This window comes from Archangium gephyra (assembly GCF_049060025.1).
GTDB lineage: Bacteria > Myxococcota > Myxococcia > Myxococcales > Myxococcaceae > Archangium > Archangium gephyra_A.
In genome coordinates this window covers 1,090,579-1,321,264 of sequence record NZ_JBMEQQ010000002.1, presented here as the reverse complement: position 1 = coordinate 1,321,264, position 230,686 = coordinate 1,090,579, and the positions used below count along the sequence as shown (strand labels likewise).

Below are 230,686 nucleotides of genomic sequence, written 5' to 3'. Positions count from 1 at the left end.
CACCCCATGGGCGCCCGGCAGGTGCCCATGCCCCACTCCGGCACCGCCCCCTGGTTCCGCAGCTTCCAGAACGTCTTCAGATAGTCCGACCAGGCCGCGAGCAGTCCCTCCGGATCGGCCACCTCCCCCGTGGGCTCGGGGTTGAAGGGCATGCGCCATTCGTCCCCCACGTCGACCAGGTCCACCGTCACACCCATCGTGCGATTCTGGCTCTGCCCCACCGTCATCCGGATGAACGCGAAGGCCCCGGTCTCCGTGAGCCGCTTCTTGCTCTCCACGAGGTTCGCGACGAACTCCTTCTGCTGCTGCTCATTCTTCGCGTCGAGCCGCGTGCCCGGAGCCGGCAGCGTGATGAGCGCCAGCAGCTTCTCCTTGGGCACCTTGCGCGAGCCGAAGACCTCCACCCCCTGGAACACGTAGATGGGCTCAGGCGGCTGTGGTGCCTCGGCCTTCACGGGCGGCGCGGCCTGTTGCGTGGTGGTGGTGCAGCCGGCGAGCAGGGCGAGACTGACGACGAAGCGTTTCATGGATTCCCCCCGGTGCCTGGAAGCAGGCACAGGCCGCGCGACTGTAGTGACACGCGCACCGGCTTGGCGAGGCGAAGTGCCGGACGGCCCGGCCGCGCCTCTCCCCTTCCTGGAAGTTTTCACGTGGAGTGGTGGGTGCTGACGGTGGCCTGGACCGCCGAGACGCCGGAGCAGCCGTTGCCCGCGAAGTACCTCCCCGCCTCCAAGGGTTGAGCCGCGAGGGCCGGGGCGGCCGTCAGCGCGCCGCGAGCAGCAGGAAGAGCCCGTTGAACCCCAGCCCCACCGAGGCATGGAGGGGACTGAATCGCGAGGAGCCCACGGCGAAATCCAGGTGCCCGATGGGTCCCAGGCACAGCTTCAACCCGAGCTCTCCCCCGTAGTTGAGCCCCACGCCGGGGGGAGCCGAGGGCAGTCCTCCGAGCAGCACCCGCGCATACGGCACCGCCCAGGTGGACGCGAAGTGCTGGTACCCGATGAAGCCGTTGAGTTCCGTCACCGGGGTGAAGGCGGCGTGGAACCCGAGACTCAGCCGGCGTGACAGGAAGGCCATCGGCTGCACGTTGAAGGTGATCGCCGCGCCGGGGCTCCCCCGCGAGTCCATCCGGAAGTGGTAGACGAACTCCGTGGCCGGCTTGTCGATGGCGGGCGCCTCGAAGCGCAGGCCCTCGGCGATCTTCACGTCCGAGGGCGTCCCCCGGGCCTGGTAGAGGTCCGCCAGCGCCTCGTGCGCCTCCGGCATCTCCTCCAGGTACGCCTTGCGGAGCGGGAGCTCGGCGGCCTCCAGCTCACCGCGCCGCAGGAGGAACTGGCCCTGGGTGATGCAGCTCATGACGAAGCCGCCCTGGCACGCCTGTCCGTAGGCGGCCTCGGCCCCGAGCGGCTCTCCCCTGCCGGCCAGCTCGTCCCCCCAGTCCACGCACGCGCCCGCGCTGCCCGCCTCACAGTCCTTCCGGGGATGGTACGCCACCGAGGGGGTTGCACAGGCCGCGGTGACGAGCGGCAACAGCGCGGCGAGCCAGACGGAGAGACGCATGCCGCGATGATGCCTACTTCAGCACGTAGGTCGCGAGCACCTTCTGGATCTCCAGGATGCTCGAGCCCTTCTTGAACTGCTTGAGCAGGGGCTCGGGCGAACCCGACACCCAGATCTTCAGCTCGGAGTCCGCGTCGAAGGTGCCGGCCGTCTCGACGCAGAAGCGCGTGATGGACCGGTACGGCAGGGACATGTACTCGACCTTCGAGCCGGTGAGCCCCTGCTTGTCCACGAGCAACAGCCGCTTGTCGGTGAAGAGGTAGAGGTCGCGGAAGATCTTGAAGGCGCGTTCCAACCTCTCGTTGGGCGCCAGGACCTCGGCCGCTTCCTCCTGCAGCTTGCCGATGTCCACCTCGGATGCGTTGCCCATGAGATTGTCGAAGAGGCCCATGTCATCTCCTGAAGAGGGGGTCGCGGCGCGCTATAGCACGGGTATAGTCGCCAGGACCCGACACAGGGAGAGACGATGGGCACCAGTGGCACCCTGGAGACGCTCGGCGGCACCGGTGGAGGTCTGGACGCCTTCCTGAGGGGCCTCCTGGTGTTGTTCGTGCTCTCGCTGGCCACCGAGCGCCTCTCGGCGGTGCTCAAGCACCGCAACTGGCAACCCTTCCGGCCCCGATGGCACTTCGGAAAGGACGCGGAGCGCGAGGGCAACCTCCAGGTCGACCTGCGCACCGGCGAGACCTATGTCGATTCGAAGAATCCGGTGCCGATCTCACTCGGTAGCAACGAGGTGGATCGGCTGACCCGGGCCGCCAACGCCGAGAACTCGCTGTTCATCGGGCTCGTGCTCGCGCTCGTGTCGGGAGCCAATGCCTTCCTGGGCACGTGCGGCTGGCCCGATCTCACCGAGGGCGGCACCCCCATCCGCTCCACCCTCTCCTTCGTGGGGCAGGTCCTCCTCACTGGCGCGGCCTCGGCCATCGGCTCGTCCTTCTGGTACGAGCTGCTGAGCGTGCTGACCGAGGCCCGGCGCGTCCGTTCCGCCCTGGCGCAGCAGAAGCAGGCGGACGGGCCGCACACGCCCCCTCGGCCAGGGACTCCGCTGACGCCCGCCACGTCCCTGACCGACACCACGCCCCTCCCCTTCTCCGCCGCCACCGCCTTCCGGGCGCGGCCCTCCCCGGTGCCACTCGAACAGCTCCGCCAGGCCGCACTGCGGATGCTGCCCGAGCTTCCAGCGGCTCGAAGGGGTGAAGCAGGTCCGGTTGGTGGACGCGCCCCGGCGCTGGGCGTCCCACCCCTGCCTGGAGTTCCGCGTGGAGCTGGAGCCGGGCGCTCCGTCCCTGCCGGGGGAGATCCAGGTCAACGTCGGAGGCGTCGAGCACTCCATCCCGGTGACGAGATGATCGGCGGCTGGTCGGCGGCCCAACTGGGCCTCTTCTTCCAGAACCAGCCACTCGAGGGGAGCTTCACCCCGGTGGCGGCGGTCGAGGCCTCCGCCTGGAACCGCTCCCAGGCGGCCAGCGGCCTGCTGGTGCACCCGCGGCTGGTGCTCACGGTGGCGCACGCCGTGCTGTTCCGCGCCGGAGCCCGGCTCTTCGCCGCGGCCCAGGTGAAGGTGGAGCTGGGAAACGTCCGGGCCTGGGCCGATGCCGTGGTCATCCCCTCGCGCTTCCTCGAGCACTCGGGCTTCCTGGGCACCACGGATTTAGCCGTGCTGCGCATGCCCATGGAGGTGAGTGGCCCGCTCCAGCCGCCCCTGCTCGCCGACTCGGCGAAGGACGGGGAGGCCATGCTGTGCGGGTGGACGCTGGTGCGGCCGCGCGCCCAGGTGTCCATCCCCGTCACCGTCACCACCGGCGAGGATGGCAACCTGCGCTACCCCGCCGCCAACCTCCCGGCCTTCAGCGGAGGCCCGCTGTTGCGCAGCACCGGCCCGGGCCAGCCGGACGAGGTCATCGGCCTGCACCGGGCCTTCCATGCCGACACCCAACAGGGTGAGGCCATTCCCTTCTCCAGCGATGACGTGGTCGAGGCCATGCGTGTGCTGGGTTTCGACGTCTAGAAAGGACGCTGTATGCATCCGCGTGCACCGGTGGGTGTCCTCCTGGCCCTGCTCCTGCTGTCCACCCCCGCGCTCTCGCAGCCCAAGGCGGTTCCCCAGGTGGCCGGTCCCCTTCCCGGCGCTCCATTGGCCGGGGGCACCGTGCCCCTGTCCACCGCCGGGCTGGAGCCCGCCCCCGGCCCCACCGTTCCCCTTCCCCCCCGGGACGCGCCGAGTGCCTTCGCCCTGTGGTGGGGGGAGATCCGGAGCAACCTCCCCGGCCGCATCCGCACGGCCTGCACCCCCCCCCAGTCCGTCGCCGAGCTCGCGGCCTGGTGCCAGCGCTACCACGGCCCCACCGCGACGGAGTTCGACGTGGCCGGGCTCTTCGACTCGGACGCGCTGGTGCTGGCCGCCTACTTCAGTGAGCGCGCGCCGCTCCTCCAGGCGCTCGACGGGCTGGACTCGGCGCTCGAGGCCGTGCGGCGTTCGAAGACCGTTCCCCGCGAGCAACAGGAGGCGGCGCTCTCCACCTCGGAGATGCTGGATGCCGCCAGGGGCCAGGTCTCGTTGAACTCGGGCGTGGAGACCGCCACCAGCCTGCCGGGCCTGCTGCCGGGGATCGATCTGAACGCGTTCCTGGATCAGGTCTTCACGGGGCTGGCGGGGGCGCTCCAGGAGCGCGCCGAGGCCGAGGCCGTGCTGTACGTCCTCGTCGAGTTCGACGAGCGCATCTGCAAGCAGGAGGTGAAGGACCAGTGGGGCCAGCGGCAGGGCCACATCCGGGACTGGCTTCCCGCCACCTGCACCGCGGCGCACAACAACGCGTTCGCCTCCACGCTCGGCGCGGGGGGAACGGCCTCGCTCGCGCTGCTGCGCAAGACGGTGGAGGAGGATCTCCGCGCCATCCCCTCGCACCTGGTCTTCGAGGTGGTGTCCCAGGCGCACGGGCGCCGGTACGAGCGGGCCGCGCCTCCCGTCCGGGACATGATCGACTCGATGGTGAGCGGCGTGCACCCGGTGCGCGCGCTGGACACCCTGTCGCGCCGGCTCGAGAACCTCCCCCTGGAGCCCGGCTCGCCCGCGGACGTCTCGAAGCTCTACACGCAACTGGCGTGCGTGAGTGGAATGCCCGCCTCCTTCACGCGCTACACCGCGCTGGTGGAGGACGCCAACCGGGGCCTCGTTCCCCAGATGGACGCGAACGCCCGGGGGCTCGCCGTGCTGCTGCTCTCGCTCCAGAAGGAGAGCTGCGGCTGGGTGTACGCGCCCGCCGGGAAGCAATCGCGGTTGAAGATCTGGGCCGCGCTCGCCCCTCCCCTCTCCGAGTCCGCCGAGGGGGTCTTCAACGTGTCGGCGGATCTGCGGCGGCTGGTGGGGCGGGCTCAGCGGCCCGAAGCGATGGCGCGCGACGGGAGCCCCGAGCGGCTCGCCGAGGCCACCCGGCTGCTGGCCCAGGAGGGCGTGTCCGCGCTCGATGCCGCGGATGTGGCGCTGGACGGGCTGCTGCGCCTCAACAAGCTGATGGGGGCGTGGCTGGAGTCCTCCGGCGCCGGGACGCTGGAACAGGTGGCGGAGAACCAGAAGGCCCTGCTCGAGGCCCGGGGCTTCCTCGGCGCGTCCCGGGACGTGCTGCGCATGGTGGTGGCGGCGATCGCCAGGGACCTCTCCACCGTGTACCAACTGCTGCTCGAGCACCAGGCCGTCTCCAGCAGGACGGAGCGGTACAGTGGAGAGACGGCCCGGCGGTGCGTCCAGGAGCAGGCGTGGAATGCCCCCTCGGCGGCGGCTCCGGAGGCACGGACGTCCGAGTGGCGGTGCGAGCGCGGGCCCTGCATCTGCCTGCCGGAGGGCTTCGCCCGGTATGGCGGCCTGCTGGTGTCACTCGCCGACGCGAAGGACGCGCAGGAGGTGAAGGCCGTGGTGCTCGCCTCGGCCTCGCCGGTGGGGAGCTGGCGGTGGCGGAGCGATCCGGACGTGCACCGCTTCGTCTCGCTGGGCGGCCTGGTGGGGTTTGGCGGCAGCTACTCGCTCGGCGGCCCCCGTGCGGACCGCGTCACGCCCCGGCTGCTGGTGCCCGTCGGCGTCGACTACCAGCTCGGCCGCGCCGGGCTCACCTGGAGCGCGTTCTTCCAGGTCATCGATCTGGCGGGCTACACCCAGTTCGCCGGCGTGGAGGAGCGCAAGGCGCCTCGCGTGATGGAGGCCGTCAGCCCCGGCCTGTGGCTCAAGGGGATGATTCCCAGGACGCCCCTCTCGCTCTCGGTGGGCGCGGCGTATGACCTCGACGCGGGTGGTGTGACACCGGCTCCCGCCTGGCGCTTCAGCGCGGGCCTCTCGATCGATACGCCCCTGTTCCTCCTCTACCGGAACTGAGGCCCATTTCACCCGGGCAGTATTTCACAATTCTCATATTGCCCGGGTATTATGCCTTGCGACTGGATTCTACCCGGCAGATATTCTCGGCCATGGATTTCATCCTGTGGGATTTGTTTCTACCCGGGTGGTTTTGGGTCCACGGAAAGGAGCCGGGCATGGGCGAGGAAAAGCAGAGGAATTACACGGGCTTCGCGGGCCACCGCCTGCTCGCGTCGGGGGAGCTGACGGAGGTCGCCCTGAAGGCCAAGAAGTGGCTGGACCGGGGAGACAGCGCGTCGATCCTGATCTTCGAGGACGAGACGGGCAATCTGGTCGACCTGGACTTCCGGGGGACGCTGTACGAGTTCCTCGACAAGCTGGAGAAGAAGCGGACCCGGCGAGCCGAGGCCGAGCCAGCCACGGAGGAGCCCAAGCGGTCCGGACCGGGCCGGCCGAAGCTGGGAGTCGTCTCCCGGGAAGTGTCGCTCCTGCCCCGCCACTGGGACTGGCTCAACTCGCAGCCGGGAGGGGCCTCGGTGACGTTGCGCAAGCTCGTCGAGGAAGCGAAGCGCGACAGCGCGGGCGCGGATCGGGCCCGGCGGTCCCAGGAAGCGGCCTACAAGTTCATGTCCGCCATGGCGGGAGACTTCCCCGGCTTCGAGGAGGCCTCGCGCGCCTTCTTCGCCCAGGAGCCCGAGCGCTTCGACCAGCTCATCCAGCCCTGGCCGGAGGATGTCCGCGAGCACGTCCGGCGGCTGGTGGCGATCGCCTTCCGGGATCAGGCGAGTGTTCTCCGTGAAGAGTCCTGACGGACCCGGGTGACTTTGGCCAGCGGGACCCTGTTCCTCCTATGCTCCCCTGGGTCGTGGAAAGACCCTGAAGGGGGACGCGATGGATGACCAGCCCAGGAACGCGGTCCAGGAGGCGGAGCGGGTCCAACGTGGCATCCATGGCATCGCGGGGATGGGGGCGGCCACCGTCGACCTCGCGTTGATCATCGCGTTCTGGGGCCAGTGGCGCGTGGTCCTCGTCATCGCGGGGGTGGGCGTGGTGCTCGCCCTGGGCAACGGCGTGGTCCTCGAATGGCTCGTCAGCAAGACCAGCCGCGCCCGGGTGGAGGCGATGCGGATGGTGCTCAACGTGGCGGGCATCACCCTCGCTGGCATCTCCACCCAGTGGCCGGTGCTGATCTGGGTCTTCGTGCCCTACAACATGCTCTGGTACTTCGGGCTCGACCCGTGGGTCCGTCCGCGCATGGCCATCTACCTGGTGGCGATCAACGGGGTGGCCTTGTCCACCGGCGCCGAGCCCCTCACCGCCCTGGCCTTCAGCCTGATCGGCATCTTCGGATACCTGGTGTCCGAGAAGCGGGGCTCGCTGCTGATGCAGAAGCACGCGGAACTGGAGAAGGCCCACCAGGAGCTGCAGCAGTTGCACCAGCGGGCGATCGAGCAGGAGCGGCTCTCCAGCCTGGGGCTGATGGCGGCGAGCGTGGCGCATGAGATCAACAACCCGATGAGCTACGTGACGAGCAACGTCGACTCGCTGCTCCACGACATGCGGGACGAGCCGGACCTGTCCGGGACCCTGAAGGAGTACGTGGACGACGTGCTCCCGGCGACGCTGGATGGCATCAAACGGGTGAACTCCATCGTCTCGGACCTGCGCCGCTTCTCGCGCGGGGATTACGAGGGCTACACCTCCTACGATTTCAACGCCGAGGTGCGGACGGCGCTGCGCATCGCGCGCATCCAGCTCGGCCACGTGCGGGTGGAGGAGTCGCTCAACGAGGTGGGGACGGTGGTGGGCCGGCCGCGCCAGCTCGTGCAGGTGCTGGTGAACCTGCTGGTCAACGCGGGGCAGGCCACCCCCTCGGGCGGAGTGGTGAGCCTGTCCACGAGCCGCCAGGGCAATCAGGTGCGCGTGGAGGTGCGCGACACCGGCTCGGGCATGTCCGAGGAGACGAAGAGCCACCTCTTCGAGCCGTTCTTCACCACCAAGCCCTCCGGGCTGGGCACGGGGCTGGGGCTCTCCGTGGTGTACGGCATCATCAAGGCGCATGGCGGCCGCATCGAGGTGGAGAGCGAGCTGGGCAAGGGCACGTGCTTCACCATCGTGCTGCCGAACGTGCCTCCCCTGCCCGCGGAGAAGACCTCGGACGCGGCCCTGCGCGCGGCGGGCCGCTGAGCCGGTGGGGCCTGTTCGCCAGGAGGCACTTGCGCGGCGGGTCCCGTCCAAGAGTAGGGGATCGCCGCCTCCCCCGGATCACGCCCGCTTCTCTTTCGAGGCACAGTGGGACACGTGTATCCGGGAGGAGGAACAGCCATGAGGAAACAGGTGCTGGCCGTCACGGTGCTGCTGGCCGCGGCGCTGGGGACGGGGTGCGTGAACCGGCGGCAGGCCGCGGGCGTGTACGTGGGCGAGCCGATGGTGGAGACCGGCGTCTTCACCCACGTGGGCAAGGAGGGAAAGGCCTGGGTGTTCAACCCCATGGCCCCCTGGGAGAAGAAGGTGCGCGTCTGGGTGACGCCCGAGACGAGCGTGGTGGAGAACGGCATCCAGACCGATCTGCACGCGGTCAAGGCCGGACGGAAGGTCCGGCTCATCTACGAGCTCCGGCGCGATGGAACCGGCGTGGCCGAGCGCATCGACATCATGAGCAAGGTGACGGGCGAGGAGCCGCCCGACACCGATACCTGAGCGCTCTCTACTTCCTCGCCGGCTTCTTGCCCTTCGGCGCGGGGGCGGGCGCCGGCTCCGGCTCGCTCGGAGCGGCCTCCCCGGCGGGCTGCTCGCCCTGCTGCACGCCGAGCAGCTCCACCTCGAACGCGAGCACCGCGCCACCGGGGATGCCCGGCGTGCCGCGATCGCCGTAGGCCAGGTCGGACGGGCACAGCAGCCGGGCCTTGCCGCCCACCTTCATCATCTGCACGCCCTCGGTCCAGCAGCGGATGACGCTGTTGAGCGGGAACCGGGCCGGCTCCCCGCGCTTGTACGAGTTGTCGAACTCCGTGCCGTCCGCCAGCGTGCCCCGGTAATGCACCTCCACGGTGTCGGTGGCCGCCGGCCGCGCACCGGTGCCCTCCGTCACCGGCGTGTAGATGAGGCCGGACTCGGTGCGCACCGCTCCCGGCTCCTTGGCCGCCTGCTCCAGGAAGCTCCTGGACTTCTCCTTCTCCTTCTCCGCGCGGGCCATGCCGCGGACGCGCGCCAGTTCCGACAGCTTCGGCCCGTAGGTCTCCATGTCCACCTCGGGCTTCTCGTCCATCACCTCCGCCCGGAGGCCCGCCTGCAACTGCGCCAGTTCCCCGGGCGACATGTCGAAGATCTGGAACTGCCGGCCCATCGTGACGCCGAGCGCGTAGAACATCTTCTCCTCCTCAGACTGGGGCGCCCCCACGGCCGCGCCGGAGCCCTGGGACGACGGGGCTTCCGCCTTGGCGGGCACCTCCGAGGGCGTCTGCCGCGCCCCCTGCTGCGACGCACAGCCCCCCAGGGTGAACATCATCACGGCCGCACCTGCCCACGACATCCGCGAGTTCATCCGTCTCCTCTTTCCCGGGCGCCACCGCACCCGAAGCGCCCCTTCTCGTAGCGCGCCCCTCCCATCCACGCCAGAACGCAACCACGGGGGCCCGAAAAACGAAGGGCCACCGGAGCTCCACCCGGGTGAGGGGGAAGCACCGATGGCCCGGTGGTTCGGACGATGGGTCCGTCAGTGACTCGTGGGCTGGAGGCTGTGGCCCGTCACCCACTCGGCGATCTGGAGCCCGGACTCCGCGCCCACCACGCCCGAGTTGCGGAAGTGCATGCCCCCGGTGATGCGGCCGAGCACCACGTCATCGACCATCTGCTGGAAGCTGTTGAAGCCGCGCTCGCGGCCCTGGGGATTGCGCACCACGAGAGGCGTGGTGAAAGGCTCGGAGCCAAAGAGCTTCGCGTACGTGTTCGCCACGGCGCTCGACTGCTGCGGGTGCCCGGCCGGGTACTCCTGGTTCGGGGGCGTGTCGAGCATCGGCGCCCAGGAGGGGTCCGCCGCCACGCCAGGGCTGCCCTCGTGAATGGCGGTGATGGGACGCCAGAAGTTGTAGGCCTGCTTGCTGTGCATGTTGATGATGATGGCATCCGCCGCGGCCATGCTGCCCAGTACGAGGACCCGGGCCGTATCCTCCAGGTCGAGCCCCTTGCGGGCCGCCATCTGCTGGCCGACGTCGATGGCGAGCAGGGGCGCCGTGATGGGCGCCCAGAACAGGCCCGACTCGGTCTGGTCCGCCGTGCGCACCGCGCTCGTCTTCGCGCCGAGGCGCTTCACCTCCTCGAGGTCACGCACGAAGAGCTCGCTCGTGATGGCGGGCGGCGGGGGGCAACGGAACTCCGCGGCACTGGGGACGGACCACGTCCGGACGGCGCTCCAGTGGGCCAGGAAGGAGTCCGGGTAGAGGCCCTGCTCCGACCAGGGCGGCACCTGCCGCCAGACGCCCTGCTCCGGCGTGGGCGCGACATAGGTGGGCGCGTCGTTGGAGCGGTCACCGGCGCGCGACTCCCACAGTTGGGAGGCCGCGGCCTCACCGACCCGGATGCCCTCGGTCTTGTGGGCACTGTCCGGGAGGGCCGCCAGCGAGGTGGTGTAACGCGCATCGAGCTCCGCCTGACGCTCGGGGTGGAGCCGCACGAGCATGTAATGGGCGGCGGCGATCGCGGCGGCCTCGGGCGAGGCGTTGGCGGAGGCGGCCACCGGCGTGCCATAGGTTGCATAGCGATGGCGGATCGAGTTGATCGCGTCATGCATGGCGACGTGGGTGAACGCCACCTGACGGGAGTGGGGCACGAAAGCCCCGACCATGGAGGGGACGAGCTCGCGCGAGGTGTTGCTCCAGTCCAGGACGGCCTGGTTGGTCTCCTTCCAGGAGATGTCCTCGGGCTCCTCGCGACAAGCGGCCAGTGCCAGCACCGCCATCAATCCCATGCTCCGCTTCCAGAAATTACGCATGCCGCAACCCCCCTACGTGGGAAAAGGCCGCGACTATACACAAGCTGACAAAAAAGACCTCTCACCGCCGGCTCGATCCCCGCGAGGTGACGCACCTCTATTGCACCCGCGACGAGCTGGCGCGGAGCTTCGGCCTCAACATCTGGCCGGGGTCCTTCTCCACCGGGACGTACTCGCTCCACGCGGTGGTGGGGGGCCGGATGGTGACGCTCCTCAAGGGCATCCCGGAGGCCGATCGTGCGCTCTGGCTGGAGCGCACCTTCGAGGAGCGGCTCGGCCTGCCCGATCTCTCCGTGGACGGAGAGCTGGCCACGCGGGGCTGAACGGCTCCCGTGAAGCCCTCGCCCGCCCGCCTGTCCACCGGCGCGGCGGATACGGCCCGATGTGGCCAGGGACAAGGGTCAGCCAAACATTGTGCGGCGCGTCTTTCGCTCCACACCAGGAGAAGGTGAATGGCTTCGTCGACACAGGAAGAGACCAGACCGTTCGCCGTCGTGACCGGGGCGTCCAGCGGCATTGGCTATGAGCTCGCCCGGCAGTTCGTCCAGAACGGTTTCGATGTGCTGATCGCCGCCGAGGACGACGGCATCACGGAGGCCGCGAAGAGGCTCTCGGACGGCGCGCTCGTCGAGTGCCTGAAGGTGGACCTCGCCACCTACCCCGGCGTCGAGCGGCTCTACGCGAGGATCCAGTCGATCGGCCGGCCCGTCGATGCGATCGCCATCAACGCGGGCGTCGGCGTCGGCGGAGAGTTCACGGAGACGAAGCTGGAGGACGAGCTCCACCTCATCCAGTTGAACGTCACCTCGGCGGTCCACCTGGCCAAGCGGGTGGCCCGGGACATGGTCAAGCGCGGCAGCGGCCGGATCCTCTTCACCTCGTCGATCGCGGCGATCATGCCCGCGCCCTTCGAGGCGGTCTACGGCGCGTCCAAGGCCTTCCTGCTGTCGTTCTCGGAGGCGCTGCGCAACGAGCTCGCCGACGCGGGAGTCAGTGTGACCGCGCTCCTGCCGGGCCCCACCGAGACCAATTTCTTCCACCGCGCGGGGATGGACGACACGCGCGTGGGCCAGCAGAAGAAGGACGATCCGGCGCAGGTCGCACGCCAGGGCTTCGAGGCGATGATGGCCGACGAGCAGAAGGTCGTCGCCGGCTCCATCAAGACCCGGCTCCAGGCCGCCGTCGCGCGAATCCTTCCGGATCCGGCGAAGGTCCAGATGCACCGGCTGATGTCCGAGCCGGGCTCGGGCTCGGACCCGGAGCCCGAGCACAAGTAGTCCCGCGTTCACCCATCCGGGATGGCTCGTCCTGGCCCTCCCCTCGCCCGGCTGGCGTGGCGGGTGCTGCGCTACGGGCGCACGGAGCAGCTGGCCTACCGTCTACCGGATTGGACGGTCCTGTTCGCGCAAGTACATGCCGCTCCCGATGGCACCGCGAATCTGACGGCGATCATCCATTACCTCTTCTGGGTCTGGGACAAGACCACCCGACAGGTCACGGGGCAGGTGCTACATTCGGTGATGGATGCACAGCAAGCGGAGGCGCTGATGCGGAGCTATGGCGAAACGCTCATCGAGCGGGGACACCGGCGGGGGCTGAAACAGGGATTGGCGCAGGGAGTGCTTCGGATTCTCGCCGCTCGAGGCCTGCTCGTGGATGAACAGGCCCGGCAGCGCATCCTGACCTGCACGGACATGGCCACCCTCGACACCTGGTTCGATCGGGCCCTGACAGCCACCACCCTCTCCGAGGTGTGGGGTGAGCCGACCCAACAATAAAAGTCAGGTGCGTCCCATGAGGAGTACGCCCATGATGATCGTGGCGGCCTTCATGCGGCACCTCCGTCCAGGAGCTCCACGAAGCCCCGCGTGCCGTCCACGCGGATGCGCTGGCCGGTGCGGATGCGCTGCGTGGCTCCGGCCACGCTGACGACGGCCGGAATGCCGTACTCGCGGGCCACGACCGAGCCGTGCGTCATGAGCCCTCCCACTTCCGTCACCAGGCCGGCCGCGTGGACGAACAGCGGCGTCCAGCCCGGGTCCGTGTGCGGTGCCACGAGGATCTCCCCGGCATGGAGCACCTCGCGCGCCGGATCCAGCACCACGCGCGCCACTCCCTCCACCACCCCGGCGGACGCCGCCGTCCCGGACAAGGCGCCCGGGGGCAGATCCGCGCGGACCGCCAGCGCGGGAATCTCCCCATCACTCGCCATCACGAAGGGCGGCGAGCGCCGGGCATCGCGCTGGAGGGCCGCTCGCCGCTGCCCGGCCAGGGGGCGCAGATCCGGCGCCTGGGGAGCCTCGAGCGCCGCGATCAGCTCCTCGAAACGGAACAGGTACACATCCTCCGCCGCGCTGAGTGAGCCCCGCTGGACCAGGAGGGCTCCCGCCTCGCGCACCGCGTCGCGCACGACGTCCAGCACGCGGACGAGCAGGTACTTGGGGTGCTCTCTCAACCCCATGCCCGTGCGGACCACGCGCACCCACCGGCGAGCCAGCCCCGCTCGCAGCCACCCGAACAACCCCCGGCGCGATGCGGAGATCAACCGCTCGCTCGCGGCTTCGGCCTTGGCTGCCAGTGCCGCGTGGTGGGCCCGGTGCTCGCCCGCGGCCCGGTTCGCGGAGGCAGGCCCGAGCCCTCCCACGATGGCCGCGATGAGCGGCGCGGGCTCATCCTTGTAGCGAGGCCGGGACAGGTCCACCTCGCCGGGCCCCCGCATGCCATAGCGCTCGAGGAAGGCCCGCCATGCCTCGAGGAAGGCCGGTCCCCCTTCCACGTCGCGCGCCGCGGCCAGGACCTCGGAGGCGGGACGGCTTCGCAGCAGCTCCGCCAGGGCCGGATACGGACGCACCCGATCCGTCAGATCGCCCACGGCCAGATCCATCTCGGTGGTGACGTTGCCGGGCAGGCCCCGCTCCAGCGCGGAGAGATCCTCCTCCGTCCCGCCGAGCACCCCCTTCCGGACCAGGTTGACGAGGAGCCGGTTCCCGAGGACCCCCACGGCGATGTTCGGGGCCACGACGACGATGACCTCGGAGAAGAGCTCCCAGAGCGCACGCCGCGCCTCGCGCAGCCGTGCCGCCCCCGGAGCCGCCGCCGCGAGCCGGGCACGGACCCCGGCGACCCGAGACTCACTGAAGGACTCCACCCCGGGCCTGAGCCGGGAGGGATCCACGAAGAACAACCGGGCCAACACCCCGGCCACGATGGGGACGATGAAGCGGCCGGCGGCCCTCATCCGGGCCCTCCCGCTGCTCGCGCCGCGCTGGAACGCCGGCCGGCCGGACAATGTGTCCAGTCCCTGCCCCACGTTCTCGTAGACGTGACCGAGAATGCCCCGGCTCCCTCGCCCCAGGACGGGATGGCGCAGCATGGGCGTCAGGTCCAGGAAGATCCGGCTGCCCGCGGTGGTCACGGACCGGGACTCGCCGGGAGCGTCCCCGGGGCCCGGCGACGCCCTGTCGAACGGAAGCAGCAACCGCCACACCTGGATGGCGAGCGGCGGCATGGCGTCCGTCATCATCTGCACGTGGCCGAAGCTGGCGTAGACGTGCAGGCCCTCGTCGCTGGGAGCGGGCTCCGGCAGCGGGTACAGGCTCGTGATGGGCCGCGTCTGCACCACATACAGCCGCCCCGCCTCGATGCACCACTCGATGTCCTGCGGCTTGCCGTAGTGCGTTTCGATCCGCACGCCCATCGCGACCAGCTCCCGCAGGGCCGCGTCGTCGAGCGTCCGGGCGCGGCGGACGTCCTCGGGCAGGCGCTCCTCCCAGGTTCCGCCCTCGGACTTGGGACGGATGGCCAGGGCCTTGTCGCCCACCCGGACCTCCAGAAGCTCTCCCGTCGCCTTGTCCACCTTATAGAGGTCGGCGTTGATGAGCCCGCTGACCAGCGCCTCGCCCAGGCCGAAGCCGGCGTCGATGGACACCGTCCCCCGCCGCCCGCTGATCGGATCCGCGGTGAACAGGATGCCGGACACCTCGGGCAGCACCATGCGCTGAACCACCACGCTCAGCTTCACCCCCCGGTGGCCGAAGCCGCTCCGGGACCGGTACAGCACCGCGCGATCGGTGAACAGCGACACCCAGCACCGGCGGACCGCGTCGAGCAGGGCCTCGGCCCCACGAATATTGAGATACGTGTCCTGCTGGCCCGCGAAGCTCGCATCCGGCAGATCCTCCGCCGTGGCGCTCGAGCGCACCGCCCACGAGGCCTCGGTCCCCAGGGTCCGCCAGGTGGCGAGCACCGCGTCCGCCACGGCCGGGGGCATGGGCGCGCGGCCCAGTGCGGCACGCGTGGACTCGGCGGCGCGGCGGGCCGCCTCCACGTCCTTCCCATCCAGCGCCTCCAGCTCCGCGTACCGCTCCTGGAGCTCCCCGCAGCCCGCCACGAACGCATCAAAGGCGGCCGTCGTGACACAGAAGCCGGGAGGCACCGGGAACCCGGCGCGGGCCATCTCGCCCAGGTTGGCGCCCTTGCCTCCCACGCGGGGCAGATCCGCCGCGGAGATGCGCTCGAAAGGAAGGATCAGCGGCTCCGTCCCCAGGGACTGGGAGGCGGACGGGGGGACGGATTCGGCTGCGCTCATGGGGTCCTCCGGGCAGTGGACGCGAGACCATCGAGGAATACATGGGTGATGAAGCGGGCGGTGTCTTCCGGGTCCGGCGGGGGGACGCCTTCCAGCACCGGACCCGCGAAGAAGGCGAAGATCATCCCGGCGAACGCCTGGGCCATGCGCTCGGGGTCATTCGGCCCGAGCGCGCCGCTGGCGGCGTAGGACTCCAGCAGCCGGGTGAGGATCGTCCGGGCGCGCATGGGGGGTGTGTTGAGGAACTCGGCCCAGGGCCCGCCCCGCATCCGCTCCAGGAGCGCCAGCTTGAGCAGATCGAGATCCTCCACCGCGTAGTGCATCACGGTCGCGGCGACGCGCTCCAGGTCGGCCCGCAGATCGCCCGTGGGATGGAGGGCCACCTCCCGCAGCGCGCGGCGCGGACCGATGTGCCCCGCGAACGAGCTGATGAGCCCCTTCTTGTCTCCGAACTGGCGATAGACCGTCGCGGGGCCCACGCCGGCCTCGCGGGCGACGTCCTCAAGCGTGGCCGCCTCGAAGCCGGCCCGGGTGAACACCGCGCGGCACGCCGTGAGGATCCGCTCCCGCACATCCACCCGCTGCCCCACCTCCACGCCCTGCTCGGAGAGCGCGGCGAGCACCGCCTCCCGGCTCCCCGCCTGGCGGTACAGCGTGGCGCGCGACAGGCCGCACTCCCGCGCCAGGTCATCCATGGTGAACCCGTCCGGCCCATGCAGGGCGACCAGTCGGGCAGCGGCATCGGCGATGTTTTCGGGCAGGGTCATGGCTCGTTGAGTCGTAATGAGAGATAGATATCTCTCTCGTCTCATCTCAACAAGACGGAGTGAGAGAACTCCCTCTCGTGACGTATCACCTCGCCGCTTTTCAGGGGGTTGACGGCATACCAACCAGTGGGTATTGATTGAACCAACCAGTCGGTATGCTCATGGACCCCACGGATCTCCACCATCAGTCCAAGACGAAGTTCCTCGATGCGGCCCTGCAGGTCATCCGGACCAAGGGCTACACGGCGACGCGGATCGACGACGTGTGCGCGGCGGCGGGCCTCACCAAGGGGAGCTTCTTCCACCACTTCAAGAGCAAGGAGGAGCTCGCGATCGCGGCGGCCGATCACTTCGCGGCCATGGCCGATCGCCTGTTCGCCTCCGCTCCCTATCAGCGCGCGGCGGATCCCCTCGAGCGGCTGCTCGGCTACGTCGACTTCCGCATCGCCATCCTGCGGGGGACGCTGCCGGACTTCACGTGCCTGCTCGGGATGATGGTCCAGGAGGCGTACGACACGCATCCGGAGATCCGCGCCACCTGTGATAGGCACCTCAGCTCGCACGCCGGGATGCTGGCGCGCGACATCGCCGAAGCCAAGGCGCGCTACGTGCCGGACGCACCGTGGACCCCGGAGAGCCTCGGGCTCTTCATGCAGACGGTCATCCAGGGCGCGTTCATCCTCGCCAAGGCGAAGCAGGGCCCCGAGGTCGCCGCCGAGTCCCTGCGTCACCTGCGCCGGTATCTCGAAACACAGTTCACCCCCAGCAGCAAAGGAGCATGACCATGGCCACTCTCGCCGAGACCCAGAAGATCACGCCGTTCCTGTGGTTCAACAACGAGGCGGAGGAGGCGGCGACCTTCTACACCTCGCTCTTCAAGGACTCGAAGATCCTGAGCGTGTCCCGCTACGGCGATGCGGGGCCGGGCCCCAAGGGGTCGGCCATGGTGGTGGAATTCCAGCTCGCGGGGGTGCGGTTCAACGCGTTGAACGGCGGCCCCGTCTTCAACTTCACCGAGGCCTTCTCCCTGGCGGTGAGCTGTGACTCGCAGGAAGAGGTGGACATGCTGTGGTCCAAGCTCACCGCGAACGGGGGCAAGGAGAGCCAGTGCGGCTGGCTCAAGGACAGGTACGGCCTGTCCTGGCAGATCGTCCCGAAACGGTTCATGGAGCTGATGCAGGACAAGGACCCGAAGCGGACGCAGCGCGTGATGCAGGCCATGCTGAAGATGAAGAAGTTCGACATCGCGCGCCTGGAGGAAGCGTACGCGCAGGCGTAGGCGGGGACGTTCCATTCCCTCTTCCGCCCGTTCCCGGGCCCGGCTTCCAGACCGTCAACACAGGGAGGGAGCCCGGTAAACGCACCTGTTCCGGGAGATGACGGTTGACCGGACGCCGCCGGGAGGTCTTCCTTCGCCTCCCATGAGCCCCCCTGCTTCTCGTGCGCACTGGAGTACCCGGCTGGCCTTCATCCTCGCGGCGGCCGGGTCCGCGGTCGGTCTGGGCAACATCTGGAAGTTCCCCTACATCACCGGCATGAATGGTGGAGGGGCCTTCGTGGCGGTCTACCTGGTGTGCATCGCCGCGGTGGGCCTGCCCATCTTCATCGCCGAGCTGTACATCGGCCAGAAGGCCCAGGCCAACGTGGTGCGCGCCTTCGAGGCCACCCACCGCCCCGGCTCGCCCTGGCGCTTCGTCGGATGGATGGGCCTGCTGAGCGCCATCCTCATCCTCTCCTTCTACAGCGTGGTGGGCGGCTGGGTGCTGGACTTCGTCTACCGCTCCCTCACCAATCAGTTCGCCGGACACTCGGACGAGGAGATCAAGGGTGTGCTCGGCACGCTGTTCTCCAGCCCCGGGCGCCAGCTCTTCTGGCACGCGCTCTTCATGGGGGGCACGGTGGCCATCGTCCTGCAGGGGCTCAAAGAAGGCCTGGAGCGCTGGAACCGCATCCTCATGCCCGCCCTGTTCGTCCTGCTGCTCCTGCTGCTCGGACGCGCCCTCTTCCTGCCGGGCATCGGCAAGGCGCTCACCTTCCTCTTCGTCCCGGATGCCTCGCGCCTCACCGCCGCGGGCGTGCTCGAGGCCGTGGGCCACTCCTTCTTCACCTTGAGCCTCGGCATGGGCGCGATCATCACCTATGGCAGCTACCTGGGCTCGCGCGAGGCGCTCACCCGCACGGCCCTCTCGGTGGCCGCGCTCGACACGCTGATCGCCCTGACCGCCGGGACGGTCATCTTCTCGGTGGTGTTCACCTACGGGCTCGATGCCGGCAGCGGGCCCACCCTCATGTTCCAGACGCTGCCCATGCTGTTCGCCCGGCTGCCCGGTGGCTACCTCGTCTCGCTGGCCTTCTTCCTGCTCGTCACCTTCGCCGCCCTCACCTCCGCCATCTCGCTGCTGGAGGTGATGGTGACGTACTGGGTGGAGCAGCACGGCAAGCCGCGCAAGCAGACCGCGCTCGTCCTCGGCGCCCTCGTCTACGGGATGGGCATCCTCTCGGCGCTGTCCACCAACCTGCTCGCCCACGTGAAGCTGCTGGGCCACACCTTCTTCGATCTGGCGGACAAGACCACCTCCAGCCTCACCCTTCCGTTGGGCGGCGCCCTCATCTCCATCTTCTTCGGATGGGTGCTCGGCCCCCAGGCCGCCGAAGAGGTGGTGGGGCCGCGCTTCAAGTGGGCCGCCCGGCCGCTGATGTGGACCGCGCGCGTGCTGGCCCCGTTGGCGGTGGCCGTCGTCCTCGTCCGCGGTCTGCGCGAGTGGTAGCCCGCCCCGGGTGGTGACGGCTGTCACCAGGTGATGGGTGCCGTCATCAGGCGGCCCCTGCCCCCGGGCGCGCCAACCCCTTGAAAGCCGGGCGTTTCCCGGTGGCCCGAGGCCCCTCCTGGCCTGGCACGCCCGACGCAATGAGCCCTCCGGAGCGGTGGCGGTTCCACCTCCGGAGGGCGCTGCAATGGTGAAGAGACGGCTGGGAGAGCTGCTTCGGGAAGACGGGCTCGTGGACGAGCTGCAGCTCCGCGCGGCGCTGGGCTTCCACAACAAGTGGGGCGTGCCGCTCGGGCAGGTGGTGGTGGACCTGGGCTTCTGCACCGCGCAGCAGGTGCTCGAGACGCTGGCCCGGCAGATCCGCCTTCCGGTGGTGGACCTGGACGCGGAGGTGTTGGAGCCACGGCTCGCCGAGCTGATTCCGGCCCACGTGGCGGAGGCCTGCCGGATCGTCCCGCTGCGGCAGGAAGGGCCCCGCGACTCGGTGTTGGTGGTGGCCACCACGGCCCCGGCGCATCCCCCCGCCCTGGACGAAGTGGCCCGCGTGAGCGGCAAGGCGCGGGTGGTGACGCTGCTCGCGACCGATGCCGCCATCTCCCGCGCCATCGATCGGCTCTACCATCCGCATCTCCTCGACGCGCGCCGCCCCGTGGAGCCGATTCCCCTCCCCGAGGCGGATGAGCACCTGCCCCTGGTGACCCACCGCGCCGAGTACCTGATGCTGGGCCTCGTGCCGGGCGGTGCCGCGGCGTCCACCTCCGTGCGCGGCGAGGGCGGCCTGCCGGTGCTGGTTCCGCTGACGGACGAGCTTCCCGGCCCATGCCCGGCTCACCGAGCGGGAGATGCCGAGGGTGGAGGTGGCGAGGAAGCCCGCGGCGGAGCGCGAGCCGGAGGTCTGGGTGTACGGCTGGGGTATCCAGGCCACCCAGGGGCTGTTGAAGCTGTTGGAGGACGCGGGCCTGCGGGCCCGGGTGGCGCGCACGGAGGACGTGCGGGCCGCGAGTCCGAGCACGGTGGTGCTGGCGCCGGTGCAGTCGGTGGGGAGCGTGACGCGGCGGGGCCTCCGGGCGCGGCTGCTGCTGGCGGGCCGGGCGCGGGAGGAGGCGCAGGCGTGGGCCCTGGGCGCACGGGGATTCCTGTCCGGTCCCCTGCGCGCGGACCTGTTGAGCCAGGCCGTCCGCGAGCAGGTGAGCACCCGCTCCACGGAATTGCGCCGGGCGGGCTGATGACAGGCACCCCGCCTCCTCAGGGTCTTGAAAGAAGCAGGAGAAAATGCGATCTCCGCTTTCCTGGGAAATCTCTTCCCGGCCCCAGTCCCCTTCCTGCTCATGTCATCTCTGAAATCTCTCCTGGGTACCCTGGTTACCGGCACACTGCTCGTGGGTTGTGGTGCACGAGAAGAGGCGGACTCCCTGGCGGCACAGGCCGCCGAGCTCCAGAACGCCGAGGGCTTCTACGTCGCGGCCTCCGAATCCACCCGTCTCGGGAAGATCACCTCCGGCACCTTCGCGGACACGCAGGTGGCCGATGGTGTCGCCCAGGTGCTCAGCGAGACGCCTGCGTACTACGACAGCACGCACAAGAAGCTCGACCACACGTGGACCCTCCCCGCGGTGCCGGCGGGCCACTACACGCTGCGCGTCATCGCCAGGAAGTCCCTCGCCGACTTCGAGACCTTCTCGTTCGGCTGGAAGCACGCCACCGACGAGTACCTCCACTACGACGCCTGTCAGTTCACCGGGACTTCGTATGTGACCTGCGAGGCCCACGTCGCCGCGAACGGTGGAGACCTCCAGGTCAACGTCTCCGAGAACTGGCACCTCGAGAGCAACGCCACGAGCCTCTTCGTGGATTTCATCGGCCTCACCGTGCGCTCGGACTACACCGCCCCGTCCGTGGCGATCACCTCGCCGGTATCGGGCTCCACGGTGAGCGGCCTCGTCCACATCGACGTGGACGCCACGGACGACGTCGGCGTCACGCGGGTCGACTTCTACCGGAGGGGGCTCCTCATCGGCAGTGACACGACCCCTCCCTTCAGCCTCGCCTGGGACACCACCGCCGAACCGAATGATTCCTCCGTCCTCAGCGCGAAGGCCTTCGATGCGACGGGCAACGTGAAGACCTCGGCGAACGTGTACCTCAACGTCCTGAACGCCGGTGGGATCGACACCCAGGCTCCGACCGGGACCCTCACCGCGCCCCGGTATGATGAGGAGTCCGACCTCTCGGGGATCGTCACGGTGGCGGCGTCCGCGCAGGACAACATCGGCGTCGCTCGCGTCGAGTTCTATTCCGACTACAACGTGTTGATCGGCAGCGACACCACGGCGCCCTACAGCGTGGACTGGGACACCACTCCCCTCTCCAACGGCATCCACAACCTCAGGGTTCGCATCTATGACGCCGCCGGCAATTTCACGACCCTGGATTCCAGTTTCTGGATCTACAACGCCAAGGCGAACGAGGCGACCCTGTCCGTCACCGCCACCGGCCGTCTGGGTCCCGTCATCACCTCGAACCCGGCGGGTATCTATGCCCACGCGAACATGCCCGGCTCGGGGACGTTCATCCTGGGGACGCAGATCACCTTGAGGGTGGACAGCAGCCGGACCGCCATCTGGTCGGGCGCGTGCTCGTCCAACGGCGCGCGGCGCTCCTCGTGCACCTTCACGTTCACGGGCAACTCGAGCGTCTCGGCCAACATCCAGTAGAGCCCGTCCTGCCCGGTGCTGCGCGCCAGCCGAGCGCGCCTCACCGGGCAGCCCTGTCTGGGAATTACTGTCGCGGTGCGTCTTCCGTCGGGCCTTCGTCGATCACCTCGGACTGGGTGTCCTGCCGCTCGATGCTCCGCCGGATGTCGGACTCGGTCCTCGTCACGGTGTTTCCCGGAGCCACCTCGGGCGCCCAGAGCCGTCCATCGCCGGTCGTCACCGTGTAGCCCGCGCCGCCCGTGGCCTCACCATTGTAGACGGTGGGGGCGCCCATGCGATCCCTTCGAGCCACTTCCGTTTCGTCCAGCAGATCCTCCAGGGGCGGCTCATCGGAGCGCGCGCCCGAGCTGGTGGCGCAACCCCATAGGCCGAGCACACCGGTGGCAACCAGGAGGGGGAGCTTCTTCATGGGGCAACTCCTTGTGGGGGGTCTCCCCAAAGGTGAGGCCCGCTGCCCTGGGAGCAACGGGGTGACCGCCGATGCCGGTGGACGCGCTGTCCGCTCCCCTCCTCCGCGAGGGTCTCCGTTCTTCTCCCGCCCTCGCCGGGAATCACCTTTCACACGAGGAGTGCGCCCCCCTCGCGGTGGCGTTCGTCATGGCCGTGGCTGACTCCTCGGCGGGGGTGCAGGCACCGCACCCTCCGCGGCCTCGAAGTGACTCAAGAGCGCCGCCGCGAGCCGGGGCACCACGGCGCGCGGAATCGAGTGCCCCATTCCCTCCATCGTCACCAGGGTCGCGCGCGGAATGTTCTCCGCCAGGTGCCGCGCGCTGGACGCGGGACAGGTGGGATCCTCCGGGGTGGCGAGGACGAGCGTGGGCACGGTGACGTGGACGAGCTCCGCGCCTCGCGCCAGGGCAGAGTAGTCGGCCCGCGCGTGGGCCCCCGGATTATCGTGACGGCCAGCGTGCGCGATGATGCGCCGCTCAAGCGCACGGAACTCCTCGGCGTCGAAGGGAATCACCCGCCCGTGGAGCCTGCGCCAGTTCTCCACCCGCCACTCGATCTCCGCCTCCCGATCGCGCGGCTCGAACATGTGGCTCCAGAACTCGAGCAGCTCGGGATCGATGGGGGCCTGGGCCGTCCCGTCGGCGAGCGCGGGCGTGCCCTGAAGCGCGGCCGCCCCGATGACCGTGGCGCTCAGCAGCCGCTCGGAGTGCTCGACCAGGAGCCACTGGGTGAGATAGCCCCCCACCGACAGGCCCACCACGTGCGCACGGGCGATGCCGAGCGCATCGAGGACGGCCAGCGCGTCCTTGGCCAGCCGCGTCAGCGCATAGGGCTTCGTGTCGAAGGCCCAGGTGGAGGCTCCGGTGTCCCGGTGGTCATAGCGGATGACCCGGTACTTCCGGGCCAGCACGTCCATCAGCTCGTCCGGCCACGCCAGTCCCGAGGCGTTGGCGCCCATGATGAGCAGAACGGCGGGCGCGTCCTCCGGACCGCGCGATTCGACCCAGAGCGAGACCCCGGGCTCGACCTCGACGAAACGTTCCATGTCCTCAGCCTCGCAGGCTCCCGGGGGCGCGGAGAGCACTTCCTTCACGAAGAGTGATCCAGTTTTCCTGGATTTGTTCAATAGTAGGGGAACGGCCTTCGACTCCCCAGGGGGAACCATGCGTATCCCGGTGACATTGCTCGTGGCAGGACTCGTGCTCGCATCCTGTGAGCCCCCCTCCGAGGGCGGCATGGCCGAGGCCGAGCCCACCCTCCGCACACAGGGCCAGGCGATCGACTGCTACGGAACCGGCCCGAATCCGCCGCAGGTCGCCCTCACCTCGCCCACGGCTGGAGCGATCCTGAGCGGCCCGGTGACCCTGATCGCCGAGGCGACGGACGACGACCGGGTCACGCGCGTCAATTTCTACGCCGATGGCCTCTTGCTCGTCTCGGATACCACGCCGCCTTTCGAGCTGACCTGGGACAGCACCACCCACGGCAACGGCCCGGCGGTGCTCACCGCCCTGGCCCAGGACAGCAAGTGCCAATCGACGACGAGCGCTCCGGTGGAGGTGACGCTCGAGAACGCCGGAATCGCGGCGTACGACGCCACGTGGGGAGCGCCCGCCTGCGCCGCCGTGGGCAGCAGGTGCGACTCGGCGGATCTCCTGGTGGGACGGGGGAGCGTCGGCCCCGAGCCCCACCAGCCCAACACCGTGGGCGGCTCCTGCGCGGACGAGCCCAGCCCCTCTTTCTCCGCGTACACGCTGCAGCGGCTCGAGGTCTTCCGGAGCGATGGCACCGCGTTCGCCGTGGGCAAGGAGGTGACGGTCCAGGCCACGGTCTATTCGAGCGGGTACACCGCCTTTGCGCTGGACCTCTATGTCGCGCCCGATGCGAGCAACCCCACCTGGAACCTCGTCACCACCCTGCCTGGGCCCTATGGGACTGGAACCGGGACGCTCTCGGCCACGTACCTGCTTCCGGCGGGGGGGCGGCACATCCTCCGGGGCGTGTACCGCCCGGACGACACGGCGCCTTCTCCCTGCATCGTGGGCGGCTACATCGACCATGACGACCTCGTGATCGCGGTGGGCAACGATCCAGACACCACGCCGCCCGGGGTGGCCATCACCGCTCCGGTGGAGGACGCCACGCTCGAGCGCACCCTCAACGTCACCGTGGCGGCGAGCGACAACTTCGGCGTGCACCAGGTGGAGCTGTACGACGGCACCACCCTGCTCGCCACCTACTCCCGCCCCCCCTACTCGCTGAGCTGGGCGACGCGGACGGTGCCCAACGGGCTCCACACCCTCACCGCCCGCGCGTATGACCTGGCGGGCAACGTCTCCACCTCCGCCCCCGTCAACGTCCTGATCGACAACGACTACGTGCCGCCAGCGGCGGCGTTGCTCGCGCCCGTGGACGGCGCGACCGTGAGCGGGACGGTCTCGCTCCAGGCCAGCGCCAGCGATGACCGGGGCACGGTGCGCGTCGATTTCCATGTGGACGGCCGCCTCATCGACACCCGGTACGCCCCGCCGTACACCGTGAGCTGGAACACCCGCCAGGGGTACTCCGGAGGAATGCCCATCGGGGTGGGCAACGGGCCGCACGTCTTCAGCGCGACGGGCTATGACCTGGGCGGCAATGCCTCGCCCCCGAGCACGGTGAACGTGATCGTGGACAACGACTACACCGCGCCCTCGGAGAGCACGCTCACCTCGCCCGCCAGCGGGGCGCTCCTGAGCGGCCTCGTCACCCTCGAGGCCACCGCGAGCGACGACCGGGCCATCGCGGAGGTGGTGTTCTACGTGGACGGCCTGCGCATCGGCTCCGATACGACGGCGCCGTACTCGCTCTCCTGGGACTCGGCGGAGGTGTCCAACGGCAGCCACCTGCTGTACTCCGTTGCCCGGGACGTGGGGGGCAACTCCAAGCAGAGCGAGAAGGCCACCGTGCAGACGAGCAACGCGGGCAACGTGCACTTCGACACGTCCCTGCGGGTTCCCCGGTGCGACTCCGCGACGGCGCGCTGTGACAGCCGCGAGCTGCTCCTGGGACGCGGGGGCCAGGAGCGGAACACGCCCAACACGCTGGACGGATGCGTGGACGGCAACTCGTTCGAGCACTCCTTCCAGAGGGAGGCCGTCGAGCGGATCCGCGTCATCCGGGAGGACGGGACGGCCCTGGCCGCCGGGAAGCGGGTCCGGATCGAGGTGGACGTGAGGGCTGGCTACATCCCCGCGGACACCCTGGACCTGTACCACTCGGCGAATGCGGCCCGGGGGACCTCGTTCACGAAGTTCGCCTCCTTCCGGCCCACGGACGGAGCCGGGCCCCATCAGACGTTCTCGACGGAGTTCGTCCTGCCCGCCGGCAACCTGCAGGCCTTCCGCGCGCGCATGCAGTCGAGCGTGGACCTGTACGAGCCGCAGTGCCAGGCGGTGAACAACTACACCGATCGCGACGACCTGGTCTTCGCGGTGGCCCAGGAGACGGACACCATTCCCCCCGGCATGGTCGTGCTCACCGCTCCCGCGAATGGAGCGGTGGTGACCCGGACCGTCACGCTGACGGCCGAGGCGAGCGACGACTTCGGCGTGGCGGCCGTGGACTTCTTTGACGGCGAGACGCTGATCGGGACGGATACCGCGGAACCGTTCAGCGTGAGCTGGAACAGCAAGAATGGCCCCAACGGCAGCCGCGTGTTGACGGCCCGGGCCCGGGATCTGGCCGGAAACGTGAGCAGCTCGGCGCCCGTGACGGTGACGGCGTCCAACGATCTGTCGGTGCCGGTGGTCACCCTCACCTCTCCCACCGCGGGCTCCCGGTTGACGCGCCACGTGGAGTTCGCCGCGGACGCCACGGATCCCGAGGGCGTCATCCGGGTCGAGTTCTATTCGGGCGAGCGGCTGCTCGGCTCCGACTCCACCGCTCCCTTCTCCTGCACGTGCGATACGGGGATCACCGCGACGAGCCGGAGCGTCCTGACCGCCCGGGCCCATGACGCGTCCGGCAACGTGGGAGTCTCGGCGCCGGTGGAGGTGATCGTCGCGCCCGAGATCACGCCGCCCTCCGTCTCGCTCACCGCGCCGGGTGGAGGGGCGAGGCTCTTCGGGACGGTGATGCTCTCCGCGAACGCCTCCGACAGCTCCGGGGTGAGCAAGGTGGAGTTCCTCCTGGACGGTGTGCAGGTGCTGGGGTCCACGACCTTCACGCCCTACAGATACACCTGGAACAGCAAGACGGCGGCGAGCGGCGGCCACACGCTGAGCGCACGCGCCACAGACCTCCACGGAAACACCGCCACCACCCCGGCGGTGAGCGTGACGATCGACAACACGGGCCCGGCCGTGGCCCTCACGTCTCCCGTCAGCGGGGCGACGGTGGGCAGCGTGGTGACCGTCCAGGCCACCGCCACGGACGACGCCGGAGTCACCCGGGTGGACTTCCTGGTGAACGGGGTGTTGCTGGCGAGCGACACGACGGCCCCCTACGCCGTGGAATGGAACAGCGGCTCCTGGGCGGACGGGACCCAGACGCTGACGGCCAGGGCCTATGACGTGTTGAACAACGTGGCCACGAGCGCCCCGGTCACGGTGACCACGAAGCAGCCCACCACGACGGTGGCGCTCACCTCGCCCTCCAACGGTGCACAGGTGAAGGGCTCGGTCTCGCTGACCGCGGCCGCCACCGACGACGACGGCGTGGTGAAGGTCGAGTTCTACGTGGACGGGACGCTGCTCGGCACCGACACCAGCGCGCCGTACGAGCTGAGCTGGGACAGCACCACCCTGGCGGACGGAGCCCACGCGCTCAGCGCGAAGGCCTACGGTCCCCTTGGCATTCCCAGCACCTCTCCGTCGGTGGGGGTGAACGTCGACAACCACGCGCCGGCCGTGGCGCTCACGTCCCCCGCGCCGGGGGCGTTCCTCCGAGGCTCCGTCACGCTCGCGGCCACCGCCAGCGACACCGTGGGCGTGGCGAGGGTCGAGTTCTACGATGGCGCGGCGCTGCTCGGCACCGACTCCACGGCGCCCTACTCGATGAGCTGGAGCACCGCGAGCGCGACGAACGGTGCCCACACGCTCACCGTGAAGGCCTTTGACGGCGCCGGCAACGTGAGCACCTCCGCCGGGGTGGCGGTGACGATCGACAACACCTCGCCCACGGCGGCCCTCACCACTCCGGCGCAGAGCACCTCTGTCCGGGGCACCGTCCAGGTCAGCGCCACCGCCAGCGACAACCTGGGCGTGGCCCGGGTCGAGTTCTACGCGGACGGGACGCTGATCGGCACCGACACCAGCTCGCCCTACGAAGTGAGCTGGAACAGCGCCGCCCTGGCGGATGGTTACCGCGTGCTCAACGCCAAGGCCTACGACAGCGCTGGCAACTCCGGCTCCTCGTCGATCCTGGTGAGCCTCGACAACACCCCGCCGGACGTGGCGATCACGTCCCCCGCGCAGGAGGCGTTCCTCCGGGGCACGGCCGTGCTCACGGCCACCGCCAGCGACACCCAGGGCATGGCCAGGGTCGAGTTCTACGACGGCGCGACGCTGATCGGCACCGACTTCACCTCGCCCCACCAGTTGAGCTGGAACACGGCGGGCGCGGCGAACGGTGCGCACCTACTGACGGCGAAGGCCTTCGACAGCGCCGGCAACGTGCGCACGTCCGCCAGCGTGGCGGTGACGATCGACAACACCGCGCCCACGACGGCCCTCAGCACCCCGGCGCAGAATGCCTCGGTCCAGGGCACCGTCGCGGTCAGCGCCACCGCCAGCGACAACCTGGGCGTGGAGCGGGTCGACTTCTACGCGGGCACGGCGCTGCTCGGCACGGTCACCACCGCGCCCTATGTGGTGAGCTGGGACACGACGGCCCTGGCCAGTGGCAGCACCATCACGCTCACCTCGAGGGCCTACGACGCGGCGGGCAATGTCACCGTGTCCGCCGGCCGCACCGTCACCGTGGACCCCACCGCGCCCACGGTGGCCATCACCTCGCCGGCCAACGGAACCTCGTTCTCCTTCCTCACCTTCAGCACCACGATCCAGGCCAGTGCCAGCGACAACGTGGGCGTCACCCAGGTGGTGTTCCATGACGGCGGCAGCGTCATCGGCACCGACACCACGGCGCCCTACAGCGTGAGCTGGAACCTGCTGGGCGCGGCCAAGGGCACGCACACCCTCACGGCCAAGGCGTATGACGCCGCGGGCAACGTCACGACATCCGCCCCCATCTCCGTCCGGGTGAACTGACTCAGTCCCGCATGTAGTGGCAGGTGTAGCCGTTGGGGTTCTTCACCAGGTAGTCCTGGTGATACCCCTCGGCCGGGGTGAACTCGCCCGCGGCGGTGATGGTGGTGACGGTCGGGCGCGGCCACTTGCCCGACTTGTCGACCCGGGCCTTCACCGCCTCGGCCACCCGGCGCTGCTCCTCCGAGAGGTAGAAGATGGCGGAGCGGTACTGCGTGCCCACGTCATTGCCCTGCCGGTTGAGCGTCGTCGGATCGTGCATGCGGAAGAACCACTTCTCCAGCAGGTTCTCGTACGTCAGCACCTTCGGGTTGAAGACGACGCGCACGGACTCCGCGTGCCCCGTCTTCCCCGTGCTCACGTCGCCATAGGTGGGGCGGGAGAAGAGGCCGCCCGTGTAGCCGACCTCCGTCTCCACGACGCCCGGAATCTTGCGCAGCAGATCCTCCATTCCCCAGAAGCACCCTCCGGCCAGGTAGGCCGTCTCCGTCAGGGCCTCCTTGACGGTGGGGGCGGACGGCCTCGCCGGCGGAGCGCCGCGCGCCTCGGTGAACGCGCTCGACACCACGAGCAGGGCCAGGGCCATGGGCCACAAGGGGAGAGCAACAGGGCGGGTGGATGACATGGATTCGGACTCCAGACGCCCGGCGTGGGCGCTCCTGGCACATACGCGGGACCCCCTCGTGAGGTTTCCGCACGGGAGCGGATCCATTTCCCCTGTATTTGTTCAATTATAGGGAAAGCGGATTTCAGCCCCGAGGGGGAGGACCATGCGGACCCTGGTGACACTGCTCGTAGCAGGACTCGTGCTCGCTTCGTGCGAGCCCACGACCCCTGACCGCATGGCCGAGGCGGAAGCCCCGGCGAAGATGCCGAAGTCCTTCGTCGCGGGAAGCCGGCTGCTGAAGACGGAGAAGGCCACGCCGGGCCGCTACATCGTCGTCCTCGACGGGCAGGCCGTGGCACGGGACGAGAAGACCCAGGACAAGGCCCGGAGGGAGCCGCTGGCGAAGCAGCTCGCCGCGCTCCACGGGGCCTCCGTGAAGCACGTCTACTCCCGCGTCTTCCAGGGGTTCTCCGCGACGATGACGGAGGCGGCCGCGCTGCGGCTGAGCAACGACCCGCGTGTGCGCTACGTGGAGGAGGACAGCGAGCTTCTCCCTCCAGGGCACGCAAGCGAACGCGCCCTGGGGGCTCGACCGCATCGATCAGCGGGAGCGGCCTCTGGATGGGACGTACACCTACGACGCCACCGGCAGCGGAGTGCACGTCTACGTCCTCGACTCGGGCATCCGCGTCACCCACTCCGAGTTCGGTGGGCGGGCGGTCCCGGGCTTCACCGCCGTCCAGGACGGCAACGGCTCGGGCGACTGCCACGGCCACGGTACGCACGTGGCGGGAACGATCGGCGGAGCCACCTATGGCGTGGCCAAGGGGGTGACGCTGCACTCCGTGAGGGTGACGGACTGCTTGGGCTCGGGCAGCGTGTCCAACCTGCTCGCCGGCATCGACTGGATCACCGCCCACCATGTGAAGCCGGCGGTGGCCAACATCAGCCTGTCCACCTCCTCGACGACGTCGCTGGACGAGGCGGTCACCCGCTCCATCAACGCCGGGGTCGTCTACACGGTCGCGGCGGGTGACCAGCAATCCACCGCGTGCCAGCGCTCTCCTGGCCGGGTTCCCGCCGCGCTGACGGTGGGGGCCTCCGACGCCTCCGATGGCCGGTACCTCTTCTCCAACTCCGATAGCTGCCTGGACCTCTACGCGCCGGGCGTGGACATCCCCTCGGCCTGGAGCACCAGCGACAGCAGCACGTCCACGCTCACGGGCACCTCGACGGCGGCCGCGCACGTGGCGGGCGTGGCGGCGCTCTACCTGGAGGGCCACCCCCTGGCCACGCCCGGCGAAGTCTCCACCGAGCTCACCACCCGAGCGACGCCCGACATGATGCCCGGGGTGGTGCTGTATTCGAGCGCCTTCGATACCCCGAACCGGCTGCTGTACGCCGGTGGCAATGGGGCGGACCAGACGCCACCGCAGGTCACCCTCACCTCCCCCTCCACGGGCACGACGGTGGGCGGCACGGTGACCCTGACCGCCACCGTGACGGATGAATCGGCGATCGCCCGGGTCGAGTTCCTCCTCGGCGGCCGGGTGATCGGCTCGGATGACACGGCGCCCTATGCGCTGGCCTGGGACAGCCGCACCACGATCAATGGACCGCTGGTGCTCTCCGCCCGGGCCTTCGACGCCCACTCCAATCACGCCGAGAGCCCCCTGATCGAGGTGACGCTCGAGAACGCCGGGCAGGCGGTGTTCGATGCCGCGTGGGGGACGCCCACCTGCGCGGCCGTGGGCAGCAGGTGCGACTCGGGGCGGCTGCTGGAAGGCCGGGGGATCGCGGGCCCCGAGGCCGGCTCCGAGCCCCACCAGCCCAACACCGTGGGCGGCCTCTGCCCGGACGGACAGGGCGGGACGTACCTCGATGATCCCTCGCTGGAGCGGCTCCTGATCTTCCCGAGCGATGGCACCCCCTTCCGGGCCGGCGGAGAGGTGACGGTCCAGGCCACGGTCCATGCGGAGTTCAGCCCCTACCTGGGCTTCGAGCGCCTGGCCCTCTTCGCCGCGGCCGACGCGAGCAACCCCACCTGGATCCAGGTCGCGAGCGTGTGGGCGAGCAAGCCGGGCCTCCAGATCCTCACGGCCCGGTACGTGCTGCCGGCGTCGGGGGGGCCGCAGGCCCTGCGCGGCGTGTTCTACAGGAGCGCTGTCTTCTCCAACGGCTGCGCGCCGATGAGCGGCTACGCCGTCGACCATGACGACCTCGTCTTCGCGGTGGACATGTCGCCGGACACCACGCCGCCGGCCGTGAGCATCACCTCGCCGGTGGAGGGCGCCACGGTGAACCGGAGCGTCACCGTGAGGATGGAGGCGAGCGACGACCGCGCCGTGCAGCGCGTGGAGCTGTACGAGGGCTCCACCCTGCTCACGACGCTCACCCAGGCCCCCTACGAGTGGACCTGGACGGCGGGGACGCTGCCCAACGGTCCCTACACCCTCACGGCGCGGGCCCATGACATGACCGGCAACGCCACGCAGAGCACGGTGAACGTGGTGGTGGACAACGACGTCACCCCACCGTCACAGCCTGTCATCACCACGCCCTCCCCCGGAGCCACCGTGAGCGGCACGGTCTCCATCGAAGTGGCCGCGAGCGACGACCGGCAGGTGACGCGGGTGGAGCTCTCCGTGGACGGCGCGCTCATTGAGGCCGACACGGCGGCACCATTCGCATTCAGCTGGGACTCGGTGACGGTGTTCAACGGGAGCCATACGCTGAGCGTCAAGGCGTATGACGCGGCGGGCCAGTCGTCGGAGAGCGTGCCCCTCACGATCGAGACGAGCAACGTGGGCAACGCCCGCTACGATCCGATCCTGAAAGCCCCCCGGTGCGACACCGTGGCGGAGCGCTGCGATGCGCGGACACTGGTCAAGGGACGGGGACTGAACAGCGAGCCGAACGCGCCCAACACGCTGGATGGGTGCCCCGACGGCGCGCGCACCGGCCTGGTGGAGAACATCCGGAGTCTTCGGGTGCTCGGGGCGGACGGCACGGCCCTGACGGCGGGCAAGCGGGTCCGGGTCGAGGTGGACGTCGTCACCGACAACAAGGACTCGGTGCCGGTGGACAGGCTGGTGGTGTATTCCGCGGCGGATGCGACGCTGCCCGCGTGGACCCCCATCGCCACCGTCAGGCCCCTGAAGGTGGGCGTGCAGACGCTCCAGGTGGAGTACGTCCTGCCCGCTGGCGGCCTGCAGGCCGTGCGTGCGAGGTACGGCCCGGGGGCGAACACCGCGGGGAACGCCTGCGGCGGGAGCACGCCCGAGGACACGTGGATCGATAGCGACGACCTGATCTTCCCGGCCGGCTCGGCGACGGACACCGTCCCACCGGAGGCGGCGCTCACCTCCCCCGCCCCGGGAGCGGTGCTGACCGGAACCGTCACGGTGTCGGCCTCGGCGAGCGACAATCTGGGCGTGGCGTCCGTGGACTTCTTCGAGGGGGAGACCCTGCTCGGAACGGATGCCGCGGAACCGTTCGGGGTGATGTGGAACACCCGGAGCGTCGCGAACGGGAGCCACACGTTGATGGCCCGTGCGCGAGACGTGGCCGGAAACGTGGTGGCGTCGCTGCCCGTGACGGTGACGACGGACAACGACTTCATCGCGCCCGTGGCCTCCGTCACCTCTCCCGCGCCTGGCGTGCGAGTGACCGTGAACCAGCAGGTGCCGCTCTCCGCGAGCGCCACGGACAATCTGGGCGTCACCCAGCTCGAGCTTCTACGTCGGCAACAGCCGGCACAGCTCCAGCCCCGGCTCGTCCTCCGGAATCTCCTACGCCTATTTCTACTCCACCGGCCGGTACGTCGTGACCGCCAGGGCCTATGACGCGGCCGGGAACGTGGGGATCTCGCCCCAGGTGGTGGTGACCGTCGTGACCGAGACCACGCCTCCCTCCGTCTCGCTCACCGCGCCCGCCAGTGGTGCGACGCTCGGCGGGACCGTGACGCTCTCGGCGGACGCCACCGATGCGTCCTCCTCCGTGTCCAGGGTCGAGTTTCTCATGGACGGCACGCTGCTCGGGACGGACACCTCCTGGCCCTACAGCTTCTCCTGGAACACCCTGACGGTGGCGAGCGGGAGCCACACGCTGACCGCGCGCGCCACGGACGCCCAGGGCAACGTCGCCACCTCCGCCGCGGTGAACGTGTTGGTGGACAACGCGGCCCCGGCCGTGGCCCTCACCTCCCCGTCCGGCGGGGCCACGCTGAGCGGCGTGCTCTCCCTCCAGGCGGACGCCACGGACGACGTCGGGGTGAGCCGGGTCGACTTCCTGCTGGACGGCGCTCTGGTGGGGAGCGACTCGACGGCGCCCTTCGGTGTGGACTGGGACAGCGGCGCGACGGCGGACGGGAGCCACACCCTGACCGCCCGGGCCTATGACGCGACGAACAAGGTGACCACGAGCGCCGGGCTCACGGTGACCACGGCCCAGCCCGTCAGCGCCGTGTACGACGCCACGCTCCGGGTGCCCACGTGCGCCACGCCGGTCGACGTCTGCGACACCACGAACCTCGTGAGGAGCCGGCGCGGCCTGGAGCCCAACCTGCCCAACACGCTCAACGGGACCTGTCGGGACGGAGAGGCCGAATCCGGCGGGCATTTCATCAACCGGATCAAGCTGTCGACCGTCGAGGGGGGGCCCTTCACGGCGGGGCAGCGCGTCCGGATCGAGGTCCACACCGGCACCTATGCTGTCGCCTCGGCCGCGCTCGACCTCTTCTACACGGGCGATGCCACCCTTCCCACGTGGACGTACCTGACGACGCTGAAGCCCACGGCCGCGGCTCAGGTGCTCTCGGCGGAGTACGTCCTGCCCGCGGGCTTCCTGCAGGCGGTGCGCGCCCAGTTCCGGATGAACGGCGATTCCAGCTCGGCGTGCAGCCGCGGCTTCTACGACGACCATGACGACGTGGCCTTCGCGGTGCTGGCGGATCCGGTGGTGAAGCTCACCTCGCCCTCCAACGATGCGCGGGTGAAGGGCGTGGTGCCGGTGAGCGTGACGGCCGCCGGCGCCTCGCCGGTGACGCGGATCGAGTTCTACGCGGACGGGACGCTGCTCGGCACCGACACCAGCGTGCCCTACGAGCTGAGCTGGGACAGCACCACCGTGGCGGACGGGCCCCACGCGCTCACCGCCAGGGCCTACGACACCGAAGGCCGGGTGGGGACCTCTCCCGCGCTCCCGGTGAACGTCGACAACACCCTGCCGGACGCGGCGATCACCTCTCCCGCGCCGGGGACGTACTTCGCGAGCAGCTCCGTCGTGATCGAGGCCACCGCCACGGACAACCAGGCGGTCTCCAAGGTGGAGTTCTACCGGGGCACGACGCTGCTCGGCACCGACACCAGTGCGCCCTACACGATGACCTGGTCCACGGCATCGAATGGGGTCCATCCGCTCACGGTGAAGGCCCATGACCTCGCCGGTAACGTCCGCACCTCCGCCGAGGTGACGGTGTCCGTCGATCTCAACCCGCCGGCGGCGGCCATCAGCGCTCCGGCACACAACGCCTGGGTCCGGGGACTCGTCCCGGTCAGCATCACCGCCAGCGACTCCATCGGGGTCGCGAGGGTCGAACTCTACGTGGACGGGGCGCTGCTCGGCACCGACACCAGCGCGCCCTACGCGGTGAGCTGGGACAGCACCACCGTGGCGGACGGGGCCCACTCGCTCACCGCCAGGGCCTACGATCACGTGGGCCGGATGGGAACCTCGGCCGCGGTCACGGTGAATACCGACAGCACCGCGCCGGACGCGGCGCTCACCTCCCCCGCTCCGGGGACGTACCTCCGGGGCCATGTCACGCTCGAAGCCACCGCCAGCGATTCCCGAGGGGTGACGAAGGTCGAGTTCTACAGTGGCACGACGCTGCTCGGCACGGCCACCACCGCGCCCTACGCACTGCTCTGGAACACCTCGGGTGTGACGACGAGCGGCGCCCAGACGCTCACGGTGAAGGCGTTCGACAGCGCCGGCAATGTGCGCACCTCCGCCGGGGTGCCGGTGACGGTCGACAACACCGTCCCGGTGACGGCCGTCAGCGCTCCGGCGCACAACGCCCAGGTCCGGGGAACCGTCGTGGTCAGTGCCACCGCCAGCGACAACGTGGGGGTGCAGCGGGTCGAGTTCTACGCGGGCCCGGCGTTGCTCGGCACGGCCACCACCGCGCCGTACTCGGTGAACTGGGACACGGCCACCCTGGCCAATGGCAGCGTCTCCCTCACCACGAAGGCCTACGACCTGGCGGGCAACGTCACCGTGTCCACCGCCCTCCGCACGGTCACCGTGGACAACACCGCGCCCACGGTGGCCATCACCTCTCCGGCCAACGGGACCTCGTTCTCCTTCCTCACCTTCAGCACCACCCTTCAGGCCAGTGCCAGCGACAACGTAGGCGTCACCCAGGTGGTGTTCTACGACGGCGCCACCGTCATCGGTACCGACACCACGGCCCCCTACAGCGTGAGCTGGAACGTGGGAAGCGTACCCAATGGGACGCACACGCTCACGGCGAAGGCCCATGACGCGGCGGGCAACGTCACCACCTCCGCGCCTATTTCCGTCAAGGTGAACTGACCCGCGCGCGCTAGCTTACTCCTGGAGCAGCTTCAGCATGGGGGCGACGTCGTAGTAGGCGTTCCCCTTGAAGATCCGGAAGTCCTCATTGAGCTCGAACACGTCGACGGACTCCAGGGTGGCCTCGCGGCCGTGGTGGGTGACGAAGTGGACCCGGGCCAGGAAGGCGACGGTGCGGCCCACGGGGAAGAGCTTCAGCTCCTGGAAGCTCGATCTTCGAGAAGAGCCCCACGAGCTTCTGGACGCCCTGGCGGATCGCCTCGTGCCCCACCATGGAGGGGGCGAGCGGGTCGCTCAGGAAGGCGTCCGGGGTGAAGCAGGACACGTAGCCCTCCACATCCCCGCTCGCCAGCGCCCGCTGGGACTTCTCCACCACCGCTGCCGCGCGCTGCGCCACGTTCTGCTCACTCATGCACCATGCTCCTGGCAAGGAAACGGGAGGAACCCACCCTAACCGGTCAACCAGGAAAACATGGTATAGGCGTGAGCAGACGTTCACCCATGGGGTCTCCGCAGCGGGGCGGGATGCCGGTGCCGGAGGAGGCTCCTTGTTCACCCCCCACCTGGCCAACCCGTCACGTTCGGGGCCCCCGGCCCCCTCCCTGGTAGCTTCCGCCGCCCGGAGGGACGCGAGGGATGCTCGACGACAGCGGCGGATGGGGGGCGGCGCCTGCGCTCCCCCCCGGCACGGAGGTGGCCGGCTTCACCCTCGAGGGAACGATCGCCTTCGGCGGCTTCGGCACCGTGTACCGGGCGAGGCGGAGCGGCCGGCCCTACGCCCTCAAGCTGGTGCGTCTCTCCCCGCGGGGTGACCGGGAGGCAGCCGCGCTGCGCCTGGTGCGGCACCCCAACGTGGTGGCCTTCCACGGGTATGGATTCTGGCCAGAGGACGAGCCGCGCTTCCTCGTTCTGGCCCTGGAGCTCGTCGAGGGCCTCACACTCGACGCATGGGCGGCCCGGGAGAATCCCTCCGCGCTCCAGTTGGTGATGCGGGTGTTGTTGCCCTTCGCGCTCACCCTGGCGGACGTGCATGCCTCGGGCGTGGTGCACCGGGACATCAAGGAAGCCAACATCGTCATGCGCGAGGCGGACGGGCAGCCGGTGCTGGTGGACTTTGGCGCCGCGGGCCTCAAGGAAGGAGCGCTCCGGCTGACCCTGCGGCTGCCGCCGGGCACCGCGGAGTACCGCAGCCCCGAGGCGTTGCGCTTCGCTCGGCAGTGGGAGGGAGAGCCCTATCCCTTCGCGCCGGGGGATGACCTGTGGGCGCTGGGCGTCGTGCTGTACTGGCTCCTCACGCGCGAGCTGCCCTTCGGAGACAGGAGCAACCCGAGCCTCAACCGCGCCATCCTCGAGGAGACGCCGCCGCCGCCCCATGAGCTCAACCCGCGCGTGCCCCTGGCGCTGAGCGAGGTGTGCACGGCCCTGCTGGAGAAGGAGCCCGAGGACCGCTACCCGGATGCGAAGGCGCTCGCCGAGGATCTGGTGGAGCTGTGCACCCAGGCGGACAGCGACTGGCGCACACCGCTCTTCCCCGCGGGCGGCACCTCCGAGTGCCCTTCCACTTCCGCCCCGGCGGTGCCCGGACGCCGGCTCCCCGGACGGTGGTGGGCGGTAGGGCTCGCCTTCGGCGCGGCCCTCCTGGTGGTGCCGCACGGGGACACCCCACGCACGGCGTCGTCCCCCTCCCCCGCGACGCACCAGGACAGTTCCGGCCGAGTTGTCGAGGAACCGGCCACGACAGGAGAAGGTGGGCCCGGCGCGGGACCTCAGCCGTCACCCACCCCAGCGCCCGTCGCCACCGCGACGAAGAGCGAGGAGCCCTCGATGAAGACGTCCAAGACGATTCGCACCCTGGTTGCCGCCGGCTGTGTGGCCGGCACGCCCGGCTGCGTCGGCGGTCCGCAGCAGCGCCCCCTGCCCCCTCCGGAGGACTGCCCGCCTGGAGCCCTGGCCGCGCACAAGCGCTACGGGATCCCTTACCGGGGCGTTCACGGCATACACCTCGGGCACATCCGCCAGGGCCTCTGGAATGTGCCTGTGCGCCACGGGGAAGAGGTGCGCGCCGAGATCATCACTCCGTGGGGGAAACTCCCGGATTGGACCACCTTTTCCGGGCGGCTCTTCCTGTCACAGGGACGTGTCTATGGCCGCTTCACCGCCGCCCATCTTCCCAGCGGAGAGACAATCCCCGTCTGCCTGGAAGTGATGAGGGTGGGTGAGCAGGGGCGAGGCAGAGCCGTTGAGCCGGGTAGCACCGCCACCCGGGCACTCGTCTACCCCGCCATCAGCGTTAAAGCCGTCGAGCGCTTCGAGTAGAGAATGCTCCCAACACCCCCTTCCGCCCTGTGGGCGTTGGTGCTCCTCCAAGGCAGCGAGGCGCCGCGCTCTGGCCCCTGTGAGGAGATCCAGCGCATCGAGCTGTCCGCGCCCCCCGCTGCCTCTCAGGAGGTGTGCGTCAGCCCTGGGCTCATGACGGGCTTCACCTTCGACGTGCCCGCCGTCGTGGAGCTCCAGGACGAGGTGCGCTTCGCGGAGGTGATGCGCGGCCGCTCCGGCTTCAGCCTCTTGCCGCCTCCGGACATGGCTCCTGGGGAGCGTCTCCGCCTCACAGCTCGCTGGGGAGACGGCCCTTCCCAGCAGAGCGTCACCTTCCCCCTGGTGGTGGCCCATCCCGGGCGTGCAACCCGGCAGGTGGAGGTATACCGCGACCAGCGCCCCCGGGAGGCCCTGCTGCGGGAGAATGCCCAGGAGCGCGCGACGAATCAGCGGCTGCGCGAGCAGGTCCAGCACCTGCGAATGCAACTCGCGCGGTCTGGTGGACTCCGGGGCCTGCTTCTCGCTGGAGCGCTTGGAGACAATGGCATCCCCGCGCGGGAGCTCAAACTGGGGCTGGGTGAGCAGCAATTGGGCGACGCCCTCTCCTTCTCGAGAACAGTCACCTACCGATCCCTGAACAGCGTGGCGGTGGAGGTGGCGGTACACAACTCAGGCTCGGAGCCCTGGCGCGCGGAAGGGGCATCCCTGGTGAGCGCAACCGGCGAGGTGTTGGAGGGGGTGCGCGTCGGGCAGGCAGAGAGCATCCTGCCCAACCGGTCCCTGAAGGTGTTCATCGAGGCAACTGCGGCTCCTGATGCGGCGTGCGGAGAGATGACGCTTCGCCTGTGGGGGGCGGATGGTCGCAGTCTCACCATCCCCAAGGTGACGTTCCCGTAGAGCGCGGCTCCGAAGAACAACGAAGGCCCCGGCGGGGATGCGCTCCCACGGGGGAAGCGTGGTAAGACGCGGCCCCTTCCCCCCCCGGAGGCCGAAGGTGATTGCTCCTGGACCGACCCTCGAAACCCCGCGCCTCCTCCTGCGCCCCACGGCGTTGGAGGACCTGGATGGCTTCGCGACCCTCATTGGCGACCCGGAGTCCGCGCGCTTCATCGGCGGCGTGCAGCCTCGCTCGATGGCATGGCGGGCCATGAGCGCCATGGCGGGCTCCTGGGTGCTGCAAGGCTTCTCCATGTTCTCCGTGATCGAAAAGGCCACGGGCCGCTGGGTGGGGCGCGTCGGTCCCTGGAAGCCCGAGGGGTGGCCGGGCACGGAGATCGGCTGGGCCCTGCTGCGCGAGTATTGGGGACGCGGCTACGCCACCGAGGCGACCGCGGCGACCATGGACTGGGCCGTCGATCACCTCGGCTGGACCGACATCATCCACTCCATCGCTCCGGACAACACCGCGTCCCAGCAGGTCGCCATCCGTCTGGGCTCGCGCCTGTTGGGCCCCGGGAAACTGCCGCCGCCCTATGACACCACCCCGGTGGAGCTCTGGGGCCAGGACCGCGACACCTGGCGGGCCCGCCGCCAGAAAGCCTCCACCCCCTGATCGGGTGATTCCCCGCTTCCCGCATCACCAACCCCCCCACACATGAACGACTCCCACTCCCCTGCTTCGAACGCATGGCGGCGTCTCCGCCCCTTCACGGTCCTCGGTGTCCTCGCCACGGGCGCCCTGCTCCTCGTCCATCCCGGCTGCGACGATCCCCAGCCCCCGCCCCCGCCCAACCCCGAGCCGATCCACGTCCAGGTGCTGGCCTTCAACGACTTCCACGGCAACCTGGAGGAGCCCTCGGGCAGCAACGGCCGCATCGCGGCACCCAACGGGGATGGCGGCACCGTGAACGTGAACGCGGGCGGCGCGGCCTACCTGGCCCACCACCTCCAGAAGCTGCGGGAGGAGAACCCCGAGCACACGGTGGTGGTGTCCGCGGGAGACCTGATCGGCGCCTCGCCGCTGGTCTCCGGCATCTTCCACGACGAGCCCACCATCGAAGTGATGAACATGATGGGGCTGGACCTCAACTCCGTGGGCAACCACGAGTTCGACGAGGGCGCCACCGAGCTGCTGCGCATGCAGAACGGCGGCTGCCACCCGGTGGATGGGTGCCAGGCGAGCGCGTCCTTCACCGGCGCGAAGTTCAAGTTCCTCTCGGCCAACGTGTTCACCGACGTGGCCACCCGGAAGACGCTCCTGCCTGCCTACGACATCCGCGAGTTCCAGGGGGCGAAGGTCGCCTTCATCGGCATGACGCTGGAGGGGACCCCGCTCATCGTCACGCCGACGGGCGTGGCCGGGCTCACCTTCCAGGACGAGGCGGACACGGTCAATGCGCTCATCCCGGAGCTGAAGGCGCAGGGCGTGGAGGCCATCGTGGTGGTCATCCACGAGGGCGGCATCGTCCCGGCGACGGACTACAATGGCTGCCCCGGCATCTCCGGCCCCATCAAGGACATCGTCGAGCGCCTGGATGACGAGGTGGACGTGGTCGCCTCCGGCCACACGCACCTGGCGTACAACTGCGTCATCGACGGCAAGCGCGTCACCAGCGCGGCCAGCTACGGGCGCCTCGTGACCGACATCGACATGGTGTTGGATCCCGTCTCGCATGACGTGGTGGAGGTGACGGCGCGCAACGTGATCGTCACGCGTGACACCGGGACCCACGCCGACGTGGACGCGTTCGTGAAGCAGACCATCAGCAGGGCGGCGCCCCTCCGGGACAGGGTCATCGGCAACACCCCGGCGGAGCTGAAGGCCCCGGTGCGGCCGCTCCCCGCGGGCGCCACGGGAGAGTCCACGCTCGGCAACGTCGTCGCGGACGGGATGCTCGCGGCCACGAGCGCTCCCGAGCGCGGTGGGGCCGTCATCGCCATGCAGAACCCGGGCGGTGTCCGCGCGGACGTCAACGCCGGGGACATCACCTACGGAGAGGTCTTCACGGTCCAGCCCTTCGCCAACAACCTGGTGACGCTGACGCTCACCGGCGCGCAGATCGAGACGCTGCTGGAGCAGCAGTTCCAGCCCGCGGGCACCTCCATCCTCCAGGTGTCGCAGGGCTTCGCCTTCACCTGGAAGGCGTCGGGACCGGCGGGAGACAAGGTGGACCCGGCGTCCATCACCCTCCATGGCACGACCATCGATCCGGCGGCGAACTACCGGGTGACGGTGAACAACTTCATGGCGGCCGGCGGTGATGGCCTCGCGGTGCTGACCGAGGGCAAGGATCCGCTCACGGGCGTGATCGATCTCGACTCGCTCGATGCCTACACGCGCGCCAACAATCCGTTGACCGTGCCCGCGCTGGGCCGCATCACCCGGCTCCCGTGAGGCCCCCCTCTCCCGCGGTCCCGGGCCGCGGGAGAGGTGCATTCCGATGCGTCACCAGGGACAGTGGATGACTTCCACGGTGCGCGTCACGGGCGGCGCGGGGTTGCCCGCGCTGTCCCTCACGTCGTAGCGCACGGTGTACACGCCCGGCGCCCAGCCGTTCACGTACCCCGTCCTCGTCACCGTGGGCGCGACGTTGCCGTAACACGCGTCCCACGCCTCCACGCCGGGATCCACCCAGCCGCTGCCGCACGTGTGCGTCATCCGCACGTCTCCCAGGAGCTTCAACACGGGAGGCGTCCGGTCCGCCACGCGCACCGAGCGCACCGCGTCCACCGTGTGCCCCGCCGAGGTCCAGGCGATGTACTGCACCCCGTAGTGGCCCTCGGCGCGCCAGTTGGGGCCCGGCCCGTACGCGTCATGGCCCGAGTTGTACGTGTGCACCTCCAGCGGGCCACAGGCGTCCACCGCCCGGGCACCGGGATCCAGCCAGGGCTCCACCCCGCACTCCAGTGTCAGCGCCCGGCCGCCGTCGAGCTCCAGCGTGGGCGCTCCCGGCTCCACCCGGCACACGGCGTCCAGGTCCAGTCCAATGAGGAGCGGATCATGATCGCTCGAGCGGAACGGCGTGGGCGTGTAGCGGTCATCGGTCTTGAACTCGGTGTTGTAGTCCAGCACCGGGGGCTCGTCCGCGTTGATGTGCCAGACGGTGATGCCGCGCACCTGCTCGGCGAGGCTCGGCGTGGCCAGCGCGTGGTCGAGCTCACCCGACTGGCCCTCGAAGACGTAGCTGTACCGCGTGGGAGCCGGGATGCGCAGGCTCAGGTGCTCCAACCCGCCCGCCACGAGGGTCCGCACCGGATCCTCCCCGGCGTAGGCGTTCAGGTCGCCGATGACGAGCACATCCGCGTCGTTCGAGCGTGCCTGCAGCTCGCCGATGAACTGGAGCAGCAGGCGGGCCTGCTCGGTGCGCTTGAGATTCCAGCACCCCTGGCCGCGGTCCACGTCCCCGCTGGTGGGACAGGAGCCCTTGGACTTGAAGTGGTTGATGACCACGGTGAAGTCCGAGCCCGCCTGGCCCTCACCGCGGTCCACGCGGAAGGTCTGCGCGACCGGATAGCGATCGAAGACGGGGTCTGGGAAGCTGAGGGACGGACCGGCGAGCCCGGCCGACAACGGCTTGTAGATGAAGGCGACCTGGATGGCATCACCCCCGGTGCCGGTGAGCGGCGGGGGCACGGCGGCATACACGGAACCGCCGTAGGCGGCGTTGAGCGCATCCACCAGATCCTGGAGGGCCACCGTGCCGTTGTTCTCCACCTCGATGAGGCCGACGATGTCCGCGTCGAGGGCCTTCAACGCGGCGACGATCTTCGCCTTCTGGCGCGCGAACTCCAGGGGCGAGTCGGCGCCCCGCGAGCCGAGCGTCGTGAAGTAGTTGAGGACGTTGAAGCTCGCGACCTTCAGTCCTCCGGCGATCGGCGCGGGCGCGGCGGTGCGCGGGTTGCTGTGGACGAAGGCCGGCGCCACGGTGGGAAAGACGCGGTACTCGCCGAAGCCGTAGGTGAGCACGCCGGTCAGGCCGCGCACGGTGTCCCCCACGCGGCGGGTGCCGTCCGGGCCCGCCGAGGACAGGAAGGGAATGGGCGCGGGGTTCTGCCGCGAGCTGCCATCATCCAGGAGGATGCGCCGCCGGGCGTTCTCCTCGGCGGTGGTGCCCTGGCCGTTGGTGGGGTTGAAGAGGCGCCCGCCACTGGAGAGGAGGAGCTCGCCGAAGCGGCCGAGGCCGAATGTCTCCGTGACGGTGAGCTCCTGGCCGAAGGTGACGAGCATGCCCTCGTAGGCCTCGAGGTCCGTCACGGCGCGCACCGGCAGCGCCACGGAGGTGGGCGGGAGCACAACGCCCCCGGAGCAGATGCCGAGCGCGGTGACGGTGTCGAGCTCGGTGAGGGTTCCCGCGCCGGTGCGGAACTCGGTGACCCTGCCGCTCACGCGGACGCGGTCGCCCGGCTTCACGTCGATGCCCGACAGCACGTTGCCGCGGGGGATGAAGACGAAGAGGCCCTCGCTGGTGGCGGGGTTGCCGTCTCCCTGTTCATCCTGGATGAAGAAGCCGTTCTGCAGCTCCGCGCCCTGGAAGTCCCCGGTGACGACACCCTCGGTGGTGACGGTGCGCCCCGCGAGGGGACTGGAGGCACCGGAGCCCTGGATGGCCGCGATGCGCGTGAGGGGGACGCCGCCCGGGCAGTCACCCATGCCCTCCACCCGTCCGGAGGAGCGCTCCAGCCCCTCCTCGTCCATGCGGGTGCCGCAGTGAGTCAACGCCACCAACGCGGCCACCGCCACCACCCACCGCCCTCCTGCCCTGTACTGCCGTGCCATGCCCACCTCGCGCGAACTGGAGATCCGCGCAGGAGTGCACCCGGTGTACCCGTGCAGGAGATGCGCACTACAGGAAGCTCGGACTGCCCCCGAGGGTGAGACCTGGGGCGCGGACGTACCGAGCAAGGGAAGCCGGCTGCCTACGTCCGCACCGGGAAGCGACCCGTGAGCACGCGGTTTACGGCCCACCCGGGACGAACTATCGTTGGAGATCCAATGTCTGGACCCAACGAGCTCGCGCGCGGCCTGATGCAACGGGGGGCCACGCTGGGTGAGGCCATTCCCCTGCTCCGCACCACCGGGCTCCAGGCCGCCAGCGATGCCGCCCTGCTCTCGGTGCCGGGCTTCCGGCGGCTCCATGCCGAGCGCTGGGATCCTCCGCTTCCGGAGCCGGAGACGCTCGCGGCGCTGCCCGTGGGCTCGTTCGGACACGCTTACGCTGGGTACATGGAGCACTACCGCCTGTCCGCCGACTTCTTTCCCATCCAGTCGCGGCTCGGCGCGGACGTGACCCCCACGCAGTACGCCGTCCACCGGCTCAACAAGAGCCACGACTTCCTCCACGTGCTGGGCGCCTACGAGACATCGGACGCGGACGAGATCGCCATCCAGTCGTTCGTGTTCGGCATGGCCCCGGTGGCGCTCGCCACCTTCCTGGCCGAGGCGGCGGTGCACCCGGACATCCGGCACGATCGGTACAAGCACCTGCGCGACATCTACTCGGGCCACATCCAGGCGGAGGACTTCGAGCGGGGGGCCGCCGCCACGGCCCTGTTGGGCGAGCGCCTCGAGACCCTGTGGGAAGTGCCGCTGGAGGAGCTGAGGCAGCGGCTCGGCATCGCCGCGCGGGCCCCCGGGCACCTGGGACGCGGCGGAGAGAATTCCTGCGGCGGCTTCACGGCCCTCCCGTTCTTCACGACCGCAATCCGGGCGGCGTGAGCGCCTCCATCCGGCCTACACTCCCGTCATGAGCGTTCGGAATGTGATCGTCATCGGTGGGACCGGTGAGATCGGCAAGGCGGTCCTCCACAAACTGCGGGCCGAGGGCCTGCGCGCCGTGTGTGCCTCGAATGACGTGAGGCAGGAGACGGCGGACGAGATGCGGGTCGACATCACGGATGAGGCCTCCGTGGCGTCGCTGTTCGAGCGGGCGGAAAAGGAGGTGGGACCCATCTCCGTGCTGGTCAACTGCGCGGGAGTCGGGGTCTTCACGTCCATCGCGGACACCTCGGTTCAGGATTGGCGCAGGACGCTCGAGGTGAACCTGACGGGAGCCTTCATCTGTTCGCGTGAAGCGTTCAACCGGATGAAGACGCGGGGCGGCGGGAGGCTCATCCACATCGGCTCCATCAGCGATCACCTCACCCTGCCCATGAACGGCTCATACGCCGCGTCCAAGCACGGGGTCCGCGCCCTGACGGGCGTCCTGAACGAAGAAGGCCAGCCCTACTCCATCCGGGCCACGCTCATTTCCCTGGGAGCCGTCTACACGTCCTTCTGGAAGACGCGCCCGGAGTTCAGCCCGGCCGACATGCTGTCCGTGGAGGACGTGGCCACGAGCATCTGGGAGATCGCCTGCAAGCCCTTGAACGTCCGGGTCGATGAGCTCCGGCTCCTTCCCCCGAAGGGGGTGCTCTGATGGGAACGCAGGTAGAGGCGAAGCTCGCGCTCGTCACCGGGGCCAGCCGCGGTATCGGCGCGGCGATCGCGGAAGTGCTCGCGGAGAACGGTTTCCAGGTGGCCCTGCTGGGCCGTGACGCGCAGGCCCTGTCCAGCGTGGAGCAGAAGCTGACCGCCACCGGGGCCCGGGCGCGGTCCTTCATCTGCGATGTCGCGGATGAGGCCGCGGTGGACGCCACGCTCGCCCGTATCGAGACGAGCCTGGGAGTCCCCGGCGTCCTCGTGAACAACGCGGGGTATGGCGGCCCCTTCCATCGCGCGGACGAGGTCTCCAAGCAGGAGTGGGACACCCTGTTCCGCGTGAACGTGGATGGCGTCTACTACCTGTGCCGGTGGGCGCTCCCCCGCATGAAGGCGGGCGGGTACGGGAGGATCGTGAACATCTCCTCCATCCAGGGCCTCTTTGGCGGGGCGCTCTCCTCCACCTATTCGGCCACCAAGCACGCGCTCGTCGGTTACTCCAAGACGCTCGCCGCGGAATGGGGCGCCTACGGCATCACCTGCAACGCCGTCTGCCCTGGCTACATCGACACGGAGATGCTGGCGAAAGCGGACCCCGGGGTGAGGAAGGAGCTGCTGCGGAGGATCCCCACCGGCCGGTTCGGAACCGCCGAAGAGGTGGCCCGGCTGGTGGCCTTCCTCGCCGGGCCCCACGGCGGCTACATCAACGGCAGCGCGCTGGTGATGGACGGCGGCCTGTCGGCGCACCTGGGCAACGACCTGCCCTCGTTCTGAGACCGCGGCGTCCCGGCCAGCTCAGTTCACCGTCAGGTCCGAGGGCTGCCGCGGCGCCACCTCGTAGGTGGACTCGTACTGCGCGGTCAGGCCCACCACGGTGATGCGCTGGCCCGCGGTCAGCGCCTGCAGCGCCGCCTTGTCGAAGCCCGCGGACACGTGGACGAAGACCTGCACCTCGCCCGAGCCATCGTCGATGTAGAGCTTGTAGCCGTAGGGCGAGTCATCCTCGAAGGTCTGGGTGACGTTGCCCGACACCCGCACCAACTGGCCCTCCCTGGACTCGTTGACCTCGGCCGTGGTCACGTTGACGGGCACCACCGGCGTCGTGCCCTGGAGCGTCTGCACGTTGGCGGGCTCGGCCTTGAGGATGCGCAGCTTGTTCTGCTCGCCCAGCGTGCCCGTGACGCGCACCCGGGTGCCCAGGCCAAAGTCCAGCTTCTGGGTGATCTTCACGTAGATGCCGCCGGAGTTGTCCTGGATGGCGAAGCCCTCGTCTTCCAGGGCCGAGACGAAGGTTCCAGGCGCCACCGAGACGGCGCCCTCGACGGTCACCGTGCTGCCCGAGGCTTCCGCCCGCGCCTGGGAGATGGGGGGGACAGCGGGGAGCGGATCCTCCTCGCTGTCACAGCCCGCTCCCCAGGTGGCGAGCGTGACACCGAGCAGCAGGGAGGACAGCCAGGAAGCGGAGCGGGAGGAACGTCCACGGAACGAGGAAGGAAGGGTCATGCGCCTTTTTATTCCTCGTGGGCCCGGGCAGGGCAACTGCAATCGCACTGCTCCAGGAATCGGGTGGCGTCCTCCGTATTGTCGACGGTGATGTCCAGCTCCTCCCGGAGCACATCCAGCAGGTAGGGCCGCATGCGGATGGTGCCGATGCGCAAGCGGTGATTGAGCGAGAGATCCTCGCCGGAGAGCTTCCGCGCCGGCTGGGGCCGCTGGAGCAACGTGTTGATCTGGCGCTGGACCCCGTCCATGACGCGAAGCGCCGAGCGCTCGATCGCCAGGAACTCCGAGACCGTGTCCGCCACGGTATCGAGGACGCCGCCCCGGTTCCCCGCGGCCTCGCCCGCACGCGAGCGGATCAACTCCCGGAGCCGCGTGCGAGCCTCCCCGTCCACCGCGTCCCTCGCGGGGGTGAACGCGTCCCGCATGGGAATCAGCGAGTCCTCGCGGAAGCCCCGCACGCCGCGCTGGGCGTGCTCGAAGATTTCGCGATAGCGGGCCTCGGCCCAGGCGCGCTTGGAGGCCTGGTGCAATCCCGAGGTCAGGACCTGCTCCCAATCGCGCTCGACATGCGCGCGCATCCGGCCCAGGGCGCTCCCCGGCTCCTCCTCCACCTCGCGCAGCGCCGCGTGGAGGGCCTCATAGGCGCCGCACATGGCGCCCCACAGGTTGGACTGGACGGAGTAGAGCTGGAGCCCGAGCAACCCGTAATCCATCGCCGCGGGGATCTCCGCCTCCCACTCCGCCCTGGGGACGGGCGGGCCCGCCAGGGGCTTGCCCTCCATCAACGTCGCGAGGAACTCCTCCACCATGTGCGGGGGACCGGCGCAGACGCCGCGGCTGGAGAGGAAGAGATTGCTCTGCTCGGTGAGGCGGTACAGCTCGGGCGCCGTGATGGGCGTGTCGTACGTCGTCGGACTCTCCAGGAGCAGGAGCAGATAGGACGACATCATCCGCACGCCGTCCGTCACGCGGAACAGGGAGGACAGCACGGGATCCAACGCACCGTTGGGGACGGGCGCCTCCGCACGCAGCAGCAACAGGGTCGGCAGGGCCAGCGCGGCACAGGACAGGGCGTGGAGATCCCCCATCCGCCAGCTCCCATCCGAGGGCACGGAATGGCGGCGCAGGAACTCCTCGCGGACCGCGAGTGCCCCGCGCAACGTGGGCTTCCAGTGCCGCGTCATCGACCGGAGCGCCGTCATGTTCATCGGCGCCTCGTCCCGGTAGCGGCTGCCCGGATAGGGACACACCCGCCACTCCGTCGGGAGCTTCATGCGCATGGCCTGGGGGAAGACGTTCATCTCCCCGATCTGGCGGCCCTCGGCGTCGAGCGCCGGGTGCGCCACGCGATGCACCGGGAGCGCCGTCTCGAGGAAGCCTGGCTCCACGGGCCGCCCCACCAGGCGCTCCATGACCCGGGAACAGTCCGGGTTCCACCACAGGGGCTCGGTGGGGGCTTCGCGCCGGGCCTCGGCCTCCAACACCCTCCGGTACGGAATCCCGCCGGGCGACGGGCTCGGCGCCTCGCGCGAGAGGATGTCCTCGGCCAGCAGGGCCTCGAGCAACTCCCTCACGCGCTCCCAGGGGTACGGCTCCCCCTCGCTCCACGTGGTGGCGCTGCCCGCCATGAACTGATCCTGCCGGAGCAGCGTCTCACCGAAGGAGAGCAGATCCGGCTCGTCGATGGTGATCTCCTTGACGCCGAAGAAGATGTGCAGCTCCCGGGTGCCGTCGGGGCTTGTCACATACTCGCGCGTGAAGCGGCGCCTCATGGGCAGGAACAACGTCTCATGGGGATCGACCGGCACGGCTTCCTGATTCATGCGAGGGCTCCTGGGAGCACGCCCGGAATGGTCAGGTGCGTCGGGGCTGCTCCATGCGGGTGGGGTTTTCCTCTTGGGACTGAGCACGGAGCGCGGCCTTGTGATGCGCGGCACTCCGGGAAGTCCCTCGGGGAGCCCGGCCCCGGCGCCCACGAAAAACAGAATCGCCAGCAGGCGATGCTCCGCCCACTGGCGATTCGATCCGGCCGCGGCTGCTTCCTGCCCGGTTACGCCAGGTAGTCGCGGCAGCTCCCCCCCAAGCTGGTGGGATACAGCGGCAGGGCACCACCACGGACGTTCGTCTTGATCTTCATTTGTGTGCTCCTCGGTTTCACTGCGTTTCATCCAGGAGGAGGGCGGAACGCGGCGGTTGTGAGAGCGAACCCACCGCATCGCGAAGCCCGCCTGGTGGACGAGCGAGGAGACAGGAGACGAAGGCGAGGCTCAGGGGGTGAAGAGGGCCGCGGCGGAGTTCGACTCCTCGCCGCCCGTCACCAGCACCTGGCCCGAGTGCAGCAGGAGGCTCGTGCCGCGCGTGTAGCCCGCGGGGATGTTGGGCAGCAGGGTCCACGTGTTGGTGGAGGGATCATAGCGCTCGGTGCTGCCATCCGAGCCGCCCGCGATGAGCACCTCGCCCGAGTACAGCAGGGTCGCCGTGTGGTGGGAGTGGGCGCGGTGCGTCGGGGGGCCGGAGCGCCACTGCTTGTTGTAGGGATCGTAGAGGAACGTGGCGGTGCCGGACGAGGAGCCGCCCACGACCAGCACGTCGCCCGAGTACAGCCGCGTGGCGGTGAAGCCATTGCGGTAGGCCGCCGGCATGGGCGCCTCCGGACGCCACGTGTTGGTGGCCGGATCGTAGATGTCCACCACGTTGCCGGTGATGAGCATCACCTCGCCCGAGTAGAGCAACACCGGAACGGAGTCGCGGGTGCCATGGCCCACGTTTCCGGCCGGGCTCCACGTGTTCGTCTCCGGGTCGTACAGCTCCGCGGTGGTGGCGTCCTCGAAGCGGACGTCGGGGCCGTTGCGGAACTCGACCTGGCCGCCCGTCACCAGCACCTTGCCCGACTGCAGCAGCGTGGCGCGGTGGCTGTTGCGCCGCTGGCGCAGAGAGCCGGCGTAGCTCCAGGTGCCGGTGGCCGGGTCGTACACCTCCGCGCCACTGAGCATGTACCAGAACTCCCACCCTCCGGAGACGAGCACCTTGCCCGAGTCGAGCTTGACGGTGGCGAAGTAGTAGCGCGGCGACGAGAGGCTACCCGTGGACTGCCACGTGTTCGAATAGGGGTTGTAGAGCTGGGCGCGGCCGGAGAGGTACCCCTCGCCGGAATAGCCGCCCATGGTCAGCACCAGCCCGGAGTCGAGCAGCGCCGCCTGCTGGTGGCTGTGCGAACTCGCGAGGGCCGAGGTCATCGTCCAGGGCGAGGCCGTCGTGGCGAGCGCCTCGGACCGGGCGGCCAGCAGCGTCCCCTCCGTCATCGCGGCGAACGGATCCGCTCCCCCACACCCCGCCGCGGTGAGCATTCCGCACAGCAGTCCCGTCCAACGCATGACCCGGTTCATGAACGCATCCCCTCATGGATGAAAAGGCAGCCGGTGCCTTTTGATGTAAATCCATGAAATACAGGTCTACGCCTTGAATTGGAATGTATGTTTGAATCCCCAACGGTAATTGCGGACTCTGATTGAATGAGAAAATCCCCTGCCCTGCCGCACGAGGCACTTCCTCACTTCTCCAGGTCCGCCACCCCGTCGAAGTGCGCGGGCGGGTGCTGCTGGTACTTCTGGCAGCGCGCGAGCAGCGCGGCCGTGGGGCCGTCCTCCGGATCCTCGGAGAGCTGAGCCTTCAACACCCCGGCCGCCTCGGCGAAGCGCTGCTCCCGGTAGAGCGCGAGCGCCTCGTGGTAGCGCTGGACCGTCCAGCGCTTCTTGGCCGGAAGCTCGCCCTTGAGCGCCAGCAGCTCGTACACCGTCACCGCCTCCGCCTTGCCCGCCACCCTCACCCGGTCCAGCTCCCGCACCTCGATGTGGTCGCGCGCCAGCTCATAGGTGCGCGGGCCGATCATGATCAGCGAGCCATAGGACTTGTTGGCGCCCTCCAGCCGCGAGGCCAGGTTCATGCCGTCGCCCATGGCCGTGTAGTCGAAGAGCTGCTCGCTGCCGAAGTTGCCCACGAAGAGCCGGGCGCTGTTGAGGCCGATGCGCGTGTACACGTCCGGCATGCCCTTGGCGCGGAACTCCTCGCGCAGCCGGGCCACCTCCGCCTGCGCCGCCAGGGCGCCCCGGCAGGCGCGCACCGCGTGATCCGAGTGGTCGACGGGCGCCCCGAAGAGGCACACCACCGCGTCGCCGATGTACTTGTCCAGGCAGCCGCCCTCCTTGAGCAGCGCCGAGCTCACCCGCGTCAGGTACTGGTTGAGCACGCGGACCAGCTCGCGGGGGTTGTGCTGGAAGGTCTCGGAGAAGGAGGAGAAGCCGCGGATGTCGCTGAAGAAGGCGGTGAGCTCCCGCTCCTCGCCATCCAGCCGGGGGAGCCGGTTCTCCTCGATCATCTGCTCGATGAGCCGGGGCTCCATGTAGCGGCTGAAGGCCTGCCGGATGAAGGCGGCCTCACGGTTGGCGAAGAGGTGGTTGGAGGCCATGGCGCCCAGGCAGGACAGCAGGCCCGCCGCCACGGGCAGCGCCGCGAGCAGGAGCACCCGCCCCAGTGCCAGCGAGACGCCCATCACCCCGAAGACGACGGGGACGATGACCAACAGCAGCCACGCCAGCTCCAGCGCCGGCGAGCGCACCGTCATCAGGAGCACCGCGGACAGCACCGCCAGCGCGAGCCCGAACAGCAGGCTCACCCAGAATGGAGCCTCGGTGATGAAGCGGCCGGAGAGGAGGTTCTCCAGCACCGCGAGCTGCTTGCTCAGCCCCGGCGCCGAGGCCCCGAACGGCGTGGCCCGGGTCTCCCCCAGCCCCAACGCCGTGGGGCCGATGACCACGATCCGGCCGCGGAACAGGTCCGGATCGAGCCCCGGCGGTTTGCCCTCCTGGCGCAGAGACCAGGCATCCAGCAGCGCCACGACGGGGATGATCGGGAAGCGCTCGTGCAGCGGGCCGCCGAAGTCGAGGCCTCCGCGCTGCCGTCCGGGTTCACCTTCAGCTCGCGCGAGCCCAGCCGCATCGTCCGGCCGGAGAACACGAGCTCCCCTGCCCCGAAGAAGTCCGCCGCCGCCGCCACCGGCAGCGTGACATAGGCGTTGGCGCCATCCGTGTACGCGAAGCGGGTGCGCCGCAGGATTCCATCCGGATCCGGCTCGGCCTCCACCAGCCCGAAGCCATCCGCCTCCGCCAGCAGCGGCGCGACGGGAGGAACCAGATGGTTGGGCTGGCGTACTCCCGGCAGGAGCTCGGACTCGAGGAGCGTCAGCGCGCGTCCGTCCGTCCGCACCGGGAAGGCCAGCACCCGGGCCGTGGCCGTTGGCTCCGCTCCCTCCGCGAAGTCCAGTGCGGGGGGCGGATGGACGGGCTGCACCTTCGGGAGGGGCGCGGCTCTCGGATGGGTGGCCACGCCCAGGTACACCGGCAGGCCCGTGTCCCGCAGCACCTGGGCGAAGCCGGTCTCCACGCTCGCGTCGGTGGAGGGCTCGTCCATCACCCCGTCGAACAGCACGGCCTTGGCTCCCTGGTGCGCCAGCTCCTCCATGACCCGGGACCACAGGCCGAGGCTCCACGGATAGGCGCCGAAGTCGCGCGCGTACGCGGGATTGTCACGCACACCATCGAGACTCGACTGATCGATGGCCACGACGGCGATGCCGGGTGACTGGCCCTGGCTCCGCGTGAAGGTGGTGAGCGCGCGGTCGTAGAAGGCGCGCTCCAGGGCGGGCAACCCCAGCCAGCCGGCGAGCCAGCATCCCGCCGCCACGGCCGTGGACAGCACCGCCACGCCCAGCATCCGCGGCAGGTGGTTGCGCAGGCGGAGCTGCAGAATCCTCCAGGTGTCACTCGCCATTCACGGCTCCCTCGCTCCGGCGGACTCTATGTCACGTCGCGGGGCGGAGGGGCCGCTTCAGAACCAGCCCATCACCACGGCGCCCGTTCCCGACTGGCCGAGCCGCGCGGGGGCGAGCGTCCAGGAGACGGAGGAGCGCGTCCGGGAGGCCAGGGGGGCGGACTCGTCCATGCGTATCGCGGGTCACCCGCCGATGCTGGGCGCGGACGGCGATGCTTTTTTAGCATCTCTCCGCGCGGAGCCCGTGTGGCACGGTGAATCCTCCATGTCTCCGCGCCCCTTCCGCATCGATGTGTCCCAGGCCGTCCTCACGGATCTGCACCACCGGCTCGACGCCACCCGCTTTCCCGAGCCGCTGCCCGGGGCTCCGTGGGAACGCGGCGCCGATGTCTCGTATGTGCGCGAGCTGTGCGCGTACTGGCGTCACCAGTACGACTGGCGCCGGCACGAGGCCGAGCTCAACCGCTACCCTCAATTCCTGTGCGAGGTGGACGGCATCGACGTCCACTTCTGGCATGTCCGGGGCAAGGGGCCGTCTCCCCTGCCCCTGCTGCTGACGCACGGCTGGCCCGGCTCCATCCACGACTTCCACCACCTCATCGGCCCGCTGACGGATCCCGCCGCGCACGGAGGAGACGCGGCGGATGCGTTCGACGTGGTCATCCCCGCCCTGCCCGGCTACGGCTTCAGCGGCAAACCTCGCGAGCCGGGGTGGAGTGCCACGCGCGTCGCCGCGGCGTTCGACCGGCTCATGGCCGAGCACCTCGGTTACGTCCGCTATGGCGCACAAGGAGGAGACTGGGGAGGCATCGTCTCGACGATGCTCGGGGTGAATCATCCCGAGCACCTGGTGGGAATCCACCTCAATATGGCCTTCGCGGGGCCGCCGCCCGGAGAAGAGCAGAGCGAGCTGGCGCGTGCCTATGGCCAGAAGGTGGCGGCGCTCATGGCGACCGAGTCGGGCTACTTCCAGGTGCAGAGCACCAAGCCCATGTCCCTGGCCATCGCGCACAGCGACTCGCCGGCGGGGCTCGCGGCGTGGATCGTCGAGAAGTTCCAGACCTGGAGCGACGTCCGTTCCAAGGACTGGCTGCTGACGAACCTGATGTTCTATTGGGTGACGAACAGCGCCGCGAGCGCGGCCAACCTGTATTACGAGACCCATGGCATGGGGCGCCTGGACCAGAGCAGTCCGGTGCGGGTGCCCACGGCGGTGGCGGTGTTCCCCAAGGAGCTTCCGATGGCTCCCCGGCGCTGGCTGGAGGCCCGGTACGATCTGCGCCGCTACACGGAGATGGCCCGGGGGAGCCACTTCGCCGCCGTCGATGCACCCGAGCTGCTCCTCGAGGACGTGCGCGCGTTCTTCCGGGAGCTTCGCCAGGCCCGGCGATAGCCGCTCAGGCTTCCACCGGCGGAGGCACGCGGCGCGCGGTGAGAGCGGCCCCCGCGGACGCGGCGCTCACGAATCCCAGCGCGAGCCACTGCGTCACGGTGAGTTGCTCGTGCAGGAACACGAGGCCCGCGAGGGCCGCGACCGCGGGCTCCAGACTCATCAGGATGCCGAAGGTGCGGCTGGAGAGCACGCGCAGCGCCATCATCTCCAGGGTGTACGGCACCGCGCTGGAGAGGAGCGCGACGGCCAGGGACGCCGCGAACAGCGGAGGCGTCAGGCGGGACGCGAGGCCCTCGGCGAACGAGAAGGGCAGGACCGTCAGGGCGGCGAACAGCATTCCCGTCGCGACGCTCTGCCCTCCGGGGAGCACCCTGGACACGCGCCCGCCGATCAGGATGTAGGCCCCCCAGCATCCCCCCGCGAGGAGCGCCAGCAGCACGCCCACCAGATCGACCGCGCCAGCCCCCCCGTGCCACGGCGCGATGAGGGCGATGCCGGCCGCCGCGAGCACCACCCACAGGAAGTCCAAGGCGCGCCGTGACCCGAACACCGCGACGGACAAGGGCCCCACGAACTCCAGCGTGACGGCCAGCCCCAGCGGGATGCGCTCGAGCGCCTTGTAGAAGCTCAGGTTCATCGTGCCGAGCACCACCCCGTACGGGATGATGACGGCCCACTGCGCGCGGGTGAGCCGCGTGAGTGGCGGCCGGAACACCGCGAACAGCAGGAGCGCGGACAACCCGATGCGCATGCCGGCCGTGCCCGCCGAGCCGAGCGCCGGGAACAGTTCCTTCGCGAAGGCGGCGCCTCCCTGCACGCTCACGACGGCGAGGATCACCGCGGGGATGGGGGGCAGGGTCCGCGGCGGACGGACCGGGGGTGCTTCACTCATGCGCGCACCCTACCCCTTCCCCTGAGCCAATGCGCTCCTGCTCTACCAGATGCGCACGCGCTGCTCGGGCGTGAGGAAGAGCGTCTGGCCGGGCGTGGCACCGAAGGCCTGGTACCAGGCATCGATGTTGCGCACCGTCGACGCGCGGTACTCACCCGGCGAGTGCCCGTCCGTCATCAGGACGCGGCGCAGGTACGGCTCCCGGTACTTGTTGCGCCAGACCTGCCCGAAGCCGAGGAAGAAGCGCTGCTCGCCGGAGAAGCCCTCGAGGCTCCGGGGCCGGCTTGCCGCCCAGTGACAGCCGGTAGCCGTCGAGCGCCACCGCCACCCCGGCGATATCGGCGATGTTCTCACCCAGGGTCAGCTCGCCATTCACCGCGAGATCCGGCAGCGGACGGTAGGCGCTGTACTGCGCGGCGAGCGCCTGGCCCACGGCCTTGAACTTCGCCGCGTCCTCCTTCGTCCACCAGTTGGCCAGCTTGCCGCGCGCGTCGAACTGCGCCCCCACGTCGTCGAAGCTGTGAACGATCTCATGCCCGATGACGGAGCCGATGCCGCCGTAGTTCACCGCCGGATCGGCGCTCGCATCGAAGAAGGGCGGCTGCAGGATGGCCGCGGGGAAGATGATGGAGTTCTGCTGCGGGGAGTTCAGCGCGTTCACGAGCTGCGGAGGCATGAACCACTCGGAGCGGTCCACCGGCTTGCCCAGCTTGGCCAGGTTGCGCCGGTACTCGAAGCGCGAGGCGCGCTGGGCGTTGCCGTAGGCGTCCCCCCGCACGATCTCCAGCCCCGAGTAGTCCCGCCACTTCGCCGGGTGGCCGATGCCCACCTGGAGCGTGCCCAGCTTCTCCTTCGCACGCGCCTTCGTCTCCGGGGACATCCACGCCAGCGCGTCGATGCGCTGGCCGAACGCCGTGACGATGTTGCGCACCATCTTGTCCGCCTCGGCCTTGGCCTCGGGCGGGAAGTACTTCTCCACGTACAGCTTGCCGATGGCCTCTCCCATCGCCTCGCCCGTGACGGCGACACCGCGCTTCCAGCGCTCGCTCAGTTGCTGCGCGCCGGAGAGCACGCGGCCATGGAACGCGAAGCTCTCGTCCACGAAGGCCTTGGGGAGGAAGGGCGCGCCACGCGCGATGGCGTGGAACGTCAGGTAGTCCTTCCAGGTCTGCACCGGCTCACTGCCCACGAGCTTCGCGATGCCCGTCAGCGCGCTCGGCTGCCAGATGATGAAGTCCCGCTGCTGCCCGAGGCCCGCGGCCCCGAGGTAGGCCTCCCAGTCGAGGCCGGGCGCGCGCTTGGCGAGCTCGCTCCGGGGCCAGGGGTTGTTGACCTTGCTGACGTCCCGGGTGTCCACCTGGGCCCAGTGCACCCGCGCGATGTTGCGCTCGAGCTCGAGGATGCGCTTTGCCTTGGCCTCGGCATCGGGAATGCCCGCGAGGCCGAGCATGGCGGCGATGTGCTGCTGGTACTTCTGGCGCACCTCCGTGAACCGGGGGTTGTCCACGAGGTAGTAGTCGCGATCCGGCAGGCCCAGGCCGCCCTGGAGCAGATAGGCGGCGTAGCGGGACGGCTCGTTCAGGTCCTCGGTCACCCAGAAGCCGAAGAGCCGGCTGGTGGTGACATCCCCCGTGTTGAGGGCGTCGACGTCGGCGCGCAGCGTGTCCCCGAGGGCCGCGGCCAGATCCTTCCGGGTGTTGATGGCGGCGATGCGGTCGAGCTCGGGCTTCAGCGGTGCCAGCCCCTTGGCCTCGATGGCCGCTTCATCCATGTAGCTGGCGAAGAGGTCCCCCAGCTTGCGGACCTCGCTGCCCTCGGGCGCGTTGGCGCTCGCGGCCTCCTCGATGAGCGCGCGGGTGCGGCGGCTCGCCTCTTCGGCCAGCCGGGTGAACATGCCGTAGCTGGAGCGGTCCGCGGGAATCTCCGTCTTGTCGAGCCAGGTGCCGTTGACGAAGCGGTAGAAGTTGTCACCGGGCGCCACGGACTTGTCCATGCCGGCGGTGTCGACGCCGAAGGTGCCATAGGTGGGCCGGGCGGAAGGCGCCTGGGCCGCGGGAGGCGCCGCGGGAGCCGGCTGCACCTGCGCGGGCGTGGCCGCCTTGTCCATGGGCGCGGAGGTGGCGCACGCGGCGAGCAACGCGGAGGCACTGGCCGTGAGCACCACGCGCGCGGCACCCGGGATACGTCGGTTCTGAGATGTCATGGGGACCCCTGAAAAAGTCCGCGCCCCAACAGCGAAGCCCGCCACTTAATCCCGGGCACGTACGAATTCAGGGGTGGGGCAGCGTCTCCTCCGGCGCCTCGGTCAGCTCGCGGAGGATGCGGAGCAGTTGGCCGGGCTCGATGGGCTTGACCAGGTGCAGGTCGAACCCCGCCTCATGCGCGCGGTGCCGGTCGGATTCCTGCCCGTAACCCGTGATGGCCACCAGCTTGATGCCCTTCAGGGAGGGCTCCTGGCGCAGCCTCGACGCGAGCTCGTAGCCATCCATCACCGGAAGGCCCACGTCCAACAGCGCGATGTGGGGCTGGAACACGCTGGCCGCCGCCAGCCCGGTGGGGCCATCCAGGGCCATCCGCGTGACGTACCCCTTCGCGTCCAGGAATTCGGTGAGCAGCTCGACGGAGTCGCGGTTGTCGTCCACCAGGAGCAGCCGCACGCAGCGGGGGTCTCCCCGGGGGGTGGGTGCCTCGGGCGGTGGGCTCCGCACCTCGCCCCCGGCGTTGACGTGCTGCGCAACGAGCGGCAGGCGGACCACGAATTCGCTCCCACGCCCCAGGCCCTCGCTGTGCACCGAGACACTGCCACCGTGCAGCTCGACCAGACTGCGGACGATGGCCAGGCCCAGGCCGAGTCCTCCCTGGGAGCGGTCGATCGACCGGCCCTCCTGGACGAACATGTCGAAGATTCTCGGCAGGATGTTGGGCGCGATGCCCGCGCCGTTGTCCCGGACCCGCACCACGGCCTGCTCCCCCTCCCCCACCGCGCTGACGACGATGCGCCCTCCGGGATCCGTGTACTTCGCCGCGTTGTTGAGGAGATTCGCCAGCACCTGGGCGAGCCGGGCCGGGTCCCCATCCACGAAGAGCGGTCCGGCCGGCGCGGGCATCTCCAGGTAGTGCGAGCGCTGCTCCAACAGGGGGCCCGCCATCTCGGCGGCCTTCATCAGCACGGCCGCGAGATCGATGCGCCCCCGCTTGAGCTGGACCTTCCCGCGCGTGATGCGCGAGACGTCGAGCAGATCATCGACGAGCCGGGTGAGGTGCTCCACCTGCCGCTCGATGATCGTCCGCTCGCGCTCGAGGGCGGCGCCGTCCTTCATCCGCATGAGCTGAAGGGCCGTGACCATGGGCGAGAGCGGATTGCGCAGCTCATGGCCGAGCATCGCGAGGAACTCGTCCTTGCGGCGGTCCGCTTCGCGCGCCTCCTGATAGAGGCGAGCGTTGTCGAGCGCCACGCCCGCGCGCAGCCCCAGCTCCTCGATGAGCTCCAGGGCCTCGGTGTCGTAGCGGCCCACCTCCTCGGTGCCCAGGACGATGGCACCGAGGACCCGGCCGCGCGCCGCGATCGGCGCCAGGACCGAGTTGTTCGTGATGCAGGAGCGCGGCTCGCTCCACGTCGAGAGCAGCGAGAGGCCCAGCTCCCGCGCGAGCCCGGCCTTCTCCTGCTCCCGGTGGAGGGCCAGCGTCTTCGTCTCGTCGGTACCGGACGGGGTGCGCTCCACCACCCGGATGACGACCCAGTCGGCGAACCGGGGAATCAGGAGCCGGGCCACCCAGGTGAGGGCCGCCTCCAGATCCAACGAGGAGCCGAGGAGCGCGCTCGCTTCCGACAGGAAATCCGCCCGCTGCTGCCGTGCTTCCGCCATGAGCCGGGCCCGCCGCTCGGCCTCGAGCAACCGGGCGCGATCACACGCCTGGGCCGCTTGATGGGCCAGGGCCTGGATGAACGCGCGCTCGTCGTCCTCGAAGGGCCGAGGCTCGGGGAAGTTGAAGCCGAGCGCTCCCAGACACCGGTCATCCACCAGCAGGGGCACGGTGGCGTAGCTGAGAGGACGGCCACGATAGCCATTGCCGAAGAGGCCCCGCTTCGTGCGAACCGCCTCCGCGAGCGGCAGATCGGCCTCCATGGGAATGAGCTGGTAGTCGCGCAGCAGTACCTCGGAATACCCCACGGAGCGGATCAACCGCAGCCCGCTCCCGGTCTCGTCGGCCAGGTACATGCTCCCCGCGTGGGCGCCCATGGCGTTCAACCCCCAGGAGAGGAGCACCTCCGCCACCTGGGACACGGTGTGCGTCCGCGAGAGCCCATCCGAGACGGCGTGGAGCATGGACAGCACGGAGTTCACGCGCTGGAGCCGGCCCCGCTCCTCGGCGAGCCCCTGCCGGGCCCGCGCCTCCCGGCTCGACTGCAGCGCGAGAGCGGTCTGGTTGGCGATGAGCTGGAGCAGGTGCCGCTCGTGAGGCGTGGGGAAGTTCTCCCGCCAGGAGCCGACGATGATCGTCCCGGGCTCCCCCAGGGGCTCGGCCACGGCCACCCGGATCCGGGTGCGGCCAACGGTGTTCGGCCGAGGCAGCTCGAAGGCTCCGGGTGAGTCCGGCTTCGCCCCGCCGCCCGCGGCCAGGAGCGCCTCGCGGTCCAGGTCCGGGGGAAAGCAGCAGTCGAGCGCCCCCTCCGGTCCGTGGATCTTCAGGAGCGCGGCGTCCAGACGCAGCCGGGAGACGAGGACGTCGAGCGTGATCCGGGCAAGCTCCTCCGGTTCCCTGCCCTGCCAGACGGAAGGCAGCTCGAGCAGGGCGAACAGATCATTGACCTGCCGGCGAAGCGCGAGCGCTCCCAGCTCGGCCAGCTCCGACAGGCGGGAGGTGGTGCGCTCCATGGGCAATGGAGGGCCTTCTTCCTGGCTCAGGAGCGGCTACCCCGGGTGGAGAGCGCCTCGGGCGGGACGTAGAACGGATTCTCGCGGAGCACGCCGTCCACGAGCGCGTACGGGTGGGCCCGCAGGACGTCCATCACGGCCGAGCCACTGAAGCGGTTGAGATCGTAGACGCAGATCGCGGGCTGCTGCAGCCGGTTGAGCAGGTGATTGACGCGGAATTCGTAGTCCATGAAGCGCTCCACGCCAGGCCGATCCTCGAGCGCCCACTCCATGTGGCCCATCATGCGCACGCGGGAGAAGCCCTCGGCCCGGCTCGTCATCACCGCTTCCTCGAGGAGCGCCATCATCGAGTCCCCGTCGAACCGGCCGTCCTTGAGGTAGGCCTCGTTCCACCCCAACACCTCGAGCTGCCCCGTCCTCGTGCAGTCACTGATGGGGACTCCCATCCGCTCGAGGTGCTGGAGGTGATCATGTTTCAGGAGGGGATCGCAGATGTGGATCGCCTTCTCCCCCGCGTCGATCCCCTCGCGGATATAGGAGCCGAGCACCTCGTATTCTTCCTCTCGAGACCGGAAGAAGGCGGCGATATGGAAATGATGGAGCTTCCTTCCCGCGATGGTCACGTCCCCCAAGGCCATCCTCCTGTGCAGGGTCAACGAGCGCCCGGCCGCGGACCCCCCCCGGCCGACGCCTCTCAGTCGAGGCTGTTGCGCTTCAAAAATACTCCTGTACGGAAGGACGCGTTCCGAGGTGCCCGGCGAGCCGTCCGTTAGCGGACAGCGCCCGGAGAGCAAGGCGCGTCTAGCTCACACTCTCGGCGCTGTAGCGGGCGATGAGGCCGGTGCGCACGGCATGGCGGTAGACGCGGGTGAAGAACCAGGACGCCAGCAGGATGTAGAGGACGGCGAGCCCCACGCCCCGGAGCAGCGAGGTCCCCGAGAAGGCACCGCCCGCGACGATCGTCCGCATGCCCTCGAAGACGTAGGACGGCGGCAGCAGGTGCGCGACGGCGCGCATCCACTCCGGGAGCGTGGCGAGCGGATAGAAGACGCCCGCGAAGGGAGAGACCACGGCGGGAATGGGCCAGACGAACCACTCCGCGGCCGGCCCGAGCCGGAGCACGATGGCGGCGCCGAAGATGCCCAGCGAGATCCCGAAGAGGAAGAGCACGAGCAGGAACGGCACGAGCATGAGGCCGTAGGTGAGCAGGGACAGGCCGAACACCGATCCCGCCACGAGGAGCATGACGAGCAGGCCGATCGAGCTCGTGGCGATGCTCGAGAGCACGAGGCCCCCGACGTACTCGGAGATGGAGAGCGGCGTGGCGAAGAGGTTGAGGAAGTTGCGCGACCAGACGTCCTCGAAGAACGCCATGGTGACGCCCTGCATGACGCGGGTGAGGAAGTCCCAGAGGAGCACCGCGCCCAGGAGCGCGGGGATGAAGTCGAGGCCGGGCGCGGTGACGCTGTTGAGGTAGCGGGACATGAAGCCCCACAGCACCATGTCGATGGCGACCCACACGAAGAGCGGGAAGATGCGCGCGGGGCTCCCGCGGATGAGATAGAACTGGCGGAGGACGATGGCGGCGGCGCGGTGGAAGGCCATGGGGCTCAGACTCGCTCCAGCGCGAGCGGTTCCCGCGCCACGGTGATGAACAGATCCTCCAGGGTGGCCTTGCCGTGCTCGCGCGGCAGGGTCTTGGGATCGCCTTCGAGCAACACCTTCCCGCGCGAGACGAAGAGGACGCGGTCGCAGACCTCCTCGACCTCGTACATGTTGTGCGAGGTCCAGAGCACGCCGCCGGTGCCCCGGGTGGCGAACTCGCGGATGCGGGCGCGGATGTCCTGCGCGGTGGCGGGATCCAGCGAGGCGGTGGGCTCGTCGAGCAGCAGGAGCTGCGGACGGTTGAGCATGGCCTTGGCCAGGGCCACCCGCGTCTGCTCTCCCGAGGAGAGCACGCCGCTCTTGGTGTCGCGGAACTTCACGAGATCGAACTGGACGAGCAGCTCCTCGATGCGGGCCGGGAGCCCCTTCACCCCGTAGATGAGGCCGGAGATGCGGAGGTTCTGCTGCACGGTCAGATTGCCGGGCAGGGGCGAATAGACGGCGGCGAAGTTGGTGCGCTCGAGCGCCTGCGAGCGGCGCTTCGCGAGGTCCACGCCTTCGATGAGGATGGACCCCGCGGTGGGCTCGAGGACGCCGAGGATCATGTTGATGGTCGTGGTCTTCCCGGCGCCATTGGGGCCGAGCAGCCCGACGATCTCATTGCGGCCCACGTCGAACGAGATGCCGTCGACCGCGACGGTGGCGCCGTACTGTTTGCGCAGTGCCTGCACCGAGAGGACCCGCTCCTGCTTCGTGGGCATGCGGCCTTCTACTACGTGACCCACCTCGCCAAGCTGCCCCTCTTCGAATCGCGGCCGAATCAGACATTTCAGCCAAAATGGTAATTTGAGAATAAGCTGGATTTCTGGCACAACGAAGGGGTCCACCCCTGACCCCGCGTGTGCCCGTGATCCGACCCACCCCCTGGTACCTCGTGATGCCCCTGTGCCTGGGCCTCACCGCCTGCAATGAAGCCCGGACCCCCGCGGAGGTGTCCACCGCTCCCACGAAGAGCGCGGCGGCGCTGATGCCGGCCTCCGAGCCGACCTTCGAGTCCATCCCCCCCTCGAGCGAGCTGATGGCCCAGTTGCGCGCGAAACTGCGCGACCCGGTGGACACGGCCGAGGAACAACAGGCCATCCAGGAGGTGGAGGCGGAGCTGGGCACGTTCACCTACGCGCGGCCCGACACGCTGGTGGCGGTGGACCCCACCGTCGAGGCCCCCATGGGGGCCTCCTTCATCGAGGACAGCGAGTGGGCCACCGCTCGCGTCCAGGCGCTCTACGGTGCCGACGTTTCGGTGAGCTGCCTCTCCCGGCCCTGCATCCAGTACGGCGACTTCGACGGGGACGGCCGGCGCGACCTGGTGGTGCAGGTGGCCGAGGACGTGAACGACAAGTCGGGCATCGCCTTCCTCCTGGCGGACCAGACGCACGCCCTGCTCGGCGCGGGACGCGCGAGCCCCCTCGGCGATGATCTGATCTGGATGGACAAGTGGAGTGTGGTGCCCCGCTCCAGTGGCAACGGCTCCGCGGTGGTCTTGAGCACGGCCTCGCAGGCAGCCCGCGCCGAGCTGTCGCTGGCGCCCGGGCCCGGCGGCTCCCGCACCGTGAACACCGCCTGGAGCTGCACGGCCTCCAGCCAGGTACCGGTGATGACCGGCCCCAACACGCCCGGCGGCCTCGTGACCCGCTCGGGAGTCTTCGATACCACGGGCGCCTACGAGGCCTGGAAGGCCTTCGACGCCAACGCCACCACGTCTCAGTGGATCTCCGAGTCGTGGACGTCCAACCCCGTCTGGATTGGCTACGAGTGGAGCAACGGGCCGCGGCAGATCACCCGCTACTCCCTCCAGTTCATCAACGGCGGCCTCGCGTCGCGCGCCCCGCGTGACTTCCAGCTCCAGGGATGGAACGGCGGCGCCTGGGTGACGTTGGACAGCCGCACCAACGAGATCAACTGGGCGAGCAACGAGGTGCGCCACTACAACGTCACCTCTCCGGGCTCCTACGGCAAGTACCGCCTGTACGTCACCGAGGACAACGACTCGCGCGCCGTCATCGTCGCCGTCTCCTTGGGACACATCACGCTCTCCGGCGCCAACTGCGACGGCAGCGGCGGCCCGTTGCCGTGAGCGGCTGGACTCCCCTTCTTCCCTCCTTCGGAAACCCCTCTTCCATGCTGACCTCCTTCTCTTCCGCTGCCCGAGCGAGGCTCGCGGCCTGCCTCGTCCTGTCCGTGCTCGGAGTCTCCCTTCCGGCATGGGCCTGGAAGCCCATCACCCACGTCTACCTCGCGGAGAAGGCCCGCGCGGAGCTCATCGCCCAGAACGGCTCCATCTCGCTGCACCAGGTGGACTTCTACAACCGCCAGCAGGCGGGCCTCATCGGCACCTACGCGGTGTCCAGCCCCATCTACCAGGCGCTGCGCGACTACCCGCAGTACTACCGCGCGGGCGTGCTGGGGCCTGACGCCTACCCGGACATGCTCTTCGGCCAGAGCGTCATCCACCCGGCGACGGACGACGATGGCAGCGACACGGAGCCCTGGCTGCGCCACCTCTACACCAAGGCCAGCACCCCGCAGGAGCGGGCCTTCGTGATGGGCTTCCTCGCCCACGCCGCCGGCGACATGTTCGGCCACACCCTCATCAACCACCACGCGCTCGGGCCCTTCGATCTCATGAGCGACAACGCCAAGCGGCACATCGTCGCCGAGGGCCACGTGGGCCGCCGCACCCCCTTCCTGGGCGATCTGCCCTACGGGGACCCGGCGCGCTACACCATCGACACCTCGGCGGTGAACACCTTCATCTACGATCACATGATCGACGCCCGGCGCGCGCGCAACGGCACCTGGAGCAACGACGTCTGGAAGCTCACCCGCAACACCCAGATCGCCAGCCTGCCGCGCCTCTTCACGGAGCTGCGCGCCGGCCTGGAGGACAAGATCGAGGGTTATTACGAGCACGTCCGCTGGTTGAAGCTGAAGTACAGGGAGCACGCGGACCGGTGCTCCTGGTCCCGCCCCAAGGCCTGCCTCAAGGCCGGCTATTACAAGGGGCTCCTCGAGGGCTACAAGCTCATCGCCGGCATGTCCGCTCAATACATGGAGGCCTGGGTCCGGGACATCAACCGCGGCCTGAAGGCCTGGCCCGCGACGAGCACCGACGTGGCGCGCCAGATGTTCATGCAGACCAATCACAAGGCCAACGAGGATGAGAACACCGGGGCCAAGGCCATCCTGCTGGCCTACAAGAACCGCTACCTGTGCTCGATGATGGGCGCGCCGGATGCGTTCTGCTCGCTGACCGCCACCGTGGAGCGCATCATCACCTCCATCACCCCCAAGCTCGACCTGTTCAAGCAGCTCAAGGAGGACCTGCGCAACTACGCGGTCAAGAAGGCCACCGGCCATGACTACGACTACTGGAAGGGGCTCATGGATCCAGACCCCTACCAGGTGGACAACGAGGTGCCCACCAATCCTCCCCCTACCCCTCCCGCCACGCTCACGTCCAGCCAGCAGCTGGACGGGCTGATGTGGATCAGCGGCACGCCCGCGCGCTTCAACATGCTCAGGTTCGCGCCGGCCTACAACACGTACGCGGCCATCAAGATGTCCTTCCTCGACACGCGGACGCAGTGGCAGTCGGTGCTCGGCGCGGTGGGCTGGAATCCCTACACGCTGAACAACCTGATGAACGCCTATGATCCACCGAACGGCTTCAACGGCCAGCTCCTGCTCGGCTTCCTGCGCTCCATGGACTGGGACAACCAGTGGGCGGTGCCCGACCGGATGTTCGTCGCGCAGGACTGCACGCTGTTCACGCGCCTCTTCATGCAGCAGACGGGCGACCTGTGGGATCAGCAGACGGGGGACGCGGAGGAGAACGCCCTGCGCAAGAGCCAGCTCAAGGAATGGTGTGGAGTGGGCGGGAACAAGCTCACCTACAGCGCGAGCGCCACGAGCAGCGCCACCACCAACACCGTCAACCGGAACATCACCCTGCTGGACGGGGAGACGCTCTCGCTGGGCACCTGCAACGTGACAGGGGCCTCGGGCACCGGGGACACCTACCTGCGGCTGTTCACGCCCTGGGGCACGGAGGTGGCGGCCAACGACGACGCGTGCGGCGGCCCCCTGTCCAGCCTCGGCTATACCGTCCCGGCGGGGGGCGGCGGCATGTACCAGCTGCGCGCCGGCTGCTGGGGGAGCGGAAGCTGCGGCGGCACGGTGGTGTGGAGCATCAGCGGCTCATTCACCTACAGCGCGAGCAACACGAGCAGCGCCACCGTCAACACGCACAACCGCAACCTCTTCCTGGTGGAAGGCCAGCACGTGAGGGTGGGCACCTGCGGCTTCTTCGAGGCGGCCTCGGGGACCGGGGACACCTACCTGCGGCTGCACACGGCCGCGGGGGCCCAGGTGGCCTCCAACGACGATGCCTGCGGCAGTGGGGTGCTGAGCCACTTCGAATACGTCGTCCCCTGGGAAATGAACGGCATGCATCAACTGCGCGCCGGTTGCTTTTCGATCGGTAGCTGTACCGGCGTGGTGCAGTACCGCCTCACCGACGCGTCCCTCTGAGCGCCCGCTCCGGGCCGGCGGGGTGTGCGCCGGCCCGGGGTGCTCGGGGTGTGGATGACTCAGCCGCCCGACGCGGAAGCGGAGCGGCCCACAGCTCGCGCCCCGAGACCTGATCGTCGGCCGAGAAATAGAGGGTGTTTCCCACGACCGCGAAGGAGTCGGGGTTGGACGAGCCGGGGCCGGCCGCGACGTCCGCGAAGAGGAAGGTGCCCTCGGCCGTGCCATCGGACCACCACAGCTCCATGCCCGAGACTCCATCGGAGGCCGCGAACACCACGCTCTTGCCGTCCGGCAGGGCGAAGAGCGGCGCCCGTAACGGGAACTGGGACAGGGCGGGATACAGCGCCTTCACGAGCACCGTGCCTTCCTCGGTCCCGTCACTCCTCCACAGGCCCCAGCCTCGAACGGGGTCGTCGAACCAGAAGAGCACGCTGTCCCCCAGGGCCGTCAGCGGCCCCGGCCACCCCAGCCCATTCGTGCGGAGCTGCTTCACCCGGTGAGTCCCGGCGGAAGTCCCATCGCTCACCCACAGCTCCCACGTCGACAACGACGCGTAACGGGGCCGGGACAGGAAGAAGAGCTTCTGCCCGGCCACCCGGAGTCCCTGATGGATGTCCAGGGAGCCCTCCCCCGTCGACACCACGTGGGCCTCTCCCGTCGCCTCATCGGCCCGCCAGAGCACGGCGCCCACGGACGGCGGAGCACCGGGCTCACGGCCCGTGAAATACAGCCCCGTTCCGAGCCGGACGAAGCCATCCGCCTGACGCGCGAGGTTCGTCAGGAGGCGCGTTCCCCCGGCTGTCCCGTCCGAATGCCAGATCCCCTCGTCCCAGGTCAGGCTGTCCGGGGTGCTCGCCGCGATGAAGAGCAACGACGAGCCGAGCACCTTGAAGCGGCTGGGGTTCCACCTGTTCCACGTCTGGAGCGGACGGAGCGGCTCCCCGTCCCGCATGGCCCACAGGCGGTAGCTCACACGCGAGCTCAACGGATCCATCTCGGAGTCCGAGACATAGAGCGTGTCTCCACTGACCGACACGTCGCCCGTACACCCGCCGGAGTCCGAGGTGTCGAGGCACCCTCCCCGTCCCTTGATGTCGCCCCGGAGCAGGTGTGTCCCTCCGGCGGTCCCGTCCGACACCCACAGCGAGCCGCGGGTGAAACTCATGTCCGGATCGGCGTGGGTCAAGGCGAGCCTGGAGCCGAAGGGAATCAAGCGCTGGAACCAGGTCGGATTGGGGCCGGGGGTGAACTCCCGGACCAGCCGGGTGCCCGCCGCGCTCCCATCCGTGCGCCAGAGCTCCTGCCCCCGGAGGCCATCGTCCGCGGTGAAATAGAGGGTCCCATCGACGACGGTCGTCTGCCGCGGCTCCGACGAGCCCGTTGCCGGCACGATGTCCTGCACGAGCCGGGTGTCCGAGGCCGTGCCACGGCTCGTCCAGAGCTCCACGCCCTGTCCATCGTCCCCCTGGAAGTAGATCTCCCCGTCCACCACGGTGAACGCGTTCGCGGCCGTGTAGAGCTCGCGCAGGACAGGCCGGAACGCCTTCACCAGCTCGGTCCCCTCGGGAGTCCCATCGGTGCGCATCCAGGAGACGGACGAGAAGTCAGCGGAGTCGGTGACGAAGTAGAGCCGCTCCCGGTAGGCGAGGAAATGGCGCGGGTTGGACACCCGGGGGAGCACCCGCCGGGTGCCTTCGGGGGTCCCATCGGTGCGCCAGAGTTCATCCACCACCCGTGGCGAAGGGCCCGGGGACACGAAGTAGAGCGTGGACCCCACGGAGGCCGTCTCCGCCAGCTCGATCCAGGTGCGGCCCTCGGACTCCACCAGGACGTCGTGCAGCCACACCGCCGTTCCCCCGGCCGTTCCATCGGTCGCCCACACGCCGAAGCGCGAGCCTCTCCGGGCCAGGAAGAACAACCGGCCTTCCGACGGAATCAGGCGCTGGGGCCCGGCCTTGGGCTCGAGGTCCGTCACCCGGACCGTCCCCTGCCCCGTCCCATCGGTCTTCCAGAGCGCCGGCCGTTCGGTGGCGCCGCCATCCGCGAAGAAGAAGACCGAGTCCTTCCACGGAGTGAGGTGCTTGATGGTGCTTCCCTCCGCTCCCCGCCAGAGCATCCGCGGTCCGGTGGAATCCGCCCGCCAGAGCTCGGGCCTGCTCCGGCACAGCTCCGGCCTGTCCGGCTCCGGGCAGGGAGGAACGGCGACGAAGTACAACGTGCCGCGAGACTCCACCATCCGCTCCGGGAGGTCGCGTGGGCCATGCAGGGTGTTCCACAGGCGGTCGGTGCCGTGGGGCGTCCCGTCGCTGGACCAGAGATCCACGTTGGAGCTGACGTCCCGCACGAGCAGCAGCCGGCCCGGGACATCCGCCAGATGCGCATAGGACAGGTCTCCGAAAGGAGGAACGAGCCCGGTGACCGGACGGGTGCCCACCGCCGTTCCATCGCTGCGCCACAGCCGCGGCACCCGCGAACCCGGGTCGGTCTGGGTCACGAAGTAGAGGAATTCTCCTACACGGGTCAGCGAGCGGATGCCGGGTGACTCCGGCCCGGGCACGAGGTCCAACACCCGCCGCGCCCCCTGGCGCGCATCCCAGCGCCACAGCTCCTGGCCTTCGTTGGGCGTGTGCGCGGTGAAGAACAGCCCGTCCCCCAGCCTGACGAACTGTGACGGATGGGAGCCGAGCTCCCGTGGGACCGTGTTGATGTCGGCGACGCGATGGACACCAGTGACGGGCTTGCCTGGCCCCTGCCCCGGGCTGTCTTCCGGCGGGGATTCCGGGCCGTCTTCCGGCGGAGACTCCGGCGGGAGCTCGGGTGGGGCCTCTGTCACCGGGTCATCACCGGGCGGGCCATTCCCCGGGGATTCCTCGAGGACAGCGTTCTCCGGAGGACCCTCGGGCTCCTGGAGCTGTGACGCACAGCCCGCGGCGTAGAGCCCGAGGCTGGCCAACAAGAACCACCTACCCCCACCCGCCCCGCCGGACCGACCCGTCATATCGACGGGAAGGTAGGTTCACCCCACGTGAGGAACAACCGCACGACGGAGGCCCTCAGCGGGGCCAGACCATGACCCACACCCAGACCGGCGACCACATGGGCGCGGGGCTGAAGGCGCGAGCCGTCGCGGGCGGGGCCTCGCGGCGCTTGCGGAACTCGTCGAGGTTGATGACTTCGGCAGCCTGGTTCATGGCGGACACCGCTTTCCTGAAGTGACTCAATGCCACCGTCCCCCGTGGGGAACGCTCAGGACCATTATCGGAAGGAGCCCTCCGCCAGTTGCGCGGATTTTCATCCGCCCCAGCGGACGGCCGCTCAGGGCGCCCCGGCCCGGGTCCTGGCCACCCAGGCCGAGGCGGCGTTGCTCATGGCGAGGGAGCCAGATTCACACGAGGGTTCTGGCCGCGCCGGTGCAGCACCAGCGAGGCCCCCAGCAGGATGGCGCCCACCACGCCTACTCCCAGGCTCGGCAGGACCAGCACTCTCGGAATCGGGAACCGCGTCCACAGGAAGACGAGCATGCCGCCGGTGGCGGAGACGGCGTAGCCCGCCCGCTCCAGGCGCGTCGCCAGGGGGGATCCCTCGACGGGCACGGGGAGGGTCACCGGGGCCGGATTCGCGAAGAGGATCGGCTTGAGGCGGTGCCAGTCCCAGCAGAGCAGGAAGAGACAGGCGAGCAGCATCCCTCCGGTGATCAACGGCGTGCCGGAGAACCCCAGCGAGACGGTGATGATGAAGATGTTCAGGATGATGGGGAAGAAGATCACCGCCCCCAGCGTGGAGGTGGCGGGAATCAGCAGCAGCACACCGCCGGTCACCTGCGCCCAGCCGATGAACTGCCACCAGGCCCCGGTGCGGTACATCGCCTCGAAGAAGAAGCCGAGGGGATTGTCGATGCCCATGGTGGTGAAGCGCTGGCCGAGGATCTTGACCATCGCGGTCGGGACGAAGCCGATGGCGAGCAGGATGCGGTTGATCGTGGCGAAGTAGCGCAGCAGCAGGCTGGAGCGGGCCCGGAAATGGAGGCGGTCCAGCATCTGCTCGAGGCGCCGTGCGGCGGTGGGGGCGGTGGCGGACATGGCGCCCCCATCATGCCAGGGTGGTGGGACGGCTCAATCACAGGCCCAGGCCTTCGGAGGGCACGCGCAACGGCCCTCCTCGGGTCGGGGCTCCATCGCGGCGCAGGCCTCGCCACAGCTCGACACGACCCGGCCGGTGAGCGTCTCCACATAGAAGTACGGCCCATCCACCTCCACCCGGCAGTTCAGCTGGACGAGGCCACCGCAACTCCGGGCCGTCTCGCAGCCCTGGGGCGGGGAGAGCAGGCTGATGTGGTCTCCAGGTTCGATCTCATCGAAGGACACCGGGCCGCACCCGCTGCCCGCCAGGAGCATGCCCAGCACGGCGGTGAGCAGGGAGCCCCGGCGCGCGCCAGGCGAAGAGTGAAACGAGGGCTTCTTCAGGGGGAGCGAATTCATGGTCGACACGCGCACTGCCACGCGTGTGCCAGGGAATGCGCGCCCCGCCGCTCGCTCGGGATTCCGAGGAGTTGGAGGCGAGCTGAATGGAGGAAGGGGTCTCAAAAAATCGAGGCCCACGGAATGGAGCCACCGGAAAACCATGGGTCGGGGAGACAGGCTTCGAACCCGTCTCCCCTGCCCCGCTGCTTCAGCGGCCCTTGTAGGCGGGCTTGCGCTTCTCGGCGAAGGCCTTGAGGCCCTCCAGCCGGTCCTCGGTGGCGAGCACCTTCTCGTAGTGGCGCAGCTCCAGCGCGAGCGCCTCGTCCAGCTCCAGCGACAGGCCCTCGTCGATGGCGTGCTTGGCCGTGGCCACCGCGATGGGCGCGTTCTCCACGATGCTCTCCGCCATCGCGTACGCCGTGTCCAGCAGGTGCCCCTCCGGCGCCAGCCGGTTCACCAGCCCGATGCTGAAGGCCTCCGCCGCGTTGAGCCGCCGCCCGGTGAGGATCAGATCCTTCGCCCGCCCCGGGCCCACCAGCCGCGCCAGCCGCTGCGTCCCGCCACCGCCGGGAATGATTCCCAGCTTCACCTCGGTCAGCCCCAGCTCGGCCGCCGGGGCCGCCACCCGCAGATCGCACGAGAGCGCCAGCTCCGTCCCGCCGCCGAACGCCGCCCCGTTGATCGCCGCGATGAACACGCAGTCGCTCTTCTCCAGCGAGCGCAGCGTGCGCCGCAGCCCGTCGAGGAACGCGCGCACCTCCGGCTCGCTCATCGTGCCGCGCTCCTTGAGGTCCGCCCCCGCGCAGAACGCCTTGTCCCCGGCCCCGGTGATGACCACCGCCCGCGTCTCGTGACCGCGCGACACGCGCGTCACCATCTCCTCGAATTCCTTCAGCATCGCCCGGCTGATGGCGTTGCGCCGCCCCTCGCCGTCGATGGTCCAGATCTCGATGGGTCCTCGTGCGTCGACCTTGAACTCCGCCATGTACCCTCCCTTACCGGGCCCTACACCGGGCCACCAATCGAACCCCCAGCCTGCGGCGACTCGACGGGCCTGACAAGGCGGAAACGGTTAGTCTTCCGGGCGATGCGTACTGCGCTGAACCGCTCCCTCGCTCGCTGGGCTCCCTGGCTCCTCCCGGGCCTCGGGCTCGCTCTGCTCGTCGTCCCCCTCGTGGCCCTCGCCCGCGGCGGCGGTGGCGAGAACTACACCGCTCGCGACCGTAACTCCGGCGGCGGTGGTGGGGATGGCAGCATCCCCATCGAGCTGCATCTATTGGGTGCTGCGGCTCACCTTCCGCTATCCCCACATCATGCTGCCGCTGATCGGGCTCGGGGTGGCCGGCTGGTACTTCTACCAGCGCAACCTCCACCCCACCGGCGCCACCCAGCGGGCCTTCCAGCAGCGCGAGGCCGAGCAGCGCACCACCGTCTCCACGCGCGATGTCCAGGGTTGGGTCAACGCCCTGCGGCTGAAGGATCCCCAGTTCGAGCTTCCAGCCGCTGCTCGACCGGACGCGGCAGCTCTTCCTGGCGCTGCAGGATGCCTGGTTCGACAGGGACATGTCCCCCGTGCGGCCCTTCCTCTCGGACGCCACGTACCAGCGCTTCGAGGTGCAGCTCCAGCTCATGAAGGACCAGGGCGTGCGCGACGCCATCACCGACATCCAGGTGATGGACGTGCAGCTCATCGGCCTGGATCAGAGCCAGTGGTTCGACACCGTCCACGTGCGTGTGAAGGCGCGGATGCGAGACACGGATGTCGCCGCCTCCGCCTCCCAGGCCGAGGCCGTCGCCGCCGCGAAGCGCGCGCCCCTGGAGGCCTTCACCGAGGTCTGGTCCTTCGTGCGCAAGCCCGGCGTGCAGACGCGCATCGGCGAGGATCTCTTCCAGGGCAAGTGCCCCCACTGCGGCGCGCCGTACAAGGGCGGGGCTACCAACCGCTGCGAGTACTGCAACGCCATCGTCAACTCGGGCAACTACGACTGGACGCTCTCGGAGATCACCCAGGGCATTGAACACGTGCGCCACTACGCCCAGGTGGACAACCTGCTCGAGGCGCGCGAGGCCGATCCGGCCCTCAACCTGGAGATCCTCGAGGACCGTGCCTCGCTGCTGTTCTGGAAGTGGATCGACGCGCAGAGCCGCGGCACCACGAAGGCCCTGCACAAGGTGGCCGCGCCCCAGGCCATCGGCCGGCTCGACGAGGAAGCTCGAGGAACTGCGCCAGCAGGGCCGGCGCAAGGTGTTCCTGGAGTGCGCCGTGGGAGGAGTCATCACCCGCGGCTTCGAGCGGAACCCGGACGGCTTCGACCGGGCGCACATCGAGGTGCGCTGGAGCGCCCGCCTGGGGATCGGCCCGGCCAACGAGCGGCCCCCCGCCCTGCCGACGGTGCCGCAGCGCTGGGTCTTCACGCTGCTGCGCAAGCACGGGGCCCAGACGAACACGGACAACGGCATGTCCACCAACCGGTGCCCGCAATGCAACGGGCCGCTCACCGAGTCGGCCGCCACCACGTGCGACTACTGCGGGGCGGCGCTCGGCAGTGGCGAGCGGGACTGGGTGCTGGCCTCGGCGGATCCTTTCGAGTCCTGGAATGCCCGCGAGCAGCGGCGTTTCGAGGCCGCCCCGCAGGGCCCCCGGCGGAGGAACACGGTGCGCACGCCCGCGGTGGACGAGGCGGCGTTCGCCCAGGCCCCGGGGGATGACGTCATCACGGATCCCCAGGAGCGCCAGCGGCTGCTGTACATGATGGCCGCGCTCGCGGCCTCGGATGGCACCGTGGATCGCGCCGAGCGCAAGCTGCTCGAGCTGTGCGCGCGCCGCTGGAGCGTGCCCTGGAGCAACGTGGAGATGGCCTTGAACACGGGGCCGCAGCTCTTCACGCGGCTCATCCAGCGCCGCACGCCCGAGGCCGAGGTCTTCCTGCGCAACCTCGTCGAGATGGCGCTGGTGGATGGGCGCATCGACCGCAAGGAGCGGCGGATGCTCGAGTTCGCCGCGGGCCACCTGGATCTCACCGACAAGCTGCCGGAGCTGCTGCGCGAGCGGTAGGGCCCGCCGCGGGAGCCCGGCGGCTCACACCACGACTTCCCGCTTGGGAAGGGTGAGCGGCACCTGGCTGGTCTCGTCGGTGTAGCAGCGGACGAGATACGCCAGGGTGAGCGGGAGGGTGAGGACGACGGCGATGGCGGTGAGTCCGGCCACCCCGGAGAGCACGGCCAGGACGAGCCAGTTGAGGAAGTAGCCCGCCCAGTCCTTCCTGCGCTGGAAGATGCGGCCGCTCTCGGCGATCGCATCGAGCGTGTTGCGGCCATCGGCGGCCAGCATGGGGGCGTGGAACCAGTAGAGCGAGAGCAGCACGCCCGGCACGATGAGGAGCATGTAGCCGATGGCGATGGGGATGCCCATGGCGAGGGTGAGCCCCCAGCTCTTCAGGAAGTTGCCCTGCCGTTCGAAGGTGGCCTGCCATCGGACGGCGCGTCCGGTGCGGGAACACTCGAGCGCCTCCTGGAGCAGGTTGAGCGTGAACCAGGGCCCGGGGATGACGACCATCCAACCGACGATCGCCACCAGGCCTCCGAGCAACAGCCCCCCCGCGTTGGCCAGAAAGAAGTCCCAGGTCCGCTTCAAGCGCTGATCGATGTGCGAATCCATCATGGGCCGCGTTCCTCCATCGAGGGGAGTTCTCTCCCCTTCCCTGGAATGGAGTGCGCGGCGGAGGTTTGTGACAACCCCTGCTCCAGGCATGGCAGCCAGGCGCTCGTCAGGCAGGCCGTGCCTGGGGCAACATCCGTTCTCGTGCAACTCCAGTTACTCGCATAAAGAGCCCCTCGCCGCGCCTCCTGGCCGTGCTGCTGGTGGCATGGACCGCGTGCCGGACTCCTATGGACGGTACGTTGGGCCCGCGCCTGGGATTCACCATGGAGTCGCCAGACCAGCGGCCCCTGTCCCCCCTCTCCAGGGAGGTGGGTCTGGGCACGAGGGCCCTGGCAATCCCTGAGAGCGAAGCACTGGAGGGAACGCAGGAAGTGCGCGTCCAGGCATGGGCGGCGGCGCGTGGGCTGAAGCGCAAGGGAGCATGGCTGGAAGCTCGGGCTGCGCGTGGAGGGCGGGCGGGTGCGGCTGCTCGGTCTGCGCGAGCACGAAGGGCGCGGTGCCGAGGCGAAAGCAGAGGAAGCCGGGCGATTCCGCGGCCTGGTGGAGTGGGCGCTGTACCGGTACGTGAGGGGACAGCGGGGCGACGTGGTGCTGACGTTGCGGCGGGGCGAAGGGATGTGGAAGGAGGAGGTGGAGTCCACCGGCCCGGTGCGCTCGGCCACCCTGCCCCAGGCGGCCTATGAGGTCTTCCTGCGCCAACAGAGGGAAGCGCCGCGGACCCCGGGCCACTCGGAGGAGGCGCGTGGCGAGGACCTGACGGCGCTCCAGAGGCTGGAGCAGTGGCTGCTGCTGCAGCCAGACGAGGCGCTGCGGAAAGCGCCCTCTCCCCTGGAGAAGTACGTGACGTTGCTGGAGGAGGAGCGGCAGCGCGAGGTGCGCTGGCGGGCCGTGCAGCGCAAGTTGGCCGAGTACGAGGAATGGGGGCGCAAGCTGCTGGCCACCTACGTGCCGCCGCCCCGCCGCCTGGCGCCGGGCTACCTGCTGAGCGAGTCGCTCCTGCGCGAGCAGTCCCTGCGGGCGCTGGGCAGTGCCACGCTGGCCTGGGCGTACGCGCACACGGAGGATCCGGACTTCCTGAAGCGTACGCCCGACGAGGTGGCCCTCTACCTGCTGGCGAGCCGCTCCGCCCTGGCCTCCGTGGTGCACCTGGGCCGCATGGCGCCGGTGCACCTGGACTACAACGAGGCCTTCGACTTGGAGGTGTACAAGCCCGAGGAACTGGTGCTCGAGCTGCTGGTGGGCCTGACGCCAGGGGTGGGCGAGGCGGCGGACACGAGTGCGGCCGTCACGGGCAGGAGCCTCACCGGCCACCAGCTCACCCGCCCCGAGCGCCTGGTGTGCGCCCTGGCGGTGCTGGTGCCCTTCGTGGCCGGTGCCGTATTGATTCGGGGCGGTGACGAGGGGGCGGAGCAACTGGCGCTGCTCACCGGCCGGAGCCTGGACGAGGTGCGGGTGCTCTCGCGCGTGGCCTCGCACCTGTCGCCCGGAGACGCGAAGGAGATCGAGCGCCTGATGACGGCGGCCGCCCGGGGCCACACCCTCACCGAGGAGGAGCTGCGATTCCTCCAGCGGGTGGCGCGCGGGCTGGAGGCACCGTTGCGAGAGGCGGCCGGGGCGCTGAATGCGGGGCAGAAGGTACCGCTGCTGGGCGTACGCACGCTCGCGGACGGCAGCCGGCTGCTGCCGGGCTCGCCCATGCACAAGGCGCAACGCTGGGTGGACTACCAGTTCCGCCACCCGGAGAAGTACCGCCGCTTCTCCTTCCAGCCAGACGCGGACTGGGAACGCATGTACGAGTCCATCCTCGAGAACCGGCAGGCGGGCAACGCCTTCGAGAACACCATCCTCCAAGCGGGCAAATACGAGCGCAACGGGGCGATGATGATGCCTCCACCAGGCAGCCGCGCTCAGGGCTTCATCCCTGACTCGGTGAAGGACAATCCGGCGGAGCTCGTGTGGGGCCAGCCCTACTCCTTCGTCGAGGCCAAGGCTCGCAAGGATTTGTCCCTCTCCGGCAACCTCAAGGCCATGATCGACTATGTCGATGAGCATGGCGGCCATCTCGAGTTGTGGCTCCGCTCTGCCAAGCACCCTGATGGGCCTACGAAAATGTCGGGCAGATTAGAGGCAGTCTTGGAGGACCTCGCCCAAGAAGGAAAAGCGAAGGTGATATACCACCCGCCTTGAAGGTTCTCGTGTCAGCCAACTCCCTCGACACCTACATCCATCTTCCGCCTGGCCCGATCTCGAGCGATGTGCTGCGCCAATTCCTGCGCCTCGTTTTCGACGAGTTCCGATGGTTCGCTCCCGCACGGTACGGTTCCGTATCGACGGAGGAAAAAATCCCTCCAGGCAGACTCACCGTCGAGCCACTCGTCGCCTTCTACGAAGAGCATGCGGCCCTCTGTATCTCCGCCAAGACGGAGAAGGAGTTCATGTGGGTTCGCCCCTCAAAACCCAGCTCGCCCCCTCACCATGGCAAGATCATCTGGGCGACCTCCGCGAAGTCTGCCCTGAAAAGCCCCTGGCGGACGTCACATGCTCAGCAGGTGAGCGAGGTCATGCGGCTCGTACAATCTCCGCTGGCGTGGTGCGCACTCAAGAACGACATCAAACGCAAGACCCAGCGGTTGGTGCCTGAAGGCATCGGCTCGAGGCTCACCTTCAACCTGCGCGACTACAGCGAGGGACTCCCTGGGCTCGTCTGGCGCAACTTCTACGGCCCTCCCTTCGTGCGCATGTTCGGCGAGCGCCTCGATGCACTGCCCGCCGAGTGCCGCCAGAAGCTTGGGGAGGAGCTCGTCCTCGTCCAACCCTACGAGCTGCCCACGGAGGCGGGCACCGGGTCCGGCATGGCGCGCGAGCGCGAGCTCATCTCCCTGCTCGGCCCCGAGTGCTTCTACGACCACGAGCACCACACCCTGCCCACCCGCCGTCCCGTCCTCGACTCCCTCGGCCAGCCTCTCCACTGAGAGCGGCTTCGGTAGGGGGGAGACAGGATTCGGACCTGTTTCCCCCACCCTGCCGCCTGCGCTCAGTTCGCCCCGGCCGCCGAGCCGATGGGCTTGACCTCGGGAGCCGGGGACTCGGTCAGATCCACCGCCAGCGCGTCGAGGCCGTGGTAGCCCTTGGTGCTCACCTCGCCGCCCCGGTAGAGCGCCCAGCCCTGGAGCTGGCCCGGCATGAAGGTGCGCGTCATGTGCCACAATTGAGGACCGCTGTTGGCCAGGTAGAGGTAGAGCGTCCGCTTCGCGTTCCACGGGTTGGGCAGCGCCACGGCGAGCCCGTCATCGGCCCGGCCGTACGTCTTCCCCTGCCAGCGGAAGAACCGGCGGCCGATCTCCACCGGCAGCTTCTTCTCCGCCGCCAGCCGCGCCACCAGCCCGTTGTCCTCGGCGCCTCCGAGCACGAACAAGTCCCTGCTCGCCAGCTCCTGGTCCGTCACCTCGGCGTCCGGCTTCAGCGGCGCGAGCACGTCCATGAAGGCATCCGCGACGATGTCCCGGAAGTTGAGCGTCAGCGTGCGATCCGCCTCCACCCCGCGGGCCGTGCCGTGGACGAAGAGCAACTGGCTGAAGTCGTCCATGGCGTTGGACAGCACCTGGAACTGCTCGCGCGGCACGGGGATGTCGTTGGCCGGGTTGAACACCACGCGCACCGGCCACTCGGCCACGTGGAAGGTGAAGGTGTCGCTCGCGCCCTTCACCTCCACCCGCTCCAGCGTCGAGCCCTTCGCCGTGAACAGCTCCACGGTGGTGACGAAGTGGTACGGCTTGCCGCCCTGCTCCACCTTCAGCGTCACGTCGTAGCCGTCCTTGGCCTTCGTGCTGCTGGCGCGGATGCGCGGCTCGGGCAGGCCGCCGCGCTCCACCCACTGCGCGACGAAGGGCGAGAGATCCTTCCCCGCGGCCTCCGAGGCGGTGCGCACGAACCCGGCGGTGGTGATGTTCTTGTTGGCGTAGCGCGCGTGCACGGTGCCCATCACCTTGGAGAAGGCCTTGTTGCCCAGCAGCAGGCGGAGCTGGTGCAGCAGGAAGGTGCCCTTGAGGCGGGGAATGGCATAGGTGCCGTAGCGGCTGTACGAGGTGCGCGCGGCCACGGGCACCACATCCCCCTCGCGCGAGCTGAGGTAGAGGTAACGGGTGTTGAGATCGGCCAGGGCGTCGCGCTGCTGCTCGAAGGCCTTGTCCGCCGAGTCCGGCAGCTTGTTGAGCAGGTTCCAGTAGGCGGCCGTGCCGCTCACCAGCCAGTTCTCGCCGTCGGTGGCGGGGAACATGGTGTTGGCCCACAGCAGCTTCTTGTCGAAGCCGAGGGCCTCCTTCACCTTCGCGGTGTCGCGCTTGGAGGCAGGGGCCTTCTCCTCCTTCTGGGCGAGCGACTTCGCGCGGGCCGCCTTCAGCTTGTCCGCCACGAAGATGGGACTGAAGGTGGTGTAGCCGAGCGTCAGGTGCGGCGTGGCGCCGGGCAGGTCCTGGATATACCGGCCGCCCACCATCTTCTCGCGCAGGGTCGTCTTGCCGTAGTGGGCGATGAACACGAGCTTGCCGGCCATCTCGCCGGTGGTGAGCTTGGCGTCACAGGCGTGGGGCCGGTTGATGGGGCTGGAGGCCAGGATGCGGATGGCGTTCTCCAGGTCGATGCCGCCCTTGCCGTACCGCTCGAAGTACTCCTGGAAGGCGATGTCCCGGTTCCACGTGTTGAAGGCCAGGTCCACCGGGGCGTTCTGCGGATTGGGGATGGACTCCTTGCGTATCTCCAGGTCCCGGTTGTTGTTGTTGGCCCAGATGAAGTCCTTGAGGTTGCCCGGGGTGTTGGCCGCCTTGCCCGCGCTCCCGGTGCGCCACAGCTTCGACTGCTTCGTGCCGAGCGTGAAGCAGGCGCCCTCGCCCGTCTTGGCGTCCGCCAGCGTCCAGTCGTTGGTGTAGAGCCCGTTGTTGCGCTCCTTGAGGATGCGGGCCACCTCGTCGATCGAGGACGCGTACTGGGCCGCCTTGCGGATGCGGTTGCTCTGCGGCGTGCCGTCGGGATCGAAGGGCGTCTGGCCCACCGTGGTCTCACCGATGACGATGCCCGCGTCGTTGATGAACCAGTCCGAGCCGCTGTGGATGCCGCCCGGGAACGTCTGCATCACGAAGCGGTGGCCCCTGGTGGGCTGCACGTCCGCGATCACATCCCAGTGCACGCCCGTGTAGCCGTTCCACATGAAGATCTGCCCCATGATGAACTGGCCATCCTTCGTCGCGGACTTCGTGGCCACGAAGGACGAGCAGTGGTCGCCCTCGCCCGCCAGGGCCGTCTCGTCCTCGGCCTTCATGAAGACGCGCCCGGACAGGGACGTGGCGGTCACCTCGTTGGCGTCCTCGAGCTGCCCCAGGTCCACCACCGAGTTGAGGGACACCACGTCGAGCAGATCCAGCTCGCGGTCCTTGAACTTCACGCCGGCCTTGTTGACGCCGTCGGCGATGCCCTTCATCTCCTCGAGGTACTCGGGATCGAACTTGCGCAGGAAGAGCGAGTCGGTGAGCAGCCGCACCTGGTTCCAGCCGTTCACCGCGTCCTGACGGTTCCTCCGGATGCCCAGCTTCTCCATGTAGCGGACGATGTCGTCGGCCAGGAGCTCGCCGTACTGCTGGCCGCGCTCGTACGGCTCGCCCTCGATGTGGACGTACTTCCAACCGCCGTCGTCATAGCGGAAGCCCTTGCCCGCCCAGCGCACGGACTCCATGGGCAGGTAGGCGGTGATGTCGTCCACCTCCTCCAGGCGCACGTCATCCACCCAGGCGGTACCACTGGCCTTGCCGTTGCGGCCCAGGTGCACCTGCACGCGGTCCGTGCCCTGGATGGCGAAGAAGAGCACCGAGACGCGCCCGTCCTGGTCCGCGCCTGACGTGGGCGAGCAGTTGGTGAAGGGGAAGCTCTTCATCGACAGGCAGGCCCCGAGCGCCGTCGGGTAGCGCGCCTGCGCGTCCGCCCGCACGCCGCGGGTGCGCACCCACGCGCTGAGGCGATAGAGGCGGCCCACCTGCAGCTTCACCGGCTCGGACTGCACGGTGGTCTCGGCGCCACCGGCCGGGTTCTCGATGACGAGCCCCCGCGCGCCCTCGGCCTTGCCCTCGGTGCTGGAGGCCACCTTGCCCCCACCCGACACACTCCAGCCGGTGGGCTGCCCCGAGCCGGCCTCGAAGCCGGCATTGGTCACGGGCACCTGCGCGGCCCCTGAAGGGGGCGCATGGAGCGCGCCCGCGGTGAGCAGCAGGGCGCCAGCGAATCGCGAGATCATACGGAGAGGGGTCATGTCCTTCCCGGAAGAGACGAATGAAGGTTGCGGGTCCGCGTACTACTCCCGCTCCGTCCCTGGGGCGTCAATCCGCGCCCGGAGTGCCCGTTTTGACTCGGAGTGCGAGGGAGGGAGCAGGCCACGAAAGGCGGAACGAACCCCGCGCTCCACGTCAAATTCCCGGTAGACGCCCGCCTGGGGTCCGAGCCGGTTTCGACGCTTTACTTTGGCCCGGAACAATTTCGGTCCATGCTCCGCGCCGAGTGCGTTCTACATCTTGGATCATCCTGTGGCTGTGCGCCGGCTGCACCGCGCACGTTGCTCCCACTGTCTCTCCGTCGAAGGTGACGGCTGCGGTGCGGGAGGCGTCGACGTCTCCTGCCCAGGCCGCCAACCAGCCCGCCCTGGCGCCGGCTGCTTCGCGGGGGGCCGCTGCCTCGCCGACTCCGGGGAGTGTCTCGGAGGTCGTGACGCAGGTCGTCGAGCACAATGACGCGGCGCTCGCGGCCACCGAGGCTTCCACCGAAGGTGAGGAGGCCGACGACGAGGAGCTGGCGGGCACCCCCGACGCGGACGAGGGCGAGGCCGAGGAGGTGGACGCCAACGCCGTGGTCCCCAACGGACCGCTCTACACCGCGGAGCTGTCGGACGAGCAGCTCACGGAGCTGTGGAAGAAGGAGCCGGCCGCGCTGGGCTCCATCTCGGTGGGCTTCGTCGAGAGCGGCCGGATGGTGAACGCCGTGCGCGTGCCCCAGTCCGAGAACAATGACTGGATCGTGGTCTCGCCCGAGCTGGCGTGGGCCACCCAGGAGACGGTGGACTACCTCTCGCGGGCCATCCGCGAGGTGCGCGCCCAGTATCCGAATGCGCCGCCGCTCCGCGTCAACCAGCTCAGCTCCCGCGAGGGCGGCTACCTGCGGCCCCACAAGAGCCACCAGAACGGCCGGGACGTGGACCTGGGCTTCTACTACCCCACCGCCGAGCCCGTCCGGGTGCGGGAGCGTGAGAAACACATCGATCTCGAGCTGAACTGGGCCCTGCTCAAGGCGCTCGCCATCCACACCGACGTGCAGATGATCCTCCTGGACAAGCGCGTCCAGAAGGTCCTGTACGACTACGCGCTGCGCAACGGCGAGAACAAGGAGTGGGTGGACTCGCTCTTCAACGCCGGAGCGAGATCCCTGGTGAAGCACGCGCGCGGCCACCGCGATCACTTCCACGTGCGCTTCTTCAACCCGCGCGCCCAGGAGCTGGGCCGCCGCGTCGCCCCGCTGCTCGCGCTCCAGCCCGACAAGAACATCCTGGTGCACCGGGTGCGCTCGGGTGACACGCTGGGCGGCATCGCCCTGCGCTACGGCTCCACCATCAAGACGATCCAGAAGGCCAACCGCATGCGCGGCGTCTTCCTGAGCATCGGCCAGCGGCTCGCGGTGCCCCTGCGCGGCCCCTGCACCCGTTGCCCCGTCCCGCCGCCCGTCGTCGTTCCGCCGCGCCGCATGCCTCCCGGCTTCGAGCAGCAGGCCCCGGCCGTGGCTGAAAAGCAGGCCCCCGCCGCCCCGGAGATGCAGGTGGTGCCCGCCGTGGCCACGCAGGCGGAGAGCACGGGCGGTAGCGCTCCGGCGAGCACGGTGACCGAGACGCAGCCCCAGGCGCCGGCGCAGGAGCCCGCGGTCCAGGGCTCTCCGGCCAATACGTCGGCCGCCATCATGCAGATCGGCCCCGCGGCGTCGCGTTGAACTGGTGATGTGGAAGTCCCCTCTCCCTCTGGGAGAGGGTCAGGGTGAGGGTCTTCCCCGAATGCGTGGTTGACGACCCTCACCCCCCGCCCTCTCCCAAAGGGAGAGGGAGCATGCGCAACACCACCCACTACATGTTGCGCCGGTACTGCCCGCCCACTTCGTACAGCGCGCGGGAGATCTGGCCGAGCGTGCAGACCTTACAAGCGTCCATCAGCGCGGCGAAGATGTTCCCGTTCTCGAGCGCGGCGCGCTTCACGACCGCCAGCGCCTCGGTCGCGGTCCCCGCGTTGCGCTTCCAGAACGCGTCGCGGGCGCTGATGGCGTAGTCCTTCTCCTCCTGGGTGGCGCGGATGACCTCCGGCGGAGTGATCGTCGGCGAGCCCTTGGGATCCAGGAAGGTGTTCACGCCGATGATGGGCAGCGTCCCGTCGTGCTTGAGCGTCTCGTAGTAGAGCGACTCCTCCTGGATCTTCGAGCGCTGGTACATGCGCTCCATCGCCCCGAGCACGCCGCCGCGCTCGGAGATGGAACGGAACTCCGCCAGCACGGCCGCCTCGACTAGGTCCGTCAGCTCCTCGATGATGAAGGCGCCCTGGTTCGGATTCTCGTTCTTGGAGAGACCGAACTCCTTGTTGATGACGAGCTGGATGGCGAGGGCCCGCCGCACGCTCTCCTCGGTGGGCGTGGTGATGGCCTCGTCGTAGGCGTTGGTGTGCAGCGAGTTGCAGTTGTCGTTGAGCGCCAGCAGGGCCTGCAACGTGGTGCGGATGTCGTTGAAGGCGATCTCCTGGGCGTGGAGGCTCCGGCCAGAAGTCTGGATGTGGTACTTGAGCTTCTGCGAGCGCTCGTTGCCGCCGTACTTGTCCCGGATGGCCTTGGCCCAGATGCGCCGCGCGACCCGTCCCAGCACGGCGTACTCGGGATCCATGCCGTTGGAGAAGAAGAACGACAGGTTGGGCGCGAAGTCGTCGATGTGCATCCCTCGCGAGAGGTAGTACTCGACGAAGGTGAAGCCGTTGGCCAGCGTGAAGGCGAGCTGGGAGATGGGGTTCGCCCCCGCCTCGGCGATGTGGTAGCCCGAGATGGACACCGAGTAGAAGTTCCGCACCTTCTGCTCGATGAAGTACTGCTGGATGTCACCCATCAGCCGCAGGGCGAACTCCGTGGAGAAGATGCAGGTGTTCTGCGCCTGGTCCTCCTTGAGGATGTCCGCCTGCACGGTGCCGCGCACGGCCTGCAGCGTGGAGGCACGGATCTTCTCGTAGACCTCCCGCGGGAGGACCTCGTCACCGGACACGCCGAGCAGCATCAGCCCCAGCCCGTCGTTGCCCGCGGGCAGGTCGCCCTGGTAGCGCGGCCGGGGAAGGCCACGGCGCTGGTAGAGCTCGGCGATCTTCTTCTCCACCTGCTCGGTCTGGCCGTTGGCGCGGATCCACTTCTCGCACTGCTGGTCCACCGCGGCGTTGAGGAAGAAGCCGAGCAGCATCGGCGCGGGACCGTTGATGGTCATCGACACCGAGGTGGACGGGTCCGCGAGATCGAAGCCGGAGTAGAGCTTCTTCGCGTCGTCCACGTTGGCGATGGAGACGCCGGAGTTGCCCACCTTGCCGTAGATGTCCGGGCGGTGATCCGGGTCCTCGCCGTAGAGCGTGACCGAGTCGAAGGCCGTGGACAGGCGCTTGGCGGGCAGCCCGCGCGAGACGAAGTGGAAGCGCTTGTTGGTGCGCTCCGGACCACCCTCCCCCGCGAACATGCGCGCGGGATCCTCGTTCTCACGCTTGAGCGGGAAGACGCCGGCGGTGAACGGGAAGGCGCCCGGCGCGTTCTCGCGCAGCAGCCAGGCCAGGATGTCGCCCCAGTCCTCGTACCGGGGCAAGGCGATCTTCGGCACGCGCAGGTGCGAGAGCGACTCGGTGAAGAGATCGATCTCGATGATCTTCTCGCGCACCTGGTACTGGTACTTGGCCGCGGCGTAGCGGCGCTTCATGGCCGGCCACTCGTCCAACAGCCGCTTGCACTCGGGGTGCAGGCGCGACTCCAGGTCCCGGTAGAGCTCCGCGAGCTCGGAGAGGAAGGCCGGCTCACCCTCGACGCGCTGGGTGACCTGCACCACGTCCGAGGCGTCCCGGGGCTCGACGATCTCCAGCCGCTTCTTGCCCACGTTGGCGCGCAGCGTCTCGATGGTGCCGTGGAGCTGGTACATGCGCCGCGCCAGCGCCGCCTGGGCGCGGACGAACTTGTCGTAGGACTCGCAGCTCTCGACGATCTCCGCGAGGTAGCGGGTGCGCTCGGGCGGGATGATCCACTTCTTCTCGCTCATCCCCGGGGTGATCTCCGCGTGCGACTGGAGCGCGGCGCCGGTCTTCCGGGCAATGGTGTCGATGAGGGCCCGGTAGAGCTGGTTCATGCCCGGGTCGTTGAACTGCGAGGCGATGGTGCCATAGACGGGCAGCGCATCGTCCGGCGTGGAGAAGGCGTTGTGGTTGCGCTTCCACTGCTTGCGCACGTCGCGCAGCGCGTCGAGCGAGCCCCGCTTGTCGAACTTGTTGATGGCGATCACGTCGGCGAAGTCGAGCATGTCGATCTTCTCGAGCTGCGTCGCCGCGCCGTACTCGGCCGTCATCACGTAGAGCGACACGTCCGAGTGCTCGGTGATCTCCGTGTCGGACTGGCCGATGCCGGACGTCTCCACCACGATGAGATCGAACCCGGCGGCCCGGCAGATCTCGATCGACTCGCCCACGTGCTTGGACATGGCGAGGTTGCTCTGGCGCGTGGCCATCGAGCGCATGTACACGCGCGGGTTGTCGATCGCGTTCATGCGGATGCGGTCGCCGAGCAGCGCGCCGCCGGACTTGCGCTTGGACGGATCGATCGAGAGCACCGCGAGCGTCTTGTCGGGGAAGTCCGCGAGGAAGCGCCGGACCAGCTCGTCCACGAGGCTCGACTTGCCCGCGCCACCGGTACCGGTGATGCCCAGCACGGGGACGCGCGGAGCGTTGGCGTTGAGCTTGGAGAGCGCTTCGCGGAGCGCGTCACCCGCGGCGGGGAAGTTCTCCGCGATGGTGATGAGCGGGGCGATCTTGCCGGGCTCGCGCTGGGGCCGCTCGGCCACCAGGGGCGCGAAGTCCGGGGAGCGCTTCTCGAAGTCGCACTTGGAGATGAGATCGTCGATCATCCCCTGCAGCCCCATGGCGCGGCCGTCGTCCGGCGAGTAGATGCGCGTCACGCCGTAGCGGTGCAGCTCCTCGATCTCGGACGGGAGGATGGTGCCGCCGCCGCCGCCGAACACCTTGATGTCCGCGCCGCGCTCGCGCAGCAGATCGATCATGTACTTGAAGAACTCGACGTGGCCGCCCTGGTACGAGGTGATGGCGATGCCCTGGGCGTCCTCCTGGATGGCGCAGTCGACGATCTCCGCCACCGAGCGGTTGTGACCCAGGTGGATGATCTCCGCGCCCGAGGCCTGCATGAGCCGGCGCATCACGTTGATGGCCGCGTCATGCCCGTCGAAGAGCGAAGCGGCCGTCACGATGCGCACGTGGTGGCGGGGCTTGTAGGGCGTGGGAACTGGGGGCAGTTGGATGTTTCGCATGATCAATGGCCTCAGGTGGTGGCCCGGCGATTCGCCTTCTTCTCGCGCTCGCCCAGGGCCGCTTGGAGGAACTTGCCCGCGAGCTTCCGGCCGATGAGCTCCTGCGCGACCATGCCGGCCTCGACGAGCTTGTCGAGCTGGATGCCCGTCTTCACGCCCATGCCGTGGAGCATGTAGACGAGATCCTCGGTGGCGAGGTTTCCCGCCGCGCCCGGGGCATACGGGCACCCGCCCAGGCCGCCGATGCTGGCGTCGAACGTCGTCACGCCGAGCTGCAGGCCCACGAGCGCGTTGGCCAGGGCCGTGCCGCGCGTGTCGTGCAGATGCAGCGCCAGCTTCTCCACCGGCACGTGCTCGAGCAGCGCGTTCAGCAGCGTCTCCGTCTGCCGCGGCGTGCCCACGCCGATCGTGTCGCCCAGGCTGAGCTGGTAGATGCCCGCGTCCAGCAGGGCCCGGCTGATCTCCACCACGCGAGCGACGGGCACATCCCCCTCGTAGGGGCAGCCCCACACCGTGGACAGGTAGCCGCGCACCCGCAGCCCCGCCTTCAGTGCGGCCTCGGTGGTCTGCCGGGCCTCGGCCACCGCCTCGGCGATGGTCTTGTTGATGTTCTTCTTGGAGTGGGCCTCGGACGCGGAGATGAAGACGGCCGCTTCCTCCAGGCCCGCTTCCTTGGCGCGCGTCAGGCCCTTGAGGTTGGGCACCAGCGCCGAGAAGGTGACGCCCTCGCGCCGCCCCACCAGACGCAGCAACTCCTCCGCGTCGGCGAGCTGCGGAATCCACTTCGGTGACACGAAGGAGGTCACCTCGATGCGCTTCTCCCCCGCCGCGATCAGCGCCTCGATGAGGCGCGCCTTGTCGCGCGTGGGCAGCGTGCGCAGTTCGTTCTGCAGGCCGTCGCGAGGACCTACCTCGTAGACGTCCACCTTTTCCGGCAGGTTGCCGAGCCCGGTCAAGCGCGGGCGGCGCTGTTCGTTCGCATCCATTGGATGATGTCCCGCGTCGAGCTTCCGCTCATGTCGAGCTTCCACTCATGAAATTCACCGTTTGGCGCTTCTGGCGCAACTGAGAGGATCCTCGCAGCTCGGCGCCCACGATGAGATCCGTCGATGTGGCCGAGGGCCGCTCCTCCTCCAGCCCGCCGTGCACCCAGCACACCGAAAAACCCGTGGATTCCAACAGCCGCGTCAGATCCGCAAGCGGATAGTAACGGATGGCATATTGGCCGGAAAGAACACGGCCGTCCGGCCGGGTGAGCCGCCGGGTGGCCTCGTCGCGGCCACGTACCGCGTCGAAGCGGCTCCGCTCCTCCAGCAGGCTGCCGTCCGGTAATCGGGTGGAGAAGGAAGCCTCGGGTTGGGCCGCGAGGCGTTCATACGGGACCGTGTGCAGCACCAGGCGGCCGCCGGGCCGCAGGCACCGCGCCACCTCGCGCAGCAGCGCCTCGTGCTCCTCATCCGAGAAGACGAAGAGCGTCGAGTACCAGGCGTAGGCGCCCGCCAGCGAGCCCGTGCGGAATGGGAGGGAGCGGAGGTCCGCTCGCACCGCAGGAAAGCCCGGCAGCCGCTCCTGGAGGGACAGCGCATCCAGCTCGAGGCCGATCACCCGGTCCGCCAGGGGCCCCCGGGCATTCAGGCGCGCGGCATGCCGGCCATGGCCGCAGCCCAGGTCCACCACCGGTCCGGGCACCTGGAGATCCTCGAAGCGCCTCGCGAGGTACGTCACCTCCTTCGCCGTCGTCTCCTCGGAAAGGAACGGCAGTGTGGAACGGAGGTAGAGTTCGCCGAAGAAGCTCACGTGGTGGCGCGGGGATGTAGCACCCGGGTGTAGGGGTCGCAAGCCGCCCGGCCCCCAGGCTTCCAGGCGTCAGCGGGCCCGAGCCAGCCCCACCTTCAACCGGCGCACGGCCTCATCCAGCACCGCCTCCGTCTTGCAGAAGGCGAAGCGCGCCATCCCCTGCCCCAGGTGCTTGTGCTCGGGACTGTAGAAAACACTCGGGGGGATGGCCGCTACTCCCACCTCCGTCACCAGGTGCCGGCAGAAGGCCACGTCGTCCGCGAAGCCCCGGCCCGAGATGTCCGCGATGATGAAGTAGCTGCCCTCGGGCGCGTACGCCTTCAGCCCCGCCTCCGCGAGCCCCGTCAGCAGCCGCTCCCGCTTGGACAGGTACATGGCGCTCAGCTCCTGGAAGTACACGTCCGGGAGCCGCAGCGCCGCCGCCATGGCCGCCTGCAGGGGCGAGGCCGTGGCGAACGTCACGAACTGGTGCGCGCGCTGCACCGCGTCACGCAGCGGCGGCGGCGCGATGATCCAGCCGATCTTCCACCCCGTGAGGCTGAACGACTTGCCCGCGCTGCTCACCGTCAGCGTCCGGTCCGCCAGCGAGGGCACCGTGGCGGGACGCACATGACGCGCCGGGCCGAAGAGGATGTGCTCGTACACCTCGTCCGAGAGCACCTTCACATCGTGCTCGGCGCACAGGCCGCCGAGGAACTCGAGTTCCTCGCGGGTGAAGACCTTGCCGGTGGGGTTGTGGGGCGAGTTGAGGACGAGCAGCCGCGTGCGGGGACCGAAGGCCGCGCGCACCTCCTCGCGATCGAACCACCACGTGGCGTGCGAGCCGTCCGGTGGGCGCAGCGGCACATGGCGCGCCTTGGCCCCGACGAAGCCGGCGTTGGCGTCATACGAGTCGTAGAAGGGCTCGAAGAGAACCACCTCATCGCCCGGGTCCACCAGGCCCAGCATCACGCAGAGAATGGCCTCGGTGGCACCGCTGGTGACGGTCACCATGGTGTCCGGATCGATGCCGGTGTGTCCGTGGAAGCGCGCGCCGTGCTCGGCGATGGCCACGCGCAGCTCCCTCAGACCGGGACCAGGCGCGTACTGGTTCACCCCGTCGGTGATGGCCTTGCGAGCGGCTTCCTTCACGGCCTCGGGCCCGTCGAAGTCAGGGAAGCCCTGCCCCAGGTTCATGGCCCCGTGCTTGAGGGCCAGTGCGCTGAACTCGGAGAAGACGGTGGTGCCGAGATGGGCCACGCGGCCCGCGAGGATCTGCCTGCTCATGGATACGCTCCCTGTTCAGGGGCGTACGATAGCGTCCATCGTGACGGGGCGCGCGACTGTGTCGCGCCGCGCGACCGTCCGGCTCCAACCGACGGCCATGCCCACCACCACCATCACCAGGGGCACCGCGCACACCAGGTCCGTGGCGTAGTGGAAGCGGCCCACCAGGGTGGCGGCGATGAGCAACAGGCCCGGCACCACCATCACCCGGAAGTAGCGCGGGGCGAAGCGCCACGCGTACACGAACACCAGCAGCGTGGTCCCGGTGTGCCCCGAGGGGAAGCAGTCCTGCGCGAACTTCGGCAGGCGCATCACCGAGTCCAGGAAGGACGTCACCCACACGCCCTGGAGGGGCGCGTCGAAGGCGAAGTAGAGGAAGTAGCGCGGGCCGATGGCCGGCACCAGGGCGTAGAAGAAGTAGTTGAAGGTGAAGAAGAGGCTGAGCGCGAGCAGGTACTCGTCGAAGGCCTCATTGCGGCCGGTGAAGTACAGCACCACGCCCAGCATCAACGGCCAGACGAAGTGGCCGTAGTAGCAGATCATCAGGATGTCGGTGAGCCAGGGCGGCACCATCTGCCCGAGCACCACCGCGGCCTGGGCCCCGAACAGCCGCTCATCCAGGGCGGCGAGCTCGGCATCCCGCAGCACCGGGGTGAGGGCGGTCACCAGGGGACTGAGCACCTCGTGGCTGAGGCCGATCACCGGCAGCAGCCAGAAGTTGGCCACGAAGGCCAGCAGCCGGTGCTGGGGGAAGTAGGACTCCAGGGTGCGCAGGACCAGGGGCCCGAGCGCGAAGACGGTGAAGTAGACGATGGACCTCGTGGAGCCCGGGGCCCAGCGGGCCGGGCCCAGGAGCGTCAGCGCGGCGAACGAGCAGGAGACGACCATGACCACGTCGACTGCTCGCAGGTGCACGTTCCGGACGCCCGCTCGGGCGCGCTCATACGAGGTCCAAGCGCTCACGCAGACTTACGCTCCCCCGGTTCCGCGGCGGGTTGCTTCACGCCGATGTCCAGGCTCTGAACCATTCCCCTCTCCCTCTTCCGGCCCTTCCAGCGCTCCAGCAAAGCGAGCATCGCCGGAAAGAAGACCGTCGTGCCCAGGAAGGTGCACATCACCCCGAGAAGTGCAATCTGTCCGATAGAGCGCAGACCCGCGTGATGTGAGATCAACAAAGCGCCGTAGCCGGCCGCGTTGGACAGCGTGGCCACCACCGCCGCGAAGCCCGTGTGGCGCACCACATGGCCCAGCGAGCCGGGGCCCTCTTCCTCATACCGGTGGAAGAGGTGCACCGAGTTGTCCACGGCGATGGCGAGCAGGTTGGGGAGCACCACGGCGTTGATGAAGTTGAGCTGGACGTCGAAGAGGTACATGCCTCCGGCCAGGCAGAGCATGCCCAGGAACAGAGGACCGGCCACCAGGCAGGCACGCTTGAAGCTGCGCAGGCTGAGGAGGATCGTCAAGAAGACCACCGACGCGGCCGCCCAGAGGATGAAGGGGCCGTCCCCCCGCACCATCGAGAAGATGCGGGCGGCGATCCGGTTGCTATCCAACACCGCGAGGTCCACGCCCCGGGCCTTGGCGCCGTCGATGACCTCGTCGAGCTGCGCGGCCCACGCCGACAGCTCCCGCGTGTCGTGGTTGGACACCGAGGGGAAGAGCAGCAGGAACAGGCCCTGCCCGTCCTGCGCCTCGAAGCGGCGGCGCACCTCGGCGGGCAGCTCGGCCGCGCCGTAGGGCTGGGCCTCCAGCATCTTCTTCACGCTCTCCAGGCGCGGATCCTTCTGGGCCTCCTCGGGCAGCTTCTCCAGCGTGGCGCGCAGCGCGGCGATCTGCTCCTGGTGCGCCGGCACGTCCTGGGGCAGCAGCTCGTTGAGCGAGGCGTACTGCTTGAAGGTGGACTCCGCACCGTGCCGGTTCTTCACCTCGGTGATGACGTCCTGGACCACCTGGGCCTGCGCCAGGTCATCCACCAGGAGGATGGCCGGGTTGAGGTGCGTGCCGAGCTGCGTGCTGATGTGGTCATCGAGCGCGACCGAGGGCGAGTCGCCCTTGAGGGCGCGCATGTTCGTCTCGAAGCCCACGCGCGGCAGCACGTAGAGGGAGTACGCCGCGAAGCCGAGCACGGCCACCAGCAGGCCGGCGATGACGGAGGTGGGCCAGCGCTTGCCGGGCATGGACAGCACCTGCGCCGGAGCCTCGGGCGCGTGGGCCGCGGCCTGCTTGCCTCCCGGACGCAGCCGCTCGGCGAGCACCAGCAACGCCGGGCCCAGCCCATAGGCCGCCAGCACCGCCATCAGCACGCCCACGCCCGCCAGCAGGCCGAACTGCTTGAAGGCCTCGAACTGGGCGAACAGCAGCACGAAGAAGGCCGCCGCGTTCGTCAGCGCCGACGTCAGGGCTCCCGCGAAGGTGCCGCGCACGGCCGCGGCCAGCGCCTCGGCGGCCGGGTGCTCGCGCCGCTCCTCCCAGTAGCGCATGGCCAGGTGGATGCCGTACTCCAGGCCCAGGCCGATGAGGATGGCCACCAGGAAGCCCGTGACGATGTTGAGGTGGCCGATGGCCAGCTCCGCGACGGCGAACGTCAGCGACACGCCGAAGACGACGGGCACGCCCACCACCGCCAGCGCCCACAGCCGCCGCGTGGCCAGCAGGATGATGCCCACCGCCATGATCGCCGAGAGGATGGCGGCGCGCGACAGATCCTTGCGCATCACCTCGTCCTCTTCGATGCGGGCCTGGAAGGCGCCCGCGTAGTCCAGCGTCACCCCGGGCCAGCCCTGGGCCACCTCGCCGGACAGGCGCTTCACGTCGTCCACCAGCTTCTGCGCGAAGACGATGTCACCCGCGGTGCCGCCCGGCTTCACCATCAGGTACATCTCGGAGCCGTCCGCGCTGCCGAGGTACTCGCGCATGGGCGCTTCCGGGCTGTACTTCTTGACGATGGCGTCGAAGTCCGGCGGCGCGTCCGACTCGTCGAGCAGATCCACCGCGATGGCCTGCTCCTTCTCGTAGCGCAGCCGCGCGTCCACGTCCGCGCGCAGCTCCTTCAGCTTCTCCGTGGGCAGCAGCAGCAGGCCGCGCTCCTCGAAGAAGTCCACGTCGAAGTGGTTCTCCACGTAGCGCACCTCGGGAAGCGTCTCGAGCTTCCGCGCCAGCGCGTTGGAGAAGGCCTGGAGCTGCTCGGGCGCCGCGCCCCGCGCGCGCACCACCAGGTAGCCGTCACCGCCGGCCTTCTGGGCCACGCGATTCAGGTCCCGGACCTCCCGGGTCTCGTTGGGCAGCAGCTCCACGAAGGAGCCGCGGAAGTCCAGCCGTCCGGCCAGCAACGCGGCGCCGATCGCCAGGACCGTGAACGCCAGCAGCACCCGCCAGGGCCGGGCGAGCGTTCCCCGGATGAAGGCCTCGGACCCACGCCGTCGAAGAGAGTCAGCCACGCATTTCCCCAGTCGAAGGAGGCCCGCCAGAAAGCAGACTTCCCGCCCCCTGTCACGGCCTCAACGAATCCGGGAACGAACACCCTCCAGGCTGGAAGCCTTCCACGCGTGGGGTGGATGCCTTCCGTGTGACATCCCCGCACCGAACCAGGGCAGCCAGGTCCCGGTTGTGCAACCGGTTGCGCACTCGCCTGCCCGGGTGCGGGAATATCCCCAGGTGTCAACCCCGACCCGTGGATTCCAGGCCATCCCCGGGCCTCGCGCGGCACGGTCCGTGTCTTGACACTCGAAGGGTGACTCAATAATGACGGCGACCCTAGCCCCCCGAGGAGGAGGACGCGCGCTTGCGGTGCCCCGGGTCGGAACGAACACCGCAGGAAGCGCGCCCTGGGGATCCGCTGAGACGGATCTCCCCCACGAGAGAAGAGCGCCATGAGTGACGTTTTCGAGAAGTGCCAGAGCTGGAAGGACTACCGCATCGCCAAGGCCACGGGGCTCTACCCCTACTACCGGGCGATCGAGGAGTCGTACGGTGCCACCGAGGTGCAGATCGAGGGCCGCCGTATCATCATGGTGGGCTCGAACAACTACCTGGGCCTGAGCGCCGACCCTCGGGTGAAGGAAGCGGCCATCAAGGCGGTGGAGCGCTACGGCAGCACGTGCTCCGGCTCGCGCCTGCTCAACGGCACCCTGGCGCTGCACGAGGAGTTGGAGCAGCGGCTGGCGAAGTTCCTCAACCGCGAGGCCGCGGTGGTCATCTCCACCGGCTTCCAGACGAACCTGGCGCTCTCCTCCATCCTGGGCCGCCACGACATCGTCTTCGCGGACCGGCAGAACCACGCCTCGCTGGTGGATGGCATCCGCCTGTCCTTCGCCACCGAGCGCAAGTACCGCCACAACGATCTGGAGCACCTCGAGCAACTCCTGCAGCAGGCCGCCGAGAAGGAGCCCAAGGCCGGGAAGATCATCATCACCGACGGCGTGTTCTCGATGGAGGGCGACATCTGCAACCTGCCCCGCATCGTGGAGCTGGCGCAGAAGTACGGCGCGCGGGTGATGACGGATGATGCCCACGCCATGGGCGTGCTGGGCGAGAAGGGCCGCGGCACCTCGGAGTATTTCGGGCTGGAGAAGGAGACGGACCTCGTCATGGGGACGTTCTCCAAGAGCTTCGCGTCGCTGGGCGGCGTGCTGGCCGGCCCCTCGGACGTCATCAACTACATCCGCCACAAGTCGCGCTCGGTCATCTTCTCCGCGTCCATGACGCCGGCCTCCGTGGCCTCGGCGCTCAAGGCGCTGGAGATCATCGAGGCCGAGCCGCAGCGGCGCGCGCGCCTGCTGGACATCGCCGAGAAGATGCACAACGGCTTCCGCGCCATGGGCTTCGACACGGGCGTGTCGGTGACGCCGGTGGTGCCGGTGCACATTGGCGATCAGGTGAAGTGCTTCCGCTTCTGGCGGGCCCTGCACGAGGCGGGCGTGTTCGCCAACCCGGTGATTCCGCCCGCGGTGGAGGCGGGCCACGCGCTCATCCGCACCAGCTACATGGCCACGCACACGGACGAGCAGTTGGACCGGGTGCTCGACATCTTCGAGCAGATTGGCAAGAAGCTGGACGTCATCCCCCAGACGCGGCCCTCCACGTACACCCCGGTGCAGATCGCCCGCCCGGGCACGATGGTGCGCAACAACAAGGCCACCGACAAGTGGGCCGCCGCCAGCGAGGGAACGAACGGCTACCACGGCCTCACGCTGGATCAGCTCTCGCGCATGTCCTCGCGCGAGGTGGCCGGCAAGCTGTTCGACGCGGTGGAGACGCTCACCTGGCGCGCCGCCAACCTCCAGCCGGAGGATCTCCGCAAGCTGGGGCAGATGCCGATGAAGCTCTGGGAGAAGCGCGCGAACATCCCCGGCATGCTGCTGGAGAAGGGCGCCAACTTCTTCATCCGCAACGGGCACGAGGACAGGAGCTAGGACCCCCCCATGGCCGCCGCCGCCGAGATGCAGAACACCGAATCCAAGCAGCCTCCCCTGCCCGCCGACGTGGAGGTGACTCCCGTCCGCAGCCCGGCGGACCGCACGGCCTTCATCCGCCTCCCCTACTCCATCTACAAGGGCGACCCGAACTTCGTGCCGCACCTGGAGATGGAGCGCCGGGACTTCATGGACCCGAAGAAGCACCCCTTCTTCGAGTTCGGCGAGGTGGAGTTCTTCCTCGCCCGCCGGGCCGGGACGGTGGTGGGCCGCATCGCGGCGGTGAGCAACCCCCGCTACAACGAGTTCCACGAGACCAACGTCGGCTTCTTCGGCCTCTTCGAGTGCGTGAATGACGCCGGCGTGGCCCGCGCCCTCTTCGAGAAGGCCGCCGAGTGGCTGCGCGCCAAGGGCTTCACCTCGGTGCTCGGCCCGATGAGCTACTCCACCAACGGCGAGGTGGGTCTGCTCATCGAGGGGTTCACCACCCCTCCGGCCATCATGACGACGTACAACCCGCCCTGGTACGCCGCGCTCCTCGAGGCCAACGGCTTCACCAAGGCCAAGGACCTCTTCGCCTGGGAGCTGTCCTCCTCCACCCCGCCGCCGGAGAAGGTGGCGCGCATCGCGGAGAAGATCCGCCAGCGCGAGGGCGTCACCGTGCGCCCGGTGAACCTCAAGCAGTTCGACTCCGAGGTGGCCCGGGTGAAGGCCATGTACAACTCGGCCTGGGAGAAGAACTGGGGCTTCGTCCCGATGACGGAGCACGAGTTCGATCACCTGGCGAAGGATCTCAAGCAGATGGTGCGGCCGGAGCTGGCGCTGGTGGCCGAGGTGAAGGGCCAGCCCGTGGGCTTCGCGCTGACGATTCCCGACGCCAACGAGGCCATCAAGGCCGCCAACGGCCGGCTCACCACCTTCGGCCTGCCCATCGGCCTGGCGAAGCTGCTGCTGGCCTCGCGCCGCATCCGCCGGCTGCGCCTCATCCTCCTGGGCACCGTCGAGGGCTACCGGCGCCGCGGCCTGGACGCCATCCTCTACCTGGACACGCTCAACAAGGCGCGCGAGCTGGGCTACGAGGGCGGGGAGATCTCCTGGACGCTCGAGGACAACCACCTCGTCAACCGCGCCATCGAGTCCATGGGCGGCAAGCAGTCCAAGCGGTACCGCGTCTACGAGAAGCCCCTGTAGACGCGGCCCGGGCGGGCGGGCGCCGGAGCTACTTCAGCGACTTCTCGAGCTGCGCCCGCTTGGACTTCAGGGTGGACAACAGCCCGTCGAAGCCCTTGTCGGCCAGGATCTTCCGGAACTGGCCGCGGTACGTCTCCAGGAGCGAGATGTCCTCGGTGACGATGTCGTAGATGCGCCACTCGCTCTTGGCGTCCCCGCGGTAGAGCTTGTAGCGCACGGGCAGCCGATCCCGGCTCATGATGACCTTGGTGTCCACGGTGGCCTCGTTGCCCTGGATGGACTCCTGGCCGTACTGGATGAGCGCCCTGCCCTGGCTGAGCGCCTTCTGGGCGTAGGAGGCGCGCAGCAGGCCCTGCATCGCCTCCGAGAAGTCCTTGCGCTGGGCGGGCGTCAGCTTGTCCCACGTCTCGCCGAGCGCCCGCTTGGAGAGCTCACCCCAGTCCACGAAGCGATCCACCGCCTTGGAGAGCTGCTCCGCGCTGGCTCCCTTCGAGGTGATGATCTTCTGGACCTCGGCGTTGCCCGACTTCACGACGTCGAGGGGCGCCGGGGTGGCGGCGAGCAGCACGGCGGCAAGCAGGGAAGCGAACATATCTGGGCGACTCCGGGGTGCTGGAGGTGAGGACGGGAGGGATGACACTCCGCGACCCGGAGTTATTCACGAAGCCCCAGGCCGGGCGGGACGAGCTTCTTCGAGCGTTCGCGCTACGACGAAGCTACGAATGATCTGCTTGGTACATGGCGCGCGCGTGGGCAGAATCCGCGCCGTCAAGTCAAGGGGCCCCCAGGCCCCCATCCCGAGGAGCACATGGCGTATACCGACCGCGTCAAGCAGATCCTCTCGTGGTACCCGTCCGACAATCCGGGCACGCTCACCAACCTGGCCCGCCTGCTCAACACCGGCATGCTCGCCGGCACCGGGAAGATGGTGATCCTCCCGGTGGATCAGGGCTTCGAGCACGGCCCGGCCCGTTCCTTCGCGCCCAACCCGGCGGGGTACGATCCGGACTACCACATCAACCTGGCCATCGAGTCCGGCTGCAACGCCTACGCCGCGCCCCTGGGCTTCCTGGAGTCCGTCGCCGGCAAGTACGCCGGTGAGATCCCGCTGATCCTCAAGCTCAACAACTCGGACTCGCTGGGCAAGCCCGAGCACCCCATGTCCGCCGTCACCGGCTCGGTGCGGGACGCGGTGCGCCTGGGCTGCGTGGCCATCGGCTACACCATCTACCCGGGTTCCGGGTACCGCAACGAGCAGTACGAGGCCCTGCGCGAGCTGATCGCCGAGGCCAAGGATCACGGCCTGCCCACGGTGCTGTGGGCCTACCCCCGCGGCGGCATCTCCAAGGAGGGTGAGCAGGCCATCGACGTGATCTCCTACGCGGCGCAGATCAGCGCCCAGCTCGGCGCCCACGTCATCAAGGTCAAGCCGCCCAAGGACTTCCTGGAGCAGGCCGAGGCCAAGAAGGTCTACGAGAAGTTCAACATCCCCACCAAGACCATGTCCGATCGCATCCGCGACGTGGTGAAGTCCGCCTTCAACGGCAAGCGCATCGTCATCTTCTCCGGCGGCGAGTCCAAGAGCACCGAGGACCTCCTGGAGGAGATCCGTCAGATCGCCGCCGGTGGCGGTTTCGGCTCCATCATGGGCCGCAACGCCTTCCAGCGCCCCCACGACGAGTCCGTGAAGCTGCTCAAGGACGTGATGAACATCTTCAAGTCCGCCAAGTAATTCCGCTACGGGCAGACTCGAGCGGCCGCTGTCCTTCGGGACCGGCCGCTCTTTTTTCGTGAAAGTGTATAAATCGGAGGGAGGGTCAATAAAGACAGATGGGTGATTCAAGACCCATTACTTCTTTTTCCCTCTGAGAGGCTTCCGCCTTCGCTTGAACGGCAATATTTCTCCTCAATATTCCGCGATTGCCTGTATAAAAGTTTTCTGATATTAAAATCCTTGAGAATATCCATGGGGCTTGCCCGACCCCCCCCAAGCCGCCCAGCCCCGGAGGTTCGCTATGCTGACGTTGGTTGCCGCTGTGCAGGATACGATGCCGACGCGCGGAACCTCGGGTGCCACCCCCCCCGTCATGAAAGAGCGGAAGTCTCCACAGGCCGGGACCCCGGCGGCAGAGCAGCAGCAGAGCGCGTCGCCGTCCCCCGTGGACTTCGTGTCCTGGGCGAAGACGGTGCAGTACCAGACGCAGGTGGTGCTGCATCAGATCCTGGAAGCTCGAGGACGAGCGCCACCTGGATCCGGCATGGAACAAGGTGCTGGAGCAGGTGCGCAGCTACAGCCTGCGCCCCTCCAAGCGCATCCGTCCGGGGCTCGTGCTGGTGGGTTACGCCCTGGGGCGGGGCGACACGCGGGCACCGTCGGGGCTGTGGCGGTTCGCGGCGGCCACGGAGCTGCTGCACACGTTCATGCTGATCCACGATGACGTCGCGGATCAGGCGGACACGCGCCGCGGCGGCGCGGCACTCCACAAGATGCTCGGCGAGGGACGGCTCGGAGAGAACCTCGCGATCGTGATCGGAGATCACCTCTACGGCCGTTCTCTCGAGGTGATGCTGGGCTGCAACCTGCCGGACGCGGACGTGGCCACGCGCTACTTCCTCAAGGTGTGCCGCTACACGGCCGCCGGGCAGTACATGGACATCCGGCTGCCGCACCAGCCGCTGGCCGAGCTGTCCATCTACAACGCCCTGCGCGTGGCCTACCTGAAGACGGCCCTCTACGGCTTCACCGCGCCGCTGGTGTGCGGCGCGATGCTCTCCGGCGGTGATCCGGAGCTCATCAACAAGCTGGAGCGTTTCGGCCGCTACGTGGGCACCGCCTACCAGCTCCGCGACGATCTGCTCGGCCTGTACGGCCAGTCCTCCGTGGTGGGCAAGCCGACCGACTCGGACCTGGCGCAGGGCAAGCGCACCTTCCCGCTGCTGGCCGCCTACCTGCGCGCCTCGCCCGAGGCCCGTCAGGAGCTGGAGACGCTCTGCATCCCCGGCCCCAAGGACGACACGATGCTGCAGCGCGCCCGGGAGCTGGTGGAGCAGCACGGGGGCCGCGCCGCCACCGAGCGCCTCATCGAGCGCTCCACCAACGCCGCCTCCCGCATCCTCCACAGCCTCCCCGAGGCCGGCGGCCTCAAGCAGATGCTGCGCGATCTGCTCCAGATGCTGATGATCCGCGAGGCCTGAGCCCGCGACGCCCCGAGCGTCGCGCCGGCCGCCCGCGAAGCAGCACCCCTCGCCACCACTCCCTTCGACACGCACCTCACCGTCCCGCGGACGTGGGGCCGTGGCGCGTTCCCTTCCCTTCCCTTCGTCTCTGCTTCAGGTGGCGGCTTCCACCCGCCGCGAGCGCGTGCTCGAGCGGCCCGGTGGAAATGAAAAAGCCCGCCCGGTTTTCACCGAGCGGGCCTTCTTCATTGTGGAGCTAATCGGGATCGAACCGATGACCTCTTGAATGCCATTCAAGCGCTCTCCCAGCTGAGCTATAGCCCCGTATTCACTTGTGCCTTCGAAGGAGAGAGACGAGGCCCGCCAGCTTTTCCTGACGGGCCTCTTCTCGGAGTGGAGCTAATCGGGATCGAACCGATGACCTCTTGAATGCCATTCAAGCGCTCTCCCAGCTGAGCTATAGCCCCACAATGCGCAACCACCTGGGGAGCGGTTGCCAACGTCGAAAGCGGCGCTCTTCTACAACTTCCTCGTGCGGGACGCTACTCCCGAATTCGGGCCCCCCGCGTTTTTTTGCTTCAACCGCTGGGCCGTCTCCTCACCTTCCTGGAGCAGGTCGCCGATCTCCCGGGCCTGGGCCTCGGCCTTGTGCTGCGCCTGCTCGATCGCCTTGAGCAGCGGGGCGAACGTGGAGGGCAGCTCCAGCCGGCCCTTCTGCACCTGCTTGAAGACGGCCTCGCCCAGCTCCCGCAGGGCGCGCTCCTTCTCCTTCTGGATGAAGTCGTGCTGCGTCTTGGCCCGGGCCAGCTCGGCGTGCTTCTCCACCTGCTGACGCAGCTGGGCCATCTGCGACTGGGCGGACTGGAACGCCTCCTGGAGCTGACGGAGGGCCTCGGACTGCTTGGGGTCGGCTGCCACCGGATGCGACCTCTCGGAAAAGGAATCGCCTTCCTGCGTAACGTGCGGCCGCCAGGACTGTCAATCCCGCCTGCCCTGCCCCCTGCCTCCCCTCAACCCTTGCGCAGCCGGGCCGCGAAGAAGCCTCCGCCGGGCACCCTGGAGGGCAGCGCCCTGAGGAAGGGGCCATCGCAGAGCACGGCCGCCCGCTCGGGTCCGAAGATGGGCGCCAGGGGCTCCACCGTGAAGCCCGGCACCTTGGCGAGGAAGTCGCGCACCACCGCGTCGTTCTCCTCGGGCAGCAGCGAGCACGTGGCGTACACCAGCAGCGCTCCCGGCTTCACCTGCCCCGCCAGCTCCTCCAGCAGGGCCAGCTGGGTGTCGTGGAACTCCGCCACCGACTTCGCGGTGAGCTTCCACTTCTGATCCGGCTCGCGCGCCAGCGAGCCCGTCCCACTGCACGGCGCGTCCACCAGCACCACGTCCGCCTGCTCCAGCGGCAGGGGATGCGGGAAGGACACATGCCGCAGGGCCAACTCCTTCGCCCGCTCGCGCGCCTGCGCCAGCCGCCGGCGGGAACGGTCTCCCGCCACCACCCGCCCCGCCCTGCCCACCTCGTCCGCCAGCGCGAGCGTCTTGCCTCCCGCTCCCGCGCACACGTCCGCCACCAGCCGCCCCGACAGCGAGCCCTCCAGCGGCCGGCACGCCTCGACGATGAGCTGGCTGCCCACGTCCTGCACCTGCAGCCGGCCCTCCTTCATCACCCGCGTCTCGAAGACGCGGTGGCTCGCCTCGGTGATGCGCACCGCGTCCAGCGCCACGTCCACCGGCGCCACCGCCACGCCCTCCTCCACCAGCCGCGCCACCACCTCGGCCCGCGTCCCCGAGGGCCTCACCCGGAAGTGCAGCGAGGGATCCTCGTCCAGCGCCGCCAGGATCGCCTCCAACACCGGCTCCGGGTGCAGCTCGGCCAGCCGGTTCACCAGCCAGTTGGGGAACGAGTAGCGCGTGGCCAGCCGCTCCGGGCCCGCGGGCACCTGCGGCTCCGCCAGCGGCGACTCCGCCACCTGGGCCAGCAGATCATCCTTGATGGTGCGCGGACGCACCGGGCCGGGCAGCTTCACCTCGGGGCTGATGCGCGCCCAGCTCGCGCCACAGAAGAGCCGGCGCCAGAGCACGTAGCGCACCAGCGTCTGATCCTCCAGCAGGCCAATCTTGCTGGGGACGTGCCCCAGCGTGCGCGCCGCCAGGTCCAACAGCCGCTGGTGCCGGGACATCTCGCGCACCGCCAGCGCCGTGAAGCGCCGCTCCTGGCCGCCCAGGCCCTCCGCGTCCTTCAACGCATTGGCCAGCGCCGCCTTCAGCGGATCCCCCTTCAACACCGCCAGGTGCGCCTCGAGTGCCGCCGTCGCCGCGCGCCGCGAGGGACGCCCCAGGCGCGCCTCGTCCACGAATGTGTCAGGCCAGAGAGTGCTCACGCTCAACCGCCAGCGCCTCGCTTGTCAGCGCAGCGCCATCGACACGGCCAGACAGCCCTCGTGGGTTCTCACCTCACGCGGTCCGGCCGACAGATAGAAATACTGGTGCTTCATCCGCTGCTCGCCCTCCACCTCCAGCGAGCCCTCCACCACCATCACGCCCGCGCGCCCGCGGTGCACCGGCCGGGGATGGCTCACCCCGGGCTCCATCCGCACCCACAGAAGCCCGTCCGGCTCCTCCAGCGTCCGCACGCCCGCCGCCACCTCCACCCACGCCCCCTGCGGTGGCCCGCGCTCCGCCGCCCGCACCACCTGCTGCCGCAGCCCGACGAAGCGCTCCACCATCCCCAGGATGTCGTCGATCTGGAAGGGCTTGGCCAGCACCACGTCCGGCTCGTGCGGCCGCAGCACCTTCCCCACCTCTTCGGCCGTGGCCGCGCTGACGATCGCCACCGGCTGCAGCCGCTTGCGCGCCGCCTCCAGGATGATCCGCCCACCCTCGCCCGTGTCGCCGATGCGCAGATCCGTCACCACCAGCGAGAAGAGCTCCTCGCGCAGGGCGCCCAGGGCCTGGGCCACGCTGCCCGTCTCCCGGACCTCGGACTGCTCGGCGATGAGCTCGCCCATCCCCTCACGGAGACTGGCGTCGTCCTCCACCAGCAAAACTTTCATTGGGGACCTCCCGCCCGGGTTTCCGGAGTCTCACTGCGCGCCTGGGGGGAGTGTGCCCCTTCCCATCGGGCGAGAACTCCCCGGATTGGCCCTCCCCGGACTCGAACCGGGACGCGGGGTCAGCCGCAGCGGATTTTGAGTCCGCCTCGTCTACCAATTTCGACAGAGGGCCCCTTGGGGCTGGAACAAGCGGACGTATACCGCGATGCCCGCTCGGACGCATCCAAAGATTGCGGTCCTATAGCCTGATGGATAAACGGGCGCCATGTACAACCTTCTCATCGCCCTGGGTGTGGGTCTCGTCATCACCCTGGGTATCAAGCTCTCCGGTATCGGTTCCATCTGGGCCGGCATCATCCCGGGCTCCATCGCCTTCATCGCGACCTTCCTGCTGCTCGCCCGGCGGATCGGCAACCAGCTCCAGGTCCTCATGGGCTCCGTCCAGAAGGAGCCTCCAGGGCCAGCCGACCAGCCAGAAGGAGGCCCAGGCGCGTGTCGAGCGGGCAATCAAGATGCTGGAGGGTGGGCTCTCCTACGACAAGTGGCAGTTCATGGTGGGGCCGGAGATCCACTCGCAGATCGGCATGCTCAAGTACATGTCCAAGGATCTGGACGGGGCCCAGAAGCACTTCGCCAAGGCCAGCGCGCGCAACTACATGGCCAAGGCCATGCAGGGCGCCCTGCACTACCAGCGCAAGGACTTCCCGGCGATGAAGCGGTCCTTCGAGGCCGCCGTCACGGCCGGCAAGAAGGAGCCGCTCGTGTGGGCCGTGTACGCCTGGTGCCTCGTGCAGAACAAGGAGAAGGACGAGGCCCTCCGGGTGCTGGGCCGCGGCGTGGAGGCCAACCCCTCCGATGAGAAGCTCAAGAACAGCCTCTCGGCCCTCCAGAATGACAAGAAACTGAAGATGAAGCCGTATGAGCCCATGTGGTGGCAGTTCGGTCTGGAGACGCCTCCGCCCCAGATGCTCGGCGGGGGCGGCGGCGGCCGGCGGGTCCAGTTCAACCCGCGGCGCTGATCCCCTCCCACCGGGAATTCCTACTGGTGGGATAACCGGGAACGCTGCAACTCTTGCCTAGTCGGGGCCCCCTTCACCCGAGCAGGCAGCCGCAAGTCCCTGAAATGACTTCCCCCTCGGTTGGCTTGAAGAGGGGCACGGCCCTTGCTCCTGGACTGACGCATGATCGGGCCCGAACGGCCCGGCCAAGTAGCGGAGACAGCGGACTTGGCAGCCGGGGGTCTCGGGTGAAGGCGGAGGAGGACGTGGGGTGCTCGCCGTGGGCGGCGGAGGAGGATGGGCGGGAGGGTTCACCCTCCGAGGGGCGTGGCACCCGAGACTTTCGGCCTGCCATTACGGGGCAGACGCGGGAAGTGGAGCGGACCATGGAACGGCACGAGCGCCCCAGTGAAAGGGCCCTGATCCTGGTCGTGGAGGACGACCCGGGTACACGCGACAGTCTGGTGGAGCTGCTCGCCGCCCGCTTCGACGTCCTGGGCGCCAGCGACGGCCAGTCGGGCCTGGTGCTCGCCCGCGAGCGGCATCCGGACCTCGTGCTGCTGGATCGCTTCCTCGATCAGGAGGACGGGCTGTCGATACTCGAGTCGCTGCAGCACGACAAGGCGACCGAGTCCGTGCCCGTCATCTTCCTCACCGGCGACTCGGACGAGGCCACGCTGGAGAAGTGTCTGGAGATGGGCGCGGTGGACTTCGTCCACAAGCCGGCCAGCGCCCGCGAGCTGATGGCCCGCATCGATCGGGCCCTGCGCCAGAGCGAGCAGCAGCAGCGGCTCCAGGTGCTGGCCCAGACGGACGCCCTCACGGGCCTGGCCAACTTCCGGGCGCTGTCCATCCGGCTGGACGAGGAGTTCAAGCGCGCCAACCGCTACCAGTACCCGATGTCGGTGGTGGTCATCGATCTGGATCACCTCAAGGCCATCAACGACGGCATGGGCCACGACGTGGGCAACCGGGCGATCCTGGCGCTGGCCAGCCACCTGCGCACCAACCTGCGCGAGGTGGACTTCGCGGCCCGCTTCGGCGGCGATGAGTTCGTCGCGCTCCTGCCCCACCAGACGGCGGCCGAGGCGGCGGTCTTCGCCGAGCGGATCCGCGCCGGACTGCGCACCGTGAAGGTCACGCGCAGCGACGGGCGGCCGGCGCCCTTCGGGCTGAGCGTGAGCGTGGGGATCGCGGATCACTCCGCCGCCCAACCGAAGGAGAGCACCGAGTTGCTGCTGAGGGCGGCGGACGCGGCGCTCTACGAGGCCAAGCGCGAGGGCCGCGATCGCGTGGTGGTGTACGGGGCGTCGGAGCTGCCGCCCCCGAAGGTTCAGCGTCACTGACAACCAGAAACCCCCAGAGGACCGATGGACGGTGGAGTGAGGGCGCGGATGAACGGGAGCAAGCTGGCGAGCGGTTCGAGGGTGGCCATCGTGGGGGGTGGGATCGCTGGCGCGGGGCTGGCCGCCTCGCTGCTCTTCAACGGGCGAGCCCGCGGCTGTGCGCTGGACGTCCGGGTGTACGAGAGTGGCGAGCCGGGCTCCATCGCCCCGCCGGCCCTGCTGACGCCCGAGTGCCGCTCCCGGTTGGCCGCGCTCGGCTGCCGCGTGCCGCCCGAATGGCGCGCCCATGAGCTGCGCGGGGTGGAGATCCTCTCCCACGGCAACCGCGAGGTGCTGCCCTCGACGCCCGGCGGCCTGTGGGTCGTGGACGCGTGGCCCCAGGGCCAGGGGGGCCTCGCGCTGGTGCGGGAGGTGCTCGCGGGCGCGGCGACCGCGCAGGGCGCGCGCTTCGTGGCCCGGCACGTGGAGCGGGTGGAGCACCAGCCCTCGGCGCCGGATGCTCCCGCCGCGGTGCGCAAGAGCGGCCCCCTCGTGGTGAGAGCCCAGGGCAGCGGCGAGCGCTTCCACGCGGTGGCGCTCGCCACGGGCGCCGGGCCCTCCATGGGCGATGCCTTCTTCCCGGGCTTCCAGCCCGCTCCCACCATCGCGGCGGTGCAGGCGCGGCTGCGGCACGCCACGCCCCGGCTGACCGTCGCGCCGCTCGCGCGGCTGTGGCTCTCGCCCATGCCCTCGGTGGACGGCCTGCTGCTGCTGCCCGGGGCCCACTCGGTGTACGCGCTCGCCTTCGGCGCCGCGGTGACGCCGGCGGACCTGTGCCAGGTGCTGATGATGGCCGCCCGCGACGGGCTGGTGGAGGAAGGTTTCGAGCTTCGCCGCGCTGGAGACGACGCGCCTGCCCTACGGGCCGGGACGCACGATCGTGGCGCCCGGACAGCTCGCGGTGGGCGCGGCCGCGTTCGGCCACCCGCTGCAGCTCGGACTCTCCGAGACGCTCGCCTCCTGCAGCCGCGCGGCCGTGGCCCTGCTGGACGCCGGACTCGAGGGCCCCGCCCTGGAGCGCCGCTACGTGCGCGAGGGCCTCCACGAGATGCTCGAGGACTCCGCCGCGGGTGCTCGCTCCATCGCCTGGCTGCGCCGCGCCGGCCGCCGCGCGCCCCAGGCCTTCCTGTCCGCTCGCAACCGCGGCACCTCGGGCGGAATGGGCGGCGGAGGGGTGCTGGGGCTCTCCGCCCCGACTCCCCTGTCCCTGCTCAACGCCGCCCGCTGGGCCGGCATCCGCGAGACCATGGCCTCCTGGGTGCGCACCGCCGTGGAGCCCCTGCCGGCGACCATTCCCTCGCTCGAGCCGGACCTCTACTACATCGTGGATGACGATCCGGATCAGCGCGAGGCGATGACGCAGCTCCTGGAGTCCACGGGAGCCCGGGTGGTGGCCTTCGCCGATGAGCTGGCGCTCTTCTGCGCCGTGGCTCGCCGCCCGCCCACGGCCATCCTCCTGGACGTGGTGCTGCACTGGGTGGACGGCCTGCGCCTGTGCGAGGGCCTCAAGCAACACCCGCTCACGCGCGACACCCGGGTGGTGGTGATGAGCGGGTTGAACCGGCCTCACGTGCGCCAGCGTGCGCTCGACGCGGGCGCCGAGGCCTTCCTGCCCAAGCCCGTGGACCCCGAGCGGCTGCTGCGCCAGCTCCTGGGCCATGTCCCCGCCAGCGCGACGCCGGGCCAGCCGGGCCGCTCGGCCCAGGACGATGTCGTCTCCGACGAGACGGGACGCTACGCCTCCTGAGGCGCTCCGGAGCCGCTTCGGAGCCGGAAGCCCGGCTCCGCTCAGGGCAGCGCGGTGGTGACGTAGTCGCTGCCACTCGCATGGCAGCCATGGCAGGTCGGGTGGCCCCGGCCGTAGTAGTTGCTCGCGTACTCCGGCCCGAAGCCCTCGTAGAAGAGCCACGTGTCCTTGCCCGTGCCCTCGGAGATCTTCACGTCCAGGGCATGGCCTCGGAGCGTCTTCCCGTCCCTCTCGTACAGCTCCTTCACGAGGATGCTGCCCACCGGGTGGGTGGTATTGCCCGCGCGCAGCGACTGGACCACGGTGTCATTGAAGAAGACGCGCACCTTGCTGCCGTGAGGTGCTCGCGTCTCGTGGACGCCCGGCTCGGCGAGCCAGGCCTTGTACCGGCCCTCGCGCACGAAGGCGGTGATGCCGGCCTCGGAGGTGTCGAGGTCCTGGATGACGCCGGTGCCCTCGTCCACCGTCGATGAGGGTCCACAGGCGGCGGCGAGCACGGCCAGCAGGAGCAGGGAGCGCGGGGACATCGGGCAGTCCTTTCGTCAGGTGCCCTGTCGTACGGTGGTGGAGCGCCTCCGGTTACCTCGGAATTCTGAGGACCCGTGCGCGTGCAACCCCGCGAAATACCAAGGCGTGGCGCGGGAATGTGCCTTGCAACCGGCACTGTCCACCATGAGAAAACTCCTCTGCGCGTTCCTGATGCTCGGTGCCTCCGCGTGTGGTCCGGGCGGCGGCATCTTCGACGATGACATCTTCCACGATGCGAGTGAGGTCCAGGGCCTCGGCACGTACCGGATCTCCGACAGCGGTATCCGGTGCGCCGTGGCACCCTGCCCTTCCCTCCGCGTCTCGCCGATCGGCGCGAGCGCGAGCATCCTGGTGAGCGGAATCGAGTACCCGCCCGGCATGGCCCAGGACAAGCGGCAGCAGGCCTCCCACCGCATCTACATGTCCGGCGGGCTGGTGGCCGACGGCGCCCCGCGCGGCGAGGGCGATGCGCGCGTGTTCGTGCTCCAGTCCGTCGTCGAGCAATAATCTCCCGCGACGGGAGATGGCGGATGACGCGTGGCGAGATCCTGGACGCCGTGAAGCAGTTCCTGTCCCTCATGGAGGGCGCCGGACCCGCGGAGGAGCGGGAGAAGGCGCTCCGCCTGGCGCTCGACAGGCTCGCCCTCGCGTATCACTTCGCCGAGGCTCCCTCCGACGATCGCGATCATCCCGGCCCGCCTCGCGCCGACTACCAGGTGCTCCGCGAGCGCATCTCCGCGCTCTTCCCCCGCTACGGCTTCTACAACGCCGTCCTCGATGTCACGGAGAAGGTGGGTGCGCCCGAGACCGGGATCGCCGACGCCATCGACGACCTCACGGACATCACCCTGGAAATGCACGAGGTGCTCGCCCGCTGGGAGACGACGAGCGAGGAGGATGCGTTGTGGCACTTCCGCTTCCTCTACGAGACGCATTGGGGCCAGCACCTGCGCTCGCTCCAGCAGTACCTGCACGCGCTGGCCTTCTGAGCCCCGGGGGACTCAGCCCGAGCCCCCCTCCCTCCGCTGCACATCGACGGAATACGGCACCTGCTCGACGAAGTTCGCTCCCGCTTCCTTGCGGAACCACGTGAGCTGCCGCTTGGCGTAACGGCGCGTCTCCTGGGCCGCTTGCTGGATGCCCTCCTCCACCGTCAGCTTCCCGTCCACCACCGCCTTCGCCTGCACGTACCCCACGCTGCGCATGGGCGCTGCGTCGGCATACCCCCGGGCGATCAGCTCGCGCACCTCGTCCAACAGCCCGCCCTGGAACATGGCCGCGCTGCGCTCGTTGATGCGCTGGTACAGCACCTCGCGCGGCGGCGACAGCACGTGCATCCGGAAGGGGTACCGCTCCGCCGCGAACGCATGCTCCTTGCGGAACTCGGAGGCCGGCTTGCCCGTCTGTTTGTGGATCTCCAGCGCCCGGATGGTGCGCACCAGATCCCTCGGCGGCAGCTTCGCGGCCGTCTCCGGATCCACCTCGGCGAGCTTGCGGTGCACGGCCTCCCGGCCCTCGGCGGCGGCGAGCGCCTCCAGTTCCGCGCGCAGCTCGGGGTCCGCTCCCGGTGCCTCCACCAGGCCATGCAGCAGGATACGCAGGTACATGCCCGTGCCACCCACCACGAACACGGGCTTGCCCCGCGAGGCGATGTCCTCGATGGCCGCATCGGCCCGGCGCTGGTACTCGGCGGCGGAGAAGGGCTCGAGCGGATCCACCACGGAGACGAGGTGGTGCGGCACCGCGGCCAGCTCCTCGGCCGTGGGCTTCGCCGTCCCGATGTCGAAATACCGGTACACCTGCTGCGAGTCCGCGCTGACGATCTCCCCACCCTCGCGGAGGGCGAGCTCGATGGCGAGCGCGGTCTTCCCGGACGCGGTGGGCCCGGCGATGACGGTGAGGAAGGGTTTCATCACGGAAGAGAATAGTAGGATGGAGCGCGCGAGACAGGCCGTACGAAGGACACCATGACCCCCATGACATTCGAGTACCAGATCGCCATGCTCCAGCAGGGCAAGGTGACCTACGTCAACGGCCAATGGGCCGGGCGCATGCCGTTGCAAATGGCCGTCACCAACTCCGCGAAGGGCCTCGAGTCCTGTGACGACGAGGCCACCTGGCTCCAGCGCGCCGGCGCCGACGGCTGGGAGCTGGTCTCCGTCACGGTCACTCCGGTGCAGGTCCCTGGCAGCCAGGAGACCCTCACCCGGCTGTACCTCAAACGCCGCCGGAGCTGACCGTCACTCCGTCCCCAGCCCGGCGCGCACCACCTGCGCGGCGGACACATCCCGCGCGAAGACGAGCCGCGCCGTCTCCACACTCCCGAGCAGCCGGCTCGCCGCGCCCAGCAGGTGGCGGCGTCCGGCGGCGGAGGACTCGGGCAGGAGTGCGTTGAGCAGCAGCACCCGGGCCACCTCCCCCGCCCCCACGGGCTCCCAGCGCGAGGCCGCGTCCCAGCCCAGCAGCCCCACCACGCGCAGCGAGGCCTCGCGGGGGACTCCCACGTTCCACGGCGTCCCGGCGGCCCGCCAGCCCTCCGCCTCGGGCCACACCGCCACCAGCTCGTCCGTCAGCACCGTGCCCCCGGCCCCCGCCCACAGCCCGCCCAGGGTGCTCTTCCCCGCCCCGGAATGCCCCGTCCAGAGCGCGGCCCGGCCCTCGTGCTCCACCGCCACGCCGTGCACCAGCAGGCCCCCGCGCCGCGCCAGCTCGCCCGCCAGCATCACCTTCAACACCGTGTCCACCGGGAAGCGGCCCTCGCCCGTCACCGTGGCGCTCCGGCCCTCGGGGGCGATGTCCGCCACGTAGTCCTCCCCCTCCACCCGCAGGCCTCCACCGGGGACAGGGCGGGGCTCGGGCAGGGCGCGCCCGCTGGACGCGGAAACCGGAGCCGCCGGACGCAGCACCCGGATCCGCGCCCGCGCGGGCGCCTCCGTGCGGAACGCCGGGAAGGCCCGGACGAGCGAGGCCTCCAGCGCCGCATCCTCACACTCGAGGGACACCGTCCAGCCAGCCAGCGAGAGCATCACCCCATGGGACGGAAGCACCTCACGGCAGGTCCGAGCACGAGCCCGGAATGTCGCAGCCGTAGTCGTCGGTGAAGGACACCTGCGCGAGCGCGACGAAGGGCTGCTCCCAGAGCACCGCGGGCGGCTCGTAGACGCGCGCACGCGGGGCCGCCACCGGCTCCTTCGAGTCGGGCGTGGGCGGGGTTCCCCCGGAAGCTGGCTCGCGGTCTCGCGTCAAGAAGGGCTCAGGAGAGGTGCTCAGGGGAACGGCACCGGGAAGGCGCAGATGCGGCCGTCCTGGGTGCCCACGTGGAGGCGCGACACGGTGTGGTCCACCGTGGGCGTGCCGATGGCCAGCGCGCCGGGCAGCGAGAGCTGCTTGCCGTCCACGCCGGTGGTGATGTCCAGCTCGTGCAGCTTCTCGTCCTTGCCGCCGACATAGAGACGCTGCACGCCGCCGCTCGTGAACGAGAAGGAGCCGGACGGGCTGGGAATGGGCGTGGACCAGAGCTTCTTCACCGTGGTGCCCGTGGTGCTGGTGGTGACGCTCCAGCGCTCCACCCTGCCCTCTGCATCGGTGGCGCCCAGGATGCTCACCACGAAGCCCCCATTCACCGGACGGGCGAACTGGGAGAACGCGGGCACCGAGGCCGACGGGCGGCTCGCCACGGACGCGCTCCAGGAGACCTTCATGCCCACCATGTCGACGCCGTACACCGTGCCGTCGCTGTTCGTCACGAGCGCGAGGTTCACCGCCGAGCCATAACGCACGAGGCCGAAGTCGATGTCCCCGAGCGACAGCCGGGCCAGCTCGGTGCCGGTGAGCGAGTCCAGGATGCGCAGCGAGGCCAGAGCGCCGCCGTTGGAGCGCACGCCCACGTAGAGCCGGTTGTACGCGTAGTCGATGAGCATGCCCCCGCTCACCATCCCGAGGTCCCCCGGGGCGTACGTCCACACGGGCGCGCCGGTGGCGGCATCGAGCGCCACGACCTTGTTACCGGTGCCGGTGCTCAGCCGGGTGGCGAAGAAGGCCAGGTCGCGCCCGGGGAAGGCCGCCTGGTAGGCCGCGTTGGTGGAGGTGGTGTCGTGGAGCTGCACCACCGGGAAGGACTGGATGGTCCCGAGCGGGGTGGTGGAGCGCCAGAGGAACTCCCCGGTATCGGTGCGGATGGCCTGGGTGTAGCCCGCCATGTCTCCGGTGACGATGTACTGCCCGGGCAGGCCGGAGAGCGGGACGATGGGAAAGCGGCTCTGCACGGCGCCCAGGAGCTGCACGGGCCGCCAGCGCTCGTTGCCATCCAGCACGAGCGTGGCCGTGTTCGTCAGGTTGGCCGTCACGCGGCCCGAGGTGTTGGAGCTGAAGATGCCCACGCCGAGCCTCGGTGATGGGCTGCTGCAACGTGGAGAAGCCCACGCTGTAGCACCACAGGGGCTGGCCGGCCGCGCGGCTGGTGGGCGTGGACTTCAGCCCGAGCGAGTGCGGCGCGTTGCCGGGCGAGTACCGGTACAGCGTGTCGTGGTTGTGGACCCGGTAGACGTAGGCCGTGCCGTTGGTGAGCCCGGAGTCCTCGACGGTGGAGGCCACGCTCACCTCGTCCGAGTACACCACCGTCGCGTTGCCGAGCGTCTCGCCCGCCGCGTAGCGCCGGCCCGGCTCGGGGGCGGTGTTGGGGGCGGTGCCCACGGCGCGCAGCACGAGCACCCCGTCATGCTCGGACGGGTTGGTCCACACCAGCGTGTTGCGGTTCTGCCCGGCGATCGCCACCAGGGCATCCACCTCGGGCACCGCGCGGTTGACGAAGAGGGTGACGGGCGCGTCCACGCGGAAGACGGTGGTGCCATCGGCCAGCGTGAGCCTCCATCTGATGGAGGAAGGCCGTATCCCGGGTGACGGCGCCGAGGGTGGCGTAGTCGAGCGTGAAGCTCCGCTGCTGGCCCGAGGTGATGCCGGACTGCCCGGTGGGGACCGTCCACTCGTACCCCCTCGGGTTGCTGGTGGTGGCAACCGCCATCCACCCACTGGTGTCGCTGGCGAAGGGGGTGGCCGACGCCTTGAAGAAGGTGGTGTCGGGCGTGAGCAGCTTCACCTTGCGGATCTCCACCGTGCCGCCGTTGTAGACGACGTAGCGGAGTGCGCGATTCGTGGCGCCGCCGATGAGGGAGGCGGGCTCGATGGAGAGCCGGTGCTCGACGATCCGCCCCAGCCCCGAGAGCACCCGGCTGGTGGAGAGGGGGACCCCCGCGCGCGTGGCGTCCGCATGGGCCTCGAACTGGAAGGTGGAGCCCACGGGCCCGTCCAGCTTGTACTTCCAGACGAAGCTGACGGACGTGCCGGCGCTGAGCGTCGTGGACTTCGCCGGCGTGGGGCCGCTCACGAGCGTGGGCACCGCGGTGCCGAGGAAGATGGGCGTCCGGGGCACCACGTCCCGGTAGTTGACGGTGGACGGGTTGCTCACGGTGAGCCGGAGCGTCACCGTATCGCCGGGGATGATGTTGGCGGGAAGCACCTCGGCGAGCGCCGGGAAGCTGCTCACGTTCACCTGTAAGGAGGACGTCAGCGCGGTGCTCACCGTGCCGTTGCCCGCCGAGGCCTGGAAGATGGAGGTGCCCTGCGCCGTGGACCGCAGCCTCGCGGTGAAGCTCCCGGTGGCTCCGGGCGCGAGGGAGAGCGAGGCCGGGGAGAACGCCGACACCACCGTGTCGAAGCGTGCGTCGCCCACCACGGCCGGGCCACTCGGGGTGATGCCCCCCTGGTTCACCAGCGAGCGGTTCACCACGACGAGCTGCACCGTGACGTCGCTCCCGAGCTGGAGGGTGCGCGGCAGGGCCGTGAGGGTGGCGGACAGGCCCACGCGCTTCCATCGGGCCAGCGCCGGGTCTCCGGTGAACGTGACGCCGCCGGGGCACGTGTCCAGGGCCATGCTCGACTTGTTGGGATTGTTGCCGCCCACCAGCGCGTCGGTGAGATCGGCATTGGCCGCGAGTCCCACGAGCCGCAGGGTGAAGCGCGCGGAGGCTCCCGGCGCGAGCCCCAGGGGCCCGGCGGAGCAGGAGCCCATCGCCCGGTAGGTGATGCGGCGCTCCTTGCGATCGATGGTGCTCACCGACCAGCCCGCCGGGGCGTCACCGCCGTCGACGTCATAGGCCGCACCGTCGATGGCGAGGCTGACCTCGTTGAGGTGACGGGTGCTGGTGGAGGCGTTGCGGACCTCGAAGATGAGCGAGGAGATCTCCCCCATCACCGCGGAGCCCTCCACCGGCGTGACGGTCCACGCGTTCTGGGCGAGCGCGGCGGCGGGCAGCAGCAGGGTCAGGAGCGCGAGCAGGCGTGCGTTCATGGCGGGGCCTCCTCAGCGATCCAGGGTGAAGGTGGCGGTGGTGAGCGGCACCCCATCGACGAAGAAGCGCGCCTCCCAGCTCCCGCTCAGCCCGTGGAAGGGGATGTTCGTCCCCGCCACCGGGAGGCTGAAGACGAGCTCGCGCTGCTCGGTGGGCACGGCCTCCACCTTCCGGGTGTGCTTCTCGTACGCGGCGGGGCCCGGGGCCAGGAGCTCCGCGTCCACCGACGCCGAGCCGACGATGCCGCTCACGCGCAGCCGCACCTCCACCGCCGTCACCTCCGACAGGCCGCGCGCGCCCTCGGGCACGTAGGTGACGTCCGCCGAGCCCACCAGCGGAGGCAGCGGCGGCGTGGGCCGCACTTGCGGCGAGAGGCCATTCCACGACACCTCCGCGGGCACCACGGGCCCGGACTCCGCGGGCGGCTCCCCTTCCCCACCCGGGAGCTCTGGAGGACGGGCTTCGTCACAGGCGGACAGCCACAGGACCACCGACGCCATCACGAGCGCTCTCATCGAAGCACCTCCTCCGCGTCCAACAGCCCATGTCCCGCGAGCCGCTCGAGGAAGTGCAGGCAGTCCCCGAGCACCCGCTCCACGTCCACGCCGTATTCGAGCGCCACCACGGCGGCGATCTCCCGCGCGGTGCGATTGCCGTCACTCAAGTCCCAGACGCGCGCCGCGGTCTCGTTGAGGCCCCGCAACATCCGCCCTTCCGCATCCAGCACCACGAAGTCCGCGCCGAAACGCTGGCCGTCCGCGCCCTCGCGCCTGCGGGGGATGCTGTCCGGGCGGAAGCTCATGCGCGCCTCCGTCTTCCGAGCAGCGCCGCCAGCCCGCGCTTCACCACCACGCGCCAGCGGCCCCAGCGCACCGGCCCCCGGTCCCACCGGCCCGGCCCGAGCACCTCGCCACCCCGGCGCACGAGGCTCACCCGCCCCAGCACCCGCTCGCGCGGCAGGGGCGGATCCTCTGCCCGGGCGTTGTCCCCGAGCAGCACGCACGTGTCCCCGTCACACCGGCGCACGCGGTGCACCACCAGCGCATGGGCGAATCGCGCGAGCACCACCTCGCCCGGACGCAGCTCCCCGGCGCACGGCTCCACCGCCGCCACGTCCCCCGAACGCAACGAGGGCCACATGCTGTCTCCCTGAATGGGAATCCAGCACGGGCCCTCGTCTCGACGTCCTTCCGTCCAGTCTGGCGGCATGACTGGAACGGAATTGTAAGGTCACATCCCCGACACATCAAACCGGCGGCCCCTCTAACCCCTTGAATTCTCAAGGGTCCCGCCGGTTTTTCCCCGTTTCTGAGACTCTTCCCGTCTCAGGAGGCAGCGGGAGCGGCCGGCCGGGCGAGCGCCTCGCGCACGGCGGAGGCCAGTTCCTCCAGGCGCACGGAGATGGGCTCCCCACCCGCCATGGGCTTGAGCTGGGCCTGGCCGCTCTCGCGCTCGTTCTGGCCGAGCACCAGCGTGAAGCGGGCGCCCGTCTTGTCCGCGCGCTTCATCTGGCTCTTGAGGCTGCCGCCGCGCGTGTCGAACTCCACGCGCAGACCCTCGCGGCGCATGCGGCTCACCAGCCCGAAGGCCACGTCCGCCGAGCCCTCGTCCGCCGCGGCGATGAAGAGATCCACGGGCGGGGAGAACTGCTGGCCGCTCTCCTTGAGCAGCAGGCAGAGCCGGTCCAACCCCAGGCCGAAGCCCACCGCGGGCACGTCCGGTCCGCCGAGGCTCTTCACCAGCTTGTCGTAGCGGCCACCGCCGCCCACGGTGCTGGCGGTGCCCAGCGCCGGATGCGAGGCGATGAACTCGAAGGTGGTGCGCGTGTAGTAGTCCAGGCCGCGCATGATGCGCGAGTTGACCACGTACGTGATGCCGAGCACGTCCAGCTTGCGCTGCACCTCGGCGAAGTGCGCGCGGCACGGCTCGCACAGCGACTCGGTGATGTTGGGCGCGGCGTTGGCGATCTGCTGGCAGCGCTCGTTCTTGCAGTCGAGCACGCGCAGCGGGTTCTTCTCCAGGCGCACCTGGCAGTCCGCGCACAGCTCGCTGGAGTGGGCGCGCAGGTGCTCCACCAGCCGGCTCTGGTAGCCGGGGCGGCACACGTCATCGCCCAGCGAGTTGATGTTGAGCGACACGTCGGTGAGCCCCAGCTTCTGCAGGAGCTGCACGACCATGTCCATCATCTCCACGTCCTGGGCGGGCTCCTTGGAGCCGTAGCCCTCGGCGCCGATCTGGTGGAACTGACGGTAGCGGCCCGTCTTCATCCGCTCGTAGCGGAACATGGGGCCCATGTAGAACCAGCGCGTCACCGGCTCCTGGTTGCTGATGGAGTGCTCGATGTACGCGCGCGCGGCGGGAGCGGTGCCCTCGGGACGCAGGGAGAGGCTGCGGCCGCCCTTGTCCTCGAAGGTGTACATCTCCTTGCCGACGATGTCGGTCGTCTCGCCCACGCTGCGCACGAAGAGCGCGGTGTCCTCCACCATGGGCGTGCGCACCTCGCCGTAGCCGAAGCGGCCGAACACCTCGCGGGCGGTGCGCTCGACGTGCTGCCACACCTCCACGTCGCCGGGGAGGATGTCGTTCATGCCCTTGACGCCACTGACCTTCTGACTCACGGAATCTCTCCAATCCGCCGGCCCATGCGCACCACCGCCTCGGGCTGGAGGCTGTCGTCCCACTTCACCCGCCCCGGCTCGAACACGAGGATGACGGTGGAACCCATCTCGAAGCGGCCCAGCTCTCCGCCCTTCTCCACCGCGAGGGCTGTGTCGTAGCGGTGCACCTTGCCCGGCTTGCCCTCGTGGGTGATGACGTCCTCGTAGGCGGCCTTGATGCGGGACACGCAGGTGGCGCCCACCTTCACCACGGCGCACTTGCCGGCCACGGTGTCCAGGTAGGTGACGAGCCGCTCGTTGACGCAGAAGAGCGCCTGCTTGTTCTTCACCGAGGCCGGGTTGACGGGCCAGAACTCGCCGGGGATGTACGCGTAGCCGGTGATCTTCCCGCCCAGCGGCGCGTGGATGCGGTGGTAGTCGCGCGGCGAGAGGTAGATGGTGGTCCACGCGCCGCCGTGGAAGGGCTTCGCGGCCTCCTCGTCACCGAGCAGCTCGCCCACCGAGTAGTGGATGCCCTTGGCCTGCATGACGCGGCCGTGCTCGGCGTAGCCCACCTGGGACACGGCGCCGTCCACCGGGGACACCACCACCTTCTCGCCCGGATCCACGGGGCGCGAGCCCGTCTTCAGGCCGCGGGTGAAGAACTCGGCGAACGTCGGGTAGTGCTCCAGGGCGTGCTCCGCCTCGGCCACGTCCACGTTGTACATCTTGGCGAACGCCTTGATGGCGGCCCGGTGCAGCGGAGCGGGCGCGGGCAGGCGGGTGGCCATCCCCACCGCCGTGGACAGGGCGGACTTGGGGAGGATGTTCATCAACTTCATGAAGGTCTGTTCGTTCATGAGACGGGTTCCGCGTGGGGTGTCTGGAGTGGGATGCGCGAGCCGGTTTCAGCGACCACCGTCGGTGGGGCCACCCGTGCCGCCATCCACGGGGATGGCCTGGATGGCGCTCCGGGGCACCTGGGCGAGCACCTTGCCCTCTTCGATGATCAACACCTGATCCTGCAGCGAGGCATACTGCTGGCGACACGCCGGGCGGTCCGCCAATTCCCAGCGGTCGCGGCGGCCGCGGCCCTTCACCTCGAGCGGCTCGCCCTTCTGGAAGCAGCCGGAGCTCGCCAGCACGGCCTCCGGGGCGCCGACCCCCGGCACGCCGGTCCCGGCATCGGCGGGGCCCGTGTCGGGAGCCTCCTCAGCCGGCTCGGCGGCAGAGGGAGCGGGCGATGGGCTGGAGCCCGTGTTGAAACCGGGGGGCATCTGGCCCGGCTGGCGAGCCTGGGCCATGGCATCGGCCTTGGCCTGCTCCTGGGCCTGGGCCTGCTGCTTACCGGCCTGGATGCGGGTGCGCAGCTCCTGGGCCGCCGGGGCGTCCAGGCTGTCCGCGGGCACCTGGTTCAGCAGGTCCTCCACCTGGGCCAGCTCCGGATCCAGGAAGGCGTCGTCGCCCTTCTCTCCGTAGAGCTTGCCGAAGCGCGTGTGCGCCTGGGTATAGGCCTCGGAGGGCTTGGCGGGCTTGCGGCAGGCCACGGGGGCCGCCGCCACGAGGAAGGCCGTCAGGAGACCGGCGAGGGTCCGGCTGGAAAGGAGGCTGTAGGGGCGCACGGGGCCGGTTTTCTACGCCATTTCCGGACCGCCGCGCCCCTTTTTCGACTCGGAGGGGGCCCTGTCAGGGAGCCCCGAACGTCTCCTCCCAGAGTATCTGTCCCTCGGGGGACAGGCCGAAGGTCCACAGGTCCGTCTTGCCCGCCCCCTTGGACATCGTCGTGCCCACCACCACCAGGCTCCCGTCCTCCAGCCGGGCGATGCCGGAGGCCGAGTCGTTCTCGGCGCCCCCGTAGGCCTGCTGCCAGAGCAGGCGCCCGTCGGCGGCGAAGCGCCACACCTTGGCCTCCCCGTCCTTGAGCAGTTCCTTCCACCAGTTTCCAGCCACGGCGAATCCCCCATCGGGGAAAACGGTAACGCCATGGCCTGCCCCCACCTCGGTCTGATCCGAGACATACTCCCAGAGAAGCTCCCCTCGCGGACCCAGGCGGACCACCCAGAAGCTCGGGTCCATCGAATCAGGACGGCTCAAGCGTCCGGTGGCGGCGAACCCTCCATCCGGGAGCAGGGCGAGCGCGTACAGCTCGCCCTGGCCTTCAGCCGGCAGCCGCGTCTCCCAGGTAGCCCGTCCATCGGACTCCAGCAGCAACAGTCTCGAAATCCCCGGCCCAGTGGTCGAGGTCTCCGCCGTCCCCAGGACGGCCACGCGCTGGGCCGGAAGCGCCACCAGCGCGGTGACGCGCGCGAGCCGCGGCAATTTCACGTCCCAGAGCACCTCGCCCCGCGAGTCCATCCTCACCACCCAGCCCTCCCGGTCCTGGGCTCCTCCCGCGACAATGGAGCCGTCCTCGAGCACCACGACGGCGTCGAGCCCATTGACGCCCTCCCGGCCCGGGGTGCGCTCCCAGAGGACGTCCCCTTCTGGGGAAAGCGCGAGGAGCCACTCCTGGAATCCACCTCCGGTCACATACTCCGTTCCAGCGACAACCAGCCCTCCTCCCTGCATGGAGGCGATGGCACGGCTCGCGGCCCCGAGCTTGCCGTTGCCCGCATGGGTCCGTTCCCAGCGCGGAGGCGGAGCCTTGTCGAATCGGAGCACCCAGGCGTGCGCCACTCCGGGCTGCCGGGAGTTGGTCTGCCCGACCACGGAAAAGCCGTTGCCGGTCGCGATGACTCCGTAGGCCGACTCATGGCCCGTGCTGTTGTCCCGCTGGACGTCTCGCGCCCACTCCACGTCCACCCCGCGCCCGAAGATGAGCGCGAGCACGAGCTCATGCCGGTACAGGTACAGCCCCACGAGCAGCACCGCGAGCAGCAGCCCCACCAGGACCGTCCGCCGCGTCCTCCCCCCACGCCTCGTCCTCTTGTCTTCCTCGAGGCTCATCGCGTTCAGCGCAAGAAGCGCTCCTCCCCCTCGAGCCACCGCGTCCGCAGCGGCTCCGCGAGCCCCAGGTCCCTGACGGCCTCCCGCATGCTCTTGTCGTCACAAACGAGGGTGAAGACGCGCTGCCACTCGGGCGTGTGCAGCCGGTTCTTCTCGGCCTGGCTGAAAGGGCGGACGAGGGGGGCGAGGTCGCTGTACTTCATGTCAAGCCATGGGCCGTTGTTCTCCCCCCCGATGTGACTGCTCAGGAAACGCATCTGCGCCTCGAGGTTGCCGCGCCAGGTGGCCAGCACGGAGACCAGGGTGCGACGCGAGAGAATGCGCAGGCGTATGGAGTAACGGCCTCCCTCGGGCCTGTGGTCCCGGAGAATTTCGGCCTGTTCGGCGGACGTCATCCGGCGCAGGAGCGCTTCCACCTGCCGGGTGAGCCAGGTAGCCCCCACGGCGCCCCCATCCAGCGCGGCGTCGAGCCGGTGGAGGTTGGGCCGGGTGCGCACCCGAGCCAGCTCGGCGCCATTCATGTAGCCGGCCGAGGGCACGGGGCGTTTGTGCCTGACGGGGTCATAGCCTGTTCCCCCGGGGGTGAACATGTCGCCCAGGACCATTCCATAGTGCCAGCGCTCGTCAATGGAGGTGAGCGCGGTGCCCGTGAAACCAGGGACACGGCCTCCCCGGACGTACGGAGGCTCGTCCTTGACGACAGCACTGGCCGAGAAGGCCGCGACGACGCCGGGCAACCCCTGCAAGCGGGCAATCTGGTTGAGCTGGGCGCGCGCCGCCTGGGAGACTCCCTGGTAGAGCGGCTGGATGAGCGTCTGCTCCTCGGACAACGTGCCCATGTCCCAACTGCGGGCAGGGTCGCCCTTGAGTGGACGCTGGAGTCGCACAAGCTCGCGCAGCTTGGGAAAGACATTGTCGAAGATGACCTGGTTGCCCTCGCGCATCATCCCCTGGAGCTCGTTACTGACGGTATCGGCCATCCGGCCCATGTCCTCAAGGCCTGGGTTCATGATGGCCACCTCATGCGCGCCCGTGGCCACGATGGACGCCGCGAGCGCCCACCGTGTTTCGAAGCCCATGTCGACCGAGTACCTGTAGAACCAGTTGTAGAAGTCCCGGCGCTCGATGATGCGCGTATAGCGGCGGAAGTTGTTCGCCATCAGGTTGTGGAGGCAGGCGTCCTTCCAGCGCTGGTTGCACTTCTCCCGGTCGCTCTCCGTCCACTCTCCTGGCGCGAGCGGAGCACCAGTGGCTTGACCCTCCGTCTTCAGCGTCGGCGTGTTCGGAGCGAGGCTCTTGCGCGCCGGGAGGATCTGCGGTTGCTGGGCCGCCCTGATCAACGACACGCTGTGGTTCGCGCCGGAAGGACAGATCGGCGCCCTGCCCTGGAACTGGCGCTCACAGCTCCGGCACTCAAACGTGGTCATGCGGCACGCCCCCCAGATTCGCGGAGCATACGCTCCCGGACGGGGCAGGCTCACCAGCCAGCGTGATGAACCCCTCCGCAGTGTCGCAGATGACGAAGCACGCCTGGTTGTCGTAGTCCTGCGGGGGCCCCACGCTCCCCACCGAGATGATGTACTTGTAGTGACCGTTCAGGCGCGTTCCACCCGGAGACGCGCGGGCAGGCCGTTGAGGTTGAACTCCTCCTCCTGGCCCGAGAGGCCCTCGGGGCCCACGTGCACCGCCGAGGCGAGCGTCTCGCGAGAGATGAGCTCCCGCGCCTCGTCCGTCACCTTGCGCACCCGGGCATCCCCATCCACCCACAGGCGGATGCGGTCCGTGTACCCGAGCGCCATGTCCTTGCGCGCCGCCTGCACCCGGGCGAGCAGCTCGCGCACCAGGCCCTCGTCCACCAGCGCTTCCGTCAGCTCGGTGTGCAGCACCACCACGCCCACGCTCGCGCCCGCGGCCGCGTAGCCGGGGTTGGCCTCCACCAGCACCTCCAACTCCTCGGAGGGGAACACCATGGACTCGCCGTCCACCGTCAGCGCCACCCTGCCCTGCAGCGCCAGCTCCCGCTGGAGGGCGCGGCCGTCGGCGGCGTCGAACGCCTTGCGCACCGGGGCCAGCTTCGGGCCCAGCCGGCTGCCCATGGCGCGCAGGTTGGGCCGGACCTTGTAGCGCACCACGTCCGCCTCCTGACTCGTCTCCAGGAAGCGCACCTCGTGCACGTTCAGCTCGTCGTTGATGAGATCCTTGTAGACGGCCACGCGCTCCTGCAGCTCGCGGCGGGCCAGGATGACGTCCGCGCGGGCCAGGGGCTGGCGCACCTTGAGCCGGTTGTCCGTGCGGACCTTGAGGCCCAGGGATACCAGCTCGCGCACCGCGCCCATCTCCGCCGAGAGCCCCTCGTCGATGAGCGCCGTGTCGGCCTCGGGGAAGCGGCCCAGGTGCACGCTCTCCGGCTGGGACGTGGGCCAGGGCTTGCGCACCAGGTTGCTCCACATCTCCTCGGCGAAGAACGGGACGAACGGCCCCGACATGGCCGCGATCGTGGTGAGCGCCTCGTACAGCGTGTAGTACGCGTCGAGCTTGTCCTGCTCCAGGCCCGGCGCCCAGAACCGGTCCCGGCTGCGGCGCAGGTACCAGTTGGACAGCGCGTCCACCAGCGCCACCATCCGCTGGGCCGCGTCGTACACGTGGTACGCGTCCAGGTGGCGCGTCACGTCGCGCAACGCGAGCTGCACCTCGGAGAGGATCCACCGGTCCAGCACCGTGCGAGCGCCCGGCTCGCGCCAGCCCTGGCTCTGGCGGATGGCGCGCCAGGGCACCTCGGTGGCGTCCGCGTTGCCCCGGGCCGGCGAGAAGCCGTCGATGTTCGCGTAGATGGTGAAGAACGAGTAGACGTTGCGCAGCTTGACCTGGAAGTCCTTCTGCAGCAGGCGCACGTTGCTCAGCGAGTGGCGGGTGTTGGACCACGTGGGGCTCGCCGCGTAGAAGAACCACCGGAAGGCGTCCGCGCCGGGAGCGCGGCTGGCCGGATCCTTGAGCACCACGCGCTCGGCGGGCGCCAGCCGGGGCACCTCCACCGGCATCACATCCGCGCCGCGCGCCGAGGGCGCCACGCCCAGCGCCTCCAGGTCCTTCTTGCCCAACAGCAGCACGCGCCGCTTGAGCTTCTTGTGGGCCTTCACCGTGAGGGTCAGCGCCGTGCCCGCGTTGTCCGGGCGGAACACCTGCACCTTCGCGCCCTCCTGGAGGTCCAGGCCCTCCAGGTCCTCGCGGGCGATGAGCGCCTCGCCGGCCACCCCGGGCACACCGGCCGCCTTGTCATCGAGCACGGCGAAGTCCATGCGGATCTCGTCGAGGATGATCTCCGGAGGGGTGTAGTTGCCCTTGGACTTGGACTCCTTCTTGCCCTCCTTGTCGGAGACGTGGCCGAGGACGATGCAGCTCTTGTACGGAAGCGGCCAGTCGCGCCGCGGGGTGATGCCCTGGCGCTGCTGGGTCTCCTCGTCGAACACCAGCGTGCTGATCATCAGCAGCGAGTAGAACCAGCCGCGCGTCTGATCGATGGCCTCGGAGATGAAGTCCGCGGGGAAGGCCTGGGAGAACTTCTCGTGCGAGCCCGGCGCATGGGGGTAGCCCCACTGCGCGAAGGGCATGCAGCCCGAGTCGAACCACACGTCCACCACCTCGGGCACGCGGGTGAAGCGGCCGGGGGTGCCCGGCTTCTCGTAGGAGATCTTGTCCACCCACGGCTTGTGGACGATGAGGTGCTCGACGCTGGTGGCGCCGGGCTTCTTGGCGAGGAAGGCCTGGAAGCTCGGCCTCCACGGCGGCCAGGTTGTTGCCGGGCTTCTCGCGCAGGGCCTGGAGCGAGGAGATGGCCTCCACCTCGCCCGTCTCCGAGTGGATCCACAGGGGCAGCGGCGTGCCCCAGTAGCGCTCGCGCGAGAGCGCCCAGTCCACGTTGTTGGCCAGGAAGTCGCCGAAGCGGCCCTCCTTGATGTGCTCGGGCACCCAGTTGACCTCGCGGTTGTTCGCGATGGCCTTGTCCTTCACGGACGTGGTGCGGATGTACCAGGCGGGGCGGGCGAACTGGATGAGCGGATCATCATCCGCGCGCCAGCAGAACGGGTACTCGTGGCGGTACTGCTCGACGAGCACCATCCGGCCGCGCTCCTTGAGCTCGCGCTGGATGTCCTTGTCCGCGTCCTTGACGAACTTGCCGGTGAGCTGGGGCACGTCCTCGGAGAAGGTGCCATCGGGGCGGATGGCGCAGAAGAGCTCCAGCGACTCGGGCTTTGCGAAGCGGGTGCGCTCGCGGCGGAAGGCCTCGTAGTCGTCCTCGCCGAAGGCCGGGGCGATGTGGACGATGCCGGTGCCGCTGGAGAGGGTGACGAAGTCGGCGCCGATGACGCGCCAGGCGGGCGAGTCCGTGCCGCCTCCCTGGAGCGGCAGCTCCGTGGCGCCCACGCGCTGGAGGTACACGTCATAGGGCGGGGTGTAGCGCAGGCCCACCAGCGCGCTGCCCTTGCGCGTCTCGAGGACGGGCAGGTCCTTCTTGAGCTTCTTGGCGAGCTCGTCGCGCAGGGCGGCGGCGATGATGAACTTGCGCTCGCCCGCGTCCACGGTGACGTAGTCCACGGTGGGGTTGACGGCCGCGTACATGTTGGACGGCAGCGTCCAGGGCGTGGTGGTCCAGATGAGCAGCGCGGTGTCGGGCGAGTCGCGCAGCGGGAAGGCCACGTAGGCGCTGGGGTCGTCCACGGTGCGGTAGCCCATGCCCACCTCGCCCGAGCTGAGCGCGGTGCCGCCCTGGGGCCACCACCAGACGACCTTGTGGCCCTGGTAGAGCAGGCCCTTGCGGTACAGCTCGGCGAGCGCCCACCACACGCTCTCCACGTAGCTGCGGTGGTAGGTGACGTAGGCCTCCGGCAGATCCACCCAGAAGCCGATGCGCTCGGTCAGCCGCTCCCACTCGTGGGTGTAGCGGAAGACGGACTCGATGCAGCGCTCGGTGAAGGGCTCCACGCCGTAGCGCTCGATCTCCGCCTTGCCGTGGATGCGCAGCTCCTTCTCCACCTCGACTTCCACGGGGAGGCCGTGCGTGTCCCAGCCCGCCTTGCGCGGGACGCGGTAGCCCCGCATGGTCTTGTAGCGCGGGAAGAGATCCTTGATGACGCGGGTCAGCACGTGGCCGTTGTGCGGCAGGCCGTTGGCCGTGGGCGGGCCCTCGTAGAAGACGAAGGTGGGCGCGTCCTCGCGGCCCTGGAGCGTCTGCTCGAAAATCCGCCGTTCCTTCCAGAAGGCGAGGATGCGGCGCTCGTCGGCGGGAAAGTCGATCTCGTTGGGGACGGTGGCGAACAGGGGGCCGGGGGACTGGGACATGGCGTCCCAGTGATAGCACCTGCCCGCTCGAACCGTCAGTCGAGAAAGCGGCGCCACCATCGCCGCGTTTCCTCGTGAGAGGCTCCGGGCCAGGACTCATGGCTGGGACATGGATACAACCAGGGCTCCAGCACACGCGCGAGCTCACGGTACGCGGGGAGGTCGAGGCCTTGGGTCAGGTCTCCAGCCTCGGGCCACGGGCCCAACGTCACCACCGCCCGCTCGCCTCCCAGCTCCTGCACGGTGACTCCGGGGGATGTCAGGTGGGCCCGCAGGCCCGGGGTCCCCCCCACTGCCCCCAGCACCGGGGGACCCAGGAAATTGAGCCAATGCACGCCATCGACCCGTGACCCCATGGAAGTCAGGCCGTGAGGCACATCGATCCCTGGGTAGCGGAACAACTCCTCGCGATTCCACGGGCTCGTGGCTTCGTCCGGAAGCTGGAAGGCGAGACCGGCGTGACCGGCGGAAAATGGGAGCAGCGACGCCAGTTCCAGGGCCAGCTCCCGCACCCGCCCGGGACCGTGTGCCTCGAGGTACTCGGTGGGCCAGGAGAAGCTCACGACGCTGACTTCTTCTTCCACCTGGGTCCGCGTACGCCAGGGCAGACGCGCCTGGTAGGTGAACCCATAGCCACTGACGCCGGAGTCTCCGCCCGTCAGGCGGACAGACCGTTCACACTGGCGCTTCAAATAGCGGTGGACGCTCTGCTCGTCTTCCAGGTCCTCGAGGAACCATTTCCCCCTCCGAGGCGGAGCAAGCTGCGCACGGAGCTGCGTCCAGCCGTACTCGTCCAGCGGAAAGGCTTCACCGTCCGGATGCCACCATTCGGAGAAGACGTCCGGCCCCTCACCTACCGCCTCGAGGTACACGCCGAGCGACCGGCGCACCGCCTCCGCGAGTTCGACGTGATCAAACGGGAGGAACAAGCCAAGCCGGATCACTTGGGGCAGCCAACGAACAGGCATGGCACCGTCCAGGGGCAGACCCTCACCCCAGCCCTCTCCCAGGGGGAGAGGGGGCATCCACGGTTCAGACGCCGAGGAACAGGCGCTTGCCGAAGTTCAGCGCCAGCGAGGCGTCGAAGATCTTCTGCGCGGCCGACTCGATGTCGTACTCCACGCGCAGGTACTCCACGGTGCGCGCCCCGGTGTCGCAGATGACGAAGCACGCCCGGTTGTCGTAGTCCCGCGGCTGCCCCACGCTGCCCACCGAGATGATGTACTTGTAGCCCCGGCGGATGCCGAACTTCTGCGCCACCACGTCGTGCACCTCGCCATTCCCGATGGCGAACGCCTTGCACAGGTGGCTGTGCCCGATGAACGTCACCTCGGGCAGGTGCTCCACGTACGGCGCCAGCTCCCGCGCCTGCTCCAGCGCGAAGATGTACTCGTACGCCTTGGGCTCCACCGGCGAGCCATGGCTGAAGCCCACGTCCCCGATCCGGTACGTGTACGGCAGGCTCTTGAGCCACTCCATGTTCTCGTCGGACAGCACCCCGGCCGACCAGTCCAGCGCATGGCGCGCCGCATCGTAGTAGTACGAGTAGTCCATCCGCCCGGCCACCGCGGCGTCGTGGTTGCCCAGCAGCGTCACCTCGGTCACCGAGCGCACCAGATCACAGCACGCGTTGGGCGAGGCCCCATAGCCCACGATGTCGCCCAGCGACACGATGCGATCCACCTTCTGCTCTTCGGCGACCCGCAGCACCTCCGTCAGGGCCTCGATGTTGGAGTGGACGTCGGAGATGATCGCGATTCGCATGGTGGGTTCTCGCCGGTGCCCACGTCCGGTCTTCAGCTACCGAACACGGCCCCTCGCTGCTCTTCGGAGATGATGCGCCGCAGCAGTGCCTGCGCGCTAGAATCCAGCGCTTCGAACTTCAGCCCCATCCCCGGCGGCCCCTTGTCATGCCGCTGCGGCCGGCTCCACACCACCGTCGCCTCGGCCATGACCTCGCGCACCTCGCCGCTGCTCAGCCTCAGCAGCGTGCGCCGCCCCGTATCCAGCGGGGTGTGCGTCTGCAGGAACAACCCACCCTCGCTCAGATTCGCGATCCGAGCGTAGAGCGTGATGTTCTCCGCCTCGCACCAGCACCGCAGGCGCGAGGAGTAACGTGCGTGCTTTCGGTTATCCGTCCGCAACCCCTTCGTCCTCCGCGATGCCTCGCCGTTGGGCGCTCCCCCAACGAGCTCTGCTCTTCCCCAGGTAATCAGGATTCGCGGGAACGAAGATTAAGGACAGCATAAAAATCCGTCAAGCAGCCTCACCCCTCCAGGGGGCCGAGGTCGTCGAAGTGCGTGAGGCGCTTGAACTCGGAGAAGCGGGTGCGGATCTCCGAGCGGGTCACCTCGCGCAGGCGCTCGAGGCTGAACTTCTCCACGGTGAAGGAGGCCATGACGCTGCCCATCACCATGGCGCGGCGCAGCGTCTCGCTGTCCACGTGGCTGGCGATGGCCAGCGTGCCCATGAAGCCGCCGGCGAAGGTGTCTCCGGCGCCGGTGGGGTCGAACACGTCCGCCAGGGGCATGGCCGGGCAGGCGAAGATGTGGTCCTGCTCGAAGAGGAGCGCGCCGTACTCGCCGCGCTTCACCACCACGCGCTGGGGGCCCATGCCGAGGATGGCGCGGGCGGCGCGGACGATGTTGTGCTCGCCGGTGAGCTGGCGCGCCTCGCCGTCGTTGACGAAGAGCAGGTTGACGCGCTGGAGCGTCTTGAGGAGCGCCGGCCGGCTGCCGTTGATCCAGAAGTTCATCGTGTCGGCGGCCACCAGCTTGGGCGCCTTCACCTGATCCACCACCTGGGACTGGAGGCTCGGGGTGGATGTTGCCGAGGAACACGTACTGGGCGTCGCGGTACTTCTCGGGCAGCCGGGGCGAGAAGGTCTGGAAGACGTTGAGCTGGGTGTCGAGCGTCTCGGCCTCGTTGAGCTGGAAGCCGTAGCGGCCCTTCCAACGGAAGGTGCGGCCCTTCTCGCGGGTGACGCCCTCGAGATCCACGCCCCGGGCCTTGAGGAACTCCAGGTGGGCCTGGGGGAAGTCCTCACCCACCACGGCCACCACCTGCGTGGGAGCGAAGAAGGACGCCGAGGTGGAGAAGTAGGTGGCGGAGCCGCCGAGGACGTCCTCCTTCAGACCGAAGGGGGTTTCCACCGAGTCCAGCGCGACCGAGCCAACGACGAGAAGAGACATGGGGCTTCCAGGGAGAAGGGCCTTCCAACCAGGCACGGGGCTCCCAGGGGACGGCCCGTGCCGTGGCGAGGTACGACTTTTCAGCCGGTCAGGTCAAGCAATCCGGACCGGAGCCACACTCAGGGTGTGGGGAGGACGGGCAACATGGACTTCAGATCATCGTCCGTGAAGTAGATGCCGCCGCCGAAGAAGAAGTCGCGGCCGGACATCATCCGGCGGGTGTTGGTGTCGCGCCGGGGATCATTGAGGAGGTCGTCCATGCCGGCCACGACGAAGAGCCGGTCGAACGCCTGGGCCCTCAGCGAGGTGCGGATGCGCGGGTAGCGCAGCTCGGCCACGGAGAAGTTGAAGGCGTCCACCGACAGCTTCAGGTGGTCCTTGAAGAAGTGGAAGTCCGCGCCCACGCCGCCGGTGGACTCGATGAGGCCGAAGCGCAGCGTGGTGAAGTAGTAGCGCTTGGCGAACTGGGCGCTGAACTTGAAGGACTCCTTGGTGATGGTCTGCTTCTGGATGACGGGCTCGCCCGAGGAGGGCGGGTTGGCCTGGACGTACTGCGTCTCGGTGGCCCCGCGCGGATCATCCACCAGTTCCAGCAGGTAGTACTTGTCCGGCTTGGGGGCCAGCCGCAGCGTCAGCATGTTCTTCGAGGTGCCCTGCGCCATCAGGTAGGTGGCCTGCAGGCCCACCTCGGCCTGGAGGCCGGTGAGCTTGGAGGAGAAGTCGGACAGGTCCTCCACGGACTCGGAGAGCTTCTGGCCCAGGCGCTTGTCGGTGAGCAGCGTGCCCACGGCGCCCTCGCCGTTCTTCACCTTGGTGGTGACTTCCTCGATGTTCGCCAGCGTCTTGTCCAGCCGGCTCATCGTCTGCTTGAGGCTGGCGACGCTGTCCTTCAGGTCCCCTTCCCCGCCGCTGCCCACCAGCTTGTTCACCATCGCCAGCACCTCGCGGGTGTCGCGGGTGATGAACTCGATGTTGTGGACGATGTTGTTGACGCTCTGCTCGTTGGACCGGGTGATGCCGCGCACGTCGGAGCTCACGCCCTCGACGTTGCGCAGGATGGCGTCCAGGCGCTCGGAGCTGGCGCGCACCGTCAGGTCCACCGCGTCCGAGACGCGCACGAGGTTCTCCACGATCCGCTCCATGGAGCCGGCGCCCTTGTCGCCGCCGAGCACGTCGCGCAGCGCGCCCGTCACCTGCTGGATGTCCGAGGTGATCTGGCTGAGCGAGGCGAAGACGGCCTCCATGCCCTGCACGTCGATGACCTTGCGGATCTCCGCCCCCTCCTTCAGGGGGGGCGCCAGCTCCGTGCCCGGGTTGAGATCCAGCAGGTAGTCGCCCAGCAGGGACTCCGAGCGCTTGGCCAGCGTGGCGTCCTCGAACATGGGGACGTCGCGGCGGATGCGCACCGTCACCTTGGCGCGGGTGCCCTCCAGCTTGATGCTCTCCACCTCGCCCACGGGAAGTCCGGCGATCTGGATGCGGCTCTTGGGCCCGAGGCCCGAGGCGTCCCGGAAGTAGGCATGGGCCTGGAGGGACTCGTCCTCACCCAACCCCCCCTTGCGGGTGAAGAGGATGAAGCCAAAGAGGAACCCTCCGGCGATGAGCACCAGCAGGCCTACTCGGAACGGTGTGACGAGCTTCTTCACCGGGTGTGACTCCTAATCATTCTTTCCGAACCAGGTCTGGAGGAAGACCTTGACGGCAGGGTGCTGGGAGGAGCGTAGCTGCTCCGGCGGCCCCTGCTCCAGGATGACGCCCTTGTTCAGGAAGGCGATCTGGTCCGCGATATTGAAGGCCGAGGCGATGTCGTGGCTGATGACCACGCTGGTGATCCCCAGCTCCCGCTGGGCCGCGAGGATCATCTCGTCCACGTAGTCGGTGGTGATGGGATCCAGGCCCGTGGTGGGCTCGTCGTAGAGGACGATCTTCGGATTCATCACGATGGCGCGGGCCAGGCCCACGCGCTTGCGCATACCGCCGGACAGGTCCGCCGGGAACTTGTGCTCGGCCGACTGCGGCAGGCCCATCAGGTCCAGCTTCGCGCGCACCAGCTTGCGGATCTCCTCCTCGGAGAGGCCGCGGTGCTCGCGCAGGGGGAACGCCACGTTGTCGTAGACGTCCATGGAGTCGAAGAGGGCCGCGGCCTGGAACACCATGCCGAACTTGTGGCGCACCCGCTCCAGCTCCTGGGCGCCCATGGGGACGATGTCCTCGCCGTCGATGACCACCGTCCCCTGGTCCGGCTTGAGCAGGCCGATCATGTGCTTCATCAGCACCGTCTTGCCCGAGCCCGAGCCGCCGAGGATGACGCAGGTGCTGCCCGCGGGCACGGTGAGGTTGATGCCCGTGAGGACCTTGTGCACGCCGAAGGACTTGTGCAGGCCGGTGATTTCAATCATCGGCCGGGGGTTCGTGTCGGCCATCAGTGCAGGAGCACCCCGACGATGAAGTCGAGGATGAAGATGGAGAGGGCGCTGGTGACCATGGCCTCGGTGGTGGCCTGGCCCACGCCCTTGGCGCCGCCCGAGGCGTTGAAGCCCTTGAAGCAGCACACGAGCGTCACCGCCAGACCGAAGACGGCGCCCTTGATGAGGCCCTCGTAGACGTCGATGGGATCCAACCACTGCTGGGTGCGGGTGATGAAGGTACCGGCGGACACACCCTGGGTGCCCACCGAGACGACGTAGGCGCCGAGGATGCCCGAGGTGTCGAAGAGCAGCGTGAGCAGGGGCACCATGACGAGGCCGGCCAGCACCCGGGGCACCAGGAGGTACTGGATGGGGTTGACGGCCATGGTCTCCAGGGCGTCCACCTGCTCGGTGACGCGCATGGTGCCCAGCTCGGTGCACATGGCGGAACCGGCGCGCATGGTGACCATCAGCGCGGAGAACACCGGGGCCAGCTCGCGCGTGAGGACGAGGGCCACCGTGGGGCCCACGAGGCTCTGCGCGTCGAACATCGCGAAGGCCCGCGCGGACTGGTTGGCGAACACCATGCCGGTGAACAGGCCGGTGAGCAGCACGATGAAGACGCTGCCCACGCCCACGAAGTCGAGCTGGAAGAAGAGGTTCTGCCAGCGGTAGGGCCGGCGCACGCCCCAGCGCACCACGTCCACCCCGAGGGTGACCAGGTGCCCCACCTCCTCCACCGTCCCGATGACACTCCGGCCCACGCCTTCGATGGACTGGGTCACCAGCGAGGGCGGCTTGGGTTGCTCTTCGGCGTTCTGTGCGTTCTCGGAGGCCACGTGGGGCCCTACTCTACGTGGCTGACCCGCCGGAACAAGCAAACGCTCTGCCTCCGGAGCCCCCCTCCGCCTCCAGGCACCCCAGGCATCCAGGCGCCCGCCCCCCGTCCATGACACGCCCTGACAAAGGGGTTTCTCCCGCCCGCGCTTGCCGTTATGTTCCGCCGCCCTTTTCATCCCCCTTCAAAAAGAGAAGCGAGAAGCAACACCCATGGCGACCCAACACAAGGTCGGCGGCGAGGTCGACGCGTTCTGTACCCGGTGCCGGCTCACGCTGGCCCACACCATCCTGGCGATGGTGGGCACGAAGATCGCTCGAGTCCGGTGCAACACCTGCAACGGCGACCACGCCTTCCGCTCCGCACCGGGAACCACTGACAAGCCGAGCCCGTCGGCACGCTCCAGTGGCGGCGGTACCGGCGGCACCAAGGCTCCCCGGGCCAGCCGTCCCACCGCCGAGGAGAAGATCATCATCTCCTTCGAGGAGCAGCTCGCGGGCAAGGACATCGCCAACGCCCCCCGCTACAGCCCCAAGGACACCTACAAGCCGGAGCAGGTCATCCAGCATCCCACCTTCGGGCTGGGCCTGGTGACGGCGGTGCGTGGGGACAAGGTGGACATCACCTTCAAGTCCGAGACGAAGACGCTCGTCCACGGACGCGGCGGCGGCCCGGCCGAGAAGCCCGCTTTCAGCCCGCCCAGCGCGAAAGCTACGGGCCCAGCGGACAAGCCAATCTCTGAGACAACGGAAGAGGCCGCTTCCCCGCCGGGCAACCCCGCCGAGAGTTGACAGGGACGCCAGGGAGGCTGGACGGTAGGCCCCCTCGTATGCGCGTGCCGGTCCTCCCACTGCTGCTCCTGCTCGCCCTGCTGCCCCCGGTGGCGGGAGCGGCGCCCTTTCCGGTGACGGCCACCCCCGCTCAGGTGGTGCTCGGCCGGGACAAGGCGGTGGTGGTGCAGGTGAAGGTGCCGCGCGGCACCCCTCCGCTCCGGGCCGTGGCCTCCACGGGCAGCCTGATGCCGCTGCCCGCCACCGCCCGGGGGGTTCATTCCTACCGCTGGATTCCCCCGGACATCCGCTACCCGCTGCTGGCGGTGCTCGCCTTCTGGGTGGACTCCGCCGAGGGCCCGCCGGAAGTCACCCCCGTGCACATCCCCCTGCTGGGCCGCACGGAGCTGGACGTGGTCACCGACGTGGGCGCGGGCGCCCAGGTGGTGGTGCAGGTGGCCGGCATGCGCTTCGGTCCGGTGACCACCAACCGCAAGGGCGGCGCCACGGTGCAGGTGGAGGTGCCTCCCGGCGTGCGCGAGGCGATCGTGTTCGCCACCGCCAAGGGCCAGCAGACGCGCCGCACCACCCCGCTCGACGTGCCTCCCGAGCGGCCCCTGGTCGCGGTGCTCAGCCCGGACGTGATTCCCGTGGACGGCACCGGCTGGTTGACGCTGCTGGGCGAGGCGCCCGTGCCCACCTCCCAGGTGGATCTCCGGGTGCAGGGCGGCGCCGTGGAGGAGCTGCGCCCGGGCGTGTTCCGCGTGAAGCCGGAGGCCGGAGCGAGAACCGTCGTGGTGGACGCCCACCACAAGGACGGCACCGGCGCGGCGCGCGTCATGGCCCCGGTGGCCGCCCCCATCCTCACCCACCCCACTCCCCCCCAGCCGTCCCCGGTGGAGCCTCCCGCCGTGACGCGCGCCCCGGGGCTGGACTGGAGCCGGTACCTGAGCTGGCACCACCTGTCCCTTCACCTGATGGCCGGGGGCTTCTTCGCGGGCGGTGACAACCGCGGCCCCCTGCTCTCCCTGGGACTGGGCTACCGCCTGCCTCCGCTCGGCGGCCGCTTCACGCTCGAGGTGGAGGGAGGCCTGCGCCAGCTCATGAGCCAGCCCCGCCTGGGCCCCGCCGGACCCCTGCTGGACTCGCGCGTGATGGGCGTGCCCCTGCTGATGTCCGCCCGAGTGCTGGCGTTCGAGCGGGGGCCCCTCTCCCTCCACGGCCGCGCCGGAGCGGGCCTCCTGTATTACGACCAGCGCGTGACGAGCACCTCCTTCGACGGGCAGCTCATCCAGCAAGGGCACACGTTCATGGGCTTCCTGGCCGCCCAGGCCGCGTGGCGCCTCGGCCCGGTGAGTGCACTGTTCGAGCTGCGAGGCAGCTACGCCGCGGCTCAGGCGCAACAGATCGATGCACAGCTCGGGGGGCTGTCCGCGTCCCTGGGCGTGAGGTACGCCTTATGAGCAAGCTCCTCCCTCTTGTCCTGACCCTGCTGTGTGCGTGCGAAACGGCCGTGACGCCCGTCCCGGAGTCCTTCCGGATCCTCGACATCACGCCCCGGGAGCACGTCAACGGCGAGCCCACGAGCATCACCGTGCAGCTCGACGTGGAGCCCCGCTTCCATGTGAACTACGGCGAGCAGCAGGCGCGGATGATCGAAAAGCCGGTGCTGGAGGCTCGGCTCGCGGACGGCCATCCCGCTGGACACGTACCTCGGCCATGGCCGGTTCCAGGGCACCCTGGGCCCGGGCCTGGCGATCGGGTTGCACGAAATCCGGGTAAAGCTGGGGGATGGGCGCGAGGCCTCCTTCCCCGACGCCTATGAGGTGAGGGATCCCAATGAAGCGCCGGCTCCGGTCGCCGGTTATTGGTTCGATTCCATCCCGGACCAGTACGTGAACGAGCCCTTCACCGTCATCATCCATGCCGAGGGCACCCACGCGGAGCGCTTCAACGGCAAGGTGACGGTGCTGATCTACCAGGAAGGCGTGCCCACCGGCTTCTCCGTCCAGACCAGCCGCTTCTCCCGGGGCGTGGTCCGCCACGACCTCTCCATCCCCGCGCCTGGCAACTACCTCGTCGTCGTCCAGGACGCACAGAACCGCAGCGCCACCTCGAACTCCTTCCAGGTGCATGCGAAGAACTGATTCAAGAGACTCATGAGCACGGAACCTTCTTCTCCCTTCACGTGGCAGTTCAATCTCGGGCGCATCCCCGTCCTGGTCGAGCCGAGCTTCTGGCTGATGACGGCCATGTTCGGCATGCTGGGAAGCAGCGGGGGCTGGCAGACCGTGGTGTCCTGGATGGTCGTGGTCTTCGTCTCCGTGCTGATGCACGAAGTCGGGCACGCGCTCATGGCCATGGGCCTGGGCTGTGACGTCGCGGGCATCCGGCTCTACATGGGCGGAGGCCTGACCTACTTCGACCGGGCGCTCAGCCGCTGGCGGGACGTGGCCGTCTCCGCGGCCGGGCCCCTCACCGGCTTCCTCTTCGGCGGACTCATGTTCGCCGTCTACGTCTTCGTCCCCCCGAAGAGCTACATGGGCCACGTCATCCTCCGGCAGCTCATGTGGGTGAACTTCGGGTGGGGCATCATCAACCTGCTGCCGGTGCCTCCGCTGGACGGAGGCCACATCGCGCGCGGCGTGCTCGGGCCCACCCGCCAGCGCATCGCCCTGTGGCTGGGTGTCATCACCGCCGGCTGCGTGGTGGCCCTGGCGCTGAACTTCCGCGCCTTCTTCATCGGCTTCATGTTCGGCATGTTCGGCTACCAGTGCTGGCAGGCCCTCCAGGTGACGCAGGACATCAAGCCCATGGAGCCGGTGAAGGTCGCCGAGGTCGAGCCGGATGCGCTCGCGCGCGGCTGGAAGGCCCTGCGCTCGGGCCATGAGAGCGAGGCGGCCCGGCTGGGCCACCTGGCCCTGTCGGCGGCGAAGCCGGGCGAGGAGAGCAACGCGGCGAGGGATCTGCTCGCCTGGGTGGCGCTCTCCGAGGGCAATGCCCGCGCCGCAGTGTCCCACCTGGAGAAGGTGCAGCCGCCCGAGGCCGCGCGGCCCTACAGCCTGGCCATGGCGTTCGAGGCGACGGGCCTGCACGAGCGCGCCCTGCCCCACGCGCTCGCCGCGCTGGAGAAGGAGCGCACGGAGCCGGTGGCCGCGCTGGCGGTGCGGCTGCTGGTGAAGGCGCAGCGGCTGGACGAGGCCGAGGGCCTCGTGCGGGAGTTCTCCTGGAAGGCCCCGGCGAAGCGCGACACGCTGCTGGCGGACGTGGCGGTGGCCCGGGGTGACTTCGGCGCGGCGGCGGCGCTCCACGCGAGCGCCTTCGAGGCCGCGGGCAATGCCGAGGACGCCTACCAGGCCGCCCGCAACCACGCGCGCGCCGGCCAGGGGGCCCAGGCCTCCGACTGGCTCGATCGCGCGCTGGAGGCGGGCTACGACGACTTCGAGGAGCTCGGCCGGGAACCCGCCCTGGCCGAGGCCCGCTCCGTTCCGCGGATCGCCGAGCGGATCGCCCGGCGCGGCAAGGGCGTCGCCTAGAGGGCGGGCACCGGCCAACCGGCGGGATAGGTGAGGTACGCCGTCCCGGCGGAGGCCTGGAGCCAGAGCGGCTCGAACTGGGAGCGCAGGTAGGTGCGCTGGACCGCGGCGTCCGTGGAGGCCGCGGGATCATTGATGATCGGGTTGCCGGACGCGTCGAAGCCCACCAGCACCAGCAGGTGGCCGGCGGTGGAGCTGATGGGCGCGCCGGTGAGCTGCCCGCTGCCCCAGGAGATGCTGAGGATGGCGGGCACCCCGGCGGAGATCCACGGCTCGAGCTGCGCCAGGCTGCTGAAGCGCGTCACGTGGGACTGGAACCCCTTGGAGGCCGAGTAGGCCGTGTTGAAGGGCCAGTTGCCGTGGCCGCGGAAGACCCAGTCATAGACGCCGCTGACGGCCGCGCGCACGTGCGTCTCGCAGGCGCTCGTGGTGTCACCCGCCCAGTAGCGCAGCACCATGGCCGAGGACGTGGGGCTGCACCAGACCTGGCCACCGTCCGGGTAGACCATCTGCGAGCACTCGGGCACCGCGAGCACCTGGTTCCAGTGGGCGGGGTTGCCCGCGGAGACGGCCGCGGTCCTGTCCGGCGAGGTGGAGAGGGCCACGGAGGCCGCGCGCACGCGCGACAGGGCGGTGCCATTCGCGCTGAAGAGCCGCACCTTCAACTGGAAGGCCGTGGCCGCCGCCTTCTTGTTGGTGACGACCAGGGTGTCGATGCCCACGTAGCCGTGGGTGTCCGACTGCGAGCCCGCCGAGTGACGGCGCACCGTCGAGTAGTCCGCGGCCCACACGCCCAGGTTGTACCACTTGGTCCACACGCCACCGACCTGCGCGCGGATCTGCGTCTCCACCCAGGTGCCCGTGGGCGTCTCCGCCTCCCAGGACGCGATGGCCTCGCGGAAGGCGAAGCCGGCGTTCATGACGGGGCTGGTGGCCTCGCCGACGCGGAAGCTGCCACCGTTATAGAAGTTGCCGCCGTTGTAGGCACCGGGCGCGTAGGGATCCGTGCCGGCCACGGCCGTCTGGGGATCCACCTGCAGCGAGCCATCCGCCGCCAGGGTCACGCCACTGCGCTGCCACGAGGAGAAACCACCCTGGCTCGCCGCCCAGCGCGAGAAGCCACTCTGGCCCGCCAGCGCCGGGGACACCCACGTGAGCGTGACGAGCACCACGAACACGGCCGTCTTGAAGTTCCGCATGAACCGCCTCCTGAAATCGGGGGGGTTCATGTTTTACTTACTTTCCAAGAAATGACCACTGCGGTTCGCGGACAACCGTTCGATGCCGGGCGCGAACAGCCCCGAGAGGAGCATGAGCCACGGGCCCGCCGAGGTGCATCGGCGGACCCGCCCGCGCACTACCAGGGGGCGAACACGTTCTTCACCCGGCCGATCACCGGTTCCAGCGCGGGGTAGTGCCGCATCAGGACCGTCCGCATCGTGTTGTCGCTCACCCACTGGCGGCCGGCGGCGGTGTAGTAATCATCCGTGTACGCCGTGGTGAAGAACCGGTCGCTCTTCAGCCGGCGCGAGGCCATGAGCAGGAAGATGCGGAACGCCGTGTCGCTGAAGCCGAAGCCCTTGGGAGGCTCCTCGGCGTAGAGGCCCACCATCAGATCCACGCGGTCCACGTCCCCGTAGACCTTCTGGAGCTGCTGCTGCCAGACCTTGTTCGAGGTGAGCTGGGCGAAGGACTTGAAGCGCGGGGTGCGCAGCGCCTCGCGGAAGTCGTTGTACCGGGGCACGCCCCGCTCCCGATCCCGCAGGATGTCGATGGTGGCCAGATCGATGCGCTCCGCCCCGCCGTCCCCCGTGAGCTGCGTCTCGTGGTCCCGCAGGAAGTCGGGATAGTTGTGCAGGGTGAGCGCCCCCGGGTGGGTCATGCCGAAGGAGAAGAACAGATCCTCCATCGAGCTTCTCCTGCTGGGCCTTCCGCACCCTGGCACCCGCCAGCTCGCGGATCGGCTTGAGCCGCGGGAACCGGGGATCCGACAGGGAGCGCAGGGGGACCTTGTCGGGGATCAGCGGGTGCATGCGGTAGACGGACGCGAACTCCTCCGTCATCGCGTAGTCCACCTCGAAGTGATCCGTCGGGGAGCCGAGAATCCCGTGCTGCGTCTCGGAGTCCTTGACGGCCAGCTTCAACAGCCGGGACACCTTCTGGGTGGCGAGCCCCGTCCAGTTCGAGTTCATCGCGATCTCCAGGGCCGGGTGGCCGAGGATCGCCGGAGTCCACTCCACCGTGTGGATCTTCGCCATGAGCGCGCAGTTGACGAGCCGCGCGTGCTGGTAGAGCTGCTCGTCACTCAAGGTGGGATTGACCTGCTTCAGGCGATCACAGATGGCGTTGTGCTCCAGGGTGAACAGGGTGTGGAGCATGCTCAGGCCCACCCACCAGCCCCGGGTCGACCCGGTGAGGTCCAGGCCCGTGGAATCCAGCGGCAGGAGCCGGTCCTTTCCGATGTGGAGCTTGCCGTCCACGCGGGAGCGGAGCCTGTCGGCTTGCGCCGGCTCTTCGCCGTAGACCTGCGAGGCGTCCCACCAGTGGGTGCGCTGGTTGGCGAAGGCAGGTGGAGACTTGCCGGGCATCCCAGGCGCGGAGGCCAACGTGCGGGGCACGCGCATCTGCTTCTCGTGCCAGGTGTCGTGCTCCGGGAGGGGAATCGTGTGATCGTTCTTCCGATCCTCATCCCGTACGTGCTCGAACCAGTCATGGACCTGGAACTGGATCCAGGCCGCGGCGAGCAGGTTGAGCGTCGTGGCGGGCTTGAAGGTGTCGCGCGCCAGCAGAAGGCGGCTGACCTCGCGGGGACAGGGCTTGAGCAAGGACGTCTGCTTCGTCTCCGGGATGATCCGGCCCGGATGGAAGTTGCGCCCGAAGCGCCGCCCCTTCATCCCCATCAACGGTTTGTCGAGGTCCATCCTGGAACCATCCAGGCTGCGCCACCGAAGGGGCTCGCTCCCCTCCTTGTCGCCCACGGGCTCCTGGGGCTCCAGCGCCGAGGTGCTGTACAGGTTCTGCCAGCGCAGGCGGTTGCGGAGGGCCCAGAGAGACATGACGGCGATGGGGGTTGGCTGCTTGTGCCAGGCCCTGTGCTTCGAGAGGCGCTCTAGCACGGGGGTCAGCAGACGCGTCTTGAAGGGGATTGGGGTGGATTGCATGGCACTGCCCTCACTCCACCGCGGGTAGATGGGGGGCGGCCCGGCCGCGGTGGAAGCCGGATGCCGCTGTTCGAAGGGGGGATGGGTTCAAGCGTTGATGTTGGCCTCGAGGATGCTCGGCTCGATCCGCCAGAGGGCCGGGGACTGCCGCTCCACCTGGTACTGCAGGGCCTGGAGGCTCGTCCTGGAGGGACCGCATGGCGGCGGCCCCTTCCCTGTCCAACGCCAGGTACGAGAAGTCCTCGAGGAGCGACGTGCGGTGCACGTTCAGGATGAAGTTGGCGTTGACGAGGCGCTGGTAGACATCCACCGGCAGGCGCTGGCCGTTCTTGTAGACGCGCACCGGCTGCACATGCGGCCAGAGCTGGTAGTGCCACAGGCCGGTGCCCAGGGACTCGTGCTCCACGGACTCGAGGTAGATGATCGCGGCGATCAGCCGGGCCGCGCTCGAGACGGTGGGATTGCCGCCGATCAGCCTCCGGGTCCCGTTGGGAAGCAGCGCGTCCAGCTCACTCAGCCAGCGGCCGAAGTCCTCATCCCGGCGGAGCCCATCGTCCGTGTAGTACAGGCTGAGGTAGCGCTCCGCATAGGCGTGAATCACGTCGAAGAGCTCCCGGCGGTTGTCCAGGACCGGAGTGGCGAAGCCCACCTCCGGGCCCAGGATGCCGCGCTGCCGTGCGTCCTCCAGTGGATCGAACCGGGAGATGTCGAACTGCTCGTGGGTGTCATCGAGCAGCCTGCACATCTCCGGGTACTCGAAGCTGAAGATGTCCCCGTAGTCGCCGCCCGGGGTGAGCTGGCTCTTGATGGCGAGCAGGTTGCTGTCCTGCGTCCCATACACGTGAGGCCACAGCAGCCGGCGCACGGGGTGGTTGGCGGGAAGGCCATTGCGTGTCGCGATGGCGGCCGCGGAGCCTCCGATGAGGTGGACCCAGTTGAGGTGGCGCACCAGCGACATGTGCGTCGTGGCCGCGCACAGCGCGATCTTCCGCGACAGCTCCCACTTCGAGTCCCCCGGCTTGGAAACGCCCAGCTCGGAGTCGATCCGCTCCACCTGGAGCCGCTGCTCGCCGTCCGTATGGAACAGGACGTGAACGCCCAGGGGATGGAGCCCGTCCTTGTGCCCGTAGTGTTCGAGCTTCCGGAAGTCCCACTGGTAGCCGCCCTGTGAGGCCTTCTCCAGGTAGCAGGCGTAGGGGCTCGCCACGGCCAGACGCGCGAGATCGACGTCACCGGTATATTCCGCGGGAAGCTGGGGATCCTTGAACAGCTTCCGGTGGCCCGGGGTGCAGGCCGTGCCGATCGCCTTCCAATGATCCGCGTCGATGGCGGGCAGTCCCGCCTGCGTGGGAGGAAGCCAGCGTTGCAGCACCTTGTCCTGGAACCAGTAGATCCGCTGCCGCAGCCAGGAGCGGAAGGCAGGCACCGAGCGCCACACGCGCCAGGAGACCTCATCTTCGGGAAGCCGATGGGCGACCCGGACCTTCCTGACGGGAATCTCCCCCAGCAGGGTCTTGAGGCTGATCGTCTCGAGCTTCTTCCCGGTCTCCCGCGGAAGGGGGATCCTCACCACCCGGTTCTTGCTGAACTTGAACTTCGTCCATCCATTCCAGATGGAGCGCCTGCACGCCCAGAGCGTCCTCACAATGATTTGTCTGGAATTGTCGATGAACCGCATACACGTCTCTCCTTCTTCCGGCCTCGGCCGAAAGCCATACACGATGGGAGTGATTGGAAGGGTGGGCCCCGAAAATGCTCACCCATTGAGAAGGAGAGGATCGGCCTTGAATGTGACCCGGGGGTGCTCAGGGGAGCTGGGCGGGGCTCGCTTCCCGCGCGACCAGGGCCCGGGCGTCCTGTAGGTCGGGCGAGTCTCCTTCCGCGCCGAGCCGGCCGATCAGCCGCGTGAGGAGCCGCCGGGTCAACGCCGGCTTGCCCAGGTCCCGGAGCATGCGCCCCAGGCTCACCGTGGCACGCAGCTCGAAGAGGCCACCCGCTTGAGAGCGGGCCACCGCGATGGCACGCAGGAAGCCCTGTTTCGCCTCGAGCACCCTCCCCTGGGCCCGCAGGAGCTTCTCCCATCAGCCGATGGAGCTCGGCCTCGCAGCCGCGCTCCCCTGTCGTCTCCACCCAGTCCAGACCCTGACGGGCCGCCGTCAGTCCTTCCTCCACCTGTCCCAGCTTCAGGTGGAGCTCCGCGAGCACCGCGCAGTTGTTGGGCATTCCCGCCCGGACGCCCCGGGCCAGCCATCGCTCGATGCCCTGCTTGAACTCATCGAGATGATCCTCGGGCCGGCCCAGCTCGGACAGGGCCCAGAGCCGGATGAGCTTGGACCAGGAATTCCACAGCCAAAAACCCCGCTCGCTGGAGATGGCGATGGCCTCGTCCGCCCATTTCAAGGCGAGGTGCGCGTCCCTGCGGAACTGGCTGGCCGCGGCCATATAGGTCAGCGCGTAGGCCAGGGTGTGGGGGTGGCCGATGCGCCGGGCCAGTTCCAGGGATTCCCAGGCGCGCTGCCGGGACCGCTCCGGCTGGCCGAGCAGCGCGAGGACGATGGAGGTATGGGCGAGCGCCGACGTCATCGGGTTGGTCAGGTACCGCACCGCGAGCACCCTGTGCTGCTCCAGCTCGAAGTGCGAGACGGCCATCGCATGCTCGAAATATTCCAGGGACTCCCGCAGCCGGCCCCAGAAGAAGAGGTTGGTGGCCAGCATCCGGTACCCCTGGGCGAGCATCTCCTGGTTGTGCTGCCGCCGGCCCAGGTCCACCAGCCACTCGGCCAGCTCGTGCGCGAGCGGATATTCCCCTCGCGCGAAGTGGTAGGAGTAGATGCCCCAGTACGCCAGCTCCAGCCGGGGCAGCGCCTCCCCCATCTGGTAGAAGAGCTCGCGCACCCGGGCGAACGTGCGCTCCACGTCGGGGGCGCGGTAGCCCCGCATCTGCACCAGGGAAATACCCAGCGCGACCTGGATCTGCAGCTCATCGCGGCGGCGTTCTTCCGAGTCCGGCAGACGCTGCATCAACTTCAGCGCCCGGGAGAGGTACCCCACCGCTTCCGTGTAGGCGGCTTGCAGGGCGGCTTGCCGCCCGGCCTGGGCCCAGTAGTGGAGGGCCGGCAGGAGCTCGCCCGCCTCCGTGTAGTGGTGCGCGAGCACCTCGGGCCGCTCCCGCACCTCCTTGGGCGAGTGCTCCGCCAGGGCCTGCGCGATGCGCAGGTGGTACTGGCGCCGCACGCCCCGCGACAGGGACTGGTAGGCGGCCTCCTGGATGAGCGCATGCCGGAACTCGTACTCGGTCCCGCCCAGCTCCCGTTGCACCTGGAGCAGCCCCGCGTCCACGAGCCCGGAGAGCTCGCGCTGGAGCACCGCGTCGCCGTGCTCCGCCAGGGCCGAGAGGAAGGAGAACGTGAAGCCGCGGCCCACCACGGCGCACAGCTGGGCCAGCCCCTTCTGGCGCGAGGGCAGCGTATCCAACCGGGCCAGCAACAGCTCATGCAGGGTGATGGGGATGGAGTGCGGCAGGCTCTCCGGCGCGCCGCCGGAGAAGGAGGCCCGCTCCAGCACCATCCGCGTCATCTCCTCGATGAAGAGCGGAATACCGTCCGTCATGCTCACCATCTGCTGGACCATCTCGGCCGGCAGCTCCCGGGCCCCGGGCACCTCCTTCACCAACGCCACGGCCTGTCCCGCTGGCAGGCGCTCCAGGGTGATCTGGTGGTCCCAGGGATGCCGGGGCCAGGAGGGCCGGAACTCCGGGCGGGCGCTGAGGACGACCAGGAGCCGCTCCCGCTCGATGGAGTCCAGCGCGTAGCTCAGGAACTCCAGGTGGGCGGAATGGGCCCAGTGCAGATCCTCCACGGTGACGAGCACCGGCCGCTCCCGGGTCCGCTGCAACAGCAGATGGCGCAGCGCCTCGAAGGCCAGGTCCCTGCGCCGCTCGGGGATGAGGAGCTGGAGCGGGGAGCCCTCGGGCAGAGGCAGGGCCAGGAGCTGGCCGATCAGATGCGCCTGCTGGGCCGGGACCCCCTGCTTCCCCAACTGCTCCTCCAGCTCCCTCAGATGCCGCTCGGGAGTGCCCTCCACGGACAGGTGGACCATGTCCTGGAGCAGCTCGATGACCAGCGAATGGGCGCGGGCGTTGAACCGGGACCAGCACTGGATGGGGATCCACGTGACCGCCTCCGGAAGCACGTGCTCACGCAGCTCGAGGATGAGGCGGGACTTGCCAATCCCCGCCTCGCCCCTGAGCAGCACGGACGCGCCCTGCCCTCGCCGGGCCCATTCCCACAGCTCCAGCAGCCGATCCAGCTCCCGCTTGCGCCCCACCAGCGGCGTGAGCCCGCCCGCGGCGAGCGCCTGCTCTATCCGGGTGGCGGCCGGCCTCTCGCGCAGCACCCGGTGGACCGCCATGCGGACGCTCCCGGCCAGCCCGTCGAAGACCCGCGTCCCGATCGGCTCGGAGACGAAGCCCCCGCGCACCAGCCTCCAGGTCGTCTCACCGATCACCACCTCGCCCGGCCCCGCCTGGCGCGAGAGCCAGGCGGCCATGCCGGGGGCCTCTCCGTGCGGAGCCGGTGTCCGCTCCCTGGGGTCCAGCGAGACGTCCTGCAGCGCCACCCTGTCCGTCTGGATGCCCACGCTCACGGCCAACGTGGAGGGCAGGTACGGCAGTTTCCGCCGCAAGGCCGCCGGGAGATTCCTCACGAGGTGCAGCCCCGCGTGCACCGCCCGCTCCGAGTCGTCCTCCCGCACCTGATTGCACCCGAAGCACGCCAGCATCCCGCTTCCCATGTACTGGGGAGGGCAACCCCCGTGCCGCTGGATGAGCCTCCGCACAGTCCTGCTGGAAGACCGTCTCCAGCTCGCCCAGATCCTCGGAATCGAGCTGTTCGCCGAGGCCGCTGCCCGTGAGGCCCGTGAGCCTGCAGGACACCAGCGACACCTGGCGGCGCTGGGACTCGATGGAGGAAGGCCTCGCCGCTCCGGGCCTGGCCTCGGAGGCGAACAGCGATTCCAGTTCGTGCAGCTCCTCGCGCAGCTCCTGGGCTGTCTGGAAGCGCCGGGCGGGCTCCTTGGCCAACGCCGTGGCCACCAGCCCCTCCACCCTCCGGGGAATCTCCGGGCGGAAGCCGCGCACCGAGGGCATGGGCTCGCCCGAGCTCACCCGCGCACGAAGCGCCTTGGGGCAGGCATCCTGGAAGGGAAGCTTCCCTGTGAGCATCTCGAACAGCACCATTCCCGCCGCCCAGATGTCGGTGCGCTCGTCCTGCGGCTCGCCCCGCCATTGCTCCGGGGCCATGTAGGCCGGCGTTCCCGCGACCAGCACCCGCTGGACGCCGGAGAGGTCGTTGGCGATCAGGTGGGCCAGCCCGAAGTCGAGCAGCTTCACCACGCCGTGCGGGGAGATGAAGACGTTACTGGGTTTGAGATCGCGATGGATGATGTGGCGCTCGTGCGCGTGGACCAGGCCCGCGGCGATGGAGTCCAGGATCTCCAACGCACGCCGCGGCCCGGGCAGCGGCCCCTGGAGCAGCTCGGCCAGCGAGTCGCCCTCCAGACACTCCATGACGAGGAAGGGGATCCGCGGCTCACCGGGGATGCCGAGCCACTCGGCCACATCGAAGATGCGGACGATGTTCTCGTGATCCAGCCGGGCGATGGCCCGGGCCTCCTGGAGCGCCAGGCGGGTGAGCCCCCGGCGGGGCAGGAGGAACTTGAGCGCGACGATGCGCTGCAGCTCCTCGTCCCAGGCCTGGAACACCTCCCCCATGCCTCCCCGCCCCAGCAGCTTGCGGATCTCGAAACGCGAGCCATCCTTGCCGCCGAGCCGCTCCCCGAGCCGCGGCATCCGGGGCAACGGCTGCACGACGAGGAGCTCCTTCAGGAAGGAATCATCCAGATCCGAGTTCCCCGATAGGACGACATACCCGCTCGTGAGAGGAGCGAGGGTGCCGCCTTCGTGACCGGATTCGTTGCGCATTCGAGCCCCCAGCGCATTCCCAGGCATTTCCGTTCTCTGGGAGAGCGCTCCAGCATGGAAGCTATGAATGCTGTGACTGGGATGTCACGTTGCGCGGACTCATCCCCGTGCACCGGTACGGCCTGACAGCGGCCCGCCTGCTCAGTCGAGCAGCTGCATGAGGTCCGCCCGGGTGATGGCCGCGGCCCCGGAGGCCCCGCCGAGCGCGGACTCGAAGAGCGCGCGCTTCTTCTCCTGCAAGGTGAGGATCTTCTCCTCCACCGTGCCCTGGGACACCAGCCGGTACACCATCACCGGCTGCTGCTGGCCGATGCGGTGCGCGCGATCCGCCGCCTGCGCCTCCACGGACGGGTTCCACCACGGATCCACGAGGAAGACGTGGTCCGCCGCCGTGAGGTTGAGTCCCGTGGCGCCCGCCTTGAGCGAGATGAGCATCACGGGAGGGCCCTTCGGATCCTGGAACGACGCGGCCACGGCGCCACGGTTGGACGTGCCGCCATCCAGCCGGATGAACCCGATGCCCGCCTCGCGCAGCGCCGGCTCGATGAGATCCAACATGGACGTCCACTGCGAGAAGACGAGCGCCTTGTGCCCCTCCTCCACCGCGGTGCCGATCGCCTCCAGCAGGGCCTGCACCTTGGAGGACGTCTGCGCCTGCTGTCCCGGCACGAGCGCGGGATGGCACGCGGCCTGCCGCAGCCGCAACAGCGCCTCCAGGGCCTTCAGCACACTGCCGCCCTCCTCCAGTTGCGACACCACCTCCTCGCGCGTGGCGGCGTACACCGCGTCATAGACGGCGCGCTCGCGCTCGTTGAGGGTGACGTGCAGCACGGACTCGGTGCGCGGCGGGAGCTCGGGCGCCACGTCCCGCTTGAGCCTGCGCAGCACGAAGGGACGGATGCGCGCGCGCAGCCGCTCGGCCGCGCCCTTCTGGTTGTCCGACACGGGCCGGGACCACCGCTCCTCGAACTCCTTGCGCCCCCCGAGCAGCCCCTGGTTGGTGAAGTGCATGAGGCTCCACAGCTCCTCGAGCCGGTTCTCGATGGGAGTGCCGCTCAGGGCCACCCGGAAGGAGGCCTGAAGCCCATACGCCGCACGCGCCACCTGGCTGTCCGGATTCTTGATGGCCTGGGCCTCGTCCAGCACCACCGTGTCCCAGGCCCTGGCCCCGAGCACCGCCGCGTCCAGACGCAGCAGCGCGTAGGTGGTGAGCGTCACGTCGGCCGTCTCGTCCAGGGTGCGGCCGGGGCCGTGGTAGACGGAGACCTTCAGCGAGGGACGGAAGCGCTTCACCTCCGCCTCCCAGTTGGGGAGCACGCTCGTGGGGGCCACCACCAGCGTGCCGGGCCCGAGCACGCAGATGGTCTGCAGCGTCTTGCCGAGACCCATGTCGTCCGCGAGCACGCCACCGAGGCCCGCCTGCCGCAGGAAGGTCAGCCAGCTGATGCCCTGGAGCTGGTAGGGGCGAGGCGTCGCGGTGAGATCCTTCGGGAGCTGCACGTCCGGCAGCTTCTCGAAGCCCTGCACCAGGGGCGCGAGCCGCTCGAGCCCGGGCGGAGCTGGGTGCTCCAGTGCGTCACACAGTCCGGTGAGCTGCGGGAGGGCGTGGTTGGCGAGCCGCCCGTCCTTGCCGCGAGCGGCCAGCAGGTCCGCCACGCGCTGGCCGTGCGTCTTGAGCCACGCGGTGGGCAGCGGGGCCCATCCGCCGCCCTCCAGCGGCACCAGCCCGAGTCCTTCTTCCCACGCGCGCATCACCGCCGCCGCGTCCACCGAACGGGGTGCCGCGCCGGGCCCCTCCCCTTCCACCTGGAACTGGAGCGAGAAGCCCACCTGGGGCACGCCGGTCTGCGTGGCGCCCGCCTCCACCGAGAGCACGGGGCTCAGCTTCACGTTGGGGCTGACCACGCGCGCCGCGTCGCCGGTGAGGCCGCCGCGCCAGCGCCGCAGCTTGTCGGCGAGCTGCACCGCGTCCCGGCCCTGCACCGTCACGCGGCGGCCGGGCACCATGTTCAGCTCGTCGCGCAACTGGTGGATGAGCTTCTGCTCGGCGCCCTCGTCGCGCACGGGCACCGCGCCCTCGAGGTACACCATGCGCCCGTTGTCGATGCGCACCGTGGGCGGCGAGCCGTACACCAACGTGGGCAGCACCGAGAGGCCGGAGTCGAGCTGGTTGAGGTCCAGGGAGATGCGCGGCTGGAGCGTGCGATCGATGCGCGGCAGCCGCTGGCTCTTCACGTCCACCGGCATGCGCCGCGCGAGGTCCGGCAGCACCTTCCCGGTGAGGTCCCCCAACTGCTCGGGCGGGAAGACGCGCTCCTGCGGCAGACTCTCCATCCGTGAGCCGACGAGGCCCTGCTCGCCGAGCCGGCAGAGCGTGCCTCCGCACACCACGATCCCGGGGCACACCAACTCGGTGATGCGCGGGTCCTTCTCGATCTTGAGCACCGTCTGCTCGCCGCGATCCTCCACGGTGACGCGGGGAAGCACGGGCTCGCTCGAGACGGACACCAGCGCGCCGTCGAAGATGATGGTGCGCGCGGGCTCCAACACGCGCAGGAGCGCCTCGAGCCGCTCGGGAGGAAGCGCGCCCCGCGTGGGCTTGAGCAGCAGCTTGTCCGCGAGCAGATCGCACGGCTCCACCTGGATGCGAGCCGCCTCCACGGGGTTGGTGAGCACGGAGGCCAGGCTGCGCGCGAGCAGCCGCGCGGTGTTGTCGGGACGCACCAGGAGACGCTCGAGCTGGAGCCCTCCGTCCACGCGCTTGAAGCGGTACACCATGCGCTCGGGCTTCGGCGCGTTCGGAGCGGCACCCGGGCGAGGCGCGGCCTGCACCGTGTTGGCCTGGGCGGGCGTGGGCCGGGACGGCACGGGCCGGGCGGGGGCACGCTGAGCGGGGGCGCGCTGGGACACCGAGTGGTGGAGGACGATGGCGGCGGCCACCACGTGCTCACAGGGGTCCACACGGCCGCGGCAGTCACACTCCCAGATTTCGTCCTCTGGGTAGAGAACGGTGGTCAGGGGGGCGGGACGGCCGGTAGCGCGCACCCGCAGTACGGCCTCTTCCTCACCGACGGACTGCACCGAGACGGCCCCGGCGCGGGCCAGGCCCATGCCGGCGGACCAGGTGTCCGGGCGCGCTTCCTCCCGGACGGCATCGAGTAGCTCCGCGGTCAAAGACATGAGAACCGCATCCCTATCCCCACGGCGGGCCCCGCGCAAAAAAGGCATCCGCTTGGGCGACGCGGAGCCGCCAGTTCTCGCGCTCCCGCAGGCTCAGGGCACGTTGCCGAGGTTCTCCCCGAGGATCGCGTTGAGAAGCGTGGGCTGCTCCGACTCCAGGTTGAGGTGGCCGATTCGGAGGTCCGGCAAAGGCACCTCGGCCAATTCCAGGGGAAAGGGACGGTAGCCGAACGCCTCCTCGATGAGCTGCGCCAACTTCTCCGCGCAGGGCCTGGCCTCACCCGCCGGTTCGTAGGTGAGCCGTGGGCGAACGGATGTCTCGCCAACCCGAAGCGTTTCCGTCGTCGTGTAGACGAGGTACAGGGGGGCGAGGATGCTCACGGCGCCCACGACCCGGGTGACGACCCGGCCCCCCTCCGGCAAAGACGTCTCCAGATAGACGCAGCAGCGGACACAGGCCGCCATCCAAGGTTGCGTCACATCCCCGACGTCGTACCCGGGGAACACAGCCCGCAGGCGCTCCAGGAAGTCAGCCCATTCCTTCCACTCATCCAGGGCCTTCCGCCAGGCAGCACGCCACCGCTGGTGCTCGGGCGTCCGTTGGAAGGCGAGAAGCGGCTCGTCGTAGTTGTCCTCCTCAGGAGGAAAGCCCACCGGGTAGTAGTGGTGCGCCACCTGGACAAGGGATTCCCGTGTGAGCTCGTTCATTCGTCGCAATGGTAGGACACGCCGAAGTGGACCGTCTTCGCGCCCTCGGTTTCGCAGGCACCCACCCGTGCGCCCCTGATCTTCTCGTCGAGCATGGGCTCGTAGAGCTTCTTGAAGTTGATGCAATGGGTGACGTGCATGGTCGAGGGGTGGGCCTCCACCAGAACCTTGTAGATGGCCCGGTTGGCCATGTCCGCCGCCACCTCCTGCGCATGCGCCAAGGAGATATCCCCTTGGAACCGGTTGCGCTGCGGCAGGCCCACCTCGAACTTACAGATGGAGGTGGCTCCTGAATCACCTTGGGTGATTTGCGCGTGGATGCAGACCGCCCACCATCCGCCCGGTTCATTGTTGGACCTGGGCTTCTTCACGGTCGTCGTGAACTCGAAGTGTTCTGGAGTGATGCGCCCGGTCACGGTATTGCGGCCGCTGGCGCAACCGGTCAACCCTCCTGCGCCCAGCCACCACATTCCGGCGAGCACCAGCAGTCGCGGACACCGCGTGACTGGCCGTTTCCTCATCTCTGGCTCTCCCTGGCTGGGACTGCGACAACCTTGGAGGAGTGCATGAGCGCCGCCAAGGAAGCAACCCACGAGGAAGCCATGCGGGTTGTCTGACACCCCGCACGGGTGGCGGGGGTGGATGGAGCATCCCGTGCGACCCCGGCCGAGGCGCTCAACCTGCTACGTTGAGGTCCTCCGAGGTAGGCTCCATGTCCACTCCCCTCCCCTTTCCTGGTCCCGAGCGCCCCGTTCCCCTGCGCGACGAGGGGCCCATGAGTCCGCACGACACGCCGCCGCTGCCGCCCGGCACCCGCATTGGCGGAGACGTGGTAGAGGACGTGCTGGGCAGTGGTGGCTTCGCCACCGTGTACCGGGTGCGAAGCCCCGAGGGCTACGTGTCCGCCCTCAAGCTGCTGCCGCTGGATCAGGGCCCCGAGCGGGCCGCGCGCGCCTGGCGGGAGATGTCGCTGGGCACGCGCCTGCGCCACCCCAACCTCGCGCGCCAGCTCGGCGCGGGCCAGTGGCCCGAGGACAAGCCGCGCTTCCTGTGGCTGAAGTTCGAGCTGATTGACGGCTCCACCCTGGACGAGTGGGCGCCGGGGCGCACCCTGGGCGAGGTGGTGGACCGGGTGCTGGAGGTGGCGCGCGCGCTGGCGGTGTCACACGAAGCGGGCGTCCTCCACCGGGACGTGAAGGAAGCCAACATCCTGGTGCGGAGGAGCACCGGACAGGCGGTGCTGGTGGACTTCGGGGTGGGCTACCACGAGGCGTACCCCACGCTGACGAAGGGGATGTTTCCCCCGGGCACGCCGCCCTACCGCGCCCCCGAGGCCTGGGCCTATGGCCGCGCGCACGCGGGCGAGCCGGGCGCGCACTACCGGGCCGGGCCGGGGGACGACCTGTACGCGCTGGGCGTCGTCCTCTACCGGCTGCTGACGGGCCGCTTCCCCTTCCGGCCCGCCGAGCACGGGGGCGAGGACGTGGACGCGGTGCTGCACCGGGCCCCGCTGCCGCCGCACCTCATCAACCCGCGCGTGCCCCGGGAGGTGGAGGCGGTATGTCTGCGCCTGCTGGCCAAGACGCCGGAAGAGCGCTACCCGGGCGCCGTGGCGCTGTACGAGGCGCTGGAGGAGCTGCGGGCCCGCACGGACGTGGACTGGACGGTGCCACCGCACCCGGAGCGGCGGCCCCCGGAGAAGCCGCGGGCGCGCTGGCGGGTGCTGGCGGCGGTGGGCCTGGGGTTGGCCGCGGCGCTGGGAGCCTGGTGGCTCGGCTCCGGCCAGGAAGTGGCGCCCGGGGGGCACGCACCGGAACCTGTGCGGGCCGTGGCCACGCCTCCCGCCGAGGCGCCCCGAAAGGACGATGCTCCCGTGAAAACAAAGCAGCCGCAGACGTCTGGCCCCCAGCCCGAAGCCCCCGCCAGACGCCGGACGCCCGCCGTGCGCACCGCGTGTCTCGGCCTCACCGGCGCCGCCCTCCAGGCCTGCCTGGGCACCCCTCAGCAGGTGCCGCCCGTGCGCCGCGCCCCTCCTCCCGAGGCGTGCCCCGCCGGAGCCGTGGAGCTCATGACGGACACGCTCGGCCTGGACGTGGGGGAAATGAGGTCCATGGCATGGACCGAGGACAACCTCCGCACCAAGAAGCCCGTGCGCGTGGACGCGGACACGCCCCTCTTCGTGCCGGGCGACTGGGAGGCGGGGGCGCATCTCAGTCCCGGGATGGTGGGCTACAAGGTCGCGCTGCCGGACACCACCCGCTTCTTCGGGCGGCTCTACTTCGGCGAGACGCGCGTGTACGGCCGCTTCACCGAGGCCCATACGCCCACCGGGGAGACGCTCCCGGTGTGCATGGAGTTGACGGACGAGCTGGGCAACGTCGGCCTTGAGTACAGCCCCGGCAGCCAGCCGGGGAAGGTGCTGGTGGACGCCGTCGTGGGGCTGCGGGTGGTGGACCGCTTCAAATAAGCCGGCCTGGAGCCAGCACGGGCGGAAAGCCGGGCGGGCCCGGACATCACCGGACAGGAGATGTGGTAGAGGCCAACTTCCCCGGTCTCGTCCGCTCTCCCTGGAGGTTCGCGCCCCGTGTCCGTCCTGCCCGCCGTCATCCTCGTGGGAACGAGGCTGCTCTTCGCCCCCACCACCGCCGAGCCTTCACCCCTGCCCCGTTGTGAGAGGGGCACGCGCCACCTCGAGCTGACAGCGGAGGGCTCCGGCGGGGCCCCCGAGGTGTGCATCCACCCGGGGCTCTCCACCACCCTTGTCTTCGACACGAAGCTGGTCCGCATGGAGCTGGCGGGGCCAGGACGTTTCCGGGTGGCGGACCTGGGGACGGAGTCCCTGACACTCGTGCCCACGAAAGCGCTGGGAGATGGGGAGCGCGTGCCGCTGACGGTGTTCTTCCAGGACGGCGCGGCCCCGGCGAGCGCCACCTTCTCGCTGGTGGTGCACCCCTCCGAGGCCGAGCGGCAGGTGGAGGTGACGCGCGAGCCGTGCACATGTGCCTCCTGCCAGGAGGGAGAGCGGCGGGCGCGGGAGGAGGCCCGGCAATGCAGGCAGGAGAAGGCGCGGCTGGAGGCGGAGTGCGCCGGGCGGAGGGGTCTCCTGGGCCTCATCGCCCAGGGACTCCTGAGCGAGGGCGGCATCGCCGATGAGCGCATCACCAAGAGCGTCACCTGGCGCCCGGGCAATACGATCATCAGCACCCGGACACACAGCTACCGCTCCGATACCGGGCGCGTGGAGGGCGGGCACCGGGTGGTGCGGCTGGCCCTGGAGCAGGAGGTACGGAACCTGGGGACGAGGCCCTGGATGCCTACGGGTGCGGTGCTGATGGGGCCGCGACACACGGAGTGGAAGGCGCTCGGCGTGTGGACCCAGGAGCCCATCCCACCAGGGAAGACGCGCCGCATCGGGGTGGAGGTGGAGATGCCGGAGGAAGAGGCGCGCGGCACCTTCACCCTGAAGCTGTGGAGCCAGGACGGTGGCCCCGGGGAGTTCTTCGACGGCGTGACGTTCCCGTAGTCTGACCGGGCGCCCGCTCCATGCGGGGGGGAAGGCGCCGCTAAACCGCGAACGTGACGCATGAGCGAAGAAACAGATTGGGAAGAGGTACGAGAGTTAGCGGAACAGCTCGAGCGGGGCCAGCCGCTAGAACTCACTGCGTCTGTATGCGATCTCTTGCGGCGAGCAGCCCGACAAGTGGCTCTGTCAGATGATGACGCGGCACAGGGCATCCGTTCTCCCTCGGACGCGGCAACCCTCGTAGCGACGATCTCCCGGAGAATCCGCGTAGGCTCTCGGCGCTTGTCCCGTGCCATCGTGGATGCCAGCCGTCGTCAGGAAGCCGGGGATATACAAGGCGCGCGGAAGTTGTTCGAGGACGTGCTGGCCGTCGAGGTGGTGCCGCTGTACCGGGAGATTGCTCAAACGCAGTTGAATGCGTTGGAGGACTAAGCCAGGAGGGGTAAGTCCTGTCAGGGGGGGAGGTTCCGGCTGCGATGGGGAGCAACTGGTCCGATTGTTGGACCAGTCGGCACGCCGCGCGGCCGGAAGGTGCCCCGTGCTTTCCCGCAGGAGCACCCTGAAAGAACTTACTTCCACCGGCTTGGAGCGCCCCAGACGTGTTGTGCTGTCACGAGCACACGCCCACAATCCCCCCCATGTCAGCGGGTCAAAGCTACCTCATCATCGGCGCGCAGCTCCTGATCAACGTACTGGTGCTCTTTGGCGCCATGCTCGTGATGGCCATGGCGGACGAAGTGAACCGCGGGCGTCCGCTTCCCCCGCTCTCGACGGCGCTCACGTGGCTGTCGCTATTCCTCGCCCTGGCGCCGGTCATCGTGGCGGTGCTCGTCTTCGTCGCGCGGTGGCGGACGGGCGAGAAGCTTCCCACCCTGATGCTGTGGTCTCCCCTCCTCGCCGCGATCGTCGCGGTCCCCTTGTTCGCGCTCGCGGTGCGCACCACGGCGGACGTGGCGACTCGCAGCCGCGAGGAGGCGGAGCGCCAGGCGCTCGAAGCGGTCCGCTCGTCCGTCAGGGCCGGTTCCGACGAGCGGGTGTGCGAGCTCGTCAACCTCGACCCGCGCGCGACACCGGACGAGGTGAACCGTTGCTTCGCGAAGCTCCAGAGCCTGAGGGGCGAGGCCCTGTGGCGGGAGCTGCAATGGTTCGTCCGCGGCCAGCACTTCCACGCCTGGAATGCCCAGCAACTCGGGCAGTCGGAGGAATGGAACAACCGTTGGATTCCCGTCGTCCCCGCCGAGAGGCAGAGCGGCTTCCTGAAGCTGTTCTTCGAAACCTGGATGGCGCGGCCGGACTTCCTCCGGAGCCGGGAGGATCGACGCCTCTGCTGGTTCACCCTCATCGACGTCTTCAGCGGCCAGGAGTGGTCCGAGGAGGCGAGAGCGGCGATGCGCACCACCGTCGTCCCCGAGCTGCGCCGCCGGCTGTCCGGGCCCTCCGCACCGGCAGTGCCCGAGGGCAGCGACGATCTGTCCAACGAAGAGCTGCTCAAAAACCTCGATTCGATGGCTCGCGAGGATCGCGGCGGCTGACCGAACACACAGAGGAGCGGGATCATGCAAGACGTCGACATCAAGACCCGTGAAGGAACGATGGACGCGAAGCTGTTCCATCCGGACGGACATGGACAGGGGCTGGGACAGGGGCCTGCCGTCATCCTGCTGACGGACGCCATGGGAACCCGGCCGGTGTTCGAGGCCATGGCGCGCCGGCTGGCGAAGGCGGGTTACGTCGTCCTGCTGCCGAACGTCTTCTACCGCGAGGGACGCGCGCCGCTCCCCAACATGCACGGCTCCTTCGCGGACGAGGCGTTCCGCAAGCGCATCCTGGGGCTCATCGCGACGTTGACGCCCGAGCGGGTGATGATGGACGCCGCCGCCGAGCTCGACTTCCTCGCCGGACAGCCGGAAGTGAAGGGGCAGCGGGTGGGCGTGGCCGGCTACTGCATGAGCGGCGCCATGGCGGTGCACATGGCGGCCGCGTTTCCGGATCGGATCGCCGCGGCGGCCTCGTTCCATGGAGGGCGGCTGGCCACGGACGATCCCCACAGCCCCCATCTCGTGGTGGGCAAGGTGAAGGGCGAGCTCTATTTCGGCCATGCGGACCAGGACGGCTCCATGCCGGCCGAAGCCATCGCGCGGCTGGAGGCCGCTTTGAAGGAGGCCGGCGTGAAGGCGCAATCCGAGCTTCTACGCCGGCGCTCGCCACGGCTACGCGGTGGAGGGCATGGCCTCCTACGACAAGGACGCCTCTGAACGGCACTGGAGCAAGCTGCTCGAGCTGTTCGGCCGGACGCTCCAGGCCTGAGCGTCCGGGACCGCCCCCCCCGGCCGCGCATTGTTGACGAAGCGAAGCTGGAGACACACACGTCACATTCCCGGCTGGGCCTCCACGAGATTGCTCCTGTAGCTTGATTGTCGAGAGGAGCGTTCGACATTGGCCCCATCCGATGATGACTCCGTCCCCCATCCCCCGCAGCCCCAGCTCAGCCGCCGCGCTTTCTTCAAGGGCGCGGGTGCTTCCGCCCTGAGCGCCACCCTGGCCCCCTCCGCCGCGCAAGCAGCGGACGCCGGGCCCAAGGTGCTCGGCCCCGAGCCTTCCTCGCTGTCCCTCTCCATCAATGGCCGCACCGTGACGGTCCAGGCCGATCCCGGCACGACGCTGGCCGAGCTGCTGCGCCACCAGCTCGGCATGACGGGAACGAAGGTGGGCTGTGACCGGGGCGCCTGTTCGGCCTGCACCGTCTGGCTCGACGGCGAGGTCGCCGCGAGCTGCATGACGCTGGCCTTCGATGCCCGGGGCCGGAAGGTCACCACCATCGAGGGGCTGTCCAAGGGTGAAGACTCCACCCCGTTCAACGCGCCTTCGTGGAGAACGATGCGCTCCAGTGCGGCTTCTGCACTCCCGGCATGGTGATGAGCTGCGCCGCGCTGGTCGAGCGCAATCCGAAGTGCACGCTCGACGACGTGAAGCAGGCGGTCAGTGGTCATCTCTGCCGGTGCGGCACCTATCCCAACGTCTTCAAGGCGACCCTGGCCGCGGCCCAGGGAGGCGGAAAGGCAAAGGGGAAGAGCTGATGCAAGACGTCAAGGACACCACCGATAGCCGGGCTTCCAACAAGCCCGGTGGCGGGAAGCAGCAGGAACAGCAGGGTGCTCCCCAGCAGCCCCCGCCGAATCCGGGGCCCTCGAGGCAGCAGGCCATGCCGTACGGGATTGTCGGCGCGAGCATGAAGGAGGTCACCCGGCGGGTGCCGCAGGACGAGCCCCCTCCCCTGCCCGAGAACGCGAAGCTCAAGTCCATTGGCAAGCCGGTCTCGCGCCTGGACGGCATCGAGAAGGTCACCGGCCGGGCCCGCTACACCTTCGATGTGCAGCTTCCCGGAATGCTCTGGGGCAAGTGGGTCGCCTCGACGCTGCCCCATGCGCGCATCAAGTCCATCGACACCTCGGCGGCCGAGCGCTACCCGGGCGTGCGGGCCATTCACATCCAGGAGCGCCTGCTCTCGTCCGCGCAGCTCCGGGATCCCAAGGCGGAGCAGAACACCCGTTACCCCACGGTCCGCTACGCGGGCCAGCCCATCGCGGCGGTGGCGGCCGACAGTCCCCGGGCCGCCGAGGCCGCGGCGAAGCTGATCAAGGTCGAGTACGAGCCCCTCCCCCATGTCTCCGAGCTCGAGGAGGCGATGAAGGAGAACGCGCCTCGGGTCTTCCCCGGTCCCACCGAGCAGCCGGCGACCGCGGGAGGCGGAGGCGCGCCCCCGGGCCTTCCCCAGAAGGGCAACGTGCGCGGTCCCGACACGAAGCCGCGCGGCATCGGTCCGCGAGGTGACATCGCCCAGGGGCTTCGCGAGTCCGACGTGGTGATCGAGGCGGAGTACCGCACCCAGGTGCAGACCCATGTGCCCATGGAGCCGCACGGGATCGTCGCCGATTGGAAGGACGACGAGCTCACGATCTACGCCTCCACCCAGTTCGTCTCGAGCGTCCGGGAAGACGCGGCCGAGCTCTTCGATCTGCCGAAGAGCAAGGTCCGGGTGATCAGCGACTTCACCGGCGGCGGCTTCGGGGCGAAGTACGGCATTGGCAACTACGGGCTGCTCGCCATCCACCTGTCGCGCAAGGCCCGGGCGCCGGTGCGGATGATGCTGGATCGCCGCGAGGAGCACGTCTCGGGCGGCAATCGTCCCAACAGCCTCCAGCGGCTCAAGCTGGGCGCGAAGCGCGACGGCTCGCTCGTGGCGCTCCAGGTCCAGTCCTACGGCAGCGGAGGCGTGGCCGGTGGCGCGGGCGTCGGCTTCTGCCACTCCACGCTCTACCAGTGCCCCAACGTGCTGGTGGAGCAGCACGACGTCTTCACCAATGCCGGGCCCTGCGCCGCCTTCCGGGCTCCCGGTCAGGTACAGGGCATCTTCGCCCTGGAGCAGACCATCGACGAGCTGGCGGAGAAGATCGGGATGGATCCCCTCGCGCTGCGGGGGAAGATCGACGTCTCGGACACGGACGATTGCGTGGCCCGCGCCCACGAGCGCCGGATCGGAGCCGAACGGGCTGGCTGGAACAAGCGGCGGCCCGCGGGCGCAGACAAGGGACCCATCAAGCGGGGAATCGGGTTCGCCCAGTCCCAGTGGCTCTACCTGGTCCAACCCAACAGCGCCTGTGAGGTGCGGGTGTCGGGGGATGGCTCCGTCGAGGCCTTCAGCAGCACGCAGGACATCGGGACGGGGACGCGGACCATCCTGGCGCAGGTGGTGGCGGAGGAGTTCGGCCTGCGCGCCGAGGACATTGGCTCCCATATCGGGGACTCCCGTTATCCGATGGGGCCCGCCTCGGGCGGCAGCCGCGTCACCAGCTCCCTGACTCCCGCCGCCCGCAACGCCGCGTACCGCTGTGCCCGGGAGCTGGCCTCACGGCTCGCCCCCGTGCTCAAGGCGAACGCGGACGACATCGTCTTCGCCGACGGCAAGGTGATGGTGAAGGGCAAGGCCTCGTCGGCGATGCCCTTCCGCGAGGCGGTCAAGAAGGCCGGGTTCGAGGAGATCTCCCACCGGGCCGAGCGCCGTGACGACTACGAGGGGTACGTGTTCACGACTCCCGACATGGCCCTCAGCAAGCATGGAATCGGAGGCGTGCAGTTCGCCGAGGTCGCGGTCGACACGGAGACGGGCATCGTCAAGGTGGAGCGGGTGGTCGCGGTGCACGACTGCGGGCGCCCCATCAACCCCAAGCTCACCGAGAGTCAAATCTACGGAGGCGTGATTCAAGGCGTGAGCTACGCCCTCTACGAGGAGCGGCACCTGGATCCCGCGAGCGGGCAGCAGCTCAACGCCAACGTGGATCAGTACAAGATCGTCGGCTCGCGCGAGGTGCCGAAGATCGAGGTCATCCTGCTCGAGCAGCTCGGGGCGCAGTCCTCGACGGATGCGCGAGGAGTCGCCGAGCCCGCCAACGTGGCGACGGCGGCGGCGGTGGCCAATGCCTTCTACAACGCGACGGGCAAGCGCATTCGGACGCTCCCGATGACGCCCGCGAACGTGCTCGCGGCGCTGCGCGGCTGAGCCGAACGGAGGATGCATGCAGAGCTTCGAATGGGTGGATGCGGAATCCGTGGAGCAGGCCGTCTCGCTGCTGGGTGAAGGCAGCGAGCGCAAGCCGGTCGTCGCGAAGGCCGGCGGCATGGATCTGCTGGACTTGATGAAGAACGGCGTGGTGGCCCCTCACCGGGTGGTCAACCTCAAGACCATCAAGGGACTGGACGGGGTGCGCTTCGACGCCAGACAGGGCCTGGAGGCTCGGCGCGATGGTGACGCTGGCCCAGGTGTCACGGGAGCCCGAGGTGCGCCGCCGCTACGGGGCGCTCGCGGAGGCGGCGGAGCATGCCGCCACGCCCCAGGTCCGCAATGCCGCCACGATGGGAGGCAACCTGCTCCAGCGGCCCCGCTGCTGGTACTTCCGCTACGACCACTTCCACCAGGCCGGTGGCGATGACGTCGAGCGGGTCCGCTCGGGGCAGAACCAGTATCACGCCATCTTCGACAACCAGCGCACGGTGATGGTGCACGCCTCCACTCCGGCCACGGCCCTGGTGGCCTACGGGGCCTCGGTCGAGCTGACCGGCCCCGGGAGCAAGTCGCGGGTGGTGCCCGTGTCCGAGTTCCTGCTGGCACCGGACATGAAGCGTGCGACCGACACGCTCATCGCGCCCAACGAGCTGTTGACGCGCGTGCGCCTCCCGGCGCTTCCGGCGGGAACGAAGTCGGCGTACCACAAGCAGGGCGAGCGGGAGAGCTACGACTGGCCCATCTGCGACGTCGCGGTGGTGCTGCGGATGGATGGAAAGGTCATCCGGCAGGCGTCGATTGCCATGGGCTGGGTCGCTCCCACGCCCCGGCGGTCGGCGGAGGCGGAGAAGCTCCTCGTGGGGAAGACGCTCAATGAGGAGCTCGCCCGGCAGGCGGCGAAGGCCGCCGTGAGTGGGGCGACGCCGCTGTCGAAGAACGCCTACAAGGTCCCGGTCCTCGAAGCGGTGATTCGCCGGACGGTGCTCGCCGCCGCGGCGGCCTGAGGGAGCGCATGGACTCGAGCACCGACAAGAAACCGCCGTGTGTCTGCCGGCGCGTGCGTTCGAAGGGAACGCCGGGCGTCCGGTACGACTCGGCGGTGGACTGGGAGACGGGCTACGTCTCGACCGCGACGTTCTGGTGCGTCGCGACGGGAGAGAGCGTGGGGCCCGACGACGAGCAGGTGCACCCGCATGTCTGCGGAGAGCGGCGCCTGTGCTTCCGCGCCCCCTCCGACGAACGGTCCGAGGGGTCACGGGTCCTGGAGTGAGCTACTCGGGATAGACCCTCACCCCGGCCCTCTCCCAGAGGGAGAGGGAGCTTTGCGCAGCAACTGCACGGTCCTCGCCATGTCCTCGGGGAGCGGGGACTCCAGCGCCCTCGCCTCCACTCCGGGCAGCGCCGGCAACTCCAGCCTCGCCGCGTGCAGCGGCGTGCGCGCCAGCACCACGTCCTCCCCTTCCCCGCCCACGTCCTTCGCCTTCAACGGCTCGTCCCGCCCGTACTGGTGATCCACCAGCAGTGGGTGCCCCTCGGACAGCAGGTGCACGCGGATCTGATGCGTCCGCCCCGTCATCGGCTCGGCCTCCACCAGCGAGGCCGCCGTGAACACCTCCACCGGCCTCACCCGCGTCCGCGAGGGCTTGCCCTCCTCGCCCGGCCTCGCCACCCGCATCCGCCCCTTGCGCGCGGGCACCAGCGCCGCGTCCACCACCCGCGGCGCCTCCACCCGGCCCTCCACCAGCGCCAGGTAGCGCTTGTGCACCTTCCCGGACTCGAAGGCCATCGACAGCGTCCGGTGCACCGCGGGCTCCAGGGCGAACACCATCACCCCCGACGTGTCCCGATCCAACCGGTGCACCACGTACACCTTCCGCTTCAGCTCCGCTTCCAGCACCTCGCGCAGTGACGGGCCTCCGCCCTCACCCCGCCCGGGGATGACCAGCATCCCCGCGGGCTTGTCCACCGCGAGCAGCCCCGCGCCCTCGAAAAGAACGCGGACGCCGCTCACTCGTAGTCCGAGGCCGGTACCACCGTCACCGGCCCCAGCCCCGTGAGCTGCTTCTTCACCTCGGACGCCTTGCCCACCAGCACGATGAGCGGCGGCTGCGCGAACAGGTACTTCGCCGCCACCTCCACCGTCTGCTTCGGCTTCACTTCCAGCAGCCGCTCGCGGAACTTCTCCACCCAGTCGTCCCCGAGCCCGTGCACCCGGATGTCGCTGATCACCGAGGCCACCGACTCGTTCGTCTCCGTCCGCAGCGGGTACAGCCCCGCCAGGTAGCGCTGCGCCTTCTTCAGCTCCGCCGGGGTGATGCCCTTCGCGCGCACCTTCGCCACCTCGGCGAGCGACACGTCGATGATCTCCCGCGTCTTCTCCGTCTGGGTGAACGTGGAGATGCCGAACACGCCTCCCGCGTTCATCATGTCGAAGTAGCTGTGGATGCCGTACGTCAGGCCGCGCTCCACGCGCACCTCGTTCACCAGCCGCGAGGTGAAGCCACCGCCGAGCACGTTGTTCATCGCCGCGGCCGGGAAGTAGTCCGGATGGCCCACCCGGAAGCCCGGCCCGCCGATGCGCACCTGCGTCTGCGTCTGCTCCGGCTTGTCCACCACCAGGATCCGGCCCGTGGCCAGCTTGTCCCCCGCCGGCAGCTCCACCGGCGCCTCCGGTCCGCCCTCCCAGCCCGCGAAGGCCTTCTCCGCCTCGCGCGCCACCAGCTCCGGGTCCACCGCGCCCACCACCGACAGCAGCGCCACCCGGGGCCCCATCCGCTCGCGGTGGAAGCGCACCAGGTCGTCCCGCGTGAAGGTCTTCACGTGCGCCGCGCTGCCACCCACGTCATGCCCGTACGGGTGGTTGCCCCACAGCGCCCGCGTGAAGGCCCGGTCCGCCACCACCGACGGATCATCCAGGTCGTTCACGAAGCCCGCCAGCGCCCGCTCGCGCGCCAGCTCCACCTCGCGCTCCGGGAAGGACGGCTCGCGCACGAGCTGCCCCAGCACCGCCAGCATGTCCGGGAAGTGCTCCGCCGGCGTGGTGACGAAGAGCGACAGCACGTCCTCGCTGCTCCCCACCGAGAAGCTCGCGCCCACGAACTCGATCGTCTCGTCGAGCTCGTCCGCGCTCATCTTCGCCGTGCCCCGGCGCATCAGCCGCGCCGTGAAGTCCGACAGGCCGTGCTTGTCCGCAGGATCCACCGAGCTGCCCGCGCGGATGACCAACCGCATGGCCACCAGCGGCAGCACTCCGCGCCGGGCGGCCAGCACCTTCAGCCCGCTGGACGTGGTGCTCTCGTGCAGGGCGGGCAGCCTCACGGCGGCCGGAGCGGGCTCCGCCTTCCGTGCCACCTTCTTCACGGCCTTCACCGCCTTGGCCGCCACCTTCTTCACCGTCTTCTTCGTGACTCGGGGGGCCATCTACTGGGCGTCCTTTCCGTCAGCGGCTGCGTCAGCGGCTTCTTCCGGGGCTCCCCCCGGCGCGGGGACGAGCGTCACCACCGAGCGGCGCTCGGGAGCGAAGTACTTCGCCGCCACCGCCTTCACCTGCTCGTTCGTGACGGCCGCGTACACCGAGGGCAGCGTCAGCCCGTCCCGCCACGAGCCCAGCAGCGCCTCGTAGTGGCCCATGGCGTGCGCCCGCCCGCTGTTCGTCGCCAGCTCCCGCAGGTGATCCGCCCGCAGGTTGTTCTTCGCCTTCTGCAGCTCGCGCTCCGTCAGGCCCTCGGCGGCCACGCGCGCCAGCTCCGCGTACAGGGCCTCCTCCACCTTGCGGGGATCCGAGTCCTGCTTCAGCTCCAGGTAGACGATGATGGCGCCGGGATCCACCCTCCACCCCCAGTCCACCATCACCGACACGGCGAGCTGCGTCTCGTAGACGAGCTTCTTCACCAGCCGGCTGCCCTCGCCCTTCGTCAGCGCGTACTGGATGATGTCCAGCACGAGCGTGTCCTCGTCGCGCGCCGCCGGGCCGTGCCAGGCGAGCATCAAGGCCGGGGACTGGGCGGGGTGGCGCACCTCGGCGCGGCGCTCGCCCTTCTGCACGGGCTCGGCGTTGAGCACGGACTCGGGCTTGGGACCCTTGGGAATGTCCCCGTAGTAGCGGCGCACCAGCGCCAGCGTCTTCTTCGGATCGATGTCCCCGCAGATGTAGAGCACCGCGTTGTTGGGCGCGTAGTACGTGCGGAAGTACTGCTCGCAGTCCTTGCGGGTGATGTTCTCGATGTCCTTCTCCCACCCGATCACCGGCCAGCGGTACGCGTGGGCCTTCCAGATGAGCGTGCCCAGCTCCTCGTCCATCGTCCCGGTGATGTCGTTGTCCACGCGGACGCGGCGCTCCTCCATCACCACCTGGCGCTCGCTCTCCAGCGCGTCGTCGTCGATGCGCAGCGAGCGCATCCGGTCCGACTCGAGATCCAACACGGTCTCCAGCGCGTCCGCGGCGAAGTCCTCGTAGTACACGGTCATGTCCGTGGACGTGTACGCGTTGGAGCGGCCGCCGTTCGACTCGAGCACCTTGTCGAACATCTTGGGGCCGTACTTCCTGGCCCCGTTGAACATCATGTGCTCGAACAGGTGGCTGATGCCGGTGATGCCCGGGCGCTCGTTGCGGCTGCCCACCTGGAAGAAGGTGTAGAGGCTCACCACCGGCGTGTCGTGGTTGGCCAGGAGACGGACGCGGAGGCCATTGGGCAGCGTGGCCTCCTGGACGTCGAAGAGGGACTGCAGGACGGGATCCGCCTTGCGCACGGCGGGGTTCGCGGGTGCCTTCGCCATAGGTGTCCTACCGTATACACGGCTTCCCTCTGGGGGAAGCACGGGTTTCGGCCCCCGAGTGTCGGGCACTCACAATCTGAATCTTCCAAGGCTTCCGCGGCCCGGGGGCACGCCGCGCCCGGCCACGGCATACTTCCGGCCTTCCCTGTCTGGAACTCCGATGAAACCGCTCGCGCCTCAGCTCACGCCCCAGGTCACCCTCGATCCCTATCCCTTCTATGCCTCACTGCGAGAAGCCGGCCCGGTCCCGTTCGTCGAGTCCCTGATGCGGGGCTGCTACGTCCTCACCCGGCACGAGGACATCACGTCCGTCCTCAAGAATCCGGCCCTGTTCTCCTCGAAGCTGATGGCGCCCGGCGCGATGATGCCCAAGGAGCTCGGCGAGGACGTGCTCCGTTACTTCCAGGCCGAGAACAATCTCCTCACCTCGGCTCCGCCCCTGCACACGCGCCTGCGCACCCTGGTGAGCCGCGCCTTCTCGCCCCGCCGCGTGGCCGGGCTCGAGCCGCGCATCCGGGAGCTCTCCGGCGAGCTGATCGACGCCATGCTCGCCCGCGAGGAGTTCGATCTGATTCCGGAGCTGGCCGCGCCGCTGCCCGTCATCGTCATCGCCGAGATGCTCGGCGTCGAGCCCGAGCGCCGCCTGGACTTCAAGCGCTGGTCGGACGACGTCCTGCGCGCCACCGCCATGCAGGGCACGCACGAGGAGCTGATGCGGCTGAGGGAGAGCATCCTGGCGTTCCACGCGTACCTGGAGGCCGCCGTCGAGCGGCGCCGCCGCGAGCCGCGCCAGGATCTCATCAGCGCCCTCATCGAGGCGAGCGAGGCCGAGGGCGGTTTCCTCTCCACCCTGGACATCATCGCCTTCACCCGGTTGCTGCTCGTGGCCGGCAACGAGACGACCACCAACCTGATCGGCAACGGCCTGGTGGCCCTGCTGCGCAACCCCTCCGAGTGGGAGCGGCTGGCGGCGGATCCCTCGCTCATGCCCAATGCCGTCGAGGAGATGCTGCGTTACGACAGTCCGGCGCAGGCCCTCATCCGGGTGGTCCTGGAGGACACGGAGATCGCCGGCCAACCCGTGCCCAAGGGCTCGCGGGTGCTGCTGCTGCTGGGGGCCTCCAACCGGGAGCCGCGCAGGTTCCCCGAGCCGGACAGGTTCGACGTCACGCGGGAGGCCCAGGGGCACGTCTCCTTCGGCCACGGCATCCACTTCTGCCTGGGCGCTCCGCTGGCGCGGCTGGAGGCGAAGGTGGTGTTCGAGGAGCTCTTCCGCCGGGTGCGCCGCGTCTCGTTCGCCCCGGGCCAGGAGGAGACCATCCCCTGGAACCAGGCCTTCCTCATCCGCGGCCTCAAGAGCCTCCGGTTGAAGGCCGAGCGGCACCAGCCCGCCCAGGCCGCCTGAGCGCACCTGGGAGCCGCACGGAGCGCTCCGCTACGGCGTGGTGCTCCGGGGCTCGCCCATCGGGAGGAAGACCTGGAACGTGGTTCCCTTCCCCGGCTCGCTCTGGACGGCGATGCGCCCGCCCAGCTCGGTGATGATGCCGTGGCAGATGGACAGGCCCAGCCCCGTGCCCACCCCCACCGGCTTCGTGGTGAAGAAGGCATTGAACAGCTTGCCCAGGTTCTCCTCGGGAATCCCCACCCCCGTGTCCCTCACCGCCACCACCACCTGCTCCTCCTCGTACCGGGTGGAGACGTGGATCTCGTTCCCCTGGATGTTCCCGTAGGGAATCGCCTGGGCTGCGTTGATGAGCAGGTTGAGGAAGAGCTGCCCCAGCCGCGACTCGTTCGCGTACACGGGCGGCACTCCGCCGTAGTCCTTCACCAGCCGAGCGCGGTGGCGGATCTCGCTCCACGCCATGTTCCCGCACAGGTCCAGCACCGCCTGGAGGTCCACCGGCCCGCCCCGCTCGTCACTCGTGCGCGAGAAGGTCTTCAGATCCTTCACGATGTCCACCACGCGCTGGCTGCCGGACAGCGCCTCCTTCAGCGCGTCCCGGATCTCCTGCCCCCGCGCCCCCACGAGCCCCTCGCCGGAGCCCGTAAGCGAGGACAGCTCGTCGTCCACGAAGCGCAGGTTGCTCAGCATGTACGACAGGGGATTGTTGATCTCATGGGCCACGCCGGCCGCGAGCGTCCCCAGTGAGGCCATGCGCTCGGAGGCCCGCAGCTTCTCCTGCACCTGCCGCCGCTCGGTGATGTCGCGGGCGATGGACACCGTGGCCGGCTGCCCGTCGAAGAGCAGCGGGATCGTCACCACCTCGGCCAGGACCTGCCGGCCCTCGCGGTGTTGGAAGAGCACCTCGTGGGGAGCGCTGACACTGGAGGGCTCGGTGAGCCCGGCCTCGTTTCCGGGCTGGACGAACTCCGTGATGGGCCGGCCCCGCAGCAAGGCGCCGCACCCATGGCCCAGCAGGCCCGCGGCGGAGGAGTTGGCGAAGAGCACCTGGCCCTCCCGGTGGATGAAGAGCGCATCCGGGCTGCGCTCGATGAGCGTGCGGAAGCTCTCCGCCGAGCGACGCTGCGCCTCCTCGGCCTGGCGCCGCCGCCGCTCGCTGCGCACGCCCTGGAGGATGGCGCAACACGTGGCCAGCAACGGCTGCAGGAAGTCGATGACCCCCTCGTCATAGCCCCCGGGACGGTTGGCGATCCCCACCATGCCCACCATCTCCGTCGCCGAGTGGAAGGGCAGACCCAGGAAGCCGCGCAGCGGCGGGTGGCCCTCGGGCAGCCCTCCCCGCCGGGAGTCCACGGCCGGAGCGTTGGACACCACCGGCTCCCCGCTCGTCATCACCGCCCCGAAGAGCGACTGGAGGTTCCTGAACTCCATGCCCTTGGGCGCCTCGCGGGCGAAGAACTCCCGCAGCTCCGGCGTCCAGGCGATGTTCGTGATGGCGTGGGTGCGCAGGAAGGGCTGGCCCTCGGGCGTGCGCAACACCTCGCCGATGAAGCCGTACTCGCTGCCCGTCAGCTTCAACAGCACCGACAGCAGCTTGTCGAAGAGCCGCGGCACCTCCCGGCCCTGGATGAACTCCGTCTGCACCTCCGTGAGGGCCTGCAACAGCAGGTGGCTGGCACGCAACTCGCTCGCCGGGTCCCCCCTTCCGGCCCCACCGGGGCAATTGGGCCGCTCCATCCGTCCGCTCACCTGCTTCGGAATTCTCAACTTCTCTGAATTCGATAACGCGGGCCGCACGTTGGCAATATCCCCCTGACCTTCATTGGCGGCTTTGGGACACTCTGGATCATCCATTCCATCTGGCGCCGAGGCCGATACTCCGGGCTCAATGGGGTGCACGGTGGGTCCCGGGAGCCTGGATGGCTTCACCCGGGCCGCGCTTCCCGTCCTAGAATGAGGGCCCCGTTGAGCCCCCTCATGGACAGCACACCCCCGTCCCCCCTCCCCGTCCAGACTCCCGAGATGCCCGAGCGAAGCCAGGCGTCCGAGCAGCTCTCGGAGTTCCTGCGCCACTTCCAGGCCACCTTCGAGCAGGCGGCCGTGGGCCTCGCCCACGTGGGAACGAACGGCCGGTGGCTGCGCGTCAACTCGCGGCTGTGCGGCATCCTCGGCTACACGTACCAGGAGCTGATGGAGCTGACGTTCCAGGACATCACCCACCCGGATGACCTGGCCGCGGATCTCGAGCAGGTCCAGCAGGTGCTCGCCGGCGAGCTTCTCCACCTACTCGATGGAGAAGCGCTACTTCCACAAGTCCGGGGAGACGCTCTGGGTCAACCTCACCGTGTCCCTGGTGCGCAAGCCGGATGGCGCGCCCGACTACTTCATCTCCGTCATCGAGGACATCACCCGGCGGCACCGCGCCGAGCTGGAGCGGGATGCCCTGCTCGCGCGCGAGCACCAGGCCCGCACGGAGGCGGAGGAGCTGGTGCGCCGCCGCTCCGCCGAGCTGGACACGACACGCGGCGCGCTCATCCAGGCCGAGCGGCTGGCCACGGCGGGCCAGCTCGCGGCGGGCGTGGGGCATGAGATCAACAACCCCCTGTCCTACGTGCTGGCCAACGTGACGTTCGCGCTGGAGGAGCTCGCGGAGCGGGAGCAGGACGAGGCGCTGACAGAGGTGATGGACGCGCTGCAGCACGCCCGGAAGGGCGCCGAGCGCATCCGCGGCATCGTGAGGGATCTGCGCACGTTCGCCAGCAGCAAGTTCGACGCGCTGGGGACGGTGGACGTCCGGGAGGCGCTGGAGTTCGCCGTGGCCATGGCGGAGCACCAGCTTCGCCTGAGGGCCCGGCTCCTGCGGAGCTACGCGCCGGTGCCCGCGGTGGTGGGCAACGAGTCGCGCCTGGGACAGGTCTTCCTCAACCTGCTGCTCAACGCCACGCAGGCCCTCCCCGAGGGGGATGTGTCGGGCAACCAGGTGACGCTCACCCTCCGGCCCCACGAGGAGACGTGGGTGGCCATCGAGGTGCGCGACACGGGGTGTGGAATTCCCGCCGAGAACCTCCCGCGCCTCTTCGAGCCGTTCTTCACCACCAAGCCCATTGGCGAGGGGACGGGGCTGGGCCTCTCGGTGTGCCATGGGATCGTCACGGGCATGGGAGGCCAGCTCCAGGTGGAGAGCGCGCCGGGCCGGGGGAGCACGTTCCGCGTCCTGCTGCCGGTGGCGGGGACGGCGGCCCAGCAGGACTCCGCGGACGAGCGCCTCCGGCGGTCCGGGCAGCCGGAGATCCGCCGCGTGCTGGTGATCGACGACGAGCCCGAGGTCATCGAGGCGCTCGCCCGGACCATCGGCCCGCCGCACACCATCGAGCGGGCCCCCAGCGGCACACGCGCGCTGGAGCTGCTGGCGGAGGACACGGGCTATGACGTCATCTTCTGCGATCTGATGATGCCGGAGATCACCGGCATGGATCTCTACGAGGTGGTGGCGGCGAAGTACCCGGAGCTGGTCGAGCGCCTGGTCTTCATGACGGCGGGCTGTTTCACGCCGCGTGCTGTCGCGTTCGTGGATCGCCATGCCCCCCGGTGCATCGAGAAGCCGTTCAGCCCGGAGACCGTGCGCACCTGCCTGCGATAGTCCATTGCCGAAGGGGCGGCGTTGGTCTTGAGTGCGCGGACCCATGGTTGGCCTGCTCCTCCTGACCGTTGCCCTCACCACCGCCACCGGGCAGCTCCCGGTGCCCGCCTCGCCGGAGGACCTCCTGGGCGAGACGGTGGAGCTTCCGGGGGGACGTGCGCGTCGAGACCGAACCGGGCAAGGTGCTCATCGCCCGGAAGAACGCGGTGCTGCGCACGGGGACGTCGGTGATCCGCGCCGATGAGATCACCTACGATCACACCACCCGGATGGCGGAAGCCCGGGGGAACGTGCGGCTGGTGATGGGGGGCCTGGTGGGCTTCGCCGAGCACGTCACCGTGGATCTCCGCCAACGCAGCCTGACCGCCGAGAACGCCAGCGGAGGAGGCGCCGCCTTCGTCCAGAAGGAGAACGTGACGCCGGAGGAGCTCGGCGCCCTGGAGACCACCGAGCAGCTCGCGAAGGCCGGCAGGAATACCTTCTCCTTCACCACGAAGGGCTTCCGCTTCCAGGAGGATGGTGCGTACGTGCTGGAGGAGTCGTCCTTCACGCCCTGCGACTGCGACGTGCTCAAGCCGAGCTGGCGCATCTCCACCCGGGGCGCGGAGCTGAAGCCCGGAGAGAGCGCCACCCTCACCGTGCCCGCGGTCCACGTGTACGGCGTCCCCGTCCTCCTGCTGCCCTGGCTCTACCTCCCCCTGGCGGAGCGCGCGAGCGGCCTGCTCATGCCCGAGATCACCGGCTCGGGCCTGAGCGGTTTCCAGTTGGACCAACCGCTCTTCCTCACGCTCGGGCGGAGCTACGATCTCACGCTCGCCCCGGGGTACGCGTTCGGCAACGATCCGGCGGATCCCACCCTGGGCTCGCTCGGCGTGAAGGGCCCACGCCTCTCCACCGAGTTCCGGTACGCGCCTGCCGCCACGATCGACGGGAGGATGTGGCTTCAGCTCATCTATGACTTGAAGCCCGAGCGGGATCCGATCGACCCGAACGTGCTCGCGCCCGGCGCGCAGCGGCGGGGACCGCGGAGCTGGGGCCTGTGGGAGCACCGGCAGAATCTCGGGAACGGCTTCTTCGGGCGAGCGGACGTGAAGCTCTACTCGGACGGCTTCCTCTTCGCGGACACCACGAACAACTCCGGGTTCGCGCGCTCGTACTATTACGTCCCCTCGACGGCCACGGTGTACCACCGGGGCCAGGACGACTACGCGGGGCTCGCCCTCGCCTACCGTCAGGACATCCGTTGGGGCTACCCCCTGTTCGGCGACGCACCGCGCCCGCCCGTCTTCCAGGAGCTGCCCACGCTGCGCTACGCCCTGCCCACGGTGCCCCTGTTCGGCCCGGTCACCGGCGGTGTGGAGCTGGAGCTTCTCCCGGCTGTCACCGCTGGGAGGGCTGCTGGGGGACGAGGGCACGGATGGGGTCTACTGGCCCGCGCTGCCGGATGCGGATGGCACCCAGGGCAACGGCCGCCTGGATCCGGGCGAGCGCCAGGCCCGCACCCGCCTGGACGTGATGCCGCGCGTGAATGCCACCTTCGATCTGGGCGGCGTGCTGCGGCTCACCCCCTACCTGGCGGTGCGCGAGAGCATCTACCTGCAGGAGGCGGAGCGGACGACGAGCCACCGCGCCTACGGGATGGTGGGCGCGTACCTGGACACGGAGCTGTCGAGGGTGTTCGGCGAGGGAGCCACCGCGATCCGTCACAGCATCAGGCCCTCGGCGGAGCTGCGCGCGGTGCCGCGCGTCTTCGGCCAGCGCGCCCCCCAGGTCTATGACGAGGTGGATGCCGCCGTGCCCGAGGACGGGTTCTTCCAGGGCCAGGTGGCGCTGCGCCAGAAGGTGCTCCGGCGCGTGGGCACCACCGGCACGGCCGAGCTGGGACGGCTGGACGTGGTGCAGGGCGTGGACTTCCTCGAGCGGCGGCTGGGAGAGACGTCCGGACGCATCCGGGCGGTGATGGGCCCGGTGACGGCGGAGGCCCGGGGCCGGTTGGATCTCTTCACCCCCGAGGTGGACGAGCGGCTGACCCAGCTCTCGGCGAACATTGGCTGGAACATCATTCCGAACAGGCTGGGCGTGAGCGCCGGGTATGAGCGGGCCCTCGCGAGCTCGGAGCGGGTACGCCGGCCCATCGACATGCTGCTGCCCCCTCCCCTCGGGCCCCAGGTTCCGAGCCCGGGAGCGGGACTGGCCTGCTCGAACCCGGATGCACTCGTCAACACGCCGGTCGACCGCGTGCTGGCGGGCGCCTCGGCCAGCTTCCCCTTCGGCTTGAACGTGGGCTACGGCGCCGAGGTGCAACGGAAGGATCCGGCGCGCTGTGATGTGCCCGAGCTGTTCGCCCAGACGCTGAGCGTCTCCTTCAGTCCCTCGTGCGACTGCTGGCGGCTCAACTCCTGGGCGCGGGTGGGACCCGGGACGAACCTCGACTGGGGCCTGAGCGTGACGGTGCTGAACCTGGGCACCTTCGGGCGCTGAGCCCGGGAGCGGGCGCCGGGAAATCCCCCCTGTCCGTCAGCCCACAGTTTTTCCGCATCATCTCCCGCCTCATCGGCTCATTCACTCTGGGGGGCCTGCTCGGCCCCAGGAAATTGAACCCGGAACGAGCCGAGCAACTGCCCCCCGTGATCAGCTACCAACGGGAGAAACATGAACAACCTCAAGCAGCTACCCAGGCCGGGGAGTCAAGCTGCGCGGGAAGGCCCTGGCGCCACCATGCGTCTGGCTTTCTCCGCGCTCCTTGGACTCGTCTGCCTCTCCAGCCTCGGCTGCGGCAATTCCACCTCCGAGCACCCGCGCGAAACAGCCACCCCGTGGAGGACCCGCTCGGACCTCTCCACCCCGGTGGCTTCCACCCCTGAAGAGCAATGGAGTCCAACAGGAAGCATGGCCCTTGGCCGGCTCCTGCACACCGCCACGCTCCTGGCGGATGGCCGAGTCCTCGCCACGGGCGGCTACAACCACTCCGCGGAGCTTTACGACCCCGTCACCGGCACCTGGAGCCGCACCGCCGACGCCCTCCACACGCACCGCGCGGCCACGGCCACCCCGCTGCCCGACGGCCGCGTGCTCATCGCCGGCCTTGGCGGGTCCGAGCTGTATGACTCCGCGAGCGCGACCTGGGCGCCGACCGGCCACCTGGGGACGCCGCGCCTCTACCATACGGCCACCCCGCTGCCCGACGGCCGCGTCCTGGTGACGGGTGGCGCGGACAGCGAGTACGGGGGAACCGTGCTCTCCACCGCCGAGCTTTACGACCCGGCCACCGGCACCTGGACTCCGGCCACGCCCATGGCCTCGGCCCGCCGCGACCACACCGCCACCCCGCTGGGCAACGGCAAGGTGTTGGTGACGGGCGGCACCCATGCCAGCGGCCTGCTTCAGCACTCCGCCGAGGTGTATGACGCGGCCACTGGCACCTGGAGCCCCGTGGGCAACATGGCCGTCGCTCGCGCCTTCCACTCGGCCACCCCGCTCCTGGACGGCCGGGTGCTCGTCGTGGGCGGTGGCGAGTCCGAACAGGCCGGCAACACCTTCGCGGAGCTTTCAACCCCGCCGCGGGCACCTGGACGATGACCGCCGGCATGGCCCTGCCGCGCCGCTACCACTCCGCCACCCTGCTGCCCTCGGGCCAGGTGCTCGTGGCCGGCGGCTTCCATGAGTCCACCGGCATCCTCACCTCGTCCGAGGTGTACGAGCCCGCCCTCGGCTCCTGGCGCGCCGCGGGTCCCCTGGCCACGGGCCGTTACTTCCACACCGCCACCCGCCTGCCGGATGGCCGTGTCCTCGCCGCCGGCGGCGTCAGCCATGGCGATCAGGCCTCCGCCGAGGTGTACACCCCCGAGGGCTCCGACGAGCCGCCTACCGAGCCGGCGGGCACCAGCCTGCTGCTCCAGGTCGTCGACGCCTCGGGCACGCCCATCCCGGGGGCCGCCGTCTCCTCCCAGGGAGCGGTCTTCTCCCTCGACAGCTCCGGCCATCGCCTCTTCGAGAACCTCCCGCCCGGCCGCTTCTTCGCCCGCGTGGACGCGCTCGGCTTCACCTCCGGCACGGCCGTGGTGGAGTTGCAGGCGGGGGCTCACGTGGGTGCACAGGTGAAGCTGCTCCCCCTGGCCGCCCCCATCCCCTTCCAGGCCGAGCATGGCGGCATCATCCAGACGGAGCAGGTTCGCGTCTCCATTCCTCCTGACGCCGTCGTCGATGCCATGGGTCAGCCCGTCACCGGCACCGTCCAGGTCACCATCGCTCCGCTGGATCCAACGAGCCAGCTGGACGCCATGCCCGGCCCCCTGGAGGGCACCGCCGCCGCGGATGGAGAGAGCGTGCCGTTGGAGAGCTTCTTCATGGCCGAGGTGAGCCTGTCGAGCAACGGTGCACAGGTGCAGCTGGCTCCGGGCAAGTCGGCCACCCTGGAGTTCGTCCTTCCGGCGGCCCTGGCCACCCAGTTCCAGGCCGGGGACAGCGTGCCCGCATGGTGGTTCGATCTGGATGCGGGCCACTGGCGCGAGGAGGGGAACGGCATCATCCAGCCCTCCTCCTCCCAGCCAGGAAAGCTGGCCTGGGTCGTCGAGGTGAAGCACTTCACCTGGTGGAACTGCGATGCGCCCTGGACGAACAAGAGCTGTGTCAACGTCCTCGTCGTGGACGGGTACGGTGCACCCGTCAAGGGCGCCGCGGTGAACGCCAAGGGTGTCAGCTACATGGGGGTCAGCCGGCCCGCATACACCGGCGTGAACGGCCGGGCCTGCGTCGAAATCAAGCGTGGCAGCACGGCCAATGTCTTCGCCGGACTGCCCGGCCATGCCGTCACGGACCTGGTGACGGTGACGGGGACGACAGCGGCGGCCATCTGTGGGAGCGGCCCCTGCACCGAGGTCCAGCTCGTCCTGGAAGACCTCATCTGCACTCCGGGCGCCTACGCGCAATGCCCGTACTCGGGGCCCGCGGGGACCCAGGGCGAGGGGCGGTGCCAGGCCGGCCGCCGGCGATGCAACGTCATCGGGACGGAGTGGAGCAGCTGCCAGGGAGAGGTGCTGCCCGCGGCCGAGAGCTGCCAGACCCCCTTCGATGATGACTGCGATGGCGAGGTGAATGAGGACTGCATCTGCTCCGACAAGCAGGGCGAACCCTGCTATGGCGGCCCCAGCGGGACGCGGGGAGTCGGCGTCTGCCAGGGGGGCACCATCGGGTGCGATCTGTTCGGCAACGTCATCTGCAAGGGGCAACAACTCCCCGCGCCGGAGGCTTGCTGGACGGCTACGGATGAAGACTGCAATGGCGTGAGCGAAGCATGCGAGACCGGGCCAACGGGTTGGGCCTCGACGGGCTCCATGGCCGGGCCTCGCTACTTGCACGCGGCGACGCCGCTGCCCAACGGCAAGGTGCTCGTTTCGGGGGGAGTCGGCCCTGGCGGCAGCTACCTCGCGACGGAGGAGGTGTACGACCCGGCCGCGGGCACCTGGAGCGCTACCGGCTCCATGGCCTCGCCTCGCTACCAACACACGGCGACGCTGCTGCCCAACGGCAAGGTGCTCGTCTCGGGGGGATCCGACCGTAACGGCTACCTCACGACGGCGGAGGTGTACGACCCGGCCACGGGCACCTGGAGCGCTACCGGCTCCATGGCCTCGCCTCGCTACCAGCACACGGCGGTGCTGCTGCCCAACGGCAAGGTGCTCGTCTCGGGGGGACTCAACGTCACGACGGCGGAGGTGTACGACCCGGCCACGGGCACCTGGAGAGCTACCGGCTCCATGACCTCGCGTCGCGACAGGCACGCGGCGACGCTGCTGCCCAACGGCAAGGTGCTCATCTCGGGGGGAGCCGACCGTAACGGCTACCTCACGACGGCGGAGGTGTACGACCCGGCCACGGGCACCTGGAGAGCTACCGGCTCCATGGCCTCGCCTCGCCTCGAACACACGGCGACGCTGCTGCCCAACGGCAAGGTGCTCGTCTCGGCGGGATTCAACAGCAGCAGTTCCCTCGCGACGGCGGAGGTGTACGACCCGGCCACGGGCACCTGGAGCACGACCCGCGCCCTGGCCTCGCCTCGCACCAGGCACACGGCGACGCTGCTGCCCAACGGCAAGGTGCTCGTCTCGGGGGGAGCAGGCAATAGCGGCGCTGTCGCGGCGGAGATGTACGACCCGGCCACGGGCACCTGGAGCGCTGCCGGCGCCCTGGCCTCGCCTCGCTCCTGGCACACGGCGACGCTGCTGCCCAACGGCAAGGTGCTCGTCTCGGCGGGATATAACAGCGGCGCTCTCGCGACGGCGGAGGTGTACAAGCCCTGAGTCCCGTGAGTCATTCAAGGCCATGACAGGCAAGCGGCGGGGCCCGGCGCACGAGCCCCGCCGCTCCATTCAACCGGGCAGTGGCTGCCCGCCGTGCTCACGCGACGGACTGTGAGGCCCGCTTCTTCCGGGAGCGGCCCCGGCCGCCCTGATCGCGCGGACCCAGCACCCGGTCGGCGGGAATGCCCGCGTCGAGCGCCTCGCGCAGCCCGGGAGACAAGCCGTCCATCAACAGCACCACCGAGGCGTTCGTCCAGGCGAAGCCCAGCGTCCGCTCGGACCGGGGGGCCAGCGGCAGTCCGCGATCCGCGCCCTGATTGCCGTACTCGACGGCCACCTCGGCCGACCGCCCCACCACGTCGTACTTCTCCTTGATGAGGCCGTTGTGGCTCCCCGCGATGTCCAACACCATGGACAGCCAGCGGTAGGCCACCGCATCGGCCTCGGCGTGGAAGCCGTAGCGGCGCAGACCCTCCACCGCGATGATCTGGTGCGGCGCCCAGCCGAAGGGCCAGTCCCACTGCAAGTCCTCTCCGCCCACGGCCTCGCGCGAGGCGCGGCTGCTGGAGGTCAGGCCTCCGTCGTGCAGGAAGCGCGGGAGCGCGGCGGCCACGATGGCGGCCTCCTCGCGGGACGCCCAGCCCGTCCACAGCGGATAGAAGGTGGCCAGGCACTCGTAACGGGAGCGGCGTCCGGCCACGAAGTCATGGTCGAAGAACAGCCCCTGCTCGGCGTCCCAGAAGCGCGTGCGCATGGTGCGCGCCCGGGCCCTCGCCGCCCTCGCGTACCGGGCCGCCTTCAGCGAGTCCTCCCCTTCCACCTGGCGGAGGATCCCCGCCAGGTCCATCTCGTACTGGAACAGCAGCGAGTTGAGGCACACCGGCTCGTGGTGGTGCGTGGCCGTGCCGAAGCGATGGCACATGTCCCAGCCGCTCTCGCGGATGGCCCGGTCATGGCGGTGGAACCCGGCGTTGTCCGGCCGCGAATCGGCGTAGAACTTGGACAGGTCCTCGGCGTCGGGACCCTCGGCGTCGTCCTTGTAGCGGGAGAGCCCGCCCGGGGTGGCGCGAGCGCCCGTGCGGAAGACGGTCTCCAGCTCCTGCTCGGCCATCCGGGCCACGCGCTTGAGCAGGCGCCGATCCTCGCGCACCGCGTGCAGCTCCAGCGCCAGCCGGGGCATCAGCGGCGGCTGGGTGCGAGACAGGTGGTAGCTGAGGTTCGAGTTGGGGATCTTCCCGTAGTGCTCGATCTCGTAGAGCTGGTTCTCGAGCAGATCCCTCGCGAGCCCGTAGTGGCCGGAGGCCAGGGCGCCGCGGGCATTGAAGTAGCTGTCCCAGCCGAACATCTGCACGAAGCGGCCGCCGGGAACGATGTACGGGCGCGGGAGGTAGAGCATGCCGGGCTGGCGCATGAGCGCCTCCCAGTCTCCGGCATCGCGGGGCTTCTGGAGCGGCACCATCTCCAGGCCACCCGAGCGCCGGGCCTCGGCGCGCAGCTTCTTCAGGGCCTTGCGATCGCGCGCGGGGACGTACACGCGCTGCTTGCCCTCCGGGTCCTTCACCGGCATCACCCGCAGGGCCTTCTTCAGGTCCTCGGCGCGATCCGAGCGGCGGACGAGCCCCTTCCAGCCGTCGTCGATCAACCGGCGCAGCGTCTGGGTGCGCGGCTCCAGCATCCGCTCCACGGGGAGTCCGGGCTCCTCGCCGCGCCCCGCGAGAATCTCCTCGGCGAGCACATCCGCGGCGTGCGAGAGCCGCTCCGCTCCGGCCAGCTCCAGGCGCATGCCCGGAGCGAAGCTCCAGGTCCACCGCGAAACGCAGGCCTCCCTCGCGGGCACGTCCGGCATCACGGTCCGTGAGGCGGCCGTCACCATCGAGATCCAACGCCATCAGCGTCTCGAAGGCGCGGCGCGCGGTGGACGTGGTGGCGGACAGGACCGGCGTGGCCGGCGGCTCCACGGCGAGCTCGCGGGCAAGCCGCTGCGAGAGCCGGTTCTGGAGGGAGAGGGAGGAACGGGAGAGGCGCGACGGCGTGCGGATGGGCACTCTTTCGACCTTCGGAGAGGAAGCTGCGCTCAAGGTACACGAGTCCGTCCCGGCGCCAACATGCACTGTGTGAAGCCCGCCCGCTTCTCCGCCGGACTGACGTCTGATCTATTTTGAGTTCAAACGTCCCCACGCATACACAGCCGGGGAAAGGGCTCCACGGAGGGGTGTGGAGCACCGCGCGCGCTGATAACCCTGCACCCCGCTCCACCCGACCCCCCACAACCTTGGAGAATCATCGTGGACTCACTTCCGCTGTTCCTGCTCCTGGCCGCCGTGGCGATGCCCCCCGCCGCCCGCGCCGACGAAGCCCCCACCCCGCTCGAGGACAACCAACGCATCACCGAGGGCTACATCCAGATCGCCTATGAGCTGGGTGGCCTGCTGGATCCGGCGCTCCAGCCCGGTGGGAGCAGCACCGTGCGGCCCAACTGGTTCGTCTTCGCACCGCACGCCTCCCGCACGGGCGGCGAGGGCATGCTCGGCGCGGCCCTGGCGCGGCGGGTGATCGACACGGCGCGGGGCCAGCCCTCCCTCTCGGTGCTCCACGCGCTCGACCGGGTGGGCCTCATCGGCACCGTGCGGATCACCGTGGAGAACCTCGCCCTGGAGCTCGTCCTCCGGGGGCTGCCCACCGACGCGGCCGCCTCGCTGGCCTCGCTCACCACGGCCATGAACGGCGAGGCGCTGGCCGATCCGCGCACCTTCGCCACCACCGCCTCGCGCTTCGCCTCGCTCTACTGGAGCGCGCCGGCCGTCCTCCCGCTCGACAAGGCGGAGTCGGTGGTCCTCACCCTGGAGCGCACGCTGCACGAGGGTAACCTCGCCATCTTCTCGGACATCGGCGGCTCGGCGATCCTCTACCTGGACTGGCGCCGCGGCCTCACCGGCGACGTCACGCCCGCGCGCGTGCTGTCGGAGTTCTCGCTCCAGGACGCCGTGCCGCAGGAGTCCCAGCTCGCCTACCAGTACGCGCTGGCCCACGTGAACGACACGCCCCGGCCCTACCAGTTCGCCAGCATCTTCCCGGGCATGCACTGGAAGAGCCTGCTGGTGGCGGCCTTCGCGCTCTACGAGGAGGCCCGCCTGGCGCCGACTCCGGCCGCGCGCGACGCGCTCATCGCCATGGGCAACAACTACGTGGCCTGGCGCGAGCAGCATGACATGGCGCAGCCCGTCTTCACCCCGGCCGTGTCCCACCCGGACGAGGTCTCCCGCGCCGCGCTGCTGCAGGCCCTCACCCCCATGCTCACCACGGACTTCGGCACCCTCAAGTGGAACTACTCCGACTACGCGTACAGCCAGCCGGACCGGGACGGCAGCATCCTCACCTCGCCACCCACCGAGTACAACTGGGCCACCTTCTGGGATCGCTGGACGGGCATCCTCCACGCCTTCGACCAGGCCTACGGCGCGCCCTCGGCGCTCTGGGTGATGCCCGAGCCGCTCGTGGATCCCACCGCGGAGCCGTCCGGCACCTGAGCCCCCTGTCCAACCCGCCCGGAGGCCGGCCGAGCAGGCTGGACCTCCCGGGTGGGAGACTCACCGAGTCCTCGACCGGACACGCCTGCCCGGGTGGGGTGTCCAGGAGACCCGCACTGGTGGCAAACTGGAGCAGGCCCTCATCTCTGCTACCGTTCACTTCATGCTGGCGTCTCCGCCCCCCGCTTCCGGCTGCTGCTCCCCGCCCTCGTCTGCGCCCTGGTGATCCACGGCGCCTACGGTGCCAGCCGGATGGGGCCCGCCGCGCTCACCGCCTTCGTGCTGCTGGTGCTCGCCATCGCGGCGGTGCGTTGGCGCCATGGCGCCTCGGTGGCCTTCCCGGCCGGTGGCGAGCGCAGGCGCGGCGAGCGCAGGCGCGGAGCCATGCCGGAGCACGCGCTGGCGAGGCTCGCGCACGAGGACGAGCCGTCGCGGCAGTATCCGGTGCAGCGCGGAGCGGTCACCGCCCTCCCCTCGCAGCGCACCTTCTGGTCGCGGGTGAAGATCTGGTTCAGCAGCGTGTGCCTGCTGGTGTGCGGGCTGTGGTGGATGGTGCTCACCGCCCTGCTCTTCATGCCGGATCCGTCGCCCGCGCTCGATGGCCTCTTCACCAACTCCAGCCTGACGCTCATCACCGTGTCCGTGCTGCTGACGGTGCTCTTCGGGGTCATCCTCCGCTCGGGCCTGCGCGGGCCGTCGGATCCGCTCGCGCCCAAGGACTGGAGCCACAAGGACCGCCTGCGCGATCAGCCCTACGTGCCGCACTCCGCCGACGGCTACGGAGGCCCCTCGTCTCCCCGCGGCAGGAAGCGCCACCTGCGCCTGGTGCGCAACGCTCCCTGACAGCCTCGACAGTCCAGGGAGCGGCCACTACTCTGCCGCGCCATGACTGGCTCCACTGTTACCGATCGCAACCTGCTCAGCCCCCAGAACCTGAGGAATCCCTACCCGCTCTACAAGGAGCTGCGGGAGAGCGATCCGGTTCACTTCGTGGAGCCGATGCAGTCCTGGTTCATCACCCGCCATGACGACGTGCTGGCGGGCTACCGGGATTCGCGCCTGAGCGCCGCCCGGGCGCAGCTCTTCGAGTACCAGCTCCAGGGGCTCGACCCGAGCATCGCCCAGGAGTTCATGCAGACCATCCGCCATCAGATGTTCATGAAGGATGGTCCGGAGCACGTCCGGCTGCGCCGGCAGACGCTCACCGGCTTCTCCAACCAGAAGCTGGACGACATGCGCTCCACCGTCCACCGCATCATGCGCGAGCTGCTGGACGAGGTGTATCCCCGGGGCCACATGGATCTGCTCAAGGACATCGCCTTCCCGATGCCCGCGCTCGCCCTCGCCGAGATGATCAACGTCCCGCTCGGGGATCGCGCCCGCTTCCGGCGCTGGTCCGAGCACCTGGCCGCGTTCAGCGCGCCCGCGGTGGGCTCCAACCCGGTGGAGCTGGCCACCCACGCCAACCAGGCCATGGTGGAGATGAAGCAGATGCTGCTGCCCGTCATCGAGGAGCGCCGCCGCTCTCCCGGTACGGACTCGCTCAGCCTGATGCTCCAGGCGGAGGCCGAGGGCCGGATGACGCCCGAGGAGCTGGTGGCCAACATCTGCCTCATCATGTTCGCCGGGCACACCACCACGACGGACCAGCTCTGCAACGGCGTCTACGCGCTGCTCACCCACCCCGAGCAGCTCCAGAAGCTGAAGGCGGACATGGGGCTGATGAAGTCGGCGGTGGAGGAGATGCTGCGCTACGACACGGCGGTGCCCTCCATCACCCGCGTGGCCGCCGAGGACTTCGAGTGGCACGGGAAGCAGATCCGCAAGGGCCAGCTCGTCTTCCTGGTGATGGCCTCGGCCAACCGGGATCCCTCCGCCTTCCCGGATCCGGATCGCTTCGACATCACCCGGGACAGCACGAAGCAGAAGAACGTCTCGTTCGGCTTCGGGGCGCACCACTGCATGGGGGCCGGCCTGTCCCGCCGCGAGCTGGAGATCGGCGTGACGATGCTGCTGGAGCGCATGCCCGGGCTGCGCCTGGACGAGACGCGTCCGCTGGTGCCCAAGTGCCACAGCGTGACCTTCCGCGGCTTCGACTCACTGCCCCTGCGCTGGTGAGCGGCCCGGTGCGGGGCTCACAAGTCCACGAGCCCCGCGCGCAGGGCCAGCACCACCGCCTCCACGTGCGTGTTGACGCCCATCTTCCGGTAGATGTGTGAGAGGTGCGTGCGCACGGTGCGCCGCTCCAGCGTCATCACCCGCCCCACCTCGGCGTTGGACAGGCCCTTGGCCACGTAGCGCAGCACGTCGAACTCGGCCGGCGTGAGGCTCCAGGGGTTCTGCTTCTCCGCCTCGGGCGGCTTCGCCTGGATCGACTGGAAATAGTTCCAGAAGCGCCGCGCGATGAGGGGCTCGAGTACCGTGCCCCCTTCCATCACCTCGCGGATGCCCGAGCGGATCTTCTCCGGCCCCACCCGCTTCACCAGGTAGCCCGAGGCCCCCGCTTGAATGGCCTCGTACACCTTCTGCTCGTCCTCGAAGGACGTGAGGATGAGCACCTCCACCTCGGGCGCACGGCGCTTCACCCGCCGCGTCACCTCGATGCCGTTGAAGCCCGGCAGCTCCAGGTCCAACAGCACGAGCTGCGGCAGCACCCGCACCACCTCCTCCACCGCCTGCTCCCCGTCCTGGGCGCTCCCCACCACCTCCAGCTCGGGGAAGGTGCCCAGCACCTTGAGGAGGTTGCGCAGCAGGTTCGGCTGATCCTCGACGACGAAGACGCGGGTCCGGTCCATGGCCTCAGCGGTACGGGGAGGGCTTGAAGATCTGCTCCAGCTTCTTGTGCTCGCCACGCTCCAGGCGCAGCTCGAACAGCTCGCGCTGGCGCGGGACGCCAATCGTCTCGATGATGATCTCCCGGTTGCCGGGCTTCACCGGGTAGCGCACCAGGGGCAGGTTGCGCTTCACCCGCACGCCGTCGATGTAGACGCGCGACAACTGGTTGGCGCTGATGGACAGGTAGGCGACCCCGGTCCTGGGCGTCACCTCGGCCTCGCCGGAGGGGGAGACGATCACCGGATCCGCCGGCGCGGTGTGCCTCGGGGATTCGGGCTCGGGAGGCGGCGCATCCGGCATCTGGAGGTACTGCTCCACGGCGCCGCTGACGGCGGACACCTTGGGGTCCGTGTCGAGCTGGGGACGCTGCAAGAACTTCCACACCCCGAGCGCGAAGCACACCACGCCCACCAGCGCGATGGCTCCGGCCACGACCATCATCCGGCGCCGGCGCCGCAGATCCTCCAGGAGGTTGCGCTCCTCGGTGAACATGCGGCGCTGGGCCACCGCCGCCTTGACCTCGGGCGACGTGGGCGGGGGCATGGGGATGTACGAGCGATCCGGCTCGGCCGCCGGTGCCTGGGCCTGCTCGGACACATGGCCCCGCACCAGCGACGGAGGCAGGCGCGCCCGCGTCTGCGTGCCCTCGGACATGGGCGGCCGCATGCGCACCCCCGTCGGCTCGATCTTCGCGGTGTCCACCAGGTCATCCGGGTCCACCAGGGCCTTGGCCTTGACCCGGGTGGGCTCCGGCCTGGGCTCGGGCTCCGGTTCCGGCTTGGGCTCGGAGCGGGAGTAGTCCTCCACCACCCGCAGGCGGGGATTCTTGCCGATGCGCGTGACTTCGCGGGGCGCGGACCCACCCGGCAGCACGGGGGACCTGCGCGGCTTGGGCGGGGCCGCCCCGGGAGGTGCCACCCACGTCTGCTCGTCGTCGCCCGGCGGGTAGGACTCGACCTGGGTGACCTGGGTCCCCTCCTTCGGCCCGACGCGGGTGACCTGGGTCCCCTCCTTCGGCTTGACCCGGGTGGTGACCTGGGTGCCGCCCTTCTTCCCGAAGTGGGTGACCTCGGCGCCCTCGTCCTTCGGCCCGACGTAGGTGGACTCGAGCACCTCCCGAGGGGGCTCGGCGCCGAAGACGTGGGTGGAGTCCAGCAGGCCCCTGTCCATCATGGGCCCCGGCGTCACGGTGGGCTCGGGCTGGTACTCCTCGAAAGCGGGCGGGGCCTCCATGGTGTCGGCCTCGCTGAGGGCCGGGCTGAACGAGGGCCGCACCACCACGGACTTCTCCAGCGCGTCCGCGCCCACCTCGGCCAGCGACACGCCGGAGATGGGCGTGAGCATGAAACGCTCGGAGAACGGCACCGGGCCGAGCGAGGCCACCATCTCGTTGGGGAAGAGCTCGGCCACGAAGCGGCGCGCGTCCTCGGCCCCGGGCAGCCCGCCATTGGTGGACAGGAAGTTGCGCAGCGAGGCGGCGAACTCGGCGCAGGAGCGGTAGCGCCGCGTGGGCGTGGCCTCCAGCGCGCGCAGGATGATCGGATCCATCCGCGCGTGGAGGCGGCGATCCAGGCGGCTGGGCGGAGGCAGACCGGCGCGGCGGGTGCTGACGCCCCCATCGGGGATGACGGCCTCGCGCAGGGTGAGCAGCTCGTAGGCGATGGCGCCGATGGAGTAGATATCCGAGAGCACGTCCGCGGGCTCGCCGCGGCCCACCTCGGGGGCGCGGTAGGCGCTGCGGCCCCGGCCGGCGAAGGCGCGCTTGAGCTCGGGCACGGCCAGCAGCGCCTGGAGTGCCCCGAAGTCACACACCGAGGGCAGCCCGGCGCGCGACAGCAGCACGTTGCCCGGGGTGATGGAGCCGTGGACGACGCCCGCCTCGTGGGCACGCTCCACGGACTCGAGCAGTTGGATGATGAGCCAGAGCGCGGTGTTCGGCGGGAGGAGGACCTCCTTGGTGTTGAGCCGGTACAGCGCGGTGCCCAGCGAGTGGCCCTCCACGGCCTCGCGCACCACGGCGAGCCGCTGCTTGACGAACCCCATGTCGAGCACGGGGACGATGCCCTCGGGGTTGAGGGGATTGAGGACGCTGTAGACCCCGGCCAGCACGGTGGCGTAGCGCGGGTCGGACGTCTTCGGGAGGAAGAGCTTGATGACGACCTTGGAGCCACCCGGCTCCTGGACGGCCTCGTACAGCTCGGCGAGATCTCCGGCCTCGATGCGGCCGGTCAACCGGTAGGCGGTGCTCATCCCTTCCTCTTCCGGGACCGGACGGCGTCGAACTGGAATCCGCACCAGACGCACGCCGTGCCCTTGCGCCCCGCGGGCAGCTCCAGGGTACAGCCGGGGCAGCGCGGACGGGGCCGGTTGCCCGTCCGGGGAGCGGCCAGCTTCTGACGCACCGGGCCCGGGACGCGTGCGCGTCCCGCCACGGCGGCGCCGCGCACCCGGACCTCGAGCTGGCGGACACGGTCCTCCAGGGCCTCGATACGGGCGGCGAGCCGCGCGTGGAGCTCGGCGTCGGACGGGGGGGAACGTCGGGCGGGCGATCTCATTGCGGACTCGCCAGCGTGCCACGCCCGCTTGCAACCCCGCAAGGTGGACAACCCGTGTGAATGGTGCCGCCGCGGGGGGGCGCGTGTTATGACTTGCTGTCCTGTGTCACAGAAACTCTCTCCGACCGGACCCATCCCGGGGAGCCCGACGACCTCGGACCCCCTCCACGGCAGCTTCCGCTCCTCGCTCAACCGGGCCAACGCCGAGGAAGCCGAGCGCCGCGCCCAGAGCCTCTTCGCCGACGCCGAGCTCGCCCGCCTGCTGAGCGTGCCCCGGGCGCCCACCACCCGCCTGGTGCCCCGGGCCCGGGACATCTTCGTCAACCGCAACCTGCGCATGGCCGGGGTCGAGCTGCATCGGCTTCGACATGGACTACACGCTGGCCATCTACCACATGCGCCGGCTGGAGCAGCTCGCCTATGACATGACGCTCGCCAAGCTCGTCAGCGAGCGCGGCTACCCCTCCGTCATCGGCCAGCTCCAGTACGACCACCACTTCGTGATGCGCGGGCTGGCGGTGGACAAGGAGAACGGCAACCTGCTGAAGATGGACCGCTTCGGCTACGTGGGGCGGGCCTGGCACGGGCTGCGGCCGTTGGACCGCGAGGTGTGGAAGAAGCTGTACCGCAACCAGCGGGTGAAGCTGAAGAACCCCCAGTTCGCGTGGATCGACACGCTCTTCGCCCTGCCCGAGGCGTGGCTCTTCGCCGGCATCATCGAGCTGCTGGAGTCGCTGGGCCAGCGGGTGGACTACGGCAAGCTGTACGACGACATCCGGGATGCCATCGACACGGTGCACCGGGACAACTCGCTCAAGCGCGAGGTGCGCAAGGAGCTGGGGCGCTACATCTTCCAGGATCCCGAGCTGGGTCCGGCGCTGCACAAGCTGCGCTCGGGAGGCAAGAAGCTGTTCCTGCTGACGAACTCGGCGTGGGACTACACGGACGCGGTGATGCGCTACCTGCTGGACGGACAGGTGGCGGAGTACCCGAGCTGGCGCAACTACTTCGACTACATCGTGACGCTGGCGGCCAAGCCGGCGTTCTTCTCCGAGCAGCGGCCCTTCCTGGAGCTGGAGACGGCGGGCCCCGGCGAGGAGGCGCGCGTGGTGGGCGAGGCCACCCACCTGGAGCGCGGCAAGGTGTACCAGGGCGGCAACCTGCTGCAGCTCGAGCAGCAGACGGGCTACGCGGGCGAGTGCGTGCTGTACGTGGGCGATCACATCTACGGCGACATCCTCAAGTCGAAGAAGACGTCGCTGTGGCGCACGTGCATGGTGGTGCAGGAGATCGAGGATGAGATCACCTACACGGACGGCCAGCGCGAGCGCATCCAGCGGCTGTCCGAGGTGGAGCTGGCGCGGGAGCGGCTGGACGACGAGGTGGCGCACCGCAAGGGCCAGCTCAACGTGCTGGACCGGAAGCTGGAGCGCGGGGCGCGGGAGGACGGAGCGCCGGAGCCGCTGGAGGAGGAGCGGCGCAAGGTGAAGGCGGAGCTGGACAAGCTGCGCTGGGCGCTGCGCGAGGCGACGGAGATCGCCGACACGCTGGAGTGCGAGGTGGAGGAAGGCTTCAACCCGTACTGGGGCCTGCTCTTCAAGGAGGGCCACGAGAACAGCCGGTTCGGCGAGCAGGTGGAGCGCTACGCGTGCCTCTACACGAGCCGGGTGTCGAACTTCCTGCACGACTCGCCGATGCAGTACTACCGCTCGCCGCGGGAGTTGATGCCGCACGAGCAGGCCGGCTCGTGGTCGGCGAAGCTGTCGGTGGTGGGCAGCGAGGGCCCGCCCAAGGGCGCGGAGTGAGCCTCCGCACCCGGCTCACGGGCCGCCCACTGGTGGATAGACGGTGAGAATCGGCCCGTCCGGGTGTTGAAAGAGGGTGCGCCCGGGGGCCCCACCGATTATCCATGGGGCGCCGCCAGGGTTTTCCCCCTCTCCCTGGAGGGCTCCTGCCCCGGGTTCGGAGAACGACTTCTCCGCTCCTGGGGCAAGGTTTTTCGGGGCCCTATGGCCGGGGGCTCAATCGCAGCCGCCACCGATGGGGGGCGTGATCGTGAGCAGCCCGGTCTCGTTGACCTTGATCGTGGTGCCCTCCACGAGGCCCGAGACGCCCCGCGCCGTGGCGGTGAAGGTCATCTCCGGGCCCGTGCCCGCCACCTCGACGCGGTAGATGAAGCGGCAACCGCCCACCCACGCGCTGTCCGGGACGGCCGCACGCGTGCCATCCGTGCACCCCATGGGCCGGAAGCCGACCTCCGCGAGGTTCTCCGAGTACCGGTCCTTCTCCTGCATGAAGGTCCGCTGCGTGATGAAGAGCGCCCAGAGGTTCCGCTTGCCCTCGCGCTGCTGGGCGGAGCACGCGAAGAACTCGGCCGGCAGGCACTCGTCCCCGCCCACGTAGCGGCGCACCCCACCCCGCTCCAACCAGAAGACGACCTGATCGAACATGGGCGTGCTGACTTGCAGCGTGACACCCGCGGCCGGAGTGCCCGCCGCGCCCTGTGCGACGGCCGTGAAGGCCGGCTGGCCCGCCGGAGGATTCGTCACGGCCGTCACTCGGTAGGCGAAGTGGCAGCCCGCCACCCAACCCGGTCCCGGCACGGGCGCGCGCGTGCCGTCCGCGCACGCCGGGGGCACGAAGCCCAACTCCGCCAGGTTCAGCGTGTACCGATCCCTCTCGTACATGAAGGACAGTTGCGCCTCGTGCAGCGCCCGCATCTCGCGGATGCCCTCGCAGTCGACGCTGCCACAGTCGACCGGCGTGCCCTCCGCCATCGCCGGCAGCGCCCACGAGGCGCACAGCCCTCCCACCACGGACAACCACCGCATCGTGTTCCGCATGGTGTGAACCCCCTCTCCTTGGTGCACCCGAGCGTAGCTGGAGCCGTGGCGGCCGCGCTGTAAGGGCTTACCCGGACGAGGCGGCTGGAATGCGGCCCCAGATCATGGACGTGTACCGGGAGCCGGGCTCGGCCTCGAGCCCCAGCTTCTTCAAGTCGTCCGAGTACTTCGAGCCCTTCACCACCACCCACCGCCGGGCCACGCGCCGGGCCTCCTCCAGCGTCTCCGGCGTGAGGGGGGCGTGCTCGGCGAAACGGCGGAGCATCTCGAAGGCCGGCTGGGACTTCTTGGGCTTCTCGAACATCGGATCGAAGAGGACCACGTCGAACGAGCCCGAGGGCAGCGTGCGCAGGTACGCGTGCGAGTCGGCGTGCACCGGCTCCACCCGGCTCGACCGGGGGCCGTAGTCGTAGGCCGCGAGGCCCTCGGACACGACGGCGTAGAGCGCGAGGCTCTTCTCCAGCCCCACCACCCTCCCCGAGGGCCCCACCACCAGCGCGGCCACCAGCGCGTCCTGTCCGAGCCCCAGCGTGCAGTCGAGGAGGTGATCTCCCGCGCGCAGCTCGGCCACGCGGACGAGGGCGTCATCCCCCCCCACCTGCCCCGAGAGGATCCGCAGCCGGCGCAGGTGCGCCATGCCCGGGTTGAAGCCGAAGGAGCCCTCGCGATCCCAGAGCGTGACGCCCTCGCGCTCGAAGACGATGAAGGCGTCCGCCGAGGACTCCAGCATCGGGCCGATGGGCTGCTTCGGGCGCCTGGGGAGGAACGGCAGGCTCCAGGCCCGTGCGGCCTCCCGGGCCCGCTTCACGAGGGACGCGTCCGGCTTGCCGCTCGTGGTGACCGCCAGGGGGACCACCTGTTTCAGCCCTCGACGGCCTGGAGCTTCCGGCCTCCCTGCGCCTCGGCCACCGTCACCGACTGGTTCCGGCCGTGCCGCTTCGCGTAGTACAGGCACTGGTCCGCCTGCTCCACCAGCACCAGCTTGTCCGTCCCGTGGTCCGGCGCCGTCGCGATGCCCAGCGACAGCGTCACCTTCAGCGGGCCCATCTCCGTCTGGAACACCTCGGCCTTGATGGCCTCGCGGATGCGCTCGGCGATGATCTTCGCGCCCTTGGCGTCCGTCTCCGGCATCAGGATGGCGAACTCCTCGCCGCCGTAGCGCGCCACGATGTCCGTGTCCCGCGCCTGCTCGCGGAGGATGCGCGCCACGCCCTTGAGCACCTGGTCTCCCGTCAGGTGGCCGTAGGTGTCGTTCACGCTCTTGAAGTGGTCCACGTCGGTGAGCATCAGCGAGCACTTGCGCCCGTAGCGCCGCGAGTGCGCCAGCATCTCGTCCGCCTTCGCCTGGAAGGTGCGGTTGTTGTACAGGCCCGTCATGCCGTCCGTCGTGGCCATGCGCTCCATCGCCTCGTAGAGCTGGGCGCGCAACACCGCCTGCGCCGCCTGGATGGCGATGACTTCCAGCATCCGCAGCACGTCGTGATCCAACGCGGCCTTGCGGCGCGAGCCCGCCACCAGCGTCCCGAGAATCCGGTCGCCCGCCGTGAGCGGGAAGATCTTCAGCGCGGCGAGGCCCCGCAGCTGCGTCTCCTCGTCGAAGATGACCTGCCGGTCCATGGCCTTGATGTCGCGCCCGGGCAGCGGCGCGCCGTAGCGCACCACGTTGGCCACCAGCCCGTTGTTGTCCGGGAAGGTGCGGCCCTCGAGCGCCTTGCTCCCCTGCGCCGTGACGCCCAGCATCCGCGCCACCTTGTGGGCCCGCTTGCCCTCCTGCTCGCTCACGATGGTGACGGCGCAGAAGTCCAGCCCCGCGAGCTGCCGCGCGCTCTCCAGCACCGCCAGGAACACCTGATCCGGGCTGCCCGCGCGGTTGAGCTCCTCGATGGCCCGGAAGAACCGGTCCTTCTCGTCGCGCGTCTTGCGGATGTACGACATCACCCGCTCCACCTCGATGGAGCGCAGCACCTCCGCGGCGATCGTCGTCAGCAGCTTCTCGTCATCGTCCGAGAAGGGGTTGTGCGTCACCCGGTCCGCCACCAGCACGCCGCGCACCAGGCCGCTGGCCGCCTCGATGATGGGCACGGCCAGCACCGCTCCCAGCGTGGGCGCGCTCCCGTCGTACCAGGTGATGCCCTTGAGCCCGTGGGCCGAGTGCATCCGCACCGGGGCCCGGCGCTTGAGCACTCCGCCCAGCATGCCCTCGCCCGCGTTGAAGCGCTCGCGCTGCACCCGGTCCGAGGCGCTGCGGCAGTCGTACAGCTTCAGCCCCTTGTCGTCCGACGCCAGCAGGAAGGCCGCGCAGGTGTTCGTGTGCAGGGCCATCTCGGCGATCTCCAACGCGGCACCCACCGCGCCCTCGATCTCCTTCACCGAGGCGAGCAGCCACTTCTCCTCGTCCTTCACGTCGGGCGGGTTGTCGTGCGAGCCGGAGCTGACGAGCCGGAAGGTGCGGGCGCGTTCCTCGACCTCTTTGATCCGCTTCTCCACGGCGGCGTTCTCCGCGCGGCGGGCGGCGGCGATGCGGGCGGAGAGGACCAGGTGGTACAGGCCGGCGAAGAGCGCGAGGAAGAGCCCGTGGGTGAGGAAGGCGGTGACGCTGCGCTCGGGGCCCTGCAGGGTGACGAGCGCGTCGAAAGAGAGCGCCACGCCGAGCAGCGCCAGGCCCGCGTTGCGCGGCAGGAAGGCCACCAGGAAGGCCATGACCAGGTAGATGAGGGGGAAGACCTCGCCCCCGGCGATGGCCACGACGATGAAGGCCGAGGCGATGAGCACCGCGCCCAGCTCCAGGTCATCCCGGAGGTAGATGGGAGCGCCCACGGCGCCGCGGGTGAAACGCCGCCACCCCATCACCGCCAGCCCGGCGAGCAGGAAGAGGACGAGGGAGGCCTCGGTCCAGCCGAGCGTCTGCAGGCCGCGGAAGCCGCCCCGCGCCAGGTGGACGAAGGCGGACAGCACGGCCGCGGCGGGCACGGCCCGGACCAGGAAGTGGAAGAGCTTGGAGACTGGAGGGATGGCCGAAAGCGCGGACACGATTACTCCAGATGGAAGACGAGCTCGCCCGGCTTGACGTAGCCGAGCTCCTCGCGCGCGGCGCGCTCGAGGGCCGCGGGATCATCGCGCAGCGCGTTGATCTCGCGAAGAAGGGTGGCGTTCTGCTCGGACAGGACGCGATTGCGATCCTGAATGGCCTCGACGTCCTGGCGCAGACGCAGGTAACGGCGGAAACCCTTGGCGTCCACCGCTGATACCAGCGTGAGGATCGCGGCCACACACGCCGCCACACCGAGGAGCTTTCGCCGCACCGTCATGAGTGGCCGGAAGGTACCAGCGGCGACTCCCCCGGCAAGAAATCCGCTCCAGGCCTGTAGCGGGTGCCCTCTCCAGCGAATACCCCTCTTTCTCACGGAGGACAGTCGCCCCTCGTGGCCCGCGCTCCGTGGCACGCCTCCTGCCAGCATGGAGCCCCTCGCGAAGGAGCCTGGATGCCCACCCGTTCCCCCACCCCACCGCCCGCTTCTCCACGCCTGGGCCGGTGGCGGCGTCCGCTCCTCTGGGGGCTGGGGGTGTTCCTGGTGCTGGAGGTGCTCCTCAACGGCCTGCTCGCGACCGGGCTGCTGGAGACGCTGATCAACCGCTCCTCCAGGAGTCTGAAGGTGGAGTGGGCCCGGGCCTGGAGCGTGTGGCCCGACTCCATCCAGGTCCGGGCGCTGAAGATTCGGAACGAGGAGGCGGGTGGCGGCCACTGGGAGCTGGCGATGGAGTCGGCCGAGCTGGATCTGTCCCCGCTCGCCCTGCTCCGGTTGAAGGTGCGGGCCGAGCAGGTGAACGTCGAGGGCCTGAGCTTCCGGCTCCATCCTGGCGACCCGGCGGCACGGGGACCGGAAGGCCCGGGGGAACCGCCTCCGTGGGAGCTCCAATTGAAGGGCGTGCGGGTCCACGGGGTGCGCGAGCTGGCGGTGGGTCCCCTCCGGCTCACGGGCGTCACGGACGCCACCGGGGGGCTGGCGCTGGTGCCGGGGCATCGGCTCAGCGTGAGCGAGGCGCGGGTGCGGCTCGGAGAGGGCGAGCTGACCTACGAGAAGAACCTGCTGGCCCACGTCGAGGGAGGGACGGCGGACTTCGGCTTCGACGCGAAGCGCGATGCCCAGGGGAAGCTGGACGTCGCCAGCGCCCTGGGAGGACGGCTCCAGGTGGCCACCACCCTGCCCTCGCTCACCACGTTGCAGCGCTGGGTGCCGCAGCTCGCCGAGGCCTCGCTGGAGGGGGGCGCGGGGCGCTTGGACGTGGATCTCCGGCTGGAGGAGGGCCGGTTCGCCCCGGACAGCCGGCTGGAGGGCTCGGGAAGGCCCATCCTCGTTCCCCTGGGACGGGTGCGCGTGCGAGCGCCCTGGCGGATCCACGGAGAGGTGCGCGCGAAGGAGGACGGTCCGTCACGCGCCGGGCTCCGGCTCGTCCTGGGCCCCGTGAAGGTGGAGGGGAAGAACGGGCAGCTGCTGGAGACCTCGGAGGTGACGGTATCCCTGAAGGCGCCGGCCCCGCGTCTGGGCGAGCCGCCGCGCGACGTCCACGCGGCGCTGCACGTGGCGGCGAGCAATCCATTGGATCTGCGGGTGCTCAACGAGTGGCTGGCCCCGGCCATCCAGGTGGACTCCGGCCATGCGAGCCTGGTGGCCACGAGCCAGGCCGATGCGGCGAAGGGCCGGGGGAAGGCGGCCCTGAAGGCGGCCCTGGAGGTGAGCACGGACGACATCCGGGCCCGTTGGGGCGGCACGCTGCTGGGCGCGCGGCTCGTCCTGGACGTGGACGCACGGAAGCTGGCCCTGCGTCGCGACACGGTGACGTTCGCGGGGAGCCGGCTGCTGCTGCGCAACGCCTCCGTCCAGAAGGGCGACAAGCCCCAGGTGCACGGCTGGGAGGGCACCCTGTCCTTCCCGGAGGCCATCCTCCGGCTTTCCCCGGCCATCCTCGAGGGACGCTTCGCCGGCAGCTTCACCAACGCGGCCCCCTTCATCGCCCTGCTCACCGACAAGACGGGCCTGCCCCCGGTGCTCTCTCCCCTGCTGGAGGCCCGGAACCTGGAGCCTCTCCGGCACGGTGTCGCTGGGAAGCGGCGGTGTGAAGGTGGACAAGCTCCGCCTCCAGGGCGAGGGGCTCGAGCTGCAAGGCAAGGTGGAGCTCACCGGCCCGGCCACCCAGGCCGTGCTGCTGGTGAAGGTGAAGCAGATCCCTCTGGGGGTGGAGGTGACGCCCGAGGGCACCCATCTCCGGCTGCTCCACCCCTCCGCGTGGTACGAGCAGAAGCTGGGGGAGCGGGTGGACTGAGGGCGCCGTTCAGCGCCGCAGGAGTTTTTCCACCGCCCGCGACACGTCCGAGTGGCCCGCCATGCCCTGCCACGCGCCGGCCACCCGGCCCTCCTTGTCCAGCAGGAAGGTGCAGGGCAGCGCGGGGATGAGCCCGAAGGCGCTGCGCCCCTTCTGCATGGGCTCGTCGGACACCAGCACCGGGAAGTTGAGCGCGTACTGCTCGGCGAAGGGCTCCAGCACCTTGGCCCCGTCCAGATCCAACCCCACCAGCACCACCTGGAAGCCCTGGGGGCCATGCTCCTTCTGGAGGGCCTCCAGCGTGGGCAGCTCCGCCAGGCAGGGGAAGCACCAGGTGGCGAAGAAGGACACCAGCACCACGCGCCCGGGCAGCCGGTTCCAGTCCAGGGGCGTGGGCCCCACCGAGGGCAGCGCCAACGCCCGCAGGTAGGGCGAGGGCCCCGGCCCCGTCTCGGGCACCGTGCGGCACCCGGCCAGCGCCAGCACCAGGGCACAGCCCACCGCCAGGGCCGCGCGCCTCATGCCTCTCTCTTGGCCACACCGCTCCGCTGACAGTTCCGGCACAGCCCGTACAGCTCCATCTTGTGCGACGTCACCGTGAAGCCGTGCTTGCGCGCCACCGCATCCTGCATCTCCTCGATGCGGTCGTCCTCGAACTCGACGATGGTGCCGCAGTGGGTGCAGATGAGGTGATCATGGTGGTGGCGGCCGGCGGCGGCCTCGTAGCGCGTCTGCCCGTCGCCGAAGTTGCGCGCGTGGGCCAGGCCGCACTCGTTGAGCAGCTTCATGGTCCGGTACACCGTGGCCACCGACACCCGGGTGTCCTGCTGGCGCACCTTGTTCCACAGCTCCTCGACGGACAGGTGGCCGCCCACCGAGAAGAAGGTGTCGATGATGAGGCTGCGCTGGCGCGTGCTCTTCAGCCCGTGCTGCGCCATGTACCGCTGGAGCACCTCGTCCATGTCCTGATTCACGGCCCGCCTGCCTCCCGAGCCATCCGGATGGCCCCTCGTCCCATCGATTGTCCACCGGCCGAACGTACGGGGCTCATGGGCCCCCCTGGGGTGTGACACCGACTTGCATCGTCTTCTGGCTGTTTAGATTGGGGCCCGTCGGATTCATTGACACCCGTCTGCCAGCGAAGATAGAGCCACCCGGCCTCGTAAACGAGCATTTTTCCGCACCTTTCATGAACAGTCACTGGCAGAGACAGCGGCAACCCGATGACGTGCCCACCCCGGTGGCAGTAGCGGTCTCCGACTACTGCAGGCGAGCGAAGGCGCCCGCCACCCCCACCGAGGTCCGCGAAGCGCTCGCCCTGCTGTCCGAGGCCGACGACTTCCGGGTGCGTACCTTGACCGACACCGAGCCCGCGGCCACACCGCTCGGGCCTTTCGCCGTGGTGGATGTGCTCAAGGGCACGGCCCCCACGCTCGCCGCGACGCGGCAGGGGTGCGGTTTCTACGACGTGGTGCAGGAGTTGGCCCGGGTGCATGAGGAGAAGCGGCCGCCCGCCCCTCCTCCCTCCCCCGACGTCCCCTCCTTCGCCACGCCCGCCCCACGAGCGGGCGTCCCGGCCCCCGTGCCCGCGAAGCCGGAGCAGGCGCCCAGGTCCCGGGGCGAGACGCTCCAGGCCCGGATCGCCCCCCGCAAGCGCACCGCCTCCGAGGCGGCCCCGCCCGAGTTCGACGAGGGCGAGGAGGCGTCGAGCTTCCTCAAGAAGGACCTGCCCAAGCCGCGCGGGCGCTTCACCCGCCTGGAGGCTCCCAAGACGAGCTACCAGGAGCTGACGCGCGCCTCGGGCAAGGAGATTCTGGAGGCGGCGCTGGGCTCGAACGACAACCGCTTCGCCCTGCTCAACTCCCTGGCCGCGCAGTACAACGGCAGCCGGGGGGAGCTGACGCTGATGGAGCTGGAAGGAGTGCTGAGGGCTCACGGGTTGATGGAGGCCATGGAGAACCGCGAGCGTACGGCCATCCTCAGCGCCTTCACCGAGCACCGCGGTGCCTCCGGCCGCGTCGGCTGGGCGCTGGGCCTCAGTCCGTCCGAGCTGCGTCAGCTCGAGGCCAAGGCCGGCCTGTCCCGGGAGGTCGAGGAGGTGCGGGAGCGCTTCCGCCGCGAGGCCCTCACCGCGCGCAACCTCACCCAGCGGTTGGATCTGCTGGGGCGGGAGAAGTACCTGGTGGACCTGGGGATCAAGAAGCGTTTCACGGACATGCTCCGCCGGGAGCTCGAAGTGCTGGTGCGCGACGAGCTGTCGGAGGCCAAGACGCTCTCCGAGCTCGCGGACGTGGTGGCCCGCAAGCACGGCGCCCCGTCCGAGCTCGTGCTCCGTGCGCTCGAGCGCCTGGGAGTGGCCGAGGGCCTGCGCAAGCGGGGCTCGGACAACTCCCCTCATTCCACGCCTTAGTTCTTAGTGAAGAGGCCAAGCCATGCCCATCTACGAGTACGCCTGTAAGACCTGTGAGAAGACGATCGATGTCCTGCAGAAGGTGAGCGACCCGACGCCCGAGACCTGCTCCGCGTGTGGAGCCCAGGGTTCGCTGAGCAAGGTCGTCAGCCGCTCCAGCTTCGTCCTCAAGGGCGGTGGCTGGTATTCGGACCTCTACAGCTCCACCAAGAAGGACGGGAGCAGCTCCAGCGCCAGCAGCCCGTCCTCCGCCAGCACCAGCACCGCGCCGAGCTTCCAGCGGCTCGTCGGACTCGGGGTCGAGCACCTCCAGCGCCAGCAGCACCCCGAGCGCCCCGGCGGCGGCCGCCGGCAGCAAGAGCTGAGCGGCTGAAAAGTCGCGTGGGTGGCGGACCGGAGGGAGAGTGGCCCCGTGCCATTTCCTCCCTCCAAGCGTCCCCCCCGCCGTTGCGTGCTCTGTGGCCATCCGGAGCTGACCGACGCACGTGGCCTGGGCCGTTTCCTGCTCGTGCCGGATCCCGATGGCCGTGGACCCATCTGTCCGCAGCTGAAGGGCTGTGGGGAGCAGCGGCGCGCTGGCGACAACGCGTCGCTGACGCCGAGCCCTCGCTGAGCTAAGGAAGGCGCCCTCCCGCGTATCCACGCCGAGGTGCGTCCGATGCTCGTTTCCCTGCTGCTCGCGTCGTTTCTGGCCACGTCCCCCGCTCCGTCGGTCTTCGCCGATCCGACGGTGTCCTTCGCCCACGCCATGGAGGACCGCCACGCGCGGCTCCTGGACGGGGCGCAACCGGCGGCCCGCTTCCAGCACGCCGAGACTTCCCCCCTGGCCGCCATGGGCTCCTGGGACGCCCTGCGTTTCGGCCGCTTCGACGAGCCCCTGCGCCAGGAGGGCGGAGGCCGGGGTGGAGGCGCCGTGAGTGGTGAGGTGCGGCAGATCCTCGCGCTGGTGCTGGGGCTGTTCATCGGCTTCGGCACGGGCCACCTGCTGGCGAGGGATACGGACGGCTTCCTGCTGTTCCTCCTGGTGGACGTGGCGATCATCGTGGTCAGCAGCGTGCTGCGGTGGGCGGTGGGCGGCTGGTTCTGGGGCCTGGGAGGCGCCGCGCTGCTCGTCTCGCACGTCATCCAGGGCATCGACGCCCTGGGCAAGGCGGGCGGGCCGAGGCTCGTGGAGGCCACGCGCCAGCGGGCGGTGCAGGTGGCGGACGTCTCGGGCGGCCGCGACACGCCGCACATCACCACCCGGGCCTTCGCCTTCAACTTCTGACGGAGACAGCACCATGAAACGACTGCTCGCCCTGCTCGTCCTCGTTCCGGCGGTGCTCGCCACCGGCTGCGCCAGCCAGACCCCGCTCAGCGCGGAGGATCGCACGAAGCTCCAGCATGATCTGACCACCGGCCCGGCCGCGGTGCGCTTCCTCCAGGCCTCCAGCTACGTCACCCCGTTCTTCGGGGACGCGTCGAAGCGGCTGCTGACGCCCTACCCTCCCGAGGAGGTGCGGCTGCTCAACGACACCAAGGGCAACCCCATCAACCCCGGCGCGGTGCAGGCGATGGCGCCGGCGGGCACGAAGGTGCGCGTGCTGAAGGTGGAGTTCCCCACCGCCTGGGTGATGGCCGAGCGGGTGCTGTACTCCCCGCGCACGCAGCCCTGGGTGTACCTGGACGTGGAGGGGGTGCCGCCGGGGCCGCCGGTCATCCTGGTGCTCCCGCCGCAGCTCAAGACGAACGAGGACGTGCGGGCCGAGCTGGATCGGCACCTGGCGGAGCATGATCCGGCGCCGAAGATGGCGAAGTTCCAGGCGCGCTTCCAGGAGGCCATCCGGCAGAAGAAGGTCCTCGAGTACATGCCGGAGGCGGCGGTGCAGATGTCCTGGGGCCCGCCGGAGCGCATCCGCCGCACGCTGGACGGGACGCAGGTGCACCAGGAGTGGATCTACCCGGGGGAGAAGCGCCGGGTGTTCATCACCGACGGTCTGGTCACCCGGGTGGACGAGGGCACGCCCGCCGCGAAGTGAGCGGTGCCCCCTCTCCCCCTGGGAGAGGGCTGGGGTGAGGGTCAGCCGCGCCGACGGCGCCCACCCCCGCCACCACCACCCCCGCCTCCGCCGCGGCGCTTGCCACCGCTGCGGGAGGCCTGGGCCTCGCCCGGGCGGGTGAGGCGGGGCAGCTCGCCGGCCATGACGGGGTAGTAGTCCCCGGCCAGCAGAGCGGCCACGAGCTGCTCCTGCGTCTGCACGGGCTTCTTGAAGAAGGTGGCGCCATAGCCCACCTCGTCGAGAGAGCCCCGGGCGTCACTGCCACCGGTGCACGGCAGCTTGAGCGTCTCGGCGGCTTCCACGGCGAGGTCGTTGGACGTCTGCTTCACGCGGGCGTTGTACCCCTCCACGGCGCAGATCAGCCCGCCGAGCGAGCGCACGTAGTCCATGGGAGGGTTGGGCGAGTCCCGGTCATACGGCCGGGCGGCCACGATGGCGGCACCCAGCGAGCGCACCTTGGGAAGACACTCGGCGGCGCTCCAGGGCTTCTCGCGGTTGCTGCCCCACATCTGCACCGGCTCGGGGGCGCGCTCGGGCTTCGGGAAGAAGCACAGGTACTGGCCCCGGTCGGTGATGAGCTCGAGGCCGACGAAGACCTTCACCTTGGACCTGGCGCCGAGCTCGAAGAGCTCGTCACAGCCGTCCTGGGTGTTGGTCTCGGTGAAGGCCACGCCGTCCAGACCGAACAGCGCGGCACGATCCAGGACCGCGCGCGGATCCAGGTCGCAACCCTTCGACAGGTAGGAATGCGCGTGCAGATCGATGAGCATGGGCGCCGGTGCCTAGCAGGCTCCCGTGGGACCTGTCGAGTCTCGGCGTACCCCGCTCCGCCGGAAATCAGGCGAAGGCGTAGCCCTGGAGACCGGTCGGCTTGGACTGGCCGTTCTTCTCCTCGTGGGTGCGGATGAGGTAGCCCATCAGCATGAGCGAGGAGGTGTTCTCCAGCACCCGGGAGGGGTCCTTGGAGATGAGGTTGGCGCTGTAGTTGAGAAAGAACTGGGCGAGGTCCTCGCCTGCTTCCTTGACGATCAACGCATTGAGCGCGGCGGGATCCATGGTCCGGATCTCATTGATGAAGTCCACCGCCAGGTCCTTCTTCGTCTTGACGTCCACGGCCATCCCCCTTCGCCCAACCCCTTGCCGAGGGCCCGTCCCCCGGGCTTCCAGATCCAGCGACCCAGGGAATCTAGGCACGTCCCCCCGGGCGGGAAGCCCCGGGGCGGACGCGAGGCCTACAGGTAAGCTTTTTTGACACCTGCGAATAGCGCGCGATAACCTTCCTCACACTCAGTACCAGTACAAAACACAGCGCAAGGAGTGGAAGGCGATGTTCACGGGCGTGAAGGTGTTCTCCGCGACGAAGGCGAAGGAGCGTGAGGAGCTGGGTGAGAACGTCACCCGCTGGATCAGGAGCAACTCGGATCTGGAGATCGTGGACCGGGTGGTGGCCCAGTCGAGCGACAACGAGTTCCACTGCTACACGCTGGTGCTGTTCTACAAGCACAAGTCGCAGCCGTAGCGATCGCAGCAGCCCTCCCCGGGCCCTTCAGGGCCTCGAGTGGAACCCAGGAACCCTGAGCGCGCAGCTCGCCAGGGACGTCCTTGCCATCCCCTCATCGCGCACCGTGGCTGGCTCTCGGGAGCCGGTGGCGACCCCTCTGCGGGTATGCCCCTCCCCTGCCATGCCGCCCGGGCGATTCCTGAGCACTATCAATCGCGATGAGCAACCAGGACTGGCGCCCTCGACTCACCACCATTGATGACCCCATCGCGGAGGATCACTGGTCCTACGCGACGAAAGACGGAGAGACCAAGGTCTCCAGGATCGTCGTTGGCCGACCGCGGCCACTTCCCGGTGAGGCAGATAGGGCTTGGTACTGCCCGCTCTCTATCGAGGGCTACCTGCCCGGCATCAAGTGCGTCATGGGAGTGGGCCCCGTTGATGCGCTCATGAATGCCATGACGCTCGTGCGGAGGTTCTTCGAGGAGCACTCCGATGTCACGCCCAGGGTAGGAACACCGCCCAGGCAGGATTCCTAGTGCCGGATGGGCGGGCCGAACTCGGCGCGGCAGAACACCTGGCACGCAGCCTTCCCCGCGTAGATCGCTGACCAGCACAAAGCCTTTCTCTTTCAGCATCGCTCTCCACGGCATGGGCGTTCACCCGTCCTCTGTGAGTGCTGAAGAAGCCAGAGGCTGAACCGGACCCCGCCAGCCCGTCAAACCGCTCGGCGTGCAGCCAGGCGTCCGCCCGTGCTCCACCGCCCTGCCCCGTCTGCCCGCTCGCCCGGCATGAGCGCCGGACAGGGGAGCGGCCCATGACAGCCGGTGTGCACCGTGCGGAGCCATTCCTAACGTTGACGGGCCAACGAGCCGGACGCTTGGAGCGTCCTGAATCAACGCGTGGTGAAAAATAGCGCCGGGGCAGAGCGGCGCGGGGACCTATAGAGGCCACCTGCATTTATGAGCGAAAGAATCGGAAGCACGGTCATCGAGAACGTCCGCCCGCAACTGGACGCCGGCCGGTGGCCCGTGAAGCGCGTCGAGGGTGAGTCCCTCACGGTCAAGGCCGACATCTTCAAGGAGGGTCACGACGTCCTGGTGGCCGTGGTGCGCTGGAGGCAATCCGCGCCCAAGGAACAGGTGACCGAGTGGGCCGAGGTGCCCATGGTCTCCAAGGGCAACGACCTGTGGGAGGCGGACTTCCCACTCGCCCGCAACGGCCGCTACGAGTTCACCGTCGAGGCCTGGCCGGACCTCTTCGCCACCTGGGTCTCCGAGATCAAACGCAAGGTGGACGTGGGCCGCGACGTGCGCAGCGAGCTCCTCGAGGGCGCCGCCATGCTCCGCGCCCACGCCGAGCGCGCCCAGAAGGCCGGCAGCCCCGAGGAGGCCCGGCGCCTCACCGAGGCCGCGGCCCTCTTCGACAAGGGCATGAGCCCCAACGCCATCGCCGCGGCCATGGACCCGGGGCTCACCCTCACGGCTTCCAGGTACGTGGACCGCTCCCTCGCCACCCGGTACGACCGCGTGCTCGAGGTCTTCGTGGACCGCGAGCGGGCCCAGTTCAGCTCCTGGTACGAGTTCTTCCCGCGCTCGACGCCCCGCGACGGCCGCACGCACGGCACCTTCAAGGACGCGGAGAAGTGGCTCCCCTACGTCCAGTCCCTGGGCTTCGACGTCATCTACCTGCCGCCCATCCATCCCATCGGCCGCACGGCGCGCAAGGGCAAGAACAACAGCCTCACCGCGGGCCCCGAGGACGTGGGCAGCCCCTGGGCCATCGGCGCCGCCGAGGGCGGTCACAAGGCGGTGCACCCGCAGCTCGGCACGCTCGAGGACTTCCGGCGCTTCGTCCAGGCGGCCAACGCCCTGGGCATCGAGATCGCCCTGGACATCGCCTACCAGTGCTCGCCGGACCACCCCTACGTGAAGGAGCACCCGGAGTGGTTCCTCCACCGGCCCGACGGCACCATCAAGACGGCCGAGAATCCGCCCAAGCGCTACGAGGACATCGTCAACTTCGACTGGATGGGCCCCGGGCGCGCCACGCTCTGGCCCGAGCTGCAAGTCGGTGATCATGCACTGGGTGGAGCAGGGCGTGCGCATCTTCCGCGTGGACAACCCGCACACCAAGCCCCTGCCCTTCTGGGCCTGGCTCATCCGCGAGGTGCACTCCGTCCGGCCCGACGTCGTCTTCCTCTCCGAGGCCTTCACCCGTCCCAAGGTGATGAAGGCCCTGGCCAAGCTGGGCTTCCAGCAGTCGTACACCTACTTCACCTGGCGCAACTTCAAGCAGGAGATGGAGGAGTACCTCACGGAGATCACCTCGCCGCCCGTGGCCGACTTCATGCGCGGCAACCTCTGGCCCAACACGCCGGACATCCTCCCCGAGTTCCTCCAGCGCAGCGGCCCCGGAGGCTTCCGCCTGCGCGCCGCCATGGCCGCCACGCTCTCCAGCACCTGGGGCATGTACTGCGGCTACGAGCTGTGTGAGGGCACTCCCGTCAAGCCGGGCAAGGAGGAGTACCTCGACTCGGAGAAGTACGAGCTCAAGGCGTGGGACCTGGACCGGCCCGGCAACATCCGCGACTACATCTCCCGGCTCAACGCCATCCGCCGCGAGCACCGCGCCTTCCAGCTCTACTCCAACCTGCGCTTCCACCTCTCGGACAACGAGCAGGTGATGTTCTACCTGAAGCGCACCCCGGACGGCTCCAGCCAGGTGCTCGTGGCGGTGAGCTTCGATCCGTACCACCCGCAGGAGTCCGTGCTGCATGTCCCGCTGGAAGAGCTTGGCATCCAACCGGACGAGACGTATCAGGTCCACGAGCTGATGACGGATGAGCGGAGCCTGTGGCAGGGGCCCACCGCCCACGTGCGTCTCACGCCCGAGCAGCCCGCCGCCATCTGGGCCGTGTACCGCTTCCGCCGCAGCGAACAGGCGTTCGACTACTACGAATGAGACCCCACCTAGCTTATGACCCGGACGGATCCGCTCTGGTACAAGAAGGCAGTCATCTACGAACTGCACATCCGCGCGTTCTATGATTCGAACGCGGATGGGCACGGGGACATCCCCGGTCTCATCGAGAAGCTCCCGTACCTGCAGGACCTGGGCGTCACCTGCCTGTGGATCCTGCCCCACTACCCCTCGCCCCTGAAGGACGACGGGTACGACATCGCGGACTTCTACGCGGTGCACCCGGACTACGGCACGCTCGCCGACTTCCAGCGTCTGATAGACGAGGCCCACAAGCGCGACATCCGCATCATCAGCGAGCTCGTCGTCAACCACACGAGCGATCAGCACGCGTGGTTCCAGGAGTCGCGCAGGGATCCCAAGAGCCCCAAACGCGACTTCTACGTCTGGAGCGACACGGACGAGAAGTACCGGGGCACGCGCATCATCTTCACCGACACCGAGCGCTCCAACTGGACGTGGGATCCGGTGGCCAAGCAGTACTTCTGGCACCGCTTCTTCAGCCACCAGCCCGACCTCAACTACGACAACCCCGAGGTCCAGGAGGCCATGCTGGACGTCATGCGCTTCTGGCTGAACATGGGCGTGGACGGCTTCCGCTGCGACGCCGTGCCCTACCTCTTCGAGCGCGAGGGCACCAACTGCGAGAACCTCCCGGAGACGCACGCCTTCCTCAAGCGGCTGCGCAAGACGCTCGACGCGGAGTACGGCGGGGACAAGATGCTGCTCGCCGAGGCCAACCAGTGGCCCGCCGACGTGCGCGTCTACTTCGGCGACGGCGACGAGTTCCACATGGGCTTCCACTTCCCCGTGATGCCCCGCCTCTTCATGGCGGTGCGCCGCGAGGACCGCACGCCCATCGTCGAGATCCTCCAGCAGACGCCGGACATCCCCGACAACTGCCAGTGGGCCATCTTCCTGCGCAACCACGACGAGCTCACGCTCGAGATGGTGACGGACGAGGACCGGGACTACATGTACCGGGAGTACGCCACGGATCCGCGCATGCGCATCAACCTCGGTATCCGGCGCCGGCTCGCTCCGCTCATGGACAACGGCCGGCGGCGGATCGAACTGATGCACAGCCTGCTGTTCACCCTGCCCGGCACCCCCGTCATGTACTACGGGGATGAGCTCGGCATGGGGGACAACATCTACCTGGGCGATCGCAACGGCGTGCGCACCCCCATGCAGTGGACGAGCGATCGCAACGCGGGCTTCACCCGGGCGGACTATGCCCGCCTGTACGCCCCCATCATCGCGGACCCCGTCTACGGCTACCAGGGCATCAACGTGGAGGCCCAGGAGCGCGTGCGCACCTCGCTGCTCAACTGGATCAAACGCATGATCCGGGTGCGCAAGCGCTACAACGCCTTCGCCCTGGGCAAGCTGCGCTGGGTCAACCCGGACAACCGCAAGGTGCTCGCCTTCACCCGCGAGTACGAGGGACAGACGATCCTCATCATCTGCAACCTCTCGCGCTTCTCGCAGCCGGCGGTGCTCGACCTGAGGGAGTTCGAGGGCCAGGTGCCCGTGGAGCTCATCGGCGAGACGCCCTTCCCGCGCATCTCCGCCATGCCCTACCAGATCACGCTCGGGCCCTTCATGTTCCTGTGGTTCCGCCTCGAGAAGCTCGCACCCGGGAGGGGATTGCCGTGACCACGCCCATCGATCTGACCAAGCTCCCGGACTACCTCCGCAACCAGCGCTGGTTCGCCGGCAAGGCCTGGCCCATCAAATCCGTGTCCGTGGTGGACCACGCCCGCGTGGAGCTGCCCGGCGGACGGGACTTCACCCTCGCCGTGGTGGAGGTCACCTACGAGCTGGGCCACCCGGACCGCTACCTGCTCCCCGTGGAGAGCAAGGGCGAGGGCGTCCAGGACGCGCTCGACGACGTGGAGGTGCTGCGCGCCCTCTTCCACCTCATCCGCGAGAAGCGCGTCATCCAGAGCGCCTCGGGCTCGTTGACCGGGGAGTGGCTGGACACCCCGGAGGGGTTGATGGCCCTGCCCTCGCCCGTGCCCGTGCGCCGGCTCCAGGTGGAGCAGAGCAACACCTCGGTGGTGGTCGCCGAGAAGGTCATCCTCAAGGTCATCCGCAAGCTGGAGGCCGGCGTCAACCCCGAGTACGAGGTGGGCCGTTACCTGGCCACGAAGACGTCCTTCCGGGCCACCCCCACCCTGCTGGGCGCGCTCCAGTCCGAGGGGCCCGCGGGCGCCACCCTGGCCACCGTCCACCACTACATCTCCAACGTCACCGATGGCTGGCTCTACACGCTGGGGCACTTCCGCCGCGGGCCCCGGCTGACGGACGCCTTCCTCGGCGAGCTGCGCGGGCTGGGCCAGCGGCTGGGCGAGCTGCACCATGCGCTCGGCTCCAGCACCGATGACCCCGCCTTCTCCCCGGAGCCCATCCACGCCGAGGACCTGCAGCGCTGGAGCGCCTCCATCGTGGGGGAGATGGGCGTCACCCTCAACGAGGCCTCCCGCCAGTTCCCCGACCTGGAGGGCCGCCGTGAGGCCCTCATCGGCCACGCCACCCAGCTCGCGCACGTTCCCCCTTCAGGGCAGAAGATCCGCATTCACGGAGATCTGCACCTCGGACAGGTGCTGCGCACCGAGGGCGACTGGCTCCTCTTCGACTTCGAGGGCGAGCCGGGCCGCAGCTTCGCCCAGCGGCGGGAGAAGTACTCGGCCCTGCGGGATGTGGCGGGAATGTTGCGCTCCTTCGACTACGCGGAGGCGACGGTGGGGCTGGAGGGACAGGCCGCGGGCGATCGCGTGGCCCCGGCACGCCAGGCCTTCCTCGAGGGCTACCGCGCCACCACACGCGGGGCGGCCTTCCTGCCCCAGGACGATGCGGCCTTCAATTCGATGCTTGACGCCTTCGAGCTGGAGAAGATGCTCTACGAAGTGCGTTACGAGTTGCAGAACCGGCCGGACTGGGTGCGCATCCCCGTCCAGGCACTCATGAGGATGGAGGTTCGCAAGTGAAGAAGCCGATGGATCGGCAGCAGGTGGATGCGGAGCTGCAGCAGGTGGTGGAGCTGAGGCATCCCGAGCCGCACCGCGTGCTGGGCATCCACCCGGATGGGGACGCGATGGTGGTGCGGGCCTTCCGCCCGGATGCCGTCGCCATCCACGTCCTGCCGGAGTTCGGCGGGCGCGTTGCCATGACGCACCGGCTGGGCGGCGTCTACGAGGCCCGCATCAACGGGAAGACGGAGCACTTCAACTACCTCATCGAGGTGGAGTACCCCGGCAACAAGAAGTTCACCCTGCGCGACCCCTACAGCTTCCTGCCCACGCTGGGAGACATCGATCTGCACCTGGTGGGCGAGGGTCGGCACGAGGACGTGTGGAAGCGCATGGGGGCCCACCCCATCCACCACAGCGGCATCAGCGGCGTGGCCTTCGCGGTATGGGCGCCCACGGCCGCGGGCGTGTCCGTGGTGGGTGACTTCAATAGCTGGGACGGCCGGCTGCACTCCATGCGGCGCATGGGCGCCTCGGGCATCTGGGAGCTCTTCATCCCCGAGGTCGCCGAGGGCACGCGCTACAAGTTCGAGATCCGCCCGGGCCACGGCGGCACGCGCCTGCTGAAGTCGGACCCGTACGCCTTCCGCACCGAGGTGCCTCCGGCCACGGCCTCGGTGGTGCACGACCTGAACCACTTCCAGTGGTCGGACGAGAAGTGGATGGAGGCGCGCGCCGGGAAGAACGTGGACCACGAGCCGTGGAGCGTCTACGAGGTGCACCTGGCCTCCTGGCGCCGCGTGGTGGAGGACGGCGATCGCTCCCTCACCTACCGGGAGATGGCCACCGCGCTCGCCGACTACGTGAAGCAGACGGGCTTCACCCACGTGGAGCTGATGCCGGTGTCGGAGCACCCCTTCGGCGGCTCCTGGGGCTACCAGGTGGGCAACTACTACGCCCCCACCGCGCGCTTCGGCCACCCGGATGACTTCCGCTACCTCGTCAACTACCTGCACGAGCAGGGCATTGGCGTGCTGCTGGACTGGGTGCCCGGGCACTTCCCCCGGGACGCGCACGCGCTGGGCCAGTTCGACGGCACGGCCCTCTACGAGCATGCGGATCCCCGCCAGGGCACGCAGCCGGACTGGGGCACGTACGTCTTCAACTTCGGCCGCAACGAGGTGCGCAACTTCCTCATCGCCAACGCGCTCTTCTGGCTGGACGAGTACCACATCGACGGCCTGCGCGTGGACGCGGTGGCCTCCATGCTGTACCTCGACTACAGCCGCAAGCATGGCGAGTGGGTGCCCAACCGCTGGGGCGGCCGCGAGAACGAGGAGGCCATCTCCTTCCTGCGCGAGCTCAACGACACCGTGCGCCGCAAGTTCCCCGGCGCGGTGATGATCGCCGAGGAGTCCACCGCGTGGCCCAAGGTGAGCCAGCCCACCCAGGAAGGCGGGCTCGGCTTCCACTTCAAGTGGAACATGGGCTGGATGCACGACACGCTGACGTACTACTCGAAGGATCCCATCTACCGTCAGCACCACCACAACCAGCTCACCTTCGGCCTGCTGTACGCCTTCAGCGAGCACTTCATGCTGCCGCTGAGCCATGACGAGGTGGTGCACGGCAAGGGCTCGCTGCTCGGGAAGATGCCGGGAGACAACTGGCAGAAGCGCGCCAACCTCCGGGCGCTGCTGGCGTGGATGTGGGCGCACCCGGGCAAGAAGCTGCTCTTCATGGGCGGCGAGTTCGGCCAGCCCGCCGAGTGGAACAACGACCGGAGCCTGGACTGGCACCTGCTGGGAGATCACGGCCACGCGGGCATCCGCGCGATGATGACGGATCTGAACAGGCTCTACCGGAGCCACCCGGCGCTGTATGACGCGGACAGCGAGCCGTTCGGCTTCCAGTGGCTGCAACCGGACGCGGCGGCAGCCAACGTGTTCGCCTTCGTGCGGCGCTCGCGCCAGCCGGGAGGCCACGTGGTGTGCATCGCCAACCTGTCGCCGGTGCCTCGCGAGAACTACCGCGTCGGCTTCCCCCGGCACGGCAGCTACGTGGAGCTGTTGAACACGGACGCCAGCGACTACGGCGGCTCCGGCCTCGGCAACAAGGGCCGCATCCACACCGAGCCGCAGGGGTGGGACGGACAGGACGCCTCGGCCACGCTGACGCTCCCGCCGCTGTCCGTGGTGTGGTTCACCCCGGGGTAGAAGCCCTCGTCGAAGGCCCCATCCACCTGGAGGCTCCGCCAGCACGAGAGCCTCCAGGCTCTTCCGCGCCTTCTAGAGTTGGACTGCCATGGCCAGCGAGTCCTTCGCGGATCGGCTTGAACGCAGCAACAAGGCTTCCGGCCCCATCATCGCCGAGAGGGTCTTCGAGCTTGATGGACGGCAACGCGCAGTGCGTGTGCGGATCAGAAAGCCCCGACGCGATTCAAAGTCTGGAGCTCACTGGTGCACTTTCGAAGTGTCCGGGCTGGCAGAACCCATGGGGTTCAAGGTTTGGGGCATTGACTCGCTCCAGGCTCTACAGCTTGCGATGCGCGCAGCGGGCGAGTTGCTGCGGGAAAAGGGACACGCATTGACCTGGTGTGGGGACCTGGATCTCGGATTCCCCAGGACTCTTCCCTCCTATCTCTCCGCGACGGCTACTTCACGGCTCGAACGGATGATCGACCGCGAGCTCGAGAAGGGAGCCCGACCACGACGCGGAAAGCGGCCGGGTCGATGAGCGGGTGCCGGTTCACCCAGCACTGGCCACCCGGCGAACGCAATTCCAGTGCAGGCAGGCACTACCGCGAGTCCCACTTGCTCCCTCCGGAGCGGGCCTCACGGTAGATTGCCGCCCCATGTTCCGTCCCCTTCTCTCTCTCGCAGTGGCCACCACCCTGCTGACGGGCACTGGTTGCCTGAACAGCATGGTCAACAGCATGACCGCCATGACGTCGTCCCTGTGGCTGGATCAGACGCGTCAGTCGGGAACCGTCCTCAAGGAGTACGACAGCGGCGGCATGCACTACCTGCTCATGCAGAACGGCACGCTCATCCGCAAATACGGGCTCGATGCCACGGGCACGCCCATCACGGCCTACGAGGTCGACCCGGTCACCCGAATCTGCAGGTCCGGCAGGTCCGTGGTGGACTGCCAGCACTTCCAGGCCGATCCGGACCTCGCGCCCTACCTGGGTAGCTGAGCCTCAGGGTCCCGGAGCTGGGGTGACCTTCGAAACCCAGAGGAGCCCCAGCTCCAACGGCTCCGCGTCGAAGGGCTCGGCGCGGATCACCTCCTCGCCCCCGTGACGGGCGGCGAGCCGCCAGCCCTTCTTCCCCCGGCGGTACACCTCCAGGGTGTGGGCTCTCGGGTCCACCAGCCACGCGTGGCTCACCCCCTCCTGGTGGTAGACCTCCAGCTTCCGCCCCCGGTCCAACGCGGCCGTGGAGGGCGACAACACCTCGCAGACCCAGTCGGGCGCCACGTCGAAGAAGGGATCATCCCGCTCCAGCAGCCCGGGCACCCGCTCCCGCCGCCAGCCCGCCAGGTCCGGCACCAACACCTGCCGTCCCAAGTGCAGCTCCGGCTCGTCCAGGATCCACCATCCCCCCGGACCGCCCTGCCCGACGTCGAAGCGCCCCAGCAGTATGCCGAGCCTCGTAGCCGCCCGCGTGTGCCACACCGCCGGCCGTGGAAATGCCCACAGCTCGTCGTCGATGATCTCCCCCACCCACCCCGTCGGCAGTAATTCGATGTCCTCGTAGGTGGCTGGACGCTTTCCCCGGCCCATGTTCGCTCCTCCTCCCGCTGGCGCTCCCGCCAGACTCCTCCCATCATACCAGAGGGGGTGACATCAGAGGTAGGGTGCACCGGGCCAGGGCTGGCGTAACATGGCGCCCTCACCATGGATGAAACCGGCGACGATCCCGAGAAGCCCGGCGAGGAGGATGCACAGCCGCCTCCCGGGCTGGTGGCGGTGGGCGGTACCCTGGATCCCGACTTCCTCATCCAGGCCTACCGCGCCGGAATGTTCCCGTGGTCCTCGGACCCGGTCATCACCTGGTGGTCGCCGGACCCGCGCGCCATCTTCAACCTCGAGAGCTACCGGCCCCACCGCGGCACCCTCAAGCGCATCCGGAGCGCGGGCTGGCGCTTCGCCGTGGACGAGCGTTTCACCGAGGTCATGCGCGCCTGCGCCGAGCCCGCTCCCGGCCGCCCCGAGACGTGGATCTCCGAGGACTTCATCGCCTCGTACACCGAGCTGCACCGCCGGGGCATCGCCCACAGCGTCGAGGTCTACGAGGGAGAGCACCTGATCGGCGGGCTGTACGGCGTGGCGTTCGGCGGCTACTTCGGCGGCGAGTCCATGTTCCACCGGAGGACGGACGCCTCGAAAGCGGCGCTCGCGTACCTCGTCGAGCGGCTCAAGGCGCACGGCTTCGTGCTGCTCGACGCGCAGGCGCCCAATCCCCACCTGATGCGAATCGGAGCCGTGGAGATACCCCGGGCGGAGTACCTCGCACGGCTCCGTGTGGCGCTCAGCCTCCAGGCACGGTTCTAAGCCAGTGGAAGCAGGTTCTTTCAGGGGTGCTCCCGCGGGAACGCATGGGGCGCCTTCCGGCCGCGCGACGTGCCAACTGGTCCAACAATCGGACCAGTTGCTCCCCGTCGCGGCCGGAACCTCCCCCCTGACAGGACTTACCCCTCCTGGCTTAGGAATCCGTGCCCACCGACGCCTCCACGAGCGCCGGCCTCACCCGGAACTTCCGGGACGAATCCAGACCGAGGTGCCTCTTCCAGTACGAGCTCAGGAAGACGCCCTCCGGATCCATCTCCTGGCGGAGCGCCATGAAGTCGTCCCACTTCGGGTACTGCTCGCGCAGGTACCCGGCCCCGCCCTCGGGCAGGTACTTGCCCCAGTGGAGGCGGAAGTTGAACGGCCGCAGCAGCTCCCAGTACCGGGCATAGAACTCCTCCCGGCCCCCCTTGTCCGTGCGGAACCAGAACACATCCACCCGGATGGAGTGCTGCCCGTGACTGGGACTCAGCCAGAACGCGCTCTTGTGGCCCGCGTAGATCTCGAAGGCATACGAGCCCGTCAGCTCCATGTCCCCGTTGTCCCGGGCGAAGAACTCCCTCAGCGTCTTCATCACCTCCTCGGTCCGCTCGATGGGGATGAACAGCTCGGTGAAGTCCGTCGGCATGAGCTCGTCGGAGACTCCGTTGTCCATCGGAAGAATCTCATGCCAGGGGCCCCGGAACTCCTTCGTCTCGCCATCGCGCAGGAAGGCGTTCAGCACGAACCGCACCAGCTTCTGCGTGAGCGGCTTGTAGGGCGGAGCGTCGTGCGCGATGAAGTTGTAGAACAGGTTGACGGCGAACTGGAGGATGCGCGGCACCTGGGCGAACGGCCGGCGGTTGAGCCGGGCACGGCGCGTCTTCGACTTGTCCACGTACTCGCGGCGCGCCCTCCAGAGCTCCACCTTGTCGACGCCCTTCTGCGGCCACCAGAGCAGCCGGGGATACGCGTCCTCGTTCTTCTCGAAGAAGTGCTGCAACCCCTGCGCTCCGGACCCGAAGAGCTGAAGGCCCTCGAGCCCACCCGTCTTGCGCGTCACCTGCCTGCCCACGAGATCGTAGCGGGGCTCGCACTCGAAGGTGACCGTGGAGATGATGCCCAGCAGCCCCAGGGAGACGCCCGCGGCGTAGAACGGGTTGTGCTCCTCGTCGGCCGGGTCGCTCGGGTCGGGTGCCAGGTCGTGCACCTTGCCCAGGCCATCGATGAGGCGGATGCCCACGATGGCCTGGCCCAGGTTGTGTTGGGCCGTGCCCCCCATCGAGCCCGTCGAGAGGAACCCGCCCACCGTCTGGTGGGTGATGCCCCCGAGGTCGGGCAGCGCCCAGCCCCGCTCCTCGAGCTGATGCAGGAGGCTCGTCTCCTGGGTGGACATCGGATTGGCCGGATCCACGCCCAGGTGGCATCCCGCCTGGACCGTGACGCGCAGCCGCTGTCCGTCCTCGCTCTCGCTCCACTCGAGGATCCGCGTGTACTGGTCGAGCTGCACGTTGATGTGCTGCTCGCCCTCGTCGGTGAAGATGCCCTCGGGCACGCAGTGGGTCGAGCCCCGCACCCGGAGCTGGAGGCCCAGGGTCCGGGCGCGCTTGACGAGCAGGATGAGCTCTTCCTCCGTCCGGGGATGCACGAAGCGTGGATCCACGGGCGGGTGGAAGTAGTCATTCAAGGCGAGCCGGGTCCTCAGGCCCATGCCCGCCCCGAACAACAACAGGCCCGCCCCCATGGTCAAGTCGCGAAGTTCGCCCCGGGGCATGCGCTGCCGGAAGCCCGCGATGAGCGAGGCACTCTCGAAAGCGAAGAACGCCAGCTTCACCAGGTTGGAGAAGTCGACGAGCACCGAGAAGCGGCGGGCCCTCGCGCGATCCACCCGCTTCAGCGCGTAGTAGCCCACGAAGGCGAAGTAACCGGCCAGCGGCACCTCGATGAGATGGAAGGCACTGATGTGCTGGCGGCTCTTGCGGGTGACGAACTTCCTCCTGCCCAGGACCCGGGGGTGTGCCAGAAAGATGCTGCTGAGGGCCGTCGCGGCCAGCGTCATCCTGCCGAAGCTCCGCACCCGCTTCTCCAGGGACTTCCATAGCGCCGCCTCGTGGCTGGACGACGGGCGCGTCACGGCGACGCCCCTCTCCCCTCCCACTGCGAGCATGGTTCCGCTTTCCGTGCGTTCGACATCTGGCGACATGGCGGGTCTCCTAGAACAAAGACACGGACCGCCCCTCATGGGCGATCCGCGCACCCGAGACGCACTCCACGACGCGGAGCGATGCACCTCAGGGTGGTTCCAAGAGGGTTGGAGGCATGACCCGCTGGATGTGACCGCCTTCCCAGGGGGAGGCAGCGGCGAGCCAGTCGAGCTCACGCTCGCCGGTGTGCCCGCTCCGGACCCTGGCGAGCAGCTCCCTCGCGACACGCAGCTCCGGCGAGTCGAGCTCCGGTGCCAGGGGCTCCACGAGCTCCCGCAGCAGCCGAAGCGCCCGCGGGCCATGCCCCCGCTCCCGCAGCAGCCGGTACAGGCGCAAGGTGGCCCGCAGCTCGATGCACAGGGCTCCCGACGTCCGGGCGCTCCGGATGGCCTCGTGGAAGCCGTTCAGCGCCCTGGCCGTCGCGCCCTGGCGCAACAGGAGCTTCTCCGCGCAGCCTGTACAGCTCCGAGTCCTCGAGGTGCTGTCCCGTCCGCGCGCCCCAGGCCAGCCCTTCCTCCACCGCCTCCAGGCCCTCGGAGAGCAGCCCCAACCGCAAACGCACCTCCGCGAGCAGGCTCATCAAGTAGGGCCAGCCCGTCTCCGCGTGGGCCTGGCGCAGGTACTCCAACCCCGCGAGCACCGAGGCGTAGCCCTCCTCCCGCTGGCCCCGCAGCACCAGCGCCCACCCGCGTTGCACGGGCGTCCAGGACTCCAGGCGCAGGAAGGGGTTCTGCTCGTAGACGGCGTTCTGCCGCTCCGTCAGCTCGAGCACCCGGTGCGCCTCGAACCGTATCTGGAAGAGGCAGCACGCCGCGTGGCAGACCAGGATGAAGGTGTAGGGATGGCCCAACCGCTCGGCGCGCCGCAGCGCGGTGTCGATGAGCCGCTGTCCGGCCCGCTGCTCGCATCGGAGCATCAGGGCCGCGGCCTCATAGGCCTGCGCCATCGCCAGGGAATCGGGCTCGAGCACTCCGAGCTGCTGGGGCGCCTGCTCCATCTCCGGCGTCACCGAGGCCACGGCCTCGCCGAGCAGCGCGTGCGCCTCGGACACGTGTCCTTGCAGGAAGTGGCTCATGCCCCCCATCAACCGGCCCACCCCCACGAGCTGGGGCACCTGGATGCGCTCGCCCAGCGAGACGATCTGCTCCGCGAGGCTGCCCGCCAGCGGGAAGTTCAGCCGCATCAGGTTCTGGTTGAACAGGCCCCGGCAGGCGGCGAGCAGGACGGGCGGCTCCCTCACCTCGTGAAACAGCCGGGCGATGTGCGCGTAGAGCCGCGACACCTCGGGCGCCGAATAGGCCCGGGCGGCGACCAGCGCCTGGCCGAGCACCACCAGCAGCCGCAGCTTCTCGTCCGCCCGCTGCTCCGCGGGGGGCAGACGTTCGAACAACCGCAGCGCCTGCTCCAGGTGGCTGATGGACTCCTCGAACGCGGAGCGCTTCAGGGCCAACTCCCCGGCCCGCGCCCAGCACCGGATGGCCGGTTCCCACTCTCCCGCCTGGGTGTAGTGGTGGGCGAGCAGCTCGGGGGGCGCCGTGGCGGCTCCCGTGGGCGGATGCTCCAGCAGCCGCGCGACGCATTGGTGGTAGAGCCGCCGGCGCGGCTTCAGCAGGGACTCGTAGGCCGCCTCCTGGATGAGGGCATGCCTGAACTCGTAGGCGGGCTCCTGCTCGGAGCCCTTGCGCACCAGCACCCCCGCCTCGACCAGCTCCCCGAGCTTCCCTGCACAGCAGCCTGTCGTCGAGCTCCGAGAGCGCGGCCAGTTGCCCACGTGTGAAGCCGCGGCCCAGCACGGCGCCCATCCACGCCAGCTCCTTCTGCTCGTACGTCAGCGAATCCAACCGGGCCGCGCACAGCTCCTGCAAGGTGACGGGAAGCGAGCCCTCCGTGGAGGCCGCCTCTCCGGACGAACTCCGGGTGCGCACCCTGCGGCTCATCTCCTCGATGAAGAGGGGAATGCCTTCCGTCTGTTTCACCAGCAGCGCGAGCGTCTCCGCCGGCAGCGCCGAAGCGCCCTCCGTGAGCTTCCGGATCATCCTGGCGGTCTCGTCCGCCCCGAGCCGCTCCAGCACCACCTGATGCAGCGCCGGATGGGCGCGCCAGGAGAGCCGCGGCTCGGGACGCGTGCTCGCCACGAGGCACAGCCCCGCGGAGGCGATGCGCTCGGGCAACAGCGTGAGCAGCCGCGAGGTGGAAGGATCGGCCCAGTGCAGATCCTCCACGACGAGCAGCGGTGACGGCTCCCCGTGGAACATCGCCGGGAGCCTCGACAGCAACGTGGCCAGCGTCTCCAGGGTCCGCTCCCGTTGCTGCTCGGGCAACAGCATCAGGGGTGGCTCCTCGCGCGGGGGCAGATCCAACAACGGCCCGAGCAACGGAAGCGCTTCCGCCAGGGGCATGCCGAGCGTCCTCAGCACCTCCTCCAGCCGGGCCCACCTCCGCCCGGGTGGGGACTCCGTCTCCAGCCCGAGCAGGTGTACCAGCCACTCGAGCACGGGATGGAAGGCGCTGCGGCTGAGCTGGGGCCAGCACTGGCTGGACACGCAGCGCGCCCCGGCCCGGGTGGCGTACTGGCACAGCTCCTGGATGAGCCGGGACTTGCCAATCCCCGCCTCGCCGTTGAGCAGCAGCATCACGCCCCGCCCCCGCCGCGTGGCCTCCCAGCGCGCACACAGCTCGCGCAGCTCCCGCTCCCGGCCCACCAGCGGCGTCAGGCCCCGGGCCAGTGCCCGCCCGAAGCGCGTGGGCTCCGGACGCTCGCGCACCAACCGGTGGACGCCCACCCGCACCGCCCCCAACGAGGACGAGAAGGCCCGCCACCCCAGGGGCTCCGTCACGAAGTCCCTCCGCGCCCCCTGCCACGTCTTCTCGCTGAGGAGCGCCGAGTGGGGTGGCGCCTGGCCCGCCAACCACGACGCCAGCCGGGGCGCCTCTCCCTGGATGGAGAGCGAGAGCGCCTTCTGTCCGGACGGCTCGGGCACGTCCAACACCACCAGGTCCGTATGCACGCCCACGTGCACCGCGAGCCTCCAACTCCGAGGCCCGCGGCAACTGCTCCGCCAGCCCCGTCAGCTCGAGCGCGGTCCTCACCGCGGACGCGATGTCATCCTCCCGCGCCAGCGGATGGCCGAAACAGCCCAGCACCTCGTCTCCCATGCGCAGCGGCACCCAACCGCCCCGCCGCTCGATGACGCGCGAGCACGCCTGATGGAACACCGCCTGCAACTCGCCCAGGTCCTCGGCATCGAGCGCCGCCAGCACTCCCGAGAAGCGGCAGCACACCAGCGTCACCTGCCGCTTGTGGGCCGGGAGATGCGGAGGCGGCGCATGGGCGAAGGGGAACAGGCTCCACTCCAGGACCCGCAACCGCTCGCGCATCTCGAGCACGCTCTGGAAGCGCAGCGCGGGCTCCTTGGCCAGGGCTCGCGCCAGGAACCGCTCCACGGCCTCGGGCAGCTCCGGGTGCCGCGTCCGCACCGGAGGGACGGGGGCGTCCGAGAGCACCCGCTCGCGCAGCTCCCGGAAGCCACCGGGATAGGGCAGCTCCCCGGTGAGCATCAGGTACAGCAGCACCCCGGCGGCCCAGATATCGGTGCGCGGATCCTGCGTCCGCTTCCGCCACTGCTCCGGCGCCATGAACGCGGGCGTCCCCGACAGCTCCGGGTCCACCCCGGGCGACGGGGCGAACCGGGCCAGACCGAAGTCGAGCAGCTTCGCCCGCCCATCCGGGAGGAGGAAGACATTGCTGGGCTTGAGATCCCGGTGGATGATCCGGCGCGAGTGGGCATGCGCCAGTCCCGCGGTGATGTCGCCGAGGATGCTCAGGGCGCGCCGCAACTCCAGAGGGCCCCGCTGCCGCAGCAGCGCATCGAGCGACTCTCCCTCCAGACACTCCATGATGAGGAAGGGGGCGCCCTTCCAACTGGACACATCGAAGATGCGGACGATGTTCTCGTGATCGAGCTGGGCGACCAGCCGGGCCTCCTCCTGGAGCAGCGTGTCGAGCTGCGTCCGGGAGAGCGCCCGGGCCGGGGAGATGAACTTGAGCGCCACGATGCGGTGCAGCACCTCGTCCCGCGCCCGGACGACCTGCCCCATCCCTCCCTTGCCGAGCCCATGGAGAATCTCGAAACGCCTGCCATCCTCCCCGCCCAGCCGCGTTCCGGGCGGGGGCACCAGAAGTGGCTCCGAGGGCACCCCGAGCACCTCCGGCCAGAAGGGAAAGGACTCCCCGTGATCGGACAGCGGCGTGTCATGGTTGTTGTCATCGTCCCGGGTCATGGCTGCCCCCCCAGGTAGGTACGATGATGACCGGCCACGGGGTTTACACAGCCACCCGAAGAGGTGCCTTCCGCCTGCCCGGGGGGGTGATTATCCACGTGTTCCCGGCTGTCCGGTCTCCCTCCCGCCGGGAAGGCGGCGCCCGTGCGCCTCCCCGCCCGCCTGGGACTTCATTGCCGCGCGACGCCGCGATGCGGAGGGTGTCTGCGACACACCACACGCGGAGGGGACACCATGGCAATCGCGACCATGACGGCACTGGAAGGCCAGTTGGCGAATCACTCGGCGCTTCCACTCCGGGCCACGCTCGGCTCGACGATGCTCTACCACGGCATCTCCAAGCTGAAGCCGGAGGGCCTGGAGCAGACCTCGCAGTTCTTCGAGAGCCTCGGCCTCAAACCGGCCCGGCCCCTGGCGCTCGCGACGGCGTGGACCGAGACCGTGGCCGGTGTCCTCGCCGTCCTGGGCATCGGCACCCGCGTGGCGGCCCTCTCCATCCTCGCCACCCAGGCCGTGGCCATCGCCAAGGTGCATGGCTCCAAGGGCTTCGACAACCTCAAGGGCGGCTACGAGTTCAACCTGTCCCTGATCGCCGCGGCCCTCGGGCTGCTGCTCGGCGGCCCCGGCAAGCTGTCCGTCCATGAGACCGTCCGGCCTCGCCCCCGCCGCCGCTCGGGCCTGGGCCTGTTGCGCCGCAAGAGCGTCAGCCCACTCGGCCGGCTCGCCCTGCTGCTCGGGTGAGGACGCCTGGGGGCCCCGCTCCAGCCGGGGCCTCCACCTGCTCAGGCCACGTGCGCCAGGAACGGCTCCTCGTCATCCGATAAGGATGCGTCGGCCTGCTGCTCCGGCTCGCGCGGCTGGGACAGGCTCCGCAGCGTCCCCAGCATCTCCTGGGCCGGCTCCTTGCCGCGCCGCATCGACACGAACAACTGCCCGCGCACGCCCGCGCCCTCGAGGCACGACTCCAACGAGTGCCTCACCAGCGGATGCGGGCTGACCTCCAGGAAGGTGTCGTGCCCGGCGTCGAGCAGCGTGTCCACGCCCTCGCGGAACAGCACCGGCTCGGCCAGGTTGCGCACCCAGTAGCCCGCGTCGAAGCGCCGCCCCGGCAGCGCGCCGCCCGTCACCGTGGAGACGATGGGCAGCCGCTCCGAGCGCGGGCAGATGTTCCGCAGCAGCCCGTGCAGCTCCTCGCGGTACGGATCCACCTGGGGGCAGTGCGCCGCCACCTCCGAGTCCACCCGGCGCGCCGGCACGCCGCGCCGGCGCAGCACCGCCAGCACCCGCTCCAGCACCTCCGGCTCCGCGGCCACCACCGTCCACTCGGGGCTCGCGTGGATGACCCGCCATAACTGGCCCGAGAACTCGGGCAGCGCCTCACCCACCCGCGCCCACGGCAACCCCACCACCGCCATGGCCCCCTGCCCCTTCAGCTTCCCCACGGTGCGGCCCTGGTGGCAGATGACCCGCATCGCGTCTTCCAGCGAGAGCACTCCCGCCACGTGCGCCGCCGCCACCTCGCCGATGCTGTGCCCCACCACCGCCGCCGGTTCTATCCCCCACGAGCGCCACAGCGCCGCCAGGGCGATCTCCATGGACACGATGGCCGGACAGCTCACCTCGATGTCCCCCAGCCGCGCGTCCTCCGCCGTCAGCGCCTCCAGCAGCGACCAGCCCATCAGCCGCCGCACCTGCACGTCGCAGGCCTTCAGCACCAGCGCGAACACCGTCGAGCGCTCCAGCAGCGCACGGCCCATGCCCGTCCACTGCGAGCCCTGCCCGGAGAACACGAACACCGGCCCGCACGGACCCGCCTCAGGGCCCGCCCGGCCCTCGTGACGCATTCGGGACTCTTTAGAGGTCCTAGAGGTCCACCGCATGCCCCACTCCCCTCACAGGGGCTGCCTCGACTCGCCAGAGGGCGGGTCCAAACAGCCCCACCGAAGCAATTCAGTAGGGGTGTATTATTAGCTCGTTTTCCAGGGAAAGTGAAGTGGGGATTTCACGACTGGTGGATTCTTTGAATTTTACCATCTTCTCATGGAGTGCGACTCGCACCCTGTGGCTGGCGGTGGGAGCCGGGGAGCCGTAAAAAGAGGGAAGCCATGAGTCAGGTTCATTACCAGTCACTGGGTCCCTTGATGCCGGGAGAGGGCTCGCGGCCCTTCCTCGCGCTGGCTCTGGAGCAGGGAGCCGCGCCGCGGCCGGTGGTGCTGGTCTGGGCGCCGCCGGAGGTGGCGCAGGACGCGATGCAGCGGGCGAGGCTGGAGCGGGAGACGGAGCGCGCCGTCGTCTTCGAGCACCCCAACATCCTGCGGGTGCATGGGCTGGTGACGCTGGAGGGCCGGCTGGCGCGGGTGACGGAGTACGCGGATGGCGAGCCGCTGCGCCTGGTGCTGGAAGCGGCGCAGCGCCTGCCGCCGGCGTTCGCCGCGCTCGTGGCCGCGGACGTGGCGATGGGGGTGCACTACGCCCACGTGGCGGGCAACGATGATGGGACGCCGCTGGTCCACGGAGATCTGCGCCCGGAGACCGTGATGGTCTCGTTCAACGGGGTGTGCAAGGTGTCGGGCTACGGCGCGTTGGGGGTGGCGCCGAGGGGAGCTCAATGGGCGCCGGGTGCGCAACCAGCGCCTGTACATCGCCCCCGAGCAGCTCATGGGCGGCCGCGCGGCCTCCTCGGTGCTGACGGACGTGTACCTCCTGGGGACGCTGCTGTACGAGTGCCTCTCGGGGCGCAAACCCTTCCAGGACTCCATCGAGCGGGACAAGGCGGTCCTCAACCGCCCGCTGCCGCCGCTGCCGCCGGAGATTCCGCTGCCCTACAACGAGGTGGTGCGCCGCGCGACGGCCAAGCGCGCCGGAGACCGGTACCCGAGTGCCCTCGCCTTCCGCGAGGCCCTGGTGGCCGTCGTGGGCGAGCTGCCCTCCTCCGAGGCCTTCGCCGAGCGCATCGCGAAGCTGATTCCCGCCAACAGCCCGAACCGGGCCGCCCGGAACAGGATGATCGAGCAGGGAATCGAGGCGCTCACCCGCCGCGCGCCCTCGCCCTCCCCCGCCGCCGCGCCGCCCGTCACCGCGTCCGCGCCCATCGTCGCCCCCGCGCCTGTGACCGCGTCCGCGCCGGTCCTCGCACCCGTGGCGGCTCCGGCCCTCCCGAGCGAGCCCACGCCGAGCACGCCGCCTCCGAGCATGGCACCGCCCGCGGGGGTCCAGGCCTCCCCTGTCCCGGTGCCCCCAGCCACGCCCGCCGCCGGGCCCGCGCGCCCGCGCCGCGCGTCCGCGACCCTGGCCGTCGCCGCCGGGGCCCTGCTGCTCCTGAGCGCGGTGGGCACCGTCTGGAGCGTCCGGCAGAAGCCTCCGCCCGCCGCCTCCGAGGAGATGTCGACGGAGGCGGGCGATGACCTGCGATTCGACACGCCCGTGCTGCTCGAGGCCGCGCCCCAGTCCCCGCCGGATGCGGGAGTGCGCGTGGCGGCCGCCCCCGCGGCGCCGACCGTGCCGCCCACGCCGGTGGAGATCCTCGTGAATCCCGACGTGACCGTGTGGGTGGATGGCAAGGCCGTGGGCCGCTCGCCGCTGACGGTTCCGCTCGCGCCGGGCCGCCACATGCTCAGCTTCCTGGATGAGGCCCGGGGACTGAAGACGGCGCGGATGATCGACGTGCGCTCCACGCCGGACACGGTGACGTTCCGCATCCGCCTGGGCATGGGCTCGCTCCTGGTGCACGCGCCTTCGGGGGCGCAGGTCTCGCTCGACGGGCAGAGCCTGGGAACGGCGCCGGTCTCCGAGAAGACGATGTTCGAGGGCGAGCACCACCTGCGCGTCACCCTGAATGACGCCGTCTGGGAGAAGACCTTCATGATGCCGGGGGACCAGCGCCTGGTCTTCAACGTGGACTTCGAGACGGAGTGAGCCTGCGTCCCACTCAGGGCGTCAGCGCCTGATCCAGGTCCCGGATGAGATCCTCCGGGGCCTCCAGACCGATCGACAGGCGGAAGATGCCGTCGCCCGCCCAGGCCCGGTAGCGCTCCAGCAAGTCGGGCGGGTGCTGGAAGGAGGTCCGCTGCATGTCCTCCGTCGGCAGGTAGAAGATGAGGCTGTGCGGCTTGCCGAGCGAGACGGCGTATTTGACCACCTTCAGCCGCTCGGCGAGGCGGCGCGCCACGGCGGGAGCGTTCTCCGCCTGGAAGACGATCATCCCGGACGTGTTGCGCAACTGCCGCCGGGCGAGCTCCGCCTGCGGATGTGAATCGAGCCCCGGGTAGATGACGTGGTGCACACGCGGGTGGGTCTCGAGGAACGAGGCCACCTGCCGGGCCGTGGCCGCGTGGGAGGCCATGCGCTGTGGCAGGGTGGGCAGGCTGCGGAGGATCAGCCACGCGGGAAAGGGGCTGAGCACCGCGCCCAGGTGGATGAGCGAATCCTGACGCAGAGCCGCCAGATCCGCCCGCCGCCCCACGACGACGCCCCCCAGCACGTCACCGTGGCCGCTGATGTACTTGGTCAGCGAATGGATGACGAAGTCGGCGCCGAGCGCGAGCGGCTGCATTCCGATCGGCGTCGCGAGGGTCGCATCGACGGCGAGGCGTGCGCCGGCCTCCCGCGCGAGGGCCGCCACCGCCTCCACGTCGGTCAGCTTCAGGATGGGGTTGCACGGGGTCTCGATGTAGACGAGCCGCGTCGTGGGCCGCAGGGCGGCACGCACCTGGGCGAGGTCCGAGGTATCGACGATGGACACCTCCACGCCGAAGCGCCGCAGCTTGCCCCGGACGAACTCCGCCGCGCCCGCGTAGCAGACATCGCTGATGACGAGGTGGTCCCCAGGCCCGAGCAGGTGCAGCAACAGCCCGGTGATGGCACCCATGCCACTGGCGAAGCAGAGGGCATCCTCGCCGCCCTCGAGATCGGCCAGGCGCCGCTCCAGGGTGCGCACGGTGGGTGTCGACCAGCGCGCGTAGAAGAAGGGCGACTCGTCCCCCAGGTCCTCCGCGGAGAACCCCACCCCCTCCGGGTGGGCGCGGAAGGTGGTGGACATCACCAGCGGTGTATTGAGCGGCGCCCCCTCCTCCGAATCCGCATCGGCCTGCACGAGCCGGGTCCGCACGTCCCATTCTTCAGCCATCGATCACCTCGTGATGTGGAAGCCGGAGCCATCATTCCACGAGTGGATTGACGCTCCTCGCTTTCCGGCCCTATGTCCGCCGCATCCATGCCGCAGACAACGAATCCCCAGGCCGTGATCGTCGGAGCCGGCCCCGCCGGCATGCTGCTCGCCTACCAGTTGGTGACGAATGGCGTCCCGGTACGCGTGCTCGAGAGACATCCCGACTTCGAGCGCGAGTTCCGCGGCGAGTTCCTCCAGCCCTCGGTGCTCGGGGCCCTGGAGCAGCTCGGCATCCTCCCGCTGCTGGCGGAGCGGAAGCTCGCGTTCCCGGACGTCGAGCGGCGCCTCTTCGTCGGGAAGACCCGGCGCGTCATGGTCCCGGGCGGCAAGGAGCGGGGCTCGCTCATCTCCCAGCCCGGGTTGCTCGGGCTGCTCCACGAGCTGTGCGGCCGTTACCCGCACTACCGGCTGGACTTCGGCACCACGGCCCTCCAGACGATTCGCGAGAACGGCCGGGTGGTGGCCCTCAAGACGCGGCGTGAAGGCACCGAGGGCCGTATCGACGGCGACGTCTTCGTGGACTGCAGCGGCCGCAACAGCGGGTTGCGCAAGGACGTGGGCATCCAGGCCGAGTCCAACCCGGTCCCCGCGGACGTGGTGTGGCTGCGCTTCGACTTCTCGGACGCCCCGGAGCTGCTGCCCGAGAGCCTCGATGTGCACATGTTCGGCAAGGGCGTGGTGGCCGTCTTCCACCGCACGACGCGCTCCCGGCTGCAGGTGGCCTACAGCGCGCCCGGAGATCTCGGCGGGCTGCGCAAGAACCTCCCCGAACTGCGGCGCCAGCTCCTGCCCACGGTGCCCGGGAAGCTGAGGCCCCACCTCGAGGCGAAGCTCGACGAGAACACCGAGACCCAGTTCCTCCGGGTCATCGTGGACCGGCTCGAGCGCTGGTACGTGCCCGGGCTGATGTTCCTGGGTGACGCCGCGCACACGATGTCGCCCTCGGGAGGCCAGGGGTTGAACCTGGCCCTGCGCGACAGCATCGTGGCCGCCAATCACCTGCTCGATGCCCTGCGCGCCGGTCAGCCCATCGACGAGCGCGTCTTCCAGAAGATCGAGGACGAGCGCCGTCCCGAGGCCGATCAGATCCAGGCCATCCAGACCCGGGTGCACCGGATGGTCATGGCCCCCCTGTTCGTCGAGCACCTCATGTTCACCCTGCTCGGGGCCGTGCTGAAGCTCTCGAAGAAGGCCAGCCAGGGGAGCCAGGGCGTCACCCAGGTGGAGATGCGCTACGGCATCCCGGTGTCCCAGCTCCCCCGCTGACGCTTCGCGAGACGGGGTGGGCCTCGGCAGGTGCCGTCTTCGTCAGACTTCGTCCCGGTCCGAGGGGAACTTCAAGGTGACGGGGATGGGCTCCTTGTCGTGCTCGTCGTTGTCCGAGGGGAACTTCCGGGTCTGCGGTCCCGGGCAGGGGGGTCTGCTTCCGCCCGAGACCTGCTCGAGCTCCTGCGCCTCCAGCAGGTGCGCGAAAAAGGGTTTCCCGCCCTTCTTTGGCGCCTTGTCCTTTGCGTTCTTCTTCATGTCGGGACTCCTTCGCGGCCTCATCGGCCGATGGGGGGTGCAGGAAGAGGGAGTCCGCGAGGATCAGATGTGACGGACGCGGCCCGTGAGCACGCTTCCCTGCCCGCTCAGGTGTCCTTCGGCAGGGAGGTGTGCGCCTCCAGGGTGTCGCCCCGGGTGACGACGAAGCACACCCGGGGAACCGGGGTGAGCACCTCGAACGCGTGGGGTGCTCCCGTGCCGAAGTCGAGCTGCGAGAGATCGAAGCGGGAGATGTTGTTGACCACCAGCCCGTGGTCCTCCGCCGAGAAGGCGACCCGGTTCAACCCCTCCTGCCCCCTCGTGCGCCGCACCTCCTCCAGGAGCGCATGGCACAGGTGGAAATCCGCGGCGCTCGCGGACTGGAGCCGGGCCCGGACGCGGGCCGCGAGCTCTGGCAGCGGGAGCGCCGTGGCCTCCCCGGGCGCGAGCGGGACGAGCAGCGGCAGCCCGGCATTGCCGAAGTAGGACGCGGGGAGCAGCCCCGGAATGCGCCGGAAGTCGAAGACGACGCCCAGCGACGGCTCCGGCGCGCCCGCCACGGGCACGGGGTGGTAGTGCCGGAAGAGGTGGGCCGCCAGCACGTCACCCACCGTCACCTGGGGCTGGCTCGCCCGGGCCTGCCTCAGCAGCGCCTCCACCTCCTCCCGCGGCAGGCGCAGGACGTCCCAGGTGAAGTCCTCACGGAGACAGAAACGCGGGAGCCGCCCGAGCCGGAAACCGGCACGCGCCAGCTCCTCCTCCAGCGGACGGGACAGGTCCAGCGTCCCCGGTGGCGGCGGCGGGCACTCCGAAACGGCCGGAGCCCCCGGGACGCCCCCGCCCCGGACGTTGCGCGCCCACGCGCTCAGGAAGCCCACCAGGCTGACGCCATCGCCGAGGACGTGCGACATGCTGGCCCCGAGACTCCCCCCCTCCCCGAAGCGCGAGATCTTCAACTGGCACCGCGGCCGCCTGGAGCCCCGCTCCGCGGAGTCGAAGAGCCCGGCCAGAGAGGCCTTGTCACCGGAGGGCACCCCGCCCCCCGGCACGTCGTCCAGCGACACGCGATGCCCGGCCCGCAGCAGCGGGAACGCGGGCAGCGTCCTCTCCAGCCCTTCCGCCAGGGCCTGCGCCGCGGGCAGCCGCTCGTAGAAGAAGGCGAACTCGATGGGGAAATCATCGAGCCCCGCGAAGAACTCATCCACGGCCGGGCGCGGCAACGAATCCATCATGGCGGTCTCAGGGGAAGCGGTAGAACACGCCACCGGACTGCAGGCCCGTGCCCACGCAGAGCAGCGACACGGTGTCCCCGGACTTGTGGCGCCCCGCATGGAGGAAGTCGTGGAGCACGAGCGCGAGCGAGGCCGCCGCGCAGTTGCCGTGGTGCTCCATGTTGAAGAACGACCGCTCCTCGGGAATCCCCATGCCCTGGAGCCAGCGCCGCTGGTGCTGCGCGTTGCTCATGTTGAAGAGGACCCAGTCGGTGCTCTTCAATCCGCAGTCGCCGAGCACCTCCGCGTGGCTCCGCGTGAACGCATGGAGGAGGTTCTTGGGGACGGCCCGGTAGTCCACGGAGTAGTAGTCCGCCATCACCTCGTTGAAGTTGTCGGGCGTGGGCGGGTGTTTCGAGCCACCGAACTTCTTGTGCACCACGTCCAGCTCCGGCTCGGTGTGCATGTAGAAGGTGGAGAACCCACACGGCTCCGGGGTGCGCTCCCCCGAGAGCACGAGCGCCCCCGCGCCATCGCCGAAGATGGTGGACAGCAGCCAGATGCGCTTCTTCAGGTCCGGCCTGTTGAAGGAGGACAGGGAGCTGGCGCAGCAGATGAGGATGTTGCGCGCCTGGCCCGCGCGGATCAGCGCGCTGCCCATCATCATCGCGTTGAGCGGACCCGCGCAGCCCGCCACGTGCGTGAGCGCCAGCACGTTGGCCGAGGCTCCCAGCCGCTTGTGCAGCACGCACGCGGGATCCGGCGTGCACTGGCTGGTGGGCGTCAGGGTCACGAAGATGATCATCTGGATGTCCCGGATGGTCATCCCCGCGTCCTTCAGGGCCCGCTGGCCGGCCTCGAACGCGAGATCGTCCTCGTCGAGATCATCGAGCCGATCATTGCGGTAGTCGTAGCGCGTGTGGCGCGTCTTGACGCCGAAGGTCTCGTAGACCCACGCCGGATCCTTCCGGCCATGCCAGTTGCAGATGTCCTCGTTCGAGAACGCCAGGGGCGGGAGTGCCAATCCGCTTCCCCGGATGACCACGGAGGGCGGCACATCATTCCGATGAGAGCTCGACAGGGCCATGACTGTCCTTGCAGCAGCTCGAGGGGGATTGAATCGAGGGGAGGATGAATGGGCGGCTTCCTGGGGCATCCATCGAGATCCCATTCGATGAACTTGTAAGGAACACCCACGCCGGGCTGCCATGCAAACGTTACTACAGCAGGCCGGCGCCTCTCATCTGGGTCAGTGAGGCTCCACATGGGGCTCGATGACCCCATGCGTCGCGCGGATGAAACGGCGTACATCCCGCGGGCTACGGCCAGCTCGAACAGATCCAAGCAAGCTGGATCTACTGGACCGCAACAGGCGGTGTGGCCAGGGAGCCCACCGGGGCGAGTCCCGGGTGTGGACGGGCCGCGCATTGAGGAGCAAGCGGCCTGGCCGCTGTGGTACAGAGCGCCGCCCCCACTCACCTGGTGGGCAGGTGAGCGTCCTGCTCCGCTGCACGGAGCCGGGGCGCAACCCCATCATCACAGCCAGGCACGGCAGGAGTCCCCTCCCCCGGAATCGCCGGTGGCGGGCCCAACTCCGAGCTCGCCTGTTTGCCGTGCCCCGAGGAGGGCATCCATGCAGATCGCCAAGGACAGCGTCGTCTCCATCGACTACCGGCTACACCTGGGAGACGGAAAGATCATCGACGAGAGCGAGCCGGGAGACCCGCTCGTCTACCTGCACGGGTACGAGGAGATCGTCCCGGGGCTGGAGAAGGCACTCGAGGGGAAGAAGGCCGGCGAGTCCCTGAAGGTGGAGGTCGCCCCCCAGGACGGGTACGGGGAATACGATCCGGATCAGGTGGAGGAAGTGCCGCGCGAGGACTTCCCGCCGGACATGGAGCTGGAGGCCGGCGGCATCGTGAGCGCCACGGATGAGGACGGCGACGACGTCGAGTTCCTCGTCAAGGAAGTGCGGCCCAAGACGGTGGTGATCGACTTCAACGATCCGATGGCGGGCAAGACGCTCCACTTCGAGGTGACCGTGCGCGAGGTGCGTGCGGCGACGAAGGAGGAGCTCGAGCACGGGCACGCGCACGGCCCCGGCCACGAGCACTGAGCCGGCTGCCCGAGGCAGCAAACCGGTCCGGGCACGAGGACCCCCACGAGGCCAAGTGCCCGCCTTCCCGGCGGGCTACCCCTCGCGTCGGACTCAGGGCCCCAGCTCGAGGGTCACCTCGCGCGGCTCATGGGTCACCTCGAGCGAGCGCACCGGAGCGCCGTCGACGCGGAGCTCGACCATGCCCGGCTCGGCGTCGAGGGTGCACTCCCCCACCGCCGGCTCGTGGGTCACCTCCACGTCTCCCGCGGAGCAGAAGCTGAGCCGCTCGCCGCCGAGGTACGCCGCGACGCGGTACAGGCCCCGGGCCGGCTGCTTCGTCTTCTTGTCGAGGAGCGTCACCTTCACCAGCGTCCGCCGCTCACGCAGCACCACCTTCGCCATGTCTCCGGCGGGCACGAAGACGGGCTTGAAGCCCAGCTTGCGGAAGCGGAACCGCTCCCGCGGCACCTCGGGGCGCAGCTTGAACTGGAAGTGGCCCGTGTCGCCGGTGCGCCCGCCCGGAGCGATGTCCACCCCCGACAGCGGTGCGCCCTGCGCGTCCACCACCTGCCCCTCGTAGACGCTCCAGGCAATGCGCCGCAGCGTCACCGTCACCGCCTGGCCCGGAGTCACCGGCAGCGGGCCGGACGGCGGATTGAAGTCCTCGGGCGCCTGAGACACCGACAGCGTGTTCGGCGTGAAGGGCAGCTCCGCGCGGAACCGGCCATCGGCCCCCGTCCAGACGTCCTCCTGGGGGTGGTAGGTGCCGCAGCCGGCACTGTCGACGTGGCCGCTGAGGCGGGTGGTATCGGTCAACGTCAGCGCCACCTGCGCCACCCCCGCGCCCGAGCCGTCCACCACCCGGCCCTCCACCACCGAGGGGATCTGGGGAGTGGCGGCGTTCGCCACGGCGAGGACGAGGAAGAGCCCATTCATGCGGCGTATCGTAACGCGGAACCCCATGAACGAGCTGCACACCCGCTGAGGGGAGCTACGCGGAACGTCCCCCGCGCCGTCCGGCGCACAGCCAGGCGAGGATGGCGGCCTTGTCGCCCGTGGCCAGCTCCATACCGGGCACCGGGGGTGATGATGCCCTGGCGCGCGGCGAGGGCCTCCACGGCCGCTATCTGGACCAGACGAGCGCCAGCTCGAGTTCGAGGGCCTCGAATGGCTCGGCGCGCACCCGCGCCTCTCCGGTGAAGGAATGGACGAGGACCCACTGGTTTTCCTGAAGCCGGAAGATCTCGAGCGTGCGAGCCAGCGGGTCCACGTGCCACAGGTGCCCTACTCCCTCCCGGGCGTAGATGCGCATCTTCTGGCCCTTGTCCCTGCTGCGCGTGCGCTCGGAGAGGATCTCGCACGCCCAATCCGGGACGAGGTCGTAATGGGCCGGAGCCTCGTCGCCTCCGAGAGCGTCCGGCAGGCGAGCGCGCCTCCACCCGGCGAGGTCCGGCACGAGCTTGTCCGGGCGAGGGCCGAGGTGCAGCTCCGGCTCATAGATGATGACCCATCCGCCTGGGCCTCCCCTGCCAAACTTGAAGGGCGCGGTGAGGATGCCGCCGAGGTTCGACGCCACGTTGGCATGAGGGCGAGCCGGGCGCGGGCTGAGGTGCAGCTCTCCGTCCAGAATCTCGGACACCATTTCCTCCGGGGCAGCCTGGAAGGCCGCCTCGACGGACGGGGCGTTTCGCTCGGTGGACTCGGACTCGGGAGGGCGACGGGTGTTCATGAGGGAAGATTTCCGCATGACCCTCGCACGATGCAATGCCGGGGCCGGTGAGACGCGGGGAGCAACAGCCGTGAGGCGGCCGGACTCCCCTCGGTGAGCCCGTGACTCAGCGGGGCACGAGCCTCAGCTCATTGGGCTCCTTCAAGGCCTTGCCCTTGCGGCTGTAGTTCTGCACCACGAGCGCGTGCCTGCCCGTGTCGTAGGTGACCTGGGTGAAGTTGTCGTCCTGCTCGAAGCCCCGGGTGCGGTAGTGCATGGTGACGGAGCCGTCGATGTCGAAGCCATCCTCCTCGGCCTTCGAGTCGTGCACGAAGCCGAGCGGATCCCCATCGGCGAACGGGAAGGGCCAGTAGAAGGCCGAGGAGACGATGGAGAAGGCCTTGAGCGGCAGCACCGCTCCACTCCTCCTCTCGAAGGAGAAGCTCCGACACGTTGGAGCAGTGCACGTCGCCGGAGAGGAAGACGACGTTCTGGACGCCGTTGTCGACGATGGTGCGCAGCACGCGCCGCCGCGTCTCGGGGAAGGCGGGCCAGGAGTCGTTGTCCGCGGCGCCGTGGCACGAGGCGACGTCATTGGGCGCGAAGACGCCGGGGGAGACGACGAACTTGGGCACGTTGCCGCGCTGCTGCTGCTGATCCACGAGCCACTCGCAGAACTGATCCAACTGGCCCTTGAAGCCGGGGGCGCTCGCCTTGGCGGGGTAGCCCAGCAGGTGGTTGCCGCGCAGGGAGGTGTCGTCGTCGTTGCGGATGCGCTGCGTGCGCACGTCGAGGACGAAGAAGGGGGCCTGGGCGCACTCGAAGCTGTAGTGGACGCGCTTGTCGAAGTTCCGCGGCCCGTGCACCCACTGGTAGCTCATGTACGCGCGGATGGCGTTGTGGAAGAGGTCGCGCTTGAGCGCGTCCTTGAGGCGCGCCTGCGCCCAGTTGTCCTCGATCTCGTGATCATCGAGGATCATGTACGTCGGCAGCGAGCGCATGAGCTGGCGGATGTAGGGCGTGGAGAACGCCGTGGTGTAGCGCTCCTGGAATTCCCGCCAGGTGTCCGCGCGGCCCACGGGGATCTTGTTGAACTTGTCGGCGTAGATCTGGTCTCCCATCATCAGCACGAAGCGGGGCGGGAGCGCGTCCCTGTCACGAGCCTGCTCCACGTGCCGGTGCATGGCCTGGAAGATCTCATCCGAGCGCTTGGACTCCCCCATCACGCCCGGGTAGCGGCAGGAGCCCATGAGGAAGGAGAAGCCGCCCTCCACCGGACTGGGGAAGGTGGTGAAGCGGGCCTCGGCCTCGTCCGCGTTCAACCGCCGGAAGTCCTCCTTCCATACGCTCTTCTGGGGGAGCCGCTCGAAGACCTCCTGGTCATCGACGATCAACTCGGAGTCGATGCTGTCCACCGAGATCGAGCCCAGGCGGGCCGTGTAACGCGTATTGGGCTTGAGGCCGGTGAAGTCCACCGTGCCGGTGCGGTCGTACTCACGATGGAGGCGGAAGTACTCCACCCTCGGCTCCGGCTGGCCAGGCTCGTAGAGCGCGGCGACTCCCACGGTGCGCAGGTCCGAAACATCCGCGGCACGAATCCAGAGGCGGACGCTGGTGTCCGTGGTGTGCCCGACGATGGGGCCAACGGACGGCGGTCGAAGCATCTGAGGCATGGTCTCCCCCTTGGGTGTAGCGGGCCACTCTAGATCAAGGAGGGGACATCCCGAGCGGCCCTGGGGCCCCTCCCCGTCCAGAGCGAGCCCGTGCACGGCCCGAGCGACCCCCACGCGCCCGGGTGTCACTGTCTTCCTTCGGAAACAAAACGAACGCCAGTTTCAGGAGAATCCCTGGAAACCGGTCATAGTGGGGTCTCCCCTTTCAAGGAGATCATCATGACCCGAGAGCTCGTGTACCGCGGAGTGTCCCTGCTGGGTGTCGTGGGTGCGTTGAGTGGATGTGCCATGGAAGCGCCGGAGTCCTCCGAGGAGATTTCGAGGATGGAGGGCGCCGTCATCGTGTCCAGCATCACGCAGGGCGACTACGTCATCCGGTCCGCGATGACGCAGAAGTGCATCGACATCTCCTCGTCGAGCACGGCGGATGGGGCGAAGGTGCAGCAGTGGGATTGCAATGGCACCAACGCGCAGAAGTTCCACATCTCCCCCACTTCGGACGGATACTGGAAGATCATCAACGTCAGCAGCAACAAGGGGCTCGACATCAAGGAGGTGAGCACCGCGGCGAACGCGCTGGTCCATCAATGGACGTACCTCGGCGGGAACAACCAGCAGTTCCGGTTCGTGGCGCGGGGCAACAACCAGTTCAGCATCCACCCGCGCCATACGGACATGGCGGTGGACCTGTACTGGGGCTCGGCGGACAACGGGACGAGCCTCGTGCAGTACCCGTACACCGGCGGCGCCAACCAGCTCTGGACGTTCGACAACGTCGGCGGCGGCGGCACCACCCCCAGCGGGTTCGGGGCGATCCTCAGCCGGTCCATGTTCGCGACCATGTTCCCCAACCGCAACCCGTTCTACACGTATGACGCGCTGGTGGCCGCGGCGTCGACGTTCCAGGGGCTCGCCACCACGGGCGACGCCGATACCCGCAAGCGCGAGGTGGCGGCCTTCCTCGCCAACGTGTCGCACGAGACCGGCGGTCTCGTGTACGTCGAGGAGATCAACAAGGCGGCGTATTGCGACACCTCGTGGGGCCCGCCGGGCTGCGGCTGCGCCGCGGGCAAGTGGTACTACGGACGCGGCCCCATGCAGCTCTCGTGGAACGGCAACTACTGCGCCGCCGGGAACGCGCTCGGGCTGCCGCTGCAGAGCAACCCGGAGCTGCTCGCGCAGGACGCGAATGCCTCCTGGCGCTCGGGCTTCTGGTTCTGGATGACGCAGACGGGCGCGGGCTCCATGACGGCGCACAACGCCATCGTCAACGGCGCCGGCTTCGGCGAGACGATCCGCACCATCAACGGAGCGATGGAGTGCAACGGCCGCAACCCCGCCCAGGTGCAGAGCCGCATCGACACCTACCTGCGCTTCACCCAACTGCTCGGCGTGAGCCCCGGCAGCAACCTCGGCTGCTGAGCCGCCTGGAGCGGAGGCGGAGCAGGCCCCCTCAGGCCCGGCGCGAGGGCGGTGGTTTCGCCGCCCTCGCCGCATACGCGTCCGTCAGCTCCTTGTATTCGTGGAACTCCGGCAGCTTCGCGAAGCTGTGAACCGCTGGCGTGGCCGCCCAGGGGAGCTTCTCGCTCGTCCACGTCTCGACGAACGGTGTGAACCAACTGGGATCGTCGAGCATCGTCGCGCGAAGGTTGACGAACCAGTCCATGCCCTCGGGCCGGGTGAACATCCAGCTCATGCAGTACGGGCAGAAGTAATGACGGGCCGCGCCGTGGAGCCCCCCGATGACGGGCTCTCCCTTCGTCACCGAGAACCCTTCGCTGGGGATGGCGGCGCTCAAGGAGAAGGCGCTGGCCGTCATCCGCTGGCAGCCCGTGCAGTGGCAGGCCATGGTGAGCAGCGGCGGTGCGCTGATCTTCAGCCGCACCTGTCCGCAGCGGCATCCGCCTTCCCAGGGGAGGTTCCAGTCGCTCATCGTCGGGTCCTTTCGCGGTGGGGTGTGTCGACGCAGCCTGGGCGCATATCCGCACTGCACCGGGCCCGTGGCCGCTGGGAGCTCCCAGTGTTGACTTGTCGATCGGCGCGATGCGTCACCTCCCGCCTGACGCCCGCCGTGCGCCCCCGCTTGCAATCGCCGTGAAATTCCTGATAGTTCCTCCATTACCCGAATTAAGTCGGCGCGCGACGCGGACCCTCGCGGCATCCTGTTTCTTCGTCGTACGGACGAAGCCCCCTCAAGGAGGACCTCACATGAATCCTCGCAATCTTCATTTCCGTTTCCTCGCCACGTGCTGTCTCGCCGCCCTCCAGGGGTGCGCGATGGACCCTTCCGAGGCTCACCGACGAGGGTGAGGTCGGGAGCCACGAGCAGGCCGAGCTGGGCTACAACCCGGGCGCGGGCTGGAACCTCGTCTGGCAGGACGAGTTCGACGGGACGAGCCTGAACACGGGCAACTGGACCGTGCTGACGAGCAACTGGGATCCCGTCACCAACAACTGCAACTTCGGCACGGGCGAGCTGGAGTTCCCCCGGGCGCAGAACGTCACGGTGGGCGGAGGCAAGCTCGTCATCACCGCGGAGCGCACGAGCGACAACCCGGTGGACCCGCGGTGCACGGGCTATGGCCCGCGCTCGTTCTACTCCGGCCGCCTGCACACCAAGGGCAAGGTGGAGCGGCAGTACGGGAAGATCGCCGCCAGCATCAAGATTCCCTCGGGCTACGGCATGTGGCCGGCGTTCTGGACGCTGGGCGGCAACATCTCCAACGTCGGGTGGCCGGCCTCGGGGGAGATCGACATCCTCGAGTGGCACTCCAATGAGCCCACGTGGATGAAGGCCGCCACGCATTGGTACAACGGCGGGCAGGCGGACTGGGGCACCGGCGCGAGCGGCGGCTACAACCTCGCCGACTCCTTCCACACCTACGAGGTGGAGTGGACGCCCAGCAGCATGGTGTTCCGGCTGGACGGGCACATCGTGTCCAACACGTACTACCACAACGAGACCGAGTTCCAGCAGCCGCACTACATCATCCTGAACCTGGCGCTCGGCGGGAACTGGTACGGCAACCCGAGCCCCGCCAGCATCGCCCTGCCCTCCGGCGTGAGGAAGACGATGGAGGTGGAGTGGGTGCGCTGGTACCAGCAGGGCGGCTCCACGGGCGTCTCGCTCACCAACCCGGGCTTCGAGTCGGGGATGACGGGCTGGGCCACCTGGAGCCCCAACGGCACCGAGGCCGCGGACTTCTCCGAGACGTACAACGGCGGCCACTCGGGCGCGTACCACCTGACGCACTGGAACAACGCCTCGCCGTTCGAGGTGTGGACGTACCAGAGCCGCTCGGGGCTGGCCGCGGGCAACTACAAGGTGCGCGCGTGGGTGCGCAAGGCGGGCGGCTTCGACATCGCGCGCCTCCAGGCGAAGACGTGCGGCTCCTGCGCGCCTGCCTTCACGGACCTGGGCACGTACGGCAACTGGACGCTGGTGGAGACGCCCGCCATCTACGTCTCCGGTGGCTACCTGGAGCTGGGCTTCCACACCCGCGCGAGCGTGGGCAACCCGGCCAACTCCATCCACATGGATGACGTGGAGCTGATCCGCTTGTAAGGCGGACGACGTGCCTGGTGGACGAGCACCTTTGCTTTTTCCGGGGCGGGGGGTACAGACTCTCCCCTCACCGGCACGGGAGGTGCGATGGACGCTCGAGCGCTGCGCATCGGCAATGCATCCGGCTTCTACGGAGACCGCTTCTCCGCGTTCCGGGAGATGCTGGAGGGCGGCCCGCTCGACGTCCTCACCGGCGACTACCTGGCCGAGCTGACGCTCCTCATCCTGGGCCGCGACCGGCAGAAGAACCCGGCGGGCGGGTACGCTCGGACGTTCCTGCGCCAGCTCGAGGAGACGCTCGCCCTCGCGATTGAAAAGAAGGTCCGCATCGTCGCGAACGCCGGCGGCCTCAACCCGGCGGGGCTCGCGAACGACCTGCGCGCGCTCGCCACGAAGCTCGGCCTGTCCGTCCGCGTCGCGCACGTCGAAGGCGATGATCTCGTCGGACGAGCGGACGAGCTCGGCTTCGGCCGGCCCCTCACGGCGAACGCGTACCTCGGCGGCTGGGGCATCGCGGCGTGCCTCGATGCCGGCGCGGACATCGTCGTCACGGGCCGGGTGACCGATGCCTCGCTCGTCGTCGGCCCCGCCGCCTCCCACTTCGGTTGGAAGCGCCACGACTGGGACCGCCTCGCCGGTGCCATGGCCGCCGGCCACGTCCTCGAGTGCGGAGCGCAGGCGACCGGTGGCAACTTCGCCTTCTTCGGCGAGCTCGACGTGCGCCGGCCCGGCTACCCGCTCGCGGAGATCTTCGCCGACGGCTCGAGCATCATCACGAAGCACCCGGGCACCGGCGGCGCCGTCACCGTCGATACCGTGAAGGCCCAGCTCGTCTACGAGATCGGCAGCCCCCGCTATGCCGGCCCCGACGCCACCGCGCGCTTCGACACCATCACGGTCGAGGCCGCTGGCACCGATCGGGTGCGCCTGTCGGGCGTGCGCGGCGAGCCCCCTCCCCCGGACGTGAAGGTGTGCCTGAACCGGCTCGGCGGGTTCCGCAACGAGGCCGTCTTCGTGCTCGTCGGCCTCGACATCGACGAGAAGGCCGCGCTCGTGCGGGCGCAGCTCGATGCGGCGCTCGACCCGCGGCCGGCCGAGGTCGTCTACACCCTCGCGCGCACCGACCGCGCCGACGCACCGAGCGAGGAGCAGGCCTCCGCGACGCTGCGCGTCACGGCGAAGGATGCCGATGCGAAGGTCGTCGGACGCCACTTCAGCAGCGCCGCGGTGGAGCTCGCGC

At 69.4% G+C, this 230,686-nt stretch carries 175 protein-coding genes, 3 tRNA genes and 19 pseudogenes (2 of these 197 running past the window's edge); 91 read left to right on the top strand and 106 right to left on the bottom strand.

The window, feature by feature from the left end:
- From ACN28I_RS05915 to ACN28I_RS05905, 3 genes are all read right to left on the bottom strand, one after another.
- Window positions 1-527: the 5' portion of a HEAT repeat domain-containing protein gene (locus ACN28I_RS05915; protein ID WP_420941147.1), read on the bottom strand. Its footprint begins 559 nt before the window's first position; 527 of the gene's 1,086 nt are visible here — the first part of the coding sequence; its start codon is at window positions 525-527; its stop codon lies beyond the left edge, outside the window.
- Window positions 528-762: 235 nt separating this feature from the next.
- Entirely contained in the window at window positions 763-1,560 is a 798-nt protein-coding gene (locus ACN28I_RS05910) for a hypothetical protein (RefSeq protein WP_420941146.1), read from the bottom strand.
- Between the two features lie 13 nt (window positions 1,561-1,573).
- Window positions 1,574-1,951 (bottom strand): PH domain-containing protein, encoded by a 378-nt coding sequence (locus ACN28I_RS05905; RefSeq protein WP_420941145.1) that lies wholly within the window; start codon window positions 1,949-1,951, stop codon window positions 1,574-1,576.
- 75 nt (window positions 1,952-2,026) lie between these two features.
- On the opposite strand from ACN28I_RS05905, the gene ACN28I_RS05900 reads away from it, so the two are divergent.
- From ACN28I_RS05900 to ACN28I_RS05880, 5 genes are all read left to right on the top strand, one after another.
- The gene (locus tag ACN28I_RS05900) at window positions 2,027-3,571 is read left to right on the top strand and encodes a hypothetical protein (protein ID WP_420941144.1); all 1,545 of its coding nucleotides are present in this window, start codon (window positions 2,027-2,029) and stop codon (window positions 3,569-3,571) included.
- A 12-nt stretch (window positions 3,572-3,583) separates the two neighbouring features.
- Window positions 3,584-5,926 carry a hypothetical protein gene (locus ACN28I_RS05895; RefSeq protein WP_420941143.1) on the top strand — a complete coding sequence of 781 codons (2,343 nt, stop codon included), beginning with the start codon at window positions 3,584-3,586 and terminating at the stop codon, window positions 5,924-5,926.
- Window positions 5,927-6,084: 158 nt separating this feature from the next.
- A complete protein-coding gene (locus ACN28I_RS05890) occupies window positions 6,085-6,717 on the top strand; it encodes a DUF2239 family protein (RefSeq protein ID WP_420941142.1) in 633 nt (210 codons plus the stop codon).
- An 82-nt stretch (window positions 6,718-6,799) separates the two neighbouring features.
- Window positions 6,800-8,095 (top strand): sensor histidine kinase, encoded by a 1,296-nt coding sequence (locus tag ACN28I_RS05885; protein ID WP_420941141.1) that lies wholly within the window; start codon window positions 6,800-6,802, stop codon window positions 8,093-8,095.
- A 138-nt stretch (window positions 8,096-8,233) separates the two neighbouring features.
- A complete protein-coding gene (locus ACN28I_RS05880) occupies window positions 8,234-8,608 on the top strand; it encodes a hypothetical protein (RefSeq protein WP_420941140.1) in 375 nt (124 codons plus the stop codon).
- 7 nt (window positions 8,609-8,615) lie between these two features.
- On the opposite strand, the gene ACN28I_RS05875 is transcribed toward ACN28I_RS05880, so the two are convergent.
- Together ACN28I_RS05875 and ACN28I_RS05870 are read right to left on the bottom strand one after the other, a co-directional pair.
- A complete protein-coding gene (locus tag ACN28I_RS05875) occupies window positions 8,616-9,452 on the bottom strand; it encodes an FKBP-type peptidyl-prolyl cis-trans isomerase (protein ID WP_420941139.1) in 837 nt (278 codons plus the stop codon).
- A 171-nt stretch (window positions 9,453-9,623) separates the two neighbouring features.
- Window positions 9,624-10,898 (bottom strand): vanadium-dependent haloperoxidase, encoded by a 1,275-nt coding sequence (locus tag ACN28I_RS05870; RefSeq protein ID WP_420941138.1) that lies wholly within the window; start codon window positions 10,896-10,898, stop codon window positions 9,624-9,626.
- Window positions 10,899-10,984: 86 nt separating this feature from the next.
- Between ACN28I_RS05870 and ACN28I_RS05865 the strand changes: the two genes are divergently transcribed.
- The 3 genes from ACN28I_RS05865 to ACN28I_RS05855 all read left to right on the top strand — a co-directional run bounded on the left by ACN28I_RS05865 (window position 10,985) and on the right by ACN28I_RS05855 (window position 12,676).
- The gene (locus tag ACN28I_RS05865; RefSeq protein WP_420941137.1) at window positions 10,985-11,221 is read left to right on the top strand and encodes a hypothetical protein; all 237 of its coding nucleotides are present in this window, start codon (window positions 10,985-10,987) and stop codon (window positions 11,219-11,221) included.
- A gap of 129 nt (window positions 11,222-11,350) precedes the next feature.
- Entirely contained in the window at window positions 11,351-12,175 is an 825-nt protein-coding gene (locus tag ACN28I_RS05860) for an SDR family NAD(P)-dependent oxidoreductase (protein ID WP_420941136.1), read from the top strand.
- 21 nt (window positions 12,176-12,196) lie between these two features.
- The gene (locus tag ACN28I_RS05855; protein WP_420941135.1) at window positions 12,197-12,676 is read left to right on the top strand and encodes a hypothetical protein; all 480 of its coding nucleotides are present in this window, start codon (window positions 12,197-12,199) and stop codon (window positions 12,674-12,676) included.
- A gap of 50 nt (window positions 12,677-12,726) precedes the next feature.
- Here ACN28I_RS05855 and ACN28I_RS05850 read toward each other — a convergent pair whose 3' ends face one another.
- On the bottom strand, window positions 12,727-15,486 hold the full coding sequence (locus ACN28I_RS05850; protein ID WP_420941134.1) for a phosphoenolpyruvate synthase: 2,760 nt from the start codon (window positions 15,484-15,486) through the stop codon (window positions 12,727-12,729).
- Window positions 15,483-16,253, bottom strand: a complete 771-nt coding sequence (locus ACN28I_RS05845; RefSeq protein ID WP_420941133.1) for a TetR/AcrR family transcriptional regulator — start codon at window positions 16,251-16,253, stop codon at window positions 15,483-15,485. Before ACN28I_RS05845 ends, ACN28I_RS05850 begins: the two co-directional genes overlap by 4 nt.
- A gap of 161 nt (window positions 16,254-16,414) precedes the next feature.
- Between ACN28I_RS05845 and ACN28I_RS05840 the strand changes: the two genes are divergently transcribed.
- From ACN28I_RS05840 to ACN28I_RS05815, 6 genes and pseudogenes are all read left to right on the top strand, one after another.
- On the top strand, window positions 16,415-17,035 hold the full coding sequence (locus tag ACN28I_RS05840; protein WP_420941132.1) for a TetR/AcrR family transcriptional regulator: 621 nt from the start codon (window positions 16,415-16,417) through the stop codon (window positions 17,033-17,035).
- Between the two features lie 2 nt (window positions 17,036-17,037).
- Window positions 17,038-17,532 (top strand): VOC family protein, encoded by a 495-nt coding sequence (locus ACN28I_RS05835; RefSeq protein WP_420941131.1) that lies wholly within the window; start codon window positions 17,038-17,040, stop codon window positions 17,530-17,532.
- A 142-nt stretch (window positions 17,533-17,674) separates the two neighbouring features.
- Complete coding sequence (locus ACN28I_RS05830; protein ID WP_420941130.1) at window positions 17,675-19,021, top strand: sodium-dependent transporter; 1,347 nt, start codon at window positions 17,675-17,677, stop codon at window positions 19,019-19,021.
- Between the two features lie 187 nt (window positions 19,022-19,208).
- Window positions 19,209-19,586 (top strand): annotated as a pseudogene (locus tag ACN28I_RS05825) (ATPase); the annotation flags it as partial.
- A 334-nt stretch (window positions 19,587-19,920) separates the two neighbouring features.
- Window positions 19,921-20,247: a hypothetical protein gene (locus ACN28I_RS05820; RefSeq protein ID WP_420941129.1), complete on the top strand. Its 327-nt coding sequence runs from the start codon at window positions 19,921-19,923 to the stop codon at window positions 20,245-20,247.
- Between the two features lie 102 nt (window positions 20,248-20,349).
- A complete protein-coding gene (locus ACN28I_RS05815) occupies window positions 20,350-21,735 on the top strand; it encodes an Ig-like domain-containing protein (protein ID WP_420941128.1) in 1,386 nt (461 codons plus the stop codon).
- A 64-nt stretch (window positions 21,736-21,799) separates the two neighbouring features.
- Here the strand turns inward: ACN28I_RS05815 and ACN28I_RS05810 are convergent, their stop codons facing one another.
- Both ACN28I_RS05810 and ACN28I_RS05805 read right to left on the bottom strand, forming a co-directional pair.
- Window positions 21,800-22,144 carry a hypothetical protein gene (locus ACN28I_RS05810; RefSeq protein WP_420941127.1) on the bottom strand — a complete coding sequence of 115 codons (345 nt, stop codon included), beginning with the start codon at window positions 22,142-22,144 and terminating at the stop codon, window positions 21,800-21,802.
- A 186-nt stretch (window positions 22,145-22,330) separates the two neighbouring features.
- Window positions 22,331-23,230, bottom strand: a complete 900-nt coding sequence (locus ACN28I_RS05805) for an alpha/beta fold hydrolase (protein WP_420941126.1) — start codon at window positions 23,228-23,230, stop codon at window positions 22,331-22,333.
- Window positions 23,231-23,348: 118 nt separating this feature from the next.
- Between ACN28I_RS05805 and ACN28I_RS05800 the strand changes: the two genes are divergently transcribed.
- A complete protein-coding gene (locus ACN28I_RS05800) occupies window positions 23,349-28,436 on the top strand; it encodes an Ig-like domain-containing protein (protein WP_420941125.1) in 5,088 nt (1,695 codons plus the stop codon).
- 1 nt (window position 28,437) lies between these two features.
- Here ACN28I_RS05800 and msrA read toward each other — a convergent pair whose 3' ends face one another.
- Window positions 28,438-29,058, bottom strand: a complete 621-nt coding sequence (gene msrA, locus ACN28I_RS05795) for a peptide-methionine (S)-S-oxide reductase MsrA (protein ID WP_420941124.1) — start codon at window positions 29,056-29,058, stop codon at window positions 28,438-28,440.
- Between the two features lie 145 nt (window positions 29,059-29,203).
- Between msrA and ACN28I_RS05790 the strand changes: the two are divergent.
- The 3 genes and pseudogenes from ACN28I_RS05790 to ACN28I_RS05780 form a co-directional block, all read left to right on the top strand.
- A pseudogene (locus ACN28I_RS05790) lies at window positions 29,204-29,527 on the top strand (protease inhibitor I9 family protein); the annotation flags it as partial.
- A gap of 31 nt (window positions 29,528-29,558) precedes the next feature.
- Window positions 29,559-32,885 (top strand): Ig-like domain-containing protein, encoded by a 3,327-nt coding sequence (locus tag ACN28I_RS05785; RefSeq protein ID WP_420941123.1) that lies wholly within the window; start codon window positions 29,559-29,561, stop codon window positions 32,883-32,885.
- Window positions 32,866-35,637, top strand: coding sequence for an Ig-like domain-containing protein (locus ACN28I_RS05780; protein WP_420941122.1), 2,772 nt, complete (start codon window positions 32,866-32,868; stop codon window positions 35,635-35,637). The genes ACN28I_RS05785 and ACN28I_RS05780 overlap by 20 nt, the downstream gene beginning before the upstream one ends.
- 15 nt (window positions 35,638-35,652) lie before the next feature.
- On the opposite strand, the gene ACN28I_RS05775 is transcribed toward ACN28I_RS05780, so the two are convergent.
- Entirely contained in the window at window positions 35,653-35,820 is a 168-nt protein-coding gene (locus ACN28I_RS05775) for a hypothetical protein (RefSeq protein WP_420948872.1), read from the bottom strand.
- A 43-nt stretch (window positions 35,821-35,863) separates the two neighbouring features.
- Window positions 35,864-36,049 (bottom strand): annotated as a pseudogene (locus tag ACN28I_RS05770) (YybH family protein); the annotation flags it as partial.
- 224 nt (window positions 36,050-36,273) lie between these two features.
- Here ACN28I_RS05770 and ACN28I_RS05765 point away from each other — a divergent pair.
- From ACN28I_RS05765 to ACN28I_RS05750, 4 genes are all read left to right on the top strand, one after another.
- Window positions 36,274-37,953 (top strand): serine/threonine protein kinase, encoded by a 1,680-nt coding sequence (locus ACN28I_RS05765; RefSeq protein ID WP_420941121.1) that lies wholly within the window; start codon window positions 36,274-36,276, stop codon window positions 37,951-37,953.
- A gap of 3 nt (window positions 37,954-37,956) precedes the next feature.
- Complete coding sequence (locus ACN28I_RS05760; protein ID WP_420941120.1) at window positions 37,957-38,850, top strand: DUF2381 family protein; 894 nt, start codon at window positions 37,957-37,959, stop codon at window positions 38,848-38,850.
- A gap of 97 nt (window positions 38,851-38,947) precedes the next feature.
- Window positions 38,948-39,505: a GNAT family N-acetyltransferase gene (locus tag ACN28I_RS05755; RefSeq protein ID WP_420941119.1), complete on the top strand. Its 558-nt coding sequence runs from the start codon at window positions 38,948-38,950 to the stop codon at window positions 39,503-39,505.
- A 42-nt stretch (window positions 39,506-39,547) separates the two neighbouring features.
- Entirely contained in the window at window positions 39,548-41,287 is a 1,740-nt protein-coding gene (locus ACN28I_RS05750; RefSeq protein ID WP_420941118.1) for a bifunctional metallophosphatase/5'-nucleotidase, read from the top strand.
- Between the two features lie 51 nt (window positions 41,288-41,338).
- Here the strand turns inward: ACN28I_RS05750 and ACN28I_RS05745 are convergent, their stop codons facing one another.
- Entirely contained in the window at window positions 41,339-43,669 is a 2,331-nt protein-coding gene (locus tag ACN28I_RS05745; RefSeq protein ID WP_420941117.1) for an ExeM/NucH family extracellular endonuclease, read from the bottom strand.
- 216 nt (window positions 43,670-43,885) lie between these two features.
- On the opposite strand from ACN28I_RS05745, the gene ACN28I_RS05740 reads away from it, so the two are divergent.
- From ACN28I_RS05740 to ACN28I_RS05730, 3 genes are read left to right on the top strand one after another with little or no spacing between them, the layout of a single operon-like run.
- Entirely contained in the window at window positions 43,886-44,608 is a 723-nt protein-coding gene (locus tag ACN28I_RS05740) for a Coq4 family protein (protein ID WP_420941116.1), read from the top strand.
- Between the two features lie 28 nt (window positions 44,609-44,636).
- A complete protein-coding gene (locus tag ACN28I_RS05735; protein ID WP_420941115.1) occupies window positions 44,637-45,308 on the top strand; it encodes an SDR family oxidoreductase in 672 nt (223 codons plus the stop codon).
- The gene (locus ACN28I_RS05730; RefSeq protein ID WP_420941114.1) at window positions 45,308-46,084 is read left to right on the top strand and encodes an SDR family NAD(P)-dependent oxidoreductase; all 777 of its coding nucleotides are present in this window, start codon (window positions 45,308-45,310) and stop codon (window positions 46,082-46,084) included. Before ACN28I_RS05735 ends, ACN28I_RS05730 begins: the two co-directional genes overlap by 1 nt.
- 21 nt (window positions 46,085-46,105) lie before the next feature.
- Here the strand turns inward: ACN28I_RS05730 and ACN28I_RS05725 are convergent, their stop codons facing one another.
- The 5 genes and pseudogenes from ACN28I_RS05725 to ACN28I_RS05705 all read right to left on the bottom strand — a co-directional run.
- The gene (locus ACN28I_RS05725; RefSeq protein ID WP_420941113.1) at window positions 46,106-46,813 is read right to left on the bottom strand and encodes a DUF5689 domain-containing protein; all 708 of its coding nucleotides are present in this window, start codon (window positions 46,811-46,813) and stop codon (window positions 46,106-46,108) included.
- Window positions 46,814-46,821: 8 nt separating this feature from the next.
- Window positions 46,822-48,636, bottom strand: coding sequence for a hypothetical protein (locus tag ACN28I_RS05720; RefSeq protein ID WP_420941112.1), 1,815 nt, complete (start codon window positions 48,634-48,636; stop codon window positions 46,822-46,824).
- 444 nt (window positions 48,637-49,080) lie between these two features.
- A complete protein-coding gene (locus ACN28I_RS05715) occupies window positions 49,081-50,199 on the bottom strand; it encodes a Kelch repeat-containing protein (protein ID WP_420941111.1) in 1,119 nt (372 codons plus the stop codon).
- Between the two features lie 164 nt (window positions 50,200-50,363).
- Window positions 50,364-51,707: an adenylate/guanylate cyclase domain-containing protein gene (locus ACN28I_RS05710; protein ID WP_420941110.1), complete on the bottom strand. Its 1,344-nt coding sequence runs from the start codon at window positions 51,705-51,707 to the stop codon at window positions 50,364-50,366.
- Window positions 51,708-51,901: 194 nt separating this feature from the next.
- Window positions 51,902-52,582 (bottom strand): annotated as a pseudogene (locus ACN28I_RS05705) (CHASE2 domain-containing protein); the annotation flags it as partial.
- A gap of 226 nt (window positions 52,583-52,808) precedes the next feature.
- Here ACN28I_RS05705 and ACN28I_RS05700 point away from each other — a divergent pair.
- Window positions 52,809-54,032 carry an epoxide hydrolase family protein gene (locus ACN28I_RS05700; protein WP_420941109.1) on the top strand — a complete coding sequence of 408 codons (1,224 nt, stop codon included), beginning with the start codon at window positions 52,809-52,811 and terminating at the stop codon, window positions 54,030-54,032.
- A 4-nt stretch (window positions 54,033-54,036) separates the two neighbouring features.
- On the opposite strand, the gene ACN28I_RS05695 is transcribed toward ACN28I_RS05700, so the two are convergent.
- The 7 genes and pseudogenes from ACN28I_RS05695 to ACN28I_RS05665 form a co-directional block, all read right to left on the bottom strand.
- A complete protein-coding gene (locus tag ACN28I_RS05695; RefSeq protein WP_420941108.1) occupies window positions 54,037-54,924 on the bottom strand; it encodes an EamA family transporter in 888 nt (295 codons plus the stop codon).
- Window positions 54,925-54,966: 42 nt separating this feature from the next.
- On the bottom strand, window positions 54,967-55,278 hold the full coding sequence (locus ACN28I_RS05690) for a M13-type metalloendopeptidase (protein ID WP_420941107.1): 312 nt from the start codon (window positions 55,276-55,278) through the stop codon (window positions 54,967-54,969).
- A gap of 4 nt (window positions 55,279-55,282) precedes the next feature.
- Window positions 55,283-56,917 (bottom strand): annotated as a pseudogene (locus ACN28I_RS05685) (M13 family metallopeptidase); the annotation flags it as partial.
- 277 nt (window positions 56,918-57,194) lie between these two features.
- Window positions 57,195-59,801: an ATP-binding protein gene (locus ACN28I_RS05680; RefSeq protein ID WP_420941106.1), complete on the bottom strand. Its 2,607-nt coding sequence runs from the start codon at window positions 59,799-59,801 to the stop codon at window positions 57,195-57,197.
- Window positions 59,802-59,827: 26 nt separating this feature from the next.
- Window positions 59,828-60,424, bottom strand: a complete 597-nt coding sequence (locus ACN28I_RS05675) for an MEDS domain-containing protein (RefSeq protein WP_420948577.1) — start codon at window positions 60,422-60,424, stop codon at window positions 59,828-59,830.
- A 178-nt stretch (window positions 60,425-60,602) separates the two neighbouring features.
- Window positions 60,603-61,406, bottom strand: a complete 804-nt coding sequence (locus tag ACN28I_RS05670) for an ABC transporter permease (RefSeq protein WP_420941105.1) — start codon at window positions 61,404-61,406, stop codon at window positions 60,603-60,605.
- A 5-nt stretch (window positions 61,407-61,411) separates the two neighbouring features.
- The gene (locus tag ACN28I_RS05665) at window positions 61,412-62,167 is read right to left on the bottom strand and encodes an ABC transporter ATP-binding protein (protein WP_420941104.1); all 756 of its coding nucleotides are present in this window, start codon (window positions 62,165-62,167) and stop codon (window positions 61,412-61,414) included.
- Window positions 62,168-62,313: 146 nt separating this feature from the next.
- Here ACN28I_RS05665 and ACN28I_RS05660 point away from each other — a divergent pair, with 146 nt between their 5' ends.
- Both ACN28I_RS05660 and ACN28I_RS05655 read left to right on the top strand, forming a co-directional pair.
- The gene (locus tag ACN28I_RS05660; protein WP_420941103.1) at window positions 62,314-63,540 is read left to right on the top strand and encodes a hypothetical protein; all 1,227 of its coding nucleotides are present in this window, start codon (window positions 62,314-62,316) and stop codon (window positions 63,538-63,540) included.
- Between the two features lie 44 nt (window positions 63,541-63,584).
- The gene (locus ACN28I_RS05655) at window positions 63,585-65,996 is read left to right on the top strand and encodes a hypothetical protein (RefSeq protein ID WP_420941102.1); all 2,412 of its coding nucleotides are present in this window, start codon (window positions 63,585-63,587) and stop codon (window positions 65,994-65,996) included.
- Here ACN28I_RS05655 and ACN28I_RS05650 read toward each other — a convergent pair.
- From ACN28I_RS05650 to ACN28I_RS05630, 5 genes are all read right to left on the bottom strand, one after another.
- A complete protein-coding gene (locus tag ACN28I_RS05650) occupies window positions 65,977-68,949 on the bottom strand; it encodes a hypothetical protein (RefSeq protein ID WP_420941101.1) in 2,973 nt (990 codons plus the stop codon). The two genes, ACN28I_RS05655 and ACN28I_RS05650, sit on opposite strands and share 20 nt — an antisense overlap.
- A gap of 100 nt (window positions 68,950-69,049) precedes the next feature.
- The gene (locus ACN28I_RS05645; protein ID WP_420941100.1) at window positions 69,050-69,187 is read right to left on the bottom strand and encodes a hypothetical protein; all 138 of its coding nucleotides are present in this window, start codon (window positions 69,185-69,187) and stop codon (window positions 69,050-69,052) included.
- A 174-nt stretch (window positions 69,188-69,361) separates the two neighbouring features.
- Window positions 69,362-70,075, bottom strand: a complete 714-nt coding sequence (locus tag ACN28I_RS05640; protein ID WP_420941099.1) for a hypothetical protein — start codon at window positions 70,073-70,075, stop codon at window positions 69,362-69,364.
- 33 nt (window positions 70,076-70,108) lie between these two features.
- Complete coding sequence (locus tag ACN28I_RS05635) at window positions 70,109-70,474, bottom strand: hypothetical protein (protein ID WP_420941098.1); 366 nt, start codon at window positions 70,472-70,474, stop codon at window positions 70,109-70,111.
- Between the two features lie 190 nt (window positions 70,475-70,664).
- Window positions 70,665-71,441, bottom strand: a complete 777-nt coding sequence (locus ACN28I_RS05630; RefSeq protein WP_420941097.1) for an enoyl-CoA hydratase-related protein — start codon at window positions 71,439-71,441, stop codon at window positions 70,665-70,667.
- A gap of 578 nt (window positions 71,442-72,019) precedes the next feature.
- Between ACN28I_RS05630 and ACN28I_RS05625 the strand changes: the two are divergent.
- Both ACN28I_RS05625 and ACN28I_RS05620 read left to right on the top strand, forming a co-directional pair.
- Window positions 72,020-72,259: pseudogene (locus ACN28I_RS05625) on the top strand (hypothetical protein); the annotation flags it as partial.
- Between the two features lie 460 nt (window positions 72,260-72,719).
- Window positions 72,720-73,511 carry a hypothetical protein gene (locus ACN28I_RS05620; RefSeq protein ID WP_420948871.1) on the top strand — a complete coding sequence of 264 codons (792 nt, stop codon included), beginning with the start codon at window positions 72,720-72,722 and terminating at the stop codon, window positions 73,509-73,511.
- 24 nt (window positions 73,512-73,535) lie between these two features.
- On the opposite strand, the gene ACN28I_RS05615 is transcribed toward ACN28I_RS05620, so the two are convergent.
- On the bottom strand, window positions 73,536-74,117 hold the full coding sequence (locus ACN28I_RS05615; protein WP_420941096.1) for a hypothetical protein: 582 nt from the start codon (window positions 74,115-74,117) through the stop codon (window positions 73,536-73,538).
- 459 nt (window positions 74,118-74,576) lie between these two features.
- Here ACN28I_RS05615 and ACN28I_RS05610 point away from each other — a divergent pair, with 459 nt between their 5' ends.
- Both ACN28I_RS05610 and ACN28I_RS05605 read left to right on the top strand, forming a co-directional pair.
- Window positions 74,577-76,304, top strand: coding sequence for a pre-toxin TG domain-containing protein (locus tag ACN28I_RS05610; protein ID WP_420941095.1), 1,728 nt, complete (start codon window positions 74,577-74,579; stop codon window positions 76,302-76,304).
- A 374-nt stretch (window positions 76,305-76,678) separates the two neighbouring features.
- Window positions 76,679-77,089: a hypothetical protein gene (locus ACN28I_RS05605; protein WP_420941094.1), complete on the top strand. Its 411-nt coding sequence runs from the start codon at window positions 76,679-76,681 to the stop codon at window positions 77,087-77,089.
- A gap of 62 nt (window positions 77,090-77,151) precedes the next feature.
- Here the strand turns inward: ACN28I_RS05605 and ACN28I_RS05600 are convergent, their stop codons facing one another.
- Window positions 77,152-80,397, bottom strand: coding sequence for a C45 family autoproteolytic acyltransferase/hydolase (locus ACN28I_RS05600; RefSeq protein WP_420941093.1), 3,246 nt, complete (start codon window positions 80,395-80,397; stop codon window positions 77,152-77,154).
- Between the two features lie 464 nt (window positions 80,398-80,861).
- Here ACN28I_RS05600 and ACN28I_RS05595 point away from each other — a divergent pair, with 464 nt between their 5' ends.
- The gene (locus ACN28I_RS05595) at window positions 80,862-82,130 is read left to right on the top strand and encodes a penicillin-insensitive murein endopeptidase (RefSeq protein WP_420941092.1); all 1,269 of its coding nucleotides are present in this window, start codon (window positions 80,862-80,864) and stop codon (window positions 82,128-82,130) included.
- Between the two features lie 130 nt (window positions 82,131-82,260).
- Here ACN28I_RS05595 and ACN28I_RS05590 read toward each other — a convergent pair whose 3' ends face one another.
- From ACN28I_RS05590 to ACN28I_RS05565, 6 genes are all read right to left on the bottom strand, one after another.
- Window positions 82,261-85,728 carry a methylmalonyl-CoA mutase family protein gene (locus ACN28I_RS05590; protein ID WP_420941091.1) on the bottom strand — a complete coding sequence of 1,156 codons (3,468 nt, stop codon included), beginning with the start codon at window positions 85,726-85,728 and terminating at the stop codon, window positions 82,261-82,263.
- A gap of 11 nt (window positions 85,729-85,739) precedes the next feature.
- Window positions 85,740-86,714, bottom strand: a complete 975-nt coding sequence (locus ACN28I_RS05585) for a hydroxymethylglutaryl-CoA lyase (protein ID WP_420941090.1) — start codon at window positions 86,712-86,714, stop codon at window positions 85,740-85,742.
- Between the two features lie 28 nt (window positions 86,715-86,742).
- Window positions 86,743-87,525: a class I SAM-dependent methyltransferase gene (locus ACN28I_RS05580; RefSeq protein ID WP_420941089.1), complete on the bottom strand. Its 783-nt coding sequence runs from the start codon at window positions 87,523-87,525 to the stop codon at window positions 86,743-86,745.
- 69 nt (window positions 87,526-87,594) lie between these two features.
- Window positions 87,595-88,791, bottom strand: coding sequence for an aminotransferase class I/II-fold pyridoxal phosphate-dependent enzyme (locus tag ACN28I_RS05575; protein WP_420941088.1), 1,197 nt, complete (start codon window positions 88,789-88,791; stop codon window positions 87,595-87,597).
- 15 nt (window positions 88,792-88,806) lie between these two features.
- Window positions 88,807-89,754 carry a phosphatase PAP2 family protein gene (locus ACN28I_RS05570; RefSeq protein WP_420941087.1) on the bottom strand — a complete coding sequence of 316 codons (948 nt, stop codon included), beginning with the start codon at window positions 89,752-89,754 and terminating at the stop codon, window positions 88,807-88,809.
- Window positions 89,751-92,228 (bottom strand): efflux RND transporter permease subunit, encoded by a 2,478-nt coding sequence (locus ACN28I_RS05565; RefSeq protein ID WP_420941086.1) that lies wholly within the window; start codon window positions 92,226-92,228, stop codon window positions 89,751-89,753. Before ACN28I_RS05565 ends, ACN28I_RS05570 begins: the two co-directional genes overlap by 4 nt.
- 432 nt (window positions 92,229-92,660) lie before the next feature.
- On the opposite strand from ACN28I_RS05565, the gene ACN28I_RS05560 reads away from it, so the two are divergent.
- Window positions 92,661-94,202 (top strand): aminotransferase class I/II-fold pyridoxal phosphate-dependent enzyme, encoded by a 1,542-nt coding sequence (locus tag ACN28I_RS05560; protein ID WP_420941085.1) that lies wholly within the window; start codon window positions 92,661-92,663, stop codon window positions 94,200-94,202.
- 9 nt (window positions 94,203-94,211) lie between these two features.
- Window positions 94,212-95,393 carry an N-acetyltransferase gene (locus tag ACN28I_RS05555; protein ID WP_420941084.1) on the top strand — a complete coding sequence of 394 codons (1,182 nt, stop codon included), beginning with the start codon at window positions 94,212-94,214 and terminating at the stop codon, window positions 95,391-95,393.
- A gap of 28 nt (window positions 95,394-95,421) precedes the next feature.
- Here the strand turns inward: ACN28I_RS05555 and ACN28I_RS05550 are convergent, their stop codons facing one another.
- Window positions 95,422-95,985, bottom strand: coding sequence for an MlaC/ttg2D family ABC transporter substrate-binding protein (locus ACN28I_RS05550; RefSeq protein WP_420941083.1), 564 nt, complete (start codon window positions 95,983-95,985; stop codon window positions 95,422-95,424).
- 216 nt (window positions 95,986-96,201) lie between these two features.
- On the opposite strand from ACN28I_RS05550, the gene ACN28I_RS05545 reads away from it, so the two are divergent.
- A complete protein-coding gene (locus ACN28I_RS05545) occupies window positions 96,202-97,125 on the top strand; it encodes a class I fructose-bisphosphate aldolase (protein WP_420941082.1) in 924 nt (307 codons plus the stop codon).
- A 536-nt stretch (window positions 97,126-97,661) separates the two neighbouring features.
- Window positions 97,662-98,588 carry a polyprenyl synthetase family protein gene (locus ACN28I_RS05540; protein ID WP_420941081.1) on the top strand — a complete coding sequence of 309 codons (927 nt, stop codon included), beginning with the start codon at window positions 97,662-97,664 and terminating at the stop codon, window positions 98,586-98,588.
- Window positions 98,589-98,821: 233 nt separating this feature from the next.
- On the opposite strand, the gene ACN28I_RS05535 is transcribed toward ACN28I_RS05540, so the two are convergent.
- The 6 genes from ACN28I_RS05535 to ACN28I_RS05510 all read right to left on the bottom strand — a co-directional run bounded on the left by ACN28I_RS05535 (window position 98,822) and on the right by ACN28I_RS05510 (window position 101,789).
- Window positions 98,822-98,894, bottom strand: a tRNA-Ala gene (locus ACN28I_RS05535).
- A 70-nt stretch (window positions 98,895-98,964) separates the two neighbouring features.
- Window positions 98,965-99,037: transfer RNA gene (locus ACN28I_RS05530), tRNA-Ala, on the bottom strand.
- 52 nt (window positions 99,038-99,089) lie between these two features.
- Window positions 99,090-99,488, bottom strand: coding sequence for a hypothetical protein (locus ACN28I_RS05525; RefSeq protein ID WP_420941080.1), 399 nt, complete (start codon window positions 99,486-99,488; stop codon window positions 99,090-99,092).
- A gap of 92 nt (window positions 99,489-99,580) precedes the next feature.
- Complete coding sequence (locus ACN28I_RS05520) at window positions 99,581-100,945, bottom strand: RsmB/NOP family class I SAM-dependent RNA methyltransferase (protein ID WP_420941079.1); 1,365 nt, start codon at window positions 100,943-100,945, stop codon at window positions 99,581-99,583.
- A gap of 24 nt (window positions 100,946-100,969) precedes the next feature.
- Entirely contained in the window at window positions 100,970-101,617 is a 648-nt protein-coding gene (locus ACN28I_RS05515; RefSeq protein ID WP_420941078.1) for a response regulator, read from the bottom strand.
- An 86-nt stretch (window positions 101,618-101,703) separates the two neighbouring features.
- Window positions 101,704-101,789 (bottom strand) — tRNA-Leu (locus ACN28I_RS05510).
- 340 nt (window positions 101,790-102,129) lie between these two features.
- Here ACN28I_RS05510 and ACN28I_RS05505 point away from each other — a divergent pair.
- The 3 genes and pseudogenes from ACN28I_RS05505 (at window position 102,130) to ACN28I_RS05495 (ending at window position 105,747) form a co-directional block, all read left to right on the top strand.
- A complete protein-coding gene (locus tag ACN28I_RS05505) occupies window positions 102,130-102,636 on the top strand; it encodes a tetratricopeptide repeat protein (RefSeq protein ID WP_420941077.1) in 507 nt (168 codons plus the stop codon).
- Between the two features lie 365 nt (window positions 102,637-103,001).
- Complete coding sequence (locus ACN28I_RS05500; protein WP_420941076.1) at window positions 103,002-103,961, top strand: diguanylate cyclase; 960 nt, start codon at window positions 103,002-103,004, stop codon at window positions 103,959-103,961.
- A 48-nt stretch (window positions 103,962-104,009) separates the two neighbouring features.
- Window positions 104,010-105,747: pseudogene (locus ACN28I_RS05495) on the top strand (response regulator).
- A 41-nt stretch (window positions 105,748-105,788) separates the two neighbouring features.
- Here ACN28I_RS05495 and ACN28I_RS05490 read toward each other — a convergent pair.
- Window positions 105,789-106,274, bottom strand: a complete 486-nt coding sequence (locus ACN28I_RS05490) for a hypothetical protein (RefSeq protein WP_420941075.1) — start codon at window positions 106,272-106,274, stop codon at window positions 105,789-105,791.
- Between the two features lie 145 nt (window positions 106,275-106,419).
- Here ACN28I_RS05490 and ACN28I_RS05485 point away from each other — a divergent pair, with 145 nt between their 5' ends.
- Together ACN28I_RS05485 and ACN28I_RS05480 are read left to right on the top strand one after the other, a co-directional pair.
- A complete protein-coding gene (locus ACN28I_RS05485) occupies window positions 106,420-106,782 on the top strand; it encodes a hypothetical protein (protein ID WP_420941074.1) in 363 nt (120 codons plus the stop codon).
- A gap of 23 nt (window positions 106,783-106,805) precedes the next feature.
- Entirely contained in the window at window positions 106,806-107,264 is a 459-nt protein-coding gene (locus ACN28I_RS05480) for a DUF5063 domain-containing protein (protein ID WP_420941073.1), read from the top strand.
- 12 nt (window positions 107,265-107,276) lie between these two features.
- Here the strand turns inward: ACN28I_RS05480 and miaA are convergent, their stop codons facing one another.
- Complete coding sequence (gene miaA, locus ACN28I_RS05475) at window positions 107,277-108,188, bottom strand: tRNA (adenosine(37)-N6)-dimethylallyltransferase MiaA (protein ID WP_420948576.1); 912 nt, start codon at window positions 108,186-108,188, stop codon at window positions 107,277-107,279.
- Between the two features lie 54 nt (window positions 108,189-108,242).
- Here miaA and ACN28I_RS05470 point away from each other — a divergent pair, with 54 nt between their 5' ends.
- On the top strand, window positions 108,243-108,512 hold the full coding sequence (locus ACN28I_RS05470; RefSeq protein WP_420941072.1) for a hypothetical protein: 270 nt from the start codon (window positions 108,243-108,245) through the stop codon (window positions 108,510-108,512).
- Window positions 108,513-108,515: 3 nt separating this feature from the next.
- On the opposite strand, the gene ACN28I_RS05465 is transcribed toward ACN28I_RS05470, so the two are convergent.
- The 20 genes and pseudogenes from ACN28I_RS05465 to ACN28I_RS05370 form a co-directional block, all read right to left on the bottom strand.
- Window positions 108,516-109,301 (bottom strand): hypothetical protein, encoded by a 786-nt coding sequence (locus tag ACN28I_RS05465; RefSeq protein WP_420948575.1) that lies wholly within the window; start codon window positions 109,299-109,301, stop codon window positions 108,516-108,518.
- Window positions 109,302-109,323: 22 nt separating this feature from the next.
- A complete protein-coding gene (locus ACN28I_RS05460) occupies window positions 109,324-109,458 on the bottom strand; it encodes a hypothetical protein (protein ID WP_420941071.1) in 135 nt (44 codons plus the stop codon).
- Window positions 109,459-109,541: 83 nt separating this feature from the next.
- Entirely contained in the window at window positions 109,542-110,654 is a 1,113-nt protein-coding gene (locus tag ACN28I_RS05455) for a PQQ-binding-like beta-propeller repeat protein (protein WP_420941070.1), read from the bottom strand.
- 335 nt (window positions 110,655-110,989) lie between these two features.
- Entirely contained in the window at window positions 110,990-112,621 is a 1,632-nt protein-coding gene (locus ACN28I_RS05450; protein ID WP_420941069.1) for a hypothetical protein, read from the bottom strand.
- Between the two features lie 12 nt (window positions 112,622-112,633).
- Window positions 112,634-113,137, bottom strand: a complete 504-nt coding sequence (locus tag ACN28I_RS05445) for a hypothetical protein (protein ID WP_420941068.1) — start codon at window positions 113,135-113,137, stop codon at window positions 112,634-112,636.
- On the bottom strand, window positions 113,134-113,424 hold the full coding sequence (locus ACN28I_RS05440) for a PqqD family protein (protein WP_420941067.1): 291 nt from the start codon (window positions 113,422-113,424) through the stop codon (window positions 113,134-113,136). Before ACN28I_RS05440 ends, ACN28I_RS05445 begins: the two co-directional genes overlap by 4 nt.
- Complete coding sequence (locus ACN28I_RS05435) at window positions 113,421-113,831, bottom strand: S24/S26 family peptidase (protein WP_420941066.1); 411 nt, start codon at window positions 113,829-113,831, stop codon at window positions 113,421-113,423. The genes ACN28I_RS05440 and ACN28I_RS05435 overlap by 4 nt, the downstream gene beginning before the upstream one ends.
- Before the next feature lie 116 nt (window positions 113,832-113,947).
- Window positions 113,948-115,210, bottom strand: coding sequence for a histidine--tRNA ligase (gene hisS / locus ACN28I_RS05430; RefSeq protein ID WP_420948574.1), 1,263 nt, complete (start codon window positions 115,208-115,210; stop codon window positions 113,948-113,950).
- A 26-nt stretch (window positions 115,211-115,236) separates the two neighbouring features.
- A complete protein-coding gene (gene asd, locus ACN28I_RS05425; RefSeq protein ID WP_420941065.1) occupies window positions 115,237-116,079 on the bottom strand; it encodes an archaetidylserine decarboxylase in 843 nt (280 codons plus the stop codon).
- Window positions 116,080-116,127: 48 nt separating this feature from the next.
- Complete coding sequence (locus tag ACN28I_RS05420) at window positions 116,128-116,841, bottom strand: hypothetical protein (RefSeq protein WP_420941064.1); 714 nt, start codon at window positions 116,839-116,841, stop codon at window positions 116,128-116,130.
- Window positions 116,842-116,905: 64 nt separating this feature from the next.
- The gene (locus tag ACN28I_RS05415; protein WP_420941063.1) at window positions 116,906-118,165 is read right to left on the bottom strand and encodes a hypothetical protein; all 1,260 of its coding nucleotides are present in this window, start codon (window positions 118,163-118,165) and stop codon (window positions 116,906-116,908) included.
- A 5-nt stretch (window positions 118,166-118,170) separates the two neighbouring features.
- On the bottom strand, window positions 118,171-119,511 hold the full coding sequence (locus ACN28I_RS05410; protein WP_420941062.1) for a hypothetical protein: 1,341 nt from the start codon (window positions 119,509-119,511) through the stop codon (window positions 118,171-118,173).
- A gap of 249 nt (window positions 119,512-119,760) precedes the next feature.
- Window positions 119,761-123,502, bottom strand: a pseudogene (gene ileS / locus ACN28I_RS05405) (isoleucine--tRNA ligase).
- Window positions 123,503-123,537: 35 nt separating this feature from the next.
- Window positions 123,538-124,470 (bottom strand): type VI immunity family protein, encoded by a 933-nt coding sequence (locus ACN28I_RS05400; RefSeq protein WP_420941061.1) that lies wholly within the window; start codon window positions 124,468-124,470, stop codon window positions 123,538-123,540.
- A 64-nt stretch (window positions 124,471-124,534) separates the two neighbouring features.
- The gene (locus ACN28I_RS05395; protein ID WP_043393211.1) at window positions 124,535-125,266 is read right to left on the bottom strand and encodes a metallophosphoesterase family protein; all 732 of its coding nucleotides are present in this window, start codon (window positions 125,264-125,266) and stop codon (window positions 124,535-124,537) included.
- A 32-nt stretch (window positions 125,267-125,298) separates the two neighbouring features.
- Window positions 125,299-125,646, bottom strand: a complete 348-nt coding sequence (locus ACN28I_RS05390) for a TIGR02266 family protein (RefSeq protein WP_420941060.1) — start codon at window positions 125,644-125,646, stop codon at window positions 125,299-125,301.
- Window positions 125,647-125,768: 122 nt separating this feature from the next.
- A pseudogene (locus tag ACN28I_RS05385) lies at window positions 125,769-126,693 on the bottom strand (PfkB family carbohydrate kinase).
- 119 nt (window positions 126,694-126,812) lie between these two features.
- Window positions 126,813-128,339, bottom strand: coding sequence for an MlaD family protein (locus tag ACN28I_RS05380; protein ID WP_420941059.1), 1,527 nt, complete (start codon window positions 128,337-128,339; stop codon window positions 126,813-126,815).
- A 12-nt stretch (window positions 128,340-128,351) separates the two neighbouring features.
- Complete coding sequence (locus ACN28I_RS05375) at window positions 128,352-129,092, bottom strand: ABC transporter ATP-binding protein (protein ID WP_420948573.1); 741 nt, start codon at window positions 129,090-129,092, stop codon at window positions 128,352-128,354.
- Between the two features lie 23 nt (window positions 129,093-129,115).
- Window positions 129,116-129,940, bottom strand: coding sequence for an MlaE family ABC transporter permease (locus tag ACN28I_RS05370; RefSeq protein ID WP_420941058.1), 825 nt, complete (start codon window positions 129,938-129,940; stop codon window positions 129,116-129,118).
- Between the two features lie 211 nt (window positions 129,941-130,151).
- On the opposite strand from ACN28I_RS05370, the gene ACN28I_RS05365 reads away from it, so the two are divergent.
- The 4 genes from ACN28I_RS05365 to ACN28I_RS05350 all read left to right on the top strand — a co-directional run bounded on the left by ACN28I_RS05365 (window position 130,152) and on the right by ACN28I_RS05350 (window position 134,245).
- Window positions 130,152-130,730 carry a hypothetical protein gene (locus ACN28I_RS05365; RefSeq protein ID WP_420941057.1) on the top strand — a complete coding sequence of 193 codons (579 nt, stop codon included), beginning with the start codon at window positions 130,152-130,154 and terminating at the stop codon, window positions 130,728-130,730.
- A 38-nt stretch (window positions 130,731-130,768) separates the two neighbouring features.
- A complete protein-coding gene (locus ACN28I_RS05360) occupies window positions 130,769-132,172 on the top strand; it encodes a hypothetical protein (protein ID WP_420941056.1) in 1,404 nt (467 codons plus the stop codon).
- A gap of 300 nt (window positions 132,173-132,472) precedes the next feature.
- Window positions 132,473-132,856, top strand: coding sequence for a hypothetical protein (locus tag ACN28I_RS05355; RefSeq protein ID WP_420941055.1), 384 nt, complete (start codon window positions 132,473-132,475; stop codon window positions 132,854-132,856).
- Between the two features lie 12 nt (window positions 132,857-132,868).
- On the top strand, window positions 132,869-134,245 hold the full coding sequence (locus ACN28I_RS05350; protein WP_420941054.1) for a M50 family metallopeptidase: 1,377 nt from the start codon (window positions 132,869-132,871) through the stop codon (window positions 134,243-134,245).
- On the opposite strand, the gene ACN28I_RS05345 is transcribed toward ACN28I_RS05350, so the two are convergent.
- The 9 genes and pseudogenes from ACN28I_RS05345 to ACN28I_RS05305 all read right to left on the bottom strand — a co-directional run bounded on the left by ACN28I_RS05345 (window position 134,242) and on the right by ACN28I_RS05305 (window position 147,744).
- Window positions 134,242-135,444, bottom strand: coding sequence for a C39 family peptidase (locus ACN28I_RS05345; protein ID WP_420941053.1), 1,203 nt, complete (start codon window positions 135,442-135,444; stop codon window positions 134,242-134,244). The genes ACN28I_RS05350 and ACN28I_RS05345 overlap by 4 nt on opposite strands.
- A 158-nt stretch (window positions 135,445-135,602) precedes the next feature.
- Window positions 135,603-136,154, bottom strand: coding sequence for a peroxidase family protein (locus tag ACN28I_RS05340; protein ID WP_420941052.1), 552 nt, complete (start codon window positions 136,152-136,154; stop codon window positions 135,603-135,605).
- Between the two features lie 139 nt (window positions 136,155-136,293).
- Window positions 136,294-137,139: pseudogene (locus ACN28I_RS05335) on the bottom strand (peroxidase family protein); the annotation flags it as partial.
- 277 nt (window positions 137,140-137,416) lie between these two features.
- On the bottom strand, window positions 137,417-139,084 hold the full coding sequence (locus ACN28I_RS05330) for a hypothetical protein (protein WP_420941051.1): 1,668 nt from the start codon (window positions 139,082-139,084) through the stop codon (window positions 137,417-137,419).
- Window positions 139,048-141,816: an AAA family ATPase gene (locus ACN28I_RS05325; protein ID WP_420948572.1), complete on the bottom strand. Its 2,769-nt coding sequence runs from the start codon at window positions 141,814-141,816 to the stop codon at window positions 139,048-139,050. Before ACN28I_RS05325 ends, ACN28I_RS05330 begins: the two co-directional genes overlap by 37 nt.
- An 85-nt stretch (window positions 141,817-141,901) precedes the next feature.
- Window positions 141,902-143,386 carry a serine/threonine-protein kinase gene (locus tag ACN28I_RS05320; RefSeq protein WP_420941050.1) on the bottom strand — a complete coding sequence of 495 codons (1,485 nt, stop codon included), beginning with the start codon at window positions 143,384-143,386 and terminating at the stop codon, window positions 141,902-141,904.
- Window positions 143,387-143,527: 141 nt separating this feature from the next.
- Entirely contained in the window at window positions 143,528-146,566 is a 3,039-nt protein-coding gene (locus tag ACN28I_RS05315) for an SNF2-related protein (RefSeq protein WP_420941049.1), read from the bottom strand.
- Between the two features lie 93 nt (window positions 146,567-146,659).
- Window positions 146,660-147,274 (bottom strand): hypothetical protein, encoded by a 615-nt coding sequence (locus ACN28I_RS05310; protein WP_420941048.1) that lies wholly within the window; start codon window positions 147,272-147,274, stop codon window positions 146,660-146,662.
- Entirely contained in the window at window positions 147,271-147,744 is a 474-nt protein-coding gene (locus ACN28I_RS05305) for a hypothetical protein (protein ID WP_420941047.1), read from the bottom strand. The genes ACN28I_RS05310 and ACN28I_RS05305 overlap by 4 nt, the downstream gene beginning before the upstream one ends.
- Before the next feature lie 305 nt (window positions 147,745-148,049).
- On the opposite strand from ACN28I_RS05305, the gene ACN28I_RS05300 reads away from it, so the two are divergent.
- The 13 genes and pseudogenes from ACN28I_RS05300 to ACN28I_RS05240 all read left to right on the top strand — a co-directional run bounded on the left by ACN28I_RS05300 (window position 148,050) and on the right by ACN28I_RS05240 (window position 157,627).
- Window positions 148,050-149,741 (top strand): serine/threonine protein kinase, encoded by a 1,692-nt coding sequence (locus ACN28I_RS05300; protein WP_420941046.1) that lies wholly within the window; start codon window positions 148,050-148,052, stop codon window positions 149,739-149,741.
- A 117-nt stretch (window positions 149,742-149,858) separates the two neighbouring features.
- The gene (locus tag ACN28I_RS05295; RefSeq protein ID WP_420941045.1) at window positions 149,859-150,797 is read left to right on the top strand and encodes a DUF2381 family protein; all 939 of its coding nucleotides are present in this window, start codon (window positions 149,859-149,861) and stop codon (window positions 150,795-150,797) included.
- A 60-nt stretch (window positions 150,798-150,857) separates the two neighbouring features.
- Entirely contained in the window at window positions 150,858-151,229 is a 372-nt protein-coding gene (locus ACN28I_RS05290) for a DUSAM domain-containing protein (RefSeq protein ID WP_420941044.1), read from the top strand.
- 206 nt (window positions 151,230-151,435) lie between these two features.
- The gene (locus ACN28I_RS05285; protein ID WP_420941043.1) at window positions 151,436-152,329 is read left to right on the top strand and encodes a hypothetical protein; all 894 of its coding nucleotides are present in this window, start codon (window positions 151,436-151,438) and stop codon (window positions 152,327-152,329) included.
- A gap of 24 nt (window positions 152,330-152,353) precedes the next feature.
- On the top strand, window positions 152,354-153,052 hold the full coding sequence (locus ACN28I_RS05280; RefSeq protein ID WP_420941042.1) for a dienelactone hydrolase family protein: 699 nt from the start codon (window positions 152,354-152,356) through the stop codon (window positions 153,050-153,052).
- Window positions 153,024-153,104: a hypothetical protein gene (locus ACN28I_RS05275; protein WP_420948571.1), complete on the top strand. Its 81-nt coding sequence runs from the start codon at window positions 153,024-153,026 to the stop codon at window positions 153,102-153,104. Before ACN28I_RS05280 ends, ACN28I_RS05275 begins: the two co-directional genes overlap by 29 nt.
- 129 nt (window positions 153,105-153,233) lie before the next feature.
- Complete coding sequence (locus ACN28I_RS05270) at window positions 153,234-153,713, top strand: (2Fe-2S)-binding protein (protein ID WP_420941041.1); 480 nt, start codon at window positions 153,234-153,236, stop codon at window positions 153,711-153,713.
- Window positions 153,665-153,874 (top strand): (2Fe-2S)-binding protein, encoded by a 210-nt coding sequence (locus ACN28I_RS05265; protein WP_420941040.1) that lies wholly within the window; start codon window positions 153,665-153,667, stop codon window positions 153,872-153,874. Before ACN28I_RS05270 ends, ACN28I_RS05265 begins: the two co-directional genes overlap by 49 nt.
- The gene (locus ACN28I_RS05260; RefSeq protein WP_420941039.1) at window positions 153,874-156,354 is read left to right on the top strand and encodes a xanthine dehydrogenase family protein molybdopterin-binding subunit; all 2,481 of its coding nucleotides are present in this window, start codon (window positions 153,874-153,876) and stop codon (window positions 156,352-156,354) included. Before ACN28I_RS05265 ends, ACN28I_RS05260 begins: the two co-directional genes overlap by 1 nt.
- A gap of 16 nt (window positions 156,355-156,370) precedes the next feature.
- Window positions 156,371-156,562: pseudogene (locus tag ACN28I_RS05255) on the top strand (FAD binding domain-containing protein); the annotation flags it as partial.
- Between the two features lie 25 nt (window positions 156,563-156,587).
- Window positions 156,588-157,022: pseudogene (locus tag ACN28I_RS05250) on the top strand (FAD binding domain-containing protein); the annotation flags it as partial.
- Entirely contained in the window at window positions 157,020-157,361 is a 342-nt protein-coding gene (locus ACN28I_RS05245) for an FAD binding domain-containing protein (RefSeq protein WP_420948570.1), read from the top strand. The pseudogene ACN28I_RS05250 and the gene ACN28I_RS05245, both read left to right, overlap by 3 nt.
- An 8-nt stretch (window positions 157,362-157,369) precedes the next feature.
- Entirely contained in the window at window positions 157,370-157,627 is a 258-nt protein-coding gene (locus ACN28I_RS05240; RefSeq protein ID WP_420941038.1) for a hypothetical protein, read from the top strand.
- An 18-nt stretch (window positions 157,628-157,645) separates the two neighbouring features.
- Here ACN28I_RS05240 and ACN28I_RS05235 read toward each other — a convergent pair whose 3' ends face one another.
- From ACN28I_RS05235 to ACN28I_RS05225, 3 genes are read right to left on the bottom strand one after another with little or no spacing between them, the layout of a single operon-like run.
- The gene (locus ACN28I_RS05235) at window positions 157,646-158,368 is read right to left on the bottom strand and encodes an RluA family pseudouridine synthase (protein ID WP_420941037.1); all 723 of its coding nucleotides are present in this window, start codon (window positions 158,366-158,368) and stop codon (window positions 157,646-157,648) included.
- Window positions 158,365-159,777: a M16 family metallopeptidase gene (locus tag ACN28I_RS05230; RefSeq protein ID WP_420941036.1), complete on the bottom strand. Its 1,413-nt coding sequence runs from the start codon at window positions 159,775-159,777 to the stop codon at window positions 158,365-158,367. The genes ACN28I_RS05235 and ACN28I_RS05230 overlap by 4 nt, the downstream gene beginning before the upstream one ends.
- Window positions 159,778-161,133: a M16 family metallopeptidase gene (locus tag ACN28I_RS05225; protein ID WP_420941035.1), complete on the bottom strand. Its 1,356-nt coding sequence runs from the start codon at window positions 161,131-161,133 to the stop codon at window positions 159,778-159,780.
- 160 nt (window positions 161,134-161,293) lie between these two features.
- Here ACN28I_RS05225 and ACN28I_RS05220 point away from each other — a divergent pair, with 160 nt between their 5' ends.
- On the top strand, window positions 161,294-162,538 hold the full coding sequence (locus ACN28I_RS05220; protein ID WP_420941034.1) for a cytochrome P450: 1,245 nt from the start codon (window positions 161,294-161,296) through the stop codon (window positions 162,536-162,538).
- 30 nt (window positions 162,539-162,568) lie between these two features.
- Here the strand turns inward: ACN28I_RS05220 and ACN28I_RS05215 are convergent, their stop codons facing one another.
- Window positions 162,569-164,302 (bottom strand): ATP-binding protein, encoded by a 1,734-nt coding sequence (locus ACN28I_RS05215; RefSeq protein WP_420941033.1) that lies wholly within the window; start codon window positions 164,300-164,302, stop codon window positions 162,569-162,571.
- Between the two features lie 186 nt (window positions 164,303-164,488).
- On the opposite strand from ACN28I_RS05215, the pseudogene ACN28I_RS05210 reads away from it, so the two are divergent.
- From ACN28I_RS05210 to ACN28I_RS05185, 6 genes and pseudogenes are all read left to right on the top strand, one after another.
- Window positions 164,489-164,749, top strand: a pseudogene (locus ACN28I_RS05210) (PAS domain S-box protein); the annotation flags it as partial.
- Between the two features lie 10 nt (window positions 164,750-164,759).
- Window positions 164,760-166,175 (top strand): ATP-binding protein, encoded by a 1,416-nt coding sequence (locus ACN28I_RS05205; protein WP_420941032.1) that lies wholly within the window; start codon window positions 164,760-164,762, stop codon window positions 166,173-166,175.
- 155 nt (window positions 166,176-166,330) lie between these two features.
- The gene (locus tag ACN28I_RS05200) at window positions 166,331-167,953 is read left to right on the top strand and encodes a hypothetical protein (RefSeq protein ID WP_420941031.1); all 1,623 of its coding nucleotides are present in this window, start codon (window positions 166,331-166,333) and stop codon (window positions 167,951-167,953) included.
- Window positions 167,913-168,656, top strand: coding sequence for a hypothetical protein (locus ACN28I_RS05195; protein ID WP_420941030.1), 744 nt, complete (start codon window positions 167,913-167,915; stop codon window positions 168,654-168,656). Before ACN28I_RS05200 ends, ACN28I_RS05195 begins: the two co-directional genes overlap by 41 nt.
- A 408-nt stretch (window positions 168,657-169,064) precedes the next feature.
- On the top strand, window positions 169,065-169,754 hold the full coding sequence (locus ACN28I_RS05190; RefSeq protein ID WP_420941029.1) for a Kelch repeat-containing protein: 690 nt from the start codon (window positions 169,065-169,067) through the stop codon (window positions 169,752-169,754).
- Window positions 169,755-169,762: 8 nt separating this feature from the next.
- Window positions 169,763-172,474 carry a kelch repeat-containing protein gene (locus ACN28I_RS05185; protein WP_420941028.1) on the top strand — a complete coding sequence of 904 codons (2,712 nt, stop codon included), beginning with the start codon at window positions 169,763-169,765 and terminating at the stop codon, window positions 172,472-172,474.
- A gap of 97 nt (window positions 172,475-172,571) precedes the next feature.
- On the opposite strand, the gene ACN28I_RS05180 is transcribed toward ACN28I_RS05185, so the two are convergent.
- Window positions 172,572-174,257, bottom strand: a complete 1,686-nt coding sequence (locus tag ACN28I_RS05180; RefSeq protein WP_420941027.1) for a trehalase family glycosidase — start codon at window positions 174,255-174,257, stop codon at window positions 172,572-172,574.
- 544 nt (window positions 174,258-174,801) lie between these two features.
- Between ACN28I_RS05180 and ACN28I_RS05175 the strand changes: the two genes are divergently transcribed.
- From ACN28I_RS05175 to ACN28I_RS05165, 3 genes are all read left to right on the top strand, one after another.
- The gene (locus ACN28I_RS05175; protein ID WP_420948569.1) at window positions 174,802-176,001 is read left to right on the top strand and encodes a hypothetical protein; all 1,200 of its coding nucleotides are present in this window, start codon (window positions 174,802-174,804) and stop codon (window positions 175,999-176,001) included.
- 252 nt (window positions 176,002-176,253) lie between these two features.
- On the top strand, window positions 176,254-176,844 hold the full coding sequence (locus tag ACN28I_RS05170; RefSeq protein WP_420941026.1) for a hypothetical protein: 591 nt from the start codon (window positions 176,254-176,256) through the stop codon (window positions 176,842-176,844).
- A gap of 42 nt (window positions 176,845-176,886) precedes the next feature.
- Window positions 176,887-178,119 carry a cytochrome P450 gene (locus tag ACN28I_RS05165; protein WP_420941025.1) on the top strand — a complete coding sequence of 411 codons (1,233 nt, stop codon included), beginning with the start codon at window positions 176,887-176,889 and terminating at the stop codon, window positions 178,117-178,119.
- Between the two features lie 17 nt (window positions 178,120-178,136).
- Here ACN28I_RS05165 and ACN28I_RS05160 read toward each other — a convergent pair whose 3' ends face one another.
- The 3 genes from ACN28I_RS05160 to ACN28I_RS05150 are packed head-to-tail and all read right to left on the bottom strand — an operon-like array spanning window position 178,137 to window position 181,391.
- Window positions 178,137-178,796 carry a response regulator gene (locus ACN28I_RS05160; protein WP_420941024.1) on the bottom strand — a complete coding sequence of 220 codons (660 nt, stop codon included), beginning with the start codon at window positions 178,794-178,796 and terminating at the stop codon, window positions 178,137-178,139.
- A 4-nt stretch (window positions 178,797-178,800) separates the two neighbouring features.
- Window positions 178,801-181,086 carry a serine/threonine protein kinase gene (locus ACN28I_RS05155; protein WP_420941023.1) on the bottom strand — a complete coding sequence of 762 codons (2,286 nt, stop codon included), beginning with the start codon at window positions 181,084-181,086 and terminating at the stop codon, window positions 178,801-178,803.
- On the bottom strand, window positions 181,083-181,391 hold the full coding sequence (locus ACN28I_RS05150) for a hypothetical protein (RefSeq protein WP_420941022.1): 309 nt from the start codon (window positions 181,389-181,391) through the stop codon (window positions 181,083-181,085). The genes ACN28I_RS05155 and ACN28I_RS05150 overlap by 4 nt, the downstream gene beginning before the upstream one ends.
- An 88-nt stretch (window positions 181,392-181,479) precedes the next feature.
- Between ACN28I_RS05150 and ACN28I_RS05145 the strand changes: the two are divergent.
- Window positions 181,480-183,196 (top strand): annotated as a pseudogene (locus ACN28I_RS05145) (HAD-IG family 5'-nucleotidase).
- Between the two features lie 216 nt (window positions 183,197-183,412).
- On the opposite strand, the gene ACN28I_RS05140 reads toward ACN28I_RS05145, so the two are convergent.
- The 6 genes from ACN28I_RS05140 to ACN28I_RS05115 all read right to left on the bottom strand — a co-directional run bounded on the left by ACN28I_RS05140 (window position 183,413) and on the right by ACN28I_RS05115 (window position 190,494).
- A complete protein-coding gene (locus tag ACN28I_RS05140) occupies window positions 183,413-184,234 on the bottom strand; it encodes a hypothetical protein (protein ID WP_420941021.1) in 822 nt (273 codons plus the stop codon).
- Between the two features lie 67 nt (window positions 184,235-184,301).
- Window positions 184,302-185,090, bottom strand: a complete 789-nt coding sequence (locus ACN28I_RS05135; RefSeq protein WP_420941020.1) for a class I SAM-dependent methyltransferase — start codon at window positions 185,088-185,090, stop codon at window positions 184,302-184,304.
- 5 nt (window positions 185,091-185,095) lie between these two features.
- The gene (locus ACN28I_RS05130) at window positions 185,096-187,264 is read right to left on the bottom strand and encodes a diguanylate cyclase (protein WP_420941019.1); all 2,169 of its coding nucleotides are present in this window, start codon (window positions 187,262-187,264) and stop codon (window positions 185,096-185,098) included.
- Window positions 187,265-187,266: 2 nt separating this feature from the next.
- Window positions 187,267-187,542 carry an FtsB family cell division protein gene (locus ACN28I_RS05125; protein WP_420941018.1) on the bottom strand — a complete coding sequence of 92 codons (276 nt, stop codon included), beginning with the start codon at window positions 187,540-187,542 and terminating at the stop codon, window positions 187,267-187,269.
- 2,023 nt (window positions 187,543-189,565) lie between these two features.
- Entirely contained in the window at window positions 189,566-190,078 is a 513-nt protein-coding gene (locus ACN28I_RS05120; RefSeq protein ID WP_420941017.1) for a redoxin family protein, read from the bottom strand.
- A complete protein-coding gene (locus ACN28I_RS05115) occupies window positions 190,075-190,494 on the bottom strand; it encodes a Fur family transcriptional regulator (protein WP_420948568.1) in 420 nt (139 codons plus the stop codon). The genes ACN28I_RS05120 and ACN28I_RS05115 overlap by 4 nt, the downstream gene beginning before the upstream one ends.
- Window positions 190,495-190,745: 251 nt before the next feature.
- Here ACN28I_RS05115 and ACN28I_RS05110 point away from each other — a divergent pair, with 251 nt between their 5' ends.
- The 4 genes from ACN28I_RS05110 to ACN28I_RS05095 all read left to right on the top strand — a co-directional run bounded on the left by ACN28I_RS05110 (window position 190,746) and on the right by ACN28I_RS05095 (window position 193,984).
- On the top strand, window positions 190,746-191,966 hold the full coding sequence (locus tag ACN28I_RS05110; protein ID WP_420941016.1) for a hypothetical protein: 1,221 nt from the start codon (window positions 190,746-190,748) through the stop codon (window positions 191,964-191,966).
- Between the two features lie 22 nt (window positions 191,967-191,988).
- Complete coding sequence (locus ACN28I_RS05105) at window positions 191,989-192,339, top strand: FmdB family zinc ribbon protein (RefSeq protein ID WP_420941015.1); 351 nt, start codon at window positions 191,989-191,991, stop codon at window positions 192,337-192,339.
- Window positions 192,340-192,624: 285 nt separating this feature from the next.
- Window positions 192,625-193,233, top strand: coding sequence for a hypothetical protein (locus tag ACN28I_RS05100; RefSeq protein ID WP_420941014.1), 609 nt, complete (start codon window positions 192,625-192,627; stop codon window positions 193,231-193,233).
- Window positions 193,234-193,246: 13 nt separating this feature from the next.
- The gene (locus ACN28I_RS05095; protein WP_420941013.1) at window positions 193,247-193,984 is read left to right on the top strand and encodes a hypothetical protein; all 738 of its coding nucleotides are present in this window, start codon (window positions 193,247-193,249) and stop codon (window positions 193,982-193,984) included.
- 41 nt (window positions 193,985-194,025) lie between these two features.
- On the opposite strand, the gene ACN28I_RS05090 is transcribed toward ACN28I_RS05095, so the two are convergent.
- The gene (locus ACN28I_RS05090) at window positions 194,026-194,775 is read right to left on the bottom strand and encodes a PHP-associated domain-containing protein (RefSeq protein ID WP_420941012.1); all 750 of its coding nucleotides are present in this window, start codon (window positions 194,773-194,775) and stop codon (window positions 194,026-194,028) included.
- A gap of 67 nt (window positions 194,776-194,842) precedes the next feature.
- Window positions 194,843-195,118 (bottom strand): hypothetical protein, encoded by a 276-nt coding sequence (locus ACN28I_RS05085; RefSeq protein ID WP_043410121.1) that lies wholly within the window; start codon window positions 195,116-195,118, stop codon window positions 194,843-194,845.
- Window positions 195,119-195,332: 214 nt separating this feature from the next.
- Between ACN28I_RS05085 and ACN28I_RS05080 the strand changes: the two genes are divergently transcribed.
- The 7 genes and pseudogenes from ACN28I_RS05080 (at window position 195,333) to ACN28I_RS05050 (ending at window position 204,662) form a co-directional block, all read left to right on the top strand.
- Window positions 195,333-195,524, top strand: coding sequence for a hypothetical protein (locus ACN28I_RS05080; RefSeq protein WP_047857644.1), 192 nt, complete (start codon window positions 195,333-195,335; stop codon window positions 195,522-195,524).
- Between the two features lie 944 nt (window positions 195,525-196,468).
- Window positions 196,469-198,470: pseudogene (locus ACN28I_RS05075) on the top strand (alpha-1,4-glucan--maltose-1-phosphate maltosyltransferase).
- A 15-nt stretch (window positions 198,471-198,485) separates the two neighbouring features.
- Entirely contained in the window at window positions 198,486-200,147 is a 1,662-nt protein-coding gene (gene treS / locus ACN28I_RS05070; protein ID WP_420941011.1) for a maltose alpha-D-glucosyltransferase, read from the top strand.
- On the top strand, window positions 200,144-201,481 hold the full coding sequence (locus ACN28I_RS05065; RefSeq protein ID WP_420941010.1) for a maltokinase N-terminal cap-like domain-containing protein: 1,338 nt from the start codon (window positions 200,144-200,146) through the stop codon (window positions 201,479-201,481). The genes treS and ACN28I_RS05065 overlap by 4 nt, the downstream gene beginning before the upstream one ends.
- Window positions 201,478-203,679, top strand: a complete 2,202-nt coding sequence (gene glgB, locus ACN28I_RS05060; RefSeq protein WP_420941009.1) for a 1,4-alpha-glucan branching protein GlgB — start codon at window positions 201,478-201,480, stop codon at window positions 203,677-203,679. Before ACN28I_RS05065 ends, glgB begins: the two co-directional genes overlap by 4 nt.
- A gap of 88 nt (window positions 203,680-203,767) precedes the next feature.
- Complete coding sequence (locus ACN28I_RS05055; protein WP_420941008.1) at window positions 203,768-204,199, top strand: DUF6968 family protein; 432 nt, start codon at window positions 203,768-203,770, stop codon at window positions 204,197-204,199.
- A gap of 118 nt (window positions 204,200-204,317) precedes the next feature.
- Window positions 204,318-204,662 (top strand): hypothetical protein, encoded by a 345-nt coding sequence (locus ACN28I_RS05050; RefSeq protein ID WP_420941007.1) that lies wholly within the window; start codon window positions 204,318-204,320, stop codon window positions 204,660-204,662.
- A gap of 3 nt (window positions 204,663-204,665) precedes the next feature.
- Here ACN28I_RS05050 and ACN28I_RS05045 read toward each other — a convergent pair whose 3' ends face one another.
- A complete protein-coding gene (locus ACN28I_RS05045) occupies window positions 204,666-205,250 on the bottom strand; it encodes a Uma2 family endonuclease (RefSeq protein ID WP_420941006.1) in 585 nt (194 codons plus the stop codon).
- A 114-nt stretch (window positions 205,251-205,364) separates the two neighbouring features.
- Between ACN28I_RS05045 and aat the strand changes: the two genes are divergently transcribed.
- On the top strand, window positions 205,365-206,021 hold the full coding sequence (aat, locus tag ACN28I_RS05040) for a leucyl/phenylalanyl-tRNA--protein transferase (RefSeq protein WP_420941005.1): 657 nt from the start codon (window positions 205,365-205,367) through the stop codon (window positions 206,019-206,021).
- 151 nt (window positions 206,022-206,172) lie between these two features.
- Here the strand turns inward: aat and ACN28I_RS05035 are convergent, their stop codons facing one another.
- The 4 genes and pseudogenes from ACN28I_RS05035 to ACN28I_RS05020 all read right to left on the bottom strand — a co-directional run.
- Window positions 206,173-208,149: a D-arabinono-1,4-lactone oxidase gene (locus tag ACN28I_RS05035; protein ID WP_420941004.1), complete on the bottom strand. Its 1,977-nt coding sequence runs from the start codon at window positions 208,147-208,149 to the stop codon at window positions 206,173-206,175.
- A 242-nt stretch (window positions 208,150-208,391) separates the two neighbouring features.
- Window positions 208,392-209,912, bottom strand: coding sequence for a hypothetical protein (locus ACN28I_RS05030; protein WP_420941003.1), 1,521 nt, complete (start codon window positions 209,910-209,912; stop codon window positions 208,392-208,394).
- 499 nt (window positions 209,913-210,411) lie between these two features.
- A pseudogene (locus ACN28I_RS05025) lies at window positions 210,412-210,921 on the bottom strand (AAA family ATPase); the annotation flags it as partial.
- A gap of 703 nt (window positions 210,922-211,624) precedes the next feature.
- Window positions 211,625-212,500: pseudogene (locus ACN28I_RS05020) on the bottom strand (serine/threonine-protein kinase); the annotation flags it as partial.
- Between the two features lie 234 nt (window positions 212,501-212,734).
- Between ACN28I_RS05020 and ACN28I_RS05015 the strand changes: the two are divergent.
- Window positions 212,735-213,241 (top strand): DoxX family protein, encoded by a 507-nt coding sequence (locus tag ACN28I_RS05015; protein ID WP_420941002.1) that lies wholly within the window; start codon window positions 212,735-212,737, stop codon window positions 213,239-213,241.
- 41 nt (window positions 213,242-213,282) lie between these two features.
- Here the strand turns inward: ACN28I_RS05015 and ACN28I_RS05010 are convergent, their stop codons facing one another.
- A complete protein-coding gene (locus tag ACN28I_RS05010) occupies window positions 213,283-214,344 on the bottom strand; it encodes an acyltransferase domain-containing protein (protein WP_420941001.1) in 1,062 nt (353 codons plus the stop codon).
- 261 nt (window positions 214,345-214,605) lie between these two features.
- Here ACN28I_RS05010 and ACN28I_RS05005 point away from each other — a divergent pair.
- Both ACN28I_RS05005 and ACN28I_RS05000 read left to right on the top strand, forming a co-directional pair.
- Window positions 214,606-215,022, top strand: a pseudogene (locus ACN28I_RS05005) (protein kinase); the annotation flags it as partial.
- A 97-nt stretch (window positions 215,023-215,119) separates the two neighbouring features.
- Window positions 215,120-216,415, top strand: a complete 1,296-nt coding sequence (locus ACN28I_RS05000) for a PEGA domain-containing protein (RefSeq protein ID WP_420941000.1) — start codon at window positions 215,120-215,122, stop codon at window positions 216,413-216,415.
- Between the two features lie 13 nt (window positions 216,416-216,428).
- Here the strand turns inward: ACN28I_RS05000 and ACN28I_RS04995 are convergent, their stop codons facing one another.
- Window positions 216,429-217,625, bottom strand: coding sequence for a trans-sulfuration enzyme family protein (locus ACN28I_RS04995; protein WP_420940999.1), 1,197 nt, complete (start codon window positions 217,623-217,625; stop codon window positions 216,429-216,431).
- Between the two features lie 114 nt (window positions 217,626-217,739).
- Between ACN28I_RS04995 and ACN28I_RS04990 the strand changes: the two genes are divergently transcribed.
- Window positions 217,740-218,933: an FAD-dependent monooxygenase gene (locus ACN28I_RS04990; RefSeq protein ID WP_420940998.1), complete on the top strand. Its 1,194-nt coding sequence runs from the start codon at window positions 217,740-217,742 to the stop codon at window positions 218,931-218,933.
- 42 nt (window positions 218,934-218,975) lie between these two features.
- Here ACN28I_RS04990 and ACN28I_RS04985 read toward each other — a convergent pair whose 3' ends face one another.
- The 3 genes from ACN28I_RS04985 to ACN28I_RS04975 form a co-directional block, all read right to left on the bottom strand.
- Window positions 218,976-219,191, bottom strand: a complete 216-nt coding sequence (locus ACN28I_RS04985) for a microviridin/marinostatin family tricyclic proteinase inhibitor (RefSeq protein WP_420940997.1) — start codon at window positions 219,189-219,191, stop codon at window positions 218,976-218,978.
- A gap of 107 nt (window positions 219,192-219,298) precedes the next feature.
- A complete protein-coding gene (locus ACN28I_RS04980; protein WP_420940996.1) occupies window positions 219,299-220,423 on the bottom strand; it encodes a hypothetical protein in 1,125 nt (374 codons plus the stop codon).
- Window positions 220,424-220,430: 7 nt separating this feature from the next.
- Window positions 220,431-221,426 carry a 3-oxoacyl-ACP synthase III family protein gene (locus ACN28I_RS04975; protein ID WP_420940995.1) on the bottom strand — a complete coding sequence of 332 codons (996 nt, stop codon included), beginning with the start codon at window positions 221,424-221,426 and terminating at the stop codon, window positions 220,431-220,433.
- A 609-nt stretch (window positions 221,427-222,035) separates the two neighbouring features.
- On the opposite strand from ACN28I_RS04975, the gene ACN28I_RS04970 reads away from it, so the two are divergent.
- Window positions 222,036-222,518 (top strand): FKBP-type peptidyl-prolyl cis-trans isomerase, encoded by a 483-nt coding sequence (locus tag ACN28I_RS04970; RefSeq protein WP_420940994.1) that lies wholly within the window; start codon window positions 222,036-222,038, stop codon window positions 222,516-222,518.
- Window positions 222,519-222,611: 93 nt separating this feature from the next.
- On the opposite strand, the gene ACN28I_RS04965 is transcribed toward ACN28I_RS04970, so the two are convergent.
- The 3 genes from ACN28I_RS04965 to ACN28I_RS04955 all read right to left on the bottom strand — a co-directional run bounded on the left by ACN28I_RS04965 (window position 222,612) and on the right by ACN28I_RS04955 (window position 225,872).
- Window positions 222,612-223,436, bottom strand: coding sequence for a carboxypeptidase-like regulatory domain-containing protein (locus ACN28I_RS04965; RefSeq protein ID WP_420940993.1), 825 nt, complete (start codon window positions 223,434-223,436; stop codon window positions 222,612-222,614).
- 187 nt (window positions 223,437-223,623) lie between these two features.
- Window positions 223,624-224,229 carry a Uma2 family endonuclease gene (locus tag ACN28I_RS04960; protein WP_420940992.1) on the bottom strand — a complete coding sequence of 202 codons (606 nt, stop codon included), beginning with the start codon at window positions 224,227-224,229 and terminating at the stop codon, window positions 223,624-223,626.
- A gap of 128 nt (window positions 224,230-224,357) precedes the next feature.
- Complete coding sequence (locus ACN28I_RS04955; RefSeq protein WP_420940991.1) at window positions 224,358-225,872, bottom strand: alkaline phosphatase D family protein; 1,515 nt, start codon at window positions 225,870-225,872, stop codon at window positions 224,358-224,360.
- Between the two features lie 228 nt (window positions 225,873-226,100).
- Here ACN28I_RS04955 and ACN28I_RS04950 point away from each other — a divergent pair, with 228 nt between their 5' ends.
- Window positions 226,101-227,303 (top strand): glycoside hydrolase family 19 protein, encoded by a 1,203-nt coding sequence (locus tag ACN28I_RS04950; protein WP_420940990.1) that lies wholly within the window; start codon window positions 226,101-226,103, stop codon window positions 227,301-227,303.
- A 31-nt stretch (window positions 227,304-227,334) separates the two neighbouring features.
- Here ACN28I_RS04950 and ACN28I_RS04945 read toward each other — a convergent pair whose 3' ends face one another.
- Complete coding sequence (locus ACN28I_RS04945) at window positions 227,335-227,814, bottom strand: GFA family protein (protein WP_420940989.1); 480 nt, start codon at window positions 227,812-227,814, stop codon at window positions 227,335-227,337.
- Window positions 227,815-228,089: 275 nt separating this feature from the next.
- Between ACN28I_RS04945 and ACN28I_RS04940 the strand changes: the two are divergent.
- Window positions 228,090-229,446: pseudogene (locus ACN28I_RS04940) on the top strand (glycoside hydrolase family 16 protein).
- A gap of 87 nt (window positions 229,447-229,533) precedes the next feature.
- A protein-coding gene (locus ACN28I_RS04935) for an acyclic terpene utilization AtuA family protein (RefSeq protein ID WP_420940988.1) crosses the window boundary here: on the top strand, window positions 229,534-230,686 show its 5' portion. The gene runs 542 nt beyond the window's last position; only the first 1,153 of its 1,695 coding nucleotides appear in the window; it begins with the start codon at window positions 229,534-229,536; its stop codon lies beyond the right edge, outside the window.

What these genes read in the sequence shown, in the direction of transcription:
- ACN28I_RS05320 (WP_420941050.1), bottom strand. Translation starts at nt 143,386, where the DNA reads ATGCGCAACGAATCCGGTCACGAAGGCGGCACCCTCGCTCCTCTCACG.
- ACN28I_RS05840 (WP_420941132.1), top strand. Translation starts at nt 16,415, where the DNA reads ATGGACCCCACGGATCTCCACCATCAGTCCAAGACGAAGTTCCTCGAT.
- ACN28I_RS05550 (WP_420941083.1), bottom strand. Translation starts at nt 95,985, where the DNA reads ATGTTCGCTTCCCTGCTTGCCGCCGTGCTGCTCGCCGCCACCCCGGCG.
- ACN28I_RS05470 (WP_420941072.1), top strand. Translation starts at nt 108,243, where the DNA reads ATGACCCCCATGACATTCGAGTACCAGATCGCCATGCTCCAGCAGGGC.
- ACN28I_RS05870 (WP_420941138.1), bottom strand. Translation starts at nt 10,898, where the DNA reads ATGCGTAATTTCTGGAAGCGGAGCATGGGATTGATGGCGGTGCTGGCA.
- ACN28I_RS05395 (WP_043393211.1), bottom strand. Translation starts at nt 125,266, where the DNA reads ATGCGAATCGCGATCATCTCCGACGTCCACTCCAACATCGAGGCCCTG.
- ACN28I_RS05110 (WP_420941016.1), top strand. Translation starts at nt 190,746, where the DNA reads ATGAACAGTCACTGGCAGAGACAGCGGCAACCCGATGACGTGCCCACC.
- ACN28I_RS05190 (WP_420941029.1), top strand. Translation starts at nt 169,065, where the DNA reads ATGGCCCTTGGCCGGCTCCTGCACACCGCCACGCTCCTGGCGGATGGC.
- ACN28I_RS05400 (WP_420941061.1), bottom strand. Translation starts at nt 124,470, where the DNA reads ATGCCTGTTCGTTGGCTGCCCCAAGTGATCCGGCTTGGCTTGTTCCTC.
- ACN28I_RS05230 (WP_420941036.1), bottom strand. Translation starts at nt 159,777, where the DNA reads ATGGCCCCCCGAGTCACGAAGAAGACGGTGAAGAAGGTGGCGGCCAAG.
- ACN28I_RS05555 (WP_420941084.1), top strand. Translation starts at nt 94,212, where the DNA reads ATGGCCGCCGCCGCCGAGATGCAGAACACCGAATCCAAGCAGCCTCCC.
- ACN28I_RS05105 (WP_420941015.1), top strand. Translation starts at nt 191,989, where the DNA reads ATGCCCATCTACGAGTACGCCTGTAAGACCTGTGAGAAGACGATCGAT.
- ACN28I_RS05885 (WP_420941141.1), top strand. Translation starts at nt 6,800, where the DNA reads ATGGATGACCAGCCCAGGAACGCGGTCCAGGAGGCGGAGCGGGTCCAA.
- ACN28I_RS05465 (WP_420948575.1), bottom strand. Translation starts at nt 109,301, where the DNA reads ATGCTCTCGCTGGCTGGCTGGACGGTGTCCCTCGAGTGTGAGGATGCG.
- ACN28I_RS05095 (WP_420941013.1), top strand. Translation starts at nt 193,247, where the DNA reads ATGAAACGACTGCTCGCCCTGCTCGTCCTCGTTCCGGCGGTGCTCGCC.
- ACN28I_RS05765 (WP_420941121.1), top strand. Translation starts at nt 36,274, where the DNA reads ATGCTCGACGACAGCGGCGGATGGGGGGCGGCGCCTGCGCTCCCCCCC.
- ACN28I_RS05805 (WP_420941126.1), bottom strand. Translation starts at nt 23,230, where the DNA reads ATGGAACGTTTCGTCGAGGTCGAGCCCGGGGTCTCGCTCTGGGTCGAA.
- ACN28I_RS05615 (WP_420941096.1), bottom strand. Translation starts at nt 74,117, where the DNA reads ATGATGGATTCGCACATCGATCAGCGCTTGAAGCGGACCTGGGACTTC.
- ACN28I_RS05635 (WP_420941098.1), bottom strand. Translation starts at nt 70,474, where the DNA reads ATGAATTCGCTCCCCCTGAAGAAGCCCTCGTTTCACTCTTCGCCTGGC.
- ACN28I_RS05515 (WP_420941078.1), bottom strand. Translation starts at nt 101,617, where the DNA reads ATGAAAGTTTTGCTGGTGGAGGACGACGCCAGTCTCCGTGAGGGGATG.
- ACN28I_RS05485 (WP_420941074.1), top strand. Translation starts at nt 106,420, where the DNA reads ATGAGAAAACTCCTCTGCGCGTTCCTGATGCTCGGTGCCTCCGCGTGT.
- ACN28I_RS04955 (WP_420940991.1), bottom strand. Translation starts at nt 225,872, where the DNA reads ATGCTTCGACCGCCGTCCGTTGGCCCCATCGTCGGGCACACCACGGAC.
- ACN28I_RS05120 (WP_420941017.1), bottom strand. Translation starts at nt 190,078, where the DNA reads ATGAGGCGCGCGGCCCTGGCGGTGGGCTGTGCCCTGGTGCTGGCGCTG.
- ACN28I_RS05015 (WP_420941002.1), top strand. Translation starts at nt 212,735, where the DNA reads ATGGCAATCGCGACCATGACGGCACTGGAAGGCCAGTTGGCGAATCAC.
- ACN28I_RS05240 (WP_420941038.1), top strand. Translation starts at nt 157,370, where the DNA reads ATGGACTCGAGCACCGACAAGAAACCGCCGTGTGTCTGCCGGCGCGTG.
- ACN28I_RS05435 (WP_420941066.1), bottom strand. Translation starts at nt 113,831, where the DNA reads ATGCCGCCAGACTGGACGGAAGGACGTCGAGACGAGGGCCCGTGCTGG.
- ACN28I_RS05185 (WP_420941028.1), top strand. Translation starts at nt 169,763, where the DNA reads ATGGCCCTGCCGCGCCGCTACCACTCCGCCACCCTGCTGCCCTCGGGC.
- ACN28I_RS05655 (WP_420941102.1), top strand. Translation starts at nt 63,585, where the DNA reads ATGCTGACCTCCTTCTCTTCCGCTGCCCGAGCGAGGCTCGCGGCCTGC.
- ACN28I_RS05445 (WP_420941068.1), bottom strand. Translation starts at nt 113,137, where the DNA reads ATGAGAGCGCTCGTGATGGCGTCGGTGGTCCTGTGGCTGTCCGCCTGT.
- ACN28I_RS05305 (WP_420941047.1), bottom strand. Translation starts at nt 147,744, where the DNA reads ATGTGGTGGCTGGGCGCAGGAGGGTTGACCGGTTGCGCCAGCGGCCGC.
- ACN28I_RS05665 (WP_420941104.1), bottom strand. Translation starts at nt 62,167, where the DNA reads ATGCCCACGAAGCAGGAGCGGGTCCTCTCGGTGCAGGCACTGCGCAAA.
- ACN28I_RS05850 (WP_420941134.1), bottom strand. Translation starts at nt 15,486, where the DNA reads ATGAGCGCAGCCGAATCCGTCCCCCCGTCCGCCTCCCAGTCCCTGGGG.
- ACN28I_RS05310 (WP_420941048.1), bottom strand. Translation starts at nt 147,274, where the DNA reads ATGAACGAGCTCACACGGGAATCCCTTGTCCAGGTGGCGCACCACTAC.
- ACN28I_RS05055 (WP_420941008.1), top strand. Translation starts at nt 203,768, where the DNA reads ATGGCCAGCGAGTCCTTCGCGGATCGGCTTGAACGCAGCAACAAGGCT.
- ACN28I_RS05160 (WP_420941024.1), bottom strand. Translation starts at nt 178,796, where the DNA reads ATGGACCGGACCCGCGTCTTCGTCGTCGAGGATCAGCCGAACCTGCTG.
- ACN28I_RS05560 (WP_420941085.1), top strand. Translation starts at nt 92,661, where the DNA reads ATGAGTGACGTTTTCGAGAAGTGCCAGAGCTGGAAGGACTACCGCATC.
- ACN28I_RS05875 (WP_420941139.1), bottom strand. Translation starts at nt 9,452, where the DNA reads ATGAACTCGCGGATGTCGTGGGCAGGTGCGGCCGTGATGATGTTCACC.
- ACN28I_RS05810 (WP_420941127.1), bottom strand. Translation starts at nt 22,144, where the DNA reads ATGAAGAAGCTCCCCCTCCTGGTTGCCACCGGTGTGCTCGGCCTATGG.
- ACN28I_RS05150 (WP_420941022.1), bottom strand. Translation starts at nt 181,391, where the DNA reads ATGAGATCGCCCGCCCGACGTTCCCCCCCGTCCGACGCCGAGCTCCAC.
- ACN28I_RS05280 (WP_420941042.1), top strand. Translation starts at nt 152,354, where the DNA reads ATGCAAGACGTCGACATCAAGACCCGTGAAGGAACGATGGACGCGAAG.
- ACN28I_RS05545 (WP_420941082.1), top strand. Translation starts at nt 96,202, where the DNA reads ATGGCGTATACCGACCGCGTCAAGCAGATCCTCTCGTGGTACCCGTCC.
- ACN28I_RS05830 (WP_420941130.1), top strand. Translation starts at nt 17,675, where the DNA reads ATGAGCCCCCCTGCTTCTCGTGCGCACTGGAGTACCCGGCTGGCCTTC.
- treS (WP_420941011.1), top strand. Translation starts at nt 198,486, where the DNA reads ATGACCCGGACGGATCCGCTCTGGTACAAGAAGGCAGTCATCTACGAA.
- aat (WP_420941005.1), top strand. Translation starts at nt 205,365, where the DNA reads ATGGATGAAACCGGCGACGATCCCGAGAAGCCCGGCGAGGAGGATGCA.
- ACN28I_RS04965 (WP_420940993.1), bottom strand. Translation starts at nt 223,436, where the DNA reads ATGAATGGGCTCTTCCTCGTCCTCGCCGTGGCGAACGCCGCCACTCCC.
- ACN28I_RS05330 (WP_420941051.1), bottom strand. Translation starts at nt 139,084, where the DNA reads ATGCGGTTCATCGACAATTCCAGACAAATCATTGTGAGGACGCTCTGG.
- ACN28I_RS05090 (WP_420941012.1), bottom strand. Translation starts at nt 194,775, where the DNA reads ATGCTCATCGATCTGCACGCGCATTCCTACCTGTCGAAGGGTTGCGAC.
- ACN28I_RS04995 (WP_420940999.1), bottom strand. Translation starts at nt 217,625, where the DNA reads ATGGCTGAAGAATGGGACGTGCGGACCCGGCTCGTGCAGGCCGATGCG.
- ACN28I_RS05835 (WP_420941131.1), top strand. Translation starts at nt 17,038, where the DNA reads ATGGCCACTCTCGCCGAGACCCAGAAGATCACGCCGTTCCTGTGGTTC.
- ACN28I_RS05365 (WP_420941057.1), top strand. Translation starts at nt 130,152, where the DNA reads ATGGCGACCCAACACAAGGTCGGCGGCGAGGTCGACGCGTTCTGTACC.
- ACN28I_RS05100 (WP_420941014.1), top strand. Translation starts at nt 192,625, where the DNA reads ATGCTCGTTTCCCTGCTGCTCGCGTCGTTTCTGGCCACGTCCCCCGCT.
- ACN28I_RS05745 (WP_420941117.1), bottom strand. Translation starts at nt 43,669, where the DNA reads ATGGCACGGCAGTACAGGGCAGGAGGGCGGTGGGTGGTGGCGGTGGCC.
- ACN28I_RS05575 (WP_420941088.1), bottom strand. Translation starts at nt 88,791, where the DNA reads ATGAGCAGGCAGATCCTCGCGGGCCGCGTGGCCCATCTCGGCACCACC.
- ACN28I_RS05285 (WP_420941043.1), top strand. Translation starts at nt 151,436, where the DNA reads ATGTCAGCGGGTCAAAGCTACCTCATCATCGGCGCGCAGCTCCTGATC.
- hisS (WP_420948574.1), bottom strand. Translation starts at nt 115,210, where the DNA reads ATGAACGACATCCTCCCCGGCGACGTGGAGGTGTGGCAGCACGTCGAG.
- ACN28I_RS05170 (WP_420941026.1), top strand. Translation starts at nt 176,254, where the DNA reads ATGGGGCCCGCCGCGCTCACCGCCTTCGTGCTGCTGGTGCTCGCCATC.
- ACN28I_RS05340 (WP_420941052.1), bottom strand. Translation starts at nt 136,154, where the DNA reads ATGGAGGATCTGTTCTTCTCCTTCGGCATGACCCACCCGGGGGCGCTC.
- ACN28I_RS05880 (WP_420941140.1), top strand. Translation starts at nt 8,234, where the DNA reads ATGAGGAAACAGGTGCTGGCCGTCACGGTGCTGCTGGCCGCGGCGCTG.
- ACN28I_RS04970 (WP_420940994.1), top strand. Translation starts at nt 222,036, where the DNA reads ATGCAGATCGCCAAGGACAGCGTCGTCTCCATCGACTACCGGCTACAC.
- ACN28I_RS05440 (WP_420941067.1), bottom strand. Translation starts at nt 113,424, where the DNA reads ATGAGCTTCCGCCCGGACAGCATCCCCCGCAGGCGCGAGGGCGCGGAC.
- ACN28I_RS05715 (WP_420941111.1), bottom strand. Translation starts at nt 50,199, where the DNA reads ATGAACCGGGTCATGCGTTGGACGGGACTGCTGTGCGGAATGCTCACC.
- ACN28I_RS05760 (WP_420941120.1), top strand. Translation starts at nt 37,957, where the DNA reads ATGCTCCCAACACCCCCTTCCGCCCTGTGGGCGTTGGTGCTCCTCCAA.
- ACN28I_RS05640 (WP_420941099.1), bottom strand. Translation starts at nt 70,075, where the DNA reads ATGTCCGCCACCGCCCCCACCGCCGCACGGCGCCTCGAGCAGATGCTG.
- ACN28I_RS05165 (WP_420941025.1), top strand. Translation starts at nt 176,887, where the DNA reads ATGACTGGCTCCACTGTTACCGATCGCAACCTGCTCAGCCCCCAGAAC.
- ACN28I_RS05140 (WP_420941021.1), bottom strand. Translation starts at nt 184,234, where the DNA reads ATGCGGAACACGATGCGGTGGTTGTCCGTGGTGGGAGGGCTGTGCGCC.
- msrA (WP_420941124.1), bottom strand. Translation starts at nt 29,058, where the DNA reads ATGTCATCCACCCGCCCTGTTGCTCTCCCCTTGTGGCCCATGGCCCTG.
- asd (WP_420941065.1), bottom strand. Translation starts at nt 116,079, where the DNA reads ATGAACGAACAGACCTTCATGAAGTTGATGAACATCCTCCCCAAGTCC.
- ACN28I_RS05315 (WP_420941049.1), bottom strand. Translation starts at nt 146,566, where the DNA reads ATGTCTTTGACCGCGGAGCTACTCGATGCCGTCCGGGAGGAAGCGCGC.
- ACN28I_RS05480 (WP_420941073.1), top strand. Translation starts at nt 106,806, where the DNA reads ATGACGCGTGGCGAGATCCTGGACGCCGTGAAGCAGTTCCTGTCCCTC.
- ACN28I_RS05890 (WP_420941142.1), top strand. Translation starts at nt 6,085, where the DNA reads ATGGGCGAGGAAAAGCAGAGGAATTACACGGGCTTCGCGGGCCACCGC.
- ACN28I_RS05905 (WP_420941145.1), bottom strand. Translation starts at nt 1,951, where the DNA reads ATGGGCCTCTTCGACAATCTCATGGGCAACGCATCCGAGGTGGACATC.
- ACN28I_RS04945 (WP_420940989.1), bottom strand. Translation starts at nt 227,814, where the DNA reads ATGAGCGACTGGAACCTCCCCTGGGAAGGCGGATGCCGCTGCGGACAG.
- ACN28I_RS05220 (WP_420941034.1), top strand. Translation starts at nt 161,294, where the DNA reads ATGAAACCGCTCGCGCCTCAGCTCACGCCCCAGGTCACCCTCGATCCC.
- ACN28I_RS05325 (WP_420948572.1), bottom strand. Translation starts at nt 141,816, where the DNA reads ATGGCGGTCCACCGGGTGCTGCGCGAGAGGCCGGCCGCCACCCGGATA.
- ACN28I_RS05700 (WP_420941109.1), top strand. Translation starts at nt 52,809, where the DNA reads ATGCGTATCGCGGGTCACCCGCCGATGCTGGGCGCGGACGGCGATGCT.
- ACN28I_RS05180 (WP_420941027.1), bottom strand. Translation starts at nt 174,257, where the DNA reads ATGCGCCTGGAGCTGGCCGGAGCGGAGCGGCTCTCGCACGCCGCGGAT.
- ACN28I_RS05750 (WP_420941118.1), top strand. Translation starts at nt 39,548, where the DNA reads ATGAACGACTCCCACTCCCCTGCTTCGAACGCATGGCGGCGTCTCCGC.
- ACN28I_RS05300 (WP_420941046.1), top strand. Translation starts at nt 148,050, where the DNA reads ATGAGTCCGCACGACACGCCGCCGCTGCCGCCCGGCACCCGCATTGGC.
- ACN28I_RS05290 (WP_420941044.1), top strand. Translation starts at nt 150,858, where the DNA reads ATGAGCGAAGAAACAGATTGGGAAGAGGTACGAGAGTTAGCGGAACAG.
- ACN28I_RS05205 (WP_420941032.1), top strand. Translation starts at nt 164,760, where the DNA reads ATGACCTGGCCGCGGATCTCGAGCAGGTCCAGCAGGTGCTCGCCGGCG.
- ACN28I_RS05860 (WP_420941136.1), top strand. Translation starts at nt 11,351, where the DNA reads ATGGCTTCGTCGACACAGGAAGAGACCAGACCGTTCGCCGTCGTGACC.
- ACN28I_RS05260 (WP_420941039.1), top strand. Translation starts at nt 153,874, where the DNA reads ATGCAAGACGTCAAGGACACCACCGATAGCCGGGCTTCCAACAAGCCC.
- ACN28I_RS05900 (WP_420941144.1), top strand. Translation starts at nt 2,027, where the DNA reads ATGGGCACCAGTGGCACCCTGGAGACGCTCGGCGGCACCGGTGGAGGT.
- ACN28I_RS05505 (WP_420941077.1), top strand. Translation starts at nt 102,130, where the DNA reads ATGCTGGAGGGTGGGCTCTCCTACGACAAGTGGCAGTTCATGGTGGGG.
- ACN28I_RS04960 (WP_420940992.1), bottom strand. Translation starts at nt 224,229, where the DNA reads ATGAACACCCGTCGCCCTCCCGAGTCCGAGTCCACCGAGCGAAACGCC.
- ACN28I_RS04980 (WP_420940996.1), bottom strand. Translation starts at nt 220,423, where the DNA reads ATGATGGATTCGTTGCCGCGCCCGGCCGTGGATGAGTTCTTCGCGGGG.
- ACN28I_RS05155 (WP_420941023.1), bottom strand. Translation starts at nt 181,086, where the DNA reads ATGAGCACCGCCTACCGGTTGACCGGCCGCATCGAGGCCGGAGATCTC.
- ACN28I_RS05050 (WP_420941007.1), top strand. Translation starts at nt 204,318, where the DNA reads ATGTTCCGTCCCCTTCTCTCTCTCGCAGTGGCCACCACCCTGCTGACG.
- ACN28I_RS05605 (WP_420941094.1), top strand. Translation starts at nt 76,679, where the DNA reads ATGCGGCTCGTACAATCTCCGCTGGCGTGGTGCGCACTCAAGAACGAC.
- ACN28I_RS05080 (WP_047857644.1), top strand. Translation starts at nt 195,333, where the DNA reads ATGTTCACGGGCGTGAAGGTGTTCTCCGCGACGAAGGCGAAGGAGCGT.
- ACN28I_RS05815 (WP_420941128.1), top strand. Translation starts at nt 20,350, where the DNA reads ATGTCATCTCTGAAATCTCTCCTGGGTACCCTGGTTACCGGCACACTG.
- ACN28I_RS05045 (WP_420941006.1), bottom strand. Translation starts at nt 205,250, where the DNA reads ATGGGCCGGGGAAAGCGTCCAGCCACCTACGAGGACATCGAATTACTG.
- ACN28I_RS05175 (WP_420948569.1), top strand. Translation starts at nt 174,802, where the DNA reads ATGCCCCCCGCCGCCCGCGCCGACGAAGCCCCCACCCCGCTCGAGGAC.
- ACN28I_RS05350 (WP_420941054.1), top strand. Translation starts at nt 132,869, where the DNA reads ATGAGCACGGAACCTTCTTCTCCCTTCACGTGGCAGTTCAATCTCGGG.
- ACN28I_RS05735 (WP_420941115.1), top strand. Translation starts at nt 44,637, where the DNA reads ATGAGCGTTCGGAATGTGATCGTCATCGGTGGGACCGGTGAGATCGGC.
- ACN28I_RS05740 (WP_420941116.1), top strand. Translation starts at nt 43,886, where the DNA reads ATGTCTGGACCCAACGAGCTCGCGCGCGGCCTGATGCAACGGGGGGCC.
- ACN28I_RS05450 (WP_420941069.1), bottom strand. Translation starts at nt 112,621, where the DNA reads ATGAACGCACGCCTGCTCGCGCTCCTGACCCTGCTGCTGCCCGCCGCC.
- ACN28I_RS05275 (WP_420948571.1), top strand. Translation starts at nt 153,024, where the DNA reads ATGGCCTCCTACGACAAGGACGCCTCTGAACGGCACTGGAGCAAGCTG.
- ACN28I_RS05415 (WP_420941063.1), bottom strand. Translation starts at nt 118,165, where the DNA reads ATGAGCCTCGAGGAAGACAAGAGGACGAGGCGTGGGGGGAGGACGCGG.
- ACN28I_RS04950 (WP_420940990.1), top strand. Translation starts at nt 226,101, where the DNA reads ATGACCCGAGAGCTCGTGTACCGCGGAGTGTCCCTGCTGGGTGTCGTG.
- ACN28I_RS05680 (WP_420941106.1), bottom strand. Translation starts at nt 59,801, where the DNA reads ATGGAGCGCACCACCTCCCGCCTGTCGGAGCTGGCCGAGCTGGGAGCG.
- ACN28I_RS05725 (WP_420941113.1), bottom strand. Translation starts at nt 46,813, where the DNA reads ATGACCCTTCCTTCCTCGTTCCGTGGACGTTCCTCCCGCTCCGCTTCC.
- ACN28I_RS05720 (WP_420941112.1), bottom strand. Translation starts at nt 48,636, where the DNA reads ATGAATCAGGAAGCCGTGCCGGTCGATCCCCATGAGACGTTGTTCCTG.
- ACN28I_RS05730 (WP_420941114.1), top strand. Translation starts at nt 45,308, where the DNA reads ATGGGAACGCAGGTAGAGGCGAAGCTCGCGCTCGTCACCGGGGCCAGC.
- ACN28I_RS05490 (WP_420941075.1), bottom strand. Translation starts at nt 106,274, where the DNA reads ATGTCCCCGCGCTCCCTGCTCCTGCTGGCCGTGCTCGCCGCCGCCTGT.
- ACN28I_RS05115 (WP_420948568.1), bottom strand. Translation starts at nt 190,494, where the DNA reads ATGGCGCAGCACGGGCTGAAGAGCACGCGCCAGCGCAGCCTCATCATC.
- ACN28I_RS05010 (WP_420941001.1), bottom strand. Translation starts at nt 214,344, where the DNA reads ATGCGTCACGAGGGCCGGGCGGGCCCTGAGGCGGGTCCGTGCGGGCCG.
- ACN28I_RS05695 (WP_420941108.1), bottom strand. Translation starts at nt 54,924, where the DNA reads ATGAGTGAAGCACCCCCGGTCCGTCCGCCGCGGACCCTGCCCCCCATC.
- miaA (WP_420948576.1), bottom strand. Translation starts at nt 108,188, where the DNA reads ATGAAACCCTTCCTCACCGTCATCGCCGGGCCCACCGCGTCCGGGAAG.
- ACN28I_RS05630 (WP_420941097.1), bottom strand. Translation starts at nt 71,441, where the DNA reads ATGGCGGAGTTCAAGGTCGACGCACGAGGACCCATCGAGATCTGGACC.
- ACN28I_RS05125 (WP_420941018.1), bottom strand. Translation starts at nt 187,542, where the DNA reads ATGACGGTGCGGCGAAAGCTCCTCGGTGTGGCGGCGTGTGTGGCCGCG.
- ACN28I_RS05590 (WP_420941091.1), bottom strand. Translation starts at nt 85,728, where the DNA reads ATGCGAAACATCCAACTGCCCCCAGTTCCCACGCCCTACAAGCCCCGC.
- ACN28I_RS05895 (WP_420941143.1), top strand. Translation starts at nt 3,584, where the DNA reads ATGCATCCGCGTGCACCGGTGGGTGTCCTCCTGGCCCTGCTCCTGCTG.
- ACN28I_RS05375 (WP_420948573.1), bottom strand. Translation starts at nt 129,092, where the DNA reads ATGATTGAAATCACCGGCCTGCACAAGTCCTTCGGCGTGCACAAGGTC.
- ACN28I_RS05585 (WP_420941090.1), bottom strand. Translation starts at nt 86,714, where the DNA reads ATGGATGCGAACGAACAGCGCCGCCCGCGCTTGACCGGGCTCGGCAAC.
- ACN28I_RS05500 (WP_420941076.1), top strand. Translation starts at nt 103,002, where the DNA reads ATGGAACGGCACGAGCGCCCCAGTGAAAGGGCCCTGATCCTGGTCGTG.
- ACN28I_RS05225 (WP_420941035.1), bottom strand. Translation starts at nt 161,133, where the DNA reads ATGGCGAAGGCACCCGCGAACCCCGCCGTGCGCAAGGCGGATCCCGTC.
- ACN28I_RS05600 (WP_420941093.1), bottom strand. Translation starts at nt 80,397, where the DNA reads ATGATCTCGCGATTCGCTGGCGCCCTGCTGCTCACCGCGGGCGCGCTC.
- ACN28I_RS04985 (WP_420940997.1), bottom strand. Translation starts at nt 219,191, where the DNA reads ATGAAGAAGAACGCAAAGGACAAGGCGCCAAAGAAGGGCGGGAAACCC.
- ACN28I_RS05670 (WP_420941105.1), bottom strand. Translation starts at nt 61,406, where the DNA reads ATGGCCTTCCACCGCGCCGCCGCCATCGTCCTCCGCCAGTTCTATCTC.
- ACN28I_RS05645 (WP_420941100.1), bottom strand. Translation starts at nt 69,187, where the DNA reads ATGAACCAGGCTGCCGAAGTCATCAACCTCGACGAGTTCCGCAAGCGC.
- ACN28I_RS05345 (WP_420941053.1), bottom strand. Translation starts at nt 135,444, where the DNA reads ATGCGGAACTTCAAGACGGCCGTGTTCGTGGTGCTCGTCACGCTCACG.
- ACN28I_RS05360 (WP_420941056.1), top strand. Translation starts at nt 130,769, where the DNA reads ATGCGCGTGCCGGTCCTCCCACTGCTGCTCCTGCTCGCCCTGCTGCCC.
- ACN28I_RS05845 (WP_420941133.1), bottom strand. Translation starts at nt 16,253, where the DNA reads ATGACCCTGCCCGAAAACATCGCCGATGCCGCTGCCCGACTGGTCGCC.
- ACN28I_RS05910 (WP_420941146.1), bottom strand. Translation starts at nt 1,560, where the DNA reads ATGCGTCTCTCCGTCTGGCTCGCCGCGCTGTTGCCGCTCGTCACCGCG.
- ACN28I_RS05855 (WP_420941135.1), top strand. Translation starts at nt 12,197, where the DNA reads ATGGCTCGTCCTGGCCCTCCCCTCGCCCGGCTGGCGTGGCGGGTGCTG.
- ACN28I_RS05800 (WP_420941125.1), top strand. Translation starts at nt 23,349, where the DNA reads ATGCGTATCCCGGTGACATTGCTCGTGGCAGGACTCGTGCTCGCATCC.